Source organism: Escherichia sp. HH091_1A (genome assembly GCF_030295175.1).
Taxonomy (GTDB): domain Bacteria; phylum Pseudomonadota; class Gammaproteobacteria; order Enterobacterales; family Enterobacteriaceae; genus Escherichia; species Escherichia coli_F.
The window spans coordinates 1955202-2185887 of sequence record NZ_AP025747.1 but is presented as its reverse complement, the minus strand read 5'-3'; the positions used below and the strand labels follow the sequence as shown (position 1 = coordinate 2185887).

Genomic DNA, 230686 nt, shown 5'->3' with positions numbered 1-230686 from the left:
CCAGATGCCATCTCATTTCGTAGCGCCCTGCACAACGGCTACCGGATGCAGTACGTCAAACCCGAACTGGTGCCGGAAGATTTAGCTTTCCTGCAATACACCGGCGGTACCACTGGTGTGGCGAAAGGCGCGATGCTGACTCACCGCAATATGCTGGCGAACCTGGAACAGGTTAACGCGACTTATGGGCCGCTGTTGCATCCGGGCAAAGAGCTGGTGGTGACGGCGCTGCCGCTGTATCACATTTTTGCACTGACCATTAACTGCCTGCTGTTTATTGAACTGGGTGGGCAGAACTTGCTTATCACTAACCCGCGCGATATTCCGGGGTTGGTAAAAGAGTTAGCGAAATATCCGTTTACCGCGATAACCGGCGTTAACACCTTGTTCAATGCGTTGCTGAACAATAAAGAGTTCCAGCAGCTGGATTTCTCCAGTCTGCATCTTTCTGCAGGCGGTGGTATGCCTGTTCAACAAGTGGTGGCTGAACGTTGGGTGAAACTGACCGGACAGTATCTGCTGGAAGGTTATGGCCTGACCGAGTGTGCGCCGCTGGTCAGCGTTAACCCGTATGATATTGATTATCATAGTGGTAGCATCGGTTTGCCGGTGCCGTCGACGGAAGCCAAACTGGTGGATGATGATGATAACGAAGTACCACCGGGTCAACCGGGTGAGCTTTGTGTCAAAGGACCGCAGGTGATGCTGGGCTACTGGCAGCGTCCGGATGCCACTGATGAAATCATCAAAAACGGTTGGCTACACACTGGCGACATTGCCGTAATGGACGAAGAAGGTTTCTTACGCATCGTTGATCGCAAAAAAGACATGATTCTGGTTTCCGGTTTTAACGTCTATCCCAACGAGATTGAAGATGTCGTCATGCAGCATCCTGGCGTACAGGAAGTCGCGGCTGTTGGCGTACCTTCCGGCTCAAGTGGTGAAGCGGTGAAAATCTTCGTTGTGAAAAAAGATCCATCGCTTACCGAAGAGTCACTGGTGACTTTTTGCCGCCGTCAGCTCACGGGCTACAAAGTACCGAAGCTGGTGGAGTTTCGTGATGAGTTACCGAAATCTAACGTCGGAAAAATTTTGCGACGAGAATTACGTGACGAAGCGCGCGGCAAAGTGGACAATAAAGCCTGAGCGTTAAGTCAGTCGTCAGACGCCGGTTAATCCGGCGTTTTTTTTGACGCCCACTAAAGAGAATACAATTTGAATTACCAAATGATTACCACGGACGATGCGCTGGCTTCTTTGTGTGAAGCTGTCCGTGCCTTTCCGGCGATAGCCCTGGATACTGAATTTGTTCGTACGCGCACCTATTACCCGCAGCTGGGTCTAATTCAACTTTTCGATGGCGAGCATCTGGCGCTAATTGATCCTCTCGTGATCACCGACTGGTCACCGCTGAAAGCGATCCTGCGCGATCCGTCCATCACAAAATTTCTCCATGCAGGCAGTGAAGATCTGGAAGTGTTCCTCAATGTCTTTGGCGAATTACCACAACCCCTGATTGACACGCAAATCCTTGCTGCCTTCTGCGGACGCCCGATGTCATGGGGTTTTGCTTCCATGGTGGAAGAGTATTCCGGCGTTACGCTGGACAAGAGTGAATCGCGCACCGACTGGCTGGCCAGACCGCTGACTGAACGTCAGTGTGAATACGCAGCGGCGGATGTCTGGTATCTGTTACCGATCACCGCAAAGCTTATGGTAGAAACGGAGGCCTCCGGCTGGCTACCTGCGGCGCTGGATGAATGCCGCCTGATGCAAATGCGTCGTCAGGAAGTCGTTGCGCCGGAAGATGCCTGGCGTGATATCACCAATGCCTGGCAGTTACGCACACGCCAACTGGCCTGTCTGCAACTGTTAGCCGATTGGCGACTGCGTAAGGCGCGGGAGCGCGATCTGGCGGTGAACTTTGTCGTGCGTGAAGAGCATTTGTGGTCGGTAGCGCGTTATATGCCGGGAAGTTTAGGCGAACTGGACAGCCTGGGCTTATCCGGTAGCGAAATCCGCTTTCACGGTAAAACGCTGCTGGCGCTGGTGGAAAAAGCGCAGACATTGCCGGAAGAGGCCTTACCGCAGCCGATGCTTAACCTGATGGACATGCCGGGTTATCGTAAAGCGTTTAAAGCGATTAAGTCGCTGATTACTGACGTGAGCGAAACACACAAGATCAGCGTCGAATTGCTGGCATCGCGTCGGCAAATCAACCAGCTGCTGAACTGGCACTGGAAACTGAAACCGCAGAACAATTTGCCGGAGCTGATTTCCGGCTGGCGTGGTGAGCTGATGGCGGAAGCATTACACAATTTATTGCAGGAATATCCACAGTAAAATCTTCCGAAGCCGGACTGGGCGCGCTCAGCGCCACATCCGGCTTCGGCAAACTACAAATCCAACACCAGGCGTTTACCCTTCGCGCGTGAACAACAGATCAACATACTTTGCTGGCTGGCACGCTCTTCATCGCTAAAATACTGATCCCGATGGTCAGCTTCACCTTCCAGTATTGCCGTTTCGCAGGTTCCGCATACCCCTTCACGACATAAACATTCCACTTTCGCTGCTTTATTATTTTCAATAACCTGCAAAATAGTCATCTCTTCCGGCACCACAAACTCTTTACCGGAACGGGCAAGCACCAGGGTAAATGCATCGCCGGTTTTGTCTTCGATAGCAAATTGCTCAAAGTGCAGCGTATCGGTGACGATGTCCAGACGCGCAGCTTCACTTCTTACCGCCTCATTTAGCGCCTCGGGGCCACAGGTATAAACATGTGTGCCAGGTTCGATATCCGCCAATAATCGCGCTAATTCCAGTCGTGTTCCGGTTGATGAATGATGCAAATGGACTTTCTCGGCCTGCGGATGCTGGACTAGCTCATCACGAAATGCGCAACTTTCTGGATTTCGTGAGCAGTAATGTAACTGCCAGTCGACGTCGCTGTATTGCAACTCTGCCATGTGCGACAGGAAAGGGGTGATACCAATGCCTCCCGCGATAAACAGATGCTTTCTGGCCGAGGGAATTAGCGCAAACAGGTTATTCGGCGTTGAAATCGTTAACCGATCGCCAGCCTTCACTTTCTGATGTAAAAAACGCGAACCGCCGCGCGAATTTTCTTCCAGTCGAACGGCAATCTGATAACGAGACGTATCGAGTGGCGAACTCAGCAGTGAGTACGCATTGCTGTACTGGTTATCACCATCGGCCATCTGCACAATGATGTGACTTCCGCCGTTGAACGCAGGCAGCGGTTTGCCATCGGTTGCCACCAGCGTGAAGCGTTTCACCTGTTCGGTAAGCGGTTCAACCTGGCTCACCTGTACTTCAAATATTTGGTAGTTTGACATTGCTGTACTCCATCAAAAATCAGCCCGGCGGCGGAAAATACCGCCGCCGATGTCATTAGTCCTTAAACACCTGCGCCAGCAGATTATGGAAATGGGCGATACCGTGTTCGGAAATTCCGCTACCGCTACTGTCGGCCATGATGCGCCCCTGACCACGATAGCCACGCGATTTCAGCCCTTTCTGTACGCTTTCAACCAGACGTAAATCTTCCGGACGGAACACGTCGCGATACCACTCAATCAGTGATTTTTGCTCGTCGGTTAACTCTTCATTGGTGAAGTAAATATCGTAGTTTTGCAGGGTAGTTTCAGAATCCACCGGGAATTCATAAATGACCGTCATCATGCCTTTGATCGGGGTGACGTTCAGCATCGTGCACGGCCACAGCCAGAAACCATGGAATGCCGCATCCGTGCCCTCTTCGAATTTGAAAGACTGTTCGGACGGTTTGGCGAAACCGTACTGCAGCGTCCAGTTACCGTGCATGGTGTGCCAGTAACGATCAACCTGAACGGAGTCGGAGAAACCTGGATGCGCCGGACCACAGTGATAGCACTCGAGATAGTTATCGACAATGTTCTTCCAGTTGGCAGGCGTGCGGGTGGTAAAGCGGGCCGCCAGTTTCAGGTCATGGACTTCCGGGCAGGCTTCCAGCACTTTCTCTCCCAGACCGGGTAACTGATCTTCTACGCTGGTGGCGTTGGGGTCCATGTTGATGAAGACGAATCCGGCATATTCTTCCAGACGCACCGGAACCAGTTGCGCTTTGTCGCTATCGAAATTGGCGACGTTTTCGCAGTTACGCGCATGGGCCAGGTTGCCATCGAGTTTGAATGCCCAGGCGTGATACGGACAGGTAATTACATTTTTCGCTTTCCCTTCGCCGCTCAATAACTGATGACCACGGTGTGGACAAACGTTATAGAACGCGCGCAAAACCTTATCACGACCGCGTACCAGCACGATGCTTTCACCAATGATCTCACGGGTCACGTAATCATTGGCATTCGCCAGTTCGCTGCTGTGAGCGACACAAATCCAGCTTTTGGCGAAGACGTTCTCTTTTTCGTGTTCAAAGGCATTCTGATCAGTATAAAAACGGGCAGGAATGGTCCACGCCTCTTGTGGGTTAGCGCAAAAATTTTCGGGTAGTACAAAGTCAGGGCTCAGATTGCTCATAGGGATACCTTTATCGTTAGGATGATGGCGTTCAGTTGTCGCCTTTGAATACGGTTCCCGCAGGAAGCACTGGCGCTTTTCCCGGGGCTTCAACCGGTGTCTGCGGGAGATAATGTTCAACTTGATGAGCTGGAATGTCGGCGTAATCCTGTTTCAGCCAGCGAATAAATCCGCCGACTTTCACCAGTAAAATGGCGAGGAAGGGAAGGGCAGTGAGGACGACGGTAGTTTTCATTGTTTCCAGCGAAGCACCGGTAAACAAGATGGAAAGCGGGATCAGAGTGATCACTACGCACCAGAACAGACGCAGCCCACGGTCAGGATCGTCACCTTCCTGGAGATTACGCGTGCTGGTCGCCGCCATGGTGTAAGCCACCGCATCCATATGCGAGGCGAGGAAGATAATCATCACGCCCAGATAGGCCGCGAGGAACAATTTACCGGCTGGTAGAGACATCAGAACTTGCTGCACAGCTGTTTCGCCGCCCAGTGTTTCCAGCACCTGTGGGACGTTGATTACGCCATTGATAAACTGATGAATGGCATAGCTTTCCATTACGCCGAAGAAGAACCAGCAACCGACGGTGCTGCCGAGGATCAGTCCCCAGATAACTTCTTTAATCTTACGACCGCGCGAAACTCGAGTGACAAACATTGCTACGCCAGGGGTGTATGAGATCCACCACAGCCAGTAGAAAACGGTCCAGTTGCGGGTAAATGAACCATCGCCAAGCGGATCGGTAAATAAGCTCATTTGCAGGAAGTTTTGCGTGGTCAGGCCGATGGCATTGATGATGCTGTTGGTAATAAATTCGGTTGGGCCGACAATCAGCACCAGTAATGGCAGCAGGAACGCGCCCCAGCCAACCATTTTGCTTAGACGTTGCAAACCGTTGTTGATACCAATCCACGAGCTTAGGCAAAAAATGCCGCCGGAAAGCAGGATCACAAATGCCTGTACGGTAAAGTTATCGGGTAAACCGGTCAGCGCGGAAAGCCCACGGGTAAAGGTTGCTGCGGTGACAACAAGGGAAATGGTCAGTGCGCCGACAGTGGCGATCAGGAACATCAAATCGACCAGTTTTCCCCACGGGCCTTGCGGGCGAACGCCGGTAATAGCAGCAATAATGCCGGAAAGGCTCAGCCCTTTATTTTTCCGCACATGAAAGTGATAAGCCATGATTAATGAGGCCAGCGTATAAGTTGCCCAGGCGCTGATGCCCCAGTGGAAGAAGGAGTAGGGAACGCTAAATTCGAGTGCCTGTTGTGAACGCGGTGCGATATTTAATCCAGGCGTTTGATAATAATAGGCCCATTCAGCAACCCCCCAATAAAGCGTAGAAGAACCTAAACCTGCACAAATAAACATAAACAGCCAGGAGAGCGTGCTGTATTCCGGTTTTCCTTCGCCAAGACGAATATTGCCGTATTTACTGGTGGCTAAATAAATCACCAGTCCCATTGCCAGCAAAACCAATACCTGTACGGCGGAACCTAACGTACGCGTAACAAAAGTGTATATTGCGTTGGCCGCGTCGGCCGATTGTTGTGGGAAAAGGCTTAATGCAGCTGCGATGAAAAGAATGGCCACCAGGCTGATGCTTATCAACGGCACATCTTTTTTCTTAACATTGCTCATCATGAGTCATCTCCTGGGCATAAAAGCCCGTCTCTGGCTTTTGCCAGTTGTAATTATTTGCAGGGTATGAGTTGTATGTTGTGTTTAACAAATTGATTATTTACATGTTACATAAATTAAACAATTAAGAATACGGAAAGCCATAAAACACGAAACGGAAACAATAAAAGGTGAAATGACGCAGGTTATTTACTGCAAAGAACGAATAAAAAAACCGCGTCAGTGACGCGGTTCAAATAAACTGGTTTGACCTTAACGCAAAATAATTTTGCAAATCGCGTCGGCAACCTGTGGCGTGGTGGCATTGCCTTTCATATCAGGTGTTTTCGGCCCGTGAGCAATCACTTCTTCAATCGCGGCCAGAATACCGTTATGCGCTTGCTGGAAACGCTCATCGCCATTGCCGAGAAAATCGAGCATCATTGCACCGGCCCAAATCGTGGCGATAGGGTTAGCAATCTTTTTCCCGTAGATATCCGGCGCGGAACCGTGGACTGGCTCGAAGAGCGACGGGAAAGTGCGTTCCGGATTCAGGTTGGCGGATGGGGCAATGCCAATGGTGCCGGTGCAGGCCGGACCAAGATCGGAAAGGATATCGCCAAACAAATTGGACGCCACTACCACATCGAAGCGTTCCGGCTGCATCACAAAACGTGCGCAGAGAATGTCAATATGCTGCTTGTCCCAGCGGATCTCCGGGTAATTCTCAGCCATTGCTTCCACTCGCTCATCCCAGTACGGCATGCTGATAGCTAAACCGTTCGATTTAGTGGCAGAAGTTAGCGTCTTACGTGGGCGGCTTTGCGCAAGTTCAAAGGCATAGCGCAAAATACGATCGACACCACGACGAGTAAATACCGATTCCTGAATGACGACTTCATGCTCTGTACCTTCATTCACTCTACCGCCGAGCGAGGAATATTCGCCTTCGGTGTTTTCCCTGACCACGTAAAAATCGATGTCGCCAGGCTGTTTTCCCGCCAGCGGGCAGGGAACGCCAGGAAAGAGACGAACCGGGCGCAGGTTGACGTACTGGTCGAACTCACGACGAAATTTCAGCAGCGAACCCCACAACGAAATATGGTCCGGAACGGTATCCGGCCAGCCGACGGCACCAAAATAGATGGCGTCGAAACGGCTAAGTTGCTCATGCCAGTCGTCCGGCATCATTTTACCGTGATGGCTGTAATACTCGCAGCTCGCCCACTCCATTTGCTCAAAACTCAAGGCGAAGCCCCAGCGCTCAGCGGCAGCCTGTAACACGCGAATCCCTTCAGGAAGGACTTCTTTGCCAATCCCGTCTCCCGGGATCGCAGCAATACGCATCGTTTTCATCATTGGGTTCTCACTTCCTGACCATCAAAATTGACAACCTCACCATCCTATAATTGACTGAAAAGGAATTAATCCCCGCAACTGGTGAAACATAAAACACGAATCATGAATAATTTACCGCTGCTGAACGATTTGCGCGTCTTTATGCTGGTGGCTCGCCGGGCTGGTTTTGCCGCTGTGGCGGAAGAATTGGGTGTTTCACCGGCTTTTGTCAGCAAACGCATTGCCTTGCTGGAACAAACGCTAAATGTGGTGTTGTTACACCGTACCACCCGCCGCGTCACCATTACCGAAGAAGGAGAGCGGATTTATGAATGGGCGCAGCGGATTTTGCAGGATGTCGGCCAGATGATGGACGAACTTTCTGACGTGCGTCAGGTGCCGCAGGGGATGCTGCGTATTATCAGCAGCTTTGGTTTTGGACGACAGGTAGTGGCTCCGGCGTTATCAGCGCTGGCGAAAGCGTATCCGCAACTGGAATTACGTTTTGATGTGGAAGACCGGTTGGTCGATTTGGTCAATGAAGGTGTCGATCTCGACATTCGCATTGGCGATGACATCGCCCCTAATTTAATCGCCCGCAAACTGGCGACCAATTACCGTATTCTCTGCGCATCGCCGGAATTTATTGCGCAATATGGCACGCCGAAACATTTAACCGACCTTTCTGCATTGCCGTGCCTGGTCATTAAAGAGCGCGATCATCCTTTTGGTATCTGGCAATTACGCAATAAAGAAGGCCACCATGCGATTAAAGTCACCGGCCCGCTGTCGTCTAATCATGGAGAAATTGTTCATCAGTGGTGTCTTGATGGTCAGGGGATTGCGCTACGCTCCTGGTGGGATGTCAGCGAAAATATTGCCAGTGGTCATTTAGTGCAAGTGCTACCGGAGTATTACCAGCCAGCAAATGTCTGGGCCGTTTATGTTTCAAGGCTGGCGACGTCAGCGAAAGTGCGGATAACGGTAGAATTTTTACGCCAGTATTTTGCCGAGCACTACCCGAATTTTTCACTGGAGCATGCCTGATTAATGATTCAATTATCGGGTTGATATCGGGTTAAAACCTGATTTTCTCCTTTCTAAGCCGCTACAGATTGGTTAGCATATTCACCTTTAATCGCGCATGATCGAAAGATAATTAAAGAGGTTAATGTGTTCGCTGAATACGGGGTTCTGAATTACTGGACCTATCTGGTTGGGGCCATTTTTATTGTGTTGGTGCCAGGGCCAAATACCCTGTTTGTACTCAAAAATAGCGTCAGTAGCGGTATCAAAGGCGGCTATCTTGCGGCCTGTGGCGTATTTATTGGCGATGCAGTATTGATGTTTCTGGCATGGGCCGGAGTGGCGACATTAATTAAAACCACCCCGATATTATTCAACATTGTACGTTATCTCGGTGCGTTTTATTTGCTCTACCTGGGGAGTAAAATTCTCTACGCGACCCTGAAGGGTAAAAATAGCGAGGTCAAATCCGACGAGCCCCAATACGGTGCCATCTTTAAGCGCGCGTTAATTTTGAGCCTGACTAATCCGAAAGCCATTTTGTTCTATGTGTCGTTTTTTGTACAGTTTATCGATGTTAATGCTCCACATACGGGAATTTCATTCTTTATTCTGGCGACGACGCTGGAACTGGTGAGTTTCTGCTATTTGAGCTTCCTGATTATTTCTGGTGCTTTTGTCACACAGTACATACGTACCAAAAAGAAACTGGCTAAAGTGGGCAACTCACTGATTGGTTTGATGTTCGTAGGTTTTGCCGCCCGACTGGCGACGCTGCAGTCCTAATGCTTTCAGCCCGCGTTATCGCGGGCTTCCTGCCTGTAATCTTTCCTTATTCATCGCTGATACGGTGCTAAAGAGTAACCAATAAATGGTATTTAAAATACAAATTATCAGGCGTACCCTGAAACGGCTGAAATAAACTGTTTTCAGCACATTCATCGAAGGAGGGAAAAGGATGCTGCAAATCCCACAGAATTATATTCATACGCGCTCAACGCCTTTCTGGAATAAACAAACTGCGCCTGCCGGAATATTCGAACGTCATCTTGATAAAGGAACGCGCCCAGGGGTATACCCACGCCTTTCCGTTATGCATGGGGCGGTCAAATATCTCGGCTACGCTGATGAACACAGTGCAGAACCTGATCAGGTGATCCTTATCGAAGCGGGGCAGTTTGCGGTGTTTCCGCCAGAAAAGTGGCACAACATTGAAACCATGACTGACGATACTTATTTCAACATTGACTTCTTCGTTGCTCCTGAAGTCCTGATGGAAGGCGCGCCACAACGAAAAGTCATTCATAACGGGAAATGAATCATGGGCAAAGCAACGTATACCGTGACCGTTACCAATAACAGCAATGGTGTTTCTGTTGATTACGAAACAGAGACGCCGATGACTTTGCTGGTGCCAGAAGTGGCGGCTGAAGTGATAAAAGATCTGGTGAATACCGTGCGTTCTTATGACACGGAAAACGAACATGATGTTTGTGGTTGGTAATTATCACTGATCGTAGATGGCGCAATTTCTGCGCCATCGCAAAAAAATCCTCCGTGATGCTTGTCACAAATCTTGCCCTCCTGATGTTGTGCTATGCTTTTTATCAGCGAGTAACCCGCTAATGCAAAACAGATAAGTGAGGAAACAATGGGCATTCTGTCATGGATTATTTTTGGGCTTATTGCCGGTATTCTGGCGAAGTGGATCATGCCAGGTAAAGATGGTGGTGGATTCTTTATGACTATCCTGCTGGGGATAGTCGGTGCCGTAGTCGGCGGATGGATCAGCACGCTGTTTGGCTTTGGTAAAGTCGATGGCTTCAATTTTGGCAGCTTCGTGGTTGCCGTTATTGGTGCGATTGTCGTGCTGTTTATCTACAGAAAGATCAAAAGTTAACGCGTAAATTGCACAAAGGCTGCACACAGGCAGCCTTTGCTATTTTTTAGATGTGACGTTACCACCATCCCAACTCAGTGCCGAGAACGACAATAATCGCTACGCCCATCATAATAATCGTTGTTTTTTTCATCTTTATGCTCCCGGGGCAGCATAGCCGCCAATAAAAAACCATGCTAAAAATACGACCGCTGTAATAAAGATTACAACCGGAAAAATAATACCGATTCGCATGTTATCACCAATCAAAAGGATGTGAATACGCCTTAGGAATGTAGCGCTGAATGCGCGACAAAAGGTGTTTTCTGTTTGTGTTTTTTCTCCTGATACATCGCGATATCGGCAGCATGCAGGGCGCTGTCTGCATCGGTCGTTTCAGGATCGACTTCTACTATGCCAAGACTGGCACCAGGATAATACAAATCAACATCACCTAAGTGATATTCTCCGCGTATTTGCTGTTGAATACGTTCTCGCAGCGATGGAATATCCGCATTCTCATTGTTCAGTGAAACAACCAAAAACTCATCACCGCCGAGACGACCAATAACTTCGCCATTTTGCTGGAGCGTATTAAGGCGCTCGCCAACCTGAATAAGAAACAGATCGCCACTATTATGACCAAAACGATCATTGATTAATTTGAAGTTATCCAGATCGATAAATGCGATCATTATCTTATGGTTAAGATGCCTCGCAAGAGAAAACAGCGTCGTCAGGTTTTCAAAAATCGCCCGCCGATTCGGTAGCCCGGTTAACGAGTCGGTATACGATTGCGCAATCAGTGCGGCATTGGCTTCGCGCAGCTGTTCAACCAGCGCCTCTTTTTGAATATATTGTGCAATCAGTCCGGCGAATAACTGCAAAACCTGTTCCGCGCGTTCACTCCACTGGCGCTTCTCACTGCTGGCGGCGCAAAGCGTGCCATAGAATGATCCATCCGGTAAGTGAATTGGCGTGCTCAGAAATGTGGTGATGCCAAGATTGCGTGCCGCAATACAATCGCCCCAACGGTCGGGGACTTCATCGCTGAAAAAGCAGTTTTCATCAATGGCGCGTTTGCATAACGAGTAATCCCACGAGACGGTAAAATTCTCCGGGATGTGCATTTTCTGGCTGTTACGGGCAAACATTATATGCTGCAGGCGCGCTTCGACATCCACTTTGGTCAGGTAGGTTGATTCCATATCAGTGACCATTTCCAGCATCTCCAGAAGCTGTCGGACCAGGCTTTCCAGTGACTGTTCTTTGGCAAGGGATTGCGAGACGCGGGCGATAATCTGATCTGACACGAAACAACTCCAGGATACGGCGGGTAAATGCTGATTATTTAATCTTTGCAGGCATGATAAAACATCAACAACAAAGATGAAACAAGGCGTAATATGATTTGAGTGAATGTAATAAAAATAGTGCTGCAAAACAAAACGATACCGCGATACTCTAAGCTTGGATAAATATGTGAGATCAATAAATGAAAATTATCAGTTTTGTTCTGCCTTGCTTGCTGGTCCTGGCTGGTTGTTCAACCCCTTCTCAGCCAGAAGCACCTAAACCGCCGCAGATTGGTATGGCAAATCCGGCGTCGGTCTATTGCCAGCAGAAGGGCGGGACGCTCATTCCTGTGCAGACAGCGCAAGGGGTCAGCAACAATTGCAAATTACCGGGCGGTGAAACGATTGATGAATGGGCATTGTGGCGACGGGACCATCCGGCTGGTGAAAAATAACCGCCGGATGCTGCACTAAAATCACAAGCTACGTAGCCAGTCTGCCAGCACCAGCGCATGGTTCTGCGTGGTGTTTTTTGCTGAGTAGAGCAGGGTCAGCGGCTGTTTTTTGGCGATGTCTGCCAGCCGCTTTCCTTCTTGCTCGTGTTGCGCCAGTTCTGCAAGATATTGCTCGCGAAAGGTTGCAAAATCGACGACTTCGCCGTGAAAGGCTTTGCGCAGTTCCGTTGACGGCGTGATTTCTTTATCCCACTCATCAAGGGCTAAATCGGTTTTCTTGATACCGCGCGGCCAGAGGCGGTCGACCAGTACGCGATAACCATCGCTCTGTTCAGCCGGATCATAAACGCGTTTGCACTGAATATTCATCGTATTTGTTCTCCCTTTCACGCATGATTTGTCACGTCACTATAGCACCGGATATTAGCGAATTTCTTTGTCTCTCCCGGCGCAAAGTCCGAAAATCGCCATCAGTAGTGAAAGTATTGCAACACCCATCAGTGGTACGGACCAGTCACCGTTAGCATCGTGTATTTTACCCATCAGCGGCGGCCCACAGGCTGCCAGCAAATACCCGACGGATTGTGCCATCCCCGAGAGTGCCGCCGCCTGATGCGCAGAACTTGCCCGCAGACCAATGAACGTCAACCCCAGTATCATTGTTGCGCCGGAACCAAAACCGAAAAGCAAAGTCCATGTGATCGCGTGCGCTGGCATAAAGCAGAGCCCAACCGCGCCCACTGCGCACATCAAGGCAACGAACGCTGCAATACCACGCTGATCTTTCACATGATGTAAGAAAAGTGGGATCAGCAAGCCGGGAGCTGCTGTGGCTAGTTGCAGCAAACCATGCAGTGAACCCGCCTGTGCTTCGCTATAGCCGTGACTGATGAGGATCGCCGGAAGCCAGCCAATAATCACGTAATAGACCAGTGAGTTGATCCCAAGAAACAATGTCACCTGCCAGGCAAGCGGCGAACGCCAGATACCCCGAGTATGTAAGGCGCGTGAGGTACTCAAATTTGCATGTTGTTGACTTCGCCACTGTGGCAGCCATAAAAAAAGAGCCAGCAGAGGAAAACACATCAGCATGAGCAACGCGCCTTGCCAGCCAAAACCGTTCAAAGCCAGCGGCACTACCATAGCCGATCCCAGTGCCGCCGCAGCTCCCATTGTCAGGGAATATGCGCCGGTAAGTCTGGCGACGGAATGAGGGAAATCGCGTTTAATTAATCCTGGCAGTAAGACATTGCCTAATGCAATCCCACCGCCAATGACCGCTGTACCGCCAAATAATAAGTAAGGCGAAGGGAGAGAGCGAATTGCAATACCAGCACAGATCAAAAGTAACGCGGCAAACAGGCTACGTTCCATACCAAAACGTCGCGCCACCGGGGCGGCCAGCGGTGAGATTAGCGCAAAGGCTAATAATGGCAGGGTGGTCAATAAGCCGGTTTGCGCCGTCGTTAGCGAGTAAGCGGAACGAATCGTATCCAGTAACGGTGCTGCGCCGGTAAAGGTGACGCGTAATGTTGTGGCAATCATCAGAATGCCAGCGATAAGGACAATCCTGTTTTTGCCGCTTAATGAAGTTGAACAGGTCATATGCTTCTCATTGTTACAAACGAGGCTGTACCTTACCGTTTTTATTGTTATGTTGAATCAAGCTAAAATGACAAATTATCGCTAAATTCGGACAAAATGATGCACAGGTTGAATCTCAATGGCTATGAACCCGACCGACACCATGAAGCCGCGGTCGCATTTTGTATTCACGCCGGAACGGATGAGTTAACCAGTCCTGTACATCAGCACCGCAAAGGGCAGCTGATACTGGCGCTACATGGTGCAATTACCTGTACGGTGGAAAATGCTTTGTGGATGGTGCCGCCGCAATATGCGGTTTGGATACCGGGAGGGGTGGAACATAGCAATCAAGTGACAGCTAACGCTGAACTCTGTTTTCTGTTTATCGAACCCAGCGCAGTGACAATGCCGACAACCTGTTGCACATTGAAAATATCGCCCTTATGCCGGGAATTAATTTTAACCCTGGCAAACAGGACGACGACTCAGCGTGCTGAGCCGATGACCCGCAGATTAATTCAGGTCCTGTTTGATGAACTGCCTCAGCAGCCACAACAACAGCTGCACCTGCCCGTTTCTTCTCATCCTAAAATCCGCACGATGGTGGAGATGATGGCGAAAGAGCCCGTCGAGTGGGGGTCATTGGGCCAATGGGCTCGCTTTTTCGCGATGAGTGAACGCAATCTTGCCCGGCTGATAGTGAAAGAGACGGGGTTGAGTTTTCGCCAGTGGCGTCAGCAGTTACAGTTGATTATGGCGCTTCAGGGATTAGTAAAAGGCGATACAGTACAGAAAGTTGCACATACGCTGGGGTATGATTCAACAACGGCCTTTATTACTATGTTTAAGAAAGGCCTGGGGCAAACGCCAGGCCGATATATTGCGGGATTAACTACTGTTTCCCCACAATCAGCGAAACCAGACCCGCGGCAATAAGCGGGCCAACCGGTACGCCGCGAAACAGCGCCACGCCCAAAACAGTGCCCACCAGCAGCCCGGCGACCAGTTGCGGCTGGCTGCCCATTAACGTCACGCCGCGCCCACCCAGCCAGGAGACAATAACGCCTACTGCAATTGCCACCAGCGATTTCCAGTTCAGAAACGAGTGAATCAGGGTTGAGGGCGGTAGCGTCCCGCTGGCGATGGGGGCCATAACGCCAATCGTCAGAATGATTATCCCGATACTTAGCCCCTGTTTTTCAATCCACGGGAAAAAGGTGCTTAACGGTGTGACGCGGACAATGATTAACACCAGAATTGAAACGGCGACAGTGGTGTTATGACTGATAAAGCCCAGCGCAGCTAACCCGAGCAGGATCAGCAAAGTGACATCAAACATCGTGGTTTCCTTGCCAAAAAATAATAAGCCTGCTTACTTTACGCTTGCTGCAGGAAGGAAGTAGAAAATCTTTACGTTTTTTGCATAAAAAATCAGGCGAACTGTCATCAAACTGCCATTTGTACACGCTATCAATAACGTGAAAACAGTTATCTCCCGGGGCATACCATGAACGATCAAATGTTCGTTGAGACACTGATTATCACGTCATCGTTTTTTGTTATTGCTGTTGTGCTGGTTTTGTCCGTTCTGCTTATTGAACGGACAGGCTAGTTACGCAGTGCGGCGGAAATTGACCAGTTCTGGTTGCGCAATGCGCAAATAATCCGCAGTTTTCAAAATAACGGATTTATTCAGCATGCCTGCATTAAAGGCGATTTCATCGAATCGCTCGAAGAGCAATGGGTCGGCGACCAGTTTGAGTTTTGGATGGAAGCTGAAAGGGGGGATCGCGCCGAAGACACAGCCTGTGAGTTCATCGACTTCCGCCGGGCTGGCCAACGAAGCGCGTAATCCGCCTATATGGCTGGCGAGTTGGCTCAGATCGGCCTGTTGATCGGCCGCGAGGATCGCCAGAACATGTTGATTTACACCATTGCCTTTGACTTTACATACCAGTGCCTTAGCCCCCTGGCCTAAAGCGGTGCCACGAATTTCTGACACCGCTTCACATTTACCTACCGCTTCATGGGTAACGACGCGGAAGTCAGCACCTTCTTGTGATAATAAAGCGATTAACCGCTGATGCGTCACGCTTCCTTTAGCCATTTCAGTCATTTCATGCTCCTGAGATTACAAGCAAACAACCACAGAAGGTTATCATGAACGGCTGTTTTTGTTCTGCTTATTGACATATAAACGCTCATCGGAAGCTTTATATGCATCATGTAACGTATCGTTTTCTTTCATCGCGTAAATACCGGAAGAGAAGCCGATCTCTTTCTGAGGCGCGATATGTTGCAGACGTTTTTCGATACGTTCAGGCAGTTGTGCTGCAATTTGCGGCGTCGAATCGACAAGAATGATGCAGAATTCATCGCCACCGAGTCGGATGGCATAATCACTTTTACGAATCGACTGTTTAATCGCCTGAGCTAATAACGTAATCGCTAAATCCCCCTCCTGATGACCGAGGGTGTCATTTATTTGCTTTAACTTGTCCATGTCAATTGCAATAAACATCACCGAAGAACCGGATTGCACCAGTTTCTGCAACCGCTGCTCCAGTTCAGGGGTTAAAATTTTGCGATTATACAGTCCAGTCATCGCATCACTAATATTTTCTCGCGACACGTTTTGGTATAAACGGAAGTGCATCCGGACCATATTCAGCAAAATTAACGCCGTCAAAATCCAGAACAGAACGCTTTTCCACGAAGACGTGATAAAGTAAAGAATATCAATGGATAACGAGACACGAATACCGCCCGGTAAGTCATGGACGTAACTGACATACTGGAACAGATTATCTTCGCTCTGGTTGATGATAATGTCGCGCCCTGAATCTGTATCAGTTAGCGTGACATTGAGAAAACGCCAGAGGAGAGGGCGGTCATGAGTGTAAAAGATATTCCGCAGATTGTTTTTGTTAATATCCAGCAGCACAATCCCTTTTAGCTGCCCTGCGACATATACCGGCGTCAGCAAACTCATCACGTTCTGTTTAGTACGCTGATCCTGGTAAATGCTCGATAATACGGTACGCCCGGTAAATACCTTTTCAATATCTTTGCGATCGATGCCAATACTTCCTGACTGCAGGAAGGACCAGTTATTCATCGCAAAGTACTCAACATTAACCGGCTCATAAAAATAGACATAGCGGTCATTGAGATCGAGATAATAGTGAAATTTCTCTTCGGCCATTCCAAGACCTGAACCGTAATCATCCTGGTGGCGGTTGCCTTCCACTGCCTGATCAAAAGCGGGTAATAGTGCTGCAGCTTCCACAATTGTGTCGCAGTCAGTGGATGCGGTTTGTAGTGTGCCGCGTAAGCCCGGGTATTTATGGGCAGTCAGGTTTAAGCCATGGGTATTATTGGCAGACTCAAAAGCCTCGCAGATGGCGCGCCGCTGTTCTGGGGACACTTCCGACTGCTCAGCAGCGAGAGCGCGCATCACATGCGCGGCAATACTCTGATTCTGATACTTATCATAAAGAAAGGAGGAATCTGCTCTCTGCACGATATAGCGCAGATAGGCACTCATTGCTCTGTCGCTGGCGACAAGTTCAAAAATAAGGAAGGAAGATGTCAGCACAATGACACTTGCGGCGATAAAATGCCGGAGCATTCTATGGTGCAATTTCATGATAAATGGCACTCCTTCGGTTAGTGAAACGAGAAAACCAGATAAAGTTCGATTGCGGCCTGGCACAGGGGCGCTAATTATACTCATCTCTGCGCCGCTGGGGAGGGGAAATTTAGGGGTAATAGTAATAAATTGTATGCAAAAGCCACGCAAAAAGCATGGCTCTGAATATTTTTGCACTTAAATATGATGAATAATCACTTTGTTGCCCCCCTCGCTTTTCGCTTCGCGTAAGGCTTTATCTGCTTCCGTCATGACAAGCGAGATATTACGCGTGTCACCCGTTGAAAAAACCGTGCCAATACTGATGGTCATTTGTTCAGGAACATCATATCTGTTACTAAAACCGGTCAGGAGTTCGACATTTTTACGCATACGTTCCGCAATGATTTTTGCCTGGGCACTATTGAGTTCGGTAAATAGCAAGCCAAACACCTCACCCTCCAGTCGCGCTAAAATATCATCGGGGCGGATGCTTTGCTGGATAATATCGACAATTGAAACCAGCACTTTATCACCCACACGATGTCCCCATTGGGCATTGATGCGCTTGAACTGATTAATATCAACCAGCATGACACAAAAGTCCTTAACAACAGGTCGCGACAATAATGACTCTACGCTGTTGAAAAAGTAGCGCCGATTATAAATATTGGTCAGTACATCATGAACTGCCAGTTTGCTGGAGAGTTGCAGTTCCTGAAAAATGTTATAAATCAGAAAAGACACAACAAACAGTTTACTGGAAACTTCAATCCCGCGACTGATATACCAGATGGTGTAATTATACTCATCCAGAGTCAGTAGAAGTAAGTTGCAGCATAGCGATGCCAGACATAATAATGCTATTAACGGCCATAGTTCGCTGGCTAATCGTGTACGCATGATAATAAAGAACAGTAAAAATGCCCACAGACAAACCAATATTTTTGTATAGTTGATTCCCCAGGTCGCAGTATGGTTGTCCGGACAGTAATCGACGACATACAAAGAATAGTCAGCGTTATAACTGCTCAGATTGTGTGCCAGAAGGGGAAAAAATAAAAAAGGAATCAGCGCCAGCAACAGAATGCCAGTTTTTTTCTTATTGTTGTCAAGGATGTTGTCTTTCCCATAACAAAAGAGCGCCAGCGAGGTTAAACAAATGAAACTGAGTTGGCGGAAAATATAGAAAATGGAAACATCATTCGACTTTGTCTGGATCAGTGTACTGCCGTTGATTGGTTTATGGATAATTACAATGGTTTCAACTAAATAGATAAGGCCACTTAAAAATGCAAGGCTTAAAATGAGTGTTGGTAAAATTTGTTTGTTAGTGAAATACTTCATTAACATGAAAAGAAAAATGACGGCGTTAAGGAAAAACAAAGCCACAACAACCATCAGGTAATTCATCTGTGGAATGAGTTTTACATTCGTGTTTTCGTTATATAAGGTAGTAATGCAAAATAAAATTAACGTCAGCAATAAGCTGAAAATAAAAAAGCCTTGAGCTTTTAATTTTTGTGTACCCATAGAAGCCATAAAAAGGAGAGCAATGTGAGTGCTGGATTTTATTGATGGCAGAGATATATGGTTTTGACCAGGATCAATTTTCGTTGACGATAAAAAATAATTAAAGAATAACCCCAGGGAAATACGTGTTGACCGAATCATTTTTCCGAATGATTGTTTTCTGAAACTAAATTGTGTAAAGGTTATGCTGTCATATTTAAAGCGATTGTAAGCTAATGTATGTAATAAATGAGATAATTTACAGTGAGCTAAAAATCAGCCAGGCGATAATGACCCGGCTGACAGTTTTAGTCTTTAGCTGTTGCATTTTGTTTATGAAACAGTTCACGGAACACCGGATAAATATCATCCTGGTCGCGGATATGCTGCATCGCAAAATTGTCGAAAGTAGATTGCAGATGTTCATATTCTCGCCACAGTGTCTGATGAGCGCGACGGGTAATTTCGATATAGCTGTAATAACGAACAACGGGCAATAATTTTTTCGCCAGGATTTCATGGCAAAGTGGAGAGTCATCGGCCCAGTTATCGCCGTCCGATGCTTGTGCCGCGTAAATATTCCATTGCGCCGGGTTATAACGCTCTTTCACCACCTCATCCATCAGTTTCAGGGCGCTGGAAACAATGGTACCGCCAGTTTCCTGTGAGTAGAAAAACTCATGTTCATCGACTTCTTTCGCCTGGGTATGGTGCCGGATGTAAACGACTTCCACGTTCTTATACGTTCTGCTAAGGAACAGATACAGCAGAATATAAAAACGCTTAGCCATATCTTTAGTGGACTGATCCATTGAACCCGAAACGTCCATCAGGCAAAACATCACTGCCTGGCTGGAGGGATCGGGTCGTTTTTCGTAGTTCTTGTATCGTAAATCGAAGGTGTCAATAAAAGGGACGCGTTCAATTTTGGCACGTAATTCTGCAATTTCTTTGCGCAGACGTTCCTCTTCCAGCAGTTGCGCAGGCTCACTGTTGCTGATGATGGCCAAATTCTCTTCCAGCGCATGAAGTTCCCGCCGCTTGCCCGCCGTCATGGCTGTGCGTCGCGCCAGTGAGTTCTGCAATGAACGCACAACGCTGATATTGGCAGGAACGCCGTTAGCGGTATAACCCGCCCGATGCGTTTTATATTCGGTCAGCTGGCGTTGTTGGTTTTGTTTCAGATTCGGTAAGGCCAAATCTTCAAAGAGCAGATCAAGATACTCATCTTTCGAAATCTGAAAGACAAATTCATCCTGACCTTCACCATCCTGGCTGGCCTGGCCCTGACCACTGCCGGAACCACCGCCGCCGCCCTGGGGGCGTTCAATGCGGTCGTTCTGGACGAAATGGTCATTGCCCGGATGAACGCGGTGGCGCAGGCCGCCACGTCCCTGATGAAACATCGGTTCGCTAATATCTTCCGTTGGAATGGATACGGACTCGCCGCTGTCGACGTCAGTCACCGAACGCTTATTAATGGCCTCGGAGATCGACTGTTTAATTTGCGCTTTATAACGGCGTAAAAAACGCTGGCGATTCACCATGCTTTTGTTTTTGCCGTTCAGACGCCGGTCAATAAACCAGGTCATATGCCCCCCGTACTACATTTGCCAACTGTTTGCTACGCCTGTGTTGCCGCTTCTCTGGCCCACGGTTCGCTGTCGTTGTAGGCCCGGTAGCATGCGTACCGGGCCATGGTTGTTAAGACGATTTACGTACGCGCAAATACCATTCGCACAGTAAACGCACCTGTTTACGGGTGTAGCCTTTTTCCATCATACGGTCGACAAAATCGTCGTGTTTCTTCTGCTCGTCGGTTGACGTTTTGGCGTTAAACGAAATAACTGGCAACAGCTCCTCGGTATTAGAGAACATTTTCTTCTCAATAACCGTGCGCAGTTTTTCATAGCTGGTCCAGTTCGGATTGCGTCCGCTGTTATTCGCTCTGGCGCGCAGTACGAAGTTGACAATCTCGTTGCGGAAATCTTTTGGATTACTGATCCCCGCCGGTTTCTCAATTTTCTCCAGCTCAGCGTTGAGAGATTCGCGGTCAAATAGCTGCCCGGTATCCGGGTCGCGATACTCCTGATCCTGAATCCAGAAATCTGCATACGTGACATAACGGTCAAAAATGTTTTGTCCATATTCAGAATAGGATTCAAGATACGCAGTCTGAATCTCTTTACCGATAAACTCAGCATATTTCGGAATCAAGTAACCTTTCAGGAACTCGAGATAACGCTCAGCCTGCTCCTGAGGGAACTGCTCGCGCTCGATCTGCTGTTCCAGGACGTAGAACAGATGGACCGGGTTTGCCGCCACTTCTACATGATCGAAGTTGAACACGCGAGAGAGGATCTTAAACGCAAAACGCGTGGACAGACCGTTCATCCCTTCATCAACGCCTGCGTAGTCACGATATTCCTGATACGACTTGGCTTTCGGATCGGTGTCTTTCAGACTTTCGCCATCATAAACCCGCATCTTCGAATAAATGCTGGAGTTTTCCGGCTCTTTCAGACGCGAAAGAATGGAAAAACGAGACAGCGTTTCCAGCGTGCCAGGTGCGCAGGGGGCGTGAGTCAGTTCACTGTGATTAAGCAATTTCTCGTAGATTTTGATCTCTTCGGAAATACGCAAGCAATATGGCACCTTCACGATATAAACACGATCGAGGAAGGCTTCGTTGTTCTTGTTATTACGGAAAGTGACCCATTCGGATTCGTTCGAATGGGCGAGAATAATCCCGTTAAACGGCAAGGCGGAGATACCTTCCGTCCCGTTGTAGTTACCTTCCTGAGTGGCGGTTAACAGGGGATGCAGCACTTTAATCGGTGCTTTAAACATCTCGACAAACTCCATGATCCCCTGGTTGGCGCGGCATAGTGCACCGGAATATCCGTAGGCGTCTGGATCGTTCTGCGCGTAGTGTTCGAGTTTACGGATATCGACTTTCCCTACCAGCGCTGAGATGTCCTGGTTGTTCTCATCGCCAGGTTCCGTTTTGGCGATAGCAATTTGTTGCAGAATTGACGGCCAGACCTTTACCACCCGGAACTTAGTAATATCGCCACCAAATTCATGCAGGCGTTTTGCTGCCCACGGCGACATGATGGTGCCAAGATAGCGTCGAGGAATGCCATACTCTTTTTCCAGAATCTGCGCATCTTCTTGCGGATTGAAAAGACAGAACGGATGATCGTTGACCGGGCTCCGCTCACCGTTAGCGCTTAATACATAGATCGGCACGAGCTGCATTAATGATTTCAGTCGCTCAGCAAGCGATGATTTACCCCCACCCACAGGCCCCAGCAGATACAGGATTTGTTTCTTCTCCTCCAGCCCCTGAGCCGCGTGTTTCAGATAAGAGACAATCTGTTCAATCGCGTCTTCCATGCCGTAAAACTCTTCAAAGGCCGGGTAACGTGCAATGACCCGGTTAGAAAAGAGTCGAGAAAGTCTGGGTTCCTGGGCTGTATCGACCATGACAGGCTCACCGATAGCCATCAATAGCCGCTCAGCCGCGTTGGCATAAGCACTGCGATCTTGCCGACAAGTGGTAAGAAACTCCTGCAGTGTGAACTCTTCGTCCTTGGCAGCTTCATATCGCTGGCGATAGTGATCGAATATATTCATGGTATGCCGTCCTTTCGTTTTTTAGCACAGGTTAAGAGCCGTTCATATGAATAGTAGAGGCTCCCGGAAGAGGTAAACTGAACGACGTCTCTTGCTAAAACACAGCAACTCTCATGCCATTTTATCGACGATGAGAACAACGTGCCCGGTGATACACCTTCAAAATTAAGCGTAGATGGCAAATGGAAAACTTGCCTGCACGGCTTTCTTAATTTCAATGGCATATCAACAACTCATCCATAAAATTTGCATAATTAATGTAAAGACCAGGGTCGCCAGTAACGCGTAATTCATTTGGCTGTAAGCGTGGTGTCATCTGCGTCAGGAAAATTAAACAGTTACTTTAAAAAATGAAAACGTAAAAAGGTTGGGTTTCGATGTATTGACGGGTAAACTTTGTCGCCCGCTAAACATTTGTTTAAGGAATGATTAATTGTGACCAAACTCAAACTTCTGGCACTTGGAGTGCTTATCGCAACGTCTGCAGGCGTAGCGCACGCTGAAGGTAAATTTTCCCTGGGCGCAGGCGTAGGTGTCGTTGAACACCCATATAAAGATTACGATACCGATGTTTACCCAGTACCGGTAATCAACTATGAAGGCGATAACTTCTGGTTCCGTGGCTTAGGTGGTGGTTACTACCTGTGGAATGACGCAACGGATAAACTTTCAATTACCGCTTACTGGTCGCCGCTTTACTTCAAAGCTAAAGACAGTGGCGATCACCAAATGCGTCACCTGGATGACCGTAAGAGCACCATGATGGCTGGTCTGTCTTATGCTCACTTTACCCAGTACGGTTACCTGCGTACCACCCTGGCTGGCGATACCCTGGATAACAGCAACGGCATCGTCTGGGATATGGCCTGGTTGTATCGTTACACCAACGGTGGCCTGACCGTGACTCCGGGTATTGGTGTGCAGTGGAACAGCGAAAACCAGAACGAATACTATTATGGCGTATCGCGCAAAGAGTCTGCGCGCAGCGGTCTGCGTGGCTATAACCCGAACGACAGCTGGAGCCCTTACCTGGAGCTAAGTGCCAGCTACAACTTCCTCGGTGACTGGAGTGTTTACGGTACCGCGCGCTACACCCGTCTGTCTGATGAAGTTACTGACAGCCCAATGGTGGATAAATCCTGGACTGGCCTGATTTCTACCGGGATCACCTACAAATTCTGATAATGCATCTTTCCAGGGCATTTTGTGCATAAAAACAGGGCGTAACGCCCTGTTTTGCATTACGGTGGTGCAATACCTGGGAGGAAACAATGCAACAAAAAATGATTCAATTTAGTGGCGATGTCGCACTGCCAGCCATAGGGCAGGGAACATGGTATATGGGCGAAGATGCCAGTCAGCGTAAAACAGAAGTTGCTGCACTACGCGCGGGCATTGAACTCGGTTTAACCCTCATTGATACCGCCGAAATGTATGCCGATGGCGGTGCCGAAAAAGTGGTTGGGGAAGCATTAATCGGTCTGCGTGAGAACGTCTTTCTCGTCTCTAAAGTCTATCCGTGGAATGCTGGCGGGCAAAAAGCGATAAATGCATGCGAAGCCAGTTTACGCCGTCTCAATACTGATTATCTCGATCTCTACTTATTACACTGGTCTGGCAGTTTCGCTCTCGAAGAGACTGTCGCAGCGATGGAAAAATTGATCGCCCAGGGAAAAATCCGCCGCTGGGGCGTTTCTAACCTTGATTATGTCGATATGCAGGAACTCTGGCAGCTGCCGGGGGGAAATCAGTGTGCCACTAATCAGGTGCTTTACCATCTCGGTTCACGAGGGATTGAGTACGATTTACTTCCCTGGTGCCAGAAACAGCAGATGCCGGTGATGGCTTACAGTCCATTAGCCCAGGCCGGGCGGTTGCGCAATGGACTGTTAAAAAATGCGGTAGTCAACGAAATTGCACATGCTCACAATATCAGTGCGGCACAAGTATTGTTGGCGTGGGTAATCAGCCATCAGGGTGTGATGGCGATTCCAAAAGCGGCAACTGTCGCACATGTCCAACAAAATGCGGCTGTGCTTGAGGTTGAACTTTCGTCAGCGGAATTAGTTATGCTGGATAAAGCGTATCCGGCACCAAAAGGAAAAACTGCGCTGGATATGGTGTGATGTTGATACGTGCCGGATGCATCGCACCCGGCACACAATATTAACGCAAATTAACGTTTCGCAACGCGAATGGATTGCGCCAGATGTGCAGGTTTCTCTTTGGTGACTTTTTGCGTTTCTGAAGCGTATGCCGTTTCTACACAAACAAAGGTCTTGTAGCCATCATCCGGCATATCGCCCATGCTAACTGAAAGCGCCGGTCCTGGGTTCCAGCCTACAACGTTCAGATGATGCTGGTGGCCTACGGCGATAATACGATTCAGCGCTTCGTCATTAATTACGCTGCAATCTTGCGGATTCAGATACACGCGATCGGTACGGTCAGGGAAGGTCTGAATACCGTCGGTCAGTACATCTTCTTTCGCGTCATTTACTTTATCAATGAAGCGATCGCCTAGTCCACTGACGCTTACCTTAGCGATATCACCCACGTTAAAGTAGGTATGCAGAGCAGAGGTAGTTTCAAATTCGCCGTGTGCTTCAAGATCGATTTCACAGGTTTTACCCACGTGGAAATGCGCTAACAGCGTAAAGTCGTGCGGCCAGAATTTTTTCGTCTCTTCGCTTTGTGTCAATTCAAAAGTCAGCGCTACACCATCAGCATCTTCACGATGTGATTTCAGCGTCCACGGCAGGTTGCGGGCAAAACCGTGCGCAGGCAGACCTTGTTGTGCAGCCGGACCAAACCACGGCCAGCAAACCGGTATGCCACCGCGAATGGCGACGCCATTTTTGAACGGTGTGTTGTTACTCAACCACAGAACTTCTTCTTCACCCGCAGGTTTCCACGAGAGAAGGTGTGCGCCCTGTAATGCAAAAGAGGCTTTTACCTGGGGATGATCGACCACAATGAGGTCCAGTTCATCCAGTTTACGACGGGAGAGGACAGGGGAGATTTGTTCGATGACCGGAAGGGCAAAAATTTTCTTAATCATGACGCAGTCCTTTAACTTCATTTTATCAGGTAAAAAAAAGAGCGACCGAAGTCGCTCTTTTTAGATCACAGAGTCATCTCAACTTATTTGGAGATGTGAGCGATCAGGTCCAGAACTTTGTTGGAGTAACCGGTTTCGTTGTCGTACCAGGATACCAGTTTCACGAAGTTGTCGTTCAGAGCGATACCCGCTTTAGCATCGAACACGGAAGTGCAAACTTCGCCGTTGAAATCGGTAGATACTACGTCATCTTCGGTGTAGCCCAGAACGCCTTTCATTTCGCCTTCAGCAGCAGCTTTAACGGCAGCTTTGATCTGCTCGTAAGTTGCAGCTTTTTCCAGACGAACGGTCAGGTCAACTACGGATACGTTCGGGGTCGGAACGCGGAACGCCATACCAGTCAGTTTGCCATTCAGTTCTGGCAGTACTTTACCTACAGCTTTAGCAGCACCGGTAGAGGACGGGATGATGTTCTGGGAAGCACCACGGCCGCCGCGCCAGTCTTTGTGAGACGGGCCGTCAACGGTTTTCTGAGTAGCGGTAGTAGCGTGAACGGTGGTCATCAGACCTTCGATGATGCCGAAGTTATCATTGATAACTTTAGCCAGCGGAGCCAGGCAGTTGGTGGTGCAGGAAGCGTTAGAAACGATGTCCTGACCAGCATATTTGTCGAAGTTAGCGCCTTTAACGAACATCGGAGTGTTGTCTTTAGACGGACCAGTCATAACCACTTTTTTCGCACCAGCGGTGATGTGTTTACGAGCAGTTTCGTCAGTCAGGAACAGACCAGTTGCTTCAGCGACAACGTCAACACCAACTTCGTCCCATTTCAGGTTAGCCGGATCACGTTCAGCGGTAACACGGATTTTTTTACCGTTAACGATCAGATGACCGTCTTTCACTTCAACGGTACCGTCGAAACGGCCGTGAGTGGAGTCATATTTCAGCATGTATGCCATGTAATCAGCGTCTAACAGGTCGTTGATTGCAACGATCTCGATGTCAGAACGTTTCTGAGCAGCACGGAAAACAATGCGACCGATACGGCCAAAACCGTTGATACCTACTTTGATAGTCATATATTCCACCAGCTATTTGTTAGTGAATAAAAGGTTGCCTGTAAAATTACAAAAACCTTACGCAGCGTCAAGCGGAATCGTGTCAATCATTGCGACAAATCAATCCTGTGCCTAAGCATTACGCGACTGACTCGCCTCACTCTTCCTTTGGGCTTGAGACCACATGGGGTCGGCGCCCCGAATTTTAAAGGGCAATTACGATAAAAATGTGATTTTCATCACGATTTAGGTGCAGCCATTTCGTCGAGATCAAGTTTAGGACAAAATTTTGCCAGTTGGTGTTAATGTTTTGTTAGAATCAGTCGCGTAATGTGAGCACGATTAAAGTGAGATGTGAGCAAATGGCTAATAAACCTTCGGCAGAAGAACTGAAAAAAAATTTGTCCGAGATGCAGTTCTACGTGACGCAGAATCATGGGACAGAGCCGCCATTTACGGGTCGTTTACTGCATAACAAGCGTGACGGCGTATATCACTGTTTGATCTGCGATGCCCCGCTGTTTCATTCCCAAACCAAGTATGATTCCGGCTGTGGCTGGCCCAGTTTCTACGAACCGGTGAGTGAAGAATCCATTCGTTATATCAAAGACTTGTCACATGGAATGCAGCGCATAGAAATTCGTTGCGGTAACTGTGATGCCCATCTGGGGCATGTCTTCCCCGACGGGCCGCAGCCAACGGGTGAACGTTATTGTGTTAACTCAGCCTCTTTACGCTTTACCGATGGCGAAAACGGCGAAGAAATCAACGGTTGAAAAAACGATTCAGCAACTTATTCCACAGGAGCGGAAAAATTATGAATCTTGATGACATTATCAACAGCATGACGCCTGAGGTATACCAGCGTTTGTCGACTGCTGTTGAACTGGGAAAATGGCCCGATGGCGTTGCGCTGACCGAGGAACAAAAAGAGAACTGCCTACAGCTGGTGATGCTGTGGCAAGCCCGCCATAATACCGAAGCTCAGCATATGACAATTGACACACATGGTCAGATGGTCATGAAGAGCAAACAGCAGTTAAAAGAAGATTTTGGTATCTCAGCAAAGCCTATTGCCATGTTTAAATGATTGAATTATTCAGCTTTTTGAGTCTGTTATTAAGTGCGAACAAAAATACTTGTTTGACGTCTTGATTGTTCGATTTAGCGGTTGATAGGTTAAATGCAACACTAACGAGTATAATCTGGCCTACAATGTCATTGAGGAAATGTAGGCCAGAGATGAATCCAACTAATATTACTCCTGCGTCTCTTCCCAGTCTGCCAGCGTATATAGCGTTGCCCCAGCTGCTGACATCTCCATAAACGCGTGCGCACTGTCCTGTGGCTGGATATTCACGCCACGACAACCATCGGTAATCACATTAACCTTATAACCTAACTGTAACGCGTCCAGCACGGTAAACTTCACGCAATAGTCAGTAGCCAGGCCCATAATGATCAATTCATCGATTTCATGATCGCGTAACCAGTCATCGAGCGTGGTTTTCTGCCGACGGCCGTTATCAAAAAAGGCACTGTAACTGTCAACTAAAGGATTTTCGCCTTTATGGAACACCGCTGCGATCGCTTTTTGGTTCAGTAACGGATGTAATTGTGCGCCTTCACTGTTCTGCACACAGTGATCTGGCCAGAAGGTTTGTGGCAAACCGTCGAGTTGGCCTGGCGTATAAGGCTCTACACCGTGCTGACTGGCAAAACTGCCGTGATTCGCCGGGTGCCAGTCTTGACTGGCGATAACCGCTTCACCGCGCGACTGGCACCAGTCAATCAGGCGGTTAGCGACATCCACCGTACTGTCACCTTCCGGCACGGCGAGCGCGCCACCAGCACAGAAATCATTTTGTAAATCGACCAGTAACAGGGCGCGAGGGGGCATTGCAGTCTCCTTAATCATCCGGCGTCAGTTCGCCGCGCAGGTTTTGGCTCATGGCCTTGCGAATGGTTTCAGTATCCAGTTCCTGGCTAAGCAGGTAATGCAGTTTGGTTAGCGTGGCTTCTACAGTCATATCTGCACCGCCAATAACGCCGGCATGGGCGAGGGCGTTACCGGTGGCATAACCCCCCATGTTCACTTTACCGGACATACATTGTGTCAGGTTGACTACCACAATTCCGCGATCGCTGGCTTCTTGTAATTCTTGCAGGAAGGCTTTGTTTTGTGGCGCATTACCCACGCCATATGAGCGCAGAATCAATGCTTTCACCGGTTGGCGCAGAAAATTGCGCACGACGTCAGCAGAAATCCCCGGATAAATCGTCACTACGCCAATCGGTTGTGGGGTGATTGGATGAACGATCAATTCCCCTTCACCGTGCGGGGCGGGGGGCGTATTCAAACGACGAATATGGATACCTGCTTCCAGTAACGGAGGAAGGTTTGGAGAGGCAAACGCATCAAAACCATCGGCATGGGCTTTGGTGGTACGGTTGCCACGATAAAGTCGATTATTAAAAAAGAGAGTTACTTCGTTGATAGGATAATTCGCCGCAACGTACAACGCATTCAGCAGATTAATTTGTCCGTCAGAGCGTAACTCAGCCAGCGGGATTTGTGACCCTGTCACAATGACCGGTTTACCGAGATTCTCGAGCATGAACGACAGCGCAGAGGCGGTATACGCCATCGTGTCGGTGCCGTGCAGAATGACAAAACCATCATAGTCGTCATAATGCGCTTTAATATCTTCAGCAATATGCTGCCAGTCTTCTGGCGTCATATCTGAAGAGTCCATCAGCGGCGTATATTCATGAATGGTGAAATCTGGCATCTCCGGGCGATGGAATTCCGGCATCAGCGCCAGTTGGCGTTGTAGATGACCTGACACCGGAATATAACCCTGCTCGGAACGCTGCATCCCGATGGTCCCGCCCGTGTAGGCGACGTAAATTGATTTCTTTTGCATGATATTGATATGAATGATATCGAAAGAGCAAAAGTATATACGTGAGGGGCAGCGAGCGCACCTGGATACTCTGTGGATATGAGAAAAGTCCGGCAGAACGGAGGGATTAGTGTCCCGCCGGAGAAAAGTGGTTAATCCTGCAACGCATAGGTTACGGTGGTGACTACGCGTACCGTTTTATTAATCGCCGTAGGATCATCTTCATCACTGCCACTGGCGAAGATCTGGAACACGCCTTGTGAGGCATCGCTAATTGACCCCACCTGGCTACCTGAGTCCGTTGCAAATTGTAATGCTGCGTTGCGTGCATCTTTGGTGGCGGCGGCAATCATCTCAGCGCGCAGTGCGCCAATACCATTAAAGCGATAGGCGACTTTGCTCTCAGCGATAGCGCCTTCTGTAGCGACTTGCAGTTCGTTTAATTTCGCGACGACTTTTTCGACAGCAGCAACATTATGGGTTTTTATCGTCACTGACCCGTCTGCGTTATAACGTGGCATTGTGGGATCATCTTTCAGATAAAAGGAATCTGTTCGCTTGCTTGTCCATTGGCCCAGGGTTATCTCTTTCTCGTTAATCCCCTGAGCATTGAGTTCGGCAACAATTTTTTTCTGCGCGTCTTCCAGTTTCGGGAACAGTTCGCCGGGAATATTACCCTTAAAGTTAATCGCAATTGTTAATTCTGCCGTATCTGCGCGAACTTCTTTTTCAGAAAGCCCACGCACATTTACATAACGGTTATTGGTTTTTAAATGTTTAACACCATCGCCAACAAAATAACCACAGGCGCTAATCCCCAGTCCGAGGACGATAGCGGCAATTAAAGAGGGGGCCTTATTCACTGATGACTCCATATCAGATGCTAAATGAGCAAGGGAATGTAGTGGAGAGAGGGAGTGAAAGACAGTCCGATTCAGGAGTGTGGCCGACAGCATATCGGCCACATTTTTGCAGGATTTAACGCACGTTGGCGCAGGTCAGGCAAAACGCATAACGGTTTTGTGGGTCGTTAAACGTTGCCAGCTTGTCGCTTTCACTTTTAACGGTAGAGGCTACCGAGGCCAGCGGTGCAGGTAACATGGCCTGGAACGCATCTGGCAACATTGCCCGGACAGAACCAGACATATTGTCCATCACTTTGTCGAAGAAGGTCGGTTCATCAACGTAGTATTCCAGATGCCACTGTTTCACTTTTGCCAGCTCTGCTGCTTTGGCAACCGCATCATCGAAATCCCCGAGACTATCGACCAGCCCGTTAGCTTTTGCATCCTGACCGGTCCAGACGTGGCCCTGGGCGATTTTATCAATCTGCTCCGGCGTCGAATGACGCGCATCAGCAACCAGCGTGATAAAGCGTTTATAGCCATTCTCAATGCTTAACTGCATCATCTGCTGCGCTTCCGGCGGCAGTGCCTTGGTGATAGAAACATCCGCCAGCGGTGAAGTTGAGACGCCATCGGTATGAACACCAATCGAATCCAAACTATTTTCTACGGTAGTGATCACGCCGAAGATACCGATAGAACCGGTCAGGGTGCTGGGGTTAGCCACAATGTAATTAGCTGGCGTGGAAATCCAGTAACCACCAGATGCCGCCATGCCGCCCATCGATACAACCACAGGCTTACCCGCTGCCCTGGCGGCTGCCAGTTCAGCGCGAATCACTTCAGAGGCGGTAACGCTGCCGCCAGGGCTATTAACACGCAGAACAATCGCTTTCACTTTCGGGTCAAGGCGAGCGTCGCGGATTTGTGCCGCAGTGGTATCACCGCCAACATTCCCCTGAGTTTCCTCGCCATCCATAATTGCGCCATTCGCGAAGACGACACCGATGCTGTCACCGGTATCTGCCGGCGTTTTCAATGCGTAATCGTAATAACTGATGGCGCGATAATTTTTATCAGTCTTACTCCAGCCGAACTCTTTGGTCAGCGCTTTTTCGATTTCGGCACTTGATGCCAGTGCATCGACCAGCTTGTTTTCCAGCGCATATTTCGCGGTATCGCCACCGGTTTTGGTTAAACCCTCAAGCAACCCTTGCGCACCAGGGAATACCTGCTGAGCAGGGATCTGCCGGTTAGCGGCAACAGTATTCAGATAGTTTTGCCACAGCTCACCGATCCAGCGGCTGTCAGCTTCGCGGGCTGCCGGTGACATATCATCACGAATAAACGGTTCAACGGCAGATTTATACGTACCCACGCGGAACACATGGGTGGAAACTTTCAGCTTATCCAGTAACGATTTGTAGTACAGACCGTTGGTAGCAAAACCGTGCAGATCCACCACGCCTTGTGGAGATAGCCAAATTTTGTTGGCGAAACTGGCGAGATAATATTGCCCCTGGCTGTAGTTCTCGCCTATGGCATAAACTGGTTTCCCGCTGTCACGAAACTCCTTCAGGGCTTTGCCGATGTACTGCATAGACGGCTGGTCGCCGCCTGCGAAGTTTTTCAGATCCATCACGATACCGGTGATATTGCGGTCGTCCTTCGCCTGGCGAATGGTGTTGACGATATCAAACAGTGAGTTTTCCTGCAGACGATCGGAACTGGCACCAAGCAGCTGGCGGCTTAGCTTACTAAACCGCTGAGAACTGTCGGGTTTATCGACGATTACACCAGATATGTCCAGCAGCAGCGCGCCACGACTGGCCGTTTCTTTCGAATCACCACCACTGACCTGCATCCAGATCCCCACACCAACCAGTACGAGAAAAATAAAGAACAGGTTAAGTACCATTTCACGGACGAAATTCAGCAGACGCCACGTCCATTTAAAAAATCCGGCAATAAATCGCCAAAGGGTTCGCATGTATTCTCCCAACTTAAGGTCACACCTGTCACAGGCGCAATAGATGTGGTTATCGTAATGACCCAACCGGCACTTGTCAGCAGGAATTGCGGACTGTGCTGTAACAAAATCCACTCTCGTGTTAATTTTGTGAATAAATATCATGACAGGAGTTAATCAAATGGATGCACTCGAACTATTGATCAATCGCCGTAGCGCCTCCCGCCTGGCTGAACCTGCGCCAACGGGTGAACAACTGCAAAACATCCTGCGTGCGGGTATGCGTGCCCCGGACCATAAGTCCATGCAACCGTGGCATTTTTTTGTGATTGAAGGGGAAGGACGCGAGCGTTTCAGCGCATTATTGGAACAGGGGGCGATTGCTGCCGGTAGTGATGACAAAGCTATCGACAAAGCGCGTAATGCGCCATTCCGCGCACCGCTCATCATAACGGTGGTAGCAAAATGCGAAGAAAATCAAAAAGTTCCACGCTGGGAACAGGAAATGTCTGCGGGATGTGCGGTCATGGCGATGCAAATGGCAGCAGTTGCCCAGGGGTTTGGCGGCATCTGGCGCAGTGGCGCATTAACTGAAAGTCCGGTAGTGCGTGAAGCATTCGGTTGCCGTGAGCAGGATAAAATTGTCGGTTTTCTCTACCTTGGTACGCCGCAGTTGAAAGCATCTACATCGATAAACGTTCCGGACCCGACGCCGTTTGTGACTTATTTCTGATAATTGTCGCGAAACTGTCTGGATTGTGAGCAAAGGCGCAGGAATTCAGACACTCTCACTTATCACTTCATGGAATGAGGGTTACCATACCCGGATTGCATTGACAGGAGATGTCCATGAGCGAGAACTCGATTCGTTTGACCCAATACAGCCACGGTGCAGGTTGCGGCTGTAAAATTTCCCCAAAAGTGTTGGAAACCATCCTGCACAGTGAGCAGGCGAAGTTTGTTGATCCGAATTTGCTTGTGGGTAATGAAACCCGCGACGATGCGGCGGTGTACGATCTGGGCAATGGCACCAGCGTTATCAGTACCACCGACTTCTTTATGCCGATCGTTGATAATCCTTTCGATTTTGGCCGCATTGCGGCGACTAACGCCATCAGCGATATCTTCGCGATGGGTGGCAAACCGATTATGGCGATTGCGATCCTCGGCTGGCCTATTAACAAACTTTCCCCTGAAATTGCCCGCGAAGTAACCGAAGGTGGACGCTATGCATGCCGTCAGGCGGGTATTGCGCTGGCTGGCGGTCACTCCATCGATGCGCCGGAGCCGATTTTTGGTCTGGCGGTAACGGGGATCGTACCGACCGAGCGGGTGAAGAAAAACAGTACTGCACAAGCCGGATGCAAACTGTTCCTGACGAAACCGCTGGGAATTGGCGTTCTTACTACGGCTGAGAAAAAATCACTGCTGAAACCAGAACATCAGGGACTAGCGACGGAAGTGATGTGCCGGATGAACATCGCAGGCGCGTCCTTTGCCAACATCGAAGGCGTAAAAGCGATGACTGACGTGACTGGTTTTGGTCTGCTGGGGCATTTGAGCGAAATGTGTCAGGGTGCTGGTGTGCAGGCGCGAGTCGACTATGAAGCGATCCCGAAACTGCCGGGGGTTGAAGAGTACATTAAGTTGGGCGCAGTGCCTGGCGGCACCGAACGTAACTTTGCCAGCTATGGGCATCTGATGGGTGAAATGCCGCGTGAAGTGCGCGATCTGCTGTGCGATCCGCAAACTTCTGGCGGTCTGCTGCTGGCGGTCATGCCGGATGCTGAAAATGAGGTCAAAGCTACAGCCGCCGAGTTTGGCATTGAACTGACGGCGATTGGCGAACTGGTGCCAGCGCGCGGCGGTCGTGCCATGGTTGAGATCCGTTAATTCAATGCGGTTGTTTATTGCCGAAAAACCGAGTCTGGCGCGCGCTATTGCTGATGTCCTGCCCAAACCGCACCGGAAAGGCGATGGCTTTATCGAGTGCGGTAATGGCCAGGTGGTGACCTGGTGTATCGGTCACCTGCTTGAGCAGGCGCAGCCAGACGCCTACGACAGTCGCTATGCGCGCTGGAACCTGGCCGATCTCCCCATTGTCCCGGAAAAGTGGCAATTACAGCCACGACCCTCCGTGACCAAACAACTTAACGTCATCAAACGCTTTCTGCATGAAGCCAGCGAAATCGTTCACGCCGGTGACCCGGACCGTGAAGGGCAATTGCTGGTAGATGAAGTGCTGGACTACCTGCAACTGGCACCGGAAAAGCGCCAGCAGGTACAGCGTTGTTTGATAAACGACCTGAACCCGCAGGCGGTTGAGCGGGCGATCGATCGTCTTCGCTCCAATAGCGAGTTTGTACCGCTGTGCGTTTCTGCGCTGGCGCGAGCACGAGCCGACTGGCTGTACGGCATCAATATGACCCGCGCGTACACCATTCTCGGTCGTAATGCGGGTTATCAGGGCGTGCTTTCCGTGGGACGCGTGCAGACGCCCGTGCTCGGGCTGGTGGTGCGCCGCGATGAAGAGATTGAAAACTTCGTGGCGAAAGACTTCTTTGAAGTCAAAGCGCATATCGTGACACCTGCCGATGAGCGGTTTACCGCTATCTGGCAACCGAGCGAAGCGTGTGAACCTTATCAGGATGAAGAAGGGCGCTTGTTACATCGTCCGCTGGCGGAGCATGTGGTCAATCGCATCAGCGGCCAACCGGCTATTGTCACCAGCTATAACGATAAACGGGAATCAGAATCCGCGCCGCTGCCGTTTTCGCTTTCGGCGTTGCAGATTGAAGCGGCAAAACGCTTTGGTCTGAGCGCGCAGAATGTGCTTGATATTTGCCAGAAGTTGTACGAAACGCACAAGCTAATCACTTATCCGCGTTCCGATTGTCGTTATCTGCCAGAAGAGCATTTTGCCGGACGCCACGCGGTGATGAATGCTATCGGCGTCCATGCGCCGGATCTGTTGCCGCAACCAGTGGTCGATCCAGATATACGCAACCGCTGTTGGGATGACAAAAAGGTCGATGCGCACCACGCCATCATCCCGACCGCGAGGAGTTCTGCGATCAACCTGACGGAAAACGAGGCGAAGGTCTATAACCTGATTGCTCGTCAGTATTTGATGCAGTTCTGTCCGGACGCGGTGTTCCGCAAGTGTGTTATCGAACTGGAAATAGCCAAAGGCAAATTTGTCGCTAAAGCCCGTTTTCTAGCTGAAGCAGGCTGGCGCACGCTGTTAGGCAGCAAAGAGCGCGATGAAGAAAACGACGGCACGCCACTGCCTGTGGTGGCGAAAGGCGATGAGTTGCTGTGTGAAAAAGGTGAGGTGGTAGAGCGACAAACGCAGCCGCCGCGCCATTTTACCGATGCAACACTGCTTTCGGCGATGACCGGGATCGCGCGCTTTGTGCAGGACAAAGATCTGAAAAAGATCCTTCGTGCCACCGATGGTCTGGGGACAGAAGCAACCCGTGCCGGTATTATTGAACTGTTGTTCAAGCGTGGCTTTCTGACCAAAAAAGGGCGCTATATCCACTCCACCGACGCCGGAAAAGCGTTATTCCATTCACTGCCAGAAATGGCTACGCGACCGGACATGACCGCGCACTGGGAATCGGTGCTGACGCAAATCAGCGAAAAGCAGTGCCGCTATCAGGACTTTATGCAACCGTTGGTGGGGACGCTGTATCAGCTAATTGATCAAGCCAAACGTACGCCGGTGCGGCAGTTTCGCGGCATAGTGGCTCCAGATGGCGGAGAAGGAAATAAAAAGACTTCATCACGTAAGCGAGCAGCGAAAAAAAGCCCGCCAGCAGCAGAGGCGGGCAGTGGAGTGATAATGTAATGCTCTGATGCAGTCAGTTTTCGTAGGCCAGATAAGGCGTTCACGCCGCATCTGGCATAAACGCCTGAAACGGCGCTAATGACTTAAATCACACCCTGCGCCAGCATCGCATCGGCAACCTTCACAAAACCGGCAATGTTCGCGCCCTGCACGTAGTTGGTTTGCTCACCTTCACCACCATGCTCAACACAGGCATGGTGGATATCCAGCATGATGTGATGCAAACGTGCGTCAACTTTCTCGGCTTTCCAGCCCAGGCGCGCAGCGTTTTGCGCCATTTCCAGGCCGGATGTAGCTACGCCACCAGCATTAGCCGCTTTACCCGGTGCAAACAGTACGCCTGCCTGCTGGAACAGTTCAGTCGCTTCGATGGTGGTCGGCATATTTGCCCCTTCGGCGACGGCTTTAACGCCATTGGCGATAAGCTGATGCGCGGCGTCTACATCCAGTTCGTTCTGGGTGGCGCAAGGCAGGGCGATATCAACCGGTACAGACCACGGCTGTTGGCCTTCGAGATAGACCAGGCCAAATTCTTTGGCGTAATCTGCCACTCGACCATCGCGGCTGGCTTTGATTTCGATAAGACGTGCCAGTTTCTCTTTAGTGAATCCGCTTTCATCAACGACAGTGCCACTGGAGTCTGACGCAGTAATCACACGGGCACCAAATTCCATCGCTTTTTCGATAGCGTACTGGGCGACGTTGCCGGAGCCAGAAACGGAAACGCGCATCCCTTCAAAACCCATACCGTGGCGTTTTAGCATTGCTTCTGTGAAATAAACCAGACCGTAGCCGGTTGCTTCCGGGCGAATAAGACTGCCGCCAAAAGAAAGCCCCTTACCGGTGAAGACGCAGGCGGTATTGTTGGAGAGCTTTTTCATCATCCCCGCCATAAAGCCGACTTCACGACCACCAACGCCGATATCGCCCGCCGGAACGTCGGTATCTGCGCCCAGGTGGCGATACAGTTCAGTCATTAGCGCCTGGCAGAACCGCATCACTTCGCCTTCGCTTTTCCCTTTCGGGTCGAAATCGCTGCCGCCTTTACCACCGCCCATCGGCAGAGTTGTCAGGGCATTTTTGAAGGTTTGTTCAAAGCCGAGGAATTTGAGAATGGAGAGATTTACCGATGGATGGAAGCGCATACCACCTTTGTACGGGCCGATGGCGGAGCTGAACTGTACGCGCCATGCACGGTTGACCTGCACCTGGTTGCGATCGTCAACCCATACCACGCGAAACTGGATCACGCGCTCCGGCTCAACCAAGCGCTCCAGTAATGACATTTGGCGATATTTTGGATTTTGTTCAAGAAAAGGCCAGAGTGTGGTCATTACTTCACGAACGGCTTGCGCGAACTCGGTTTGATTCGGGTCGCGCTTTTGGACATGGTTGAGGAATGACTCCAGAGAATATGTCTGATCCATAGATATAAAACCCTTATATATTAATACGATTATGCTTATGTTGTTTATGTCATGTGCTTTTGCAGTTTTCGACTATACCATCAAGAATGTGACGGTAAGCAAGAAAAAAATGACTCACGAAAGCAAATTAATAACGGGAGAAATCTCATAACCAAAAGCGATAACTCAGACGCTAAAATTTTGCCGCCAGGCTACCGTTATCAGTAGCAGAGACAAAAACGTTAAGGAGTTCCCTGTGAGTCGAGCATTGTTCGCCCTAGCATTGGCATTTCCATTCATTGCACTGGCTAACCCGCATTATCGTCCGGACGTGGAGGTGAACGTACCGCCAGAAGTGTTCAGTTCAGGCGGGCAGTCAGCGCAGCCCTGTACTCAGTGCTGCGTTTATCAGGATAAAAATTATTCTGAAGGGGCGGTAATTAAAGCCGAAGGAATACTCCTGCAATGCCAGCGGGATGACAAAACCCTTAGCACTAATCCGCTGGTCTGGCGGCGCGTAAAGCCATAAACGCCTCTAATAGTGGAATGTCAGCAGGGGCCAGCGGATATTGCAGCGCCTCTTCAGGTGAGCACCAGACTAGCGCCTGATGTTCATGTGCCTGTAACGTCCCGTGGAAGTCGGGTACGTGCCAGGCATGAAGATGGATAATCCGCCCCGACACTTCTCGCTGATGGCTGGCAACATACTCACCCACAGTTGCTTCGATGCCCAATTCTTCGCGTAACTCACGCACCAGCGCCTGCCGCTGGCTTTCATCCGGCTCGACTTTACCACCGGCAAACTCCCATAATCCCGCCTGATCGCTATGGGCGGGGCGTTGAGCGAGTAAAATTTTGCCATCACGTTCGATGATGGCGGCAACAACTTCAATCATATTCATAAATTACACACGGGCAGATAAGCGAAAAATGCCATAATATCCGCACTGTTGCTCAATCAGAAAGGCTTTATATTTAAGGAGTGCCTGTGTTAGACCGCCATCTTCATCCCCGAATTAAACCTTTGTTGCATCAGTGTGTGAAGGTGCTGGATAAACCCGGCATTACGCCAGATGGTTTAACATTAGTGGGATTTGCCATCGGCGTGCTGGCACTGCCGTTTCTGGCGCTGGGCTGGTATCTGGCGGCGCTAATCGTCATTTTGTTGAACAGGCTGCTTGATGGTCTGGACGGCGCGTTGGCGCGGCGAAGAGGACTTACCGACGCGGGTGGCTTTCTCGATATTTCTCTCGATTTTCTTTTTTACGCACTGGTGCCTTTTGGGTTTATCCTCGCCGCACCGGAGCAAAACGCGCTGGCAGGCGGCTGGCTGCTGTTTGCGTTTATCGGCACGGGCAGCAGTTTTCTCGCTTTTGCTGCGCTGGCGGCGAAACATCAGATTGATAATCCCGGTTATGCGCATAAATCGTTTTATTATCTGGGCGGGTTAACCGAAGGCAGCGAGACGATTTTGCTGTTTGTTCTGAGTTGTCTCTTGCCGGCTTATTTTCCGTGGTTTGCGTGGATATTTGGCGCGCTGTGCTGGATGACGACCTTTACGCGGGTGTGGAGTGGATATCTGACGCTGAAGTCGCTCCAGCGTCAGTAGTTGCAATGTTATTTGCTGCTGTCCGGGCCGCGCTCACCGGTTGCTACGGGATTTTTCGGATCGCTGCTCCATTCATACCAGCCGCCATCATATACGGAGACGTTATTCCAGCCCATTGCTCGTGCGTACATAAAGGTTTCGGACGCGCGCCAGCCGGTGCCGCAGTAGAATGAAACTTGCTGATCTGGTTTGATATTCCATGCTTTCCACATAGCGGCAATATCATCGGCGCTACGCATGGTGCCATCCGGGTTATGGAAATCCTCCATATGCGTCGAGTCGCTACCAGCGTGTCCCCAACGGGCTCCGGCTATTTCACCTTTTGGCTTAATATAGCTGTAACCACTGGTCGTACCGATAAATTCTGGCCACGAACGAATGCTCACCAGCGATGCATCCTGGCGATGCAGCAGCCCACGGGCCTGTTCCATATCAAGCATCAACTGCGGTTGCGCCGGGATCTTCACGCCGAAATCCGGTTCAGCTTTCACTTTCGGTGGCGTTCCGCGCTCAACAGGCAGTCCCGCGTCGGACCAGGTTTGCCAGCCGCCGTCCAGCAGGCGCACATCTTTCACCCCTGCATAGAGCATAATCTGTGCTACACGCGCTGCTGCGTATACATCACGACCATATAGAATCACCGTGGTGTCATGACGAATGCCATGTTTTGCCAGCATCGCTTTCAGTTGTTCATCAGAGACTTTATTCCACAGCGGTTCGCTTTCCACTTCATTGGTATCGATGTAATCCGCGCCAGGAATATGGCTGATAAGGTAAAGCTTAGGAGCGCCCCAGGCCGCTTCAATGACTTTCCAGTCACCGGCAGGTTTCGCCGTAACCTCTTTACCCTGTTGCAGGTCATGCAGCCATTGCGGATAAACCAGCTGCTCAAAGTGCGGCAGTTTTTGCAGACGGGAAGGTTCGCTTAGCGCGTCACTCAGGATGGAGATATGCGTAAAACCTGCTTTTTGCAGTCGCGTTTTGACGGCGTCGACATCTTTGTCATTACCGTACAGCGCCACCGGAGCATCGGTTTTCAGGTTATGTAGCTTGATCCACGCGTTGAGCTGTTCGGTGCTCATTTTGTCGAGCCAGCTAGCAGAGAGATTTAAGGCGGCAGGTTCATGACCAGAAGGGCCATTTAAGGTTTGTGGCCAGCCGTTATAAAACGCGCTGGGGCGAGTATCTATCGCTTTGCCATTTTGTTGTTGAAGCTGGTCAAGAGTAAGAGGCTTCGCCAGTTCAGCGGCCCACGAAGAAGCGCAAGCCAGCCCTAAAGCCATTGCCAGCGCGGTCATTTGAGAAACACGTTTCATCGAAAATCCCGACATTGTAGTTTTGAGTGCGCCATTCTGAACTGACGCATTGGGAAAAACTTTGCGTTATCGCAGTTTGTTGTAATTTTCTGACCACTGCGCCATATCCAGAACAGAACTATCAGGAGGAACATCCTGGATATCGTGCGTTACCTGAACGACGGGGATCGCCAGTTCGCGAACTTCGCTGAACACCCACTGGCGAAAATTATCGCGCAGAGCCACATCAAGACGGCTGAACGGCTCATCCAGTAGCAACGCTTTTGGCTGAGCGAGAAGTGCGCGAAGCAGAGCAACGCGCGCTCGCTGACCGCCCGATAATGTCGCCGGATCCTGATGAAAAGTTCCGCCAAGCCCTGTCCGTTCAAGCGCATCATTTACTGCATTGTGCCTTGCAACCCCTTTCAGTGTCGCCGGTAGCGCCAGCAGTAAATTTTGCCCGACGCTGAACTGGTCAAATAACAGTGCATCCTGGAAAAGAATGCCAATCTGACGCTGTGCGGTGGGTAGCATGTCAATCCGTTGCTCATTAAGCCATAGCTCCCCTGTACAAGAAAACTGTCCTGCCAGCGCACCAATCATCCATGAAAACAGAGAAGATTTACCACAGCCTGAGGGACCCATTAACGTGACAATGTCACCTTTATCCACCGTAAAGTTAACGTTTGTCAGCAAGCGGCTTTCTGGTAAACGTAGCGAAACATTTTTCACGCAGAGCATTAGCGGAGTCCTTGTCTGACATAACCTACCCATTTTGCAAGCAGGGCGGTCAGGGCAAAAATAATAAGCGGTAATAGCAGTTGCCAAAGGGCCTGGGCAGCGAGAATACCGTTACTGCCGCCGCTACTTAACGCTACCGCTTCGGTAGTGAGTGTCGGAAAACGGCCCGCGCCCAACCACAGCGTCGGCATATACTGCGCAATACTGACTGAAAATCCCACCGCGAAGGTAATCAGCGCAGGGCGCAACATGAGTGGGCATTTCACGTAAAAGAAGATTTTGGCCCGCGACCAGCCCAGTGTTTGCGCAATCAAAATTAACCGTGAATCAATGCGCTGCCAGGCGGGTTGCAGGATAAACAGCATCCACGGCATCACCCACAGCAGATGCCCCCAGACCACCGCTGTCCAGCGCCCATCTACGTTCATCCATAGCGCCAGCGTATATTGACCCACTACCAGTGGCAGAGCGGGTAACAATATGGGCAACCATAGCCAGAATTGCCTCCGTAGTGATCCCCATTCCAGCCAGGCCAGTAACAGGATTAAAGCGAGAAACGTCGCGGTAAGTCCCATTGTCAGGCTGTTGATGAGCGCTTCACTATTGATCGTCGACTGATCCGCGAGGATCGCCAGCAGAACCACACACAGCACACCGGTTAAGGGTAAAAAAATCGCCAGTGTATTACCGGGTAATAAAGGCGTGGCGGGCTTACGAACGCCATCTTCCTGGGGGATCGTGCGTCGCCAGGCGCGCCATAACAGATAACCAAGCAAAACGTAGGCGGCGAGTAACAGCATCAGCAGCAGGCTGGCGAGTGCGCCTTTCATCTGTTGATCGGCGTCTCCTTGGGTTAACCACTGCCAGCTAATTACCGCCAGCGTCGGTGGATTACCCGGCCCGAGAATAATTGCCACATCCACGACCGACAACGACCATGCCACAATAGCCAGCATCGCCATTGCCAGTGCAGGCGCGACGGAGGGCAACAACAACCAGTTCAGACATTGCCAGCGGCTGTAGCCCAGCGAATCCAGTACAATAACCTGCTGCAACAGCCGTTTCTCGCTCAATACTGCCGCTAAGATCCACAGCAGAAATGCGCTTTCTTTCACCGCCAGGGTAAGGCCCAGCCCAATACCCAATTTATCCATCGGCGGAGTGAGAAAAGGAAAAACCTGATAAACCAGGCCACCTTCAGCAAACAGCAGCAGAGCACTCGCGGCAAAAGCCACATGGGGAATGGCGAGCAGCCACGGCAGACGGGCGCACATACGCGGCCATTTCGGCCCCGGCCACAGCGCGACTATCACCAGCAGGGCAATAAACAAAGCGCCAACCGCTGCGATGGTTGTCGATACCAGCGTTGCCACTAAGGCCTGCGGTAACTGCGGATCGGCAAATAACGCCTGCCAGTGTGCCAACGACAAAGCAGGCGATATCAGCGTGAGAGCTGCCGGGATCAGCGGTGAATAAATCACCACCACCATCGCCCACAGCAACAAGATTAATGCGTACCGTAACGGCGTAGCCATTCTTGTTCCAGCGCATTTACCCAGCCAGCATGCGGTTCCGCCAGTACCGGCGGCAGATCCTGCGGCATTCTTGATTGCAATATTTCATGCTGCCCGTCAGGCAGTTTTTGCGGATCGAGAACCGATGGATCGCCCCAGACAGCAGGGTCTGCTTTACGTAGCTGTGCATCAGGTGAGAGCAGGAAATTGGCAACCACCTTCGCCGCAGCACTGGCATTCGCGTTAGCAGGAATGGTGACAAAATGCACGTTGCCAATCATCCCCTCGTTAAAACCAAAACTGTAACTGCTTGCCGGCAAATCGCCACTGGCGATTTTTTGCTGGGCATGTGCAGGATTAAAGGTCAGCGACAGGCGCAATGTGCCAGCTTTCAGCAGAGCATCCATCCGCGCGGGCGAAGGTGGGAAATCCTTTCCTTCGCGCCATAAATACGGATGCAGCGCATCAAGATATTGCCACAAGGGCGCAGTGATACGGGCGAAAGTCGCATCGTTCGGCGCTTCTTTTAATGCTGCGGGATCTGGCGTCAGCATAATCAGTAACTGTTCAAGAAATGCGGTGCCAGTAAAGTCTGGCGGGCGCGGATAGGTAACCGTGCCAGGATTGGCTGTAGCAAATTCCAGTAAGGCTTGCGGTGTTTGTGGTGGCTGTGGCGTAACATCGCGGCGGGCGATAAACGTCAGTTGAGCACCGCCCCACGGCGATTCTGCGCCTTCGACAGGTACAGAAAAATCTTCCCGTACCGGCAGTTGTGTATCGACATAACGCCAGTTTGGCAGAGTCTCAGCCCAGCCGGTTTGCAGTAAATTGGCCTCTTTTAAAGTGCGGAAGTTTTCGCCGTTCACCCAGAGCAGATCCACCGAACCGCCTGTCTCGCGCCCGGCTGCGGCTTCGGTCTGAATGCGCTTCACCGCGTCTGCGGCATCCGCCAGGCGGACAATCTTCAGGTTTATATCATAATGGGTTTTCATCTCGCCGCTAACCCAGTCGAGATAGCGGTTAATTGCGGTATCGCCGCCCCAGGCGTTAAACCAGACGGTTTGCCCTTTGGCCTCATTTTTAACTTCCTGCCAGTCACTGGCATGTGTTGCCAGAGAAAACAGCGATAACAATCCCAGCAACCACCCACAATGGCGCATCATCTCTCCTTAAGAACGTTTTTCAGGAATACGGCACAGCCCTTGAGCGGGAATGTCCATGGCAGAATTAAAACGGGCTGACAGATTTTGCAGGCCGATCAATGCCGTCAGTTCGGTGAGCGCCTGGGCGTCAAAATGCGCAGCCAGTCGGGTACGCAGGGCATCATCGACCGTTGGCGGCGTTACGCTTGCGGCTTCGGCGTACTCCAGCGCCAGCCGTTCTTCATCGCTAAAGAGCGGGCTTTGCCGCCAGTCAGCCACTGCCAGCAGTTTATCGGTGCTGCCAGTGCGCTCGGCGACTTTCATACTGGTGATATCCACGCAAAACTCACACAGGCACATTTGCGCAATGCGTGCGCTGACAAGCGATCGCACTACCGGATCGAGCGGTGAGCGTTTACGCTCCAGCCAACCGACAAACATCGACACCAGATAAAAGATAAACGGGATCCGTCCCCACCAGCGAATTGGACTTAGCACCTCGCCGTAATGGCGACGATGCAGCCACGCCTGCGGACGTAAACTTAAAGGAATTTTGCTAAGCGGTGGTAAACCCATCAGGCATTCCTCTTCTGGCGTTCAAGCCATATTTTTTTCGCCATAAAAATCACCACGGTCAGGGCAAATAGAATAAACAGTCCGGTGACAAACCAGAAGGTACCGCCCGTTAACATACTGCCCGCCCAGGAATAAACAATAGTCGCCGGTAACTGACCAAGCCCGGTGGCGATAAAAAACGAGCGAAAACGTATTGACGTCAAACCGGCAGCATAGCTGATTGGATCGAAAGGGACAAAAGGCAATAACCGGCATACCAGGATAGTGTGTTTGCCGTAGCGAGTGAAAAAGCCGTCCATACTGTCAAGCACGGTTTTACCGGTTAATTTTTCCACCACTTCGCGGCCCATCACTCTGGCAATAAAAAAGCATAGCGCCGCGCCCGCCATAGAACTGGTCCACGACAGCAAGCCACCCCAGAACGCACCGAACAGCGAGGCATTGGCAAAGGTGATCAAAAATGCAGGCAGCGGTGCAGCAATGGCCTGTAAGATCATCAACATGAACGAGACAACTGCTGCCAGTGCGCCGTAAGACTGAATAAAGCGTTCAATGCCTTGTTGATCCACGGCGGCAAAGGCTACAAGGCTGCTGTTAATAAACTCATAAACGCCGGGAATCAGCGCCCATGCGAGCAGCGCAACAATTAACAAGATGATAATGACGCCACGCCAGAGCCACATTTTACGGTTTTTATCTCTCATCTTTCATCTTTGTTGTTCGGTTAAAGAGGTTTTATCAGAAGTGGTCAGTGCCACTTGTTTGTAACGGGCGTAGCATTTAGCAAGCTGAATAAGAATAAACAGTATTAGCCCTGCCAGACAAAGTTTGAAAATAAATGATAATGTTATGCCTTCAGTAACAAGGTCGCTGGCCATAAAAGTATAAATAAAGATCCCCGGCAGAGTCGTGAATGCCGAAATAAAGGTATATGGCCAAAAGGCAATGGCGGTTAATCCGTAGGCGTAATTTTGAATATTGTAAGGAAATAGCGGAATTAAGCGGGTAAGAATAAGAAAATCGATACCGTTACGTGCAATCCCTTTCTCAATAGACTGAAAGACGGTGGTATCCCCAACATATTTCAGCACCAGTTCTCGCCCCATCCAGCGAGCAATCAAAAAGGAAACCGACGAAGCGAGCGTTGCTGCAACTAACGAAAGCAGAGTCCCCAAGAATGGACCAAAAATAATGCCACTGCCAATGACCAGGACACTACCGGGCAGCAGCAGAAGAGTGGCAATAACAAATAACAGAATATAAAGGCTGTAACCGAAAATACCACTCTGGCGAATAAGTGCCTGCAAGTGAGGAAGATCGCTAATGAAATTGAATATGCCTGAAGCATAAACAAGATAAATTGCCAGAGCAAAAGTCAGACTACCAACAACGAACTTACACTCAGCTTTCATCGTGGAGATTTCCTATATCAAGCCTTGATAATAGAGAAGTGAAAAACGCGATGACGGTATAACAAACCTAAGCTGGTCACAAATCCTTACTGCCAGTTTCTTGATTATCCTCAAGAATCGGCCTCCTGACCTGGAGGATGTCAGGAGGCTGCGTCATTAGCGGCGGAAGGTCGCCCACACAGGCGCGTGATCGGACGGTTTTTCCATGCTGCGGATTTCATAGTCGATGCCGGTTTCTACGCAACAGTCTGCCAGCGGTTGGCTGGCGAGCAGCAGGTCGATACGCAGACCACGGTTATCGTCAAAACCTTTTGAGCGGTAATCAAACCATGAGAAACGATCTGCTGTTTCCGGATTCGCATGGCGGAAGGTATCCACCAGCCCCCAACTTATCAGCCTGTCCATCCATTCACGTTCTTCAGGCAGGAAAGAACATTTACCAGTACGCAGCCAGCGTTTGCGGTTCTCTTCGCCAATGCCGATATCCAGGTCGGTGGGGCTGATATTCATATCGCCCATAATCAGCACTGGATTTTCGCGCTTAAGTTCGGTTTCGAGATAGTTTTGCAGGTTCTGATAAAACTGCGCTTTCGCCGGGAATTTAATCGGATGGTCGCGGCTTTCGCCCTGTGGGAAGTAACCGTTGATCACGGTGACATTACCCAGCGGCGAGGGGATTTCCGCCATAATAATTCGCCGTTGTGCCTCTTCGCCGTCGTCAGGGAAGCCGCGACGCACAGCAATCGGCGTCTCTTTGGTCAACAATGCCACGCCGTAATGGCCTTTCTGCCCGTGATAAAACACGTTGTAGCCGAGCTTTGCCACCTCTTCGAGCGGAAACATATCGTCATGAACTTTTGTCTCCTGCAGGCCAATCACATCTGGTTGGTGCTTTTCGACGATGGCTTCAAGCTGGTGAGGTCTGGCGCGCAGACCGTTGATATTAAAAGAGACAAATTTCATAGTCGCTGCCATTTATTCAGATAAAGAGTGCGTGGATGGTAGCAGAATTTCGCTTTGCTTACCGCCTGTTGTTAAGTGATTTGATCGATGGTTGTTAATGATGTCAACGATGGCGCAAAAATTGCCCGCTTTTGGTGCGCGCTGCGTCAGAATGGCGCAGTAATTTCCAGTAAATTTCGTCAATGATCACAATTCCAGAATTATATTTTACTTTTGCATAACATTGCGTTTTTTATTCTTTTTATTCATCATCATCGCAAACATATTCACTTTTTATGCACTTTAAATGCATGGCGTACAGTTATAACTCCTTGATTATCAGTTAATCGCCCCCTTTTATGCACTTTTATCACTGGCTGGCACGAACCCTGCAATCTACATTTACAGCGCAAACATTACTTATTATTAACATATAAATAACGAATTATTTACTGTAGAGGTCGCTATGTCTCAGCCAATTACGCGTGAAAACTTTGATGAATGGATGATACCTGTTTACGCTCCGGCACCATTTATTCCGGTACGTGGCGAAGGTTCGCGCTTGTGGGATCAGCAGGGGAAAGAGTATATCGACTTCGCGGGTGGCATTGCGGTGAACGCACTGGGCCATGCGCACCCGGAACTGCGCGAGGCGCTGAACGAACAGGCGAGTAAGTTCTGGCATACCGGTAATGGTTACACCAACGAGCCGGTACTGCGACTGGCGAAAAAATTGATCGACGCCACTTTTGCCGATCGCGTGTTCTTCTGTAACTCTGGTGCGGAAGCCAATGAAGCGGCGCTCAAACTGGCACGTAAATTCGCCCACGACCGCTTCGGCAGCCATAAGAGCGGGATCGTGGCGTTTAAAAATGCGTTCCACGGGCGCACGCTGTTTACCGTCAGCGCGGGCGGGCAGCCAGCCTATTCACAGGATTTTGCGCCACTGCCGCCGGATATTCGTCATGCTGCATATAACGATATTAACTCTGCCAGTGCGTTGATTGACGACTCTACCTGTGCGGTGATTGTCGAACCCATCCAGGGAGAAGGTGGTGTGGTGCCAGCCAGCAACGCATTTTTACAGGAGCTTCGCGAACTGTGTGACCGCCACAACGCATTGCTGATTTTTGATGAAGTACAAACGGGCGTCGGGCGTACCGGGGAACTGTATGCCTATATGCACTACGGCGTGACGCCCGATCTGTTAACTACCGCCAAAGCACTGGGCGGCGGTTTCCCCGTTGGCGCTCTGTTGGTAACCGAAGAATGCGCCAGCGTGATGACCGTGGGCACACATGGCACCACTTATGGCGGTAATCCGCTGGCCTCGGCGGTGGCAGGTAAAGTACTGGATCTCATCAACACGCCAGAGATGCTTAATGGCGTTAAACAGCGTCACGACTGGTTTGTTGAGCGTCTTAATACCATTAATTACCGCTGCGGTTTGTTCAGTGAAGTTCGCGGATTAGGTCTGCTGATTGGCTGTGTGCTGAATGCGGATTACGCTGGGCAAGCGAAACAAATTTCTCAGGAGGCGGCGAAAGCGGGCGTGATGGTGCTGATTGCGGGTGGCAATGTGGTGCGTTTTGCGCCTGCGCTCAACGTCAGCGAAGAAGAGGTGACAACCGGGCTGGATCGTTTTGCTGCGGCCTGTGAACGCTTTGTGAGCGGAGGTTCATCATGATGGTCATCCGTCCCGTTGAACGCACTGATGTCTCAGCGTTAATGCAGCTTGCCAGCAAAACGGGCGGCGGCCTGACGTCGCTTCCCGCCAATGAAGCCACGCTTTCGGCGCGTATCGAAAGGGCAATCAAAACCTGGCAAGGCGAACTGCCCAAAAGCGAGCAGGGTTATGTATTTGTACTGGAAGATAGTGAGACAGGCACTGTGGCGGGAATTTGCGCCATTGAAGTGGCGGTTGGTCTGAACGATCCCTGGTATAACTATCGCGTCGGCACGCTGGTTCACGCCTCCAAAGAGCTAAATGTCTATAACGCGTTACCGACGCTGTTTCTCAGTAATGATCACACCGGCAGCAGCGAGTTGTGCACGCTATTTCTCGACCCGGAGTGGCGCAAAGAGGGCAACGGCTATTTGCTGTCGAAATCGCGCTTTATGTTTATGGCGGCTTTTCGCGACAAGTTTAATGACAAAGTGGTCGCCGAAATGCGCGGGGTGATAGACGAACACGGCTATTCACCGTTCTGGCAAAGCCTCGGTAAACGCTTCTTTTCGATGGATTTTAGCCGCGCCGATTTTCTCTGCGGCACCGGGCAAAAGGCGTTTATTGCAGAACTGATGCCGAAACATCCGATCTATACCCACTTTTTATCCCAGGAAGCGCAGGACGTCATCGGTCAGGTACATCCGCAGACCGCGCCTGCCCGCGCGGTGCTGGAGAAAGAAGGTTTTCGCTACCGTAACTATATCGACATTTTTGACGGCGGGCCGACGCTTGAGTGTGACATCGACCGCGTGCGAGCCATTCGCAAAAGTCGGCTGGTGGAAGTGGCAGAAGGGCAGCCTGCGCAGGGCGAATTCCCGGCCTGCCTGGTCGCCAATGAAAATTATCACCATTTCCGCGTGGTGCTGGTGCGTACCGATCCAGCGACCGAGCGTTTGATTTTAACCGCCGCACAACTGGATGCCCTCAAATGCCACGCAGGGGATCGCGTTCGTCTGGTGCGCCTGTGCGCAGAGGAGAAAACAGCATGACTTTATGGATCAATGGTGACTGGGTTACGGGCCAGGGCGCATTGCGTGTGAAGTGTAATCCGGTGTCGGGCGAGGTGCTATGGCAAGGCAATGATGCCGATGCCGCTCAGGTCGAGCAGGCTTGTCGGGCTGCCCGAGCGGCGTTTCCGCGCTGGGCGCGACTCTCCTTTGGCGATCGTCAGGTAAGAGTTGAACGCTTTGCCGGATTGCTGGAAAGCAATAAAGCCGAATTAACCGCGATTATTGCCAGAGAAACGGGTAAGCCGCGCTGGGAAGCGGCAACCGAAGTGACGGCGATGATCAATAAAATCGCGATATCAATTAAGGCGTATCACGTTCGTACCGGCGAGCAGCGTAGTGAAATGCCGGACGGCGCGGCGAGCCTGCGACATCGCCCGCACGGCGTGCTGGCGGTGTTTGGGCCGTATAATTTCCCTGGTCATTTGCCGAACGGACATATCGTTCCGGCATTGCTGGCAGGTAACACCATTATCTTTAAACCCAGCGAACTGACACCGTGGAGTGGCGAAGCGGTAATGCGTTTATGGCAGCAGGCTGGCTTGCCGCCGGGCGTGCTGAACCTGGTGCAGGGCGGGCGTGAAACGGGTCAGGCGCTGAGTGCGCTGGAGGATCTCGACGGCTTGCTGTTTACCGGTAGCGCCAATACTGGCTACCAGTTGCATCGTCAGCTTTCCGGTCAGCCGGAGAAAATTCTCGCCCTCGAAATGGGCGGCAATAACCCGCTGATTATCGATGAGGTGGCGGATATCGATGCCGCTGTCCATCTGACCATTCAGTCGGCATTTGTCACAGCCGGGCAACGCTGCACCTGCGCCCGCCGTTTATTGCTGAAAAGCGGGGCGCAGGGCGATGCGTTTCTTGCTCGTCTGGTTGCCGTCAGCCAGCGATTAACGCCGGGCAACTGGGATGACGAACCGCAGCCGTTTCTTGGCGGGCTGATATCAGATCAGGCCGCGCAGCAGGTGGTTACCGCCTGGCAGGAACTGGAAGCGATGGGCGGACGAACCCTGCTTGCGCCACGTTTACTGCGCGCAGGAACATCGTTGCTGACGCCGGGGATCATTGAAATGACAGGCGTTGCTGGCGTACCAGATGAAGAGGTGTTCGGACCGTTATTGCGCGTCTGGCGATATGATACTTTCGATGAAGCGATTCGAATGGCGAATAACACTCGCTTCGGACTCTCTTGCGGTCTGGTTTCCCCCGAGCGGGAAAAATTCGATCAACTGTTGCTGGAGGCGCGGGCGGGGATTGTTAACTGGAACAAACCGCTTACCGGCGCTGCCAGTACCGCGCCATTCGGCGGCATTGGCGCTTCCGGTAACCATCGCCCCAGTGCCTGGTATGCCGCAGATTATTGTGCCTGGCCGATGGCGAGCCTGGAGTCGGACTCGTTAACATTGCCCGCCACGCTTAACCCTGGGCTGGATTTTTCCGATGAGGTGGTGCGATGAACGCCTGGGAAGTCAATTTCGACGGGCTGGTAGGGCTGACGCATCATTACGCGGGCTTGTCGTTTGGTAATGAAGCCTCTACCCGTCACCGTTTTCAGGTGTCTAACCCGCGACTGGCGGCGAAACAGGGCTTACTGAAAATGAAAACCCTTGCCGATGCGGGATTCCCCCAGGCGGTGATCCCGCCGCACGAGCGTCCGTTTATTCCGGTGCTGCGTCAACTGGGATTCAGTGGTAGCGATGAGCAGGTACTGGAAAAAGTTGCACGCCAGGCACCGCACTGGCTTTCCAGCGTCAGCTCCGCTTCGCCAATGTGGGTAGCCAATGCGGCAACGATCGCGCCATCTGCCGATACGCTGGATGGCAAAGTGCATCTCACCGTTGCCAACCTGAACAATAAATTTCACCGTTCGCTGGAAGCCCCCGTCACCGAATCGCTGTTAAAAGCGATTTTTAACGACGAAGAGAAATTTAGTGTCCATTCGGCGTTGCCGCAGGTAGCGTTGCTCGGTGATGAGGGGGCGGCAAACCACAATCGTCTCGGCGGTCATTACGGTGAACCGGGTATGCAACTTTTTGTCTACGGGCGAGAAGAGGGCAATGTTTCCCGACCTTCCCATTATCCGGCGCGGCAGACACGCGAAGCCAGCGAGGCGGTGGCAAGGTTGAATCAGGTGAATCCCCAACAGGTGATTTTCGCCCAGCAAAACCCGGACGTTATCGACCAGGGCGTTTTTCATAATGATGTGATTGCCGTAAGTAACCGTCAGGTGCTGTTTTGCCATCAGCAGGCGTTCGCTCGCCAGGCGCAATTACTGGCAAATCTGCGTTCGCGGGTCAATGGTTTTATGGCGCTAGAAGTTCCGGCGACTCAGGTTTCCGTGTCGGATGCGGTGTCTACGTATCTGTTTAACAGCCAACTGTTGAGCCGCGATGATGGTTCCATGCTGCTGGTGCTGCCGCAGGAGTGTCGTGAACACGCCGGAGTATGGTGTTATCTCAATGAACTCCTTGCCGCTGACAACCCGATTAGCGAACTAAAAGTCTTTGATTTACGTGAAAGCATGGCGAACGGTGGAGGCCCGGCGTGCCTGCGGTTGCGGGTGGTATTGACAGAAGAAGAACGCCGGGCGGTTAATCCGGCGGTGATGATGAACGATACGCTGTTTAATGCGCTCAATGACTGGGTGGAGCGTTACTACCGCGATCGTCTTACTGCGGCGGATCTGGCTGATCCGCTGCTGCTGCACGAAGGGCGGGAAGCACTGGATGTATTGAGCCAACTACTGAATCTCGGTTCGGTTTATCCGTTCCAGCGCGAGGGAGGGGGCAATGGATAATTTTCTTGCTCTGACCTTAACGGGTAAAAAACCGGTTATCACCGAGCGAGAAATCAACGGCGTTCGCTGGCGCTGGCTGGGCGATGGCGTGCTGGAACTGACGCCATTAACGCCACCGCAAGGTGCGCTGGTGATTTCAGCGGGAATACACGGTAATGAGACGGCACCTGTGGAGATGCTGGACGCGTTGCTTGGCGCGATATCTCACGGCGAGATCCCGTTACGTTGGCGGCTGCTGGTGATCCTCGGGAATCCTCCTGCGCTGAAGCAAGGGAAACGTTATTGCCATAGCGATATGAACCGAATGTTTGGCGGACGTTGGCAATTATTTGCTGAAAGCGGGGAAACCTGTCGCGCGCGCGAACTGGAACAGTGCCTGGAAGATTTTTATGACCAGGGCAAGGAATCTATTCGCTGGCACCTTGATCTACATACCGCAATTCGTGGCTCCTTGCATCCGCAGTTCGGTGTATTACCGCAACGCGACATTCCCTGGGACGAGAAATTTCTGACGTGGCTGGGGGCGGCTGGGCTGGAGGCACTGGTGTTCCATCAGGCGCCTGGTGGTACGTTTACCCATTTCAGCGCCAGACATTTTGGCGCGCTGGCCTGTACGCTGGAACTCGGCAAAGCGTTGCCCTTCGGACAAAACGATCTTCGCCAGTTTGCAGTAACTGCCAGCGCAATTGCTGTGCTGCTATCTGGTGAGAGTGTCGGTATCGTGAGAACGCCGCCACTACGTTATCGGGTGGTTTCGCAAATTACTCGCCATTCGCCGTCCTTCGAAATGCATATGGCAAGTGACACGCTGAATTTTATGCCGTTTAAGAAAGGAACGTTGCTGGCGCAGGACGGTGAGGAACGTTTTACCGTAACCCATGATGTAGAGTATGTGTTATTCCCTAATCCGTTGGTAGCGTTGGGATTACGCGCGGGATTAATGCTCGAAAAAATAAGCTAATACTTACCCGCAGAAATCATTCTGCGGGTATTAAGTTACTTTCTTATAAATTAATACAGATTAATCCTGGTTATTTGCTTTATTTATCACCAGTCATCCGGTATAGTTCTTCATAATCTCTGCAAAATCATCATGTTGTAATATTCTCTCATCACTCTCCATCAAATTTTCTTTTTTTCTCCATAATTGGCGCAAAAGTGTTTTTTACACTTTCATTGTTTTACCGTTGCTCTGATTAATTGACGCTAAAGTCAGTAAAGTTAATCTCGTCAACACGGCACGCTACTTAAGAAAGCCGTAATAAATAACTGAAAGGAAGGATATAGAATATGCGTAAATTAACTGCACTGTTTGTTGCCTCTACCCTGGCTCTTGGCGCGGCTAACCTGGCCCATGCCGCAGACACCACTACCTCAGCACCGGCTGACGCGAAGCCGATGATGCACCACAAAGGCAAGTTCGGTCCGCATCAGGACATGATGTTCAAAGACCTGAACCTGACCGACGCGCAGAAACAGCAGATCCGCGAAATCATGAAAGGCCAGCGTGACCAGATGAAACGTCCGCCGCTGGAAGAACGCCGCGCAATGCATGACATCATTGCCAGCGATACCTTCGATAAAGCAAAAGCTGAAGCACAGATCGCAAAAATGGAAGAACAGCGCAAAGCTAACATGCTGGCGCACATGGAAACCCAGAACAAGATTTACAACATCCTGACGCCGGAACAGAAAAAGCAATTTAATGCTAATTTTGAGAAGCGTCTGACAGAACGTCCAGCGGCAAAAGGTAAAATGCCTGCAACTGCTGAATAATCTTTCAGCCAAAAAACTTAAGACCGCCGGTCTTGTCCACTACCTTGCAGTAATGCGGTGGACAGGATCGGCGGTTTTCTTTTTTGTTCTCAAACAGATGCAAAAAAAGCCTGATCGCCACTAACGTAAATCACCCGAGTTGCCGATAACCATCCACGGTTACCTGAACGATAACAATGAAAAGAACGGGCCGGGAGCGAGTATGGAATACTTTGATATGCGTAAAATGTCGGTGAATCTGTGGCGAAATGCTGCCGGTGAAACGCGCGAAATTTGCACTTTCCCACCGGCAAAACGTGATTTTTACTGGCGTGCCAGCATTGCATCCATCGCGGCGAATGGGGAGTTTTCTTTGTTTCCAGGTATGGAAAGGATAGTGACGTTGCTGGAAGGCGGCGAGATGTTCCTTGAAAGTGCAGACCGCTTTAAACATACCTTAAAACCGTTACAGCCTTTTGCCTTTGCGGCGGACCTGGTGGTAAAAGCGAAACTGACGGCAGGGCAGATGTCGCTGGATTTCAACATCATGACACGCCTGGATGTCTGTAAGGCGAAAGTCAGAATTGCCGAACGTACGTTTACTACCTTTGGCTCACGCGGCGGGGTAGTGTTTGTCATTAACGGGGCGTGGCAACTGGGTGACAAACTGCTCACTACTGACCAGGGAGCGTGCTGGTATGATGGCAAACACACCCTGCGGCTTTTACAACCGCAAGGCAAACTGTTATTCAGTGAAATCAACTGGCTTTCGGGTCATTCACCGGATCAAGTTCGGTAATTTCATAGTTACCAGAAAGCAAAGGTTTACAGAGAATTTTATAACCGTCGTGATCAAACCCGGCGGGTGCCCGAATTAACGTTGTCGCTTCTTCCAGCGAATTAACCGCCCCCAGCCACAGCCAGTTTTGAACAATATGATATTGAGTCATTTCCGGGTGCTGTTCTTTCAGTGCCACCGCACCATTCCACGGCCAACACACCACCCGCAAACGTTCCAGAGACTGGCGCAAACGTAGCGCATGTTCCTCATGGCTCTCTTTACCGCAACACGCCCCAGCGCAACGTTTTAATGCAGAACGAAAACAAGCACGCCCGCGGCTTAACGGTTCCAGTCCCAGCAGGCCATAGCAAAGTTTTTGTTCATCAGCGATGGTCTGCAATGCTTGCAAAGCTGCGCGCCTATTGGCAAACAGGCCAAACAGGTTGGGGGCTCGTGAAAAATCCACCTCTTTGGCATACACCACATCGACGCGCTTTTCATTTAATTGCAGGGCACAGAGCTGGCGATTGCGGCGCAACCGTTTATTAAACAGCGGCTGTTGTTCTTTGATTAATCGCGCTTCAAGGAGCAGAGCGCCGATTTCGCCTGCGGTGCAGATCCAGCTAATTCGCCGGGATTGCCGTAGCATGGCGGCTTCATCCGGGGTGCGTAAATGAGAAAGCACCCGACTGCGGATATTAACGCTTTTGCCGATATAGAGCGGCATGGTGTCACTTTCGCCATGAAACAGATACACCCCTGGTCGGGTGGGTAAGTCATTAAGGAATGATCGTAAATGTTCGGGATATTCATAAATTGCCGCAGCTTCAAATTCGAGCCGCGGAGAAGTTAAACGCCGTACCACTGTTGACTCCGAATGCTGGTTATCTATCCAGTGTAACAGGCGGGGAGCGATTAAAAAAGAGGCGGGTTGATGACAAAGGTTACACCGTCTGACGTGCTACGCCTGTCAGGCCTATTCGACTCATGCAATATATTGAATTTGCATAGTTTTGTGGGGCGAATAAGGCGTTCACGCCGCATCCGGCGTGAACAAAGTACTCTTTTTCGCACAAACCAATATGTGCAAATTATTACTTTTTCCAGAAATCATCGAAAACGGTAATTGGCGGACGGCGTTTATGTTCGGTTTTCAGATACCAGTTCTCTATTGTTCTGGCGACCTGTTCAGGTAGGTTTTTCCCTTCCAGATAGTCGTCGATATTGTCATAGGTCACGCCGAGTGCCACTTCATCTGGCAGAGAAGGGCGATCATCTTCCAGATCGGCCGTTGGGGCTTTCTTATAAAGATGTTCCGGACAACCTAATGCCGCCAGTAACTGTTTACCCTGACGTTTGTTGAGGCGATACAGCGGATTAATGTCCGTACCGCCGTCACCATATTTAGTGAAGAATCCGGTAATGGCTTCTGCTGCATGATCGGTGCCCACCACGACACCGCTGGTCATACCCGCAATGCTATATTGTGCTTTCATCCGCTCACGCGCTTTTTCATTGCCACGGACAAAATCACTTAATTCAATACCCGCTTCGCGAAGCGCCTGTTCGCTGGCCAATACCGCGCCCTTGATATTAACGGTTAATACGCGATCCGGTTGAATAAAGGCAATGGCATCCTGACAATCTTGTTCGTCGGCCTGAACACCATAGGGCAGGCGTACGGCAATAAATTGCAGCGATTCGTTGCCGGTTTCCTGGCGCAGCTCATTAATCGCCATCTGGCACAGCTTACCGGCAAGCGTGGAGTCCTGACCGCCGCTGATCCCGAGCACCAGTGATTTAATGAACGGATAAGTTTGCAGGTAGCTTTTCAGAAAATCGACACTACGACGAATTTCCTCTTCAGCATTAATCTGCGGTTTTGCGCCCAGCGCCTTTATTATTTGTTGTTGCAATGTCATTGAACCCCTCCAGACAGAAAAGACAAAACTTCCTTAAAGCTAACCCGTTGCTACTGAAACGACAAGCGACAGCGGGCTGAATGGTGGTTAAAACGTCATACAGGAATCCTCTGAAAGCGGAGCCGTTTCGTTCACGGGCTTGAAAAAGCGCCCAATGTATTCCAGGCTTATCTAACACGCTGATAAACAAGAGGACGGAATATGAACAAGAATATGGCAGGAATTCTGAGTGCAGCGGCGGTATTAACCATGCTGGCGGGTTGTACGGCTTATGATCGTACCAAAGACCAGTTTGTACAGCCTGTGGTGAAAGACGTCAAAAAAGGCATGAGCCGGGCGCAGGTTGCACAAATTGCGGGTAAACCTTCGTCTGAAGTGAGCATGATTCATGCTCGTGGTACTTGCCAGACCTACATCCTGGGTCAACGTGATGGTAAAGCAGAAACCTACTTTGTCGCGTTAGATGATACCGGACATGTCATCAACTCCGGTTATCAGACCTGTGCTGAATACGACACTGATCCACAGGCTGCGAAGTAATCACTTCGTCTGAAAGCTTGAGTAACAACGGAAACCGGCCATTGCGCCGGTTTTTTTTGGCCTGTGTTCTTAATTATCTTCGCGAATTATTTGCCCGAAATGTGAAGAGGGTCATAACCACAGGTCAAGGAGAGACAATTTATAAGGTCAAAGAAATACTATTGCTCAGGTCTATACCGTATACTCCTTTCAGCCACAAAAAAAGTCATGTTGGTTTCGCAAGTTACCCAGAGCATGGAAGCAGGTTAAGGCTTGCGGAGTGTCTGGCTGACAGATAATCGTCGATGAGGGCAGTTTTATGGAAAAGAAACACATTTATCTGTTTTGTTCTGCGGGCATGTCTACCTCTTTACTGGTATCAAAAATGCGCGCACAGGCAGAAAAATATGAAGTTCCGGTCATTATTGAAGCATTTCCGGAAACATTGGCTGGTGAAAAAGGTCAGAATGCCGATGTCGTGTTATTAGGGCCACAGATTGCTTATATTTTGCCCGAAATCCAGCGTTTGTTACCCAACAAACCGGTCGAAGTAATTGACTCGCTGCTTTATGGCAAAGTCGATGGTTTAGGCGTGCTTAAGGCTGCGGTTGCAGCGATTAAAAAAGCCGCAGCAAATTAATTTATTTTAAATTTTCCCGTCAAAGAGTTATTTCATAAATCAATACCGCAATATTTAAATTGCGGTTTTTAAGGGTATTTTTCTATGAGTAATGTTATTGCATCGCTTGAAAAGGTACTCCTCCCTTTTGCAGTTAAAATAGGAAAGCAGCCACACGTTAATGCAATCAAAAATGGCTTTATTCGCTTAATGCCGTTAACCCTTGCGGGGGCCATGTTTGTATTAATTAACAACGTTTTTCTAAGCTTTGGGGAGGGGTCGTTTTTTTATTCCTTAGGTATTCGCCTGGATGCCTCAACCATTGAAACACTTAATGGTCTGAAAGGTATTGGCGGCAACGTATATAACGGAACATTAGGGATAATGTCTTTAATGGCACCGTTCTTTATTGGCATGGCGCTGGCAGAAGAGCGTAAAGTCGATGCGCTGGCGGCTGGGTTGTTATCCGTTGCAGCATTTATGACCGTCACCCCTTATAGTGTCGGTGAGGCCTATGCGGTTGGCGCAAACTGGTTAGGTGGGGCGAATATCATCTCCGGGATTATTATTGGCCTGGTGGTGGCAGAAATGTTTACCTTTATTGTCCGCCGCAATTGGGTCATTAAATTGCCCGACAGCGTACCTGCTTCAGTATCGCGTTCCTTCTCGGCATTAATCCCCGGCTTTATTATTCTTTCCGTGATGGGGATTATTGCCTGGGCGTTGAATACCTGGGGTACCAATTTCCATCAGATCATTATGGATACCATCTCAACCCCACTGGCATCGTTGGGTAGCGTGGTGGGATGGGCCTATGTGATCTTTGTTCCACTGCTCTGGTTCTTTGGTATTCACGGCGCGCTGGCGCTGACCGCCCTGGACAACGGCATTATGACGCCGTGGGCGCTGGAAAATATCGCGACCTATCAGCAATATGGTTCCGTCGAAGCGGCGTTGGCAGCCGGTAAGACCTTCCATATCTGGGCCAAGCCGATGCTGGACTCCTTTATTTTCCTCGGTGGCAGTGGTGCGACTTTGGGTCTGATCCTGGCTATCTTTATCGCTTCTCGCCGTGCTGATTATCGTCAGGTGGCAAAACTGGCGCTGCCGTCCGGCATCTTCCAGATTAACGAACCGATTCTGTTTGGTTTGCCAATTATCATGAACCCGGTGATGTTTATCCCGTTTGTACTGGTACAACCGATTCTGGCGGCAATCACTCTGGCAGCGTACTACATGGGCATTATTCCTCCGGTGACCAATATTGCACCGTGGACCATGCCAACCGGTTTGGGAGCCTTCTTTAACACCAACGGTAGCGTCGCTGCATTGCTGGTCGCACTCTTCAACCTTGGTATCGCAACGTTAATTTATCTGCCCTTTGTTGTGGTGGCTAACAAAGCACAAAACGCGATTGATAAAGAAGAGAGTGAAGAAGATATTGCTAATGCCCTGAAATTTTAATCGATACCGGTACGGGTAATCGTGCCGGTAAGAATAGAGAGGAACGATGTATGATGGATCTCGAAAATATTCCCGATACGCAAACGGAAGCTGAAGAGCTGGAAGAAGTGGTGATGGGGCTTATCATCAACTCCGGACAAGCGCGCAGCCTGGCGTATGCGGCACTGAAACAGGCGAAGCAGGGCGATTTTGCCGCAGCAAAAACCATGATGGATCAGTCACGGATGGCATTGAATGAAGCGCATCTGGTACAGACGAAACTGATTGAAGGCGATGCGGGCGAAGGTAAGATGAAAGTGAGTCTGGTGCTGGTCCACGCTCAGGATCATTTAATGACGTCCATGCTTGCGCGTGAACTGATTACTGAATTAATTGAGCTTCATGAAAAACTGAAGGCATAAGGAGTCGATGATGCAGCCAGTGATTAACGCGCCGGAAATTGCCACTGCCCGAGAACAGCAGTTGTTTAATGGCAAAAATTTCCATGTGTTTATCTATAACAAAACTGAGAGTATCAGCGGACTGCATCAGCACGACTATTATGAATTTACTCTGGTATTAACCGGGCGTTATTTCCAGGAGATTAACGGTAAGCGCGTGTTACTGGAACGGGGCGATTTTGTTTTTATTCCGTTAGGTTCGCACCATCAAAGTTTTTATGAGTTTGGTGCCACGCGCATATTGAACGTTGGGATCAGTAAACGCTTTTTTGAGCAGCATTACCTGCCGTTGTTGCCTTATTGCTTTGTCGCTTCGCAGGTATACCGGACCAATAACGCTTTTCTCACCTATGTGGAAACCGTGATTTCTTCATTGAATTTCCGCGAAACAGGGCTGGAAGAGTTTGTTGAGATGGTTACTTTTTATGTCATTAACCGTTTGCGTCATTACCGCGAAGAACAGGTGATTGATGATGTACCGCAGTGGCTGAAAAGTACGGTAGAAAAGATGCATGATAAAGAGCAGTTTAGTGAATCGGCGCTGGAGAATATGGTGACGTTGTCAGCCAAATCACAGGAATATTTGACGCGAGCGACTCAACGATATTATGGCAAAACACCAATGCAGATTATTAATGAGATCCGTATTAATTTTGCCAAAAAACAACTGGAAATGACCAACTATTCCGTGACGGATATTGCGTTTGAGGCCGGTTATAGTAGCCCGAGCTTGTTTATTAAAACGTTTAAGAAATTAACGTCCTTTACGCCTAAGAGCTATCGTAAGAAATTGACTGAATTTAATCAGTAAGTCGTTATACCTGACAATTCACATATCTGTCCTGTTGCTGGATTATTTATGTCCGGGGGGGCAGATATGCCAGATATCAGTACTCTGTACTGAAGGGAGAGTTTATGAACCAGATATTAAAAGTCGTCACTATTGGTGGCGGGAGCAGCTATACCCCGGAGTTACTGGAAGGATTTATTAAGCGTTATCACGAATTGCCGGTCAGCGAATTATGGCTGGTGGATGTCGAAGGTGGTAAAGCTAAACTGGATATTATTTTTGATCTCTGCCAACGGATGATTGATAACGCTGGCGTCCCGATGAAGCTTTATAAAACGCTGGATCGCCGCGAAGCATTGAAAGATGCTGATTTCGTTACTACCCAACTGCGCGTAGGCCAATTACCGGCGCGCGAACTGGATGAACGTATTCCATTAAGTCATGGTTATCTTGGTCAGGAAACTAACGGCGCGGGCGGTTTGTTTAAAGGTCTGCGTACCATTCCGGTGATTTTTGACATCGTAAAAGATGTCGAAGAACTTTGTCCGAATGCATGGGTGATTAACTTCACTAACCCGGCGGGAATGGTCACTGAAGCCGTTTATCGTCATACCGGATTTAAACGCTTTATCGGCGTGTGTAATATTCCGATCGGCATGAAGATGTTTATTCGCGATGTTCTGATGCTGAAAGACAGCGATGATTTATCTATCGATTTGTTCGGCCTCAACCATATGGTGTTCATTAAGGATGTGCTGGTAAATGGCAAATCACGCTTTGCCGAATTGCTTGATGGTGTGGCATCCGGGCAGTTAAAAGCATCTGGCGTTAAAAATATTTTCGATCTGCCATTTAGCGAAGGCTTAATTCGTTCTCTGAATCTGTTGCCGTGTTCTTATTTGCTTTATTACTTCAAGCAAAAAGAGATGCTGGCTATTGAAATGGGCGAATACTACAAAGGCGGCGCACGTGCGCAGGTAGTACAGAAAGTCGAGAAACAACTTTTTGAGCTATATAAAAACCCGGAGTTGAATGTTAAGCCGAAAGAGCTGGAACAGCGCGGTGGGGCTTATTACTCTGATGCAGCGTGCGAAGTGATCAACGCTATCTACAACGACAAGCAAGCAGAACATTACGTTAATATCCCGCATCATGGGCATATTGATAATATTCCGGCAGACTGGGCGGTAGAAATGACCTGTACGCTGGGGCGCGATGGCGCGACGCCACATCCGCGCATTACGCATTTCGATGATAAAGTGATGGGGCTGATTCACACCATCAAAGGCTTCGAGATTGCTGCCAGCAACGCCGCACTTAGCGGGGAATTTAACGATGTGTTACTGGCGCTAAACCTTAGTCCGTTGGTGCATTCCGATCGCGATGCTGAGCTGCTGGCACGCGAGATGATTCTGGCGCACGAGAAATGGCTGCCAAATTTTGCCGACTGCATCGCAGAGCTTAAAAAAGCACATTAACCGAGGCTGATTATGGAACGCTTACTGATTGTTAATGCCGATGATTTTGGCTTAAGCAAAGGTCAGAACTACGGCATTATCGAGGCCTGTCGCAATGGGATTGTCACGTCGACGACGGCGCTGGTGAATGGGCAGGCTATTGACCATGCAGTGCAGTTGAGTCGTGATGAACCGAGTCTGGCCATAGGGATGCACTTTGTCCTTACTATGGGCAAGCCACTGACAGCTATGCCGGGGTTAACCCGCGATGGTGTGCTGGGAAAATGGATCTGGCAGTTGGCAGAAGAAGATGCTTTACCGCTGGAAGAAATTACTCAGGAGCTCGCCAGTCAGTATTTGCGTTTCATTGAGCTATTTGGACGCAAACCTACGCATCTTGATAGCCATCATCATGTGCATATGTTCCCGCAGATTTTCCCGATTGTTGCCAGGTTTGCGGCTGAAGAGGGGATAGCGTTGCGCATCGACCGTCAGCCGCTGTCTAACGTTGGTGATTTACTGGCTAATCTGCGCAGTTCGCAGGGATTCAGTAGCGCGTTTTATGGTGAAGAGATTAGCGAGACACTGTTCCTGCAAGTGCTTGATGACTCCAGTCATCGCGGCGAGCGCTCTCTGGAAGTGATGTGCCACCCGGCGTTTATCGATAATACGATTCGCCAGAGTGCTTATTGCTTCCCTCGGTTAACGGAACTGGATGTGCTGACTTCAGCGTCGTTGAAATATGCGATTGCTGAGCGTGGTTATCGGTTGGGTAGTTATCTTGATGTGTAAGTAAGGTGGTAAGGTCACTCCCCAGGGGGCGTGACCTTATCCATATTTACGCCGGGATTTTGTCAATCTTAGGAATGCGTGACCACACGCGGTGTGCTGCCATCAGCGTTAACAGTTCATCCATAAAACTACCATCGGCGCTGTCAGCTTCCACAATCCCTTCTTCACCCTGGTCAGCGACCTTGATTGTTGCTTTAAACTTGCGCGCGTCTCCTGCCAGCGCAATCGGTTTAAGGTGTTTGTAGGCTTCCATCAGGTAGTAGTTGGCATCGCCGTTGTCAGCGATATCCGCGATATTGCCGCAAGGGACAATAACCGCATCGACCGTTAGCGAAGGCGCTCCGGCAAATGTAGCGGCTATAGGCAGCACCGTACCGTCATCCGCAGTCACTTCACCCATTCGGGAGTAGAGCAGTTTGGCATGAACGCCTTTGGCCTTCAGCGCCTTGAGAATGGCCAGAAGGTCTGCCGATCTCACTTCATCATTAAGCAAAATCGCTACCACGCGACCTTTTACATCACCGTCAGGAATGGCGTACAGACTTAAGGATGGATCCTTTTTCAGACCGTTGACGTCCGGAGGCGGGGTGATATTCAGCTGGTCGTCAGTCAGTTCGATACCGAGATTTTTCGCCACCGCCTGGGCCAGAGTGAGATCAATATGCGCCAGCTGGTCAACAACGCGCTCACGAATATACGGACGAACTACTTTGCTTAACTCAAAGCTGAAACCATCGACAACATGGCGCTGCTCGAACGGCGTCTGACTTAACCAGAACAGGCGCGGATGAGAATAATATTCGCCAAATGACGGGCTACGTTCGCGCACCTTATTGCCTTCCACGCGCTCCTGATATGACTCAAAACCGCCACGTTTTGGCCCTGGTGGTGTTTCGCGCGGCCAGTTATCGTTGATCGAGTTGGGCTCGTAATTCGCCGGGTTAGTGTCGATACCCATGCGGTGCATGCCATCACGCTGGAAGTTGTGGTATGGGCAGGTCGGGCGGTTAATCGGAATTTCATGGAAATTGGGTCCGCCAAGACGACTGATTTGTGTATCGGTATAGGAGAACAAACGTCCCTGTAACAGGGGATCGTTGGTGAAGTCCAGACCAGGAACAATATGGCCTGGATGGAAAGCTGCTTGTTCGTTTTCGGCAAAGAAGTTATCCGGATTACGATTAAGCACCATTTTGCCAACACGCTGAACGGGCACCAGTTCTTCCGGGATAAGTTTAGTTGGATCAAGAAGGTCGAAGTCGAACTTAAATTCATCTTCTTCAGGAATCAACTGGAAGCCCAGTTCGTATTCCGGGAAATCACCCGCTTCAATCGCTTCCCACAACTCGCGGCGGTGGAAGTCCGGGTCACGTCCGGTTAGTTTTTGTGCTTCATCCCAAACCAGTGAGGCTTTACCGGCCAATGGTTTCCAGTGGAAACGTACGAACGTCGCTTTCCCTTCGGCATTAATCAGGCGGAAGGTGTGAATACCGAAGCCTTCCATGGTGCGATAGCTGCGCGGGATACCACGATCCGACATGGCCCACATCACGTTATGCAGCGTTTCCGGTTGCAGGGAAACATAATCCCAGAAGGTGTCGTGAGCACTTTGCCCTTGCGGAATTGCCCAATGCGGTTCTGGTTTTACCGCATGAACAAAATCAGGGAATTTATGCGCATCCTGGATAAAGAAGATTGGCGTGTTATTGCCAACAAGGTCAAAAATACCCTCTTCGGTATAGAACTTGGTGGCAAAGCCACGGATATCACGCACGGTATCGGCAGAGCCAGCACCACCCTGAACGGTAGAGAAACGTACAAATACTGGGGTGATTTTGTTAGGGTCTGACAGAAAATCCGCTTTGGTGATATCGCTTAAGCTTTTATATGGCTGGAAATAACCGTGAGCGGCTGAGCCGCGCGCATGAACAATTCGTTCCGGGATGCGCTCATGGTCAAAGTGAGTGATTTTCTCGCGCAGAATAAAATCTTCCAGCAGTGTTGGGCCACGGCTACCGGCGCGTAGGGAGTTTTGATCATCGGCGATGCGTACACCCTGGTTGGTGGTAAGTGCATAATTTTCACTACCTTTGCGAACGTCTTCCAGAGAATTGATTTTTTCGTTACGCGTATCAGGGGCTTTCAGACTCCCTGGCGCGGTTGGCTGCGCTCCCGGTGGCGTCGGTTCAGCCGCTGGACGATGAGATCCGTCCTCAGGTGCCAGTGAGTCCATCCCCGGTTTCGCTTCGCTGGAATCGTGTAGTGGTGACTGGTGCTGATGTGGGTTCTTTTCGTTATGTTGCGACATTGAACTCGTCTCCTTAATGTATTACTGAAAGGGCCGCTGTTTTGGTCAAAAAACTCTCTAACTATAGACCACCAGCCAGATCCCGCTTCGGAGACTATTCTGGAAACGGTGTTATGAAATACACGCAAAGCGGGACGTACAGGGGCTAAATCGGCTAAACTACAGTTTTTCTGATTTTTAATATGCGTTTAGTGAAGCCAGTAATGAAGAAACCGCTCCGTCAGCAAAACCGCCAGATTATTAGCTATGTCCCACGCACGGAACCCGCGCCGCCAGAACATGCGATAAAGATGGATTCGTTTCGTGATGTCTGGATGCTGCGTGGCAAATATGTTGCGTTTGTACTGATGGGAGAGTCATTTCTGCGCTCACCGGCGTTTACTGTGCCTGAATCCGCCCAGCGTTGGGCAAATCAGATCCGCCAGGAAGGGGAAGTGACTGAGTAAGGATTACGTACCTCCCGGTTTGGCCGGGAGTTACATGGCCTGAAATTCTGTATTTCGATGCAACATTCATTCAAATCACCTGTAACAAAAAGCTGCCTTTAACGATCTATTGCTATAAATAAGTGATCTTTTTTCTTTAATTGTTTATTTATTTTATAATAGTTAAGTTTAGCTAATCAGAATGAGCTATTTTTGATAGTTCATCCTGTGGCGTTGCCATTAAACTTATATTTTAAATTGCTTAGATTCAAATGAGATAATAATTTTGTTGAAATACGAGGTGGGAGATGTTTTCTACAAACTTAATACAGAGTGATTATGGTAATTTAAATATTAAAAACCTTGCCTTTAACTCTTTTAAAGAAAGGCTGCAGTCTACCATGACAGCACTCACTTTCTTCATATCAACGGGTCAATGTGCCTGCGATGAAATAGCAGAATCAAACTTCAATTATATGATTACCTATATGTCTAACATTAACTATGATGCCTCAAAGCCAGGAGCGCCAGCACTTAGTTTTGATACATATCTGCAGGACAATGTTAAATATAGAGTGATAATTAATAATCTTTATGGTAGTGAAATTAGGATAAGAGGTATTAATGAGAATTTTGTTGGGATGGATTTTACCTGTGAATTCCGACCAGAAAAAATGACCAATTTGATCAATATAAAAAACAGGTTGGTTATTCAGTATTTAAGAACGATATACTATGAACAAAATTATATACATCCTGTTGGGAGCATTTTTGCTGCGATTCAAAAAAATGAGAGTCTCCTAAAGTTTCCTTCGGTAATATCAATGCTTAATGTCAATCTTCTTTTTAATCCACTGAATCTTCCGGGAATGGGAAGTGGTGTGCTTGAAGAGATTATGAGCATTTCAGATAGTTCACTTAGAAAACGTCTTGGGTATGAGGTTTTAAGCTTCTCGCTACAAGCACATTCATTGAGTCAGGAATGTATTGATAAGTTAGCCATTTTTTTCGCTGACGATCTGTTTAAATATGAGTCAGTATGCATCGCCGCGATGGAACATTTAAAAAGTAAGGCAACGGCCCCTATACAAAACGGACCGTTGCCAGCATAAGAATTAACGGTGTGCCAGTTCGGCGTCGTCTTCGCTATCCAGAATGGCTTTATCGGTTTGCTTCAGCCACTGGCTGGTCAGCGTGCCAGCGGTCATCGAGCCACTAACGTTTAGCGCCGTACGGCCCATGTCGATAAGCGGTTCAACGGAGATTAACAATGCCACCAGCGTTACAGGCAGGCCCATCGCAGGCAGCACAATCAGTGCGGCGAAAGTTGCGCCACCACCGACACCGGCAACGCCTGCGGAACTAACGGTAACAATACCGACCAGCGTCGTAATCCACATCGGGTCCAGCGGGTTAATGCCAACCGTAGGCGCAACCATCACCGCCAGCATTGCCGGATACAAACCGGCACAGCCGTTCTGACCAATGGTCGCACCGAAAGAGGCGGCGAAACTGGCGATGGATTCAGGAACACCGAGTCGACGCGTTTGTGCTTCCACATTAAGCGGGATAGACGCAGCACTGGAACGGCTGGTAAAGGCAAACGTCAGTACTGGCCATACCTTACGGAAGTACTTCAGCGGGCTCACGCCATTAATGCCCAGCAGAAGGCCATGCACTGTAAACATAATCAGAAGACCGAGGTAGGACGCGACAACGAAACTTCCCAGTTTGATGATGTCTTGCAGGTTAGAACCTGCAACCACTTTGGTCATCAGCGCCAGAACGCCGTAAGGGGTCAGCTGCATGACCAGGCGAACCAGTTTCATCACCCAGCTTTGCAGGGTATCGATAGCGGTTAAGACGCGTTCACCTTTCGGCGCATCATCCTTCAGCAGCTTCAGCGCAGCTACGCCGAGGAATGCGGCAAAAATTACCACGCTGATAATTGACGTCGGATTGGCTCCGGTCAGATCGGCAAACGGGTTTTTCGGGATAAAGGACAAGATCAGCTGCGGAACGCTCAGGTCAGAGACTTTACCAACATAGTTACTTTCGATGGCGTTCAAACGTGCAGTTTCTGCACCACCCTGAACCAGACCTTCAGCCGTCAAACCAAACAGGTTGGTGACCAGCACACCGACCAGCGCCGCAATCAGCGTGGTAAACAAAAGCGTTCCGATGGTCAGAAAACTGATTTTGCCTAACTGTGATGCGTTATGCAGACGGGCAACCGCGCTCAGAATAGAGGCGAAGACTAACGGCATAACGATCATTTGCAGCAGTTGAACATAGCCGTTACCAACGATGTTAAACCACTGTACAGAATCTTTAAGTACCTGGCTGTCAGAACCATAAATGGTATGCAGGGCGAGGCCAAAAACCACACCCATCACCAGACCCACCAGCACTTTTTTCGCCAGACTCCACTGTTTATGGCGGGTCTGAGCCAGCGCAAACAGCAGTACAACGAACACCACGATGTTCGCAATTAATGGAAAGTTCATCCCCGTTCTCCTGATCTTATTATTTCTATCACTGCGTAGCAGTCATAGTGTTGGCGCAAGATTAACAGAACTGTGTGCTGGCTCTTATATTCAAATGGAATTGCTTATTCCAGAAAGGCGATTTTTGCCTTTTTAGTATTCAACCTGATGCTTAATAAGCCGATGAAACTGGATCTGCAAGGTATTGATCATTTGCGATGACCAACGAACAGCGCTGTTTTCGGGTAATGAATGGGGCATCCATACAGACCAGACAAATAATGCCATGCAGATAAAACGTTCCAGTTGGTTGCCCTTTTGGGGAACCAGGATAGGCAAGCGGAAACGCCAGCGGCATGGCCAGAGCAGGGGAACACCGGCGGGTGTCAGCATATCGGCAAGTATGTGGCTCAAATAACCCAGTACCATTCCCTGCAACGCATCAGCAGGAATAAACCAGCTTTCAGGAACCTTAAGGTAAAAGGTTGCCAGCAGCGCAAATACCGCCAGCAGACTGTGGGTAAAACCACGATGCCCAAAAGCGCGGGCGATCGGTTTTGATATCCACTTTAATCGCTGCCCAAGAAACGACTTTGGGTGATCGATGTCCGGTAACAAACACGTCAGGATTGCGGAAGGGACAATATGCCACCAGTCACCCTGTGCCAGCACGGGCGTCAGCTCGGCATTTTTGGCAAATACCGCACAAGCAATAGAAAAGAGAAGGTGACCTTCCGCCGTCATGATAAAACTCACTAAACTGTCGATACGTACAGTATAGGATTTTTATACAGTGCACGGAAGTAGTGACGGTGTAACTCTTTCTCTTAAATTGACGATTAATCCGCCAGTTGAATGCAAATTCAGATAAAGAACCAGGGGCAGCGTGATAACTGCCCTTGGTTATTAACCGAGAAGGTCTTTTGCGGTGAGTTCTGTCAGCGATGAGAGTTTGACGTTTGCTAATACAAAACGTGGATCATTTTGCGCTTCTGGCGCAGGAACGACGATGGAACGCATGCGGGCTGCTTTAGAGGCGATCATGCCATTTACCGAATCTTCCAGCGCTACGCAGGTCAGTGGGTCAACGCCCAGTTTTGCTGCGCAGTCGAGATATACTTGCGGATGCGGCTTGCTGTAAGGCAATTTTTCAGCCGAGGCGAGGGCATCGAAACTGTCGCGTAAGTCAAACATGGTCAACACTTTTTCCAGCATATGTAGTGGTGACGCGGAGGCCAGTCCCACCAATAAACCTTGTTCTTTGCATAACGCAACAGCTTCACGCACGCCTGGCAATAATGGGCGTGTCTCTTCAACCAGTGAAATGGCACGAGCAATAACCCGTTCTACTACTTCCTGACGGCTTGGACCATTCCAGGGTTGCCGGGCGTACCAAAGATCGACCACCATATCGATGCGTAAACCTAAGGTGTCCGGCAGCTCGTTACGACGGGATATATCCACCCCCAGGCTTGCCATCACATCCAGTTCAGCTCGATCCCATAAAGGTTCTGAGTCGATAAGTAATCCATCCATATCAAAAATTGCAGCAAGAATCTGACGCGGGGTTGACATTACAACCTCTCCTTTAGAGCATTATGTGTAAGGTATTAAGCCGTGCTTATGATTAAGCGCCTATCATATCGCCTTTAAAGAATGGGCGAAAACAGATATCTACAGGTAAACTAAGTGAAACGACGCGTCTTAATCAAGGAGAACTCATGACGTATCAACAAGCTGGACGCATTGCTGTTTTGAAAAGGATTTTAGGTTGGGTGATTTTTATACCTGCATTGATCTCTACATTGATTTCTTTGCTGAAATTTATGAATACCCGGCAGGAAAACCAGGAAGGCATTAATGCGGTCATGCTCGACTTTACTCATGTCATGATCGATATGATGCAGGCGAATACGCCTTTTTTGAATCTGTTCTGGTATAACTCCCCGACGCCCAATTTTAATGGTGGCGTGAACGTTATGTTCTGGGTGATTTTCATCCTGATTTTTGTCGGACTAGCGTTGCAGGATTCCGGTGCCCGGATGAGTCGCCAGGCGCGCTTCTTGCGGGAAGGTGTTGAAGATCAACTCATTCTGGAAAAAGCCAAAGGGGAAGAGGGGCTAACGCGTGAACAAATTGAGTCACGTATTGTTGTGCCGCACCATACTATTTTCCTGCAGTTTTTCTCGCTGTATATCCTGCCGGTTATTTGTATTGCTGCAGGTTATGTGTTCTTTTCTCTGCTGGGGTTTATTTAACCAAAAGGCCGCACGGAGCGGCCATTATCCTCACCCCATATTATGCTGCTAATAATCTATCCAGTGACTGCTGAGCAATAACCAAATGCTGACCGCCAAATAACCTTGCACGATTTAACAGCGTGTAGAGTTGGTAAACCGGTTGACGTTCAAGGAAATCGGCAGGTAGCGGGGATACTGACTGATAGCCGTCATAGATTTGTGGCGGCTGTTCAGTATGCAGCGGTAACATCGCCAGGTCGCACTCTCGGTCACCCCAGTAGCAGGCCGGGTCGAAAATGTACGGGCCATCCGGACCCAGCGCACAGTTGCCGGACCATAAATCGCCGTGCAACAGAGAAGGCTGCGGTTGATGCGAGGCCAGACGCTGCTGAATATGCTCGACGATGGCATCGATATTGCCGAAAGCGATCCCTTTTTCTGCCGCCAGTTCCAGCTGCCAGCCAATCCGTTGTTCAGCAAAAAAAGTTGACCAGCGACGTTGCCAGGTGTTGGGCTGGGGAGTTGTGGAGATCGCGTTATCGAAATCGAGGCCAAATTGCGGTTGGTCGCTCCATTGATGTAAACGCGCAATTTGCTGACCAAGAATAAATGCGCTATGCGCATCCAGCGGGCGAGGTGGGAGATAATCCATCACCAGAAAACTGTAGTCACGGTCAGCGCCAACTGCCCAAACCTTAGGCACGGTGACGGTTTTACTACGCGACAGTAACTCCAGTTGGTCGGCTTCGGCGGTAAAACCGGGAAGCAGTTCCCTTTCATCACATTTGACGAAAAAGTCACGTCCTGCATAGCGCAAATGCCATGCGGCATGGACTTCTCCGCCAGGCAGTTCATTACGCAGTTCGATTTCGCCTTCACCTAACTGCTCGCTCAAAAGACGACTGATTGCCTGCCACATGATGTCTCTCCCATGTTGTCTGCCAGATCATAAGGTTAGCGCAAGAATGCGGTGTAAAAACACGAGCTAACGCACACCACAGACTGATTATTGCCCAAAAACCATTTATTTTCTGTTGCTATTCCATTCCTCCCAGGTCGTGATGGTGATTTCAGGATCTTTGCCGGTTGCACTTTGGGTAAGCCCCGAAACCAGTTCTCTAATTTCTTCTTCACTTTGGGTACTGATAAGTCCAAAAGTGTTAGTCCCCAGCTCATGGATATTTCCATCATCATCCGTCATGGTGAGCAAAAAACCGTCGCGAGTCAGGTAATTATTCAACTCGTTAATTTCAGTCAATGTATCCTCGTGCAACATGACGGTTATGACATAACGGACAAGATCGCCACTGGCCATAGTTCACCCCTTTGTTATCACATGACTTTTGAGCATAGTCGGAGAAACGCGTTGCCGACAGGTTGGTGGTGATTCCCCCAATGCAGGGGGAATGTTTCAGTTAGCGGGAAAGGTAAGCGTAAATTTTTTGTGTATCGTCATGGGAGCACAGGCGTGTTCCCTGATTGAGTGTGGCTGCACTCCCCGCAGCTACGCCAAAACGGACCATCTCTTCAAGAGAGGCATTTTCTGCCAGTTTCAGAGTCATCGCGCCGACCATGCTGTCACCAGCGCCAACGGTGCTCTGGCTTTTCACCGGTGGTGGCACAACCTGAATGCAGTTTTCACTATCAACGCCCAGCGCCCCTTGTGGACCCAGGGAAACGACAACTCGTTTGGCCTTGCCGCTATTAACGATTTCCTGCGCGGCTTTGCGGACATCGTCTGGCTGGGTGAGTTCGCGATTCACCAGCGCACTGAGTTCTTTTTGGTTAGGCTTAACCAACTCGATGTTACCAATCGCCAGTGCTGCACTTAACGCTTCGCCAGAACTGTCGACGATACAGCGGATCCCTTGGTTTTGCGCAGCGGAAATCAGTTGGGTTAATTTTTCTAGCTTCACACCTGGCGGCAGGCTTCCGCTTATGACCAGGATAGCACCGGATTCAATTTCCAGAACTTGCTCTTCAAGTTGGCGAAACTCATCTTCACTTAATGCCGCGCCTGGCATGACAAAACGATACTGCTCACCGCTTGCTTCCACATGTACGTGTAAATTCTGCCGGGTCCAGTCTTTGGCTTCTACAGTAGCGACGGGGACATTTTCATCTGCCAACAGTGAAACCAGATGTTCGCCGGTCGCACCACCCGCCGGGAAGATCGCTGTGGCACTGCCTCCAAGATGGGCAATGGCGCGGGCGACGTTGATGCCGCCGCCTCCGGGTTCGAATACCGGTGCGGTACAGCGCAGCTTTCCTTCGGGATAAATTTGCGGGGTAATTGTTGCGCTATCGAGAGAGGGCGCAAGTGTCAACGTATAGATACGTACCATCATTTCCTCCTATAGGCTGATTTCAGTCTGGCACCGAATCAGCGGAAAGTGAAGAAATTAACAATATGATTTATTAGAGCTTTATTTAAAATTTTGCAGATAAATATATATAAATAAAAATCTGTTTTCGCCACATGCTTATTCAAAAAATGAAATAAGAATATATTGCTAAGTTATTCGCGCCTTTTTATAATTCGTTACCTTTCCAGGGACGCTAATCTTTGATCCTTAAGAAAGTTTCCGGGACCGAGAAGGTCTCTTTTTTTGTTGTACGGACTCTTGATAAATGAAGCTTTTGAAGACAGTTCCTGCCATCGTTATGTTGGCGGGGGGCATGTTTGCGTCACTGAATGCAGCTGCCGATGATTCCGTTTTTACTGTCATGGACGATCCTGCCAGCGCTAAAAAACCTTTCGAAGGTAATCTGAATGCAGGATATCTTGCACAATCAGGCAATACGAAAAGCTCCTCACTTACGGCTGACACTACCATGACCTGGTATGGACATACCACTGCCTGGTCGCTGTGGGGGAACGCCAGTAATACCTCTTCTAATGATGAGCGTTCTTCAGAAAAATATGCGGCGGGCGGGCGTAGCCGTTTTAATTTAACTGATTATGACTATTTATTTGGGCAGGCAAGCTGGCTGACAGACCGTTATAACGGCTATCGAGAGCGCGATGTGTTGACCGCGGGTTATGGTCGCCAGTTTTTGAATGGCCCGGTACACAGTTTCCGCTTTGAATTCGGTCCAGGTGTGCGTTACGACAAATATACCGACAATGCCAGTGAAACCCAGCCGCTGGGTTATGCCTCCGGGGCTTATGCATGGCAGTTGACTGACAACGCTAAATTTACGCAGGGTGTTTCCGTCTTTGGCGCGGAAGACACAACGCTGAACTCTGAAAGCGCATTAAATGTTGCTATTAATGAACATTTTGGACTGAAGGTGGCTTACAACGTCACATGGAACTCTGAACCTCCAGAGTCTGCACCGGAACATACCGATCGTCGGACAACCTTATCGCTGGGCTACAGCATGTAACATTATCTGCCGGACCGTAGTATGCGGTCTGGCTGTTTTCGTTTGTCACTGCTCAGCCCCAAATCATTGCTGCCCAACGTAGCAACAACATAGCGCCACAGATTGCCAGTAGCACCACCACCATCTTCCAGTGTTTTTTATCAAAGCGTTTAGTCGGCATACCAGTGTCCTGCATATCTCTTGTGCGTGATAACGGAGTGTAACAAAAGGGACAGGCAACAAGGGATTTTTTGCAATTGCAGCCGTCGGGTGGCGTTGTGCACCCGGTCACTGTTATTGAGTTTAAAGTATATGTATCAACATATACATCGTAAATATTTAGTTATAAATACGCCTGTAGTTCATCTGGACTAAAGCTCAGGCTTTGGCTGATTACATTTATAGCTGCATAATATATTTCTACCGTTTTATAATGATTATGATGAATGGCTATATGAACAGCTGATATGTTGTCATGATTTTTAGCGGCCAACAGTGTGAATAACTGATGTTGACTAAAAGAATATTTTTTTGCAAAAGTACACAGCGTCGATATATAAGATAGCACGACGTCTTCATTACCCTTGCTCATGGCGATGTATAAAGCAGGGGTTCCATGTGCTGTTGCGCCTTTTAATAAATCCATGATGTTAATTTTACTGAGGTTATATTTAAAGGCGATTCCATAAATTTTTGAGAGGAACCGTGTGACACACAAAGGGTGATTATTTTCCATTGCAGCGAATAATCCTGGTTCACCGTCGTGTATTTTCATTGCTAAAATATCCATTACCAGCTTTTTGTTTAAAAGCTCTTGTGCTATTGGAGTGGTTAATGTATTAAGGAAGATATTGATTATTTCATCGAATCCATACAACATGGTAATGTAGAGTCCAGGTGTGTCATTGGCACTTTTAGTTTGCAGTAACTTAACTAGATTATTTTTATGAATGATGCGACTATTTACCAGTGACTGAATTTCTTGCATAAATATTTTTACGTTGTCAGTATGTCCGTTCATCATAGCCAGAAATAAAGCAGGAGTACCAACGCTATTCTGCGCAGTTATTATTTTAATGATTTCTTTTTCAGGGAGTATGCGCAACTGTTTGAATAATGTAATAAGCTGTTGAGTCTGTCCTGTGGCCATTATTAACAACATTGCCGATGGATGTATAGGGGCAAATGGCATTCGTGTCGCAATACCCGCGAAAATAGCCGCTGGAACTCCCTCAGGTAATAGAGGGAGAATTGCAATTGCACAGTTGCGAACATACATATCAGCCCAGGTCTGAGCATCGGGACCTGAACTGATGAACTTATCAAGCGAGACAAAGCCTCGTGCTGTCCTGTGGGTGCCTCTGACGGCAACATTGGTGTCGTTCGGATCGTAAACGGACACAACATAATTTAACTGTCCATCCGCTGCCAACTTTATTCGTAGCCTTACTGATAAAGTATGATTGTCTATATATAAAATCGCGGACATATGACTGACATTGTTTGCCATCATTCGACAGAAGAAAATATCTAAAGCGAAGCCAAAATCCTTACTCGCGATAACGCGACTCCCTGCAGGAGGATGGCGAAGTAATGCTCTGAACTCCGCGTCCCGGACTATAGGGACATGCTGTTGTATGGATTCAACGGAGGAGTAATGTTTAATCAGGTTGACTTTGCCTTTTCCATTGCCCAATGAATCAAGGGCGTATTGTAATGACAGATGGCGACAAAAAATAGCGTCAGAAGGAGATTGCAAAAAAAATGCACTACCATTGAGATTTACTGTTGGTTGTATAGTTTTTTCTCTATGGATTTTTTTTGACAGCTTCATGCAATGGTTACGTTTTTCGGCAGTTGACTGTTCCTGTTCAATATAATCCAGTATGCTTCGCAAATGGTTAGCTTTAATGGGCGTGGTTTCCAGAAGTAAGGAAATGATTTCTTTTTTATAGTGTAATGTAATGAGTATATTTTCTGCATGGATGGGGGAAGTGGCAAAGTTAATGATAAAAAGGGCAGTGGAATAACAATTTTGTGATATTTTTCGACAGCTTGCGGTAAATTCCTGAGTAACACAGTATGACAGCGTCGAACTTAAATCAGAGGTATCAAGTAGGGTGATGAGCTGGCGCGCAAATTGATTAATAGGCTCTGCTGAAGGCGTTGGTATGTCGCTATCGATGTGCACTCTATGAGGAGACTTATAATGAGTTCTGATAATGATATCGTTTTCACTCATAATCTATTCGCCTTATATATGTCTGGAGGTTTTGAGTATGATGATTAATTATTATCGCCAGAACGAAATGTGCACGAAAAATTGCTATAAGAATTGTGTCACTTTTATCATTGCGATATGACCAGTTCGTCATTAATCTCATGATCGTTTAAATACCACCGCCAAATAGCGCAACGAACTTTGCTGGATTCAGTTTATCTGCGTAAATCCGCTCGCAGTAAACCTTTCAGACGCTGCGTGATGTTATCAGTGGTTCTTTAAGCGTTTTGCTGGTGTACTCACTACAAACGAATTGCGAATCGAATCAATGTGAAACGGAAAGGTACAATCTCCCTTTTTTTAGTGTTAACATCGTTCAACCGGGTGGAAGGTGAGAGGTTAATGTCTTTCATTTGTGTACCTGATTGCGAACCAATTTAGCATTTGTTGGCTAGATGGTTTCGCAATGAACTGTTAATAAACAAATTTTTCTTTGTATGTGATCTTTCGTGTGGGTCACCACTGCAAATAAGGATATAAAATGCCTGTTATAACTCTTCCTGATGGCAGCCAACGCCATTACGACCACGCTGTAAGCCCCATGGATGTTGCGCTGGACATTGGTCCAGGTCTGGCGAAAGCCTGTATCGCAGGGCGCGTTAATGGTGAACTGGTTGATGCTTGCGATCTGATTGAAAACGACGCACAACTGTCGATCATTACCGCCAAAGACGAAGAAGGTCTGGAGATCATTCGTCACTCCTGTGCGCACCTGTTAGGGCACGCGATTAAACAACTTTGGCCGCATACCAAAATGGCAATCGGCCCGGTTATTGACAACGGTTTTTATTACGACGTTGATCTTGACCGCACGTTAACCCAGGAAGATGTCGAAGCACTCGAGAAGCGGATGCATGAGCTTGCTGAGAAAAACTACGACGTCATTAAAAAGAAAGTCAGCTGGCATGAAGCGCGTGAAACTTTCGCCAACCGTGGGGAGAGCTACAAAGTCTCCATTCTTGACGAAAACATCGCCCATGATGACAAGCCAGGTCTGTACTTCCATGAAGAATATGTCGACATGTGCCGCGGTCCGCACGTACCGAACATGCGTTTCTGCCATCATTTCAAACTGATGAAAACGGCAGGGGCTTACTGGCGTGGCGACAGCAACAACAAAATGTTGCAACGTATTTACGGTACGGCGTGGGCAGACAAAAAAGCGCTAAACGCTTACCTGCAGCGTCTGGAAGAAGCCGCGAAACGCGACCACCGTAAAATTGGTAAACAGCTCGACCTGTACCATATGCAGGAAGAAGCGCCGGGTATGGTCTTCTGGCACAACGACGGTTGGACCATCTTCCGTGAACTGGAAGTGTTTGTTCGTTCTAAACTGAAAGAGTACCAGTATCAGGAAGTTAAAGGTCCGTTCATGATGGACCGTGTTCTGTGGGAAAAAACCGGTCACTGGGACAACTACAAAGATGCAATGTTCACCACGTCTTCTGAGAACCGTGAATACTGCATTAAGCCGATGAACTGCCCGGGTCACGTACAAATTTTCAACCAGGGGCTGAAGTCTTATCGCGATCTGCCGCTGCGTATGGCCGAGTTTGGTAGCTGCCACCGTAACGAGCCGTCAGGTTCGCTGCATGGCCTGATGCGTGTACGTGGTTTTACCCAGGATGACGCGCATATCTTCTGTACTGAAGAACAAATTCGCGATGAAGTTAACGGATGTATCCGTTTAGTCTATGATATGTACAGCACTTTTGGCTTCGAGAAGATCGTCGTCAAACTCTCCACTCGTCCTGAAAAACGTATTGGCAGCGACGAAATGTGGGATCGTGCTGAGGCGGACCTGGCAGTTGCGCTGGAAGAAAACAACATCCCGTTTGAATATCAACTGGGTGAAGGCGCTTTCTACGGTCCGAAAATTGAATTTACCCTGTATGACTGCCTCGATCGTGCATGGCAGTGCGGTACAGTACAGCTGGACTTCTCCTTGCCGTCTCGTCTGAGCGCCTCCTATGTGGGTGAAGACAACGAGCGTAAGGTACCGGTAATGATTCACCGCGCAATTCTGGGGTCGATGGAACGTTTCATCGGTATCCTGACCGAAGAATTCGCTGGTTTCTTCCCGACCTGGCTTGCGCCGGTTCAGGTTGTTATCATGAATATTACCGATTCACAGTCTGAATACGTTAACGAATTGACGCAAAAACTATCAAATGCGGGCATTCGTGTTAAAGCAGACTTGAGAAATGAGAAGATTGGCTTTAAAATCCGCGAGCACACTTTGCGTCGCGTCCCATATATGCTGGTCTGTGGTGATAAAGAGGTGGAATCAGGCAAAGTTGCCGTTCGCACCCGCCGTGGTAAAGACCTGGGAAGCATGGACGTAAATGAAGTGATCGAGAAGCTGCAACAAGAGATTCGCAGCCGCAGTCTTAAACAATTGGAGGAATAAGGTATTAAAGGCGGAAAACGAGTTCAAACGGCGCGCCCTAACCGTATCAATGGCGAAATTCGCGCCCAGGAAGTTCGCTTAACAGGTCTGGAAGGCGAGCAGCTTGGTATTGTGAGTCTGAGAGAAGCTCTGGAGAAAGCAGAAGAAGCCGGAGTAGACTTAGTCGAGATCAGCCCTAACGCCGAGCCGCCGGTTTGTCGTATAATGGATTACGGCAAATTCCTCTATGAAAAGAGCAAGTCTTCTAAGGAACAGAAGAAAAAGCAAAAAGTTATCCAGGTTAAGGAAATTAAATTCCGTCCTGGTACAGATGAAGGCGACTATCAGGTAAAACTCCGCAGCCTGATTCGCTTTCTCGAAGAGGGTGATAAAGCCAAAATCACGCTGCGTTTCCGCGGTCGTGAGATGGCGCACCAGCAAATCGGTATGGAAGTGCTTAATCGCGTGAAAGACGATTTGCAAGAACTGGCAGTGGTCGAATCCTTCCCAACGAAGATCGAAGGCCGCCAGATGATCATGGTGCTCGCTCCTAAGAAGAAACAGTAAGGCCTTCAAGTAGCACTGTCTGTGGAGCCTTTGGGCTTCACAGGCATTGTTCGCCTTTGTTTCGTTTATTAACAATGCGAAGTGGAAGTTATTAAAATGCCAAAAATTAAGACCGTACGCGGTGCTGCTAAGCGCTTCAAAAAAACCGGTAAAGGTGGTTTTAAGCACAAGCACGCTAACCTGCGTCACATTCTGACCAAAAAAGCGACCAAACGTAAACGTCACCTGCGTCCGAAAGCCATGGTTTCCAAAGGCGATCTGGGCCTGGTAATCGCGTGCCTGCCGTACGCATAAGCCGTTAACGTTTTTAACTTTTTAATTAGAATATAGATACAGGAGAGCACATATGGCTCGCGTAAAACGTGGTGTAATTGCACGCGCACGTCACAAGAAAATTTTGAAACAAGCTAAAGGCTACTACGGTGCGCGTTCTCGCGTATACCGCGTTGCCTTCCAGGCTGTTATCAAAGCTGGTCAGTATGCTTACCGTGACCGTCGTCAACGTAAGCGTCAGTTCCGTCAACTGTGGATTGCGCGTATCAACGCAGCAGCACGTCAGAACGGTATTTCTTACAGCAAATTCATCAATGGCCTGAAAAAAGCCTCTGTTGAAATCGACCGTAAGATCCTGGCTGATATCGCAGTATTCGACAAAGTAGCGTTCACCGCTCTGGTTGAAAAAGCGAAAGCAGCTCTGGCATAAGCCAGTTGAAAGAGGGAGCTAGTCTCCCTCTTTTCGTTTCAACGCCATCAAAACATTGACTTTTATCGCCGTAGCCTTTTCAATAAAGGTCTTTTGAAAAGTACCAAAAGGTAACGCAAGCAATGAATGCTGCTATTTTCCGCTTCTTTTTTTACTTTAGCACCTGACTCCAGGAGGCTAGCGCGTGAGAAGAGAAACGGAAAACAGCGCCTGAAAGCCTCCCAGTGGAGGCTTTTTTTGTATGCGCGTTTTGAAAAATAAAAAGCCAGTCTATCAGGCGTAATTGTCGCAGCCAGTCTGGACACGGCCAGCGCGGAGAAACCGGAGCGTACTTAAGTACGTGGGGATTTCGAGCACTGCCCGGGACCAAAATGGCAAGTAAAATAGCCTGATGGGATAGGCTCTAAGTCCAACGAACCAGTGTCACCACCGACACAATGAGGAAAACCATGTCACATCTCGCAGAACTGGTTGCCAGTGCGAAGGCGGCCATTAGCCAGGCGTCAGATGTTGCCGCGTTAGACAATGTGCGCGTCGAATATTTGGGTAAAAAAGGGCACTTAACCCTTCAGATGACGACCCTGCGTGAGCTGCCGCCAGAAGAGCGTCCGGCAGCCGGTGCGGTTATCAACGAAGCGAAAGAGCAGGTTCAGCAGGCGCTGAATGCGCGTAAAGTGGAACTGGAAAGCGCAGCGCTGAATGCGCGTCTGGCAGCGGAAACGATTGATGTCTCCCTGCCAGGTCGTCGTATTGAAAACGGCGGTCTGCATCCGGTTACCCGTACCATCGACCGTATCGAAAGTTTCTTCGGTGAGCTTGGCTTTACCGTGGCAACCGGGCCGGAAATCGAAGACGATTATCATAACTTCGATGCTCTGAACATTCCTGGTCACCACCCGGCGCGCGCTGACCACGACACTTTCTGGTTTGACGCTACCCGCTTGCTGCGTACCCAGACCTCTGGCGTACAGATCCGCACCATGAAAGCTCAGCAGCCACCGATTCGTATCATCGCGCCTGGCCGCGTTTATCGTAACGACTACGACCAGACTCACACGCCGATGTTCCATCAGATGGAAGGTCTGATTGTTGATACCAACATCAGCTTTACCAATCTTAAAGGCACGCTGCACGACTTCCTGCGTAACTTCTTTGAAGAAGATTTGCAGATCCGCTTCCGTCCTTCCTACTTCCCGTTCACCGAACCATCGGCGGAAGTAGACGTCATGGGTAAAAACGGTAAATGGCTGGAAGTACTGGGCTGCGGGATGGTGCATCCGAACGTGCTGCGTAATGTTGGCATCGATCCGGAAGTTTACTCTGGTTTCGCCTTCGGGATGGGGATGGAGCGTCTGACCATGTTGCGTTACGGCGTCACCGACCTGCGTTCATTCTTCGAAAACGATCTGCGTTTCCTCAAACAGTTTAAATAAGGCAGGAATAGATTATGAAATTCAGTGAACTGTGGTTACGCGAATGGGTGAACCCGGCGATTGATAGCGATGCGCTGGCAAATCAAATCACCATGGCGGGCCTGGAAGTTGACGGTGTAGAACCGGTTGCCGGTAGCTTCCACGGCGTGGTTGTTGGTGAAGTGGTTGAGTGTGCGCAGCATCCGAACGCTGACAAACTGCGTGTGACAAAAGTGAATGTCGGCGGCGATCGCCTGTTGGACATCGTCTGCGGTGCGCCAAACTGCCGTCAGGGCCTGCGTGTGGCGGTAGCGACCATTGGTGCTGTTCTGCCGGGTGATTTCAAAATTAAAGCGGCGAAACTGCGTGGCGAACCGTCTGAAGGGATGCTGTGCTCCTTTTCTGAGCTGGGAATTTCTGACGATCATAACGGCATTATCGAGCTGCCTGCGGATGCGCCGATTGGCACCGATATCCGCGAATACCTGAAACTCGATGACAACACCATCGAAATTAGCGTAACGCCAAACCGTGCCGACTGCTTAGGCATCATTGGCGTTGCGCGTGACGTTGCCGTGCTGAACCAACTGCCGCTGGTTGAACCGGAAATCGTTCCGGTTGGTGCGACCATCGACGACACGCTGCCGATTGCAGTCGAAGCGCCGGAAGCCTGCCCGCGTTATCTTGGTCGTGTGGTAAAAGGCATTAACGTTAAAGCGCCAACTCCACTGTGGATGAAAGAAAAACTGCGTCGTTGCGGGATTCGTTCTATCGATGCGGTCGTTGACGTCACCAACTATGTGCTGCTCGAACTGGGCCAGCCGATGCACGCTTTCGATAAAGATCGCATTGAAGGCGGCATTGTGGTGCGGATGGCGAAAGAGGGCGAAACGCTGGTGCTGCTTGATGGCACTGAAGCGAAGCTGAATGCTGACACTCTGGTCATCGCCGACCACAACAAGGCGCTGGCGATGGGCGGCATCTTTGGTGGCGAACACTCTGGCGTGAATGACGAAACACAAAACGTTCTGCTGGAATGTGCTTTCTTCAGCCCGCTGTCTATCACCGGTCGTGCTCGTCGTCATGGCCTGCATACTGATGCGTCTCACCGTTATGAGCGTGGCGTTGATCCGGCACTGCAGTACAAAGCGATGGAACGTGCGACCCGTCTGCTGATCGACATCTGCGGTGGTGAGGCTGGTCCGGTAATTGATATCACCAACGAAGCAACGCTGCCGAAGCGTGCAACCATCACTTTGCGTCGCAGCAAACTGGATCGCCTGATTGGCCATCATATTGCCGATGAGCAGGTCACTGACATTCTGCGTCGTCTCGGCTGCGAAGTGACCGAAGGCAAAGACGAGTGGCAGGCAGTTGCGCCGAGCTGGCGTTTCGACATGGAGATTGAAGAAGATCTGGTCGAAGAAGTCGCGCGTGTTTACGGCTACAACAACATCCCTGATGAGCCGGTGCAGGCAAACCTGATTATGGGTACTCACCGCGAAGCCGATCTGTCGCTCAAGCGCGTGAAAACGCTGCTCAACGACAAAGGCTATCAGGAAGTGATCACCTACAGCTTCGTTGATCCGAAAGTGCAGCAGATGATCCATCCAGGCGTTGAAGCCTTACTGCTGCCAAGCCCTATTTCCGTTGAAATGTCAGCAATGCGTCTTTCCCTGTGGACCGGCCTGCTGGCAACCGTGGTGTACAACCAGAACCGTCAGCAGAACCGTGTGCGCATTTTCGAAAGTGGTCTGCGTTTCGTGCCAGATACTCAGGCACCGTTGGGCATTCGTCAGGATCTGATGTTAGCCGGTGTGATTTGCGGTAACCGTTACGAAGAGCACTGGAACCTGGCAAAAGAGACCGTTGATTTCTATGATTTGAAAGGCGATCTTGAATCCGTTCTCGACCTGACCGGTAAACTGAATGAGGTTGAGTTCCGTGCAGAAGCGAATCCGGCACTGCATCCGGGGCAATCCGCAGCGATTTATCTGAAAGGTGAACGTATTGGTTTTGTTGGGGTTGTTCATCCTGAACTGGAACGTAAACTGGATCTTAACGGTCGCACTCTGGTGTTCGAACTGGAGTGGAACAAGCTCGCAGACCGCGTGGTGCCTCAGGCGCGCGAGATTTCTCGCTTCCCGGCGAACCGTCGTGACATCGCGGTGGTGGTCGCAGAAAACGTTCCCGCAGCGGATATTTTATCCGAATGTAAGAAAGTTGGCGTAAATCAGGTAGTTGGCGTAAACTTATTTGACGTGTACCGCGGTAAGGGTGTTGCGGAGGGGTATAAGAGCCTCGCCATAAGCCTGATCCTGCAAGATACCAGCCGTACACTCGAAGAAGAGGAGATTGCCGCTACCGTCGCCAAATGTGTAGAGGCATTAAAAGAGCGATTCCAGGCATCATTGAGGGATTGAACCTATGGCGCTTACAAAAGCTGAAATGTCAGAATATCTGTTTGATAAGCTTGGGCTTAGCAAGCGGGATGCCAAAGAACTGGTTGAACTGTTTTTCGAAGAGATCCGTCGAGCTCTGGAAAACGGCGAACAGGTGAAACTCTCTGGTTTTGGTAACTTCGATCTGCGTGATAAGAATCAACGCCCGGGACGTAACCCGAAAACGGGCGAGGATATTCCCATTACAGCACGGCGCGTGGTGACCTTCAGACCCGGGCAGAAGTTAAAAAGCCGGGTCGAAAACGCTTCGCCCAAAGACGAGTAATCTGATCTAACTAAAAAGGCCGCTCTGCGGCCTTTTTTCTTTTCACTGTCGAAGAGTCACCGTAAAATCAACGCCATGACACTTCAGCAGAACGGATACCATGCTGACACTTGCCCGCCAACAACAGCGACAAAATATTCGCTGGTTATTATGCCTGTCAGTTTTGATGCTGCTGGCGCTTCTCTTAAGCCTTTGCGCCGGTGAACAATGGATTTCGCCAGGTGACTGGTTTACTCCTCGTGGCGAACTGTTCGTCTGGCAAATTCGCCTGCCACGTACGCTGGCTGTATTGCTGGTTGGTGCGGCGCTGGCTATATCCGGCGCTGTAATGCAGGCATTGTTTGAAAATCCTCTGGCAGAACCTGGACTACTTGGCGTCTCTAACGGCGCAGGCGTAGGGCTTATCGCCGCGGTATTGCTTGGGCAAGGGCAACTCCCAAACTGGGCACTAGGGCTGTGTGCGATTGCTGGCGCGCTTATCATCACTTTAATACTCTTACGTTTTGCCCGTCGTCATCTTTCGACCAGTCGGTTATTGCTGGCTGGTGTTGCATTAGGGATTATCTGTAGCGCACTAATGACGTGGGCTATCTATTTTTCCACCTCTGTTGATTTACGTCAGCTGATGTACTGGATGATGGGCGGTTTTGGCGGCGTAGACTGGCGGCAAAGTTGGCTGATGCTGGCATTGATCCCCGTGTTGTTGTGGATCTGTTGTCAGTCCAGACCGATGAATATGTTAGCACTTGGCGAGATCTCGGCGCGGCAACTTGGTTTACCCCTGTGGTTCTGGCGCAATGTGCTGGTGGCAGCGACCGGCTGGATGGTTGGCGTCAGTGTGGCGTTGGCGGGTGCTATCGGCTTTATTGGTCTGGTGATCCCACATATTCTCCGGTTATGTGGTTTGACCGATCATCGCGTATTACTTCCCGGCTGCGCGCTGGCAGGGGCGAGCGCATTACTGCTGGCCGATGTTGTAGCGCGCCTGGCATTAGCTGCCGCAGAGCTGCCTATTGGCGTGGTCACCGCAACGTTGGGTGCGCCGGTGTTTATCTGGTTATTGTTAAAAGCAGGACGTTAGCCGCAAAAAGACGGTCTATGATTAAAAGCTAAGATTTTTACTGACCACCCAGGAGAAACGATGCAAGATTCCATTCTGACGACCGTAGTGAAAGATATCGACGGTGAAGTGACCACGCTGGAGAAGTACGCCGGTAATGTGCTGTTGATTGTCAATGTCGCCTCAAAGTGTGGCTTAACGCCGCAATATGAGCAGTTGGAGAATATTCAGAAAGCCTGGGCCGATCGTGGTTTTGTGGTGTTGGGATTCCCGTGCAACCAGTTTCTGGAGCAAGAACCGGGCAGCGATGAAGAGATTAAAACTTACTGCACCACTACATGGGGGGTGACGTTCCCGATGTTCAGTAAGATTGAAGTTAATGGCGAAGGACGCCATCCGCTGTATCAAAAATTGATTGCCGCAGCGCCGACGGCAGTCGCGCCGGAAGAGAGCGGATTCTATGCCCGTATGGTCAGCAAAGGTCGTGCACCGCTGTACCCTGATGATATTTTATGGAATTTTGAGAAATTTTTAGTTGGCAGGGACGGATTGGTCATCCAGCGTTTTTCCCCGGATATGACGCCGGAAGATCCCATTGTGATGGAAAGCATTAAACTGGCGTTGGCGAAATAATGTCTATTGTGATGCAGCTACAGGATGTTGCGGAATCAACCCGCCTTGGGCCGCTTTCTGGCGAGGTTCGGGCTGGGGAGATCCTGCATCTGGTGGGGCCGAATGGCGCGGGTAAGAGTACCTTACTGGCGCGAATGGCCGGAATGACCAGCGGTAAGGGAAGCATTCAGTTCGCGGGGCAACCACTGGAAGCATGGTCCGCAACAAAACTCGCGCTGCATCGCGCCTATCTTTCACAACAACAGACGCCACCGTTTGCAATGCCGGTCTGGCACTACCTGACACTGCATCAGCACGATAAAACGCGTACCGAACTACTGAATGATGTCGCAGGGGCGCTGGCTCTTGATGACAAACTCGGACGTAGCACCAATCAACTTTCCGGCGGCGAATGGCAACGCGTACGTCTTGCTGCGGTGGTGCTGCAAATCACACCACAAGCCAATCCCGCAGGTCAATTGCTGCTTCTTGATGAGCCTATGAACAGTCTTGACGTTGCGCAACAAAGTGCGTTAGACAAAATTCTGAGCGCGCTGTGTCAGCAAGGACTGGCGATTGTGATGAGCAGTCACGATCTCAACCACACCTTGCGTCATGCGCATCGGGCGTGGTTGCTAAAAGGTGGAAAAATGCTGGCCAGTGGACGCAGAGAAGAGGTGCTCACGCCGCCAAATCTGGCGCAGGCCTATGGGATGAATTTTCGCCGTCTGGATATCGAAGGTCACAGAATGCTGATTTCGACCATCTGAATTCATGAGTATCTTGAAAATCGGGTAATTACGACGCTAAATTAATGCAAGAATAAAAAACAGAGGAACCGTACGGAATGCGTTTCTGCCTTATTTTGATCACAGCACTGTTTCTGGCCGGGTGCAGCCATCATAAAGCTCCGCCGCCAAATGCCAGACTTTCTGACTCGATTACCGTTATTGCCGGGTTGAACGACCAGCTACAAAGCTGGCATGGCACACCGTATCGTTATGGTGGTATGACGCGCCGCGGTGTGGACTGTTCGGGGTTTGTGGTTGTGACGATGCGCGATCGTTTCGATTTGCAGCTGCCCCGTGAAACCAAACAACAAGCCTCTATCGGCACGCAAATTGATAAAGACGAGTTGCTGCCTGGTGACCTGGTCTTTTTCAAAACGGGTTCTGGACAAAATGGTTTGCATGTAGGTATTTACGATACCAACAACCAATTTATCCACGCCTCTACCAGCAAGGGAGTGATGCGTTCCTCTCTTGATAATGTCTATTGGCAGAAAAATTTCTGGCAGGCGAGACGAATCTAGTATGTCGAAAAATGGACGGCGATGATACATCGCCGTCCATTTACTCCTGAATACAGTAGTATTTTGCAGACAAAAATTCCGTAAATGGATTATTCGTTTATAATCAGGATAATCTAAAAAAAGGACCCCTGAAAAAGTGGTTAACATGGAACAAATGAAAGTTACTCCTTCTGTAATTGTTATGTCTTATGGCCTCATCCCTTTTAGCCGGATACTGAAAAACATCCTTCGAGAGGGGCGATTACCATGAGGATTTTTCTGGAGAATCTCTATCATTCTGATTGCTACTTCCTACCGATAAGAGATAACCAGCAAGACCTTGTTGGCGTTGAGTTAATTACCCATTTCTCCAGTGAAGATGGTACGGTTCGTATCCCGACGAGTCGGGTTATAGCGCAACTTACCGAGGAGCAACATTGGCAATTATTTTCTGAGCAGTTGGAATTACTAAAAACATGCCAACATTTTTTTATTCAACATAAACTCTTTGCCTGGCTTAATTTAACGCCTCAAGTGGCTACATTATTATTAGACAGGGATAATTACGCAGGCGAACTATTAAAATATCCGTTTATTGAACTGTTGGTTAATGAGAATTACCCGCATCTCGATGAGGGAAAAGATAATCGCGATCTTTTGTCCTTATCGCAAATGTATCCCCTTGTGTTAAGTAATTTGGGCGCAGGCAATAGCACAATGAAAGCGGTTTTTGATGGTCTTTTCACCCGCGTCATGCTGGATAAAAGTTTTATTCAGCAACAAATCACGCATCGCTCCTTCGAACCGTTTATTCGTGCGATCCAGGCGCAAATTTCCCCATGTTGCAATTGCATCATCGCGGGGGGCATTGATACGCCAGAAATAATGGCACAGATTACCCCCTTTGATTTCCATGCTCTCCAGGGATGCCTGTGGCCTGCCGTTCCTGTAAATCAGATAACGACGTTGGTTCAGCGATAACCCTCCTGTTTGCTGGTGTTTAAGACGAGAGTAACCGTCTACACTATCAAACAGGAGGATCTATGACCCTGTCTTTTATTACCCGTTGGCGCGATGAATTGCCAGCAACCTATACAACACTTTCCCCTACGCCTTTAAATAATGCCCGGCTGATTTGGCATAATGCCGAACTGGCTAACACGCTGGGTATTCCATCGTCACTGTTTAAAAATGGCGCAGGTGTCTGGGGTGGCGAAACCCTACTGCCTGGTATGTCACCACTGGCGCAGGTTTACAGTGGTCATCAGTTCGGCGTCTGGGCGGGCCAACTGGGTGATGGGCGCGGCATTTTACTCGGCGAACAACGGCTTGCTGATGGCACTACAATGGACTGGCATCTGAAAGGTGCTGGCCTGACGCCTTATTCGCGAATGGGTGATGGACGGGCGGTTTTACGTTCGACGATACGAGAAAGTCTCGCCAGTGAGGCGATGCATTATCTGGGCATTCCGACGACCCGCGCGTTAAGTATCGTCACCAGCGATTCGCCAGTGTATCGGGAAACGGTGGAGCCAGGCGCGATGCTGATGCGTGTGGCACCAAGTCATCTGCGCTTTGGTCATTTCGAACATTTTTACTATCGCCGCGAGCCGGAAAAGGTTCGTCAGTTAGCTGAATTTGCTATTCGTCATTACTGGTCACATCTTGCAGATGATGAGGACAAATACCGTCTCTGGTTTACCGATGTTGTCGCACGTACCGCATCGTTAATTGCCCAATGGCAGACGGTCGGCTTTGCTCATGGGGTGATGAATACCGACAACATGTCGCTGCTGGGGCTGACGCTTGATTACGGGCCGTTTGGTTTTCTTGATGATTACGAACCCGGTTTTATTTGTAATCACTCGGATCACCAGGGGCGTTATAGCTTTGATAATCAACCTGCCGTCGCGTTGTGGAATTTACAGCGTCTGGCGCAGACATTGTCACCATTTGTTGCCGTAGATGCCCTGAATGAGGCCCTGGACAGCTATCAGCAGGTTTTGTTGACGCATTATGGACAACGGATGCGGCAGAAACTGGGCTTCATGACGGAGCAAAAAGAGGATAACGCGCTACTGAATGAATTATTCAGTCTGATGGCGCGAGAGCGCAGCGATTATACCCGAACATTCCGCATGCTGAGTCTGACCGAGCAGTACAGCGCGGCGTCACCGCTACGTGATGAGTTTATCGATCGTGCGGCATTTGATGACTGGTTTGCACGTTATCGGGTACGTTTGCAACAAGACGAGGTTACCGATAGTGAGCGTCAGCAGCTGATGCAAAGCGTAAATCCTTCGCTGGTGTTGCGCAACTGGTTGGCGCAACGGGCGATTGAAGCGGCAGAAAAGGGTGATATGACGGAATTGCACCGCCTGCATGAGGCGTTGCGAAATCCTTTCAGCGACAGGGATGATGACTATGTCAGTCGTCCACCTGACTGGGGTAAACGGCTTCAAGTCAGCTGCTCGAGTTAAAGGCTACTTGGTCAACAGCAGCTTGCCAGCCTGAGTTTTACGGAGCAGATATTCTTGCCCGTCATGATCGATAATCAGTTTGCCATCCGGATCTAACAGTGTCTGGCTGGTAATTCGCCGAATGGGCTGCGGGGAGGCGGTCTTGTGATTGGCATCCGTTTCAGGCGTGAGTTTTCTGCTATCCGTATAACGCATAAAAATTAATAATAATTGATATAACAATGATTCTTATTATCAATATTCTGGCAGGCCAGAGCAAGCAGTAATTTGTTGAGAAGACAACAAGTTGCGCAGAAATGCCCATTCCGTCAGGAATGGGCACGCATTCAGAAGCGGGTATCAACCGCAGAGGCGAGTTTTTCGACCAGGCGTTCGGTATCTTCCCAGCCCAGACACGGGTCGGTAATCGATTGACCGTAAGTGAGCGGCTGACCGCCGACGATTTTTTGCGTTCCTTCGCGCAGGAAACTTTCCGCCATAATTCCAGCAATCGCCGTAGAGCCATTGCGGATTTGCTGACAAATATCCTCACAAACTTCTAACTGGCGACGATGCTGCTTCTGGCAGTTGCCGTGGCTGAAATCCACCACCAGATGTTCAGGTAAATCAAACTCGTGCAACGTATCGCAGGCAGCGGCGATATCATCCGCATGGTAATTCGGCTTTTTGCCGCCACGCATAATAATGTGGCCATACGGATTGCCGCTGGTCTGATAGATGGTCATTTGACCGTTTTTGTCAGGCGAGAGGAACATATGGCTGGCGCGGGCAGCGCGGATAGCATCCACGGCAATTCGCGTGTTGCCATCGGTACCATTTTTAAAACCTACCGGACAAGAGAGCGCCGAAGCCATTTCACGGTGGATCTGACTTTCGGTAGTACGTGCGCCAATTGCGCCCCAACTGATTAAATCAGCAATAAACTGACCGGTCACCATATCGAGGAACTCAGTCGCGGTAGGGACGCCCAGCTCATTGACCTGTAAAAGTAATTTGCGCGCCAGCTCCAGACCGTGATTTACCCGATAGCTGCCGTTTAAATCCGGATCGGAGATTAGCCCTTTCCAGCCGACAACAGTTCGTGGTTTTTCAAAATAGGTGCGCATTACGATTTCCAGCCGTGACTGGTACTGGTTGCGCAGCGACTGCAGACGGGTGGCGTACTCCATTGCAGCGGTGAGATCGTGGATCGAGCAGGGGCCAATAATGACCAACAGTCGCTTATCTTCACCATTCAGTATTTTTTCAATTCTGCGGCGGGAGTCGGTGACATGGGTGGCGACGCCAGGCGTTACGGGATACCGTAGCGCGAGTTCGGCGGGCGTTACCAGGCTCTCAATACGCGCAGTACGGAGTTCGTCAGTTCTGTTCATTACAAGTCTCAGAAATTTGTTGCTTCTACGGCAGGACTACCGGGAAGTGATGCGCATCACGATAAACCAATCGCAGCTGATTTCAAGTGCGAGGTGTGTCACACCTCGCCGGGTGGTTAGCATGATAACAAAAAAACAAGTTAATGCACTAGTTCTCTAGTACATTCGACGGCTAAGGCCCATGATATCAAGGATCTTGGTGGCAATCTCTTCTACCGAATAATTGGTACTGTTAATCCACGGGATCTGATTTTTACGGTACAACGCTTCCACTTCCGCGACTTCCATCCTGCACTGACGAAGCGAGGCATAGCGACTGTTCTCCCGACGTTCCTCGCGAATCGCTGCCAGACGTTCCGGGTCGATAGTCAGGCCGAACAATTTATGCTGAAGCGGTTTGAGCGACGCGGGTAGCACCAGATTATCCATATCGTCGGCAATAAAGGGGTAGTTTGCCGCGCGGATACCAAATTGCATTGCCAGATACAGACTGGTGGGGGTTTTACCACAGCGAGAAACGCCGAGCAGGATCACCTGAGCCTGGTCCAGATTGCGCAACGAAATGCCGTCGTCATGGGCAAGGGTGTAATCAATCGCCGCAATGCGCGCATCGTATTTATTGAGATTATTAGGGTTAAGGCCATGGGTACGATGAGCAATCGGCGTTGGATCCAGTTTCATCTCTTGTTGTAGCGGGGCAACCAGCGCCTGAACGATATCCTGGCAAAAGCCTTCACTTTGCAAGATGATGGCGCGAATCTCCGGCAACACGATGGAGTAGAAGACCAGTGGGCGCACACCTGTCTGGTGATAAATTGCGTCAATCTGATCCTTCACTGCCCGTGCACGGCTCTCATTTTCGACAAACGGCAGCGTAATGCTGCTGATAGTGACGGGAAATTGTGACATTACTGCGTGTCCTAATACCTCCGCAGTTATTGCCGTACCATCAGAAATATAAAAAACGTGGCGATCAACAGCATTATCCATTTTGTTCTTCCCGTAATGCAGACATAATTCTATGAAAGCATAAATTAAAAACGCACAGAAGCGTAGAACGTTATGTCTGGTTTATAAAATGAACCTTCAATTTTATTTTTTATGAAAACAGCATTTCATTTTTACGGTTTCGTTTATACCGATGGTTTATGTGGAAATTGTTGAAGAGAGCAGATTTGCGCAACGCTGGGATCAGTCTTAAAAAGTAAAAAAATATATTTGCTTGAACGATTCACCGTTTTTTTCATCCGGTTAAATATGCAAAGATAAATGCGCAGAAATGTGTTTCTCAAACCGTTCATTTATCACAAAAGGATTGTTCGATGTCCAACAATGGCTCGTCACCGCTGGTGCTTTGGTATAACCAACTCGGCATGAATGATGTAGACAGGGTTGGGGGCAAAAATGCCTCCCTGGGTGAAATGATTACTAACCTTTCCGGAATGGGTGTTTCCGTTCCGAATGGTTTCGCCACAACCGCCGACGCGTTTAACCAGTTTCTGGACCAAAGCGGCGTAAACCAGCGCATTTATGAACTGCTGGATAAAACGGATATTGACGATGTTACCCAGCTTGCGAAAGCGGGCGCGCAAATCCGCCAGTGGATTATCGACACTCCCTTCCAGCCTGAGCTGGAAAACGCCATCCGCGAAGCCTATGCACAGCTTTCCGCCGATGACGAAAACGCCTCTTTTGCGGTGCGTTCCTCCGCTACTGCAGAAGATATGCCGGACGCTTCCTTTGCCGGTCAGCAGGAAACTTTCCTCAACGTTCAGGGGTTTGACGCCGTTCTCGTGGCAGTGAAACATGTATTTGCTTCTCTGTTTAACGATCGCGCCATCTCTTATCGTGTGCACCAGGGTTACGATCACCGTGGCGTGGCGCTCTCCGCCGGTGTTCAGCGGATGGTGCGCTCCGACCTCGCATCTTCTGGCGTGATGTTCTCCATTGATACCGAATCCGGCTTTGACCAGGTGGTGTTTATCACTTCCGCATGGGGCCTTGGTGAAATGGTCGTGCAGGGTGCGGTTAACCCGGATGAGTTTTACGTGCACAAACCGACACTGGCGGCGAATCGCCCGGCTATCGTGCGCCGCACCATGGGGTCAAAAAAAATCCGCATGGTTTACGCGCCGACCCAGGAGCACGGCAAGCAGGTTAAAATCGAAGACGTACCGCAGGAACAGCGTGACATCTTCTCGCTGACCAACGAAGAAGTGCAGGAACTGGCAAAACAGGCCGTACAAATTGAGAAACACTACGGTCGCCCAATGGATATTGAGTGGGCGAAAGATGGCCACACCGGCAAACTGTTCATTGTGCAGGCGCGTCCGGAAACCGTGCGCTCACGCGGTCAGGTCATGGAGCGTTATACGTTGCATTCACAGGGTAAGATTATCGCCGAAGGCCGTGCTATCGGTCATCGCATCGGCGCGGGTCCGGTGAAAGTCATCCATGACATCAGCGAAATGAACCGCATCGAACCTGGTGATGTGCTGGTTACTGACATGACCGACCCGGATTGGGAACCGATCATGAAGAAAGCATCGGCCATCGTCACCAACCGTGGCGGTCGTACCTGTCACGCGGCGATTATCGCTCGTGAACTGGGCATTCCGGCGGTAGTGGGCTGTGGTGATGCAACAGAACGGATGAAAGACGGTGAGAACGTCACTGTTTCTTGTGCAGAGGGTGATACCGGTTACGTCTATGCTGAGTTGCTGGAATTTAGCGTGAAAAGCTCCAGCGTAGAAACGATGCCGGATCTGCCGTTGAAAGTGATGATGAACGTCGGTAACCCGGACCGTGCTTTCGATTTCACCTGCCTGCCGAACGAAGGCGTGGGCCTTGCGCGTCTGGAATTTATCATCAACCGTATGATTGGCGTCCACCCACGCGCACTGCTTGAGTTTGACGATCAGGAACCGCAGTTGCAAAACGAAATCCGCGAGATGATGAAAGGTTTTGATTCTCCGCGTGAGTTTTACGTTGGTCGTCTGACTGAAGGGATCGCGACGTTGGGTGCTGCGTTTTATCCGAAGCGTGTCATTGTCCGTCTCTCTGATTTTAAATCGAACGAATACGCCAACCTGGTCGGTGGTGAACGTTACGAGCCAGATGAAGAGAACCCAATGCTCGGCTTCCGTGGCGCGGGACGTTATGTTTCCGACAGCTTCCGCGACTGCTTCGCACTGGAGTGTGAAGCGGTGAAACGTGTGCGCAACGACATGGGACTGACCAACGTTGAGATCATGATCCCGTTCGTGCGTACCGTAGATCAGGCGAAAGCGGTGGTTGAAGAACTGGCGCGCCAGGGGCTGAAACGTGGTGAAAACGGGCTGAAGATCATCATGATGTGTGAAATTCCGTCCAACGCCTTACTGGCAGAGCAGTTTCTCGAATATTTCGACGGCTTCTCAATTGGCTCAAACGATATGACGCAGCTTGCGCTTGGTCTGGACCGAGACTCCGGCGTGGTGTCTGAACTGTTCGATGAGCGCAACGATGCAGTGAAAGCACTGCTGTCGATGGCGATTCGTGCCGCGAAGAAGCAGGGCAAATATGTCGGGATTTGCGGTCAGGGTCCGTCCGACCATGAAGACTTTGCCGCCTGGCTGATGGAAGAGGGGATCGATAGCTTGTCCCTGAACCCGGACACTGTGGTACAAACCTGGTTAAGCCTGGCTGAACTGAAGAAATAAAATAAATACCCGGCGGCGTTTTGTCGCCGGGTTTACGTGATCCCCGAGTATGAAACTTATTCAACCTCTTCACAGACATCCTGAGTTAATCGCCGCATAATATCTTTCCTTAACAAAAACTTTTGTATTTTACCTGATGCAGTACGTGGTAATTTCTCTGTTACCACAATATGTTCAGGATATTTATATTTTGCTACCCGTTTACGGCTAAAAAAAGCCACTATGTCTTCCAGCGATATTGAATGATGCGGCGCTTTCAGCACGACATAAGCGCATGAACGTTCACCTAAACGTTCATCGGGCATCGCAACCACACAGGCATCATGAATTTTAGGATGCTGTAATAAAATATCTTCCACTTCACGACTGCTAATATTTTCCCCGCCGCGGACAATAATATCTTTCTTGCGCCCGGTTATTTTTATATAGCCAGCTTCATCCATTCGGCAGAGATCGCCGCTGTAATACCAGCCTTCTTCATCCAGCGCACGGGCGGTTAATTCCGGTTCATCAAAATAACCCATAAACACATTGGGACCACGCGAAGCCTCTTCACCTACACAACCAGGCGGTAAGGTCTTGCGTGCATCATCGACCACTTTAATCTCTACGCCTGCGGCAGCGTAACCATCGGTGTTCATAAAGCGCGACAAAGGATCGTCGAGATTTACCACCGCATGCGGCGAACTTTCTGTGGAACCATAAACACTTAATAATTTAATGCCGCGTTGTTGGCATTCACGCGCCACCTTTTTGGGGATCGTGGTGCCGCCGCAAAGAAAGAAGCGTAGTGCAGAAAGGTCTGCGGGCTGTTTCTCCAGTAAATTCAAAAGGTCATAGACAAACGGTGTTGCGCCGAGCATGCAGGTACACCGTTGCTGCTCAAGTAGCAAAAGACAGGCTTCCGGGGTAAAGATATCTAACAACACGCTGCGAGCGCCAATTAAAAATGGTGCCGTTACGCCATGCAGAAAGCCCGTTGCGTGACCGAGTGGTGCAGGCATCATAAAGACATCCTGCCAGGTCAGGTTCAGCCGCGCGCAATATGCCCGCTCACTGGCGAGAATATTGTTATGCGTTAGCATCACGCCCTTTGGCTGCCCCTCAGTTCCGGAGGTAAATAGCACTGCTGCTAATTCATCGCCGTGGGTCGTTATCGCCGTAGTCAGTGGGGTATTGTCGGCGAGAATCTGACTTAATGAGAGGGACGAGGTGGCGGGAGCCAGTTTGTCCACGCCGACAATTTGTTGTAGTTGTGGAAGCTGATTTTGCAGCGGCAGGATTAAATCTACCGGACGCGTTTGTTTAAACAACGTCGGTGCAAAGAACATTTTTGCCTGACACTTATTGAGCACCCACACCAGTTCTGCTTCCCGCCAGGAAGGTAACAGCGGCACGGAAACCGCACCGGTTTTCAGGCAGGCAAGATAGATAACGGTAAATTCACACCAGCCTGGCAGTTGAAATGCGATGCGATCCCCTGATTCAATACCCTTCGCCAGCATCCAGTTTGCCAGACAGCTCGCGGCATGATCGAGCTCGCTATAGGTGTACGATGCACCATGATTATCGACCACGGCAATTTTATCTGGCATCGCACGAGCGGTCTGCTGCCAGTAATCGGCCAGCGAAGCATCGCCCCATAATCCTTGCTGACGATACGCCGCACGACGTTGTTCGTTAAACGTTAATGTCACTTTCATTTTGGACTCTCGAAACAGAACATCAGGCCCGAGATACGGGCCTGTGGGATGCATGATTAGCCGTAGCGAAAATCAATACCGAAGGTGCCTGCGGGATATTGCCACTGTTCGAGAATCGTATTGCCACACAACACCCGACAGGTGCCGCATTCGAGACAACCGGCGGAATCAAAATGTATGTTTCCTGCGTCATCCTGCTTATACAGTCCGGCAGGGCAAGCTTTCATTAATTTACGGAATTCATTGATATCGGGATTTGCCGCCAGAATGATATGCGGGTGACCCTCATCAACATGGAATTTATTGACACCTAATTTGATGTCGACGTTAACCGTAGCGTTCTGGCTCATAGCGCGGTTGCTCCCTTAATGCCATCTTTCAGCAAGTTGATCAGCCCAATTTTCTTCGCGTGTCCCATGATCATTTTGCGTACCGGCTGGTTTGGTTTGCCGTCGATGGTGAACATATCGTTCATGATGTCGGCGACCATTCGTGGGTATTGGCTAAACAGGCGCGGGTTTTCCATCAGCGCCGGGATCTTGCGGAAATGCTGCATATCGCGCATAACACAACTTTGTTCCAGCTCACGTTTGTATTGCGCCAGGCTGCTGGCGGAGAAGTCAGCGCGTTCTTTAGCGGCAATCACTGTTGTGGCGGCAGCCTGGGCCGATGCGATGGCTAAATCCATTCCGCGAACCGTAAAGCCCAGATTGAGGCAGAAACCTGCGGCATCACCGACGATCATCACGCCCTCATTAACCAGCTGCGGCACCATCGCCAGACCGCCTTCCGGTACCATGTGCGCGGAATATTCAAGCAGTTTGCCGCCGCTAATCAGTGAGCGAATGGCGGGGTGTTGTTTAAAATCTTCCAGCATTTGCGGCACGCTTTTTTTTGCATGGGCGATATCACCCAATCCACAAACCAGCCCCAACGATACGGAATCCTTGTTGGTATAGAGGAATCCGCCGCCCATCAGGCCGTCAGAAGGGGAACCGGCAAACAGCCAGGCGGCACCTTCCTCGCCCATAACATTAAAGCGATCGTTGATTTGCTCTGGTGTAAGACCAATAATCTCTTTAACACCAACTGCGTAATGATGCGGATCGGAAGCGGGAACCATTCCCAGCGAGCGGCCAAGCATTGAGTTAACGCCATCAGCCAGAATCACTACATTCGCTTCGAGAATATCCTCCCCGGCCTGGACGCCAGTGACCTTGTTTCCTTCACGAACCAGCGCATCGACGCGAACACCCGGGATAAACTGCGCACCCGCCTGTTCCGCTAGTTCCATCAACCACGGGTCCAGACGATTGCGCAATACGGTATAAGAAGCGTGTTGCGGAACATCTGGCTGCTCGCGGTGAAAATCGAGGGTTACGGCGCTCTCTTCGGTTAAGAAGGATATTTTCTCGCGTGTGACCTTGCGTTCTACCGGCGCTGATGCTGCAAAGCCTGGAATAATCGCTTCAAGTGTGTGGGCATAAAGACGCCCGCCGGTCATGTTTTTACATCCGGCACTGTCGCCGCGTTCTATCACCAGGACATCCAGCCCGGCTCGCGCCATGACCAGTGCGGCAACGCTACCGGCAACGCCCGCACCGACCACAATGGCATCAAATTTGTCATCCGACATGCGTTATGCTCCCTTCCCGCTGCATTTACAGCGGGAGATGTGGTTGAAAGGGGAATTAGCGGCTCAACTGGCTAATCAGGGCAGGGACGACTTTGTAAATATCGCCCACCAGGCCGTAGTCGGCATAATTGAAGATTGGCGCGTTTTTATCTTTATTGATGGCGACAATCACTTTTGCGCCGTTGCCGCCAACCATATGTTGGATCTGCCCGGAGATCCCCAGCGTCAGGTAGAGATCGGATTTCAGCAACACGCCGGAGACACCGATATAACGTTCACGCTCCATCCAGTTCTCGCCTTCGGCAATTGGACGTGAACAGCCGACTTCAGCATTCAGCACCGCCGCCAGTTCGTGGACCATTTTCAGGTCATCCTGCGCCGCCAGACCGCGACCGACGCCAACCACACGTTTTGCTTTGCTCAGGTCCACGCTGCTTGCCGCTTTCGCTCGGCGTTCGCGACAGAGAATTTCATGACGCGGGGCAACATAAGGTACCGTTTCTGTCGGGCACTGATGAGAGATATCACTGGTGCACGGTTCCTGAACACCGGGTGCAAGGGTAATGATCGCCAGCGGGCTGTTGATCTTTTCCTGAGCGAACGCTAACCCGCCATACATCCGGTGTTCGGCGCAAATGTGACCATCGACAATATCCACCGCCGTGGCATCGTTCACCAGCGCCGCATTCAGTTGCACACTTAACCGTGCTGCCAGAGCTTTACCACGTTTCGTCGCGGCCAGCAGCAACATAGCGGGGTGTTTATCTTTCAGCAGGGCAGCAATGCTTTCGGCGTAATTTTCAGTACGTTGCAGCGCGTCGTTTTGCTCAAGAACATAAATACATTTTGGCCCATAAGGCATAACTGCCTGCGCCTGGTCGGTATTTTGTACAATGGCATACACCTGTTGGCCCCATTGCTGCGCGCCGCCAAACAGTTCAGCATAACGTTCAGGATTATCGCTAAAGACCCAGACGCTGTTTAATTGACTCATCGTTTCTTCTCTGTAGGCTTCAGTTCAGGGCTTTCTTCAGATGTTCCGCCAGCTCGGCAATGGCCTCCGGCGAATCGTTATCGAGAATGATGTGCTTACGTTCTGTTTGCGGCGGTACGCGAATGCCGGTCAGTTCAGCAAGTGGCGTGCTCTGGCTCCAGCCAATATCACTTGCCTGCCACTGATTTACCGGTTTTTTACCCGCGCCGAGAATGGCTTTCATCGAAGGAATGCGTGGCATGTTAATATCGGAGGTGACGCAGAGCACGGCTGGAACAGAGAGCTCAATAACTTCAACATCATCTTCAAGCGTGCGTTCAATCACCAGTGTATTGCCCTGACGCTGAATAGCACTCACTGCATTAATCACCGGAAGTTGCAGAATTTCTCCGACCAGCAAGCCAACCTGCTGGGCATAAAGGTCGCCGGAACCTTCACCAAAGATCAGTAAATCGAAGCCGATCTTTTCAACTGCTGCCGCCAGCGCCTTTGCGGTATCGAGAGGCAGTGCATGTTCAAGTTGCGCATCCTGCACCAAATACAGGCTATGCGGCCCGCGGGATAGCACGTCTTTGCGCACTTTCGAGTTCTGCAACAATGAGCCGCCAATGGTCAGCGCGGCTATCTCATCGTCATCTGTTGCAATCTGGCTTGCAGCTTCAATGGCATTGAGATCGAACTGGCTGATTTTGGCGTCGGCATTGTCGAAATTCAGGGTATATTCTGGAGTGACAACAATGTCCTGTTCTTCAGGCACCAGCTTAAAGCAGGTTATTATTTTCATGATTTCTCCTGTGAGTCGCATACGGAACCATCTCCGATGGAAGGTAAAAATGGCCTGAAAATAGTGTGCGATAGCGGTGCGGGGTTTTCGACGGAGCAAGCTGTTTTCCTTGCCAACAATCTTGCAAAAAAAATGCGATCGCTAAAACAAAAGTGCAATTTGCGGCAATGTTGTTATTCCATGACCGTACAATCTTGCATTCAGTGTAAATAATCTTGTTTAGCTCTCGCTAAACGCGGTTGTATAACCGCAATACACGCCGTATTTTATCCGGCATATATTGTTTTTGCTTGCTCATGGAATAGGGAGGTTGTCATGTATCAACGCTGTTTTGATAACGCCAGCGAAACGCTGTTTGTCGCCGGTAAAACGCCACGGCTTTCACGTTTTGCATTTAGCGATGATCCAAAATGGGAGTCCGGACATCACGTTCATGACAATGAAACCGAGTTGATTTACGTCAAGAAAGGGGTAGCAAGGTTTACCATCGATTCTTCGTTATATGTCGCGCATGCCGATGACATTGTGGTGATAGAACGTGGCAGGTTGCATGCGGTGGCCTCTGACGTTAACGATCCAGCAACGACGTGTACCTGTGCGCTGTACGGCTTTCAGTTTCAGGGGACTGAGGAAAATCAGCTACTGCAACCGCATTCTTGCCCGGTCATTGCCGCAGGGCAGGGAAAAGAAGTCATTAAAACCTTATTTAATGAGCTAAGTGTGATTTTGCCGCAAAGTAAAAATAGCCAAACATCTTCGTTATGGGACGCATTTGCCTATACGTTAGTAATTCTTTACTACGAAAACTTTAAAAATGCTTATCGTTCGGAGCAGGGATATATTAAAAAAGATGTTCTGATAAAAGATATTCTTTTCTATCTGAATAATAATTATCGCGAAAAAATCACTTTAGAGCAGTTATCGAAAAAATTTCGTGCCAGCGTCAGTTATATCTGCCATGAATTTACCAAAGAGTATCGTATTTCCCCTATTAACTATGTTATTCAACGGCGTATGACGGAAGCGAAATGGTCACTCACTAATACTGAATTATCACAGGCAGAGATCTCCTGGCGTGTGGGTTATGAAAATGTCGATCACTTTGCCAAACTGTTTTTGCGCCATGTCGGCTGTTCGCCCAGCGATTACCGCAGGCAATTTAAAAACTGTTTTGCGGAACAAGAAATCTTATCTGAATTTCCTCAACCGGTAAGTCTTGCCGGATAAATCTGGCGGCGCAGTTTGTTAAGAAGCTGCGCCGCCTGCAGATTATTTGTTCTGATAATCTTTCAGGATCTGCCGACCCGCTACGTAAATCATAATTTCGTCTGTACCGCCGCCGATACGTTCACAACGGACATCACGCCAGAAGCGAGAGACGCGCGCCTCATCGGTATAGCCCAGACCGCCCATGATTTGAATCGCATCATCAATGACTTCCATTGCGGTACGTGCGCAGTACAGTTTTGCCAGCGCCGCGCTGGTGCGCAGTGACTGATGCTGATCGGCTTGCCATGCCACTTTCAACACCATGTTGCGCATGTTGTCGATCTTAATCGCCATCAGCGCCAGTTTTTCCTGAATCATCTGGTTATGACCAATGGGCTTACCAAAAGCGATACGTTGGTTGGCATAGCGGGCGGCATCTTCGAATGCGCATTCGGCAAAGCCGGTGCTGCGCGCGGCGTTGATCAGGCGCTCCATCTCAAAGTTGTACATCACATTGAGGAAACCCATTCCTTCTTCGCCCACCATGTCGCTCTCTTCAACTTCCACGTTGTCGAGATAGACTTCGCAGGTGCTGAGCATATGCCAGCCGATTTTATGCAGCGGGTTAATCTTAATGCCGGGCTTACTGGAGTCGACCCACCACAGGGTGAAGGCTTTTTTGGGATCTTTCGGTTCTGGATCGCGCGCCAGCACCAGCATATACGGGTACTCTTTCGCGCCGGTAATAAAGGTTTTCTGGCCGTTGATGTAAACCTTGCCATTTTTACGCGTGTAAGTGGTAGTAGCACTGTTATTGTCTGAGCCTGCGCCTGGTTCCGTCAACGCCAGGGCATAGGCGGGATCACCCGTTTCCAGGGTGCTCTCTGCCGTTTTACGTAGCTGCTCAGCAGAACCGAAACGGCGCATGCTGTGAATACATTGACCGTTGGTAATCAAAAATGCCGGAGCACCGCATTTTGACACTTCCATCAGCGCCAGCATTTGGGTGACGTAATCCGCAGGGATACCACCAAATTCTTCCGGCACGCCAAGCATTGAAATACCGTTATCCGCCAGTGCCCGCATAAACTCACGCGGGTATGTCCCGTTTTGATCGCAGGTGCGGAAATACTCTTCCGGAAAGTTGGTCGTAATCAACTCGCGAATACTGGCCAGCAGCAGTTCTTGTTCTTCAGTTAAAGAAAAATCCATCATTATACTCCTGTTAATGAGCCGCTTCAGGCAGGACAAAACCCATCGCCGCATCGATAAATAATCTTTCGTCCATCAGTTTGAGTTCTGGCGAAATCACTGGGGTGAAATCCATTTTGTCGAGAATATCTTTTTGTAAATCGACGCCAGGAGCGATTTCGATTAAATGCAGGCCGTCTTCTTTTAGCGTGAATACGGCGCGCTCAGTGATATAACGAACATCCAGTCCTCGCTCGAGAGCGATTTTTCCGCTGAAAGTAATTTCCGGTAGTTCCTGAATAAATTTCTTCACCCGTCCTTCCTGGACGATATTTAATTTGCCGTCGGCAATTTCTGTTTTTAAACTGCCCGCAGTTAATGTGCCGCAGAAAATGATTTTCTTCGAAGTGGCACTGATATCAATAAATCCACCGGTGCCCATGATTTTACCATTGAATTTATGCACGCCGACGTTACCGTGCTGGTCGACTTCAGCAAAACTCAAATAACAAACATCCAGACCGCCACCGTGATAAAAATCAAACTGGGACGTCATATCCAGAATGGCACGGGTATTCACGTTCGCGCCAAAGGCGATCCCCTGTGAAGTAATACCGCCAATTGGGCCTGTTTCTACCGTCAGAATAAAGTCATCAGCACAACCTTCTTCCCGGGCGACCAGGCCAATGCCGTCAGCAATACCGACGCCGACATTCCCCACCGCGCCTTTGCGCATTTCGAATAATGCGCGCCGTGCAACTAATTTACGTTGGTTTAGGGGTAGGCTAAGTTTGGTGCTGTCATCAAGGGTGAAGTCACCAGAAATAAAGCGGTTAACCGGCGCACCGCCATACAGTTGGGTTTGATCCGGATCGACTACCACAATATCCACCAGATAACCCGGAATACGGACAGATTTAGGATGCAGCGTGGCTTTCTTAACCATCTTCTGCACCTGCATCATCACAATACCGCCGTTATTGTGCACCGCCTGAGCAATAACCAATGCGTCGAGATACATCACCTCATCTTCAAAGGTGGCGTAGCCTTCGCTGTCGCAGGTGGTGGCGCGAATAAAGGCGATATCCGGCGCAATCGCTTTGTAATAGAGATATTCTTTGTTATCAAACTCGACCAGTTTAATCAGGTCTTCTTTAGTGACTTCATTCAGTTTGCCGCCTTGCTGGCGTGGATCGACAAATGTTCCGATGCCAATATCACTAATAATACCAGGCTGGTGGGCTGCGGCGGCGCGTAAGGTTTGTGTAAGTACACCTTGTGGATAGTTATAAGCAATAATTTTATTTTGTTCTGCGAGATCAGAAATACGCGGCGATTGTCCCCAGTGACCGCATAATGCCCATTTCACCAGACCTTCTTGTGCCAGCGGACTAATACCACGGTCGGCGCGATCGCCAAGCCCTGTTGGACTAATAATCGATAAATTACGTGGTGTTTGAGTCTGTTTATATTTATCAGCAAGAGCAGTAATTAACGTGGTGGCTTCCAGAATACCGCCGCCAGCGCCTAACACACAAAGTGTTGCTTCGTCGGGAATATAATTCACCGCTTCCTGTGCCGACAGGACCGGCACTCGTCCATTAATACGAGGTGGTTTTACAGGTTTCATTGTTAATTCCTGATTCAGGTGTAATTTTCCCTACGCCAGATGGAGAATTAGAGCGCAGAGACTCACGAAATATTTTTATTAAATACGGTTGAATATATTTTTTTAGTTCGGCGGGGGAGGGTATTCCCGCCGAAATATTATTGCTTATGCCTGATGTAAAATAGTTAATACCGTGCGCAAATCATTTACCGAGATTTGCCCTGGCGCAGAGGCTTTTTTTACCGCACCAAAAGTTGCCGCCGACCCAAATACTTCACCAGCCAGACGAGAAATTACGCCAGTTTTTGCCATCGACATCGTGATGATTGGACGATCGGCATACTGCTCCTGCATCTCCAGGGTCGCGGCAAGCAACGTCAGCACATCGCTGGTACTTTGCGGCATCAGCGCAATCTTAGGAATATCGGCGTCGAAGGACTGCATTTTACGCAGACGGGCAATGATTTCTTCGGCTTCCGGCGTTTTATGGAAGTCATGGTTGGACATGACAACTTTCACATCATGCGCGTGGGCGTAGGCGACGGTTTCTTTAACTTGATCATCACCGGTAAATAACTCCAGATCGATCATATCAACCAGGCCGCTGTCGATGGCTGCACGATTGAGTGCAATATAAGCCTCGGTGGAAATCGCCTGCTCGCCGCCTTCTTTGGCACTGCGGAAGGTAAACAGCAGCGGTTTTTCTGGCATGGTTTCACGGAGAATTTTTGCCGCTGCCATGACAGACTCCACATTGGATAGGTCGGCATAGTGGTCAACACGCCATTCCAGAATATCAAAGTCCGCTTCACGATAGGCGAGAGCTTCGGATTTCACGCTGGCGATATCTTTCGCCATCAGCGAGACGATGATTTTAGGTGCGCCCGTACCAATGACGAGATCTTTTACAGTTACGGTTTTCATTTTTTACCCTTTCTGCACGCGGTCAGCCTGTCAGGCACCGAACCCCATGACCTGTTTAACATATTCCAGAGGGAAATCTTTGCCAGTCCATAACGTGAACTGTTCAGCCCCTTGCCACAACAACATGCCGTATCCATCAATCGTTTTGCAACCAGCTTGTTGCGCCTGCTGCAATAACTTCGTCATATGCGGGTTATACACGCATTCAGTGACCAGAAGTCCCGGATGTAACAGACTGATATCATTAACCAATGATTCATTCTCAAGGGGTTTCATGCCCACTTTTGTGCCATTGGTTAAAATGTCGGCGGAAGCCAGGGCTTCAGCAAAGGCTTGCTGATCGGCGAGATCGGTAACCGTGACGACACAATCGGTGTTTTCGTTAACCCGCTGCGCGAAGGCGAGGGCTTTATCGAAGAACTCATCCCGACGGTTAAAGAGTTTAATTTCTTTTAAACCTTCAATTGCCCCCTGCGCGCCAATTGCCGTTGAGGCACCTCCGGCCCCTAACAGCACCATCGTTTTGCCTTTGATATCAAAACCGCTCTCTTTAATGGCGCGAATATGGCCCGTGCCGTCGGTGTTATAGCCACGCAGATAGCCATCATCATTTACGATGGTGTTGATGGCACCCACCAGTTTGGCTGCTGGCGTTAATTCATCAACATATTCACACGCCAGTTGTTTGTTCGGCATTGATACACCAGTTCCGCGCATTTTGAGGGCTTTTAATCCTTCAATTGCTCCGGGAAAACTATCGTTATCCACTTCAAAGGCCATATAGGTAAATGGCAATCCCGCTTTTTCTAAGGCTTTGTTCTGCATTTCGGGCGATAAACTGTGGCGGATGGGATAGGCCATCAACCCAATCAATTCGTATTTTGCGGTAACATCCATAATTAACTCCTTTAACCTCTATGCTTAATTGTGTTTAACCGGGTGCTAAATTTATGCTCGCCAAACCGCACATCATTTTCAGGAATAATGAAAACGCGGTAATAGCGGATAAAAACAATAATTGCGGTAATCAGGGCCAGCAGCGCGAAAGTAAAATCGAGAACAATGATATATTGCAGGCCGATGTTCGACAGATAACCGGTAATCAGCGGAATAACAAAGTTAGCCAGTCCACCCATCATCATATATATACTGGTGACTTTGGCTTTGCTTTTGGGGAAAAACTCTGACATGACCGAAACGCCGAGCTGTAAAATGCCGCCAGCTGCTGAGAAACCGATAACAAAGGCTCCGGCATTACACACCAGTGGAGAAGGGTACAGGTAGATAATGGCAGCTGTTATTGTTGCCAGTGCAGAGTTAAATACATTAGCCCAGATGGGCCGGACCATTTTTTTCAGCAGTGCGGCAAAAATAAAGACACAGACCAGCGAACCCATACTGTAATAAGAGATGGTTTTTAATGCCTCAGCTTCTGACATACCAGCAAAAGCCATCGCATATTTGGGCATCCACACCACAATCACATAAAAGGTCGAGAATGCGGCTACACCGAACAGTACCGATGAAACACCTTCCAGCCAGACTAACGGTTTGCTGTTCATTTGCGGTAATTCATTAGCTACGCTGGCGTCCACCAACTGGCTGGGGAATTTGCTTTTCAACAGCATCAGCGTGATCAGTACAAACAGAATACCCGGAATAATCAGCCCATAGCCGTACCAGATATTATTGAGCAACATATAGCTCACCAGCATTGGGTAGAACATTTGCCCGAATGACACCATCGCTTTAACCAGTATGACTGCCGAACCAGAGGCTTTCGGAAAGCATTCCATGAGCGCAGGGTAGCCACCCGTATCCAGCGCTGAGTTAGCGATACCTACGCACACTGCCAGACAGTAGGCGAGAGTTAAATTCGGGCAAGCGGGAATACCAAAGAAGAATAGCAGATACATTATTACTGCCATTAATATCACCGCCCGACGACCAAACTTATCGGAGATCACACCGAAGAATAAAATACTGATCAATCGCCCCAAACCGATACCGGAAATTAAATAGGCAATGCCCGCGTTGTCAGTGGAAAACTTTTCTGCCAGAGATGACATATTTTGGGCAAGCGTAATAACACTAATGCCGTGCAGAAAATAGCTGAAGTAAATACAAAGAACAGCCAGGATAAATGGCGTGCTGAAAGCCTTATTTTGAGACATTTTCACAGCTCCTTGCTGAAAGATTATTTCGTTACCGTACGTATTGTTCTCCGACGGTTTACATAATTACTATACTGAAGATGATTTTCCCTGGGTACATGGCATAAAGTTTATGTTTCCAGGAATATTGCATGTCATAGTTTGTTTTTGATCGCGATTTTCCTTAGTTAGCGCAGAAAGAGTTATTTATCCGTAAGATCTTGCATGACCTGAAAAGAATATTGCATTACCCACCCGGAGCGACATTTTCCTTTAGCGAGTTATGCTGCGTTTCTTTGCGGCTGCGTAAGCCGATAAACAGTGCCAGTAAAAAACCGATGGCAGCGATGGCGGTATCGAACCACATAATATCGGCAATACTTCTTTGGGACAGATGAGCCGTAATCAACGGAATAGTAAAGGTCGCAATACTGCCCGCACTGTAATAGATCCCTGTAGCTTTACCTTTAGCGTAGGGGAAACGTTCAGCCATTAACGTCAGGCCAATTTGCACAACACCTCCAGCAGAGGTAAAACCAATGACAAAAGCAAATATTATCACCACATAAAATGTGGGATGCAGGCAGACGGTAAACAGAGCAATAAATGAGATAAAGGTGTACAGCATCAGTAATGTTGTTGGGCGAACGATATTACGAATGAGTGGAGCGGTAATAAATACACAAAGCAGCGAACCCACGGTGTAGATACTGAGTAGTTTGATCGACATAATGTATGACATGCCTGCAACAAATTGTCCGTACTGTGCCAGCCACTGGCTAACCAGATAAAAGGTTGCCATTGAGATATAGCCATATAAGGTATAACTGGCTAAATCGATAATTGAACAGCGATGTTCCGTAGAGTTGGTGGCTTTCTCTATGACAGGTAAGCGACGACCCGGATGGGGTGGGAACGTACAACGGTATAAAAACAGAGCATTAATAAACATAATGCCTGCGGCAATCATAAAGGACCAGCCGAACCACAGTTCAGCCCACACTAACAGGCTGATGATTAGCGGTAATAAAAATTGCCCGCTGGAAACAAATGCTTTAATTAAAATATTAGCTGTACCCGGTGAACGTGGAAAAGCTTCCATCAAACTGGGATAGGTGCCTGCATCGAGAAAACTGTTTGCCATTCCCGCCAGAAAGCCCAAACCATAAGCGATAATGATGTTATTGGTGTGCAGGATGCCAAAAAAGAAGGCCATATAGCAGCACATCCCGAGCATGATAAAAGGGCGGCGACCAAAGCGATCGGATAATAATCCTGCAAAAAGCAAGACACTTAATCGACCAATACCCAGCGATGAGATAACTATTGAGACGCCTGCGGCATTAGTCTGCCAAAGCGTCTCCAGCGAGGCCATATTCAGGCTCATCAAAATGACGCCCATACCATGCACCAGGTAATTAAAATACAACCCAAGTGCGGTAGGGAAATAGGGATTTTTCATAGGTTCTACTTAGCAAAGGTGCTTTAAAAAGTGAAGCGATGTTGTCTCAGCATCCGTTCATTATTGTTGTAACAACGACAATTCCTTTCTTTGGAAAATTAACAAAGGCGCTCCAGATCGTGTGCATATAATTCAGCGGCTACCGATTGATAGATCTTCCAGTCAATAAAATTGCCATCAGGGTAGACACGTTGAAACGCGGTTAAGTCAGGGAAAAAACGCATGGTGTTGTTGCCGATGCGGTTATTTATTTTCTCTATGATGGCATGAAGATGTTTTTTTCGTTGCTGTCGCATAGCCAACAGTTGCTCGACCACACGATCAGGAATGGCGCATTTGCCATTTTCCCACTGACGCCAGCTTTCACTGTCACCGGTCTGGGCAATCCAGGTCGCGCATTCATCAATAGTCATGGCAAAAATATGGCGAAGTGCCTGGAGTTCATAAGCGTTCATCGTGTAATGGCTGCATGAAATAAACAATAAAATATAAATAACATTATCAGCCTGCCGACGGCTTGAAGAGAGTCACAGTATCTTGTGCAACATTATTGGAAAGAGTGAGGGGGCGAGGTAGCGAAGCGGAAAAATGTTAAAAAAAAGCCCATCGTGGGAGATGGGCAAAGACTACACACAGCAATTCGTTGTTTCACTCAGGGGATTTCCATGCTTATAAATCAATATGTTGATTTATAACCGTGAGCTAATAGTAGGCATACGGACTTTTTGCGTCGATCAGATTCGTCTCATTAGTTTAAAAACTGTAAAGAATTTGCGACAGGTACTACCAGCTGAAAGGCGGTAAGCAGGAAAATATAGTGAAGAGCAAGCAAATATCAATTAGCGGTGGTTAACAATCAGGCGGCAGAACCGCCTGATGAGAAATTACTTATTCGGTTTCTCGATTTCGCCAAGTTCTTCGAGAACTTCTTCCGGTTGGTCAGTCGGCGGTGGGACTTCTTCCACCCACGCGGCAAACAGACGCCAGGAAACGGCTAACAGAACCGGACCAATAAACAGACCGATCATCCCGAAAGCAATCAAACCACCAATAACGCCAGAGAGGATCAGGATCAGCGGTAAATCGGCACCCATGCGAATTAACATTGGGCGGATGACGTTATCCAGCGTGCCAACCACACCGCTCCACACTAACAATACCGTTCCCCAGGTGGTATCGCCGGTCCAGTAGAGCCAGATAATCGCCGGAATCAGTACCGGCAGCGGGCCAAGTTGGACAAGGCAGGAGAGGATCATTAACACCGTGAGCAAAGTTGCATAAGGTACGCCGGATACCGCGAGGCCGATACCGCCAAGCACAGCCTGTACTAACGCCGTCACCACCACACCCAGCGCCACCGCGCGGATAGCCTGTGCAGCCAGCAGTACGGCGGCATCTCCGCGAACGCCTGCCAGACGGGTTGCAAAATGGCGAATGCCTTGCGCCACTTGTTCACCGCGCCAGTACAGCAGGGCACTGAAGAGAAGCATCAGCGCACAATGCACCATAAAGCGCCCGATATGCGCCGCCTGCCCAACGAACCAGGTGGTGGTAGTGCCAATATAAGGGCGGACTTTTGCCATGATCGCCGTGCCTCCCATATCCAGCAAGTTGTGCCAGCCTGCATACAGCTTCGTGCCAATCACCGGTATGGTATTAAGCCACGCCAGATCGGGTAACGTCATGTCACCGCTGGAAATAGCTTTAATTAGCGGACCGCTGCCATCGACAATACTGTTAACCAACAAGGCAATAGGGATGATAAACACCATCACTAATAACAGCGTCATCACCAGAACGGCGAGAGAGCGGCGGCCAAACATGATCTTTTGCAAACGTAACAATACCGGCCAGGTAGCGATAACCACCGTACCGGCCCATGCGAAGCCGAGAATAAAGGGTTGAACAATCCACAGACATGCCACAATCATGATGGCTAAAAACAGCACCGAAAGCAGAATTTGTGCGACATCCCTGGGCTGACGAACATTTACCATAACTACTTTTCACCTTTTTTGTGCGTCAAATCGTCGACGCGACGTGAACACGCGAAACTCACCTGCATAATGATGAGCAATTTCAGCGGTTTTTAACAGGCCGATTCTGCCCTTAATTCTGATGGGCGTGTTAGAAAAAAATGTGGTACAACAACTCAGGCAACACGCAAACGATTTACTCGTCGTATTTCAAATTGCATGTGCTGCGGCTACGTTCGTTCACCCCAGTCACTTACTTTTGTAAGCTCCTGGAGTTCACTCGCTTGCCGCCTTCCTGCAACTCGAAATCCATAGAGTAAACAAACATCACCTTTCAGTGCGCTATTAGCAGCCTGAAAGAACAGTGTATCGATCTACATCACAGACCGCAGGAAAGGGTCAATATAATGATTCCACAGATTTCCCAGGCACCCGGCGTCGTTCAATTGGTGCTTAATTTTTTGCAAGAGCTGGAGCAACAGGGTTTTACTGGCGATACGGCGACAAGTTATGCCGATCGTCTGACAATGTCGACCGACAACAGTATTTACCAACTTCTCCCCGATGCAGTGGTATTTCCGCGTTCGACCGCAGATGTGGCGCTGATCGCCCGTCTTGCCGCGCAGGAACGCTATTCATCGCTGATCTTTACCCCCCGCGGCGGCGGCACCGGCACTAACGGTCAGGCGCTCAACCAGGGGATTATTGTTGATATGTCCCGCCATATGAACCGCATCATCGAAATTAACCCTGAAGAGGGCTGGGTGCGCGTTGAGGCCGGGGTGATAAAAGACCAACTCAATCAGTACCTGAAACCGTTCGGCTACTTTTTTGCGCCGGAGCTTTCGACCAGCAACCGGGCAACGCTCGGTGGGATGATCAATACCGATGCATCCGGTCAGGGATCGCTGGTCTATGGCAAAACGTCAGATCACGTACTTGGCGTACGCGCGGTGTTGTTGGGGGGCGATATTCTCGATACGCAACCTTTACCCGTCGAACTGGCAGAAACGCTGGGTAAAACCAATACCACTATCGGGCGTATCTACAACACTGTTTATCAACGTTGCCGTCAGCAACGCCAGTTAATTATCGACAAATTCCCCAAACTTAACCGTTTTCTTACGGGTTACGATCTTCGCCACGTCTTTAACGACGAGATGACCGAGTTTGACCTGACTCGCATTCTCACCGGTTCAGAAGGAACACTGGCATTTATTACTGAGGCTCAGCTGGATATAACTCGCTTGCCTAAAGTGCGCCGTCTGGTAAACGTGAAGTATGATTCGTTTGATTCCGCGCTGCGTAACGCACCGTTTATGGTCGAAGCTCGGGCGCTTTCGGTAGAGACAGTGGACTCTAAAGTGCTAAACCTGGCGCGGGAAGATATCGTCTGGCATTCCGTCAGTGAACTGATTACCGATGTACCTGACAAACAGATGCTCGGGCTAAACATTGTTGAATTTGCCGGAGACGATGAAGCACTTATCGATCAGCAGGTGAATGCGCTCTGTGCGCGGCTGGATGAACTTATCGCCAGCCAGCAAGCAGGTGTGATTGGCTGGCAGGTGTGCCGCGAACTGGCGGGTGTTGAACGTATCTATGCGATGCGCAAAAAAGCCGTTGGTCTGCTTGGCAATGCCAAAGGTGCCGCTAAGCCAATTCCGTTTGCTGAGGATACCTGCGTACCGCCGGAACATCTGGCCGATTATATTGCTGAATTTCGCGCGCTGCTCGACAGCCACGGCTTAAGCTACGGTATGTTCGGTCACGTCGACGCAGGTGTCTTGCACGTCCGTCCGGCACTGGATATGTGCGATCCACAACAAGAGATTTTGATGAAGCAAATCTCTGATGACGTGGTGGCGCTGACTGCGAAATACGGTGGTTTGTTGTGGGGCGAGCACGGCAAAGGTTTTCGCGCTGAATACAGCCCGGCGTTTTTCGGTGAGGAACTTTTTGCAGAACTGCGCAAAGTGAAAGCGGCATTTGACCCGCATAACCGACTCAACCCAGGGAAGATTTGCCCGCCAGAAGGTCTCGATGCGCCGATGATGAAAGTGGACGCGGTGAAGCGTGGCACATATGATCGACAGATCCCCATCGCGGTACGCCAGCAGTGGCGCGGGGCAATGGAGTGTAATGGCAACGGTTTATGCTTCAACTTTGATGCCCGCAGTCCGATGTGCCCGTCGATGAAGATAACCCAGAACCGGATTCATTCACCGAAAGGGCGCGCAACGCTGGTGCGTGAATGGCTGCGTTTGTTGGCAGATCGCGGCGTTGACCCACTCAAACTGGAACAGGAACTGCCTGAATCCGGCGTCAGTCTGCGGACATTAATTGCCCGCACGCGCAATAGCTGGCATGCGAATAAAGGCGAATATGATTTCTCGCACGAAGTCAAAGAGGCGATGTCGGGTTGCCTGGCCTGTAAAGCGTGTTCGACTCAGTGCCCCATCAAAATTGATGTGCCGGAGTTTCGCTCTCGTTTTCTGCAGCTCTATCACACCCGTTATTTACGCCCGCTGCGCGACCACCTCGTCGCCACGGTCGAGAGCTACGCACCGCTGATGGCACGCGCGCCGAAAACCTTTAACTTCTTCATTAACCAGCCGCTGGTGCGCAAACTCTCGGAAAAACATATCGGCATGGTTGATTTGCCGCTGCTGTCGGTTCCCTCGCTGCAACAACAAATGGTGGGGCATCGCTCGGCAAACATGACGCTGGAACAGCTTGAAGTTCTCAATGCAGAGCAGAAAGCGCGCACGGTGTTGGTGGTGCAGGACCCCTTTACCAGCTATTACGATGCGCAAGTGGTGGCGGATTTTGTCCGTCTGGTCGAAAAATTAGGTTTCCAGCCCGTGTTACTGCCATTTTCGCCGAATGGCAAAGCCCAGCATATCAAAGGCTTTCTTAATCGTTTTGCGAAGACGGCGAAAAAAACGGCGGATTATCTCAACCGAATGGCGAAATTGGGAATGCCAATGGTGGGCGTCGATCCAGCGCTGGTACTTTGTTATCGCGATGAATATAAACTGGCTCTGGGCGAGGAGCGTGGCGAGTTTAAGGTCTTACTGGCGAATGAATGGCTGGCAAGCGCACTTGAGTCACATCCAGTGGCTACAGTCAGCGGTGAATCATGGTATTTCTTTGGTCACTGTACCGAGGTTACCGCCTTGCCGGGCGCGCCAGCACAATGGGCGGCGATATTTGCCCGTTTTGGCGCGAAACTGGAAAATGTCAGCGTGGGTTGCTGCGGCATGGCAGGGACTTACGGACATGAAGCGAAAAACCATAAAAATTCGCTCGGGATCTATGAGTTATCCTGGCATCAGGCTATGCAGCGACTGCCGCGTAACCGCTGTCTGGCGACCGGATATTCCTGTCGCAGCCAGGTAAAACGGGTTGAAGGCACGGGGGTACGCCATCCTGTGCAGGCTTTACTGGAGATTATTAAATGATATGGAAACGAAAAATCACCCTGGAAGCACTGAATGCAATGGGTGAAGGAAATATGGTGGGGTTGCTGGATATTCGCTTTGAACATATTGGTGATGACACCCTTGAAGCGACAATGCCAGTAGACTCGCGGACAAAGCAGCCTTTCGGGTTGCTGCATGGAGGGGCATCCGTGGTACTGGCCGAAAGTATCGGTTCCGTTGCCGGTTATTTATGTACCGAAGGTGAGCAAAAGGTGGTTGGTCTGGAAATCAATGCTAACCACGTCCGCTCGGCACGAGAAGGGCGGGTGCGCGGCGTATGCAAACCGTTGCATCTCGGTTCGCGTCACCAGGTCTGGCAGATTGAAATCTTCGATGAGAAAGGGCGTTTGTGCTGTTCGTCACGATTGACGACCGCTATTTTGTGACGTTGTCACCAGAAAAGTGTGACGCATATTGCTTTTGGTCATTATCTGCACAGTAAACGGTGGTATACTGTGCAGGTCTTGTCTAAAAGCGAGGATGCTATGTCTACTCAACTTGATCCCACCCAGCTGGCCATTGAATTTTTACGCCGTGACCAGAGCAATCTTTCACCTGCCCAATATCTCAAACGTCTGAAACAACTAGAACTTGAATTTGCTGACCTGCTTACTCTCTCTTCTGCTGAATTAAAAGAAGAAATCTACTTTGCCTGGCGTTTGGGCGTGCATTGATCCTGACGTAATGCCGCGAGTTCGCCAAATCGGCCTGGATTAATCTTCGTCCAGGTTCGAGGGCCTTCTTAATACTGCTTATCTACCCGCCTGATAACGTTCAAAAATAATACAAATCGCAGTTTGTGCTAAAACAGCGGCTTAGCTTTATGAGACTATTCTTATCGCCCCTTCAAGAGCTAAGCCACTGTGAGTGCCGGAGATAAGCGCCGGATGGGGTAGAAACCCTTAAGCCTGTGATGCACAGACTTAAGGGTTTTCTTATTTCTGAACGCTGCACTTTTTTACCTATCTCTTAAATAGTCATTTTCAATACAACTTTTTCTTTTTCATCACAGCCTTAATGCTCCTTAGATAATAATCATTATCTAACAATGAGATACCTAATTCTTAGCGTGCCTGTTAACCCACACATCAGGGTCTATGCTTATTAAAAGCAGGAAAAAAGCATGTTTTACGGTAAAGCCCCTGCGTTTGCTGGGTTGAACTGATAATCATTATCACTAACATGCTGTTATACGCTGAAAGCGATGAAGTGAGGTAAATCGATGGACATGCATTCAGGAACCTTTAATCCACAGGATTTCGCCTGGCAGGGCTTAACGCTGACACCTGCTGCCGCGGCCCACATCCGTGAGCTGGTGGCAAAGCAACCAGGTATGGTCGGCGTGCGCTTAGGCGTGAAGCAAACGGGCTGCGCGGGCTTTGGCTATGTGCTCGACAGTGTTAGCGAGCCAGACAAAGACGATCTGCTGTTTGAACATGACGGCGCGAAGCTGTTTGTCCCGCTGCAAGCGATGCCGTTTATTGATGGCACGGAAGTCGATTTCGTTCGTGAAGGACTTAATCAGATATTCAAATTTCACAACCCGAAAGCCCAGAATGAATGTGGCTGTGGCGAAAGCTTTGGGGTATAGGCGGTACTATGTCTCGTAATACTGAAGCAACTGACGATGTCAAAACCTGGACCGGCGGCCCGCTGAATTATAAAGAAGGATTCTTCACCCAGTTAGCCACTGATGAGCTGGCAAAGGGGATAAACGAAGAGGTGGTGCGCGCAATATCGGCGAAGCGTAATGAGCCGGAGTGGATGCTGGAGTTTCGTCTCAAAGCTTATCGCGCATGGCTGGAGATGGAAGAGCCGCACTGGCTGAAAGCGCACTACGACAAGCTGAATTATCAGGAATACAGCTACTACTCAGCACCATCGTGCGGTAATTGTGACGACACTTGCGCGTCGGAGCCCGGCGCGGTGCAGCAAACTGGCACGAACGCCTTTTTAAGTAAAGAGGTGGAGGCGGCGTTTGAGCAGTTGGGCGTTCCCGTACGGGAAGGCAAAGAAGTGGCAGTGGATGCCATTTTCGACTCTGTTTCGGTTGCCACCACTTATCGCGAAAAACTGGCGGAGCAGGGAATTATTTTTTGTTCCTTTGGCGAGGCGATCCACGATCACCCGGAACTGGTGCGTAAATATCTCGGCACCGTGGTGCCGGGGAATGACAACTTCTTTGCCGCGCTTAATGCGGCGGTGGCCTCTGACGGTACGTTTATTTATGTGCCTAAAGGCGTGCGTTGCCCGATGGAACTTTCCACCTATTTTCGCATTAACGCGGAAAAAACCGGACAGTTTGAGCGCACCATTCTGGTGGCCGACGAAGACAGCTACGTCAGCTACATTGAAGGATGTTCCGCTCCGGTGCGCGACAGCTATCAGTTACACGCGGCGGTGGTGGAAGTCATCATCCATAAAAACGCCGAGGTGAAATATTCCACGGTACAAAACTGGTTCCCTGGCGATAACAACACCGGCGGTATTCTCAATTTCGTCACCAAGCGTGCTTTGTGCGAAGGCGAAAACAGCAAAATGTCATGGACGCAATCAGAAACCGGGTCAGCGATTACGTGGAAATATCCCAGCTGCATTTTGCGCGGCGATAACTCCATTGGTGAGTTTTACTCGGTGGCACTGACCAGCGGTCATCAGCAAGCGGATACCGGCACCAAGATGATCCACATCGGTAAAAACACCAAATCGACCATTATCTCGAAAGGGATCTCTGCCGGACACAGCCAGAACAGTTATCGCGGCTTAGTGAAAATCATGCCGACGGCAACCAATGCACGTAACTTCACCCAGTGCGACTCAATGCTGATAGACGCTAATTGTGGGGCGCATACTTTCCCGTATGTCGAATGTCGCAATAACAGCGCGCAACTGGAGCACGAGGCAACGACATCACGTATTGGTGAAGATCAACTGTTTTACTGCCTGCAACGCGGGATCAGCGAAGAAGACGCCATCTCGATGATTGTTAACGGTTTCTGCAAAGACGTGTTCTCAGAACTGCCGCTGGAATTTGCCGTTGAAGCACAAAAACTCCTCGCCATCAGTCTTGAACACAGCGTCGGATAAGGAATAAACATGTTAAGTATTAAAGATTTACACGTCAGCGTGGAAGATAAAGCTATCCTGCGTGGGTTAAGCCTCGACGTTCGTCCCGGCGAAGTTCACGCCATTATGGGGCCAAACGGTTCTGGCAAAAGTACCTTATCGGCAACGCTTGCTGGGCGAGAAGATTATGAGGTGACGGGCGGCACGGTTGAGTTCAAAGGCAAAGATTTGCTTGCGCTGTCGCCGGAAGATCGTGCAGGTGAAGGCATCTTTATGGCCTTCCAGTATCCGGTGGAAATTCCCGGCGTCAGTAACCAGTTTTTCCTGCAAACGGCACTTAATGCGGTGCGCAGCTATCGCGGCCAGGAAACGCTCGACCGCTTTGATTTTCAGGATTTGATGGAAGAGAAAATCGCTCTTCTGAAAATGCCGGAAGATTTATTAACGCGTTCGGTAAACGTTGGTTTTTCCGGCGGCGAGAAAAAGCGCAACGATATTTTGCAAATGGCGGTGTTGGAACCGGAGTTATGCATTCTTGATGAGTCGGACTCCGGGCTGGATATTGACGCATTAAAAGTGGTTGCCGATGGCGTGAACTCGCTGCGTGACGGCAAGCGTTCATTCATCATTGTTACGCACTACCAACGCATTCTCGACTACATCAAGCCTGATTACGTCCATGTGCTGTATCAGGGACGAATTGTGAAATCCGGCGATTTCACGTTGGTCAAACAACTGGAGGAGCAGGGCTATGGCTGGCTTACCGAACAGCAGTAACGCGCTGCAACAGTGGCATCACTTGTTTGAAGCTGACGGAGCGAAACGCTCACCGCAAGCACAGCAGCATTTACAACAATTGCTGCGTACCGGACTGCCGACACGTAAACATGAAAACTGGAAATATACGCCGCTGGAAGGGCTGACCAATAGCCAGTTTGTCAGTATTGCGGGGGAGATATCCCCACAGCAGCGTGATGCCTTAGCGTTAACGTTAGACGCCGTGCGGCTGGTTTATGTTGATGGACGCTACGTGCCAGAACTTAGCGATACAACTGAAGGCAGCGGGTATGAAGTGAGCATTAACGACGATCGTCAGGGATTGCCCGATGCTATTCAGGCGGAAGTATTTCTCCATCTGACGGAAAGCCTGGCGCAAAGCGTGACGCATATCGCCGTGAAGCGCGGTCAACGACCGGCAAAGCCATTGCTGTTAATGCATATTACCCAGGGCGTGGCAGGTGAAGAGGTGAACACTGCCCATTACCGACATCATCTGGATCTGGCGGAAGGTGCCGAAGCGACGGTGATCGAACATTTTGTCAGCCTTAATGATGCTCGTCATTTCACCGGAGCGCGCTTTACCATCAATGTCGCAGCGAACGCGCACTTGCAGCATATCAAGCTGGCGTTTGAAAACCCGGTCAGTCACCACTTTGCCCATAACGATTTGTTGCTGGCTGACGATGCCACTGCATTTAGCCACAGTTTCCTGCTGGGTGGCGCAGTATTACGACACAACACCAGTACGCAACTCAATGGCGAAAACAGCACGCTGCGGATCAATAGTCTGGTGATGCCGGTGAAAAACGAGGTGTGTGATACCCGTACCTGGCTGGAACACAATAAAGGTTTTTGTAACAGCCGACAGTTGCACAAAACTATCGTCAGCGACAAAGGCCGCGCGGTATTTAACGGTTTGATCAACGTCGCGCAGCACGCCATCAAAACGGATGGTCAGATGACCAACAATAATCTGCTGATGGGCAAACTGGCAGAAGTGGATACGAAACCGCAGCTGGAAATCTATGCAGATGATGTGAAATGCAGCCACGGCGCGACGGTGGGGCGTATTGATGATGAACAGATGTTCTATCTGCGCTCGCGTGGGATCAATCAGCAGGATGCCCAGCAGATGATCATTTACGCCTTTGCTGCCGAACTGACGGAAGCACTGCGTGATGAGGGGCTTAAACAGCAGGTGCTGGCCCGAATCGGTCAACGACTGCCAGGAGGTGCAAGATGACTTTTTCCGTCGACAAAGTGCGGGCCGACTTTCCGGTGCTTTCTCGTGAGGTAAACGGTTTGCCGCTGGCTTATCTCGACAGCGCCGCCAGTGCGCAGAAACCAAGCCAGGTGATTGACGCCGAGGCCGAGTTTTATCGTCATGGCTACGCGGCGGTGCATCGCGGTATTCATACCTTAAGCGCCCAGGCGACCGAGAAAATGGAGAACGTGCGCAAGCGTGCTTCGCTGTTTATCAATGCCCGTTCCGCGGAAGAATTGGTGTTTGTCCGCGGCACCACGGAAGGCATTAACCTGGTCGCCAATAGCTGGGGCAACAGCAACGTGCGAGCGGGCGATAACATCATCATCAGCCAGATGGAGCACCACGCTAACATTGTTCCCTGGCAAATGCTTTGCGCGCGAGTGGGTGCAGAGCTGCGTGTGATTCCTCTCAACCCCGACGGTACGTTGCAGCTGGAGATACTGCCTAATCTGTTCGATGAGAAAACTCGCCTGCTGGCAATTACCCATGTCTCCAACGTGCTTGGGACAGAAAATCCGCTGGCCGAGATGATCACCCTTGCACACCAACATGGCGCAAAAGTACTGGTGGATGGCGCTCAGGCGGTGATGCATCATCCGGTGGACGTTCAGGCGCTGGATTGCGATTTTTACGTGTTCTCCGGACATAAACTGTATGGCCCTACCGGGATTGGCATTCTTTACGTCAAAGAGGTCTTATTGCAGGAGATGCCGCCGTGGGAAGGGGGCGGTTCTATGATCGCCACCGTAAGCCTGAGTGAAGGCACTACCTGGACTAAAGCACCGTGGCGGTTTGAAGCCGGTACACCCAATACCGGAGGTATCATTGGTCTTGGCGCGGCACTCGAGTATGTTTCGGGGCTGGGGCTTAATAACATAGCCGAGTATGAACAGAATCTGATGCATTACGCGCTGTCACAGCTGGAGTCTGTACCGGATCTCACTCTCTATGGTCCACAGAACAGGCTTGGCGTTATTGCCTTTAATCTCGGCAAACACCACGCCTATGACGTCGGCAGTTTTCTTGATAACTACGGTATTGCAGTACGTACCGGACATCACTGCGCAATGCCATTAATGGCCTATTACAACGTCCCTGCTATGTGTCGGGCGTCGCTGGCCATGTATAACACCCATGAAGAAGTTGATCGTCTGGTGACCGGATTGCAACGTATTCATCGTTTGCTGGGATAACAGGGAGGCACTATGGCTGTATTGCCGGATAAAGAAAAATTGCTGCGTAATTTTTTACGCTGCGCCAATTGGGAAGAGAAATATCTCTACATTATTGAGCTGGGCCAGCGTCTGCCAGAATTACACGACGAAGACAGAAGCCCGCAAAATAGCATCCAGGGCTGCCAGAGTCAGGTATGGATTGTGATGCGTCAAAATGCGCAGGGAATTATTGAATTACAGGGCGACAGCGATGCGGCCATTGTGAAAGGGCTTATTGCGGTCGTCTTTATTCTTTACGATCAAATGACACCTCAGGATATTGTCAATTTCGATGTGCGCCCGTGGTTTGAAAAAATGGCGCTCACCCAACATCTCACCCCATCACGCTCACAAGGTCTGGAAGCGATGATTCGCGCAATTCGCGCCAAAGCCGCTGCACTTAGCTAAACTAAAGGGACAGCTTTCATCCGGTTGACTCACATTGCCGGGTGGTCAATGTTTACACTGGCCTGCACAGGAGTGTTTTGGTTTCAGGTGAACATAAGCGCCATCCGACGTTTCAGCGTGAGTCTCCGGCAAATACAGGAGGTTTACAATGAAACGCGCGTCTTTGCTTACACTCACGCTTATCGGCGCTTTTAGCACCATCCAGGCTGCCTGGGCGGTTGATTATCCGCTACCACCAACCGGAAGCCGACTGGTTGGGCAAAATCAAACGTATACGGTGCAAGAAGGGGATAAAAACCTTCAGGCCATCGCCCGACGTTTTGATACTGCGGCAATGTTGATACTTGAAGCCAATAACACTATCGCTCCGGTGCCAAAACCCGGTACGACGATAACGATTCCTTCGCAACTGTTATTGCCTGATGCGCCGCGTCAGGGGATTATCGTTAACCTTGCAGAGCTGCGCCTTTATTATTATCCGCCGGGAGAAAATATCGTGCAGGTCTATCCGATAGGTATTGGATTGCAGGGGCTGGAAACGCCGGTGATGGAAACGCGTGTGGGACAGAAAATCCCTAATCCAACCTGGACGCCAACGGCGGGCATTCGTCAGCGTTCGCTGGAGCGTGGCATTAAATTACCTCCCGTCGTTCCTGCCGGGCCAAATAACCCGCTAGGACGTTACGCACTGCGCCTCGCGCATGGTAATGGCGAATACCTCATTCATGGCACCAGTGCGCCGGACAGCGTCGGTTTGCGCGTCAGTTCAGGGTGTATTCGCATGAATGCACCGGATATTAAAGCCTTGTTCTCCAGCGTGCGGACGGGAACGCCGGTGAAAGTGATCAACGAACCGGTGAAATATTCTGTGGAGCCTAACGGGATGCGTTATGTGGAAGTGCATCGACCACTATCAGCAGAAGAACAGCAGAACGTTCAGACAATGCCTTACACACTGCCAGCAGGCTTCACGCAATTTAAAGATAATAAGGCTGTAGACCAGAAGTTAGTCGATAAAGCGTTGTATCGTCGGGCAGGGTATCCGGTTGCCGTGAGCAGTGGAGCAACTCCCGCAGCCAGCAATGCGCCTTCAGTAGAGTCAGCGCAGAATGGTGAACCAGAACAAGGGAATATGTTACGCGCGACGCAGTAGCGGTAAATGGCAGGCAAAAAAAATGGCGCACAATGTGCGCCATTTTTCACTTCACAGGTACTATTACTTGCGGTATTTAGTAGCCATGTTGTCCAGACGCTGGTTAGCACGAGCTGCGTCATCTTTAGCAGCCTGAACGTCGGAACGCATTGCGTTCACGTCGTTGCTCAGCTGGTCAACTTTAGCGTTCAGAGTCTGAACGTCAGAAGACAGCTGATCGATTTTAGCGTTGCTGGAGCAACCTGCCAGCAGAGTAGAACCCAGGATTACCGCGCCCAGTACCAGTTTAGTAGCTTTCATTATTAATACCCTCTAGATTGAGTTAATCTCCATGTAGCGTTACAAGTATTACACAAAGTTTTTTATGTTGAGAATATTTTTTTGATGGGAAGGCACTTATTTTTGATCGTTCGCTCAAAGAAGCATCGAACGCTGGGTTTTAGATAAAAAAATTGAGAGAAAACAGGATGCTTCCATCGGATTCATCTTAGATAAAGTGGGATTATATAGTGAAATCCGATTTGATTTTTTATTGCTTCTGGTTATCGATTAAATAAAAAAAGCGCCCATCAGGGCGCTTCGATATACAAATTAATTCACAAAAGCAATATTACAGGACGTGAACAGATGCGGTGTTAGTAGTGCCGCTCGGTACCAGTGCACCAGAAACCATAACTACGACGTCACCTTTGTGTGCCAGACCGCTCTGCAGAGCCAGTTCTTTACCCAGACGGTAGAAATCATCAGTAGAAGTGATTTCTTTAACCAGCTGCGGCACAACGCCTTTGCTCAGTACCAACTGATGAGCCGTTTTTTCGTTGGTGGTCAGTGCCAGGATGGTGGCATCCGGGAAGTATTTACGTACTGCACGAGCAGATTTACCGCCCTGGGTAGCAACCACGATCAGCGGAGCATCCAGTTTTTCAGCAGTTTCAACCGCGCCACGGCATACTGCTTCGGTAATGCGCAGTTTACGGTTGTCATTGTTGAACTCGAGACGGCTGTTCATAACGCGGTCGGTACGTTCGCAGATGGTCGCCATGATAGAAACTGCTTCCAACGGGTATTTACCTTTTGCGGATTCACCAGACAGCATTACTGCGTCAGTACCGTCGAGGATGGCGTTCGCAACGTCACCGGCTTCTGCGCGAGTCGGGCGTGGGTTTTTGATCATTGAATCGAGCATCTGGGTCGCAGTGATAACGACTTTACGTGCACGGATACATTTTTCGATCATCATCTTCTGGGCGAAGATAACTTCTTCAACCGGGATCTCAACGCCCAGGTCGCCACGCGCAACCATGATGCCGTCGGAGGCTTCGAGGATTTCGTCGAAGTTGTTCAGGCCTTCCTGGTTTTCGATTTTGGAGATGATTTGGATGTTTTCACCACCGTGTGCTTTCAGATGCTCACGGATTTCGATAACGTCAGAACGCTTACGAATAAAGGAGGCAGCAACAAAGTCTACGCCTTGTTCGCAACCGAAGATCAGGTCTTGTTTGTCTTTTTCAGCCAGTGCTGGCAGGGCAATGGAAACACCCGGCAGGTTCACACCTTTGTTTTCGCCCAGGTCGCCGTTGTTCAGTACTTTACAGATAACTTTGTTACCTTCAATAGCGGTAACTTCCATACCGATCAGACCATCGTCAACCAGTACGGTGTTGCCAACAGACAGGTCGGTCGTGAAACCTTCATACGTTACCGCAACCATTTCGCTGTTGCCGATAACAGATTTATCAGTGGTGAAAGTAAAGGTCTGACCGGCTTTCAGAGAAACGTCGTTACCGCCTTCCAGTTTCATAGTGCGGATTTCTGGACCTTTGGTATCAAGCAGGATAGCGGCAGTTTTACCGGTTTTGCTCATCACGTTGCGCAGATTCTGAATGCGCTGACCGTGTTCTGCATAGTCACCATGAGAGAAGTTCAGACGCATAACGTTCATGCCAGCGTCCAGCATTTTAGCTAACATCTCTTCAGATTCGGTTTTCGGTCCGATGGTGCAAACAATTTTGGTCTTTTTCATGACAGTCTTAGTCTTTAAGTTGAGAAGGATGGGAGAAACTTGCTTTCTGGGCGCACTGCCGGAAAGCGAATCCGGTATTACGAAAGTGGTGGTGCCTCGCTCTAAGGATAGGTGACATCGAAAAAGCGTGCAGAGGAATGTGTGCTTGTGTCTCAGCCCAACGTGAGTGCCTGTTTTGAGTCGTTGAGTTCTACAGTCCAAAGTGCTGAAACCATTCAAGAGTCAATTGGCGCGCATTATACGCTGAAATTAATCCAAAAGGAAAACAAAAACAGCGTTTCAAAAAATATACAACTTGTAAGACAATAAATTGTTATCAAAGATTTAACGTTACAGGGAAAGGGTTACGCAAAAACCTCGTTGTTTGCGCAACGTCTGGTGCCTGGGTTGTCAGTGTGAGGATAAGTGAGAGTTCATCCGGTGTATAAATACATCATCGCTCAATTGCTACAGTGAAAATAATTTATCGCGTTATTTGTCTGATTTTGTTTGGTTTTTGTTTAATTGGTTAGATTGATATATGCTGATAGTTGGCATGATAAATAGGTATAAAGAATGGGAAACCGGACAAAAGAGGATGAACTGTACCGAGAAATGTGCAGAGTTGTCGGTAAAGTTGTGCTGGAAATGCGCGATCTGGGGCAGGAACCAAAGCATATTGTTATCGCAGGCGTATTACGTACAGCATTAGCCAATAAACGCATTCAGCGCAGTGAGCTGGAAAAGCAGGCGATGGAAACCGTCATTAACGCACTGGTTAAATGACCATTCAGGATGAGGCGGTAAGCTTCATCCTGATATTCTTAGTTCAGTTGCAGTCCAGTTAATCATTCTCAATAACAACTGCTGAAATTATACAAATTTCGATATGTATTTTAATTTATAGCGCTAATGTTATTTTTATTTTCTGTAGTGAACGTCACAAATAATTGTCGCTTAAGTTAAATTTATTTCAAATGATAATAAATATCAGTTCACTTATAATTTCTTGCTTTGTGATTTTAATTGATAACGATCAATGTTAAGAGCTCAGAATAATCACATTATTTTTCCTCCTAACCATAAAGGATTAGTTTATCAGCGTTAAATCTTTTCTCATACACTATCGGGTTAGGGAAAATATCTGGTGTTGGGGACAGAGTCAGCAGCGTATTAGTTGAATGCTTAATATCAGGCTGCTGAATTGTCAGCACTGTGTTTGCGAAGAGGATGCGAAATAAATGAACCCGGTTGATCGTCCACTATTAGATATTGGCTTAACGCGATTAGAATTCTTGCGTATATCAGGAAAAGGCCTTGCTGGTCTAACAATTGCCCCTGCGTTACTGTCACTTTTGGGTTGCAAACAGGAAGATATTGATAGCGGCACAGTAGGGTTGATAAATACACCCAAAGGGGTGCTGGTGACCCAACGTGCGCGATGCACGGGTTGCCACCGCTGTGAAATCTCTTGTACCACCTTCAACGATGGCTCAGTAGGTACATTTTTCTCCCGCATCAAAATCCATCGCAATTATTTCTTTGGCGACAACGGGGTTGGCTCTGGCGGTGGCCTGTATGGCGATCTCAACTATACCGCGGACACCTGCCGTCAATGTAAAGAACCGCAATGCATGAACGTCTGTCCGATTGGTGCGATTACCTGGCAACAGGAAGAAGGCTGTATTACCGTCGATCATAAACGTTGTATTGGCTGTAGCGCCTGTACTACGGCATGCCCGTGGATGATGGCCACCGTAAATACCGAAAGTAAAAAGTCCTCGAAATGTGTGTTATGCGGTGAATGCGCAAACGCCTGCCCAACAGGGGCGTTAAAAATTATCGAGTGGAAAGATATTACTGTGTGAATCTTGCAAAGGAAAAAATCATGGCTAACGGTTGGACAGGTAATATATTAAGAGTCAATCTCACGACAGGAAATATTACCCTCGAAGATTCCAGTAAGTTTAAAAGTTTTGTCGGTGGTATGGGCTTCGGCTACAAAATTATGTATGACGAAGTACCGCCAGGCACGAAACCTTTCGATGAAGCGAATAAATTAGTCTTTGCTACCGGCCCATTAACTGGATCTGGTGCCCCCTGCAGTTCTCGCGTAAATATCACCTCACTTTCTACTTTTACCAAAGGAAATTTAGTCGTCGATGCCCATATGGGGGGCTTTTTTGCAGCGCAAATGAAATTCGCTGGATACGACGTCATTATTATCGAAGGGAAAGCGAAAGCACCGGTATGGCTGAATATTAAAGATGACAAAGTTAGCCTGGAAAAAGCCGATTTCTTATGGGGAAAAGGGACGCGCGCAACTACGGAAGAGATTTGTCGATTGACCAGCCCTGAAACCTGTGTGGCGGCTATTGGTCAGGCTGGGGAAAACCTTGTACCTCTCTCTGGCATGTTGAATAGCCGTAATCACAGCGGTGGTGCGGGAACTGGCGCAATAATGGGTTCGAAAAACCTGAAAGCGATTGCGGTTGAAGGGACGAAAGGGGTCAACATTGCCGATCGTCAGGAGATGAAGCGTCTCAACGATTACATGATGACTGAACTTATCGGTGCGAATAACAACCATGTCGTGCCAAGTACGCCGCAATCGTGGGCAGAGTATTCAGATCCCAAATCACGTTGGACAGCACGTAAAGGGCTGTTTTGGGGCGCGGCTGAAGGTGGTCCGATTGAAACGGGGGAAATTCCGCCAGGCAATCAGAACACGGTCGGCTTTCGTACCTATAAATCCGTTTTTGACTTAGGTCCGGCGGCAGAGAAATACACAGTAAAAATGAGCGGCTGCCACTCTTGCCCGATCCGTTGTATGACCCAAATGAATATTCCTCGGGTGAAAGAGTTTGGCGTGCCTAGCACAGGTGGTAACACTTGTGTTGCAAACTTTGTCCATACCACCATCTTCCCGAACGGTCCGAAAGATTTTGAAGATAAAGACGATGGTCGTGTGATTGGTAACCTGGTTGGTTTGAATCTGTTCGATGACTACGGCCTATGGTGTAACTATGGTCAGCTGCATCGCGACTTTACCTATTGTTACAGCAAAGGGGTGTTCAAGCGTGTTCTGCCTGCTGAAGAGTATGCGGAAATTCGCTGGGATCAACTGGAAGCGGGTGACGTTAACTTCATTAAAGATTTTTACTACCGTCTGGCGCATCGTGTGGGTGAGCTGAGTCACCTGGCTGATGGTTCATATGCTATCGCAGAACGCTGGAATCTGGGTGAAGAGTACTGGGGCTACGCGAAAAATAAACTCTGGTCGCCGTTTGGCTATCCAGTTCACCACGCCAATGAAGCGTCAGCGCAGGTCGGCTCCATTGTTAACTGTATGTTCAACCGTGACTGCATGACGCATACCCATATCAACTTCATTGGTTCCGGTTTGCCATTGAAACTGCAACGTGAAGTGGCGAAAGAGCTTTTTGGTTCTGAAGATGCTTACGATGAAACCAAAAACTACACGCCAATCAATGACGCAAAAATTAAATATGCTAAGTGGTCGCTGTTGCGGGTCTGTTTGCATAACGCCGTCACCCTGTGCAACTGGGTCTGGCCAATGACCGTTTCGCCGCTGAAAAGCCGTAATTATCGGGGCGATCTGGCGCTTGAAGCCAAATTCTTCAAAGCGATCACTGGCGAAGATATGACTCAGGAAAAATTAGATTTAGCTGCAGAGCGTATCTTTACGTTGCATCGCGCCTACACGGTAAAACTGATGCAAACCAAAGATATGCGTAATGAACACGATCTTATCTGTTCCTGGGTATTCGACAAGGATCCGCAGATCCCGGTCTTTACTGAAGGTACTGACAAAATGGATCGTGACGATATGCATGCTTCGCTCACGATGTTCTACAAAGAAATGGGCTGGGACCCACAGCTTGGTTGTCCGACCCGCGAAACATTGCAGCGTCTGGGGCTGGAAGATATTGCCGCCGATCTGGCAGCACACAATCTACTGCCTGCGTAAGGAATGGGTGAGATGAACCATCAGGATGTCTTGCCGTTAGCGGAAGTCAGCGAAATTGACGAGGCGAAGCGGCAATGGTTGCAGGGGATGCGCCACCCCGTTGATACGGTAAGTGAAGACATCACAGAACCAGAACCTGCTGAAATCCTGGCAGAGTTCATTCGCCAGCATTCTGCGGCTGGGCAGCTGGTGGCGCGCGCCGTGTTTCTCTCGCCACCCTATTCGGTTGCAGAAGAGGAACTGTCAGTTTTGCTGGAAAACATTAAGCAGAACGGAGACTACGCGGATATCGCGTGTATGACGGGAAGCCAGGATGATTACTATTACTCAACGCAGGCCATGAGTGAAAACTACGCGGCGATGTCTTTGCAAGTTGTGGAGCAGGACATTTGTCGCGCTATTGCACACGCCGTTCGTTTTGAGTGCCAGACGTATCCTCGTCCTTACAAAGTCGCCATGCTGATGCAAGCGCCATATTACTTCCAGGAAGCGCAGATTGAAGCCGCGATCGCCGCGATGGATGTTGCACCTGAATATGCCGATATACGGCAGGTGGAGTCATCGACGGCGGTGTTGTACTTGTTTAGCGAGCGATTTATGACCTATGGCAAAGCTTATGGCTTATGCGAATGGTTCGAGGTAGAGCAGTTTCAGAACCCCTGAAATTTCAGGGAGATGTCATGGATAGGGTGGACAGTTGCAGCCACTGCATTAGGGGATAATCAGATGTCCTTCACTCGACGCAAATTTGTTCTGGGGATGGGAACAGTAATCTTTTTTACTGGTTCTGCGTCTTCTCTGTTAGCGAACACGAGGCAAGAAAAGGAAGTTCGGTATGCCATGATTCATGACGAGTCACGGTGCAATGGCTGTAATATTTGCGCCCGCGCATGCCGTAAAACTAACCACGTCCCCGCTCAGGGAAGCCGTTTATCGATAGCACACATTCCAGTCACCGATAACGACAACGAAACGCAGTATCACTTTTTTCGCCAGTCATGCCAGCACTGTGAAGATGCTCCTTGCATCGACGTTTGCCCAACAGGAGCGTCATGGCGTGATATGCAGGGGATCGTGCGGGTAGAAAAATCGCAGTGCATCGGCTGCAGTTATTGCATTGGCGCTTGCCCGTATCAGGTTCGCTACCTTAACCCTGTCACTAAAGTGGCAGATAAATGTGATTTCTGCGCTGAGTCCCGACTAGCAAAAGGCTTTCCGCCCATTTGCGTTAGCGCCTGCCCGGAACATGCATTGATCTTTGGTCGCGAAGATAGCCCAGAAATTCAAGCGTGGTTGCAAGAAAATAAATATTATCAATATCAGCTACCTGGTGCCGGGAAACCGCATCTGTATCGCCGATTCGGTCAACATTTGATTAAAAAGGAAAATGTATGAACCCGTCGCAACATGCTGAACAGTTTCAGAGCCAGTTGGCGAACTATGTGCCACAGTTCACTCCCGAATTTTGGCCGGTGTGGTTGATCATTGCCGGACTATTGCTGGTTGGGATGTGGTTGGTGCTGGGGCTGCATGCCTTGCTTCGTGCTCGTGGCGTGAAGAAATCAGCCACCGATCATGGTGAGAAGATTTATCTTTACAGCAAAGCGGTCAGATTATGGCACTGGTCGAATGCGTTACTCTTTGTATTGTTGCTGGCAAGTGGGCTGATAAATCACTTTGCGCTGGTGGGAGCAACTGCGGTTAAAAGTCTGGTTGCGGTGCATGAAGTTTGCGGATTTTTGTTACTGGCATGCTGGCTCGGCTTTGTTCTGATCAATGCCGTTGGGGGTAATGGTCACCACTATCGCATTCGTCGTCAGGGTTGGCTGGAGCGAGCGGCAAAACAAACGCGATTTTATTTGTTTGGCATTATGCAGGGGGAAGAACATCCTTTCCCGGCAACAACACAGTCTAAATTTAATCCCTTACAGCAGGTCGCCTATGTTGGTGTCATGTATGGATTGCTGCCGTTGTTACTATTGACGGGGCTGCTGTGTCTCTATCCGCAAGCCGTGGGAGATGTGTTTCCTGGCGTAAGATACTGGTTATTTCAGGCGCATTTTGCTCTGGCATTTATAAGCCTCTTTTTTATCTTCGGTCATCTTTATCTTTGCACCACGGGGCGTACGCCACACGAAACCTTTAAAAGCATGGTCGATGGCTATCACCGGCACTAACGAATGATCATTACACGAGCAGACCTGCGAGAATGGCGTATCGGAGCGGTGATGTATCGCTGGTTCCTGCGCCATTTCCCACGCGGCGGTAGTTATGCCGATATTCATCATGCACTTATTGAGGAAGGATATACGGACTGGGCGGAGAGTCTGGTTGAGTATGCGTGGAAAAAATGGCTGGCGGATGAAAACTTCGCGCATCAGGAAGTTTCTTCTATGCAAAAACTGGCCATAGATCCCGGAGAGAGACCATTTTGCAGTCAGTTTGCCCGCAGCGACGATCATGCTCGCATCGGCTGTTGTGAGGATAATGCCAGAATCGCAACTGCTGGGTATGCCGCGCAAATTGCCAGTATGGGTTATAGCGTGCGGATTGGAAGTGTCGGCTTTAACAGTCACATTGGCAGCTCCGGTGAACGCGCACGGGTTGCTGTAACCGGTAATTCTTCGCGGATAAGCAGCGCTGGAGATAGCAGTCGGATTGCGAATACCGGAATGCGAGTACGCGTTTGCACATTGGGTGAACGGTGTCATGTCGCCAGTAATGGTGACCTGGTGCAAATCGCCAGCTTTGGCGCAAACGCCAGAATTGCCAACAGCGGCGACAATGTACACATCATTGCCAGCGGTGAAGATTCAACAATAGTGAGCACGGGCGTGGTCGACTCAATTATTCTCGGGCCAGGGGGAAGCGCCGCACTGGCATATCATGACGGCGAAAGAGTTCGCTTCGCCGTCGCCATTGAAGGTGAAAACAATATTCGAGCCGGAGTCTGCTATCGCCTTAATGAACAGCATCAGTTTGTTGAGTGCTGATAGCTTTACATTTGATCAAACGAAAGACGCCGACGAGCACGGGATGCAGGCTTTACGACCGCCTGAGCCATCGCCTCACCAATTTCTGCACATGCCGTAAGTCCCTGTACGAATGGCCGGTCGTGCATCAACCAGGGCAACGCGCCGAACGCTACGCGCCCACGAATTTCTTCGGGTTGCTGTAGCGTATAATCTTCGCCAACATCAGGGATTTCATCCCCTGTTTTCTGTAATTGTTCGCGTAGTCCAGGGAAAGGAATATCTATCACTTTAAGCGGACGCTGCCCGCGGGCATCAATAAAAACGTCAAACGAGTAGCTATCGTCTTCCGTTTTCAGGACGGTGCGCGACTCATTAATTTCCATTTCGTAGTCTTCACCGAGGGCGAGAATATGAATGATTCCCGCTTCACGTAAGGCCAGTAGTCGACGAATAGACTCTGAAGGGATTGCCGCATAATTATCGATGAAAACCCGGGCAAGGCCTTTACTGAACCGTTTATGGTCGTGTTCATTCAGATGAGGAACAATTTCCTGTACGGCTTCATGCAGGCGCAGAATGACATAACGCCAGGGAACAGTATGTTTTTCTCGTTTATTGCGTTCGACTTCCTGGAGATTTTTTTCTGCCCAGTCGAATGGGTCGCGTTGTTTGCGCTCGGCAAACCAGGCTTGAGCAAAGGAATCGACATTCAGGCTCTCTAAGGCTATGCGTTGGCTCCAGTCTGGATCAGCAAATTTGATTTCCTCTACTATCAATCTAAATACCCGATCCAAAAGGCCCTCTTCGCCTTTTTGAATCTCAGCATTTAATGCCTGATCAGTGACGATGTGTAAGGGCTCGTAGGGAATAGGGCAATAGAAATCGGCTTCGGGTAAAATACCCGTGCGCGACATCAACGTAATATTTAGCTTTTCACTTGCGTTATCGCGGTGAAAAACGACGTGTTGTTTATCATCTTCAATAAACGAACCATGCTGAATGGCCACTGCCATTGCCGCATCCAGTCCGCTCAAGGATGTTCCCATAATACCCACCTTACACGCATCGACCTTTGCTTCCATCAGGCCTGACCACGGGCTGGGAAAATACGTTCTGGTTGCTTCTTCTTCATCAGGCCAGACGTGACCCGTCGCGATCACCGCTAAATCAAACGTCTCGCTGGGTAAATCCTGATTTGTAGCGAGCATGACGCCAGCATTTATAATTTGCAGATCGGTAACCTGGCATGATTCATAAACAGCCACTGCAAATTTTTGCTGTCGTGCCTGGTCTACTAATCGTAAAAATTGATCGCGGAAATATTCGCCCAGCAGAATTCGCGGTAAAAACTGGCGATCGTGCAAGGTTTCTTTTTTAACGCCATAACGCTGGAGATGGCTGGCTTCTTGCTTTAGTAGCCATTCGAGATATGTACAATAAATCGGCGGTATTTCAATACTGGCAATATTTGCCAGCATCAGTTTTGAGTTTTCCTCATCACTGTATGGCATCCCGACACCGGCTTCGTCAGCCTGCTCGAAGATAGAAATAGAAAGTGGAGTTTGTTGCTGTAGAAGCGAGAATAAGGTGTAGATCCCCGTAGGCCCGGCACCCACAATAGCAATTTTTTTCATTGTTACTTACCTATACGCATTCTTTCGAATTTAGTGTTATCAGATAAGTTTGGTTGAAATTTTTAGAATTTGAGAAATTTCAGACAGGGATGAAAAGGGCGCTAACCGCCCTTGGTTAAAATCTGTCAGGCGAGTTTTGCCTGATTGATTTGACTCAGTGGCTCATTGACATCGAAAACTTTGGCGACAACTTCCTCAACGCCGAGATTTTTCAGTCGGGCAGTATGTTTTTCCAGATAGGCAAGGGCGCTTTTTTCATCAGTGAAAAGGTAGATCCCACCGGCTTCGTGGTTCTTTTCACTTTCTGTCCATACCTTCCACAGAAAACCAGGTTCCTGATTAATCGACTCAGCAAGCGGTTTAAGCTGCTCAGCCATTGCGTCGCCAAATGGGCCATTAAAAGCAAAATGAAGTTGTAACAAAGTTGCCATAGCGATTCTCCTTCTGATAACGCATACGAAGACAGTGTAAATCTTTTAACGTATTGGATACAGAGAAGAAACAGAGGGAAAAAGGAGAAGACCAGATTAAGAAAATCTGGTGCGTCCGAGTGGACTCGAACCACCGACCCCCACCATGTCAAGGTGGTGCTCTAACCAACTGAGCTACGGACGCAGGATGGTGCGTTCAATTGGACTCGAACCAACGACCCCCACCATGTCAAGGTGGTGCTCTAACCAACTGAGCTATGAACGCAACGTTGTAGGTGACAACGGGGACGAATATTAGCGGCAGAGTGGGAAGGTGGCAAGAGGCAAAACGTATTTTTCTGCGGTATTTCGACCGTTTGCAGAGCTTTTAAGCAAATTGGCTATATTTTGTTGATTTGCAAGGGCGATTTTTATTCAGGATCGCATTTACATCTGACACAACCCAATAATCTGTGTATCAGAGTTTAAACAGAGTTGTTTGCCACCATCTCAAAATCTGTCGTGGATAAATCCTCCGTAGCCTTTACACTTAGGTAGCAATAAAGGCACACAGATGCAGCAAAGGAATAAATCATGGGATCTGATGCGAAAAACTTGATGAGCGACGGGAACGTGCAAATTGTTAAGACCGGCGAGGTCATTGGCGCGACGCAACTTACTGAAGGTGAGTTAATTGTTGAAGCTGGCGCAAGAGCCGAAAATACCGTGGTCACGGGGGCCGGTTGGTTGAAAGTGGCAACCGGTGGGATCGCCAAATGCACACAGTACGGCAACAATGGCACGCTATCGGTCAGTGACGGTGCCATTGCCACAGATATTGTTCAGTCAGAGGGAGGCGCAATTAGTCTCTCTACGCTCGCTACGGTTAATGGCCGCCATCCAGAAGGTAAATTTAGCGTTGATCAGGGTTATGCCTGCGGTTTGTTGCTGGAAAATGGCGGTAACCTGCGTGTACTGGAAGGCCATCGCGCGGAAAAAATCATTCTCGATCAAGAGGGCGGCCTGTTGGTCAATGGGACAACCTCAGCGGTCGTGGTAGATGAAGGTGGTGAATTGTTGGTGTATCCAGGTGGGGAAGCCAGCAATTGTGAGATTAATCAGGGCGGCGTTTTTATGCTGGCGGGGAAAGCCAGTGATACATTGCTTGCTGGTGGCACCATGAATAATCTCGGTGGTGAAGACTCTAACACTATTGTTGAGAATGGAGCCATTTATCGTCTGGGGACGGATGGCCTTCAGCTCTATAGTTCCGGTAAGACGCAAAACCTGTCCGTTAATGTGGGTGGTCGGGCTGAAGTGCATGCTGGTGCGCTGGAAAACGCGGTAATACAAGGTGGGACAGTGATCTTGTTGTCACCCACCAGCGCGGACGAAAATTTTGTCGTAGAGGAAGATCGCGCACCGGTTGAACTGACCGGGAGTGTTGCATTACTGGACGGCGCTTCAATGATTATTGGCTATGGCGCAGATCTGCAACAATCATCGATTACTGTACAGCAGGGCGGTGTGTTGATTTTCGATGGCAGCACGGTAAAAGGTGACAGTGTCACTTTCAATATTGGTAACATCAATCTGAATGGTGGAAAACTGTGGCTGATCACTGATGCGGCAACGCATGTGCAACTGAAAGTGAAACACCTGCGCGGAGAGGGAGCGATTTGCCTGCAAACCAGTGCGAAAGAAATTTCACCTGACTTCATCAATGTGAAAGGGGAAGTTAACGGTGATATACACGTTGAGATAACCGATGCCAGTCGGCAAACTCTGTGTAACGCACTGAAACTACAGCCAGACGAAGACGGGATTGGCGCAACGCTCCAGCCTGCGTAAAAACACAGGCGCAACCCGTGAAGGTTGCGCCTTGTCTTTATTAGCGGGACGCTCGTTGCAGAATGATGGCTGACGGCAGACGTTGCAGGAAACGCATTCGCAGCATCATCATAATAGCTGCCGATGTCAGGCCGATAATAAACCCTATCCAGAAGCCTGCTGGCCCCATAGGCTCAACAACCAGATCGGTCAGTGCCAGAATATAGCCGCTTGGCAAGCCCAGCACCCAGTAAGCCGTAAAGGTGATATAGAAAATGGAACGCGTATCTTTATATCCACGCAAAATCCCACTGCCAATGACCTGGATTGAGTCAGAAATCTGATATACCGCCGCCAGCAACATCAAATGCGCAGCCAGCGTTACAACCTCGGGATTGTCGTTGTACAACAGGGCGATTTGCTCCCGCAGTGAAACCGTGAATATGGCCGTCAGGGTTGCCATACAGACACCCACCATAAGCCCGGTCCGCGCAGCGGTTTGCGCATCCAGCGTTGAGCCCTGACCCAGACGATAACCTACGCGGATGGTTACCGCTGCCGCCAGCGACATGGGAAGTACGAACATCAGTGAACTAAAGTTCAGGGCAATCTGATGTCCTGCGACATCAACAATACCGAGCGGAGACACTAACAGAGCCACGACGGCAAACAGCGTTACTTCAAAGAACAGTGCCAGTGCAATCGGCAAACCGAGTTGAATCAGTCGTTTCATAACCGCAGGATCGGGCTTCGCGGTGCCTTTTTCGTTACGAATATCGCGCATCGAGCGGGCGCGTTTAATGTAAGAAACCATGGCAAGGAACATGACCCAATACACCGCCGCAGTAGCCACGCCACAACCAACGCCACCGAGCTCAGGCATACCGAAATGACCATAAATAAAGATATAGTTCACCGGAATGTTCACCAGCAGGCCGATAAAGCCCATCACCATACCCGGCTTGGTTTTTGCCAGACCTTCACACTGGTTACGGGCAACCTGGAAGAACAGATAGCCCGGTGCGCCCCACAGCAATGCGCGCAAATAACCCACGGCTTTGTCCGCCAGAGCCGGGTCGATATTTTCCATAGTTCGGATAATGTAACCCGCATTCCACAGCACCAGCATAATAAGAACGGAAACAAAACCTGCCAGCCAGAACCCTTGTCGCACCTGATGCGCAATGCGCTCACGTCGACCGGAACCATTTAATTGCGCGATAACCGGCGTTAATGCCAGCAGCAGCCCGTGACCAAAGAGGATCGCCGGAAGCCAGATAGAAGTACCGATAGCGACCGCCGCCATGTCGGTGGCACTATAGCCGCCCGCCATCACGGTATCGACAAAACCCATCGCAGTTTGGGCGATTTGCGCGAGAATCACCGGGATTGCTAATGCTAATAACAGACGCGCTTCACTGATATACTTCTGCACGTGAACACCTTTTATTTGTAATTATATGAGAGACTAAAAAGCCGCCTGAATGGGCAGCAAAAAGAAGAAGCAGGGGAAATTCAGTCTATTGTAGCGAGGATTTATTAATTCTCCAGTGAAAAAATAGCCATTCTTACCCCTTCACTGGTAAGGGCGTTTTCCACCTGCTATTGTGCTGAACAGAATGTCTTAACTGATTTCAGGAGTTGTGAGTATGTTTACGGGGATTGTACAGGGCACCGCAAAACTGGTGTCGATTGACGAGAAACCAAATTTTCGCACACATGTGGTTGAGTTACCTGACTACATGCTGGACGGGCTGGAAACCGGTGCGTCCGTGGCGCATAACGGTTGCTGCCTGACCGTAACGGAAATTAACGGCAACCATGTCAGTTTTGACCTGATGAAAGAAACGTTACGCATTACTAATCTTGGCGATTTAAATGTGGGGGATTGGGTAAACGTTGAGCGTGCGGCGAAATTCAGCGATGAAATTGGCGGACACTTAATGTCAGGTCATATTATGACCACCGCTGAAGTGGCGAAAATATTAACCTCGGAAAATAATCGTCAGATCTGGTTTAAAGTCCAGGATAGTCAGTTGATGAAATATATCCTGTACAAAGGATTTATTGGCATCGACGGTATTAGCCTGACCGTCGGCGAAGTCACGCCAACGCGTTTTTGCGTCCATTTAATTCCGGAAACACTGGAACGCACTACCCTTGGGAAGAAAAAACTCGGCGCACGCGTCAACATTGAAATCGATCCACAAACTCAGGCAGTGGTAGATACGGTAGAACGTGTGCTGGCGGCACGAGAAAATGCCATGAATCAACCAGGTACAGAAGCCTGATCTGAAATCGCCCCCGGAGCGGGGGCGATAGAATAGCCTCTAGCGAGCGACTCGAAGGCCGTTTTCGACTCCGCGAGAGAACACCACCTGCCAGAGCTGAATATCACGGGCGCGGAAAGCACCTGCACAGGCATTCAGATAATAGGTAAACATCCGTTTAAAGCGTTCACTGTAGTTATCCGCAATTTCTGGCCATGCAGCGAGGAAACGTTCATACCACGCCATCAACGTAGTATCGTAATCAGCACCGAAGTTATGCCAGTCTTCCATCACAAAGTGGGGTTCGCTGGACTGAGCAATCTGGCGTACAGAGGGCAGGCAACCGTTCGGGAAAATATATTTATTAATCCAGGGATCAACATTCAGATCGGTTTTTTTCGAACCGATAGTATGGAGCAGGAATATACCTTCCGGTTTCAAATTACGATCCACCACCGCAAAATAGGTATCGTAATTTTTCGGTCCGACGTGCTCGAACATCCCCACAGAAACAATACGATCAAACTGGTCGTTCAGGTCACGATAATCTTGCAGCAAAATGGTGACATCCAGGCCTTCACAGCGTTCCTGAGCCATTTTTTGCTGTTCAGCAGAAATGGTGACGCCCACCACGCTTACGTCATAGTTAGACGCCATGTAATGCGCCAGTCCGCCCCAACCACAGCCAATATCCAGTACGCGCATCCCTGGTTTTAACTGCAATTTTTCACAAATCATTTTGAGCTTCGCCTGCTGGGCAGATTCCAGATTATCGGCATCTTTCCAGTAAGCGCAGGAATATTGCATGAACGGATCAAGCATGCGACTGAATAAGTCATTACCCAAATCGTAATGCTCTTTGCCGACTATCCAGGCACGTTTTTTACTCTGCAGATTGAAGAGACGAGCGCTGGCAATACGCAGCGTGTCTTTGAAATGATGGGGGAGTTGGTTCTCGAGACCTGCGCGTAAGACTTTGCTAAAAAACATATCCAGTCGGTCACATTCCCACCAGCCATCCATATAACTTTCGCCTAACCCCAACGATCCTTCCTGCAGAACGCGTTTAAAAAAATCGGGATTTTTCACACGAATATCCGCCGGGGCAGAACCGTTAATGGCTATACCGGCACGGCTAAGTAATTCGTTGGCGATACGGTACCAGTTGTCATCCGGTACGCTGACTTCTTCTATACACGATGAACTCATAGTTTCTCCATCACTGGTCGGTGATCAGAACCTTAAAACAGCGTAGACGCTTTTTGGGCTTTGTGAGAAATCTCGCAGAAAAAACTGCGAGTCTATAATCCGACGTAGAACAGAGGGAAAGGAGGAACCCTTGCCGAAATGACCATCCATAGTGAGTAGGGAACGTTCCTGTCCCCATAAAAACATAATATTTATCGTAGTCTTAACAACTCGAAATTAGTATAGGCCGCTAATTTCAATCATACAACAAAATTTTGTTAGCAGCCTAAGTATAAGCATATCGATATAGATCAGTGTGATTCGCTATGCGCCACTTCGGCATTGCCATGGCTCTGGCAATCCACTTCTTCACTGCGTTGCATCATGTAACCGAGAGCGACCAGCACTACTGTTGATAACATCACGCTGGTGGTGGTGAGCAATGGCGTACTGATACTGATAAGCCAGGACACTACCAGACTTGCGAGGAAGCACAGACCCAGTTGTAGAGTGTTCTGCAACGCTGCGGCGCGACCAGTTGCATGTGGGAAAGGACGCAGTGCCTGGGCGACAACAATCGGGTAGATCGCGCCGTTGGCAATCGCCATCACACAGAATGGGATCAGGATTTCGGCCAGCGACACATGGCTAATGAAGCCCGCAGCCCAGGTCGCAATGACGCTGACAGCAAACAGCACCAGCAACCACGGTAATAACTGCTTGCCTTGCCATTTTTGTAGTGCGGCGCGACAGCCATAGCCACCAATCAGAAACGCGATAGTTTGCGGGACATAGCTTAAACCAATCACTGCCGGGCTGTAACCCATTTCGCTAAGGATGAACGGTGAACCGGTCAGCCATGCAAAAAAACTGGCTGAACAGGCCGCGTATACCAGCACGTTGCCGCGATAGGTTTTAGAACGTAGCAGATCGGTAAAGGTCAGACCATCCTGACTATTGTTACGGGCCTTCGTCGTGGGTTTGAGCCAGAAAATAGGCAGAATCAGCACCACGGTAATGGCAAACAGGGTGGCGAATATCGCCTGCCAGGAAAAATGGACCAGCAGCCAGCTTCCTAACAGAGGAGCCAGTGCCGGAGATAGACCCACCAGCGGCATGATGGTCGCAAAAATACGGTTAACTTTCTGTGAAGGATAATAATCCGTCACTAACGCTTGCCAGATAACCGCCGCGGCGCAGACACCTACAGCCTGTACAAAACGCAATACCAGCAGCGTGGCGGCGTTTTCAACCCACAGCATCCCCAGACTACCTAACGCAAAAATTGTCAGGCCGATGAATAACACCGGTTTACGACCATAACGGTCGGAGAGCGGCCCCCACAGAAGCTGGGCTGCGGCAAATCCGGCAAGGAACAGACTAAGGCTGGCACTGACAGCAGACGCAGGCGTTTGCAGGTCGGCCTGTATGGCGGCGAAAGCAGGCAGATACATATCGGTTGCCAGAAAACCGAGTACGCTCAAACCTGCCAGCCAGACTAAAAATCTTTTCCCAGGTTGCATGTATATTCTCTAAATCTCTCAATTAAACACCGCCGCAAAGTGTAGGGAGTGAAATTAGTGTTGTGAAACGGTAATATTTGATGACTGGTTTCAAAAATTTTGCAGGCAGACTATGTGGTCAGAATATTCACTCGAAGTTGTTGATGCGGTAGCGCGTAATGGTAGTTTTAGCGCTGCAGCCCAGGAGTTGCATCGCGTTCCTTCTGCGGTCAGCTATACCGTGCGTCAGCTGGAAGAGTGGCTGGCGGTGCCTCTGTTTGAACGACGTCACCGTGATGTGGAACTGACCGCTGCCGGGGCGTGGTTTCTCAAAGAAGGGCGCTCTGTTGTCAAAAAAATGCAGATCACTCGGCAGCAATGTCAGCAGATAGCGAACGGCTGGCGCGGTCAGTTAGCTATCGCAGTGGATAATATTGTCAGGCCAGAACGTACACGGCAGATGATCGTTGATTTTTATCGCCATTTTGATGATGTCGAACTTCTTGTCTTTCAGGAAGTGTTCAACGGTGTCTGGGATGCGCTTTCCGACGGGCGCGTGGAACTGGCGATTGGCGCAACACGCGCGATTCCGGTAGGCGGTCGTTATGCCTTCCGGGATATGGGGATGCTAAGCTGGAGTTGCGTTGTTGCCAGCCACCACCCGCTGGCGTTGATGGATGGCCCGTTCAGCGATGATACGTTGCGCAACTGGCCGTCATTGGTGCGCGAAGACACCTCACGAACGCTACCTAAACGTATTACCTGGTTGCTGGATAACCAAAAAAGACTTGTCGTGCCTGACTGGGAATCATCGGCAACCTGTATCTCGGCAGGATTATGCATAGGGATGGTGCCAACACATTTCGCCAAACCGTGGCTTAATGAGGGGAAGTGGGTAGCATTAGAACTGGAAAACCCCTTTCCGGATTCGGCATGTTGTCTGACATGGCAGCAAAATGATATGTCGCCTGCGTTAACCTGGTTGCTTGAGTATCTCGGCGATAGTGAGACGCTGAATAAGGAGTGGCTGCGGGAGCCGGAAGAGACTCCCGCAACGGGTGATTAACGACGATAGTCTCGGAACGGGCCGTCAGCCACGGAGCGGCGTTCAATCAAGCGCGGATGCACTTCAATGGACTGCGGTTCTTCACGTTTGTTGACGATACGATCCAACAGCATGTTGAACGCTGTTTCACCCAGCGAATCTTTTGGCTGATGGATCGTGGTCAGCGCCGGCGTAAAATAGCGGGCGTTGCGCACGTTATCATAACCGATCAGCGAAACATCCTGCGGGACGCGCAGACCCATTTCATCAGCAGCACAAAGTGCGCCCATTGCCATGATATCGCCACCACAGAAGACGGCAGTAGGGCGATGCGGCTGCGACAGTATTTGCTGCATGGCGCGATAACCGGATTCAGGTTCAAAGTCACCCTGTACAATCCAGCTTTCCGGCACTTTGATCATCGCTTCTTCCATTGCCTTCATAAAACCGGCAAGGCGGCCTGCGCCAGTGTTACGTTCCAGCGGGCCGGGGATAACGCCGATTTCGCGGTGACCGCGTTCAATCAGATAACGCCCGGCCATGTAGCCGCCTTCGAACGCGTTATCAATGACCGCATCGGTGAAGTCAGCTTTTGCTTCACCCCAGTCCATTACCACCATTGGGATATGGCGATACTCTTCCAGCATCGTCAGCAACGGCTCTGGGTACTCAGAACACATCACCAGCAGACCATCGACGCGTTTTTGCGCCATCATCGACAGATAAGCCCGCTGTTTCTCAAGATTGTTCCACGCATTACCCAGAATCAGGGTGTAACCTTTCTGGAAGCAATTTTTTTCAACCGCTTCAATGATCTCGGCAAAATAGGCCGCTTCGCTGCTGGTCGCCAGCAAACCGATAGACTTGGTGTGGTTAACCTTCAGGCTACGCGCCACCGCGCTAGGGGAGTAGTGTAATTCTTTAATCGCTGCCCACACGGCGTTGCGCGTTTCTTCAGCGACGAAACGTGTTTTGTTGATTACGTGTGACACAGTTGTAGTGGAAACGTTTGCTCGTTTCGCTACATCTTTTATTGTTGCCATTCCATTTCACTCCAGACCCTAACTTCAGCTCCTGCAAAATCGCAAGGTAAACGTTTGCCTTTACACACCTTACGCACAACAAAAGTGTTGCGGTACGCCGGAAAAACGACACGGAGCGTCAGGAAGGGGTCAATGGCCAGTACGCAAATAGTGTAAGCGTGGAATTTTGGCCGATCTTGACGAAAAGGGGAAGTGGTAAAAACACTTATCATTATAAATGACGGGAGATTTTTTCATCACAGTGTGTAAAAATGCGTAATATCACTTTTTGTGTGGTAATAAAAAAGGAGAAAACTTGATGAGCACCGACCTTAAATTTTCACTGGTAACAACGATTATCGTCCTCGGTTTGATCGTGGCCGTGGGTTTGACTGCCGCGCTGCACTGATTTCCTCTCGAGGGAGCGCGTTCTCCCTCGCATCTCCTTCCTGTTTGTTAGCAAAATGGCAAAAGTGTTTTCTCTTTTTGTTATTTTCATTTTTTTGTGATTGCTGTCATGCTTTCGCCACTTTAATGAATATCGCGTAATGACGCGAAGAGGTGGAGATAAGGCATGAAAATTAACTATCCGTTGCTGGCGCTGGCGATTGGCGCGTTTGGTATCGGGACAACGGAGTTCTCGCCAATGGGCTTGTTGCCCGTCATTGCGCGCGGTGTGGATGTCTCGATTCCTGCTGCCGGAATGTTAATCAGTGCCTATGCAGTTGGCGTAATGGTGGGCGCGCCGCTGATGACGCTTCTACTTTCTCATCGTGCCCGCCGCAGTGCGTTGATTTTCCTGATGGCGATTTTCACGCTCGGCAACGTACTTTCCGCCATCGCGCCGGATTATATGACCCTGATGCTTTCACGCATTTTGACCAGCCTGAATCACGGAGCATTTTTTGGTTTGGGTTCAGTCGTGGCCGCAAGCGTGGTGCCAAAACATAAACAGGCCAGCGCAGTTGCCACTATGTTTATGGGGTTAACCCTGGCAAATATCGGTGGCGTGCCGGCGGCGACCTGGTTGGGTGAAACCATCGGCTGGCGGATGTCATTTCTGGCAACGGCGGGGCTGGGCGTGATTTCAATGGTAAGTCTGTTCTTCTCATTACCTAAAGGTGGCGCAGGGGCGCGACCTGAAGTGAAAAAAGAGCTGGCGGTATTAATGCGTCCGCAGGTGCTGTCTGCATTGCTGACGACGGTGCTGGGAGCTGGCGCCATGTTTACCCTCTACACCTATATCTCTCCGGTACTGCAAAGTATTACCCACGCAACACCGGTGTTCGTCACGGCAATGCTGGTGCTGATTGGTGTCGGGTTCTCTATTGGGAACTATCTCGGCGGCAAACTGGCAGATCGTTCAGTTAACGGCACGTTGAAAGGCTTTTTGTTGCTGCTGATGGTGATTATGCTGGCAATCCCGTTCCTGGCCCGCAATGAGTTTGGCGCAGCTATTAGCATGGTGGTGTGGGGAGCAGCAACCTTTGCGGTCGTACCGCCGTTACAGATGCGCGTGATGCGTGTCGCCAGTGAAGCGCCTGGTCTGTCTTCATCAGTCAATATTGGTGCCTTTAATCTTGGAAATGCGCTGGGAGCAGCTGCTGGTGGTGCGGTAATTTCCGCTGGGCTGGGATACAGTTTTGTGCCGGTGATGGGGGCGATTGTCGCGGGACTGGCATTATTGCTGGTGTTTATGTCAGCCAGAAAACAACCTGAGGCAGTTTGCGTTGCCAACAGCTAATTAAACAAAAACGCAGAAGGATAACCTTCTGCGTTACAGTTGCTGGCAACGTGCGATTTATCTTGCCGGATGCGGTGTTAACGCTTCATCCGAGTTGGCATGGTAAGCGAAGCGCATCAGGCAATGTTGCATTTGCCATCAGTTATTATGCAGCGAGATTTTTTGCTACGAATTCCCAGTTCACCAGCGCCCAGAAGTGCTCCAGATAGCCAGGACGTGCATTGCGATAGTCGATGTAATAAGCGTGTTCCCAGACATCAACGGTCAGCAGTGGAGTCGCATCGGTGGTCAGCGGAGTACCCGCGTTAGAGGTTGAAACGATAGCCAGTTTGCCATCGCTGTTTTTCACCAGCCAGGTCCAGCCAGAACCAAAGTTTTTGATTGCTGCATCAGTAAACTGTGCTTTGAAATCGGCAAAGCTGCCAAAAGATGCGGCGATAGCTTCAGCGACTTTTCCAGTCGGTTCGCCACCCGCGTTCGGTGCCAGGCAGTTCCAGTAGAAAGTATGGTTCCAGACCTGAGCTGCGTTGTTGAATACGCCACCTTCAGAGCTGCGAATAATCTCTTCCAGTGATTTACCTTCAAACGCGGTACCTTTAATCAGGTTGTTCAGGTTAGTGACATAAGTCTGATGATGCTTGCCGTAGTGATACTCGATGGTTTCCGCAGAAATGTGCGGTGCCAGAGCATCTTTAGCATATGGTAGTGCAGGTAATTCGAATGACATTGCTACTCTCCTTTATTATTAATTTGCATACGTACAATAGCCTTATTGTGCGTATGGATAGGGTAGCAAATTAAAAGGTGAGACAAAAGATGAACTTACCCTGTTGCCGTAACAACAGGGTAAAGTTTTAGCGAAGTGTTTTTGGGGTCATTACCCGGCGAGCGCCAACATAGTGGCGCTGCCAGTAGTCTTCACTGAGAGAAGTGATTTGAATTTCCTGACCCGTACGCGGTGACTGAATAAATTTGCCGTTGCCGACATACACGCCGACATGATCGGCTGTACCGCGTCCCTGAGTACGGAAGAAGACCAGGTCGCCGTTTTTCAGTTCACTACGTTCGATAGGTGCTGCATCACGCAGGTGATACATTTCATTCGCCGTACGCGGAATACGAATTTTTACCAAATCTTTATAAGCGTAATAAACCAGACCGCTGCAATCAAAACCGGTACGCGGTGAGCTGCCACCCCAACGATATGGCTTACCAATTTGCTGCATCAGTTTATTCATTGCCACTTTTGTGGCTTTTTGCACCTTCGCTTTGTGTGCGTCGGCAAGGGTTCCTGACGCGGCATTTTTGACTTTCACACAATGCGATTTATAGCCCTTACGTTTGGTACACTTTTCGGTAAAGCTGGCTGAGGCCGTTTTATTGACGACGTGTTTGCTGCGAGTTTTGGCGTTTTTAGAAGCGGTAATGGAAGATTTTTTAACGGAGGAAGCGGTTTTGCTTTTGGTCGTACTTTTACTGGCGGCTTTTTTCGCTGTTTTCTGGCTGGCTTTCTGGGTCTTTTTGGTGGTTGCCGTGCTTTTCTTTTTATCTGCTTTTTTGGTGATATGAGTGGTAGCAGAACTCTCCCTGGCTTGCTTTGAAGCATGGGCCATAGGCATTAAAGGCAGGGTGGTAAAAAGTAAAGCACAGAGCGTGATCGAAATACGGTTTATCCGCGCCACTGAGCGTCCCTCTGTTAAGGCAGGTCTATCATGCCTGCGTCTGATTTACAAAACTTGATAATTCTAATGCATAGAAGAAGAGAAAGTTAATAGCTTTTATTGTTAAAAAATACGTTTCGTCGGCGAGCGCAAAAAAATGCAGCAGTGGAAGCTAAAAATGGTTATAAATACGCCAGTTTGCCGTGCATAAGGGAAGAAACGAATATTTGAAATGCAACAAATAGAACAAAGGGATAAAATAGCAAAAGCGTGATGAAAATGTTATTTTCCGATGCCGCACTGACCCGCTACAATGTCAGATTACTGCCGTAAAGAAGTTTGAGGAAGCAAGACAATGAGCACCACTATCGAAAAAATCCAACGCCAGATTGCTGAAAACCCGATCCTGCTGTACATGAAAGGTTCACCGAAACTGCCGAGCTGCGGTTTCTCTGCCCAGGCAGTCCAGGCGCTTGCCGCATGTGGCGAACGTTTTGCCTATGTTGATATCCTGCAGAATCCGGACATTCGTGCGGAACTGCCGAAATATGCTAACTGGCCGACCTTCCCGCAACTGTGGGTTGACGGCGAGCTGGTCGGCGGTTGTGATATCGTGATCGAAATGTATCAGCGTGGCGAACTGCAGCAGCTGATCAAAGAAACTGCCGCTAAATACAAGTCTGAAGAGCCGGACGCTGAATAATCCGTCCTGCAATACTGACGGATGCGAACGGGCATCCGTCAGTCCTTTCTCTATCCCCAATCCAGTCCTTGTGGCGAACTTGAAAATCCCGCCTCACGCAGCAGCGTAAACATCGGCGTTTGCCGGACCGGTAGGTCATTCACTTCTGTTAGCGTAAAGCGCAGCCGTGGTTCGCGACGCAGTGCGGTAGTCAGCGCGTGGAAAATCTCTGGGGCGAGTAATTCCTCTTTTTCCTGCCAGACCAGCATTTTTTTGCCACCTTGCGCCAGATAGAGTAACAATTTGCCGCCAGAAACGACCACCAGCGCACCCGCCCGACGCGTTGGTATCAGCGTTGCCGGATGTGCAGGCCAGGGCAGAAGATTTCCCCATGCATTAGCCGGATCGTTGGCAGAGAGCGCCACTGGTGTATAGTGGCGCGTTTGCGTGGCTTGTGTCGCCAGATCGCGCAATCGGTCAATAGTCAGACGTTCAGCGAATTGCGCGCCACCCAGACTTTCTACAAAACGACCTCGCATAATTCGCCCGGAGTCTTCCATACTTCGACAAAGCGTTTGCATCGATGGAAACCCGCCAGGGATATTTTCGGCTATCACCGCCTGACGACTGATGATGCCGTAGCGGTCGAGCATATTTTCCGCCAGCGCCAGCATCCTTTCGGTATCGTTTAGTGGCTCCACCTGCAATAACGACCAGCGTCCAGCCAGATTTGGTGTGTTGTAAGATAGCAGCGGCGAGACGGGTTGCGCATAGACAGGACGTCCACGACGAGCCCGGTGGCTGCGACGAGTTGAGGTGCGTGTGTTGGTACTGCTGCGGGTGAGGGCGCGTAACGGTGCCCAAATGTCGCTGGTGATGACGCCTTGCCAGACCAGCGCCCATAACGCCTCTTGCAGGGCTGAGGGAGCAACCGATTCGTCGATTTTATCGCGTATCCGTTGGCTGATTTGTTGTGCAAACCAGGCTCCTCCGTCAGCCAGAACCGTGACTATCGCTTGCTGCAGCGCCGAACGATTCGCCTGATTCGCTTCGGCGGGAGTGAACGATTCTGCGGCATATTCCTGTAGATGCAGTGCCACCAGACCGTCATCTTCACCCAGTTTTTTTTGCCCCGACCAGATAACCGCACCGGTTGCCAGTAATTCATCGAGCATTTCTGGCGAATAGTCGCGTACGCGGGCAGGCAGGATCTGGCTTTCCCAGAGTGAGGCGGGTAAACCGACTCCGGCAAGCTGTTCGATCACCCGCACGACGCCATCCACACCCTCATAAACGCCTGGCGATGTTGAGGCAAAGAGTGCCGGGCTACCATCGGTGGCGGGTAATACGCCCTGACGTTCCAGCAGCAATCGCGCATAGGTCGTGGCCGCAACGGGACGTGTCGCTTCTCTGGCGGCTTGCAGCGAGCGCAAACGCAGACGACGAAATACTTCATCGCTCACCCAGATGCCTTGTTGCAGATTCATCACCAGCCCCTGTTCGCGCAGTTGCTGAAGTTGCTCTTCGACAATGGCAATACCGAGACTAAACTCATGAGCCAGTTGTTCAGACGTGACCAGAGCATGAGCCCGGAGATAGCGCAGAAAGAGGTCGCGAAGCGGGTAACTGACTCGGTGCAAATAAATCTCTGGCAGTGACTCTGGTAGTCGTACGCCGAGGGCATCGCGCAGCCTGGCGGCATCATCCATACAGGCAAGACGCTCCTGCCCGCTAATCATCGTCGGGAAGATTCGTTTTACTGCAAGAAGATTTTCCAGATACGACGCAATCTTTTCACTGCTGCCTGTATGCCGTTGCGCCAGGTCTTCAACGGTCATTGGCCCCAGTTCGCGCAGCAGGTCGAACAATCCTTCTTCACCTTTCGCTCTTCTACCAGAAGCCAGTCGTTGCAACTCTTCTTCCACCTGGCGAATGACCTGCGGGTCGAGTAATTCCCCCGGATCGACCTGTCCGAGTAGATTGCGCAGTAACTCGCTGTCCAGCGACAGTACGGATGCCCGGCGCTCTGCCAGCGGGGCGTCGCTCTGGTACATAAATTCCGCGACATAGCCGAACAATAAACTGGCGGCGAAAGGCGAAGGCGTAGGGGTCGTTACATCGGATATTTGAATTTCGCCACCGTTCAGGCGACGCATCAAACGTTCCAGCGCGGGAAGATCATAAACATCTTGCAGACATTCGCGTAGGGTTTCGAGAATGACCGGAAAATCCGGATATCCCTGAGCGATTTCCAGCAACTGACTGGCGCGTAGCCGTTGTTGCCAAAGCGGGGTGCGATGGCCCGGCGTGCGGCCCGGCATTAATAATGCCCGCGCGGCGCATTCGCGAAAACGGGCGGCGAAAAGTGCCGAGCTGCCTACCGCCTCGCGGACAATTTGCAGCAACTTTTCTGGTTCAAACAAAAAAATCGCGGCATCGGGCAATTTACCATCGGTGTCAGGAATGCGCGCAACAATGCCGTCATCACTGGCAACCACAGACGCGTCAGCGCCCCATAGTGCATGTATTCGCCCGGCAATCGCCAGCGCCCAGGGTTCATGCACCCGTCTTCCATAGGGAGAGTGCAAAATAATACGCCAGTCGCCAATTTCATCACGGCACCGTTCGAGGACCAGATGACGACTACCCGGAACGATGCCCGTCGCGTTGCGCTGCTCGTCAATCAACCCCTGAATATTGGCGATCGTATTTTCTTCTGCCAACCACGGGGGAATAGTCCCGGAAAAGAACGCGCCATCCGCCAGTAAATGGAGAAAATCGCCGATCATCTCGCCTAATTCTGCCGGACGTCCGTTACCTTCACCACGCCAGAAGGGAAGGCGGGCAGAACGACCTGGAGCAGGAGTCACAATCACCTGATCGCGGGTGATTTGCTGGATCCGCCATGAGGTAGCGCCGAGAGTGATAATGTCGTTCACCCGCGACTCATATACCATCTCCTCATCCAGTTCACCCACCCGCCGCGAACCGGCCTGTTCTTCACCTTCGGGTAATAACACGCTATACATGCCACGATCCGGAATGGTGCCACCGCTGGTAACCGCCAACAGCTGAGCGCCAGGTCGGGCGGTCAATATCCCGGTCTCCCTGTTCCAGACCAGTTTTGGTCGAAAAGCAGAAAAATCGCCAGAGGGATAGCGCCCGGAAAGCATATCCAGCGTGGCGTCAAAAACACGTCTTGGCAGATCTTTCCACGGTGCGGCACGGCGTACGCGGGAGTACCATTCGTCTGCCTGTAATGCATCCATCGCCGCGGTGGCAACGGTCTGCTGCGCAAGGACGTCGAGTGGATTATGCGGTGGTGTCAGGTTTTCCAGCCTGCCTGCGAACATACACTCAACAATGACTGCGGAATCGACTAAGTCACGCCTGGTTCGGGGGAAAAAAAGCCCTTTGGAGATACCACCTACCTGGTGTCCGGCACGTCCAATGCGTTGTAACCCACTGGCAACAGAAAGCGGCGTTGCCACCTGAATTACCAGATCCACCGCGCCCATATCAATCCCCAGTTCGAGACTGGAGGTTGCGACCACGCAGCGTAATTCACCCGATTTCAGCGCCTGTTCGGTGATGGCTCGTTGTTCTTTAGACACGGAGCCGTGGTGTGAGCGGGCAATAAAAATGTCGCTACTTTGTACACGGTTAGAGGTTGCGCCGGAGGTCGACTCGAAATGGGCCGCATCAACGGCGATAGACGGGGAACGCTGTAAGCGTGCGGCGTAAAGCTCATTCAATCGTGCCGTCAGTTTTTCCGCCAGCCCGCGTGAATTAGTAAAGACAATGGTCGAGCGATGGCGCAAAACTTCATCAAGGATACCCGTTTCAATATATGGCCAGATGGAGCCTTCTCGGCCGGCATGGCTGTCTTCGCCGGTGCCGCTGGCGACCGATGAGACATCATCCATATTGGCGACCGGTACGACAATCCGTATCTGCGGATGGCGCATTGCGGGCGGGTTGACTACCGTAACCGGGCGATCGCCACCAAGAAATGCTGCCACATCGCTGGCTGAGCGTACAGTGGCAGAAAGGCCAATTCGCTGTGCTGAGGTGTGGAGCAGCGCATCGAGCCGCTCCAGACTTAACGCCAGATGCGCACCACGTTTACTGCCCGCTACCGCGTGGACTTCATCAATAATTACCGTTTCGACGCCGCGTAGCGTTTCGCGCGCGCGGGAGGTCAGCATCAGATAGAGTGATTCGGGTGTGGTGATCAGAATATCCGGCGGATTACGGGTGAGTTTGCTGCGTTCCTGTGCAGGCGTATCGCCAGTACGGATCCCCACGCGAAGATTGACTTCCGTTTCGCCGCGCCGCCGCCGTTCATCGGCAATACCCTGTAACGGGATCTGCAAGTTGCGCTGAACGTCGGTGCCCAGAGCTTTGATCGGTGAAATATAGAGAATGCGTGAGGTTTTACGCTTATGCGCCTCGCGGGTATCTTCGCCGCCTTCGCGGAAGAGCTGATCGAGGGCGTAGAGAAATGCTGCCAGCGTTTTCCCGGAGCCAGTCGGTGCAATCACCAGCGCATGTTCGCCTCGCGCCGCCACATGCCAGGTTTGCGACTGGACAGCGGTCGGCTGTTTAAAGGCGCGAAGAAACCAGTCGCGGGTCGCCGGTGAAAACACGTCCGGCAGGGGCGATGAAGGGTTTAGATTATCTGCCATTAACGCTATTCCCCGTGAATATCATGCATGATGCGTGGAATAGCCTCACTATAGATGCCTGAATCATTGCATGTCATCAGGCATCGACTCGATTACACCTCTTCGGCGGCAGGCAGCGGCCAGCCTCCCAGACGTTTCCAGCGGTTGACGATTTCACAAAACAGCACAGCAGTGCGTTCGGTGTCATACAGCGCGGAGTGCGCCTGGGTGCTGTCGAAGTCCATGCCAGCGGTCTGGCAAGCCTTTGACAATACGGTTTGTCCGAGTGCCAGCCCGGCCAGTGCAGCAGTGTCAAAAGTGGCGAAAGGGTGGAACGGGTTACGTTTCAGTGAGGCGCGTTCTGCGGCGGCCATCATAAAGCTGTGATCGAAATTGGCGTTGTGCGCCACCATAATGGCGCGGTTACAGCCGCTCGCTTTAATGCCTTTACGTACAACTTTAAAAATTTCGTGCAGCGCCTCGTATTCGCTGACCGCGCCGCGATCGGGAGCGTTCGGGTCAATGCCGTTGAAGGCGAGGGCCTCTGGCTGCAAATTTGCGCCGACAAATGGTTCGACGTGGAAATGTAATGTGGTGTCCGGCATCAGCCAGCCTTGTTCATCCATTTTCAGGGTGATGGCGGCAATCTCAAGCAGCGCATCGGTTTTGGCGTTAAATCCAGCTGTTTCAACATCGATCACAACAGGATAAAAACCACGAAAACGGTCGCACAGACCGGTAAGTTGAGCGTTATCGGACATCTGATTCTCTTAATACGGATAAATTGCAGCGCGCATTATGACAAATATTACTTGTCGATGCAGTAAAGATGCGGGCGCGATGAGTTCACGCCCGGCAGGAGTTTAGTTGCCCAGACCGCGACCGGCGTCTTTCTCTTCGATTAATTCAATTTTGTAACCGTCCGGATCTTCCACAAACGCGATAACCGTAGTGCCGCCTTTTACCGGACCCGCTTCACGGGTGACGTTACCGCCGTTCTGACGGATTTTTTCGCACGCTTCAGCGGCGTTATCTACGCTAAGCGCGATGTGACCATAAGCAGTGCCGAGTTCGTATTTATCCACGCCCCAGTTGTAGGTCAGTTCAATCACCGCTTCTTCGGTTTCCGGGCCATAGCCAACAAACGCCAGTGAGTATTTGTATTCCGGGTTTTCGCTGGTACGCAGCAGTTTCATGCCCAGTACTTTGGTATAAAAATCGATGGAGCGTTGCAGATCGCCAACGCGCAGCATGGTATGAAGAAGACGCATCTTTATATCCTCAAAATGGCTAACAGATTCAAAATGTTGTTTTAGTATAGCGGCGGCTTTGCGCCGCTCGCAATGCTGGATTACAGCGTCGGGTAATCGGTATAGCCTTCCGCGCCGCCACCGTAGAAACTTTCGGCACGCTGTGGGTTAAGCTCAGCTTTGCGCTGCAAGCGGGCAACCAGATCCGGGTTCGCAATCCAGTCACGACCAAATGCCACCGCATCAATTAACCCTTTGCCGATCAGCGTTTCAGCTTTTTCTACCGTGTATGCCCCTGCGCCGATAATCGGACCGTGGAAACGGGCACGTACTTTTTCGCGGAACGCATCAGTATACGGTTCACCTCCCGCCCAATCTGGTTCTGACATATGCAGGTAAGCAATGCCGCGTTTGCCCAGTTGTTCAATCAGATACAGTGCATCGGCTTCTTCATTTGGGCCATTATCCGTGTTCTGGAAAGTACCGATTGGCGAAACACGAATGCCAATGCGATCGGCACCCCATTCTTCAATCCCGGCATCGACCACTTCCAGCACCAGACGTGCGCGATTTTCCACGCTGCCGCCGTACTGATCGGTACGATGGTTTGAAGAAGGAGAAAGGAACTGATGCAGTAAATAACCGTGAGCAGAGTGTAGCTCCACCAGATCAAACCCAGCTTCACGGGCGTTAGCGATGGCCTGGCGGAAATCATTGACGATGCCCGGAATCTCTTCCCGTTCCAGTGCACGTGGCATGGATGTTTCAACGCGGATCGCCTGACCTTTTTCATCGCGCAGAGAAGTACGCGTTCCCGCGCTAAGTGCAGAAGGCGCTACCGGTGCCTGACCGCCAGGCTGCAGGCTGGCGTGAGAAATTCGCCCCGTGTGCCACAGCTGCACGGCCATATGACCATTTTCAGCATGAACGCCAGCGGTGATTTTTTTCCATGCGGCAATTTGCTCCGGACTATGGATGCCAGGCGCGCCTGCATATCCTTTTGCCTGGGCGGAAATTTGCGTGGCTTCGCTAATAATCAAACCGGCACTGGCTCGTTGGCGATAGTATTCCGCCATCAACGGGGTAGGGATGTCACCCGGTTCAATACTGCGCAGACGCGTCAGCGGTGCCATAAAAATACGGTTTGCCGCCGTGATCGCGCCCACTTTCAGTGGGGAATACAGTTTTTCAGATGACATAAAGGCTCCCGGTGGTCTGGTGATAAAAAATGCCTGCTAAACGGCAGGCGTCGCAATAATGGTTTTTACATGGGCCAGCGCGTTTTCCAGTGGCTCGAAACTGCGCGAAATTTTGGCCTGCAAATTCGCGCCAAGCCACAGTGCGTAAAGCACTTGTGCCTGTTGCAGCGGTTCGCCACAAAAGGTTAAACAATGGTTCTCACGGCCATTTTCCAGCGCCTGAGAGAGCAGGGCGATTACGCCGCGAGCCCCTTTATCCATCGCGCTGCGCATATCTTCTGACAGATCGCACACTTCGGCAGAGAGTTTTACTGTCAGGCAACCACTGATGGTTCCATGTTGGCAAAACTGGTTCAGTGTTTGCTGGTAATAAGCCAGTATGCGGTCGCGGTAGTTACCTTCGCCGGATTGCAGCAACTCCGTCAGTCGCTGGTGATATGCGGCGTAATGGCGCTCAAGCATGGCAACGCCAAACGCTTCTTTAGAGCGAAAGTAGTGATAGAAGGACCCTTTCGGCACTTCAGCCGTTTTTAGTAATTCGCTTAGCCCCATCCCGGTGAATCCACGTTGCAGGCAAAGTTGCTCGCCCGTCGCCAGGAGATGTTCGCGAGTATCATGTTCGGTGTGTTTGTTCATGTGTTGGAGTGTAGTAGACCAGTCGGTCTAGTGCAAGCAAAGTTGCTACTTTGGGCATTAACAGCTTCAATAATGGTAATAATCTTATATGAGGAGGGCGAGGTGGCGGAGCAATTAGAGTTCTTTCCCGTCCAGAGCCCGTGCCGGGGAATTTGCCAGTCTGACGAACGCGGATTTTGTCGCGGCTGTTTTCGTAGTCGGGATGAGCGTTTTAACTGGAATAAAATGAGCGATGGCGAAAAACAAGAGGTGCTGCGCCTTTGTCGGCAGCGATTAATGCGCAAATTACGTGCAATTAAGCCAGCGTCATCAGACGAACCGGAGCAACCATCACTCTTTTGAGCCTAATCTTGCGTATACTCCTCTCATATCTGATAAGAGGAAGCGATTATGGTTCAGCGTATTACTATTGCGCCGCAAGGCCCGGAGTTTTCCCGTTTTGTGATGGGCTACTGGCGATTGATGGACTGGAATATGTCCGCCCGCCAGCTGGTCAGCTTTATTGAAGAGCATCTGGATCTCGGCGTAACTACCGTGGACCACGCTGATATTTATGGCGGCTATCAGTGTGAAGCAGCGTTTGGCGAGGCGCTGAAACTGGCACCTCATCTGCGTGAACGGATGGAAATTGTCAGCAAATGCGGTATCGCGACGACCGCGCGTGAAGAAAACGTCATTGGTCATTACATTACTGACCGCGATCACATCATTAAGAGCGCCGAACAGTCGCTGATTAATCTCGCGACCGATCATCTGGATCTGCTGTTGATCCACCGCCCGGACCCGTTAATGGATGCCGATGAAGTGGCGGACGCGTTTAAACACCTGCATCAGAGCGGCAAAGTGCGCCATTTTGGCGTATCGAACTTTACGCCTGCGCAATTTGCGCTGTTGCAATCACGCCTGCCGTTTACCCTTGCCACTAATCAGGTGGAAATATCCCCGGTGCATCAGCCGTTACTGCTGGATGGCACGCTCGACCAACTGCAGCAACTGCGTGTTCGTCCGATGGCGTGGTCTTGCCTTGGTGGTGGTCGTCTGTTTAATGATGATTATTTCCAGCCTCTGCGTGATGAACTGGCTGTGGTGGCGGAGGAGTTAAACGCGGGCTCTATTGAACAGGTGGTTTACGCCTGGGTTTTACGTTTACCGTCGCAGCCGCTGCCGATAATCGGCTCCGGTAAAATTGAGCGCGTGCGAGCAGCTGTTGAAGCAGAAACCCTGAAAATGACTCGCCAACAATGGTTCCGTATCCGTAAAGCGGCACTGGGTTACGACGTACCGTAAGCACTTTTAGGAATAGCCGCCGTTCAAAAAAGTGTCACTGGTTTACACTTATTCAGGAATGCACAATGAACGGAGGTCCTATGAAACGTTTTAGTCTGGCTATTCTGGCGCTGGTTGTTGCTACCGGCGCGCAAGCTGCCAGTGAAAAAGTCGAGATGAACCTCGTCACGTCGCAAGGGGTTGGGCAGTCAATTGGTAGCGTCACCATTACTGAAACCGATAAAGGTCTGGAGTTTTCGCCCGATCTGAAAGCATTACCCCCCGGTGAACATGGCTTCCATATTCATGCCAAAGGAAGCTGCCAGCCAGCTACCAAAGATGGCAAAGCCACAGCGGCGGAATCCGCAGGCGGGCATCTTGATCCACAAAATACCGGTAAACATGAAGGGCCAGAAGGTGCTGGGCACTTAGGCGATCTGCCTGCGCTGGTTGTCAATAATGACGGGAAAGCTACCGATGCCGTCATCGCGCCTCGTCTGAAATCACTGGATCAAGTCAAAGATAAAGCGCTGATGATCCACGTTGGTGGCGATAATATGTCCGATCAACCTAAACCGCTGGGCGGTGGCGGTGAACGCTATGCCTGCGGTGTAATTAAGTAATTAAGAGGCCAGCGTACCTTGCGGCGGTGCTTGCTCAAGTTGCGAAAGCGAGCAGTACAGCCGCCAGACAATTGCCGCCAGGTCCTGGGCGGCAGGTTGATGATGACGGGCAAGGCTGTCGCAAATCCGCTGTAATTCTGCAAGTGTGGCCGCCAGTGATTTTTGCTGAACGCCACGCTCACTCATCACTCCACGTAACAATGAAATACAGTTATCCCGTACTCGCGATAACGGATCGGAACGCGATTCCCATTCGCGCAATTGCCAGACAACATGAGAACAGTTCAACAACACCACCCCCCAGCGTAATAACCAACGGCGAGCCAGCGCATCCTGGCTGTTACTTAACTGACTGACGTGATGATAAGTGAGTGATTCAAAATCGCTTTCACTCAGTGTTGGATGGCGGCTTAGTTGGTCGACAAAATCCCGGCGCAGTGCGCGAATATGACGACGGCTTTTACGAGCATCCGACCCAGGTCGCAGAATGGCGAACGCTAGCCACGCCAGCGCTACGCCAACAATTTTTGCCAGATTATCATTAAGAAAATCAGCGAAATCATACACCGGAGGATTAGTGACAGCGATAAACGACCCCATAAATACAATCAGTTGTCCCCAAAGCGCGGCAAATTTGGGCATCTGCAATTTAAGAAGCTGCATTGTCGCCAGTAGTGGGAAGAGAAACAGTAAAAATTGCCACAGATCGCTAATCTGAACCATCAGGCCAAATTTGACCGCAAAGCTAAATAGCGAAAGTAACACTAGCGTGCGCATTAGCAGTGACAAGGACTTAAACGGTGCCGCGACGGCGGAGTAGAGTACGCAGCTAATTGCGGCCAGCGTTAATGCATTGGCACCGGCATCCCATTGTGAAGCGATACTCCATGCGCCAATTATCATCAATGTACAAAATGTTCGTAGTCCGCTCCACATAGCTTCGGCGTTATCGGTATGACGTGCCAGGCCGGATGTCCGTGGGAGTTTGGCATGATCATCTACGCCGCTTTGCAGACGATGTAATTCCTGACTGCTTTGCAGATAAAGATGGCAAAAATAGCGTAGTCGCTGCCAGAAGGCGACGTGCCGGTAGTCGGCGACGTTGGTCGGGCGTAGCGGGGCAATAATACGTGCGACGGTGTAAACATCTGTTTGCGAACTGGCGAGCGCCGTCAGCAACTGTTCGAGAATTTCTCGTGTGGCACCTGGCGGTGAGGGCCAGTTGAGCAACATACGTCGCAGGCTGGAAATGACGCTGGTCATACGTAATTGCTGGTGGAGCAGCGCATTAAGGCGCGCGTTTTGCTGGCGAAAACGATAGTGGCTCCAGAAAGCCTGGATACGCAGCAAATTCATGGTCAGTATCTGCCCAATCACCCCCTCATGTGCTGCACGAATGGCATCGGTTGTTTCAGGCTGCCAGAGTAAACTGGCATGTTCCAGCAATCGGGCGTGCATGTTTTTCAATGCGGTTAAAAGGGCTGTAGCATCGGAACTGCTCGGCAGGATCATCATCATCATGCCGCCGCACAAAATACCGACAATCACCTCGCAAACGCGCGCCTGAGCGATATCCCACAGCTGGCTGGCCTCAGTAATATTAACCATCGGAAAGGCGATGATGGAAGCCGTGTAGCCCGCCAGTTGAAATGCATACGCGACGTTATTCGTGAAGTGCGCACAGGCCCAGGTACAAAAGCCAATCCATGCTGACATACTCAATAGAAAAAACCACGGCTCGTTGAGCGTATGTCCGGCAAGAAGCAATGCCGCGATGGCTCCCAGCAAACTACCCGCGATGCGTCCGAGGCTTTTGCTGATCACACCGCCAACGGTGGGAAAGCTAACCACGGCAGCCGAGGTCATCGCCCAATAGGGCTCATCAAGATTCAAATAATAGGCAATCGTCAGCGCCAGACACATGGCAATGGTATTGCGTAACGCATAACGCCATTGCGCCAGCGTGGCCCTGAACCAGGGCAAATTGCGCAAGGACCATGACGATGCGTTCATTATTCACCTACGGCAATGCTACAGGTGGTGCCCGACACCAGCGTGACATCGCCTGGGACTTTGTCCAGCGCAAAGCGGACCGGAACACGTTGGGCGAGGCGAACCCAGGGGACGTTAGGTTTCACATCCGGAATAAGGCTTGAGTCACTTTCAACGCTCTGATCATAAATCGCCCGACCGATACTGGAAACGTGACCCTGTAACGTTTTGTTATCACTATAAAGGGTAATTTGTGCTGGTGCCCCTTCGCGGATATGGCGCAACTTGGTTTCTTCAAAATAACCAATGACGTAAAACGAGTGGCTATCGACAAGAGCAAACAGCGGTTTCCCGGTGTCAGCGTAATCGCCGATGCGGGTAGTAAGATTAGTCACCCATCCGCTCACCGGGGCGCGAATTTCCGTTTGCGCCAGTTGCCATTGTGCCTGTTTCAACGTCGCCTGTGCGGCATCAACACTGGCCTGCATCGCTTTAACATTGAGGTTAGCGGTATCGAGTTCTTCGGCAGAAATAAAATTTTGTGAGAGATGACGACGACGATTCGCTTCGTTATTGGCTTTTGCGAGGTCAGATTGCGCTTTCGCCAGCTGAGCCTGTGCGTTCAGCTCGGCGATCTGAAAGGGCGTTTTATCGATCGTGAGCAGAAGATCCCCCGCGTTAACCAGCTGGTTGTCTTTTATATTCAGCTCAACAATACGTCCCGACACCTGTGGGGTGATAGAAACCTGTTCTGCGCGTATTTTCCCGTCGCGTGTCCACGGAGATTGCATGTAATAATTCCACAGCCACCATCCGGCAAGAACCGCAACTACCGCTACAATGATTGTTGAGAAATACTTAATTGTTTTAATTGACATAGTTACCACGCAATCAGTATTGCCAGGGAAAGGCAAACGCAAATCGCAAACAGCGATAAATCCATTAACAAGGGATGCCAGATGTCACCGGCGTAGATCCAGCCACGAAGCAGGCGGTGTACGACAAGCCAGATGACGAATCCAAACGCGAAGGCTTTGAAAAACGGAGGAAAGTAGACGGACGCACCGAACACCAGATCTTGTAAGGGCAATCCTGTTGCATTGAGCATAAACTTCACAAAGTAGATTCCTTTACGACCGAATATATTGCGTTAGATTAATAAATATTCTTTAAGTGCGAAAAATTTACGCGCAATTTCTGAAAAGTATGTCTGACGGTAACCAAATGCAGCAATACATTTGTTTTAGCAATACAATTGCTGCACACTATTCTAAAAGCCGCATAATATCTTAGCAAGCTAATTATAAGGAGATGAAATTGGAATCGCCACTAGGTTCTGATCTGGCACGGTTGGTGCGCATATGGCGTGCTCTGATAGACCATCGCCTGAAACCGCTGGAGTTAACACAAACCCATTGGGTTACGTTACACAATATCCATCAGTTACCTCCAGACCAGTCGCAAATTCAACTGGCAAAAGCGATTGGCATCGAGCAGCCATCACTGGTCCGTACTCTGGACCAACTGGAAGAAAAAGGGTTAATTTCGCGTCAAACTTGTGCCAGCGATCGTCGGGCTAAACGTATTAAACTGACGGAAAAGGCAGAGCCGCTGATCAGCGAAATGGAAGCTGTTATTAACAAAACCCGCGCGGAAATTTTACATGGCATCTCCGCAGAGGAACTGGAACAACTGATTAAGCTCATCGCAAAACTTGAGCATAATATCATTGAGTTACAGGCCAAAGGGTGAAATAAAGGGGGCGTGTGGTCAGTAACCTGACCACACGCAAACTTATTTAGCGCGGGGAAACGGTCACCTGACTGCCATTGCTGGCCAGTACGACACGTTGGCCCGGAGAGAAACGAGTGTTGCCTTGTTTCTGTACCACCATGATGGTATTACCATCGTCTTTACGAATTTCCAGCTCGACACCCTGCGTTTTGTTCATTGCACTCTGTACGCCCTGACCGGCTACGCCACCTGCAACAGCGCCTGCTGCAGTAGCCAGAGAACGCCCGGTTCCGCCACCAACAGTATTCCCCAGGAAACCACCAAGAACAGCACCGCCAATTGCGCCGATAACGTTGGAATCATCACCGCCCTGAATCTGTACCGGACGTACGTTAACGATGGTGCCATAGCTGACATTCTGTACTTGTTTCGCTTCAGAAGCGGTATAAACATCCCCTGACAGGGTGTCGTTATTAACACAACCGACAAGAGACAGACCTACCATTGAAACAACCAATACGCGTTTAATCATTGAAAAATCTCCTGTTCACCATGAAACGCCACGCAAGCATCCCTCATGGTCAAAGTATATGGCATATGTGAATCCATGGTTACATGTTCTACCAAATATGAGCAAATCATAATGAAAGTAGGATCAACCAATTATAAACAAAACATTCATGATGATTATTGATTTGAAGATAATGTTTTACTACCAACGGTAAAAATCGGTCATTCCGCATAGTATTCACGAAAAGTTTATGTTTGAGTGGTGCGCAAACGTCAGATTGAAAAAGGATGAACTATGAAATCGGGCCGCTTTATTGGCGTTATGTCAGGCACCAGCCTTGATGGTGTTGATGTTGTGTTGGCGACAATTGATGAACACCGGGTCGCACAGCTGGCAAGTTTGAGCTGGCCGATCCCGGTGTCTCTGAAACAGGCTGTACTGGATATTTGCCAGGGCCAGCAGCTTACACTTTCGCAGTTTGGACAGCTTGATACTCAACTCGGGCGACTTTTTGCTGATGCGGTCAATGCCTTGCTTAAGGAACAAAACCTGCAGGCGAGAGATATCGTTGCGATCGGCTGTCACGGTCAAACCGTCTGGCATGAACCGACGGGCGTGGCACCACACACTTTACAGATTGGCGATAACAATCAAATTGTGGCACGCACCGGAATTACGGTTGTCGGTGATTTTCGCCGTCGCGATATTGCCTTGGGAGGACAAGGCGCACCGCTGGTACCTGCGTTCCATCATGCGCTGCTGGCCCACCCAACCGAGCGACGAATGGTGCTCAATATTGGTGGCATCGCCAATCTGTCACTGCTCATTCCTGGGCAGCCGGTAGGGGGCTACGATACCGGCCCTGGTAACATGCTGATGGATGCCTGGATCTGGCGTCAGGCAGGTAAACCTTACGATAAAGATGCCGAGTGGGCACGGGCGGGTAAAGTCATTCTCCCACTGCTGCAAAATATGCTCAGCGACCCATATTTCTCGCAACCCGCACCGAAAAGCACCGGACGCGAATACTTTAACTACGGCTGGCTGGAGCGCCATTTGCGCCATTTTCCGGGTGTTGATCCCCGAGATGTACAGGCGACACTGGCAGAACTCACCGCCGTGACCATTTCTGAACAAGTTTTGTTGAGCGGTGGCTGCGAACGATTGATGGTATGTGGTGGAGGAAGTCGTAATCCGCTACTCATGGCGCGTCTGGCGGCATTACTGCCAGGCAGAGAAGTCACCACCACCGATGCCGTTGGCATTAGTGGCGATGACATGGAAGCATTGGCTTTCGCCTGGCTTGCCTGGCGGACGCTGGCGGGATTACCAGGAAATCTGCCTTCCGTCACTGGCGCAAGCCAGGAGACGGTACTGGGGGCTATTTTCCCCGCTAACCCGTGATATCAGAGTTAACTGAATTTTTCTTACCGCGTCTGCCGTTACACTTGGAACGTTAGGGAGGGCGTATTGCCCTCCAGACCAGGAAAGTCTTCGGGATATGTCTATGAAAAAACTGTTACTGATCTGTTTGCCGGTCCTTCTCACCGGCTGTAGCGCGTTCAATCAACTGGTTGAGCGCATGCAAACTGATACGCTGGAATACCAGTGTGATGAAAAACCGTTGACGGTCAAACTGAATAATCCGCGCCAGGAAGTCAGTTTTGTTTACGATAATCAACTACTGCATCTCAAACAGGGCATTTCTGCGTCTGGTGCACGTTACACCGACGGGATCTATGTTTTATGGTCGAAAGGCGAGGAAGCGACTGTCTATAAACGCGACCGCATCGTCTTGAATAACTGTCAGTTACAAAATCCACAGCGTTGAGATTTTTCCAGGGGCGGCGCACAATAGCGTCACCCACTGACAATCCGTAAAGAAAACCATGTCTGATAACGACGAATTGCAGCAAATCGCGCATCTGCGCCGTGAATACACCAAAGGCGGATTACGCCGCCGCGATCTTCCCGCCGATCCATTAACCCTTTTTGAACGCTGGCTCTCTCAGGCGTGTGAAGCCAAACTGGCGGACCCTACCGCGATGGTGGTCGCTACCGTGGATGAACATGGTCAGCCTTATCAGCGCATCGTTTTACTCAAACATTACGACGAAAAAGGCATGGTGTTTTACACCAACCTCGGCAGCCGTAAAGCTCATCAAATCGAAAATAATCCGCGCGTTAGCCTGCTGTTCCCGTGGCATACCCTTGAGCGCCAGGTGATGGTGATCGGTAAAGCGGAACGACTTTCGACTCTCGAAGTGATGAAATATTTTCATAGTCGCCCCCGTGATAGCCAGATTGGTGCATGGGTTTCGAAGCAGTCCAGTCGCATTTCTGCCCGCGGTATCCTTGAAAGTAAATTCCTGGAGCTGAAGCAGAAGTTTCAACAGGGCGAAGTGCCATTGCCGAGTTTTTGGGGCGGTTTTCGCGTCAGCCTTGAACAGATTGAGTTCTGGCAGGGCGGTGAGCATCGCCTGCATGACCGCTTTTTGTACCAGCGTGAAAATGATGCGTGGAAGATTGATCGTCTTGCCCCCTGAAAAGATGCAAAAATCTTGCTTTAATCGCTGGTACTCCTGATTCTGGCACTTTATTCTATGTCTCTTTCGCATCTGGCGAAAAGTCGTGTACCGGCAAAGGTGCAGTCGTTATATACATGGAGATTTTGATGGCAAGCAGTAACTTGATTAAACAATTGCAAGAGCGGGGGCTGGTAGCCCAGGTGACGGACGAGGAAGCGTTAGCAGAGCGACTGGCGCAAGGCCCGATCGCGCTCTATTGCGGCTTCGATCCTACCGCTGACAGCTTGCATTTGGGGCATCTTGTTCCATTGTTATGCCTGAAACGCTTCCAGCAGGCGGGCCACAAGCCGGTTGCGCTGGTAGGCGGCGCGACGGGTCTGATTGGCGACCCGAGCTTCAAAGCTGCCGAGCGTAAGCTGAACACCGAAGAAACTGTTCAGGAGTGGGTGGACAAAATCCGCAAGCAGGTTGCCCCGTTCCTCGATTTCGACTGTGGAGAAAACTCTGCTATCGCGGCGAACAACTATGACTGGTTCGGCAATATGAATGTGTTGACCTTCCTGCGCGATATTGGCAAACACTTCTCCGTCAACCAGATGATCAACAAAGAAGCGGTTAAGCAGCGTCTCAACCGTGAAGATCAGGGGATTTCGTTCACCGAGTTTTCCTACAACCTGTTGCAGGGTTATGACTTCGCCTGTCTGAACAAACAGTACGGTGTCGTGCTGCAAATCGGGGGTTCTGACCAGTGGGGTAACATCACTTCTGGTATCGACCTGACCCGTCGTCTGCATCAGAATCAGGTGTTTGGCCTGACCGTTCCGCTGATCACCAAAGCAGACGGCACCAAATTTGGTAAAACTGAAGGCGGCGCAGTCTGGTTGGATCCGAAGAAAACCAGCCCGTACAAATTCTACCAGTTCTGGATCAACACTGCGGATGCGGACGTTTACCGCTTCCTGAAGTTCTTCACCTTCATGAGCATTGAAGAGATCAATGCCCTCGAAGAAGAAGATAAAAACAGCGGTAAAGCTCCGCGCGCTCAGTATGTTCTGGCGGAGCAGGTGACACGTTTGGTGCACGGTGAAGAAGGTTTGCAGGCAGCAAAACGTATTACCGAATGTCTGTTCAGTGGTTCCTTGAGTGCGCTGAGTGAAGCGGACTTCGAACAGCTGGCGCAGGACGGCGTACCGATGGTTGAGATGGAAAAAGGTGCAGACCTGATGCAGGCGCTGGTCGATTCCGAACTGCAACCTTCCCGTGGTCAGGCGCGCAAAACTATCGCCTCCAATGCCATCACCATTAACGGTGAAAAACAGTCTGATCCTGAATACTTCTTTAAAGAAGAAGATCGTCTGTTTGGTCGTTTTACCTTACTGCGTCGTGGCAAAAAGAATTATTGTCTGATTTGCTGGAAATAATGCATTAAGTGGAAAGGGGGAGTGAGAAATCACTCCCCCTGGTTTTTATACAGGGAACATGATGAAAAATATTCTCGCTATCCAGTCTCACGTTGTTTATGGTCATGCGGGTAACAGTGCGGCAGAGTTTCCGATGCGCCGCCTGGGCGCGAACGTCTGGCCGTTGAACACCGTTCAATTTTCTAATCACACTCAATACGGCAAATGGACTGGCTGCGTGATGCAGCCCAGCCATTTAACCGAAATTGTGCAAGGCATTGCCGCCATTGATAAATTACACACCTGTGATGCCGTATTAAGTGGCTATCTGGGTTCGGCGGAGCAGGGTGAACATATCCTCGGTATCGTTCGTCAGGTGAAAGCAGCGAATCCGCAGGCGAAATATTTTTGCGATCCGGTAATGGGTCATCCGGAAAAAGGCTGTATCGTTGCACCGGGTGTCGCAGAGTTTCATGTGCGTCACGGTTTGCCTGCCAGCGATATCATTGCGCCGAATCTGGTTGAGCTGGAGATACTCTGTGAGCATCCGGTAAATAACGTCGAAGAAGCGGTTCTGGCAGCGCGTGAACTCATTGCGCAAGGGCCACAAATTGTGTTGGTTAAACACCTGGCGCGGGCTGGCTACAGCCGTGACCGTTTTGAAATGCTGCTGGTTACCGCCGATGAAGCCTGGCATATCAGCCGTCCGTTGGTGGATTTTGGTATGCGCCAACCGGTAGGTGTCGGTGATGTGACGAGCGGTTTACTGCTGGTGAAACTGCTTCAGGGGGCAACGTTGCAGGAGGCCCTGGAACATGTGACCGCTGCGGTATACGAAATCATGGTGACCACCAAAGCAATGCAGGAATATGAGCTGCAGGTGGTTGCTGCTCAGGATCGTATTGCCAAACCAGAACATTATTTCAGCGCAACAAAGCTCTGAAATATCTCATTTCGGCCCACAACGACCTGTGGGCCGATGGCTATTACTTTAAGCCTTCCGCTGACAGCGCGTCTTGTACTTCCGGACGTTCAGCCATACGTTGCATAAATGCCGCGATGTGCTCTAAACCTTCCAGATTCAGTTTCACCGCGTATGCCCAGCGCAGAACCGTAAACAGATAGGCATCAGCAATTGTAAATCGTTGCCCGCAGATCCAGTGCTCATCCTTCAGTGCATCGTTCACATATTGCAGCTTCTTCTCCAGCTGCGCGCGAACTGTCGGTTTGTACTCTTCCGGTGTATCAGGGCGAAACAGAGGCGTGAAACCTTTATGCAGCTCGGTGGCGATGTAATTCAGCCATTCGATGGTTTTATAGCGGGAAATACTGTTTACCGGTGCCAGCAACTGGCGGTCGGGGACGCTGTCGGCAAGATACTGCATAATTGCTACGCCTTCCGTCAGCAAAGTACCATCGTCCAGCAGCAATGCAGGCACCTGTCCCTTAGGGTTAACGGCAAAGTAATCGTCACCGTTTTCGAGACGTTTTTTCATTAAATCCACACTGACGAGCGTAAAATCCTTTCCGCTCTCACGCAGGGTGATATGGGAAGCGAGAGAGCAGGCGCCCGGTTTGTAGAACAATTTCATCGGTAACTCCTTTTGTCTGTGGTTTAAAGTATGGTAGTGCGTTGCTGAACAAAAAAAAAGCCGCTAACGAAAAGTTAGCGGCTTGTAAAAGAGTTTCCCTGAATTTTACGCTACAGCAGCTTTCGCCGCTTTGTCTGCAGCGTCATCCTGCGTCATGCGGTGCAGTTTCGGCGCGGTCAGCAGCATCAGTACTGCAATAACGGCAGTAGCGACACCAATCTGCAAGAATACGCGACCATAGACTTCCAGTGACATCAGTGGATCGGTAACGTTATCCGGCACAGCCATCATACCCGCAACATAACCACCAATCAGGTTTGCACCGGCAGTGGTCAGGAACCAGCTACCCATAATGAAGCCCATCAGACGCTGCGGAACGAGTTGTGCAACCATTGCCAGACCCAGACCAGAGATCATCAGTTCCCCGATACTCTGCAGGCCATAGCTTGCGACCAGCCAGCTTACAGACACGATACCTGCGTCAGACGCGAATTTTGCACCCAGCGGCAGAATCAGGAACGCACCAGAACACATCACCATACCGATTGCAAACTTAGTTGGCATCGGCAGGGTATCGCCCATCTTGTTATAGATAGCGGCCAGAATCGGGCTACCAATGATGATCCAGAACGGGTTCAGTGCCTGATACTGCTCAGGTTCTACGGCCAGGCCCAGAATGGTGTGTTCAACGTTACGAATCGCAAAGAAGTTCAGTGACGTTGGCATCTGGCTGTACAGCACGAAGAAGATAATGGCTTCGAGCATCAGGATGAAGGCAACGATCATTTTACGACGCGCAGCACCTTTCATTGCGAAGGCTTCTTTACCGAAGATAACCACGATACCAAAGGCAACAACGCCCAGCGCCATACGCGCAACTTCCTGATTGTGCAGCAGCCAGGTGGCGATAGCGATCAGTGCCACAACACCAATAATGGTCAGCAGCAGGTTACGGTAGTTGATAGGCTCGAAGTCTGGTTTTGAACCGTACTGTTTAACCCAGCGTTGGCAGAAGGCGAAGTTAACGATAGTGATCAGCAGACCGACTACGCTCAACGCAAACGCAACACTCCAGCCGTATTTCGCGGCCAGCCACGGGGTGGCGATCATAGAGAAGAAAGAGCCGATGTTGACGGACATGTAGTACATGGTGAATGCACCGTCCAGACGCGGGTCGTTTTTCTCATAGCATGTAGAAAGCAGAGAAGACGGGTTAGCTTTAAACAGGCCGTTACCGACCGCAATAGCCGCCATACCCATATAAACGATACCGGCGTCGTGACCAGACCAGGCAACCAGAGCATAACCAATCGCCAGCACAATAGCGCCAAGCATAATTACGCGTTTAGTACCCAGTACCTTGTCACCTAACCAGCCGCCGATAGCGACCAGACCATAAACCAGGGCACTAAAGGAAGAGAAAAGGGTGATTGAATCCGCTTCAGACATACCCAGTTGTTTAACCAGGTAAACAGCCATAATTCCTTGTAGGCCGTAATAACCAAAACGTTCCCATAACTCAATCGAGAAGATGAGATAGAACGCCTTCGGTTGTTTGAAAGCGTTCAAACTGACGCTTTCAGTTGGTTTTTGGTTTGCAGTGGACACTTTTACCTCTTTTTTTACATCCCATATTAACGGGGGTGCTTTCTCGCGTTATGCCTAAAAAACATACGCGCAATTGTTATAGTGGGAGGGGAAACGGCAGGTAATGTTCACTATCTTGCACTTTCAGACAAGTCCTTTGTAATAATCTGTTACATATAACTGAGGCGGGGAATTCAACCATTCAGGGAAATGTTATCCAGCGTTAAATTTTTCAAAAAACGTAACGGCAGATTTTTTCACTACCCTGAGAGGGGGATGATGGCTTAACGGCGATATGTTCTGCTATTTAGCGTTTTTCCTAGTGATATAGTCCAGTTTGAGAAAAATAGCCAGTGTAATGTTTTGTAGGTCAATATTTGTTGCGTGTGTAAATTTAAATGATTTTAACCTAGTTCTTGCAATGTTTTTACATTGCCACAGCATCGTGATCTTGATCACGAATGAATAGAAAATTTCGCTATTAAAAAAACAATTAACCTGCATTTTTGGTTATCCGCAAACGGATTACCTGATGATAACGCTAAGCAATGGCATCATTGACGTTAAAAAGATGTTTTAAAAGAGGATAAAGAAAGGTTATCAATGGGGTAATCGGTGTTACCCCTTTTCTTCAGATGTCAACTTTCTCTTTGTATTCACAAAGATCTTCAATAATACAAGAGCCACAGCGAGGCTTGCGGGCAATACAGGTATAACGCCCGTGCAGGATCAACCAATGGTGGCAGTCGACTTTAAACTCTGCCGGAACCACTTTCAGTAGCTTTTCTTCTACCTGTTCGACGTTTTTCCCCGGCGCAAATTGAGTACGATTACAAACGCGGAAAATGTGCGTGTCGACAGCAATAGTCGGCCAGCCGAATGCAGTGTTTAATACGACGTTGGCTGTTTTACGACCTACACCAGGCAGGGCTTCAAGTGCAGCTCGATCTTCCGGAACCTCGCCGTTATGCTGTTCCAGTAAGATACGGCAGGTCTTAATGATATTTTCTGCTTTGCTGTTATAAAGGCCAATAGTTTTGATATAGCTTTTCACCCCTTCGACGCCCAGCTCAAGCATCGCTGCAGGCGTATTAGCCACCGGGTAGAGTTTCGCCGTCGCCTTATTAACACTGACATCGGTCGCCTGAGCGGAAAGTAGTACGGCAATCAGCAATTCAAAAGGCGAACTGAAATTAAGCTCGGTGGTGGGATGAGGATTGTTCTCACGCAGGCGAGTGAGGATCTCCAGGCGTTTTGCTTTGTTCATCAGACATTCCCTGTTTCACCGTTTGGCAATGCACGTTCGGCAGCTGCTTCAGTACGGCTCTTTTTCATTCTTTCATCAATCAGGTATTTCCCTGCCAGCATCAGTCCCAGGCCAATAAATGCACCTGGTGGCAGCATCGCCAGCAGGAAAGGGGAGTCGGTGTGGAAAATCTCCACGCGTAATACTTTTGCCCAGCTACCTAACAGCGCATCTGCACCGTCAAACAACGTGCCATTGCCGATTATTTCGCGTAGTGAACCCAGCACGAACATGGCGCAGGTTGCGCCCATACCAATTGAAAAACCATCCAGTGCCGAAAGTGCCGGACCTTTTTTAGCAGCGAAGGCTTCAGCGCGGCCCACAACGATACAGTTAGTGACAATCAGCGGAATAAAAATCCCTAACGATTGATACAGACCAAAGGCGTAGGCGTTGATCAGCATCTGTACAGCGCTGACCACCGAGGCGATGATCATCACGTAAATGGGAATGCGGATCTCGGCTGGCGTCCAGTGACGCAGCGTCGAAATGGTCAAGTTGGTCAGCGTCAGTACCAGCGTAGTCGCAAGTCCTAAACCCAGAGCGTTAGTGGCAGTGGACGTGACCGCCAATAGCGGACAGAGGCCGAGCAGCTGGACCAGCGCAGAGTTGTTTTTCCACAACCCCTGAACAATAACGTCTTTAATTTCGCTCACGGTTTATTCTCCACAGGCAGGAAGTTGAGAAAGTTGTGACGGTAACGTCTGAGCGTACAATCCGGCGCGTTTTACCGCATTAACCACCGCGCGGGGAGTAATCGTAGCGCCGGTGAACTGGTCGAAATCACCACCATCTTTCTTCACCGCCCAGTGCGCATCATCCGCACCACTGATTTTTTTACCCGCAAAATGGGTGATCCAGTCAGAAAGGCGCAGTTCGATTTTATCGCCAAGCCCTGGCGTTTCGTGGTGCTCTGTCACGCGCGTGCCAAGTACCGTGCCGTTAAAATCGGCTCCCACCAGCAGCTGAATCGCACCGGAATAGCCATCTGGCGCGGTTGTTTCCAGAACGGCGGCTACCGGTTTGTCATCCTGTTTGGCGATGTAAACCCGATGCTCACCTTTACCTAACTCTGGCGCAGTTACCAGATAGCAACTCTGTGCCAGCGCATTGTTATAGCGTTCGGCTGGCAGCACCTGATCAAATAACGCCTTTTGTTGCAGACTGGCCTGTTCAGCAATCGTCGTTTTGGTCATCTGGTTGATGGCCGCAGTTAACCCTGTTGAACCCGCTGCAAATAGTGCCAGTGTAATGCCGTGTTTTCGGATAGTTTTCAGCATGGTTTACCCTTTGCGATGGCCGTAGACGCGCGGACGCGTGTAGTAATCGATCAGAGGAACCGTGATGTTCGCCAGCAGGACGGCAAAAGCCACGCCGTCAGGATAGCCGCCGAAACTGCGGATCAACCAGACTAATAAGCCCGCCAGCGCGCCGAAAATAAGACGACCACGATTGGTCGTAGAAGCGGTAACCGGGTCAGTCAAAATAAAGAATGCGCCGAGCATGGTCGCTCCAGACAGCAGATGAATTTGTGGTGCTGCCAGTGTTTCTGGTGAGAACAACCAGCCCAACGTTGCGCATAACGCCAGCGTTACTAAGAAGCTGAGGGGAATATGCCAGCGAATCGCTTTCTGCCACAGCAACCATACGCCGCCAGCCAGCCAGGCGAGATTTACCCATTGCCAGCCTGCACCCGCGAGAATACCGCTGTAGATAGGATATTGCATAATCTGTTCAACCGAATGACCGGCACGGACAGAGGTTTTGAATGTATCCAGCGGTGTTGCCTGACTTATGCCATCAATACCTAAGCGTAGTGTGTTCATATCATTGCCACTGGTGGTATGACCGCTGAAAATAACCTGTACGGCGTCGATAAAACCAGGGATGTTGACCGCAATTTCATGCGGCGGTAACCAGCTGGTCATCTGCACCGGGAAGGAGATCAGTAAGACCACATAACCAATCATTGCCGGATTAAACGGGTTTTGCCCCAGACCGCCATACAACTGTTTAGCGATGATCACCGCAAACACCGTACCCAGTACGACCATCCACCATGGCGCGAGGGGGGGAATACTTACCGCCAGCAATAAGCCTGTCAGCAATGCTGAGTTATCTTTCAACGTTGCGGCTACTGATTGCTTGCGTAGTTTGAGTACGAGAGCTTCGGCTAACAGAGCACTGACCGACGCCAACAGGATCTGAACGAGAGTACCCCAACCAAAAAACCACAGTTGCGCTGCGATTCCTGGCACGGCTGCGAGCAACACCAACAGCATAATGCGCGATGTTTGGCGCTGGTTATGGGTATAAGGGGAGCTAGCTATTCTGAATACCATTTAGTCCTCGTTTACAACCTTTTGCTGGGCGGCTTTTTTGGCCTGAACGCGGGCAATAGCCGCGGCAACTGCCGCTTTGCGCGGATCAACCTGTTCTTCTGGTACCGCATTAGCCTGTTGCTGTTCCAGCTTGCGTGCTTTGGCACGGGCAATAGCCGCTTCGACGGCAGCTTTGCGCGGATCAACCTGTTCTTCTGGCTCCGCATTAGCCTGTTGCTGTTCCAGTTTGCGCGCTTTGGCACGGGCAATAGCGGCTTCGACGGCAGCTTTGCGCGGATCGACCTGTTGTTCTGGTTCCGCATTAGCCTGTTGCTGTTCCAGCTTGCGTGCTTTGGCACGGGCAATAGCGGCTTCGACGGCGGCTTTGCGCGGATCGACCTGTTGTTCTGGCTCTGCGTTAGCCTGTTGCTGTTCCAGCTTGCGTGCTTTGGCACGGGCAATAGCGGCTTCGACGGCGGCTTTGCGCGGATCGACCTGTTCTTCTGGTTCCGCATTAGCTTGTTGCTGTTCCAGCTTGCGCGCTTTGGCGCGGGCGATAGCGGCTTCAACTGCGGTTTTACGTGGATCAGCAACGGTTGCTGCGTCGTTAGTTTGCTGCAGTTCTGCCTGTTTCGCTCTGGCTTGCGCTTTACGGGCTTCCCGTGCTGCAATAATTGCACTGTTATCCGGGCGTTCGCCCGCTTTAATCACAATAGGCTGTGTAGCCTGGGCCTGTTTCTCTTTCACCCGCGCCAGAGCGGCAGCAATCGCATCTTTATCTTTGGCTGCAGGTTGAACGGCTGCGCTCTTATGTCGTTCAAGGCGAGCCGCTTTTTCGCGCTCCAGACGAGCCTGGCGCGCTTCGAAACGCGCTTTGGCTTCTGCGGCGCGCTTTTCTTCCTGACGAATAGCCGCAATTTCAGCTTTTTCCTGACGGAAATATTGCACCAGGGGAATATTGCTCGGGCAAACCCACGCGCAAGCCCCACATTCAATGCAGTCGGCAATGTTATGCGTGGTGGCTTTATCGTGTTGCTGACCTTTGCTGAACCAGTACAACTGTTGCGGCAAAAGATCCGCAGGGCAGGCGTCAGCACAGGCGCTACAACGGATGCAATTTTGTTCTTCCTGTGGTTCGCCAAGCTCATTGGCAGAGGGAGCCAACAGACAGTTGGTAATCTTTACGACCGGGACATCCAGCCATGGCAAGGTAAAGCCCATTAGCGGGCCGCCCATAATCACCATTTGATCGGCAGAGGGGCAGAATCCGGCATCATTCAATAAATGACGCACTGGCGTACCCAGCCGTGCCCAGACGTTGCCCGGGCGTGCGATTGCTTCGCCAGTCAGGGTCACGACACGCTCGGTAATCGGTTCGCCATCGATAACGGCACGTTTCACTGCATAAGCAGTGCCGACGTTTTGCATTAATACGCCGATATCGGATGAACGCCCGCCATGTGGAACCTGCTTCCCGGTCAGAATGTAGGTTAATTGTTTAGCACCGCCAGAAGGATATTTGGTTGGAATCACCCGCAGAGAAATATCGTGAGAGTCCGCCAGCACCGCTCGCAGCATGGAAATCGCCTGCGGTTTGTTATCTTCAATGCCGATAAGAATTTCGCGTGGCTGCAGAATATGCGCAAGAATGCGAATACCCTCTACGACCTGAGCCGCGCAATCCTGCATCAAGCGGTCATCGGCGGTAATGTACGGCTCGCACTCAGCAGCGTTGATAATCAACGTTTCAATCTTATCTCCGCCGCCCTGCAATTTAACGCCTGTCGGGAATCCCGCACCACCCAGCCCGGCAACACCAAACTGATGAATGCGCTCGATTAACTCTTCGCGACTGCGAGAGCGATAATCGTCCCAGCCGTCGCGCGGGATCCAGCAGTCTTCGCCATCGGCATCAATAATCACGCTTAATTCAGCTAAAGCTGAAGGATGAGCCGTAGAGTGGGGCGCAATAGCCGTAACGGTACCCGAGGTGGGCGCGTGAACTGGCAGCATTTTGCCGCGTCCACGGGTAAGCGGCTGGCCGCGCAATACTTTATCACCGACGCTAACGCACAACTCACCTTCAGCGCCAATATGTTGTTTCAGTGGTATGACAAAACGCTGCGCCAGTGGTACCTGGCGCAGGGGCGTACCGTTGGACTGGGTTTTCATCTCCGGTGGATGGATGCCGCCGTTGAAATCCCAGATTTTATTTTTTCTGAATGCAGAGAATAACTTAAGCATGGTGTTCCACGGGAATGATACGCACGGGAATGGTGTTCAGATCCCATTTCCAGGAGTCAGGTGTTTCTGCAACCGGTTGCAACGAGATGCAGTGCGTCGGGCACGGGTCAACACATAAATTGCAGCCCGTACAGAGATCACTCATTACCGTATGCATGGCGCGGGTAGCGCCAACGATGGCGTCTACCGGACACGCCTGAATACATTTAGTGCAGCCAATACAGTTATTTTCATCAATAACCGCCACCATCCGCGCAGGCGTTAGCTCTTGCGCTTCGCCATCCAGCGGCTGTGGCTCGACATTAAGCAACTCAGCAATTTTTAGCATCACAGCTTCGCCCCCTGGGGCGCAGCGGTTAATTTTTTCACCGTTACAGCTGATGGCTTCCGCGTAGGGGCGACAGCCGGGATAACCGCATTGACCACACTGGCTCTGCGGTAAGATTTCGTCAATTTTCTCAACGACCGGATCGTCTTCCACCGCAAAACGGCGGGAGGCATAACCCAGAATGGCGCCAAACGCCAGGCCCAGCAGGCTCACGGCGGCAACGGCAATCCAGATAGCATTCATTACAACTTCACCAAACCACTAAAGCCCATAAAGGCCAGAGACATAAGACCTGCGGTAATTAACGCAATGGCATTACCGCGAAAAGGTGCCGGGACATCAGCCACAGCAAGGCGTTCGCGGATGGCGGCGAAGAGCACCATCACCAGCGAGAAACCGACAGCGGCGGAAAAACCGTACAGCGCCGACTGCAAGAAATAGTGCCCGAGATTGATATTCAGCAACGCCACGCCGAGCACTGCACAGTTGGTGGTGATAAGCGGCAAAAAAATCCCCAGCAGACGGTAAAGCACTGGGCTGGTTTTGCGCACCACCATCTCGGTGAACTGCACAACCACAGCAATCACCAGAATAAACGCCAGGGTGCGCAGGTAAATCAGATTAAGCGGGATCAAAATCCACGTATCGATAAGCCAGGCGCAAATAGACGCCAGCGTCATCACAAACGTTGTTGCCAGCCCCATGCCCATCGCGGTTTCCAGCTTTTTGGAAACCCCCATAAACGGACAGAGGCCGAGAAACTTGACCAGTACAAAGTTATTGACCAGTACAGTTCCGACAAACAGTAACAGGTAGTCAGTCATTTTTCGGCCTGAAATAAAAAAGCCGCCTATTATCCGTTAATCCAGAGCAGGCGACAACAGGTTAACTGTAAGGTTATTACGGATTCACAAACGTCGCTTTCACCCGCGACGAGCGTTTAAAATAGGGGACGATCAATGCGGTTGCCAACAAAGTAAACAGTAACTGGCGAACGGCTATGCCATCTTCCACGGGTGAAAAAGCGAACGCTTTTACTGCCAGCAATACGGAAATAAGCAGCCAGATAATATAGTGTTTAGGAACACAACGCCGACGTTTAAAGAAAGCGATGGTCAACCACAGTGTGTAATACCACATGGCGATAGCGGTAATAAAAGAAACGCCCCATAAGATTTGTGTTGTCAGTGCTTGTGCGCCGAGCGTTTGAAATGTTTGCGGAGAAGATAACGCAGCGGTATACAGCAACAACGCCAGCGTCGTACTTAACAGAGCGACTAAAAGCCAGGCCAATGGGCCAAGCAACCAGCCTCCAATACGTTGTGGCGTTGTGGTGGTCATAGGTTCTCCAGAATAGCGACGCAAACAGGCAAATCTAATTTTAGGGGCGTTATTATAAGGCTTTTATAACCGATCGCTACTTTCTTTATTGGACATAGTGCCAGACGGACTTCGGTACCTGGCCGAGGTCAAACAAACGCCCGCCAGAAACCAGCTCTGCGCGACGGTGATCGGCAGCACGATACATATTGATCAGTTCCTGATCGTCCGTCAGGGTGTAATTAAGATGGTCGTAGAGTTTTTCCAGACTTTCGAGTGAACTGATTTTGCGAAATTTTAATAAGTAGTCCTGAACAGTCATAAAAGGTCCATAAAATAATTAATACCAAAGGGGTAGGTATTATTAGTGATGATAAAATTTCACCAAAAGTGAACGTTTGTATTATTACAATAATAAGAATGCGCTGATGGTAAATATTCAGGGATGAAAAACTGCTCTAAAAAGAGTAACGCGCTTTACTATCCCTGACAATCACCAACAACATCGAACAAGATAATAAATTCCTGGTTTAATATCCGACAAGTTAAAACATGCACCCGGTCGGGCAGCATGTCGCTCTACAAGAGTAGAGCTTACTTGTGTTGTACCGTAGCACTCTGTTCAGGTGGCTGATAGTTGTCAATGTGACTCGCCACGCCAAGAAGAATGACTGAAACGACAAGAACGATCCAACCTGTTAATTCAATAAGACGATTCATTACAGCCCACATCTCTGTTGATTGATCCATTAACTTCAGGGGGTAAATGTTACTTAGCAATAATAGCTCCAGCAAGATTTTTACTGAGGTTTTTGCGATATTTAGCTTTTGTCGTTGGAAAATTCGCTATTTTTTTGACTTAAGTTAAACAACATCCCTTATTGCTGGCAGGTTATTAAACTGTTGAGCGAGGGTAAAGGATAGTGTCAAATAGCCATCATACTTCAATGAGAGGCAATGACATGAGCGACAACATCCGTGTTGGGTTGATTGGGTATGGTTATGCGAGCAAAACCTTCCATGCGCCCCTGATTGCGGGCACGCCCGGGCTGGAACTGGCGGTAATCTCCAGCAGCGATGAAACAAAAGTAAAAGCCGACTGGCCAACGGTTACGGTTGTCTCTGAGCCGAAGCATCTGTTTAACGATCCCAACATAGACCTGATTATCATCCCTACACCCAACGATACCCATTTCCCGTTAGCCAAAGCGGCTCTTGAGGCGGGTAAACATGTGGTCGTTGATAAACCCTTTACCGTGACACTGTCACAAGCGCGAGAGCTGGAAGCGCTGGCAAAAAGCCTGGGGCGTGTGCTGTCTGTATTCCATAACCGTCGCTGGGATAGCGATTTCCTGACGCTTAAAGGTTTGCTCGCGGAAGGCGTACTGGGTGAAGTTGCTTACTTTGAGTCTCATTTTGACCGCTTCCGTCCGCAGGTGCGCGATCGTTGGCGTGAACAGGGCGGCCCTGGCAGTGGTATCTGGTACGATTTAGCACCGCATCTTCTTGATCAGGCCATTACGCTATTTGGTTTACCGGTTAGCATGACGGTAGATTTGGCACAGTTACGGCCCGGAGCGCAGTCGACTGATTATTTCCACGCCATCTTGTCCTATCCGCAGCGGCGAGTCATTTTACACGGTACCATGCTGGCAGCCGCTGAGTCAGCACGGTATATCGTGCATGGATCCCGAGGCAGTTATGTGAAATATGGCCTCGATCCACAGGAAGAACGTCTGAAAAATGGCGAGCGTCTGCCGCAGGAAGACTGGGGCTACGATATGCGTGATGGCGTACTTACCCGCGTGGAAGGTGAGGAACGTGTCGAAGAAACGCTGTTGACCGTGCCGGGGAATTATCCGGCTTACTATGCGGCTATTCGTGATGCGTTAAATGGCGATGGTGAAAATCCGGTTCCGGCAAGTCAGGCAATCCAGGTAATGGAGTTGATTGAGCTGGGCATCGAATCCGCCAAACATCGCGCGACGCTGTGCCTTGCGTGAAAAGAGGATGGTGCAATTAGCACCATCCATTTTTGTTACTTCGCAGCGACTTTTTCTCGCAGTGCGCGTTTTTCCTCTGCGCTGAGGAAAGCCATTTCCAGACCATTAATCTGCGCCTGGCGGATTTGCTCGCGGGATAACCCAGCAGCCGGCGCGGCAACGGTATATTCGTGAATGATATCCACTCCCTGTACGCCGGGATCGTCAGTGTTAATGCTGGCACGAATGCCATGCTCAAGGAACGTTTTCAGCGGATGTGCCGCCAGCTCTGCCACGGTGCTGGTCTGAATATTGGAGGTCAGACAGGATTCAATACCAATTTCCTGCTCGGCGAGAAAATCCATCAGCGCCCGATCTTCAATGGCTTTTACGCCATGTCCAATACGTTCCGCCCCCAGTTCACGAATCGCCTGCCAGATGCTTTCCGGCCCGGCAGCTTCGCCTGCATGGACGGTAATATGCCAGCCCGCATCACGCGCGCGGTTGAAGTGAGAAAGGAACAGACTTCCCGGGAAACCAAGTTCATCACCGGCTAAATCAAGTGCGGTAATCTGGTCACGGTGGGCTAAAAAGGCCTCCAGTTCTTGCTGACAGGCGGCTTCACCGAAGGTCCGGCTCATAATGCCGATAAGCTTCGCCTGCACACCAAAGGTGCGGCAACCTTCACGAACGCCATCGATCACCGCTTCGACAACACCCGCTACAGGCAGCTGATGTGCCATTGCCATGTAGCCCGGTGAAAAACGCAGCTCGACATAGTGCAGGCCGTTACGGGCTGCATCTTCAATGTTTTCAAATGCCACGCGGCGGCAAGCATCAAGAGAGGCGAGAACTTTAACGCCCCAGTCAAGTTTGGTCAGAAAGCTCACAAGATCGGGTTCGTTGGCAATGACCTGAACGTGGGGAATCAGTGTTTCCAGGGATTGTGCAGGAAGCGAGATATTATACTGGCGGCCAAGTTCAAGAATGGTCTGGGGACGAATGTTGCCATCAAGGTGGCGATGGATATCAGTTAATGGCAGGGTGGTATCAATCATGGTCGCACTCTTTTTCTGGATATAAAAGTGCGCACCATTATAAAAACAAAGCAGGGTAAAAATCCACGATTGCGCAACGATTTTTTACGTTGCGCAATTGGGGTTAACGAACAGCGCGGATGGCGTTAATTAATCCAGCAACACCTTTTTCCAGTTTCGAACGTGGGCAGCCGGCATTGAGACGGACAAAACCACGACCTTCTTCACCGTAGGTATACCCCGGCATGATCGCGACCTTCTCTTGCTCGATAAGCGCTTTTTGCAACGCGTTGTCGTCAATATTCAACGGACGTAGATCAAGCCAGGCCAGATAAGTGGATTGCGGGATCTGCCAATTGAGTTCAGGGAACGCGGCGTTCATTTTATCTGCAATATACGTCAGGTTATCTTTCAGATAGACGCGTAAGGCATCCAGCCACGGCGCGCCTTGCTGATAGGCGGCGATATGGGCAGTTAACGCCAGTACTGAAGGGGAAGAAAGGCCATCACGTCCTTTCAGTGCCGATAAATAGGCATCACGGCTGCTGCTATTTTCTATAATCCCGTAAGCACCGGTCAGGGCGGGAATATTGAAACTTTTCGATCCCGACGTTAGCAATGCCCAGTCTCCGCGCGCCACATTACTCCAGGGAATATGCGGCTGCTCGCCCCAAACCATATCCATATGGATTTCATCGGAAATAACCCGCACACCATGACGCTCGCACAGGTCAGCCATGATCTCCAGCTCATCGCACGTCCACACTTTCCCGGTAGGATTCTGTGGGCTACACAGAAGCATAATTTTACATTCTGGTTTCGCCAGCACGGCTTCCAGCTTGCCCATATCGCAAAACCAGCCGTCAGGCTGCTTCTCTAAAGCAACGGGCATTACTGTGCGCTGGTTACCTTCAATGGCCTTATAAAATGCGTCATAGGCGGGTGTGTGGATCACCACGCCTTCACCTTTTTCAGACCACTGACGAATCAGTTCCGAGACCATGTAGATAACAGAAGGGCCATACACCACCGACTGCGTATCAATTGCGGTGTAATGCTGGGTGGAAAACCAGTGGGCAATAGCCGCGAGAAACTCATCGTTTTTCCAGCGGCTGTAGCCAAACACGCCGTGCATCAGGCGATGATTCAGCGCCTCGATAATGCAGGGGGCAGTGGCAAAATCCATGTCTGAAATCGTGAACGGTAACAGGTCAGCAGTGCCGAAACGGTCAGCGACATAATCCCACTGCGTACACCATGTGCCATGACGATCCACGACCTTTGAAAAATCGAACATATCTTATCCTTATGCCTGAACAGTATGCATCAGACCGGCCATTTCATCTTTTACTGACTGAACTTGAGGCCCGATAACAACCTGCAGGTTATGTTGATTAAGTTGTACTACGCCAATTGCCCGATTGTCCTTCAGTGCCTGCACATTAACAAGCGACATATCTTTCACAGACAAACGCAGACGGGTAATGCAGTTATCGAGGCTGACAATATTGTCGGCACCGCCTAAGGCTTCGAGGATTGCCGGAACGTTGTAACCTGATTTACCCGGCGCACCGGCAACGGCTTTTTCGATTGAGCTGGCAACTTCGCTATCGCGCCCCGGGGTTTTCAGATTGAAGCGGGTGATAGCGAAACGGAAGATGACGTAGTAAACGACAAACCAGATTGCCGCCACCACTGGCACCATGTACCACTTGGTTGACAGACCATGCAAAATACCGAACACCACGAAGTCGATGATATTGCCGTCGGTATTACCGATGGTGACGCCGAGCACAGACATGACGGTGAAGCCGAGGCCGGTTAACAGCGCGTGGATGACATACAGAACTGGCGCTACGAACAGGAACAGAAATTCCAGCGGTTCGGTCGTGCCGCCAACGACACAGGCGATCAGGCCAGAAATCAGCAGCCCTTTAATTTTATGGCGATTTTCCGGGCGCGCGCAGTGATACATAGCTAACGCTGCACCTGGCAGACCGCCGAGAAACGCAGGCATTTTGCCTTGCGAAAGGAAACGCGTGGCGCTTTCAGAAAAACCGTGAGTGGTCGGGCAACTCAATTGCGCCTGGAAGATGGTCAGTGCGCCGCTGACGGTTTGACCGCAGACTTCCTGCGTGCCGCCTGCGTCGGTAAAGCGAATTAATGCCACCAGAATGTGATGCAGACCAAACGGCAACAGCAGACGTTCACCGGTACCAAACAGCATCGGTCCGAAATCACCCGCGCTGTTTATCATATGGCCCAAGCCGCTAATACCCATGGCGAAAATCGGCCAGACTAATGGAATCACCAGACCGACAAGGCCCATTACCAGTGAGGAGATGATTGGCACGAAGCGCGTACCGCCGAAGAATGCCAGCGCATCCGGCAGGCGGATATTATGGAAACGCTCATGCAGCATCCAGACGATAATACCGGCGATCACCGCACCGAGGATCCCTGTATCGATCGACTGGATCCCAAGAATGCTCTGAATGTTATTGGCTTTCAGAACCGCGGCGTCCGTGGTTGGCAGAATGCCTTTATTGGTCAACCAGAAGTTTACCGCGAGATTCATTACCGCATAACCGACAAAGCCAGCAAATGCCGCTACACCTTTGTTTTCGCGTGCCAGGCCCAGCGGGATGGCGATACAGAACATGACTGGCAGGAAACTAAAAGCAAACGAGCCAATCTTACTCATCCAGGTAAAGATAGCCTGCAACACGGGGTTGCCCAGGACCGGGATCAGGGTGATGACATCATGGCTGCTAAGAGAACTACCAATGCCGAGCATAATGCCGCAGAACGACAATAATGCCACGGGTAGCATGAAGGTTTTGCCTAACTGCTGGAAGAACTCCCACAGTGTGACTTTCGGTGCTGTTTTCGCCGTCATAAAACGACTCCTCGTAGAGAACAATCTGGATTCAGTAAATTGCGCGAGAAGATAAAACGTTTTATCAAATTTTAGTGAGGCACAAATCACATTACGCAACGATAATAGCGGGTATAAGATAAATAAAAGGTAAAACGTTTTATCTGTCACATAATCAGGGAGTAGGTCATCTGCATGGCTACCGCCAAAAAAATAACCATTCATGATGTTGCGCTGGCTGCGGGCGTGTCGGTAAGTACCGTTTCGCTGGTGCTAAGTGGCAAAGGGCGAATCTCTACCGCCACAGGAGAACGTGTTAACGCCGCCATTGAAGAGCTGGGATTTGTGCGCAATCGTCAGGCGTCGGCGCTGCGCGGCGGGCAAAGCGGCGTCATTGGTTTGATCGTCCGTGATTTATCTGCGCCGTTTTACGCCGAATTAACGGCCGGATTGACGGAAGCTCTGGAAGCGCAGGGACGGATGGTTTTTTTGCTTCACGGCGGTAAAGACGGCGAGCAGCTGGCACAACGGTTTTCACTGTTACTGAATCAGGGGGTCGATGGTGTGGTAATTGCCGGGGCTGCAGGAAGCAGCGATGACCTGCGACGGATGGCAGAAGAAAAAGCTATCCCGGTGATTTTCGCTTCCCGTGCCAGTTATCTTGATGATGTTGATACGGTTCGCCCGGATAACATGCAGGCTGCACAGTTGTTGACGGAGCATCTCATTCGCAATGGGCATCAGCGTATCGCCTGGCTGGGAGGGAAAAGTTCCTCATTAACCCGGGCAGAGCGGGTGGGGGGCTATTGTGCAACTCTACTAAAATTTGGCCTGCCGTTTCACAGCGATTGGGTGTTGGAGTGCACTTCCAGCCAGAAGCAAGCCGCGGAAGCTATCACGGCGCTTTTACGTCATAACCCGACCATCAGTGCTGTGGTTTGCTATAACGAAACTATTGCGATGGGGGCATGGTTTGGTTTGCTGAAAGCAGGGCGGCAAAGCGGGGAAAGCGGAGTCGATCGTTACTTTGAACAACAGGTTTCGTTGGCGGCATTTACCGATGCAACGCCAACCACACTTGATGATATACCTGTTACCTGGGCCAGCACGCCAGCGCGGGAACTTGGTACCACACTTGCGGATTGCATGATGCAAAAAATCACTCATGAAGAGGCGCATTCACGCAATCTTATTATTCCCGCCCGGCTCATTGCGCCGAAATAATCCTCTCTTTATCTGCTATACCTGGTAGTGTCCTTTCCTCAAGGTTAATGATAAAAAATGTGGCACACAGGCGGTGCCTTTTATTTTTACTGAAGTTCACAGGAGGTTTATGTGTTTAATTCTGACAACCTGAGACTCGACGGAAAATGCGCCATCATCACAGGTGCGGGTGCAGGTATTGGTAAAGAAATCGCCATTACATTCGCGACAGCTGGCGCATCTGTGGTGGTCAGTGATATTAACGCCGATGCAGCTAATCATGTTGTAGATGAAATTCAACAACTGGGTGGTCAGGCATTTGCCTGGCGTTGTGATATTACTTCCGAACAGGAACTCTCTGCACTGGCAGACTTTGCCGTCAGTAAGCTGGGTAAAGTTGATATCCTGGTTAACAACGCCGGTGGCGGTGGTCCTAAACCGTTTGATATGCCAATGGCGGATTTTCGCCGTGCTTATGAACTGAATGTGTTTTCTTTTTTCCATCTGTCACAACTTGTTGCGCCAGAAATGGAAAAAAATGGCGGTGGCGTTATTCTGACCATTACTTCTATGGCGGCAGAAAATAAAAATATCAACATGACCTCCTATGCGTCATCTAAAGCTGCGGCCAGTCATCTGGTCAGAAATATGGCGTTTGACCTGGGTGAAAAAAATATTCGGGTGAATGGCATTGCGCCGGGGGCAATATTAACCGATGCCCTGAAATCCGTTATTACCCCAGAAATTGAACAGAAAATGTTGCAACACACACCAATCAGACGTCTGGGCCAACCGCAAGATATTGCTAACGCGGCGCTGTTCCTTTGCTCGCCTGCAGCCAGCTGGGTAAGCGGACAAATTCTCACCGTCTCCGGTGGTGGGGTACAGGAGCTCAATTAATACACTAACGAACCGGTAAACAGCCGTATGTGTTGTTTACCGGGATAGCGTGTGCAACTCGTCAACGTCTCTGCTAAACAACTGGCAGCCAAATCACGGCTATTGGTTAACCAATATCTGGATAAAAAGCTTACGAATTGAGTGTGCCTTCGCACTATTCAACAGCAATGATAGGCGCTCACCTGACAAACCGGTAAACTAGTTATTCACGCTAACTATAATGGTTTAATGATGGATAACATGCAGACTGAAGCACAACCGACACGGACCCGGATCCTCAATGCTGCCAGAGAGATTTTTTCAGAAAATGGATTTCACAGTGCCTCGATGAAAGCCATCTGTAAATCCTGCGCCATTAGTCCCGGGACGCTCTATCACCATTTCATCTCCAAAGAAGCCTTGATTCAGGCGATTATCTTACAGGACCAGGAGAGGGCGCTGGCCCGTTTCCGGGAACCGATTGAAGGGATTCATTTCGTTGACTATATGGTCGAGTCTATTGTCTCTCTCACCCATGAGGCCTTTGGGCAACGGGCGCTGGTGGTCGAAATTATGGCGGAAGGGATGCGTAACCCACAGGTCGCCGCCATGCTTAAAAATAAGCATATGACGATCACGGAATTTGTTGCCCAGCGGATGCGTGATGCCCAGCAAAAAGGCGAGATAAGCCCAGACATCAACACGGCAATGACTTCACGTTTACTGCTGGATCTGACCTACGGTGTACTGGCCGATATCGAAGCGGAAGATCTGGCGCGTGAAGCGTCGTTTGCTCAGGGATTACGCGCGATGATTGGCGGTATATTAACCGCATCCTGATCCTCTCTCTTTCCGCGGGCTGGTGACAACTGAGCCCGCGTTTCATATCGTAATTTCTCTGTGCAAAAATCATCCTTCCAGGGATCGGAGAATCCCACCTAAATATTCATCGTAGCAATATATCATGAGGGTTTATCGCTCACAATATGTTCGAACGAACGTTCGATTGCTTATTTTGTGGCTTCTGTCAACGCTGTTTTAAAGATTAATGCGATCAATATCACGCTGTGGGTATTGCAGTTTTTGGTTTTTTGATCGCGGTGTCAGTTCTTTTTATTTCCATTTCTCTTCCATGGGTTTCTCACAGATAACTGTGTGCAACACAGAATTGGTTAACTAATCAGATTAAAGGTTGACCAGTATTTTTATCTTAATGAGGAGTCCCTTATGTTACGTCCTGTAGAAACCCCAACCCGTGAAATCAAAAAACTCGACGGCCTGTGGGCATTCAGTCTGGATCGCGAAAACTGTGGAATTGATCAGCGTTGGTGGGAAAGCGCGTTACAAGAAAGCCGGGCAATTGCTGTGCCGGGCAGTTTTAACGATCAGTTCGCCGATGCAGATATTCGTAATTATGTGGGCAACGTCTGGTATCAGCGCGAAGTCTTTATACCGAAAGGTTGGGCAGGCCAGCGTATCGTGCTGCGTTTCGATGCGGTCACTCATTACGGCAAAGTGTGGGTAAATAATCAGGAAGTGATGGAGCATCAGGGCGGCTATACGCCATTTGAAGCCGATGTCACGCCGTATGTTATTGCCGGGAAAAGTGTACGTATCACTGTTTGTGTGAACAACGAACTGAACTGGCAGACTATCCCGCCGGGAATGGTGATTACCGATGAAAACGGCAAGAAAAAGCAGTCTTACTTTCATGATTTCTTTAACTACGCCGGGATCCATCGCAGCGTAATGCTCTACACCACGCCGAATACCTGGGTGGACGATATCACCGTGGTGACGCATGTCGCGCAAGACTGTAACCACGCGTCTGTTGACTGGCAGGTGGTGGCAAATGGTGATGTCAGCGTTGAACTGCGTGATGCGGATCAACAGGTGGTTGCAACTGGACAAGGCACCAGCGGGACTTTGCAAGTGGTGAATCCGCACCTCTGGCAACCGGGTGAAGGTTATCTCTATGAACTGTGCGTCACAGCCAAAAGCCAGACAGAGTGTGATATCTACCCGCTGCGCGTCGGCATCCGGTCAGTGGCAGTGAAGGGCGAGCAGTTCCTGATTAACCACAAACCGTTCTATTTTACTGGCTTTGGTCGTCATGAAGATGCGGATTTGCGTGGCAAAGGATTCGATAACGTGCTGATGGTGCACGATCACGCATTAATGGACTGGATTGGGGCCAACTCCTACCGTACCTCGCATTACCCTTACGCTGAAGAGATGCTCGACTGGGCAGATGAACATGGCATCGTGGTGATTGATGAAACTGCAGCTGTAGGCTTTAACCTCTCTTTAGGCATTGGTTTCGAAGCGGGCAACAAGCCGAAAGAACTGTACAGCGAAGAGGCAGTCAACGGAGAAACCCAGCAGGCGCACTTACAGGCGATTAAAGAGCTGATTGCGCGTGACAAAAACCACCCAAGCGTGGTGATGTGGAGTATTGCCAACGAACCGGATACCCGTCCGCAAGGTGCACGGGAATATTTCGCGCCACTGGCGGAAGCAACGCGTAAACTCGACCCGACGCGTCCGATCACCTGCGTCAATGTAATGTTCTGCGACGCTCACACCGATACCATCAGCGATCTCTTTGATGTGCTGTGTCTGAACCGTTATTACGGTTGGTATGTCCAAAGCGGCGATTTGGAAACGGCAGAGAAGGTACTGGAAAAAGAACTGCTGGCCTGGCAGGAGAAACTGCATCAGCCGATTATCATCACCGAATACGGCGTGGATACGTTAGCCGGGCTGCACTCAATGTACACCGACATGTGGAGTGAAGAGTATCAGTGTGCATGGCTGGATATGTATCACCGCGTCTTTGATCGAGTCAGCGCAGTCGTCGGTGAACAGGTATGGAATTTCGCCGATTTTGCGACCTCACAAGGCATATTGCGCGTTGGCGGTAACAGGAAAGGGATCTTCACCCGCGACCGCAAACCGAAGTCGGCGGCTTTTCTGCTGCAAAAACGCTGGACTGGCATGAACTTCGGTGAAAAACCGCAGCAGGGAGGCAAACAATGAATCAACAACTCTCCTGGCGCACCATCGTCGGCTACAGCCTCGGTGACGTCGCCAATAACTTCGCCTTCGCAATGGGGGCGCTCTTCCTGTTGAGTTACTACACCGACGTCGCTGGCATCGGTGCCGCTGCGGCGGGCACCATGCTGTTACTGGTGCGGGTATTCGATGCCTTCGCCGACGTCTTTGCCGGACGAGTGGTGGACAGTGTGAATACCCGCTGGGGAAAATTCCGCCCGTTTTTACTCTTCGGTACTGCGCCGTTAATGATCTTCAGTGTGCTGGTATTCTGGGTGCCGACCGACTGGAGCCATAGCAGCAAAGTAGTGTATGCATATTTGACCTACATGGGCCTCGGGCTTTGCTACAGCCTGGTGAATATTCCTTATGGTTCACTTGCTACCGCGATGACCCAACAACCACAATCCCGCGCCCGTCTGGGCGCGGCTCGCGGGATTGCCGCTTCATTGACCTTTGTCTGTCTGGCATTTCTGATAGGACCGAGCATTAAGAACTCCAGTCCGGAAGAGATGGTGTCGGTATACCATTTCTGGACGATTGTGCTGGCGATTGCCGGAATGGTGCTTTACTTCATCTGCTTCAAATCGACGCGTGAGAATGTGGTACGTATCGTGGCGCAGCCGTCATTGAAGATCAGTCTGCAAAACCTGAAACGGAATCGCCCGCTGTTTATGTTGTGCATCGGTGCGCTGTGTGTGCTGATTTCGACCTTCGCGGTCAGCGCCTCGTCGTTGTTCTACGTGCGCTATGTGTTAAATGATACCGGGCTGTTCACTGTGCTGGTACTGGTGCAAAACTTGGTCGGTACTGTGGCATCGGCACCGCTGGTGCCGGGGATGGTCGCGAGGATCGGTAAAAAGAATACCTTCCTGATTGGCGCTTTGCTGGGAACCTGCGGTTATCTGCTGTTCTTCTGGGTTTCGGTCTGGTCACTGCCGGTGGCGTTGGTTGCGTTGGCCATCGCTTCAATTGGTCAGGGCGTTACCATGACCGTGATGTGGGCACTGGAAGCTGATACTGTGGAATACGGTGAATACCTGACCGGCGTGCGAATAGAAGGGCTCACCTATTCACTATTCTCATTTACCCGTAAATGCGGTCAGGCAATCGGAGGTTCGATTCCTGCCTTTATTTTGGGATTAAGCGGATATATTGCCAATCAGGTGCAAACGCCGGAAGTTATTATGGGCATCCGCACATCAATTGCCTTAGTACCTTGCGGATTTATGCTGCTGGCATTCGTCATTATCTGGTTTTATCCTCTCACGGATAAAAAATTCAAAGAAATCGTGGTTGAAATTGATAATCGTAAAAAAATGCAACAGCAATTAATCAGCGATATCACTAATTAATATTCAATAAAAATAATCAGAACATCAAAGGTGCAACTATGAGAAAAATAGTGGCCATGGCCGTTATTTGCCTGACGGCTGCCTCTGGCCTTACCTCTGCTTACGCGGCGCAACTGGCTGACGATGAAGCGGGACTACGCATCAGACTGAAAAACGAATTGCGCAGGGCGGATAAGCCCAGTGCTGGCGCGGGAAGAGATATTTACGCATGGGTACAGGGAGGATTGCTCGATTTCAATAGTGGTTATTATTCCAATATTATTGGCGTTGAAGGCGGGGCGTATTATGTTTATAAATTAGGTGCTCGTGCTGATATGAGTACCCGGTGGTATCTTGATGGTGATAAAAGTTTTGGCTTTGCCCTGGGTGCAGTAAAAATAAAACCCAGTGAAAATAGCCTGCTTAAATTAGGTCGCTTCGGGACGGATTATAGTTATGGTAGCTTACCTTATCGTATTCCGTTAATGGCTGGCAGTTCGCAACGTACATTACCGACAGTTTCTGAAGGAGCATTAGGTTACTGGGCTTTAACGCCAAATATTGATCTGTGGGGAATGTGGCGGTCACGAGTATTTTTATGGACCGATTCAACAACCGGTATTCGTGATGAAGGGGTTTATAACAGCCAGACGGGAAAATACGATAAACATCGCGCACGTTCTTTTTTAGCCGCCAGTTGGCATGATGATACCAGTCGCTATTCTCTGGGGGCATCGGTACAGAAAGATGTTTCCAATCAGATACAAAGTATTCTCGAGAAAAGCATACCGCTCGACCCGAATTATACGTTGAAAGGGGAGTTGCTCGGCTTTTACGCGCAACTCGAAGGTTTAAGTCGTAATACCAGCCAGCCCAATGAAACGGCGTTGGTTAGTGGACAATTGACCTGGAATGCGCCGTGGGGAAGCGTATTTGGCAGTGGTGGTTATTTGCGCCATGCAATGAATGGTGCCGTGGTGGACACCGACATTGGCTATCCCTTTTCATTAAGTCTTGATCGTAACCGTGAAGGAATGCAGTCCTGGCAATTGGGCGTCAATTATCGTTTAACTCCGCAATTTACGCTGACATTTGCACCGATTGTGACTCGCGGCTATGAATCCAGTAAACGAGATGTGCGGATTGAAGGCGCGGGTATCTTAGGTGGTATGAACTATCGGGTCAGCGAAGGGCCGTTACAAGGGATGAATTTCTTTCTTGCTGCCGATAAAGGGCGGGAAAAGCGCGATGGCAGTACACTGGGCGATCACCTGAATTACTGGGATGTGAAAATGAGTATTCAGTATGACTTTATGCTGAAGTAAGAAAAAACGCCGGAGAGAAAAATCTCCGGCATTTTGGCTGTGAATTACTGCTGCGGAATAGCGGGTACAGCTGGAACGTTTAATGCCGGCATCGCAAACATCCCAACAAAATCTTCCAGTGGCATTTTCTGCCCGTTTAACGTGATCTGACCGTTAGCATATTGCAGGCTGGTGGTGATGGTATTGTCCTGCAAGGTGGTCAGACGGAACATCTGCCCCATTGCTGATGCACCTTCAACTTGCTGTTTCGCCAGTTTTTTCGCTTGATCTTCCTGATAACCTTCCAGCTTCGCTACCTGAGTCATCAACTCAGTTGCCATATCCACCGGAATGGTCAGTTTCGCATCCAGAGATTTAACCGAGCGGTCTACTTCCTGTGCCAGCGTTTGCGGCGCTTCTTTTGTCGTTGCCGGATCTTTCAGGAACAGCGACAGATTCAACGCACTTTCACCCTGACTGTTTTTCCAGCTTAACGGCGCGATAGTAATCACCGGATCGCCTTTCAACATCAGCGGCAGGGCGCTAAAGAAGGCTTCCGTCACTTTCTCCTGATAAAGTTCGGGATTGTTGGCAATCTCTGGCTGTGCCAGAAGCGCCTGAGTTTGCGCGTTATATTGCTGACTAAACTGATGCCAGGCTTCGCCATCAATCTGGCCGACTTTTAAAGTCAGCTTGCCGCTGCCCAGATCCTGATTCTGTACCTTAAGGCTATTTAGCGAGTAATCCAGTTGGCTATTGATCGTTTTACCGTCATTGACCAGATCCGATTTACCGCTGATCTCCATGCCTTCCAGCAGTGCCAGTTCTTTGCCTTCCACTGAAATGGTCATTTTCTCCAGCGACAGTTTTTGGTTTCCTACGCGCTCACCAAAACTTGCCAGCGTGCTGGAACCGTCGGTTTTCAGATTATTAAAGGTTAACTGCACTTTCTGGTTGTATTCGTTAACCGCGTCTACCCGACCACTTTGCGCCTCTCCGGAAAGGGAGATAGCTTTGCCGTCTTTGTCAGCATTTAACTGGAACTCGCCGCCGCTAAAGGCGACTTTTTCATCCTTTTGTTCGTAATTCAGTGGCTTGAGCGAAATATCGGAACTGGAATCTCCGCTGTAACCAATGCGGGAGTTAATCTCAAAAGGCGTTTCACCCTTTGCCATATCAAACAGTGGCTTGCTTACTTCGTTATTGACCAGCGTAGTTTGAATTGATGCCATAGACGGGATCAGGTTCAGTTTTTTAAGCTGGGCAAAGGGGAAGGGGCCATGATCAACTGATTCGTTGAAGATGACGCTCTGACCACTTTTAATCCACGGATTTTCTTTTCCGGCAACGGGTTTCACCAACAGCTGCAACTGGCTGCTGAATACGCCGCGATGATAGTTTTGATAACTTACTTCCAGATTGGATTCAGGAGCTGTCAGTTTGAGTTGCGCGTTCGCCTGCGCGACCATGTCTTCGAGATGGGTTTCTATCTTCTTGCCTGTATACCATGCGCCGCCTGTCCAGACTACGCCTAGCGCAACAATGACGCCTACCGCTACCAGCGATTTATTCATAATGATTATCCATAAAATGAAATCAGGCGGACTGGCCGCCTGAAGGTGTTATAAGCCTTTAATAAGCTTAGCAAGAGATGTTAATTTTTTCAGTAAGCTCTTACAGCTTGTTGTAAACACGCGCTAAACGGCCGTGGCCTTTGACAGTCACCGGTGATTCGTTGGCGGCAATAAACGCTGATTCACCCGGTTTAAGCTGTAACTGCTGAGAACCTTTACACAGCGTTGCATCGCCTTCGACGCAGAACAAAATGGCGGCACTCTGCTGGCTGATGGTGGTTTCTTCTTCGCTAAGGTCATGCAGCGAGAAGGCAAAATCATCCACCGGAATCGGGAAGTCCAGTTCTGCACCTTGTTTCACTGGCTGGGTCAACAACTGGTTAGCCGGTTTGGCTTCGAACTTCACATTGGCAACCAGTTCCGGAATATCAATGTATTTAGGCGTCAGACCCGCACGCAGCACGTTATCGGAGTTCGCCATCACTTCCAGCGCCACGCCTTGCAGGTAAGCGTGCGGTGTTTCAGCGAACAGGAACATCGCTTCGCCAGGATTCAATTTCACCACATTCAGCAACAGCGGGGAGAACAGACCGCTGTCTTCCGGGTAAAATTCAGAAATTAAACGAATCGTTTGCCATGGTTCACCCTGCTGGCTGTCGAGGGCCGATTTTAAAATCGCCAGCGCGCGGGATTTTTCTTCACCCTGCATATTCAACAGGCTGGCGAACAGTTCGCTTAAACGTTCGGCATCAGGCTGTTGTAAAAAGTGAGCAATCGCCGGATGTGCACCTGCGACTGGCTGGAGTAGGGAGACAATCTCGGAAAACTCACGAAACGCGTTCATCGCAAGGAAAGGCGTCAGCGCAAAAACCAGCTCCGGCTTGTGGTTAGGATCTTTATAGTTACGCTCAGCGGCATCCATCGGAATACCTGCAGCATTTTCTTTGGCAAAACCGATTTCAGAATTGCGTTTGTTTGGATGAACCTGAATGGAGAGCGGCTGTGCTGCGCATAATACTTTGAACAGGAAAGGCAGTTCGCCAAAGCGTTTGGCAACGGCCTCTCCGAGCAGAGTCGATTTATCACTCTCAATCACATCACGCAGTGAAACGATATCTCCGGCGGCATTCTGCACCTGTGAACTGCTTTTCGGATGTGCGCCCATCCACAGCTCGGCCATCGGCTGGCTGGACGGATTTTCCATACCATAAAGTTCAGTCAACGCCGTTTTGCTGCCCCAGGCATAGTTTTGCACTGAGTTAATGAGTTTTTGCATGATCAATCCCTGTTTTAATGTGGAAATTAATCCCGCTATTAAAGCAAGAATCCTACGGGAAGTAACCTGGAGCCGCAAAAAGTCGTACTAGTCTCAGTTTTTGTTAAAAAACTGTGTAGGATATTGTTACTCGCTTTTAACAGGGCAACGGAACACCCGCCCAGAGCATAACCAAACCAGGCAGTAAGTGAGAGAACAATGTCAAACAAACCCTTTCATTATCAGGCTCCTTTTCCACTCAAAAAAGATGATACTGAGTATTACCTGCTAACCAGCGAACACGTTAGCGTATCTGAATTTGAAGGGCAGGAGATTTTGAAAGTCGCACCCGAAGCGTTAACTTTGTTGGCGCGTCAAGCGTTTCATGATGCGTCATTTATGCTGCGTCCGGCTCACCAACAACAGGTGGCCGACATTCTGCGTGACCCGGAAGCCAGCGAAAATGATAAATATGTGGCGCTGCAATTCCTGCGTAACTCCGACATCGCGGCAAAAGGCGTTCTGCCAACCTGTCAGGATACCGGCACCGCGATTATTGTTGGTAAAAAAGGGCAGCGTGTATGGACCGGTGGCGGTGATGAAGCAGCGCTGGCGCGCGGTGTCTATAACACTTATATCGAGGATAATCTGCGCTACTCGCAAAACGCGCCGCTGGATATGTATAAAGAGGTGAATACCGGCACTAACTTACCAGCGCAGATCGATCTTTATGCCGTTGATGGTGACGAGTACAAATTCCTCTGTATCGCCAAAGGTGGCGGTTCGGCAAACAAGACGTATCTCTATCAGGAAACCAAAGCGTTACTGACGCCGGGAAAACTGAAAAATTACCTGGTTGAGAAGATGCGCACGCTGGGTACGGCGGCCTGTCCTCCGTATCATATTGCGTTCGTTATTGGTGGAACTTCTGCAGAAACGAATCTTAAAACGGTGAAACTGGCTTCCGCTAAATACTATGATGAACTGCCAACGGAAGGGAATGAGCACGGTCAGGCGTTCCGCGATGTGGAACTTGAAAAAGAATTGCTGATCGAAGCGCAAAATCTTGGTCTGGGTGCGCAGTTTGGTGGTAAATACTTCGCTCACGACATCCGCGTGATTCGCCTGCCACGTCACGGCGCATCCTGCCCGGTCGGTATGGGTGTCTCCTGTTCTGCTGACCGTAATATCAAAGCGAAGATCAACCGTCAGGGGATCTGGATCGAAAAACTGGAACATAATCCAGGCAAATATATCCCGGAAGAGCTGCGCAAAGCGGGAGAAGGCGAAGCGGTGCGCGTTGACCTTAACCGTCCGATGAAAGAGATCCTCGCACAGTTGTCGCAGTATCCCGTTTCTACACGCTTATCGCTGAATGGCACGATTATCGTCGGTCGTGATATTGCTCACGCCAAACTGAAAGAGCGGATGGATAACGGTGAAGGGCTGCCGCAGTACATCAAAGATCATCCGATTTACTATGCGGGTCCGGCCAAAACGCCGGAAGGTTATGCCTCCGGTTCTCTTGGCCCAACGACCGCCGGACGGATGGATTCTTATGTCGATCAACTGCAAGCGCAGGGCGGCAGTATGATCATGCTGGCGAAAGGCAACCGCAGCCAGCAGGTGACGGATGCCTGTAAAAAACACGGCGGTTTCTACCTCGGTAGTATCGGTGGTCCGGCAGCAGTATTGGCGCAGGGAAGTATTAAGAGCCTGGAATGTGTTGAATATCCGGAACTGGGAATGGAAGCCATCTGGAAAATTGAAGTAGAAGATTTCCCGGCGTTTATCCTTGTGGATGATAAAGGAAATGACTTCTTCCAGCAGATACAACTCACACAGTGCACCCGCTGTGTGAAATAAACAGAGCCGCCCTTCGGGGCGGTTTTTTTACATGGCACGAAAGACCAAACATTTGTTATCAAATAGTAAATAATGAGTGAGCTAAAAGTTGCTTAACGAAAGCAAAACAGAAAGAAAAAATTAATCAGGTGAGGAGCAGGCCATGAATACAGTACGCAGCGAAAAAGATTCGATGGGGGCGATTGATGTCCCGGCAGATAAGCTGTGGGGCGCACAAACTCAACGCTCGCTGGAGCATTTCCGCATTTCGACGGAGAAAATGCCCACCTCACTGATTCATGCGCTGGCGCTAACCAAACGCGCAGCGGCAAAAGTTAATGAAGATTTAGGCTTGTTGTCTGAAGAGAAAGCGAGCGCCATTCGTCAGGCGGCGGATGAAGTACTGGCAGGACAGCATGATGATGAATTCCCGCTGGCAATCTGGCAGACCGGCTCCGGCACGCAAAGTAATATGAACATGAACGAAGTGCTGGCTAATCGGGCCAGTGAATTACTTGGCGGCGTGCGCGGGATGGAGCGTAAAGTTCACCCTAACGACGACGTGAACAAAAGCCAAAGTTCCAATGATGTCTTTCCGACGGCGATGCACGTTGCGGCGCTACTGGCGCTGCGCAAGCAACTCATTCCGCAGCTTAAAACCCTGACACAGACGCTGAATGAGAAATCGCGCGCATTTGCCGATATCGTCAAAATTGGTCGTACCCACTTGCAGGATGCCACGCCGCTAACACTGGGGCAGGAGATTTCCGGCTGGGTAGCGATGCTGGAGCATAATCTCAAACATATCGAATACAGCCTGCCGCATGTAGCGGAACTGGCTATGGGCGGTACAGCTGTGGGTACTGGACTAAATACCCATCCGGAGTATGCGCGTCGCGTGGCAGATGAACTGGCAGTCATTACCTGCGCACCGTTTGTTACCGCGCCGAACAAATTTGAAGCGCTGGCGACCTGTGATGCCCTGGTTCAGGCGCACGGCGCGTTGAAAGGGTTGGCTGCGTCACTGATGAAAATTGCCAATGATGTCCGCTGGCTGGCCTCAGGCCCGCGCTGCGGAATTGGTGAAATCTCAATCCCGGAAAATGAGCCGGGCAGCTCAATCATGCCGGGGAAAGTGAACCCAACCCAGTGTGAGGCATTAACCATGCTCTGCTGTCAGGTGATGGGGAACGACGTGGCGATCAACATGGGGGGCGCTTCCGGTAACTTTGAACTGAACGTCTTCCGTCCGATGGTGATCCACAATTTCCTGCAATCGGTGCGCTTGCTGGCAGATGGCATGGAAAGTTTCAACAAACACTGCGCAGTGGGCATTGAACCGAATCGTGAGCGAATCAATCAATTACTCAATGAATCGCTGATGCTGGTGACTGCGCTCAACACTCACATTGGTTATGACAAAGCCGCCGAGATCGCCAAAAAAGCGCATAAAGAAGGGCTGACCTTAAAAGCTGCGGCCCTTGCGCTGGGGTATCTTAGCGAAGCCGAGTTTGACAGCTGGGTACGGCCAGAACAGATGGTCGGCAGTATGAAAGCAGGGCGTTAATCTGCAACATACAGGTGCAGCCGGGGAATGATCAAACGAAGCGGCTGCGCCTGTGGTTTATAACGGTATTGCACATTGTCGGCATCGTAATTTAACAACTCCCCAACGTCCGGCACGCCCGCGCCATTATCCCGATTAATCAGCGCAATAAGCGGCGTAGGGCAAGCGTGTTGTACTTGTTTTTGATCTCCCTTGTACCAGACGCGGGCAATCGGCTGCACCTTCACCGGACGTTTGATTTTTAACTTCGCGTCCTGTGGCAGGGTAGCAATATCCTGATACTCTCTCTCCAGTTTTCGTTGCCACTCTTCGCGCGTCCACGGTGCGACACTGCGCGGTGATTTCAGGCTTTTTTCCAGCTGTGCCAGGACTTCATCACGATGCAAATTCTTAATGATATGTTTATTGGCCCAGCCAAAACGTAAAGTGGCGGGGTCGTGCAGAACAGTGAGCGTTCGGTAAGCATTAAGGGTGATCAGCCCCGGCAAATGACGATGCACCCATTCAAAACGCGCCGCTGTGGGAAGTTCTGACTCAACCGTGACGATATGCTCGAACGTAGTCTTGAGTTGATTGATGTGCTGAATATGACTGACCAACACTGCTTGCGAAAGGTTATCGACCTGGTAACACAACACGCCAGGCAGTCGAACAGCAGCCTTGCTGCTGCGATTTTCGGACTGTTGCTGAATAAACAAATGGCGGAAATGACGTATCGCCAGCGCCTGCGCCTCTTTACCGAGATGTTGCTTTACCTCAATACGATTAAGCGGATTATGCTCATCCTCTTTTTTCACCTCCGGTAAAGAGAACACGCGGGCAACCAGCAATTTGTGCTGTTCTAGCTCAGCGGCAAATGCAGCCAGTTCTTGTTCCATCTGGTGAAAGGTAGTGTTGAGTCGGTCTACGAGATCGTAACGCGCCATAATATTAACCACTTTAGTTACAACATCCTTATTTTATAGCACAGTGGTGGTGACTTGACCACCGTGCGCGTAGTGTCAGGCAGAGGTAAATTGCGGGATGTTATGCCATAACGGCCAGCTAAACGAGAAGCGGGCACCCCCCAGTTCGCTGGTGTCACAGTTAACCGTGCCGCCCATTGCCAGTGCTATAGAGTGAACAATTGCCAGCCCTAGCCCACAGCCGCCGGTTGCGCGGTCGCGGCTGGGGTCGAGGCGAACAAAAGGTTCAAAGATGTGTTCGCGATTTTCTGGGGCGATCCCTGGGCCATCATCCTCAACAATTAATGTCGCTCTGTTCCCCGACAGTAGCAGGCTGGTTTCAACCGTTGAGTGACAGTAGCGCAGGGCGTTATTGAGCAAATTATCCAGCACGCGCTCCATTAAGCGCATATCCAACGCCGCATAATGGCCTTGCGCGAGCGTTTTAATCCGTACCGTTTTATCGGGCGTTACTGCCTGAATGTCTGCCAGATGCGTTGACAGCCACAACGGCAGGTCTGGTTCGCTAAGATGAAGCTCGTTTTGTGGGCGATCGAGTCGGGCATAAGTCAGCAGCTCTTCAATTAAAGCTTCAAGTTGACTGATATCGCGATTCAACGCCTGGGATTCGGCGGCGCTCAGGTTATCGCTCATCTCCAGTCGATAACGCAGGCGCACTAACGGTGTTCGCAGTTCGTGAGCGATACCGTCAATAAGCTGTTTTTTGCTGGCAATCAAGGCGTTGATATTGTCCGCCATCTGGTTAAATGCGACGCCAAGTCGTTCAAAGCTCGAACCTTCATCAAAGTGGATACGCTCACTGAGATGCCCATCGCCAAATCGTTGCGCCGCTGCTTCCAGTTTTAACATATCCTGCCAGTGCGGACGCATCCAGATAAACACCGGAAAGGCGAGGGAAATGGCAATAAAAGCGATCAGGGCGATATCCAGTAATCGCATCTGATGGAGGTAATAAAGATAAGGAACAGGACCAACTGCCAGCACGTAGTGGCTGCGCGGGATGCGTTGCAAAAAAGTGTACTGATCGTCCAGGGCGACAATTTCGCCGCCACGCAGCCGGTGCATGGAAATATCATCAAGATGATATTTACTCAGCGGCTCGACACGCAGATCGAAAGAGAGATTTAAATCCATCTCTTTCAGCGTCTTACCCCAATCGTGTGGGGGGATCTCACGCAATTCGCTGCGCATCAGATACAGCGAACTGTTCATCAAATCATCCAGCGACTGTTTGCCCGCGCGTTCGGCGGTAAATTTGTACACCAGCCCAACCAGCAGAGACATCACAAGGAAGCAGACAAACAATAACAGGTAAAACTGGATAAACAGTTTTTTCATCGATTATTCCCACGCATGAGGCGCAAAAAGATAGCCTTTGTTACGCACGGTTTTAATGCGGTAGGGTTCGGCAGCGTTATCGAGCAGTTTTTTTCTTAACCGCGAAATAGCCACGTCCACGCTACGATCCAGTCCGTCATAACTGACGCCGCGTAAATTTTTCAGCAATGCATCGCGGTCCATGATTTGCCCAGCATGGGTAGCTAATTCCCACAATAATTCGAAATCAGCTGTCGAGAGCGAGATTTCAGCATTAGCCAGAGTGACTACGCGGTTGATGGGATCGATGGTCAACGTGCCGAAATGCAGGGCTTTGTAGGGAGTCAGCGTCGTTTCCTGAAGACCTTTGGTCAGTGTGGCTTGCTCATTCTGACGCAAATGTAAACGTAAGCGCGCTAACAATACAGCAGGGGGTGTCGTTTTGAGAATATAGTCGCAGGCACCCATTTCCAGTGCCAGGATGTGGTTCATGTCGCTATCGAGAGAGGTTAGAAGAACAATCGGTCCGGACCACTTTGCGCGTAAATCACGACAAATGGTCATGCCGTCCTTGCCGGGCAGCATGATATCGAGTAACACCAAATCCGGATTTTCTCGCAGAATAGTTTCTTCGGCCTGGTCGCCGCGCGGCTCTACGGTAACCTGCATATCATGTTTTGCCAGGTACGCGGCAATCAGTGAACCGACTTCCGCATCATCTTCCACAAATACGATAGTGTTCATATTATTCACGGTAGATATAAAAACGTCACAATACACCGCGCTGTTTTTACTTACTATCAATCGTTTCTAAACAAGTTTTCATCAGGTATTCTACTGGTGACTTGTTATGGAAGTGTTAAGGTAAAAAGATGGGGCTGGTAATCAAAGCCGCGCTCGGTGCGCTGGTAGTGCTGTTGATTGGTGTTTTAGCAAAAACGAAAAATTATTATATCGCCGGGCTGATTCCACTTTTCCCGACCTTTGCGCTCATCGCGCATTATATTGTTGCCAGCGAACGCGGCATTGAAGCCTTACGCGCAACCATCATTTTTAGCATGTGGTCGATTATTCCCTATTTTGTTTACCTGGCGTCGCTGTGGTATTTCACCGGAATGATGCGCTTGCCCGCCGCTTTTGTTGGTTCTGTTGCATGCTGGGGACTAAGCGCATGGGTGTTGATTATATGCTGGATTAAGCTGCATTAACGCAGATGACGACCGCCATCAAGTGGGAAACTGCGTCCGGTGACAAAGCAACTGGTAAGTAAGTAATCGACCAGGTCGATCACTTCTTTCTCGCCAGGTGCGGTTTTTATCAGCGATTTATTCAGTGCCTGTTGACGATATTCGGCATCATCATGCTCATTAAACAGGATCAGCGATGGCGCAATAGAATTTACTTTCACTTCAGGTGCCAGCTTGCGGGCAAACGAGCGGGTCATATTATCCAGTGCTGCTTTGCTTGCAGCATAGGCAATATGTTTGTCGCTACCGCGCTCCACCACATAATCGGTAAAGTGAATAATATCGCTGGCGGCGTGTCCGTGCCCGCGCAGTAATCTTTCCAGCGCGTGGTTAAGTAGGTATGGGGCATTAACGTGGATCTGCATCATGCAGGCCAGTACGTCGGTGAGTGGCATACCTGGTTTTTCTGCCATCCACGCACTGGCATTGTGCAACACCGCACGCAGGCCGTGGGTGCTTTTTAGCACTTCATCGGCAAACGCCATCACACCGTCGTTGGTCGAAAAATCAGCCTGAATACACATCGCACCCGCATTCATCAGCCCATCAATGGCAGGATAGTGTGTCCGATAGCTGACTATCACCGGTTGCTTTTGATTAATGAAATGCCAGGCGAGGGCGAGGCCGATGCGACGGCCGCCTCCAGTAATTAATATTGGCAAGGCGTGGGTTTTACCCATCGTTATCTCCTTTGCTATCCAACGATGGGATGAACGTTATCCCACCAGCATCCAGGTCGCCGGAACTGAGGCAATTAACAGCATGCCAATCAGCACCATTTCCTGACGATTCAGTACATTATCATGTGTATGCGTTTTACGCGCGTACAGGAAGACCAGTAGCCCTGGCGCATACAGAACGACGGACAACAGCAGATGCATTGGACCAGAGGCGTACAATAACCATAAGCCATAAATGCAGGCACCGACACCTACCGCTTTATGCAGTGGACGGGTTGCAATTTTCAGCAAGAACGCGCCGACCAGGAAATAAGGCACCAGAATCATTTCTGAGGCGATGGTCAGCAACGTGTTGTAATCGGAACCGGTCAGCCAGATCAGTACCAGACAAATTTGCACGCAGATATTGGTCAGCCACAGTGAGGCGGATGGCGCGGCTTGTGCGTTCTGGCGCGCGAAAATGCGCGGGAATGCTTTATGGGTGGCTGCCAGGAACGGAACTTCTGCCGCCATGATGGTCCAGCTTAAGTACGCACCGCAAACGGAAACGATCAAACCGGCAGCGATGATGATTTCGCCCCACGGTCCCATCATTTCCACCATCAGACCGGCCATTGACGGGTTACGAATTTCAGCCAGTTCAGGACGTGCTACCACGCCCAGCGAAAGCAGCGTTACCAGCAAGTAAACGCCCAGAGCGGAGAGAACCGCCAGCAGTGTTGCTTTACCTACATCACGTTTATTACGCGCACGCGCCGAAACGACCACAGCACCTTCCACACCAATGAAAACCCACAGGGTGATCAGCATGGTGTTTTTCACCTGTTCCCATACCGGTACGCCAAGTGCAAGGCCAGTAAAGTCGAGCTTGAAGGTGTCCAGTTTGAACATCATCATCGCCAGCACAATAAACAGGCCCAGCGGCAACAATTTTGCCAGTGTCGCCACCAGGTTAATGCTGGCAGCGGTTTGTACCCCGCGCAGGATCAAAAAGTGAACAATCCACAATAAAGCCGAGGCACCGACGATCGATTGCCAGGTATTGCCATCGCCAAACAGACGCAATTCCGGCGTGTCCGTAAAAAAGCTTAACGCGGAAAAAACGATCACCAGATAGGAGACGTTGGCGATAACCGCGCACAGCCAGTACCCCCATGCGGAACAAAAGCCGATTAACTCACCAAACCCTTCGCGGGCATAGGTAAAGATGCCGCCGTCAAGCTCGGGGCGAATGCGTGTGAGGATCAGCATGGCAAAGGCCAGCAATAAAATGCCAGCACCAGTAATGCTCCAGCCGATGAGCAGTGCTGCCGGGCTGGCAACTGCCGCCATATTTTGCGGCAGACTGAAAACACCCGCGCCCAGCATTGAGCTTAATACCAGCGCGGTGAGTGCGCTCAGTCCCAGTTTCTTTTCCATCGATATCCAGTGGTTAAAACGTGATTAGAAGAATAAATATTAGGGCAAAACGCATAAAAATGGAGTTTGCCACTGAAGCGCGGGATTTTACGAAGAGATGTGTCTGCATGCAATGGTCGTGGGGAAATTTGTGACTAAAAATGCTAAAGGCGGCATTAAGCCGCCTTATAGTGGTAACTGAATAGTTATTTATACAGATCTGCGCTAACGGTGAGGTTATTACCACGTTCCTGCCACTGGCGGGTGATGTGGTAATACTTAGCGCCTTTCTTCGCGGCACGTTTTGCAACCTGATAGGAGACTTCGGTCATGTTGCCATAGTTGCCAGAGAATTTGATGCTGTCGAATGGAACCATCATCGCTGCTGTTGCTTTGTTCAGTTCTTCGACTTTAGTACCATCAGGAAGCGTGACAGTGTAACGCCCGCCTTTTGATGACTGGGTTTCAAAGAAGCGACCAACTTCAGAACTTGGTGATGCGGTTGTCGCAACCCCTGGGATCTCTACTTTCTTCGCTGCTTCGCCACCCGCAGCCAGAGCTGCACGTCCCGCTTCGGAATCTGCCGGGATCACATCCGGGCTTTGTACGACGCGTTTCTTAGCATCTTTTTTATAGATGAACGCTGTAATGCGCTGGTTACCGCCCTGGTTAGCATCGATTTGACGAACAATGTAGAAAGCGTAAGCGCCTTTCGCTTTTGCCGCTTTGGTGATGGCGTCATTGACTTCAGGCTGGCTACGATAGAAGCCCTGAACGGTAACCGTATCAAACGGTTCAATCAGAACGGCCTGATCTTTTGGCAGTTCGACAACACCGTTGATAACGCGATTACTTGTTTCTTCGGCTTTTTCAGCATCGGCTTTATAGAGGTCAGCGACCACACGCCAGTTACCGCTGTTACCAAAATCAGAAGTGTCGACAACATAAAAAGAGGCGGCACCTTCTTTATCAGCGCGACGAGAAACGGCTTTCACCGCTTCGCCAATAGCATTAAAACGACCGGTAACCACTACACGGTCAAAAGGTTTAACCGCTGCCGCTTGCTCCGGTGTCAGTTCTGTTGCTGCGTTAACGGAAAAGGCCGTAGCAGAAAGCAGTGCCGACGCCAGGAGGGTGTTCTTAAGCTTCATAAAAATAATCCTTCGCCTTGCGCAAACCAGGTACTGGTATTGTTATTAACGAGAAACGTGGCTGATTATTGCATTTAAACGGTGTAACTGTCTGCGTCATTTTTCATATCACATTCCTTAAGCCAATTTTAATCCTGTTCAAATGACGGTCTATGCTTAAAAAACAGCCGTATCAGCATCAATACTACTGAAGCAACTGAATTGTATAAGTTAATTTAATGTTAAGTAATGATTCGTGCCGGGGCGATATCACGTTTTACCTGTCCACCGAAGATAATTATCAGTCTTTATCTAGCGTTCTAAGGTGTTTATCCCACTATCACGGCTGAATCGTTAATATTTTGCGAGTTCACGCCGAAATACTGATTTTTGGCGCTAGATCACAGGCATAATTTTCAGTACGTTATAGGGCGTTTGTTACTAATTTATTTTAACGGAGTAACATTTAGCTCGTACATGAGCGGCTTGTGTGGATCCTGACACAGGCAAACCATCATCAATAAAACCGATGGAAGGGAATATCATGCGAATTGGCATACCAAGAGAACGGTTAACCAATGAAACCCGTGTTGCAGCAACGCCAAAAACAGTGGAACAGCTGCTGAAACTGGGTTTTACCGTCGCGGTAGAGAGCGGCGCGGGTCAACTGGCAAGTTTTGACGATAAAGCGTTTGTGCAAGCGGGCGCCGAAATTGTAGAAGGGAATAACGTCTGGCAGTCAGAGATCATTCTGAAGGTCAATGCGCCGTTAGATGATGAAATTGCGTTACTGAATCCAGGGACAACGCTGGTGAGTTTTATCTGGCCTGCGCAGAATCCGGAATTAATGCAAAAACTTGCGGAACGTAACGTGACTGTGATGGCGATGGACTCTGTGCCGCGTATCTCACGCGCACAATCGCTGGACGCACTCAGTTCGATGGCGAACATCGCTGGTTATCGCGCCATTGTTGAAGCGGCACATGAATTTGGGCGCTTCTTTACCGGGCAAATCACGGCGGCAGGGAAAGTGCCACCGGCAAAAGTGATGGTGATTGGTGCGGGTGTTGCAGGTCTGGCCGCCATTGGCGCAGCCAATAGTCTCGGCGCGATTGTGCGTGCATTCGACACCCGCCCGGAAGTGAAAGAACAAGTTCAAAGTATGGGCGCGGAATTCCTCGAGCTGGACTTTAAAGAGGAAGCGGGCAGCGGCGATGGCTATGCCAAAGTGATGTCGGATGCGTTCATCAAAGCGGAAATGGAGCTCTTTGCCGCCCAGGCAAAAGAGGTCGATATCATTGTCACCACCGCGCTTATTCCAGGCAAACCAGCGCCGAAGCTGATTACCCGTGAAATGGTTGACTCCATGAAGTCGGGCAGTGTGATTGTCGACCTGGCAGCCCAAAACGGCGGCAACTGTGAATACACCGTACCGGGTGAAATTTTCACTACGGAAAATGGTGTCAAAGTGATTGGTTATACCGATCTTCCGGGCCGTCTGCCGACGCAATCCTCACAGCTTTACGGCACTAACCTCGTTAATCTGCTGAAACTGTTGTGCAAAGAGAAAGACGGCAACATCACGGTTGATTTTGATGATGTGGTGATTCGCGGTGTGACCGTGATCCGTGCTGGCGAAATTACCTGGCCGGCACCGCCGATTCAGGTATCAGCTCAGCCGCAGGCGGCACAAAAAGCGGCACCGGAAGTGAAAACTGAGGAAAAATGTGCCTGCTCACCGTGGCGTAAATATGCCTTGATGGCGCTGGCAATTATCCTTTTCGGCTGGCTGGCAAGCGTTGCGCCGAAAGAGTTTCTTGGGCACTTCACCGTTTTCGCGCTGGCCTGCGTTGTCGGCTATTACGTGGTGTGGAATGTTTCGCACGCGCTGCATACACCGTTGATGTCGGTCACCAACGCGATTTCAGGGATTATTGTTGTCGGAGCACTGTTGCAGATTGGCCAGGGCGGCTGGGTTAGCTTCCTTAGTTTTATCGCGGTGCTTATAGCCAGCATTAATATTTTCGGTGGCTTCACCGTGACTCAGCGCATGCTGAAAATGTTCCGCAAAAATTAAGGGGTAACATATGTCTGGAGGATTAGTTACAGCTGCATACATTGTTGCCGCGATCCTGTTTATCTTCAGTCTGGCCGGGCTTTCGAAACATGAAACGTCTCGCCAGGGTAACAACTTCGGTATCGCCGGGATGGCGATTGCGTTAATCGCAACCATCTTTGGACCGGATACGGGTAATGTTGGCTGGATCTTGTTGGCGATGGTCATCGGTGGGGCAATTGGTATCCGCCTGGCGAAGAAAGTTGAAATGACCGAAATGCCAGAACTGGTGGCAATCCTGCATAGCTTCGTGGGTCTGGCAGCAGTACTGGTTGGTTTTAACAGCTATCTGCATCATGACGCGGGAATGGAACCGATTCTGGTCAATATTCACCTGACGGAAGTGTTCCTCGGTATCTTCATCGGGGCGGTAACGTTCACGGGGTCGGTGGTGGCGTTCGGCAAACTGTGTGGCAAGATTTCGTCTAAACCGTTGATGCTGCCAAACCGTCACAAAATGAACCTGGCGGCTCTGGTCGTTTCCTTCCTGCTGCTGATTGTATTTGTTCGCACGGACAGCGTAGGCCTGCAAGTGCTGGCATTGCTGATAATGACCGCCATTGCGCTGGTATTTGGCTGGCATTTAGTCGCCTCCATCGGTGGTGCAGATATGCCAGTCGTCGTGTCAATGCTGAACTCATACTCTGGTTGGGCGGCAGCGGCAGCGGGCTTTATGCTTAGCAACGACCTGCTGATCGTGACCGGCGCGCTGGTCGGTTCTTCGGGGGCAATCCTTTCTTACATTATGTGTAAGGCGATGAACCGTTCCTTTATCAGCGTTATTGCGGGTGGTTTCGGCACCGATGGCTCTTCTACTGGCGATGATCAGGAAGTGGGCGAGCACCGCGAAATCACCGCAGAAGAGACAGCGGAATTACTGAAAAACTCCCATTCAGTGATCATTACTCCGGGGTACGGCATGGCAGTCGCGCAGGCGCAATATCCTGTCGCTGAAATAACCGAGAAACTGCGCGCTCGTGGTATCAACGTGCGTTTCGGTATCCACCCGGTTGCGGGGCGTTTGCCTGGGCATATGAACGTATTGCTGGCTGAAGCAAAAGTACCGTATGACATCGTACTGGAAATGGACGAGATCAACGATGACTTCGCTGATACCGATACCGTACTGGTGATTGGTGCTAACGATACGGTTAACCCGGCGGCGCAGGATGATCCGAAGAGTCCGATTGCTGGTATGCCTGTGCTTGAAGTGTGGAAAGCGCAGAACGTGATTGTCTTTAAACGGTCGATGAACACAGGCTATGCTGGTGTGCAAAACCCGCTGTTCTTCAAGGAAAACACCCACATGCTGTTTGGTGACGCCAAAGCCAGCGTGGATGCAATCCTGAAAGCTCTGTAAACTTGACGGCCTCTGCGGAGGCCGTCACTCTTTATTGAGATCGCTTAACAGAACGGCGATGCTTTGACCTCCAGCTGATTGTTCAAGGGCAATTTTGACAATAATTGTCAACGGCACGGAAAGCAGCATACCCACCGGTCCTAACAATCATCCCCAAAAAATCAACGACAGAAATACCACCAATGTGGAAAGCCCCAGCCCACGCCCCATGATCCGCGGCTCCAGAATATTGCCGAAGACCAGATTAATCAGCAGATATCCCGCCAGCACCAGCAACGCTTCGTAGAAGCCATTAAACACCAGTACCTGAGCGATAGGGGGGATTGCCGCGAGGACTGAACCAATATTCGGGATGTAATTAAGCGCAAAGGCCAGCAATCCCCAGACAAAAGCGAAGCGAACATCGAGTGCGGCGAGCATCGCCCAGGCGACCAGGCCGGTGATGATGCTGATGGCTGTTTTCAGCACCAGATAATGAGACACACTGTCAATCGCACGCTGAATCGCCGCCATCCCTTCAACCGGACGCGCCATCATTTGCTGAAATTTTCCGGGCAATTGTGGCACTTCGAGCAGCATAAACAACACCGTCAGCAGCAATAAAAATATTGATGACATGGCATTAGATAACTGCGTCAATAAGTTGGTGAGCAACGTCATCGCCGCGTTCGGATCAATGTAATGCGCCAGTTGGTCAACTGAGACGTCAATCCCTACGCGTTGCAACAACGGTTCAAGAGCTTGCAGCGGCGTCATAATAGAGTTGCGATATTGCGGTAACGTCCGCGTCAACTCGTTGAGCGCGGAACCCAGATAAGCTAACAGCAACACCATCGCCATCACGATGATGGTCATCAAAATCGACACCGCCAGTACACGCGGCACTCGCCAGCGGACCATGTGTTGCACCAGCGGGTTAAGAATAACAGCAATAAATAATGCGAGAATAAACGGCACGATGATCTCGGCGGCAAAACGGATACCGCAGAGAATAATGACCAGCATTCCCAACATAATGACGATTTTTAGACCATTGAGCGTGATGATCGGCTTTGCCATGCTTGTCCCCGTTTTTTCTTTCTTTGCTAATAATAATGTCTTTTTCGTTCCGTCATCATAACGAAAATCAATCCGCTCGGGTAAAGAAATGAAAATATTTTGAGTTAATTCTTAAGCTATGATACAAATCAGGCGTGTTCAACTACCGAGGACAATTATCATCCGCGATGATGAGAAGCAACACTGCGGATAATTGTAATATTATGGACAATTTGTTCAGGACGTTATTTTCTACATTTACCCATCTTCGTACCTCATCCACTATCTTGCTCGTAGGTGAGCAGCACTGGCGCAACGCGCTTTAGTCCTTTCTTCTGCCTAACCTTGCGCTATGCGCGGGGCTTGATCACTTTGCTCTGGTTTCGCTGAATTGAGCGAAAGATAAAATAATTCTCTTGCAGGAGAAGGACGATGTATATTTATTGGATTTTATTAGGTCTGGCTATTGCTACGGAAATTACCGGCACGCTGTCAATGAAATGGGCGAGCGTCAGTGAGGGTAATGGCGGTTTTATTTTAATGCTGGTGATGATTTCTCTGTCGTATATATTTCTCTCCTTCGCCGTTAAAAAAATCGCCTTAGGCGTAGCTTATGCGCTGTGGGAAGGTATCGGTATTTTATTGATTACCTTGTTTAGCGTTTTGTTATTCGATGAAAGTTTATCGCTGATGAAAATTGCCGGGTTAACGACCCTGGTGGCTGGGATTGTATTAATCAAATCAGGTACCCGTAAAGCGTGTAAACCTGAGCCGGAGGTGAACCATGGCGCAGTTTGAATGGGTACACGCCGTCTGGCTGGCATTGGCAATCGTGCTGGAAATCGTTGCTAATGTCTTTTTGAAATTTTCTGACGGCTTTCGTCGCAAAATCTATGGTTTGCTCTCCCTGGCGGCGGTGCTGGCTGCCTTTAGTGCGCTTTCTCAAGCCGTTAAAGGGATTGACTTGTCTGTAGCCTATGCATTGTGGGGCGGATTTGGTATTGCCGCCACGTTAGTCGCAGGTTGGGTTTTGTTTGGTCAACGTTTAAATCGCAAAGGCTGGATTGGCCTGGTCTTGCTGTTGGCTGGAATGATTATGGTGAAGTTTGCCTGATGAACACGCTGCCCGTGCTGTCGGGCAGCGTTTGAATGCTATTTTTGCAAAAGTTGGTCTAGCTTGTCGCGAAAACCAGTGACAGAAATGGCCCGGTTATCGGCACGCCAGCGATCTTTCGCGGCAGGAGCCGAACTTTGCACGCCAATTAACTGCCAGCCGTCATCGGTATGCAACATCAGAGGCGAACCGCTATCACCCGGCAAAGTATCGCACTGATGCGACATCACCGACGTTTGCGCCCAGCCAGTTACTTCGCAATTTTGATGACTGTATAGCGTATCGAGGTGATCTTCAGGATATCCCGCTTGAGTCACTTTTCGACCTGCCGCTTTTAATGCGGCGGTAAGTGCGGCTTTATCTCCCGCAAATAACGGCAACGGTGTAATGCCAGAAGGGGGATTACGTAGCACAATCAAACCGAAGTCCCACGGCGCAGCTGCGGGAGGAACAATCCAACCATCCCCATCTGCTTTTAACCGCTTTCCCAGTGTCGGGTCAACGCGGCCTTCTATGTCGTGGATCTCATAGCGCCAAAGACCTTTATTTGACACAAAACGCAGCGCCACCGCTTTATCGGCTTTACCCTTTGGCGGCGTCAATAAACAGTGTCCTGCCGTTAATGCCAGATTGGGTGCAATCAGCGTCGCCGTACATAAATTGCCGCTGGCCGTTTCCAGTTGCCCAACCGCATCCCACGGTGATTGGGTCGTGTCATTCACTGGCACACGATCATCATGACCAAAAAACAGGGTGCTGACCTCATCGTTTGCCGATTTGGCAACGTCTGGTTTATCTGCAAACACAAAAGCAGACGTCAAACTAATTGCACCCAACACTACAGCAATGGTTGTACGCATATCACACTCTGGTGGGTAATTATGATTATTAAAAGCAAACCCTCATAAATACTATAGACGGGACGGGATGAAAGTGGGAGTAAAATCAGATAACTACAGTCAGGAAAGATAAAAACGGGCGGCAATCAGTGCGCATAAAATAAGGATGATAAGAATGAACTCAAAGCGATAACGGCCCACCATACTACCCTCCGCTAAAGGCGGTGCTAAACGTTACCCGCTTAGCACCGTAATTTTCAGGCGCGAGGGGGCGCGCCAGCATTACTGTTGAAAACTTACGCTGCGGGTTGTGCAGCAGGTTTTGCCGGTTGCTGATGGCTGTGTTTCCCGGCGTGTTTCTTCGCTGCCTGCGCTTTTTGTTCAGGGGCTTTCTGTTCAGCTTTCGTATTTTTATGATGCTTTTTAGCCGCCTGCGCTTTCTGGGCAGGTGCTGCTTTATGCTGTTTTTTATGATGTGTAGTTTTCGCCGGCGCTGCTTTGGTGGTCGTCGCAGTCGGAGCTGGTGTGGTCGCAGTCTCTGCAGCAAAGGCGGCAGAAGACAGACCCATAGCAGCGGCAACAACCAGAGCTAATACTTTTTTCATTGTCATACCCTCAATTTGTTTTTTCATTTAACCCCACTGCGGGGCCGTTGAAATAACTATATCCCTGGGAATGGCAGACTTCCGTGAGTGGTTGGTTTCAGCGTGTAACGATATGTACAAACGTTAAATAAATTACAGCGTTGATAATAACGTATTGTGACTTAAGGGAAATTTAGCTACCAATAATAGTAGTCTTGATCGGGTTAACTATTTTACTACTTACAAAGCGGTAGAATAACTGCGCATCAGTAATAAATGACACACAGCAAAATGAATCCGTTTATTTGGGTACTTATAATCCTGATGACACTAGATGCGCTGCGGGAATTGGCTGGCGCTTCGTCTATTTTAGGATGGCTATTAACGTTGGTTTGAGCAGGCAATAAGTCCGGATGGGTATTTACCGCAGTCCGGACTTATTTTTAGGCGTGCAGACGACGATGCAAACGCGTCCCGACCAGCAGAGCAATGACCAGCATCAGAGCAATAAATGCGCCGACGCCGTTCCAGCCATAGTTATGCCAGAAAACACCACCCAGCGTCCCGGCAATACTCGACCCCAGATAGTAACTGAACAGATACAGCGAGGAGGCCTGGCCTTTAGCGCGTTTTGCGCGGGGGCCGATCCAGCTGCTGGCAACTGAGTGGGCTGCGAAGAATCCGGCTGAGAAGAGTAACATTCCGGCAAAGATTAGCCACAGCGAGCTGAATAAGGTCATCAGTAAACCAAACAGCATAACCCCCGTCGAAAACAACATCACCGGACCGCGCCCATAACGGGTGGTCATGGTTCCGGCTTTGGGTGAGCTCCATGTACCGGTCAAATAAGCCAGCGATAATAAGCCAACCACGGCCTGACTGACATGCCAGGGGGAGAGCATCAACCGATAGCCGATGTAATTAAACAGCGTGACGAACGACCCCATCAGCAAAAAGCCTTCTGCGAACAATAACGGTAATCCCCGGTCACGCCAGTGCAGACGAAAGTTGATAAATAACGTCTTAGGGCGCAGCGAAGTCGGGCGAAAATGGCGTGATTCAGGGAGGATTTTCCAGAACATCAACGCCGAGGCCAGCGCGAAACAACCGATTGCCGCCAGAGCAATTCGCCAGTTGAAAAAGTCCGTGAAGACACCGCTAATTAAGCGTCCGCTCATGCCGCCAATTGAGTTGCCGCTGATATACAACCCCATCGAAAAGGCCACGAAACTGGGGTGGATTTCCTCGCTAAGATAAGTCATGCCAACAGCTGCCACGCCACTTAACGAAAGCCCAATCAAGGCGCGCATAATCAAAATGCCGTGCCAGCTGGTCATCATTGTCGAAAGTAACGTACAAATGGAGGCCAACAGTAGCGCCGTGACCATCACTGGTTTGCGACCAATGGCATCGGATAGCGGGCCAGTAAACAGCAAACCGATAGCCAACATCGCCGTTGAAATGGACAGTGAAATACTACTGTTCGCAGGCGTTAAGCCAAACTCCTGCGAAAGCACCGGAAGGATAGGTTGCACACAATAGAGAAGTGCGAAGGTTGCCAGTCCGGCAGAGAAAAGCGCCAGGGTGACGCGCATAAATTGCGGCGTACCGCGTTTAATAAATTGATTTGGCTGAGAAATGCTTTGCTTGTCAGTGACGCTTGCCGGAGCGCCATCAACAGTTGTAGTACGGCTCACTTGAAATCCTTGCTAAATATGCCTGTGGATCAGGCTTATGAATAGATTAGGAAAATCGAATTGTTCTGTCTAATATATTAATAATCTCAAATAAGATGTTTTAAATATGAATATTGAACTTCGTCATCTGCGTTACTTTGTTGCTGTTGCGGAAGAGCTGCATTTCGGGCGCGCCGCTGCCCGTCTGAATATTTCGCAACCACCGCTAAGTCAGCAGATTCAGGCGCTGGAGCAACAAATTGGTGCCCGACTGCTGGCAAGGACCAATCGCAGTGTATTGCTGACGGAAGCAGGAAAACAGTTTCTTGCAGATAGTCGGCAAATCCTGTCTATGGTGGATGACGCTGCCGCTCGCGCTGAAAGGCTGCATCAGGGCGAAGCGGGGGAGTTGCGCATTGGTTTTACTTCGTCCGCTCCTTTTATTCGGGCGGTGTCCGATACGTTATCGCTGTTTCGTCGTGATTATCCCGATGTCCATTTACAAACCCGCGAAATGAACACTCGCGAGCAAATCGCTCCGCTCATTGAAGGAACGCTGGATATGGGATTGCTGCGTAACACAGCGTTACCGGAGACGCTTGAACACGCAGTCATCGTCCATGAACCGCTTATGGCGATGATCCCGCACGATCATCCCCTGGCAAATAACCCGAGTGTAACGCTGGCTGAACTGGCGAAAGAACCCTTTGTCTTTTTTGATCCGCACGTAGGGACAGGGCTGTATGACGATATTCTCGGGCTGATGAGACGTTACAATTTGACGCCCGTCATCACTCAGGAGGTGGGTGAGGCAATGACCATCATCGGTCTGGTTTCCGCTGGTCTGGGTGTTTCAATTTTGCCTGCGTCATTTAAACGTGTTCAGCTCAACGAAATGCGCTGGGTGCCGATTGCTGAAGAGGATGCGGTTTCTGAAATGTGGTTGGTCTGGCCGAAACACCATGAACAAAGTCCGGCTGCGCGTAACTTTCGTATTCATCTGCTGAATGCTCTCAGGTGAGGGAAATTTCAGCGAAAAAGCCCGAAAAATGTGCTGTTAATCACATGCCTAAGTAAAAATTTGACGACACGTATTGAAGTGCTTCACCATAGCCTACAGATTATTTCGGAGCGCGAAAATATAGGGAGTATGCGGTGGTTGCTGAAAACCAGCCTGGGCACATTGATCAAATAAAGCAGACCAACGCGGGCGCGGTTTATCGCCTGATTGATCAGCTTGGTCCAGTCTCGCGTATCGATCTTTCCCGTCTGGCGCAACTGGCTCCTGCCAGTATCACCAAAATTGTCCGTGAGATGCTCGAAGCACACCTGGTGCAAGAGCTGGAAATCAAAGAAGCGGGGAACCGTGGCCGTCCGGCGGTGGGGCTGGTGGTTGAAACTGAAGCCTGGCACTATCTTTCTCTGCGCATTAGTCGCGGGGAGATTTTCCTTGCTTTGCGCGATCTGAGCAGCAAACTAGTGGTGGAGGAGTCGCAGGAACTGGCGTTAAAAGATGACTCGCCATTGTTGGATCGTATCATTTCCCATATCGATCAGTTTTTTATCCGCCATCAGAAAAAACTTGAGCGTCTGACTTCGATTGCCATTACCTTGCCGGGAATTATTGATACGGAAAATGGTATTGTACATCGCATGCCGTTCTACGAGGATGTAAAAGAGATGCCGCTCGGCGAGGCGCTGGAGCAGCATACCGGCGTACCGGTTTATATTCAGCATGATATCAGCGCATGGACGATGGCTGAGGCTTTGTTTGGTGCCTCACGCGGGGCGCGCGATGTGATTCAGGTGGTTATCGATCACAACGTGGGGGCGGGCGTCATTACCGATGGTCATCTGCTACACGCAGGCAGCAGTAGCCTCGTGGAAATAGGTCACACGCAGGTCGACCCGTATGGGAAACGCTGTTATTGCGGGAATCACGGCTGCCTCGAAACCATCGCCAGTGTGGACAGTATTCTTGAGCTGGCACAGCTGCGTCTCAATCAATCCATGAGCTCGATGTTACATGGACAGCCGTTAACCGTTGACTCATTGTGTCAGGCGGCATTGCGCGGCGATCTGCTGGCAAAAGACATCATTACCGGGGTGGGCGCGCATGTCGGGCGCATTCTTGCCATCATGGTGAATTTATTTAACCCACAAAAAATACTGATTGGCTCACCGTTAAGTAAAGCGGCAGATATCCTCTTCCCGGTCATCTCGGACAGCATCCGTCAGCAGGCCCTTCCTGCGTATAGTCAGCACATTAGCGTTGAGAGTACTCAGTTTTCTAACCAGGGTACTATGGCAGGGGCTGCGCTGGTAAAAGACGCGATGTATAACGGTTCTTTGTTGATTCGTCTGTTGCAGGGTTAACATTTTTTAACTGTTCTACCAAAATTTGCGCTATCTCAATTTGGGCCTGGAAAGCATAACTTAGACTTTCAAGGTTAATTATTTTCCTGGTTTATATTTGTGAAGCATAACGGTGGAGTTAGTGATGCTGAAGCGTTTCTTTATTACCGGTACAGACACTTCTGTAGGGAAAACGGTGGTTTCCCGCGCATTGCTACAAGCGTTAGCCTCCCAGGGAAAAACGGTTGCGGGATATAAACCCGTAGCGAAGGGGAGCAAAGAGACACCCGAAGGGCTGCGTAATAAAGATGCCCTAGTGTTGCAGAGTGTTTCAACTATTGAACTGCCTTATGAAGCAGTTAATCCTATTGCGTTAAGCGAAGAAGAAAGTAGCGTGGCGCACAGTTGCCCAATCAATTACACCCTCATTTCAAACGGCCTGGCAAACCTGACCGATAAAGTCGATCATGTGGTGGTCGAAGGTACTGGCGGTTGGCGCAGTCTGATGAATGATTTGCGTCCGCTCTCTGAATGGGTGGTGCAGGAACAACTGCCGGTGTTGATGGTTGTCGGTATTCAGGAAGGTTGCATTAACCATGCACTGCTGACAGCTCAGGCGATTGCCAACGACGGGCTGCCGCTCATTGGCTGGGTGGCTAACCGAATCAACCCAGGACTGGCGCATTATGCGGAAATCATTGATGTGCTGGGTAAAAAACTTCCAGCACCGCTCATTGGTGAACTGCCTTATTTACCGCGCGCCGAACAGCGTGAACTGGGGCAATACATCCGCTTAGCTATGCTGCGCAGTGTGCTGGCGGTAGATAGAGTCACGGTGTAACGTCCGCGAAATTACCGACGCAATTACGCAGGCAATCAATAAACCGGGGAGTAGCTGATACTCGCCGGTCATTTCACATATCATCAACGTCGACATAATCGGCGCGTGCGTGGTTGCCGCCAACAGTGTCGCCATCCCGGTTAATCCGAGTAAGAGTGTAATTTCTTCGCCGTCAGGAAACCATAACCCTAGGCTACGTCCATACAACATGCCAATGGCAAGACCGATAAAGAGTGTCGGTGTAAACACACCACCAGGCGCGCCGGAACCGCTACTTGCCAGAACGGCAAACAGTTTGCAAAGGAAGATCCCGCCAATGATCATAAACAGTGGCGGGGCGGTTAAAAAGGATTGTACGGTGCTATAGCCGTTGCCCCACACGGCGGGGGTGAACAGGGAAAGCAGACCCACGATCAACCCGCCGAGTGCCAGTTGCCAGGGGGGCGCAAGTTTGAGAATAACAAATCCTCGATGACTGGCGTTCATTAACGTTAACAACACTGGTCCGCATAGACCTGCCAGCACACCTGTACTGATAATCAGCGCATAGTCACGAGCCTGAACCGTCACTGAGAGTTGTACGCTGTAGAGTAACGCGTCGCTATGATTAATCAGATTGCTAACCAGCAACGCCACGACGGCGGAAATAATCACCGGGCCGAGAGAGGCCAACATCATAGTGCCAAACAGCACTTCGGCTATAAATAAACTGCCAGCAAGCGGGGCGCGGTAAGCCGCAGCCATTCCCGCCGCAGCTCCACAGGCAATCCATAATTTCCACTCCTGGCGTGGCGTAAAACGCTGAGCAAAACAGGAGGCGGCAAGGGCAGCTAAAAGAATCATCGCACCTTCGCGACCAATTGCGCTGCCGCTAGTTACTACCAGCAGAGAGGCAAGCGATTTAACCAGGCTTGCTGCGTAATCGAATTTACCATCGGTTTGCAACGCTTCCATGTAATCGGTTGGCGCATGAGGGCGTTGCTGGGTAAATTTCTGCCAGCCCATCAGCAACAAACCCGCCGCCAGTCCGCCGAGCGCCGGAGTTAGCAGCCGTCGCCACGGAGAAAGATTCGTCGCTGCATTGACCAGACTGCCGGAGTCATTATTGAGGAACAGCCATTCCAGTAGCAGCATCGCGTGACGAAACGCGGCAACGGCAAAGGCCGCAAGAATACCGACTATTGTTGCGATAAGCAGACGGCGGAACATAGTGCGCAGATCCGGATAGATGTGTAGATGATGCATGAGCAGAAATGGGCAATGAAACACGGGCGACTATTTTGCGGCAAAACAGGTTATCGGCAAAAGCAGTGCGTGCTTAAAGCGATAAAATACGTGACGTTGTAACGTATTATTGCCGAATGACGCGTGATTGTCGCCATCCGGCAATATTGCGGCAACTTTATCGAAACAGTGGTTTAACCGCGACAGGAATCAACAGTTGTGATTGCCATTGCGCCAGCGTTAAGCGAGCCAGTTCACCCAGCGCACGGTAGAAAGGGTGTTCTGCTTTTTCGATAAAAACGTCGAGAAAACGTGTTGACCACGGAAAAAGATGCCATGCCAGCAATTCTTCACATTCTGTCTGGCGACCATTCTCCGCCAACCATGCAACCATCAACAGCAGTGAGCCAAAATGATCTTCCGGTTCATTTTGCTTCATTTCAAACTGAATGCCTTTCTCGCGCATCCACTGACGAAGTGCCAATGTTGAATCGCCAAACAGCACAGATTCGCGATCCAGCCAGACCGACCCCCACGGCGGAGATGGCAGTGCCCACGGGCCGACAAACAAACGCTGCCAGGCCTGGGCGCGAGTCTCTTCACTCTGTGCCTGAAAAGCCGTCACCAGCGGCGCTAATGACGCTTCTGGTAGCGGCCACTGAGTTTCCCAGCCGTCACTGGTGAGTACCGCAACCAGAGGTGCGGCTTCCGCACTCTCTGGGGCGTAATAAAACAGTGCGCCCAACACGCGCGCCGTGACAGAAAAATTATCATGCTGTGAAAAATGGGTCATTCCTAACATCCTGAAATGTGCGGGTTACCCCGCACCAATTTGTTAACCTGCAATAGCCATTCCTACCGTCATGTGCAGGCCATAAAAGAGCACACGCCCGATCATCTCACCGCCAAGTATGAGGATTAGCCCCAGAACAAGTCCGGCAACGTGAGGTTCACGGCGACGAATGAGCGGACAAAGCCAGCATCCTAGACCTGTGCATAACAATACCACACGCCAGACCTGTAAGGAGGCGTAATCTGGTACCAGTGCGCTGGCTTGTTGTACGGATGAGTGAATAGACGCCAGAGACAAACCTTGCAGCACAATCACCCCGGCACAAGCGATCAGCGCCAGAACGCTAATGATGGCAAATGGTGTGGTATTAAATGTAACGCGGGCTGCCCGCAGAATTGCGGCAGCAAGTATTGGACCGCTCAATAAAACTGTCAGGAAGAACGCCAGCGTAGTGTAACCGTTATGCCAGGTTGGCACAGTGTCGATTTGATACACGCAGGTCATCATCCAGACGAAAATGACGCCGAGCGCCATGCTGACAAGTAACCAGAGTTTCCCCAGCGCTTGCGGCATTTTACCAATGACCGCCACCAGCCACCATAATCCGCCAACGGCAAAAAATATTGAACCGGCAGCAATCTCGTTACTCAGGCCGGAAGCTCCGATTCGATTCAGCGAGTTAAACGCCCGCAGTGGCGATCCCAGGTGCATGACAGAGGCAATAAACCCGATGCCCATCAGCAGCCAGAGGAAAAACATGCCACGGACAATACGCTGACGGTCTGCGTCATTTTTGCTGGCGAACCAGCCGATTCCGCTAATAATCAGCGCGCCTACGACGCATTGGCCCAATACGGTAAAGATAACCAGTGGCCATTCGTGCCATCCATTTCCCATTTTAAACTTCCTCCGGATTAGCCAGGTAACCAGTGGTATCGCCGGTCGGGCGGCTGTTGGCGTTAGGTTTGATTACGATATTAGGTTTTGTGAAATGCGCGCGCGGCAGTGGCGCGACGGCAGCCAGAGTACCGTGTTTCTGGCGCAGTTCTTCAATTGGACCGAATTCAAGTGCACGCAGCGGGCAGGATTCGACACATATGGGTTGTTTCCCCTCGGCGACGCGCGAATAACAACCATCGCACTTCGTCATGTGTCCTTTTTCAGCATTGTACTGTGGCGCGCCGTACGGACAGGCCATGTGGCAGTAGCGGCAGCCGATACAAACATCTTCATCAACCACCACAAAGCCATCTTCACGCTTATGCATTGCGCCGCTGGGGCAGACTTTTGTACATGCGGGGTCATCGCAATGGTTACAGGAGATGGAGAGATAATAAGCGAACACGTTCTGGTGCCAGACGCCATTATCTTCCTGCCAGTCGCCGCCAGCATATTCATAAACACGGCGGAAACTGACTTCCGGGCCAAGATCTTTAAAATCTTTGCACGCCAGTTCGCAGGTTTTACAGCCAGTACAGCGGCTGGAATCGATAAAAAATCCATATTGTGTGGTCATGGGCTACTCCTTAAACCTTTTCGATCTGGACGAGATTGCTGTGCGACGGGTTTCCCTTTGCCAGCGGTGAAGGGCGGTGAGAGGTCAGAATATTGATACTGCCGCCGTGATCGACCCGGTCACCAAACATATCCGCTTTAAGCCACGCACCTTGCCCGATGGCGGTAACGCCAGGCAGAATACGCGGAGTCACTTTTGCGGCAATCAGCATTTCTCCATTATTGTTAAATACCCGCACTGTATCGCCATGACGGATACCGCGTGCCTGAGCATCAATGGGGTTGATCCACACCTCTTGTGGGCAGGCCTGCTGTAACACATCAATATTGCCGTAGCTGGAGTGGGTACGCGCTTTGTAGTGGAAGCCCGTTAACTGTAGTGGATAGGTTTTCCGCAGGGGATCGTCCCAGCCATCAAAACCTGGGGTATACGCAGGAAGGGGATGAATAATTTCATCTTTTTTCAATTCCCAGGTATCCGCAATCGTCGCCAGTCGTTCAGAATAAATTTCGATTTTCCCCGAAGGTGTTTTCAACGGGTTTGCCTGTGGATCTTCACGGAATGCGCGGAAAGCGACGTAATGTTCTTCCGGGCATTTTTTCTTAAAGATCCCGGTCGTTTTCATCTCCTCGTAGTCCGGCATCTCAGGGTTACGTTCCTTCGTTTTCGCATGGAGATATTTGATCCATTCATGCTGGCTGCGACCTTCAGTAAAAGTTTGATAAACGTCTGGTCCTAAGCGTTTCGCGACTTCACTCAGAATCCAGTAGATGGGTTTGCGTTCAAATTTTGACGAGGTGGCGGGTTGGGCGAGGATCACATAGCCCATATTCCCGGCAGATTCATGAGAGATAAGGTCTTCTTGCTCTGTTGGCATCAGGTCGGGCAACAGGATATCGCAATACTTAGCCGAGGCCGTCATGAAGTGGTCAATGCCAACAATCATCTCGCACTTGCTGTCATCCTGAAGCACCTCATGGGTGTGATTGATGTCGCCATGTTGATTGATCAATGTGTTACTGGCGTAGCACCATAAAAACTTGATGGGGACATCCAGTTTTTCTTTTCCACGAACACCATCACGGGTCGCGGTCATTTCCGTACCATGGTCGATGGCATCTGTCCATGTAAAAACGGAAATCTGCGTTTTAACAGGATTCTCGAGCATCGGGAACCATTCTACCCCCAGATCCCAGCTACCTTCGCGTACACCTGAGTTGCCGCCGTTTATGCCGACGTTACCGGTGAGAACGGAAAGCATGGCAATAGCGCGGGACGTTTGCTCGCCGTTGGAGTGTCGTTGTGGCCCCCAACCCTGACAAATATAAGCAGGTTTTGCTGAACCGATCTCTCGTGCCAACTGGATAATTTTTTCTGCCGGGATGCTGGTGATTTTTGCTGCCCATTCCGGCGTTTTAGCTATGCCGTCAGGCCCTTCGCCCAGAATATAGGCTTTATAATGCGCGTTACGTGGTGCGTTGGCGGGCAGCGTTTTTTCATCGTAACCAACACAATATTTGTCGAGAAATGGCTGATCGACCATGTTTTCCGTAATCAGTACCCAGGCAATCGCACAGGCCAGTGCGCCATCGGAGCCAGGGCGAATGGGCAGCCATTCATCTTCACGCCCGGCAGCGGTATCGTTATAACGTGGATCGATGACGATCATGCGTGCGTTTGAACGTTCGCGGGCTTGCTCGACGTAGTAAGTGACACCACCGCCGCTCATACGCGTTTCCGCCGGGTTATTTCCGAACATAACGACCAGCTTCGTATTGGCGATATCATCCGGGCTGTTGCCATCATTGGCACCGAACATATAACTCATTGCGGCACTGATCTGTGCGGTACTGTAGCTGCCATAGCGACTGAGAAAACCACCACAAGAGTTCATCAGACGGTACGGGACGTTTGAGTTGGTGATGTTTCCACCATCTACGCCTGTTCCGTACAGGACATGTACAGCCTCATTTCCGTAATCTTTTAGGATCCGCCGAAGATTATCACTGATGGTATCCAGGGCTTCGTCCCAACTTATCCGTTCAAATTTACCTTCACCGCGCTTGCCGACGCGCTTCATGGGATATTTCAACCTATCAGGATGATTCATCCGTCGGCGGATAGAGCGCCCGCGTAAACACGCGCGAACCTGATGATTACCGTAGACGTCGTCACCTGTCGTATCAGACTCCACCCAGTACACGGTGTCATCTTTCACATGCAAACGTAACAGACAGCGGCTCCCGCAGTTAACGGTGCAGGAACTCCAGACCGCTTTCTCTTCTACCGGTGCCTCTGCCGCTCGGACCATTTGGGAAAATGGCAGTGTGAAAGCACTGCTTGCTAGCGCGAGACTGCCAAGAGCGGAGGTTTTCACCAGACTTCTACGGCTGATTTCAGCCGACATGAGCGCCTCTGTGGTATGGATTTTCATCATTACTCACTTATTGCTTTTCAAACAAAATGTCATGTCAAAATTTATGGTCGTAGTGGGTTATATTTTTTCGATCTCGACCAGATTAGTGTGCTGCGGGTTTCCCTTCGCCAGTGGTGAAGGGCGCAGAGTAGTTAGCGTATTCACACAGCCGCCGTGGTCGATTTTATCGCCAGACATATCGGCTTCGTGCCAGGCTCCCTGGCCCATAGCGCTGACTCCTGGCAGAATGCGTGGTGTCACTTTGGCCGGTAACCGAACTTCGCCGCGACGGTTAAACACTCGCACCATATCGCCGTTGGCAATCCCGCGTTTTTGCGCATCCATAGGGTTGATCCACACTTCCTGACGGCAGGCTGCCTTCAGGACGTCAATGTTGCCGTAGGTCGAGTGAGTACGGGATTTGTAATGGAAACCAAACAGTTGTAGCGGGAAGGTACTACGTTCAGGGGCGTCCCAGCCTTCGAAGGTTGAGGCATAAACCGGCAGTGGGCTTATTACTTCATCTTTTTCGAGTTCCCAGGTACGGGCAATTTCCGCCAGTTTGCTGGAATAAATTTCGATCTTACCGGAAGGCGTTTTAAGTGGATTTGTCTCGGGGTCGTCACGAAATGCTTTGTAGGCGACAAAATGACCATTGGGATCTTTACGCTTATAGATACCCATTTTTTTCAGTTCGTCGTAAGACGGTAACGCCGGATCTTTGGCAAGCATTTTGGCGTACAGATGTTGTAACCATTGTTCCTGGGTGCGACCTTCAATGAACTTTTGATAGACGTCAGGTCCAAGACGTTTCGCGACTTCACTCAGGATCCAGTAAATCGGTTTGCGTTCGAATTTTTCGCTGGTGACTGGCTGGAGGAAAATGAGATATCCCATGTTACCGGCGTAATCGTTAGGGATAATATCTTCCTGCTCAACGGTCATCAGGTCTGGCAGCAGAATGTCGGCATATTTTGCCGATGAGGTCATAAAGTTTTCGATGACCACAATCATTTCGCATTTCGATTCGTCCTGCAGAATTTCATGCGTTTTGTTAATGTCAGAATGCTGATTAACCAGGGTATTTCCCGCGTAGTTCCAGATGAACTTAATGGGCACATCCAGTTTATCTTTGCCGCGGACGCCGTCGCGGATTGCCGTCATTTGCGGGCCATGATCGATAGCATCCGTCCAGCTGAAGCAGGAGATTGATGTTTTGACCGGATTATCCAGCACCGGCAGGCGTTCTATGGTAATGGTATAGGTGGATTCACGCGCGCCACTATTTCCGCCGCTGATGCCGACATTGCCCGTCAGAATAGGCAACATCGCAATAGCGCGTGCGGTCAGCTCACCGTTTGCCTGGCGTTGCGGTCCCCAACCCTGGCAGATATAAGCGGGTTTTGCTGTGCCGATTTCACGCGCCAGTTTGATGATACGGTCCACCGGGATACCGGTAATTTGCGAAGCCCACTGCGGCGTTTTCGCTGTTTTGTCGTCTCCTTCACCAAGAATATAGGCTTTATAGTGACCATTTTTTGGTGCATCTGCGAGTAAGGTTTTTTCGTCATAGCCGACGCAGTATTTATCGAGAAAAGGTTGATCAACGAGATTTTCGTTAATCAATACCCAGGCAATACCCGCAACCAGCGCGGCATCGGTGCCCGGGCGAATAGGAAGCCATTCGTCTTCACGACCGGTAGCCGTATCGGTATATCGCGGATCGATAACAATCATTTTTGCGTTCGATTTCTCGCGCGCTTTTTCAAGAAGATAAGTGATGCCACCACCGCTCATGCGGGTTTCTGCCGGGTTGTTACCAAACATCACGACCAGCTTGCTGTTTTCAATATCCGTGGTGCTGTTGCCATCATTACTGCCGTAGGTGTAGGGCATGGCACAGGAAATTTGCGCGGTGCTGTAGGAGCCATACTGATTGAGTGAACCGCCGTAGCAGTTCATCAGGCGTTTGACCGCCGAGGCTGATGGTGAAGAGCGGGTCATATTGCCGCCAACAATCCCCGAAGAGTACTGAATATATACAGCCTCATTGCCATATTGTTCGACGGTTTTTTTCAGGCTACTGGCGATAGTATCCAGGGCTTCATCCCAGCTAATCCGTTCGAATTTGCCTTCGCCACGTTTGCCCACGCGTTTCATTGGGTAATTCAAGCGATCGGGATGATTAATACGTCGACGGATGGACCGACCGCGCAAACAGGCGCGTACTTGATGATTGCCATACTCGTCGTTGCCGGTGTTGTCAGTTTCCACCCAAGTGACTTCATTATCTTTAACATGTAGACGAAGTGCACAGCGGCTACCACAGTTGACGGAACAGGCACCCCAGACCACTTTTTCGCTGGCCTGTTGTACCGCTGCCACTGCACTGCGCAGGGTGAACGGTAAAGAAAAACCGCCTGCAGCCAGCGCCAGAGAACCTATCGCGGTAGATTTAACGAGTGTTCTGCGGCTGATGCCCACCATTTGTTCATTTTTGGACATAACTCACTCCTTGTTCTTTATCGTTATATAAAAGTTTATATATTGAATATTTAGCGCGCTAACAATAGAGGGAGTCTACCCATTTTGGGTTAAGAATTATTAATCCATATCAATAGAAGGGTATGAGTAATAAGGCGGGATTATGTTGTATGTTCATATCGCCGGACCTGTTGAATCCGGCGTTTAGTCAATAATGTGTTACTGCGGTTCGGCAGGCGCGCCATCCTGAGTAGACTGCGCGGGGGCAGAGACGTTACCGCTGGTGGTGCGGGTGTAAAGAATTTTATGCGTATCATTGGCGCAATGCCCGACGACCTGGGAATCAGGCTTATCAACCTGGTCATTGGGTACAATACTTAACGTGAAGCTGCTTTCGGGTACGCCATTATTGATAATACGCTGTGATATATCGCTCTTTATGCGCTCACAGGATCCCGGCGCGGCGAGTACCGCGGGTGAGGTGAGTGCGAGCAGAAGCGCGGCACAGCAAGTTGAGAGTTTCATCATAAGCTCCTTTCGCGAATATAACTTCTTTAAGCATAGCATTTAACGTGTAAAGTACTGTATTTGCTACTATGATTGAGAATCATCTCTACTGTCTGGTGACTGTTGTGAAATACAAATTACTACCATGCTTACTCGCGATATTACTCACAGGATGTGACCGCACAGAGGTAACACTTTCATTTACCCCTGAGATGGCCAGTTTCTCTAATGAATTCGATTTTGATCCGCTGCGTGGTCCGGTAAAAGATTTCACTCAGACATTAATGGATGAGCAAGGGGAAGTAACGAAGCGTGTTTCGGGGACTTTGTCGGAAGAAGGCTGTTTTGATTCACTCGAATTATTGGATCTGGAAAATAATACCGTGGTTGCCCTGGTATTGGACGCCAATTATTACCGTGATGCCCAGACGCTGGAGAAAAGAGTACGTTTACAGGGAAAATGCCAGCTAGCAGAATTACCTTCTGCCGGGGTGAGTTGGGAAACCGATGATAATGGCTTCGTGATTAAAGCCAGCAGCCAACAAATGCAGATGGAATATCGCTATGATGATCAGGGTTATCCGCTGGGTAAAACCACGAAAAGTAACGACAAAACATTATCTGTTAGCGCTACGCCATCAACGGATCCGATCAAAAAATTAGATTACACAGCGGTTACTTTACTGAATAATCAACGGGTTGGTAATGTAAAACAGAGCTGTGAATATGACAGTCACGCCAATCCGGTAGACTGTCAGCTAATCATTGTTGATGAAGGAGTAAAACCCGCCGTCGAACGGGTTTATACCATCAAAAATACAATAGATTATTATTAATGCTATTGTGCGGTCGGCTTCAGGAGAGTCTGCCCCGGTGTTTTGTGCTCTGCCAGATACTGATGCTGGAATATGCACATACGAATGGCATTACGATATTGACCATTAATAAAGAACTCATGCATCAATTCACCTTCAACCGTAAAGCCAAGCTTACGGTAAATGTGAATTGCTTTTTCGTTCTCTTTATCGACGATCAGATACAGCTTATAAAGATTGAGAACGGTGAAGCCATAGTCCATTGCTAATTTTGCGGCGCGGGTAGCCAGACCTTTCCCCTGATACTCCGGGGAGATAATTATCTGAAATTCTGCGCGGCGATGGACATGGTTAATTTCCACCAGCTCCACCAGACCGGCTTTTTCGCCGTCACATTCCACCACAAAGCGCCGTTCGCTCTGATCGTGAATATGCTTATCGTACAGATCAGAGAGTTCAACGAAGGCTTCGTAGGGTTCCTCAAACCAGTAACGCATCACACTGGCGTTATTGTCGAGTTGATGTACATAGCGTAAATCTTCACGCTCCAGCGGACGTAGCTTAACACTGTGGGCGCTTGGCATAACGTGTCCTTACATTCCTTAAATCAATAACAGGTTAGGGGGTAATAACGCGGCCAGTTCGACGGTCCAGGCAGCGCAAAGTATTTGGCTCCCAGTAGGCATTGATGTTGGCGCTTTGCTCACATTTATCGCGGTTATCAAAAGCGGCGTCGGCTTTATCCCACTCTTTTTCAGTGCGTTTATTCACTTTCTGGCGCAGATTGCGCGTGTCATTCCATTGCTCTTTTTCCATAGCGGCGTGCTGGCGGCTTTGTGCACTGTCGCCAGACTCAATCACCAGTTTGTTAGTTTCGGCATGAACAGTTGTGCTCAATGCCAGTGTGCAAGGCAGCAGAAAAGCGAGCAGGCCAATTCGTTTGCTGAGAGTAATTTTCATAATTCATTCCCTGTATGAATGATTAAAGGTGATTCTACACCATCCACTGCGAACGCAAAACGTACCAGGAGGATGTTTATATTGATGATATTATGTCGTCCTATAACTATACATGATGTCAATAAGTGACAAAGATGATTAAAACAACGTTACTATTTTTTGCTACTGCGCTGTGTGAAATTATTGGATGCTTTCTGCCCTGGTTGTGGTTAAAACGAAACTCCAGTATCTGGCTGTTGCTTCCGGCGGGGATTTCTCTGGCACTGTTTGTCTGGTTGTTAACGTTGCATCCTGCGGCGAGTGGGCGTGTTTACGCGGCTTATGGTGGCGTTTATGTCTGCACGGCGTTGATTTGGCTGCGCGTTGTGGATGGCGTGAAACTGAGTCTTTATGACTGGACGGGGGCGTTGATTGCGCTTTTCGGCATGTTGATCATTGTTGCGGGCTGGGGGCGCGCGTAAGGACATAAATCCATTTTATCAATAAGATACAAGGAAGTGTCAGCTGACAAAAGGTATTCTATTTCATCTTTTGTCAACCATTCACGGCGCAAATATACGTCTTTTTTTGTGATCACTCCGGCTTTTTTCGATCTTCATACTTGTATGGTAGTAGCTCAGTTGCGTAGATTTCATGCATCACGACAAGCGATGCAAGGAATCGAACATGAAGATCGTAAAGGCTGAAGTTTTTGTTACCTGTCCGGGGCGTAATTTCGTCACATTAAAAATCACCACTGAGGACGGTATTACGGGCCTTGGGGATGCCACCCTCAATGGACGTGAGCTTTCCGTGGCCTCTTATTTGCAGGATCACCTTTGTCCGCAGCTTATTGGTCGCGATGCACAGCGTATCGAAGATATCTGGCAGTTTTTCTATAAAGGTGCTTACTGGCGTCGCGGTCCGGTGACGATGTCGGCCATTTCAGCGGTTGATATGGCGTTGTGGGATATTAAAGCCAAAGCTGCCAACATGCCGCTTTACCAGTTACTCGGCGGCGCGTCTCGTGAAGGGGTGATGGTTTATTGCCATACCACCGGTCACAGTATTGATGAAGCTCTGGATGATTATGCCCGTCATCAGGAGCTGGGATTCAAAGCCATCCGCGTGCAGTGCGGAATCCCTGGTATGAAAACCACCTACGGCATGTCGAAAGGCAAAGGTCTGGCTTATGAACCCGCAACCAAAGGACAGTGGCCGGAAGAGCAGCTGTGGTCGACGGAGAAATACCTCGATTTCATGCCGAAATTGTTTGACGCGGTACGTAACAAGTTTGGTTTTAATGAACATTTGCTGCATGACATGCACCATCGCTTAACGCCTATTGAAGCGGCGCGCTTTGGTAAAAGCATTGAAGATTATCGCATGTTCTGGATGGAAGACCCGACGCCTGCGGAAAACCAGGAATGCTTCCGTCTCATTCGCCAACATACCGTCACACCCATCGCGGTGGGTGAAGTCTTCAACAGCATCTGGGACTGCAAGCAACTGATTGAAGAGCAACTTATCGATTATATCCGCACCACGCTGACCCATGCAGGCGGAATTACCGGTATGCGCCGGATTGCCGATTTTGCTTCGTTGTATCAGGTACGTACTGGCTCACACGGTCCTTCCGATTTGTCACCAGTCTGCATGGCTGCGGCGCTGCACTTTGATCTGTGGGTCCCCAATTTCGGTGTCCAGGAATACATGGGTTATTCCGAACAAATGCTTGAAGTCTTCCCGCACAACTGGACTTTCGATAACGGCTATATGCATCCGGGAGACAAACCGGGTCTTGGCATCGAATTCGATGAAAAGCTGGCGGCGAAATATCCCTATGAACCTGCTTATCTGCCAGTCGCACGTCTGGAAGATGGCACGCTGTGGAACTGGTAAGGTTAAAAACAAACAACATGGATGTTGATTATTCCTCAATCCTACAAAGGTAGATTTTTATGGTTAGTTCCGTCGATATAAATAATGAAATCAAGAATACATCCGTCGTTCGGCGTGTTGCGTCGGCCTCATCGATTGGTACAGCTGCTGAATACTACGATTTTTTTGCTTATGGCACAGCGGCAGTATTATTTTTTGGTCATTTATTTTTCCCTAGTGATGATCCTTTAATTAGTACACTGGCTGCGTTTGCCACATATGCTGTTGGTTTTCTGGCTCGACCTCTTGGGGGAATTGTATTTGGGCATATAGGTGATAAAGTCGGAAGGAAAAAAGCGTTAGTTATAACGATCTTAATTGTTGGATTAGGTACTTTTTGTATTGGGTTACTACCAACTTATGAAGAGATCGGTATATGGGCTCCAGCATTATTAATATTTATAAGAGTCTTACAAGGTTTTGGGGTTGGAGGCGAACAGGCAGGTGCTGTGTTGATGACGGCTGAATATGCTGAACCCAAACGCCGTGGTTTTTTTGCCAGTTGGGTTCAGATTGGTGCTCCTGTAGGCTTTTTACTTCCAATGGCATTATTCGCAATACTCAATGCGACGTTAACCCCTGAGGCGATGATGGACTATGGTTGGCGTATTCCATTTTTATTGAGTCTGTTACTTGTAATCGTAGGTTTGTTTATTCGTTTAAAAATTGATGAATCTCCTGTATTTGCTCAAATTAGGGAAACAAAAGCAGAGGAATCTCGCCCTCTAATTGAAGTTGTACGTGATTATCCAGGTATTGTAGCAAAAGGTGTTTGTGCAAAACTGATTGAAGCCTGTACATTCGCGATGTTTACCGTAATTGTATTAGCTTATGGGAAAGCTAATAATCTGGATGCTAATATTTTAATGGAGACGATGATTGTCGCTGTCATTATAGAAGTGTTCTCCATTCCTTTAATGGGGGCGTTATGCGACAAGATTGGTCGTAAACCTGTTTATATTATAGGGGCTGGATTACAAGTTATCATGATTATTCCTTTCTTTTTGGCAATCAATCAAGATAACTTCTGGCTAACGCAGTTGGTAATGATTATTGTTATTAGTTTTGGGCATAGCATGTGTTATGCACCACAGGCATCATTTTTTCCTGAATTATTCCCAACCCATATTCGCTGTAGTGGCATTGCTTTAATATGGCAATTAGGTTCATTAATAGGTAGCGGAGTATTGGGATTGGTTGCAGTGAAAATCCTTCAGGTTACCGGTGGTCATTATTATGGTATGGCTATTTATGTAATTGTTCTTGGCATTATCTCTATCGGCGGTTTGATTCTGATGCCAGAAACAGCACCTCAAAAATTAAAATCAGAATATCAGGAGTGGGCAAAACATTAATGTAAGCTATTCAAGGTGGCATCTGCCACCTTGATGTTTTTTTTCATGAAGAGTAAAAGTATTTTATTGTTAAATGCATGAAACAGAATTGTATCTGTCCAAGAACACTATTGATAATTAGGATATGGAATCATGGGAATTCATTTGTTATCAGCAAAAGCGACGCTCCCTGTTTATGATCGTAATAACCTGGCCCCAAGAATTGTTCATTTAGGCTTTGGTGCATTTCACCGTGCGCATCAGGGCGTGTATGCCGATATTCTTGCTTCGGAACATTACAGTGACTGGGGATATTATGAGGTCAACTTAATCGGCGGCGAACAGCAAATTGCCGATTTACAACAGCAAGATAATCTTTATACCGTTGCGGAAATGTCGGCCGATGCGTGGACGGCTCGCGTCGTTGGCGTCGTTAAAAAAGCCTTGCACATACAAATAGATGGCTTAGAAACCGTGCTGGCTGCGATGTGTGAACCGCAAATCGCGATTGTCTCTCTGACAATCACCGAAAAAGGGTATTTCCACTCTCCGGCGACCGGACAGTTAATGCTCGATCACCCGATGGTCGTTGCCGACGTGCAAAATCCCCACCAGCCGAAAACTGCAACAGGGGTGATTGTTGAGGCGCTGGCTCGCCGTAAAGCGGCAGGACTTCCCGCATTTACCGTAATGTCATGTGACAACATGCCAGAAAACGGTCATGTTATGCGTGACGTTGTCACTTCCTACGCGCAAGCTGTTGATGTAAAACTGGCACAATGGATCGAAGAAAACGTGACTTTCCCATCAACAATGGTGGACCGTATTGTGCCCGCAGTGACAGAGGATACGCTGGCGAAAATCGAACAACTTACCGGTGTGCGCGATCCTGCTGGCGTTGCCTGTGAACCTTTCCGCCAGTGGGTAATAGAAGATAACTTTGTTGCCGGACGTCCGGAATGGGAAAAAGCGGGAGCCGAACTGGTTAGTGATGTGCTGCCTTATGAAGAGATGAAGTTGCGCATGCTCAACGGCAGTCATTCATTCCTGGCGTATCTGGGATATCTTGCGGGATATCAGCACATTAATGACTGCATGGAAGATGAAAATTATCGCCGTGCGGCACATGCCTTGATGTTGCAGGAACAGGCGCCGACGCTGAAAGTGCAGGGCGTGGATCTGCAAAATTATGCGGATCGACTAATTGAACGCTACAGTAATCCAGCGTTACGCCATCGAACCTGGCAGATTGCGATGGATGGCAGTCAGAAATTGCCGCAGCGTATGCTGGATTCCATTCGCTGGCATCTAAAACAGGGCAGCTCGTTCGATCTGTTGGCGCTGGGCGTCGCGGGTTGGATGCGTTATGTCGGTGGTGTTGATGAACAGGGAAATCCGATAGAAATCAGTGACCCACTGTTACCTGTTATTCAGAAGGCAGTACAAAGTAGTGCTGAAGGGACAGCGCGCGTCCAGTCATTGCTGGCGATTAAGGCGATCTTTGGTGATGATTTACCAGGCAATAGTTTGTTTACGACAAAAGTAACGGAAGCGTACTTGTCTTTATTAGCGCATGGCGCGAAAGCGACCGTGGCGAAATATTCCGTGAAGTAAAAAAAGCAATGCCGCCATCGGCGGCATTCACACGCTTAGTTCATGCCGAGACGAATCAGGTCCAGAGGCGCCAGTTTCTCTTCACAACCTTCAACAACGACGGTTTTTCCGCGGCGGATTTGCTCAGCGGTCAGACCTTCAGTATCAATCGACAGGATTTTGCCAGTGTGACCGGTGCCGCTAACCATAACACGGCTGCCAGTGGTGATTGCGTTACGGTTACGATCGTAGGTCGTCATAGGTGTTTTCTCCTTTCTGATTTACAGTCGAAGCCCACGTAACGGGCGCAATATAAATACTCCTGTCGAGTGAAATATTTTTTGTTTTTGATCAAGCTCACATCTTTTTTGATGCATGCATGAGCCATATGACGGAGGGAAAAACTCTCACCCCGGATGGGATGAGAGGAAATGAATTACTCTTCGCTAAACCAGTCGCTGTTTTCCTGGCGGATCTGGCGCACGGATTCGCTGATTTCCTGCAAATGTTGCGTCATTGCACGTTCTACCGCATCGCCATCACGTTTTTGCAGGGCAGAGAAAATCTCAAGATGCTGGCGTAACAGCATTTCTGGTGGAGAAACGTGGTCGAAACTCATATAGCGCACGCGATCAACGGTCGCTTTCAGGTTCTCAATGGTATCCCACGCCAGTTGACAGTCGGCAATCTGCGTCAGGAGTTGATGGAAGTTGTCATCAAGTTCAAAAAAATCATCCAGTTGCTTGCGCTCAATGGCAATGCGTTGCTGGTGAAGATTTTGTTCCAGTTGGTAGCACTGGCTTTCGGTAATCATGCTCGCCGCCCGACGCGCCACCGCGCACTCAATGGCCTGACGGATAAAACTGCCGTTGTGCACCTGGGCCATGGAAATTTTGTTGACGTAGCTGCCACGCTGCGGACGAATTTGAATCAGGCCGTTTTCCGCCAGTTTAATAAAGGCTTCACGAACCGGCTGGCGTGACACATTGAAACGAACAGAAACTTCTTTTTCCGACAACGGTGTGCCTGGTGCAATCAGGCAATGGACAATGTCGCGGCGAAGAATACGATAAATCTGCTGATTGACAGGCTGTGTGGGATTAAGTTGCGTTTCGACGGTCATTCGTTCTTGCTTGTGAGTGAGTTAACTGCATGAGTCTACCACTTTTTTGTGACAAGCAATAACCCGGCAGTTACGCCGGGTATAAAAATTACTGACGGTGGACATTCAGTCCGGCATAGCTTTGGGTAACCGGCATCATTTCCAGGGTATTGATATTGACGTGAGCAGGCAGCGTTGACACCCACCAGACGGCTTCGCTGACATCTTCTGGCGTCAATGCAACTGTGTTTTGATAGGTTTTTTCGGCTTTACCGTCATCACCTTTAAAGCGGACATTAGAAAACTCGGTGCCACCCACCAGTCCCGGTTCGATGTCTGTGACACGTACTGCCGTACCGTGCAGATCTGTGCGTAGATTAAGGCTGAACTGACGAACAAACGCTTTCGTCGCACCATAAACGTTACCACCAGCATACGGCCAGCTGCCTGCCGTGGAGCCAATGTTAATGATATGACCATGATTACGTTCAACCATACCCGGTAAGACGGCCCGCGTCATATATACCAGGCCTTTGTTGTTGGTATCAATCATCGTTTCCCAGTCTTCAACGCTGGCTTTATGCGCAGGCTCCATGCCCAGCGCCAGACCGGCATTGTTTACCAGGATATCAATATTGCACCACTCGGCAGGAAGCGATGCCAGCATCTCTTCAATAGCGGCGCGATTACGAACGTCCAGTTGGGCGATATACAGATTATCACCCAGTTCGTCTTTTAACTCCTGCAACCGCTCCTGGCGACGGCCAGTGGCGATAACTTTATGCCCTTGTTGAATAAAACGACGAGTAATGCATTCACCAAAACCTGCCGTTGCTCCAGTTACTAAAACGATCATCTCACTGTTCCTCAACGCTTTTGTGTGTCAATAACATAGCACGTGATGCTTAAGAGCGGGTAATACTGGTTTGCAAGATTGCACTCCGTTATCAGTAAGCCTACGCTATGGAACACCTAGCGTTCAGGAGAAGAAAATGACAACAATGAATCCTTTCCTTGTGCAAAGCACACTGCCGTATCTGGCTCCCCATTTTGATCAAATTGCCAATCATCACTATCGACCGGCATTTGATGAGGGAATGCAGCAAAAGCGGGCCGAAATTGCCGCCATTGCGCTCAACCCGCAAACACCTGATTTCAACAATACTATTCTGGCACTGGAGCAGAGTGGGGAACTGCTGACCCGCGTCACCAGCGTTTTTTTTGCGATGACTGCGGCGCATACCAATGATGAATTACAGCGTCTTGATGAGCAGTTTTCCGCTGAACTGGCAGAACTGGCTAATGATATCTATCTGAACGGTGAATTATTCGCGCGAGTAGATGCTGTCTGGCAGCGCCGTGAATCCGAGGGGCTTGATAGTGAATCCATTCGCCTGGTGGAGGTTATTCATCAACGTTTTGTCCTTGCCGGAGCCAAACTTGCACAAGCTGATAAAGCAAAATTAAAAGTTCTTAATACAGAAGCTGCGACCCTGACCAGCCAGTTTAACCAGCGGTTACTTGCGGCAAATAAATCCGGCGGTCTGGTTCTGGACGATATTGCGCAACTGGCTGGGATGAGCGAACAGGAGATTGCGCTGGCGGCAGAGGCGGCTCGCGAGAAAGGTC

At 49.9% G+C, this 230686-nt stretch carries 226 protein-coding genes, 2 tRNA genes, 1 other RNA gene, 2 pseudogenes and 1 other annotated feature (2 of these 232 only partly in view); of the genes and pseudogenes, 110 read left to right on the top strand and 121 right to left on the bottom strand.

Annotated features, from left to right (window positions below; genetic code table 11):
- Nucleotides 1-1146: the 3' portion of a long-chain-fatty-acid--CoA ligase FadD gene (gene fadD / locus QUF14_RS10870; protein ID WP_000758422.1), read on the top strand. The gene continues 540 nt to the left of window position 1, outside the view; the window shows 1146 of its 1686 coding nt (coding positions 541-1686); its start codon lies beyond the left edge, outside the window; its stop codon occupies nucleotides 1144-1146.
- 81 nt (nucleotides 1147-1227) lie between these two features.
- A complete protein-coding gene (gene rnd, locus QUF14_RS10865) occupies nucleotides 1228-2343 on the top strand; it encodes a ribonuclease D (protein WP_001354726.1) in 1116 nt (371 codons plus the stop codon).
- 53 nt (nucleotides 2344-2396) lie between these two features.
- On the opposite strand, the gene yeaX is transcribed toward rnd, so the two are convergent.
- The 4 genes from yeaX to dmlA form a co-directional block, all read right to left on the bottom strand.
- Nucleotides 2397-3362 (bottom strand): carnitine monooxygenase reductase subunit YeaX, encoded by a 966-nt coding sequence (yeaX, locus tag QUF14_RS10860; RefSeq protein ID WP_000073896.1) that lies wholly within the window; start codon nucleotides 3360-3362, stop codon nucleotides 2397-2399.
- A gap of 55 nt (nucleotides 3363-3417) precedes the next feature.
- Nucleotides 3418-4542, bottom strand: coding sequence for a carnitine monooxygenase, oxygenase subunit YeaW (yeaW, locus tag QUF14_RS10855; RefSeq protein ID WP_000067829.1), 1125 nt, complete (start codon nucleotides 4540-4542; stop codon nucleotides 3418-3420).
- A 31-nt stretch (nucleotides 4543-4573) separates the two neighbouring features.
- Nucleotides 4574-6184 (bottom strand): BCCT family transporter YeaV, encoded by a 1611-nt coding sequence (gene yeaV, locus QUF14_RS10850; RefSeq protein ID WP_000987522.1) that lies wholly within the window; start codon nucleotides 6182-6184, stop codon nucleotides 4574-4576.
- 249 nt (nucleotides 6185-6433) lie between these two features.
- Nucleotides 6434-7519 (bottom strand): multifunctional D-malate/3-isopropylmalate/tartarate dehydrogenase, encoded by a 1086-nt coding sequence (gene dmlA, locus QUF14_RS10845; protein WP_000978491.1) that lies wholly within the window; start codon nucleotides 7517-7519, stop codon nucleotides 6434-6436.
- Nucleotides 7520-7621: 102 nt separating this feature from the next.
- Between dmlA and dmlR the strand changes: the two genes are divergently transcribed.
- From dmlR to QUF14_RS10820, 5 genes are all read left to right on the top strand, one after another.
- Nucleotides 7622-8545 carry a DNA-binding transcriptional regulator DmlR gene (gene dmlR, locus QUF14_RS10840; RefSeq protein WP_001354725.1) on the top strand — a complete coding sequence of 308 codons (924 nt, stop codon included), beginning with the start codon at nucleotides 7622-7624 and terminating at the stop codon, nucleotides 8543-8545.
- Nucleotides 8546-8671: 126 nt separating this feature from the next.
- Nucleotides 8672-9310 carry a leucine efflux protein LeuE gene (leuE, locus tag QUF14_RS10835; RefSeq protein ID WP_000457194.1) on the top strand — a complete coding sequence of 213 codons (639 nt, stop codon included), beginning with the start codon at nucleotides 8672-8674 and terminating at the stop codon, nucleotides 9308-9310.
- A 172-nt stretch (nucleotides 9311-9482) separates the two neighbouring features.
- A complete protein-coding gene (gene yeaR / locus QUF14_RS10830) occupies nucleotides 9483-9842 on the top strand; it encodes a DUF1971 domain-containing protein YeaR (RefSeq protein WP_000939319.1) in 360 nt (119 codons plus the stop codon).
- A 3-nt stretch (nucleotides 9843-9845) separates the two neighbouring features.
- Entirely contained in the window at nucleotides 9846-10028 is a 183-nt protein-coding gene (locus QUF14_RS10825; protein ID WP_000513737.1) for a DUF1869 domain-containing protein, read from the top strand.
- Between the two features lie 147 nt (nucleotides 10029-10175).
- Complete coding sequence (locus QUF14_RS10820) at nucleotides 10176-10424, top strand: GlsB/YeaQ/YmgE family stress response membrane protein (RefSeq protein WP_000512153.1); 249 nt, start codon at nucleotides 10176-10178, stop codon at nucleotides 10422-10424.
- A 58-nt stretch (nucleotides 10425-10482) separates the two neighbouring features.
- Here the strand turns inward: QUF14_RS10820 and yoaJ are convergent, their stop codons facing one another.
- The 3 genes from yoaJ to dgcP are packed head-to-tail and all read right to left on the bottom strand — an operon-like array spanning nucleotide 10483 to nucleotide 11716.
- Nucleotides 10483-10557: a protein YoaJ gene (gene yoaJ, locus QUF14_RS10815; protein ID WP_001386836.1), complete on the bottom strand. Its 75-nt coding sequence runs from the start codon at nucleotides 10555-10557 to the stop codon at nucleotides 10483-10485.
- A gap of 2 nt (nucleotides 10558-10559) precedes the next feature.
- Nucleotides 10560-10658: a YoaK family small membrane protein gene (locus tag QUF14_RS10810; protein ID WP_001219350.1), complete on the bottom strand. Its 99-nt coding sequence runs from the start codon at nucleotides 10656-10658 to the stop codon at nucleotides 10560-10562.
- 32 nt (nucleotides 10659-10690) lie between these two features.
- The gene (dgcP, locus tag QUF14_RS10805) at nucleotides 10691-11716 is read right to left on the bottom strand and encodes a diguanylate cyclase DgcP (protein WP_024212062.1); all 1026 of its coding nucleotides are present in this window, start codon (nucleotides 11714-11716) and stop codon (nucleotides 10691-10693) included.
- A gap of 182 nt (nucleotides 11717-11898) precedes the next feature.
- Between dgcP and yoaF the strand changes: the two genes are divergently transcribed.
- Nucleotides 11899-12153, top strand: a complete 255-nt coding sequence (yoaF, locus tag QUF14_RS10800) for a DUF333 domain-containing lipoprotein YoaF (RefSeq protein WP_000691930.1) — start codon at nucleotides 11899-11901, stop codon at nucleotides 12151-12153.
- Between the two features lie 21 nt (nucleotides 12154-12174).
- Here the strand turns inward: yoaF and QUF14_RS10795 are convergent, their stop codons facing one another.
- Both QUF14_RS10795 and nimT read right to left on the bottom strand, forming a co-directional pair.
- Entirely contained in the window at nucleotides 12175-12522 is a 348-nt protein-coding gene (locus tag QUF14_RS10795; RefSeq protein WP_001025381.1) for a DUF488 domain-containing protein, read from the bottom strand.
- A gap of 54 nt (nucleotides 12523-12576) precedes the next feature.
- Complete coding sequence (gene nimT, locus QUF14_RS10790; RefSeq protein WP_000128490.1) at nucleotides 12577-13758, bottom strand: 2-nitroimidazole transporter; 1182 nt, start codon at nucleotides 13756-13758, stop codon at nucleotides 12577-12579.
- A 96-nt stretch (nucleotides 13759-13854) separates the two neighbouring features.
- Here nimT and nimR point away from each other — a divergent pair, with 96 nt between their 5' ends.
- Nucleotides 13855-14676 (top strand): DNA-binding transcriptional regulator NimR, encoded by an 822-nt coding sequence (gene nimR / locus QUF14_RS10785; RefSeq protein WP_100733790.1) that lies wholly within the window; start codon nucleotides 13855-13857, stop codon nucleotides 14674-14676.
- Here the strand turns inward: nimR and QUF14_RS10780 are convergent.
- The gene (locus QUF14_RS10780) at nucleotides 14633-15079 is read right to left on the bottom strand and encodes a DUF441 domain-containing protein (protein ID WP_000460707.1); all 447 of its coding nucleotides are present in this window, start codon (nucleotides 15077-15079) and stop codon (nucleotides 14633-14635) included. The two genes, nimR and QUF14_RS10780, sit on opposite strands and share 44 nt — an antisense overlap.
- A 168-nt stretch (nucleotides 15080-15247) precedes the next feature.
- Here QUF14_RS10780 and yoaI point away from each other — a divergent pair, with 168 nt between their 5' ends.
- On the top strand, nucleotides 15248-15352 hold the full coding sequence (gene yoaI, locus QUF14_RS10775; RefSeq protein WP_032193887.1) for a small membrane protein YoaI: 105 nt from the start codon (nucleotides 15248-15250) through the stop codon (nucleotides 15350-15352).
- Here the strand turns inward: yoaI and yeaK are convergent, their stop codons facing one another.
- The 5 genes from yeaK to yeaG form a co-directional block, all read right to left on the bottom strand.
- Nucleotides 15353-15856 carry a mischarged aminoacyl-tRNA deacylase gene (yeaK, locus tag QUF14_RS10770; RefSeq protein ID WP_000138044.1) on the bottom strand — a complete coding sequence of 168 codons (504 nt, stop codon included), beginning with the start codon at nucleotides 15854-15856 and terminating at the stop codon, nucleotides 15353-15355. It abuts the gene before it with no gap.
- 42 nt (nucleotides 15857-15898) lie between these two features.
- Entirely contained in the window at nucleotides 15899-17389 is a 1491-nt protein-coding gene (gene dgcJ, locus QUF14_RS10765) for a diguanylate cyclase DgcJ (RefSeq protein ID WP_000766137.1), read from the bottom strand.
- A 180-nt stretch (nucleotides 17390-17569) separates the two neighbouring features.
- Nucleotides 17570-19045, bottom strand: coding sequence for a sensor domain-containing diguanylate cyclase (locus QUF14_RS10760; protein WP_000621394.1), 1476 nt, complete (start codon nucleotides 19043-19045; stop codon nucleotides 17570-17572).
- A 146-nt stretch (nucleotides 19046-19191) separates the two neighbouring features.
- Nucleotides 19192-20475, bottom strand: a complete 1284-nt coding sequence (locus QUF14_RS10755; protein WP_000219686.1) for a YeaH/YhbH family protein — start codon at nucleotides 20473-20475, stop codon at nucleotides 19192-19194.
- A 112-nt stretch (nucleotides 20476-20587) separates the two neighbouring features.
- Nucleotides 20588-22522 (bottom strand): protein kinase YeaG, encoded by a 1935-nt coding sequence (gene yeaG, locus QUF14_RS10750; protein WP_001019882.1) that lies wholly within the window; start codon nucleotides 22520-22522, stop codon nucleotides 20588-20590.
- A 435-nt stretch (nucleotides 22523-22957) separates the two neighbouring features.
- Between yeaG and mipA the strand changes: the two genes are divergently transcribed.
- The gene (gene mipA, locus QUF14_RS10745) at nucleotides 22958-23704 is read left to right on the top strand and encodes a scaffolding protein MipA (protein ID WP_000163771.1); all 747 of its coding nucleotides are present in this window, start codon (nucleotides 22958-22960) and stop codon (nucleotides 23702-23704) included.
- 89 nt (nucleotides 23705-23793) lie between these two features.
- The gene (gene yeaE, locus QUF14_RS10740) at nucleotides 23794-24648 is read left to right on the top strand and encodes a methylglyoxal reductase YeaE (protein WP_001186330.1); all 855 of its coding nucleotides are present in this window, start codon (nucleotides 23794-23796) and stop codon (nucleotides 24646-24648) included.
- Nucleotides 24649-24698: 50 nt separating this feature from the next.
- Here yeaE and QUF14_RS10735 read toward each other — a convergent pair whose 3' ends face one another.
- Both QUF14_RS10735 and gapA read right to left on the bottom strand, forming a co-directional pair.
- Nucleotides 24699-25583, bottom strand: a complete 885-nt coding sequence (locus tag QUF14_RS10735; RefSeq protein ID WP_001296124.1) for a D-hexose-6-phosphate mutarotase — start codon at nucleotides 25581-25583, stop codon at nucleotides 24699-24701.
- A gap of 83 nt (nucleotides 25584-25666) precedes the next feature.
- The gene (gene gapA / locus QUF14_RS10730) at nucleotides 25667-26662 is read right to left on the bottom strand and encodes a glyceraldehyde-3-phosphate dehydrogenase (RefSeq protein WP_000153502.1); all 996 of its coding nucleotides are present in this window, start codon (nucleotides 26660-26662) and stop codon (nucleotides 25667-25669) included.
- A 341-nt stretch (nucleotides 26663-27003) separates the two neighbouring features.
- Between gapA and msrB the strand changes: the two genes are divergently transcribed.
- Nucleotides 27004-27417, top strand: coding sequence for a peptide-methionine (R)-S-oxide reductase MsrB (gene msrB, locus QUF14_RS10725; RefSeq protein ID WP_001284618.1), 414 nt, complete (start codon nucleotides 27004-27006; stop codon nucleotides 27415-27417).
- Nucleotides 27418-27458: 41 nt separating this feature from the next.
- Nucleotides 27459-27731 carry a YeaC family protein gene (locus QUF14_RS10720; protein ID WP_001354719.1) on the top strand — a complete coding sequence of 91 codons (273 nt, stop codon included), beginning with the start codon at nucleotides 27459-27461 and terminating at the stop codon, nucleotides 27729-27731.
- A 168-nt stretch (nucleotides 27732-27899) separates the two neighbouring features.
- Here the strand turns inward: QUF14_RS10720 and pncA are convergent, their stop codons facing one another.
- The 4 genes from pncA to sppA all read right to left on the bottom strand — a co-directional run bounded on the left by pncA (nucleotide 27900) and on the right by sppA (nucleotide 32382).
- Entirely contained in the window at nucleotides 27900-28541 is a 642-nt protein-coding gene (gene pncA, locus QUF14_RS10715) for a bifunctional nicotinamidase/pyrazinamidase (protein WP_001135079.1), read from the bottom strand.
- A 10-nt stretch (nucleotides 28542-28551) separates the two neighbouring features.
- Nucleotides 28552-29568 (bottom strand): asparaginase, encoded by a 1017-nt coding sequence (gene ansA, locus QUF14_RS10710; RefSeq protein WP_001170162.1) that lies wholly within the window; start codon nucleotides 29566-29568, stop codon nucleotides 28552-28554.
- Between the two features lie 131 nt (nucleotides 29569-29699).
- Nucleotides 29700-30410: an SIMPL domain-containing protein gene (locus QUF14_RS10705; protein ID WP_001030438.1), complete on the bottom strand. Its 711-nt coding sequence runs from the start codon at nucleotides 30408-30410 to the stop codon at nucleotides 29700-29702.
- 115 nt (nucleotides 30411-30525) lie between these two features.
- Nucleotides 30526-32382 (bottom strand): signal peptide peptidase SppA, encoded by a 1857-nt coding sequence (gene sppA, locus QUF14_RS10700; RefSeq protein WP_001259794.1) that lies wholly within the window; start codon nucleotides 32380-32382, stop codon nucleotides 30526-30528.
- 160 nt (nucleotides 32383-32542) lie between these two features.
- Between sppA and QUF14_RS10695 the strand changes: the two genes are divergently transcribed.
- The 3 genes from QUF14_RS10695 to topB all read left to right on the top strand — a co-directional run bounded on the left by QUF14_RS10695 (nucleotide 32543) and on the right by topB (nucleotide 36214).
- A complete protein-coding gene (locus QUF14_RS10695) occupies nucleotides 32543-33094 on the top strand; it encodes an NAD(P)H nitroreductase (protein ID WP_000339270.1) in 552 nt (183 codons plus the stop codon).
- A gap of 116 nt (nucleotides 33095-33210) precedes the next feature.
- Nucleotides 33211-34254, top strand: coding sequence for a selenide, water dikinase SelD (gene selD, locus QUF14_RS10690; protein WP_024212065.1), 1044 nt, complete (start codon nucleotides 33211-33213; stop codon nucleotides 34252-34254).
- A 4-nt stretch (nucleotides 34255-34258) separates the two neighbouring features.
- Nucleotides 34259-36214, top strand: coding sequence for a DNA topoisomerase III (gene topB / locus QUF14_RS10685; RefSeq protein ID WP_001235791.1), 1956 nt, complete (start codon nucleotides 34259-34261; stop codon nucleotides 36212-36214).
- 83 nt (nucleotides 36215-36297) lie between these two features.
- Here topB and gdhA read toward each other — a convergent pair whose 3' ends face one another.
- Entirely contained in the window at nucleotides 36298-37641 is a 1344-nt protein-coding gene (gene gdhA / locus QUF14_RS10680; RefSeq protein ID WP_000373043.1) for an NADP-specific glutamate dehydrogenase, read from the bottom strand.
- 235 nt (nucleotides 37642-37876) lie between these two features.
- Between gdhA and QUF14_RS10675 the strand changes: the two genes are divergently transcribed.
- On the top strand, nucleotides 37877-38149 hold the full coding sequence (locus QUF14_RS10675; protein WP_000085222.1) for a YnjH family protein: 273 nt from the start codon (nucleotides 37877-37879) through the stop codon (nucleotides 38147-38149).
- Here the strand turns inward: QUF14_RS10675 and nudG are convergent.
- Nucleotides 38115-38522 carry a CTP pyrophosphohydrolase gene (gene nudG / locus QUF14_RS10670; protein ID WP_001055956.1) on the bottom strand — a complete coding sequence of 136 codons (408 nt, stop codon included), beginning with the start codon at nucleotides 38520-38522 and terminating at the stop codon, nucleotides 38115-38117. The two genes, QUF14_RS10675 and nudG, sit on opposite strands and share 35 nt — an antisense overlap.
- 86 nt (nucleotides 38523-38608) lie before the next feature.
- Between nudG and QUF14_RS10665 the strand changes: the two genes are divergently transcribed.
- Nucleotides 38609-39229, top strand: coding sequence for a CDP-alcohol phosphatidyltransferase family protein (locus QUF14_RS10665; RefSeq protein ID WP_024212074.1), 621 nt, complete (start codon nucleotides 38609-38611; stop codon nucleotides 39227-39229).
- 8 nt (nucleotides 39230-39237) lie between these two features.
- Here QUF14_RS10665 and ynjE read toward each other — a convergent pair whose 3' ends face one another.
- The 8 genes from ynjE to xthA form a co-directional block, all read right to left on the bottom strand.
- Complete coding sequence (ynjE, locus tag QUF14_RS10660; RefSeq protein ID WP_024212075.1) at nucleotides 39238-40545, bottom strand: thiosulfate sulfurtransferase YnjE; 1308 nt, start codon at nucleotides 40543-40545, stop codon at nucleotides 39238-39240.
- 66 nt (nucleotides 40546-40611) lie between these two features.
- On the bottom strand, nucleotides 40612-41265 hold the full coding sequence (locus tag QUF14_RS10655; protein WP_100733789.1) for an ATP-binding cassette domain-containing protein: 654 nt from the start codon (nucleotides 41263-41265) through the stop codon (nucleotides 40612-40614).
- Nucleotides 41265-42800 (bottom strand): ABC transporter permease family protein, encoded by a 1536-nt coding sequence (locus tag QUF14_RS10650; protein WP_100733788.1) that lies wholly within the window; start codon nucleotides 42798-42800, stop codon nucleotides 41265-41267. The genes QUF14_RS10655 and QUF14_RS10650 overlap by 1 nt, the downstream gene beginning before the upstream one ends.
- Nucleotides 42773-43939 (bottom strand): ABC transporter substrate-binding protein, encoded by a 1167-nt coding sequence (locus QUF14_RS10645; protein WP_001215378.1) that lies wholly within the window; start codon nucleotides 43937-43939, stop codon nucleotides 42773-42775. The genes QUF14_RS10650 and QUF14_RS10645 overlap by 28 nt, the downstream gene beginning before the upstream one ends.
- A 9-nt stretch (nucleotides 43940-43948) precedes the next feature.
- Nucleotides 43949-44497: a carboxymuconolactone decarboxylase family protein gene (locus tag QUF14_RS10640; protein WP_000524105.1), complete on the bottom strand. Its 549-nt coding sequence runs from the start codon at nucleotides 44495-44497 to the stop codon at nucleotides 43949-43951.
- Nucleotides 44497-45201, bottom strand: coding sequence for a TVP38/TMEM64 family protein (locus tag QUF14_RS10635; RefSeq protein ID WP_001205127.1), 705 nt, complete (start codon nucleotides 45199-45201; stop codon nucleotides 44497-44499). The genes QUF14_RS10640 and QUF14_RS10635 overlap by 1 nt, the downstream gene beginning before the upstream one ends.
- Nucleotides 45202-45204: 3 nt before the next feature.
- Nucleotides 45205-45909: a TVP38/TMEM64 family protein gene (locus tag QUF14_RS10630; protein ID WP_000642617.1), complete on the bottom strand. Its 705-nt coding sequence runs from the start codon at nucleotides 45907-45909 to the stop codon at nucleotides 45205-45207.
- A gap of 156 nt (nucleotides 45910-46065) precedes the next feature.
- Nucleotides 46066-46872 (bottom strand): exodeoxyribonuclease III, encoded by an 807-nt coding sequence (gene xthA, locus QUF14_RS10625; protein WP_000673911.1) that lies wholly within the window; start codon nucleotides 46870-46872, stop codon nucleotides 46066-46068.
- A 445-nt stretch (nucleotides 46873-47317) separates the two neighbouring features.
- Here xthA and astC point away from each other — a divergent pair, with 445 nt between their 5' ends.
- The 7 genes from astC to ves all read left to right on the top strand — a co-directional run bounded on the left by astC (nucleotide 47318) and on the right by ves (nucleotide 54938).
- Nucleotides 47318-48538: a succinylornithine/acetylornithine transaminase gene (gene astC / locus QUF14_RS10620; protein ID WP_000081973.1), complete on the top strand. Its 1221-nt coding sequence runs from the start codon at nucleotides 47318-47320 to the stop codon at nucleotides 48536-48538.
- A complete protein-coding gene (astA, locus tag QUF14_RS10615; RefSeq protein WP_000989455.1) occupies nucleotides 48535-49569 on the top strand; it encodes an arginine N-succinyltransferase in 1035 nt (344 codons plus the stop codon). Before astC ends, astA begins: the two co-directional genes overlap by 4 nt.
- Nucleotides 49566-51044, top strand: a complete 1479-nt coding sequence (gene astD / locus QUF14_RS10610; RefSeq protein WP_000177300.1) for a succinylglutamate-semialdehyde dehydrogenase — start codon at nucleotides 49566-49568, stop codon at nucleotides 51042-51044. The genes astA and astD overlap by 4 nt, the downstream gene beginning before the upstream one ends.
- Nucleotides 51041-52384 (top strand): N-succinylarginine dihydrolase, encoded by a 1344-nt coding sequence (gene astB / locus QUF14_RS10605; RefSeq protein ID WP_000994993.1) that lies wholly within the window; start codon nucleotides 51041-51043, stop codon nucleotides 52382-52384. Before astD ends, astB begins: the two co-directional genes overlap by 4 nt.
- On the top strand, nucleotides 52377-53345 hold the full coding sequence (gene astE, locus QUF14_RS10600) for a succinylglutamate desuccinylase (RefSeq protein ID WP_100733787.1): 969 nt from the start codon (nucleotides 52377-52379) through the stop codon (nucleotides 53343-53345). Before astB ends, astE begins: the two co-directional genes overlap by 8 nt.
- Nucleotides 53346-53674: 329 nt before the next feature.
- Nucleotides 53675-54160, top strand: a complete 486-nt coding sequence (gene spy / locus QUF14_RS10595; protein ID WP_001228990.1) for an ATP-independent periplasmic protein-refolding chaperone Spy — start codon at nucleotides 53675-53677, stop codon at nucleotides 54158-54160.
- Nucleotides 54161-54362: 202 nt separating this feature from the next.
- Nucleotides 54363-54938: an environmental stress-induced protein Ves gene (gene ves, locus QUF14_RS10590; RefSeq protein ID WP_024212145.1), complete on the top strand. Its 576-nt coding sequence runs from the start codon at nucleotides 54363-54365 to the stop codon at nucleotides 54936-54938.
- On the opposite strand, the gene cho is transcribed toward ves, so the two are convergent.
- Entirely contained in the window at nucleotides 54898-55785 is an 888-nt protein-coding gene (gene cho, locus QUF14_RS10585; protein WP_000252395.1) for an excinuclease Cho, read from the bottom strand. The genes ves and cho overlap by 41 nt on opposite strands.
- A 229-nt stretch (nucleotides 55786-56014) precedes the next feature.
- Nucleotides 56015-56842, bottom strand: coding sequence for an NAD(+) synthase (nadE, locus tag QUF14_RS10580; protein WP_000175035.1), 828 nt, complete (start codon nucleotides 56840-56842; stop codon nucleotides 56015-56017).
- Nucleotides 56843-57043: 201 nt separating this feature from the next.
- Between nadE and osmE the strand changes: the two genes are divergently transcribed.
- From osmE to chbG, 7 genes are all read left to right on the top strand, one after another.
- On the top strand, nucleotides 57044-57382 hold the full coding sequence (osmE, locus tag QUF14_RS10575) for an osmotically-inducible lipoprotein OsmE (RefSeq protein WP_001039044.1): 339 nt from the start codon (nucleotides 57044-57046) through the stop codon (nucleotides 57380-57382).
- 298 nt (nucleotides 57383-57680) lie between these two features.
- On the top strand, nucleotides 57681-58001 hold the full coding sequence (chbB, locus tag QUF14_RS10570) for a PTS N,N'-diacetylchitobiose transporter subunit IIB (protein ID WP_001504334.1): 321 nt from the start codon (nucleotides 57681-57683) through the stop codon (nucleotides 57999-58001).
- 84 nt (nucleotides 58002-58085) lie between these two features.
- A complete protein-coding gene (gene chbC, locus QUF14_RS10565) occupies nucleotides 58086-59444 on the top strand; it encodes a PTS N,N'-diacetylchitobiose transporter subunit IIC (RefSeq protein WP_000073041.1) in 1359 nt (452 codons plus the stop codon).
- 50 nt (nucleotides 59445-59494) lie between these two features.
- Nucleotides 59495-59845, top strand: a complete 351-nt coding sequence (gene chbA, locus QUF14_RS10560; RefSeq protein ID WP_000968929.1) for a PTS N,N'-diacetylchitobiose transporter subunit IIA — start codon at nucleotides 59495-59497, stop codon at nucleotides 59843-59845.
- Between the two features lie 7 nt (nucleotides 59846-59852).
- The gene (gene chbR / locus QUF14_RS10555; protein WP_000983653.1) at nucleotides 59853-60695 is read left to right on the top strand and encodes a transcriptional regulator ChbR; all 843 of its coding nucleotides are present in this window, start codon (nucleotides 59853-59855) and stop codon (nucleotides 60693-60695) included.
- Between the two features lie 104 nt (nucleotides 60696-60799).
- Complete coding sequence (gene celF / locus QUF14_RS10550) at nucleotides 60800-62152, top strand: 6-phospho-beta-glucosidase (protein WP_001071840.1); 1353 nt, start codon at nucleotides 60800-60802, stop codon at nucleotides 62150-62152.
- 12 nt (nucleotides 62153-62164) lie between these two features.
- The gene (gene chbG, locus QUF14_RS10545; RefSeq protein ID WP_000440453.1) at nucleotides 62165-62923 is read left to right on the top strand and encodes a chitin disaccharide deacetylase; all 759 of its coding nucleotides are present in this window, start codon (nucleotides 62165-62167) and stop codon (nucleotides 62921-62923) included.
- Between the two features lie 46 nt (nucleotides 62924-62969).
- Here the strand turns inward: chbG and katE are convergent, their stop codons facing one another.
- Nucleotides 62970-65231 carry a catalase HPII gene (gene katE / locus QUF14_RS10540; RefSeq protein WP_000077828.1) on the bottom strand — a complete coding sequence of 754 codons (2262 nt, stop codon included), beginning with the start codon at nucleotides 65229-65231 and terminating at the stop codon, nucleotides 62970-62972.
- A gap of 182 nt (nucleotides 65232-65413) precedes the next feature.
- On the opposite strand from katE, the gene cedA reads away from it, so the two are divergent.
- Both cedA and QUF14_RS10530 read left to right on the top strand, forming a co-directional pair.
- Nucleotides 65414-65677 carry a cell division activator CedA gene (cedA, locus tag QUF14_RS10535; RefSeq protein WP_001241561.1) on the top strand — a complete coding sequence of 88 codons (264 nt, stop codon included), beginning with the start codon at nucleotides 65414-65416 and terminating at the stop codon, nucleotides 65675-65677.
- 287 nt (nucleotides 65678-65964) lie between these two features.
- On the top strand, nucleotides 65965-66768 hold the full coding sequence (locus QUF14_RS10530) for a hypothetical protein (RefSeq protein WP_001354710.1): 804 nt from the start codon (nucleotides 65965-65967) through the stop codon (nucleotides 66766-66768).
- A 3-nt stretch (nucleotides 66769-66771) separates the two neighbouring features.
- On the opposite strand, the gene tcyP is transcribed toward QUF14_RS10530, so the two are convergent.
- The 3 genes from tcyP to hxpB all read right to left on the bottom strand — a co-directional run bounded on the left by tcyP (nucleotide 66772) and on the right by hxpB (nucleotide 69717).
- On the bottom strand, nucleotides 66772-68163 hold the full coding sequence (gene tcyP, locus QUF14_RS10525) for a cystine/sulfocysteine:cation symporter (RefSeq protein ID WP_001010692.1): 1392 nt from the start codon (nucleotides 68161-68163) through the stop codon (nucleotides 66772-66774).
- 132 nt (nucleotides 68164-68295) lie between these two features.
- On the bottom strand, nucleotides 68296-68886 hold the full coding sequence (locus QUF14_RS10520; protein WP_001295408.1) for a metal-dependent hydrolase: 591 nt from the start codon (nucleotides 68884-68886) through the stop codon (nucleotides 68296-68298).
- 162 nt (nucleotides 68887-69048) lie between these two features.
- Nucleotides 69049-69717, bottom strand: coding sequence for a hexitol phosphatase HxpB (gene hxpB, locus QUF14_RS10515; RefSeq protein ID WP_000106834.1), 669 nt, complete (start codon nucleotides 69715-69717; stop codon nucleotides 69049-69051).
- Between the two features lie 146 nt (nucleotides 69718-69863).
- On the opposite strand from hxpB, the gene QUF14_RS10510 reads away from it, so the two are divergent.
- Nucleotides 69864-70400: a YniB family protein gene (locus tag QUF14_RS10510; RefSeq protein WP_000222172.1), complete on the top strand. Its 537-nt coding sequence runs from the start codon at nucleotides 69864-69866 to the stop codon at nucleotides 70398-70400.
- Nucleotides 70401-70440: 40 nt separating this feature from the next.
- Here QUF14_RS10510 and QUF14_RS10505 read toward each other — a convergent pair whose 3' ends face one another.
- From QUF14_RS10505 to pfkB, 3 genes are all read right to left on the bottom strand, one after another.
- Nucleotides 70441-71301 (bottom strand): fructosamine kinase family protein, encoded by an 861-nt coding sequence (locus tag QUF14_RS10505; protein ID WP_000267669.1) that lies wholly within the window; start codon nucleotides 71299-71301, stop codon nucleotides 70441-70443.
- Nucleotides 71302-71406: 105 nt separating this feature from the next.
- The gene (gene ghoS / locus QUF14_RS10500) at nucleotides 71407-71697 is read right to left on the bottom strand and encodes a type V toxin-antitoxin system endoribonuclease antitoxin GhoS (protein WP_000146149.1); all 291 of its coding nucleotides are present in this window, start codon (nucleotides 71695-71697) and stop codon (nucleotides 71407-71409) included.
- Between the two features lie 100 nt (nucleotides 71698-71797).
- Nucleotides 71798-72727: a 6-phosphofructokinase II gene (gene pfkB / locus QUF14_RS10495; RefSeq protein ID WP_000251742.1), complete on the bottom strand. Its 930-nt coding sequence runs from the start codon at nucleotides 72725-72727 to the stop codon at nucleotides 71798-71800.
- Nucleotides 72728-73013: 286 nt separating this feature from the next.
- Here pfkB and QUF14_RS10490 point away from each other — a divergent pair, with 286 nt between their 5' ends.
- Complete coding sequence (locus tag QUF14_RS10490; RefSeq protein ID WP_000771391.1) at nucleotides 73014-73772, top strand: DUF481 domain-containing protein; 759 nt, start codon at nucleotides 73014-73016, stop codon at nucleotides 73770-73772.
- 52 nt (nucleotides 73773-73824) lie between these two features.
- Here QUF14_RS10490 and yniD read toward each other — a convergent pair whose 3' ends face one another.
- Together yniD and espL1 are read right to left on the bottom strand one after the other, a co-directional pair.
- Nucleotides 73825-73932: a small membrane protein YniD gene (gene yniD / locus QUF14_RS10485; protein WP_001142445.1), complete on the bottom strand. Its 108-nt coding sequence runs from the start codon at nucleotides 73930-73932 to the stop codon at nucleotides 73825-73827.
- A 162-nt stretch (nucleotides 73933-74094) separates the two neighbouring features.
- Entirely contained in the window at nucleotides 74095-75993 is a 1899-nt protein-coding gene (gene espL1, locus QUF14_RS10480; RefSeq protein ID WP_001293431.1) for a type III secretion system effector EspL1, read from the bottom strand.
- A gap of 520 nt (nucleotides 75994-76513) precedes the next feature.
- Here espL1 and thrS point away from each other — a divergent pair.
- From thrS to selO, 14 genes are all read left to right on the top strand, one after another.
- Nucleotides 76514-78442, top strand: a complete 1929-nt coding sequence (thrS, locus tag QUF14_RS10475; RefSeq protein WP_001144202.1) for a threonine--tRNA ligase — start codon at nucleotides 76514-76516, stop codon at nucleotides 78440-78442.
- Between the two features lie 3 nt (nucleotides 78443-78445).
- On the top strand, nucleotides 78446-78988 hold the full coding sequence (gene infC, locus QUF14_RS10470; RefSeq protein WP_001700733.1) for a translation initiation factor IF-3: 543 nt from the start codon (nucleotides 78446-78448) through the stop codon (nucleotides 78986-78988).
- A 96-nt stretch (nucleotides 78989-79084) separates the two neighbouring features.
- Nucleotides 79085-79282 carry a 50S ribosomal protein L35 gene (gene rpmI / locus QUF14_RS10465; RefSeq protein ID WP_001124225.1) on the top strand — a complete coding sequence of 66 codons (198 nt, stop codon included), beginning with the start codon at nucleotides 79085-79087 and terminating at the stop codon, nucleotides 79280-79282.
- A gap of 52 nt (nucleotides 79283-79334) precedes the next feature.
- A complete protein-coding gene (gene rplT, locus QUF14_RS10460; RefSeq protein ID WP_000124850.1) occupies nucleotides 79335-79691 on the top strand; it encodes a 50S ribosomal protein L20 in 357 nt (118 codons plus the stop codon).
- A 116-nt stretch (nucleotides 79692-79807) separates the two neighbouring features.
- Nucleotides 79808-79932: a sequence feature (Phe leader region), on the top strand.
- Nucleotides 79814-79858 carry a pheST operon leader peptide PheM gene (pheM, locus tag QUF14_RS10455; protein ID WP_001386830.1) on the top strand — a complete coding sequence of 15 codons (45 nt, stop codon included), beginning with the start codon at nucleotides 79814-79816 and terminating at the stop codon, nucleotides 79856-79858. It overlaps the preceding feature by 45 nt.
- 208 nt (nucleotides 79933-80140) lie before the next feature.
- Entirely contained in the window at nucleotides 80141-81124 is a 984-nt protein-coding gene (gene pheS / locus QUF14_RS10450; RefSeq protein WP_000018602.1) for a phenylalanine--tRNA ligase subunit alpha, read from the top strand.
- A gap of 14 nt (nucleotides 81125-81138) precedes the next feature.
- Entirely contained in the window at nucleotides 81139-83526 is a 2388-nt protein-coding gene (pheT, locus tag QUF14_RS10445; protein WP_000672326.1) for a phenylalanine--tRNA ligase subunit beta, read from the top strand.
- Between the two features lie 4 nt (nucleotides 83527-83530).
- Nucleotides 83531-83830: an integration host factor subunit alpha gene (gene ihfA, locus QUF14_RS10440; RefSeq protein ID WP_001229265.1), complete on the top strand. Its 300-nt coding sequence runs from the start codon at nucleotides 83531-83533 to the stop codon at nucleotides 83828-83830.
- 100 nt (nucleotides 83831-83930) lie between these two features.
- Complete coding sequence (gene btuC, locus QUF14_RS10435) at nucleotides 83931-84911, top strand: vitamin B12 ABC transporter permease BtuC (RefSeq protein ID WP_000956530.1); 981 nt, start codon at nucleotides 83931-83933, stop codon at nucleotides 84909-84911.
- 60 nt (nucleotides 84912-84971) lie between these two features.
- Nucleotides 84972-85523, top strand: coding sequence for a bifunctional thioredoxin/glutathione peroxidase (btuE, locus tag QUF14_RS10430; protein ID WP_001154187.1), 552 nt, complete (start codon nucleotides 84972-84974; stop codon nucleotides 85521-85523).
- Nucleotides 85523-86272, top strand: coding sequence for a vitamin B12 ABC transporter ATP-binding protein BtuD (gene btuD / locus QUF14_RS10425; protein ID WP_000029466.1), 750 nt, complete (start codon nucleotides 85523-85525; stop codon nucleotides 86270-86272). The genes btuE and btuD overlap by 1 nt, the downstream gene beginning before the upstream one ends.
- Before the next feature lie 77 nt (nucleotides 86273-86349).
- Complete coding sequence (locus tag QUF14_RS10420) at nucleotides 86350-86814, top strand: C40 family peptidase (protein WP_001209785.1); 465 nt, start codon at nucleotides 86350-86352, stop codon at nucleotides 86812-86814.
- 246 nt (nucleotides 86815-87060) lie between these two features.
- Nucleotides 87061-87774: an anti-FlhDC factor gene (gene ydiV, locus QUF14_RS10415; RefSeq protein WP_024212177.1), complete on the top strand. Its 714-nt coding sequence runs from the start codon at nucleotides 87061-87063 to the stop codon at nucleotides 87772-87774.
- 62 nt (nucleotides 87775-87836) lie between these two features.
- Entirely contained in the window at nucleotides 87837-89273 is a 1437-nt protein-coding gene (gene selO, locus QUF14_RS10410) for a protein adenylyltransferase SelO (RefSeq protein WP_000175610.1), read from the top strand.
- A gap of 3 nt (nucleotides 89274-89276) precedes the next feature.
- Here selO and hemP read toward each other — a convergent pair whose 3' ends face one another.
- From hemP to ppsR, 3 genes are all read right to left on the bottom strand, one after another.
- Complete coding sequence (gene hemP, locus QUF14_RS10405) at nucleotides 89277-89468, bottom strand: hemin uptake protein HemP (protein ID WP_024212176.1); 192 nt, start codon at nucleotides 89466-89468, stop codon at nucleotides 89277-89279.
- A gap of 131 nt (nucleotides 89469-89599) precedes the next feature.
- Nucleotides 89600-90646 (bottom strand): 3-deoxy-7-phosphoheptulonate synthase AroH, encoded by a 1047-nt coding sequence (gene aroH, locus QUF14_RS10400; protein ID WP_001082226.1) that lies wholly within the window; start codon nucleotides 90644-90646, stop codon nucleotides 89600-89602.
- A gap of 156 nt (nucleotides 90647-90802) precedes the next feature.
- Nucleotides 90803-91636 carry a posphoenolpyruvate synthetase regulatory kinase/phosphorylase PpsR gene (gene ppsR / locus QUF14_RS10395; RefSeq protein ID WP_000368046.1) on the bottom strand — a complete coding sequence of 278 codons (834 nt, stop codon included), beginning with the start codon at nucleotides 91634-91636 and terminating at the stop codon, nucleotides 90803-90805.
- Between the two features lie 332 nt (nucleotides 91637-91968).
- Here ppsR and ppsA point away from each other — a divergent pair, with 332 nt between their 5' ends.
- Nucleotides 91969-94347, top strand: coding sequence for a phosphoenolpyruvate synthase (gene ppsA / locus QUF14_RS10390; protein WP_000069385.1), 2379 nt, complete (start codon nucleotides 91969-91971; stop codon nucleotides 94345-94347).
- Between the two features lie 56 nt (nucleotides 94348-94403).
- Here the strand turns inward: ppsA and fadK are convergent, their stop codons facing one another.
- Genes fadK through QUF14_RS10365 form a run of 5 tightly spaced genes read right to left on the bottom strand, consistent with a single transcriptional unit; the run spans nucleotide 94404 to nucleotide 99464 of the window.
- Nucleotides 94404-96050, bottom strand: a complete 1647-nt coding sequence (gene fadK / locus QUF14_RS10385) for a medium-chain fatty-acid--CoA ligase (protein ID WP_024212175.1) — start codon at nucleotides 96048-96050, stop codon at nucleotides 94404-94406.
- A gap of 56 nt (nucleotides 96051-96106) precedes the next feature.
- Complete coding sequence (locus QUF14_RS10380; RefSeq protein ID WP_000081071.1) at nucleotides 96107-96400, bottom strand: ferredoxin family protein; 294 nt, start codon at nucleotides 96398-96400, stop codon at nucleotides 96107-96109.
- Nucleotides 96397-97686: an FAD-dependent oxidoreductase gene (locus QUF14_RS10375; protein WP_001278498.1), complete on the bottom strand. Its 1290-nt coding sequence runs from the start codon at nucleotides 97684-97686 to the stop codon at nucleotides 96397-96399. The genes QUF14_RS10380 and QUF14_RS10375 overlap by 4 nt, the downstream gene beginning before the upstream one ends.
- A 55-nt stretch (nucleotides 97687-97741) precedes the next feature.
- Nucleotides 97742-98680 (bottom strand): electron transfer flavoprotein subunit alpha, encoded by a 939-nt coding sequence (locus tag QUF14_RS10370; protein WP_000080696.1) that lies wholly within the window; start codon nucleotides 98678-98680, stop codon nucleotides 97742-97744.
- Between the two features lie 19 nt (nucleotides 98681-98699).
- Nucleotides 98700-99464, bottom strand: coding sequence for an electron transfer flavoprotein (locus QUF14_RS10365; protein WP_000692119.1), 765 nt, complete (start codon nucleotides 99462-99464; stop codon nucleotides 98700-98702).
- Between the two features lie 315 nt (nucleotides 99465-99779).
- Here QUF14_RS10365 and QUF14_RS10360 point away from each other — a divergent pair, with 315 nt between their 5' ends.
- On the top strand, nucleotides 99780-100691 hold the full coding sequence (locus QUF14_RS10360) for an AraC family transcriptional regulator (protein WP_000284811.1): 912 nt from the start codon (nucleotides 99780-99782) through the stop codon (nucleotides 100689-100691).
- Nucleotides 100692-100733: 42 nt separating this feature from the next.
- On the opposite strand, the gene QUF14_RS10355 is transcribed toward QUF14_RS10360, so the two are convergent.
- The 9 genes from QUF14_RS10355 to ydiK all read right to left on the bottom strand — a co-directional run bounded on the left by QUF14_RS10355 (nucleotide 100734) and on the right by ydiK (nucleotide 110009).
- Nucleotides 100734-101885: an acyl-CoA dehydrogenase gene (locus QUF14_RS10355; protein WP_000347836.1), complete on the bottom strand. Its 1152-nt coding sequence runs from the start codon at nucleotides 101883-101885 to the stop codon at nucleotides 100734-100736.
- 13 nt (nucleotides 101886-101898) lie between these two features.
- Entirely contained in the window at nucleotides 101899-103494 is a 1596-nt protein-coding gene (locus QUF14_RS10350) for an acyl CoA:acetate/3-ketoacid CoA transferase (RefSeq protein WP_000805655.1), read from the bottom strand.
- Between the two features lie 144 nt (nucleotides 103495-103638).
- The gene (gene aroD / locus QUF14_RS10345) at nucleotides 103639-104397 is read right to left on the bottom strand and encodes a type I 3-dehydroquinate dehydratase (RefSeq protein ID WP_000860201.1); all 759 of its coding nucleotides are present in this window, start codon (nucleotides 104395-104397) and stop codon (nucleotides 103639-103641) included.
- A 30-nt stretch (nucleotides 104398-104427) separates the two neighbouring features.
- Entirely contained in the window at nucleotides 104428-105294 is an 867-nt protein-coding gene (gene ydiB / locus QUF14_RS10340; RefSeq protein WP_000383469.1) for a quinate/shikimate dehydrogenase, read from the bottom strand.
- Nucleotides 105295-105305: 11 nt separating this feature from the next.
- Complete coding sequence (locus tag QUF14_RS10335; protein WP_001354705.1) at nucleotides 105306-106571, bottom strand: MFS transporter; 1266 nt, start codon at nucleotides 106569-106571, stop codon at nucleotides 105306-105308.
- Nucleotides 106572-106797: 226 nt separating this feature from the next.
- Entirely contained in the window at nucleotides 106798-108012 is a 1215-nt protein-coding gene (locus QUF14_RS10330) for an MFS transporter (RefSeq protein ID WP_100733785.1), read from the bottom strand.
- A gap of 98 nt (nucleotides 108013-108110) precedes the next feature.
- The gene (locus tag QUF14_RS10325; RefSeq protein ID WP_001310864.1) at nucleotides 108111-108467 is read right to left on the bottom strand and encodes a YdiL family protein; all 357 of its coding nucleotides are present in this window, start codon (nucleotides 108465-108467) and stop codon (nucleotides 108111-108113) included.
- Nucleotides 108468-108603: 136 nt separating this feature from the next.
- Nucleotides 108604-108711, bottom strand: an RNA gene (rprA, locus tag QUF14_RS10320) — antisense sRNA RprA.
- Nucleotides 108712-108896: 185 nt separating this feature from the next.
- Nucleotides 108897-110009, bottom strand: coding sequence for an AI-2E family transporter YdiK (gene ydiK / locus QUF14_RS10315; protein ID WP_000248647.1), 1113 nt, complete (start codon nucleotides 110007-110009; stop codon nucleotides 108897-108899).
- Nucleotides 110010-110395: 386 nt separating this feature from the next.
- Between ydiK and ydiJ the strand changes: the two genes are divergently transcribed.
- The 10 genes from ydiJ (at nucleotide 110396) to ldtE (ending at nucleotide 121361) form a co-directional block, all read left to right on the top strand.
- Complete coding sequence (gene ydiJ, locus QUF14_RS10310) at nucleotides 110396-113452, top strand: D-2-hydroxyglutarate dehydrogenase YdiJ (RefSeq protein ID WP_000613025.1); 3057 nt, start codon at nucleotides 110396-110398, stop codon at nucleotides 113450-113452.
- On the top strand, nucleotides 113449-113859 hold the full coding sequence (gene menI / locus QUF14_RS10305) for a 1,4-dihydroxy-2-naphthoyl-CoA hydrolase (protein WP_000637986.1): 411 nt from the start codon (nucleotides 113449-113451) through the stop codon (nucleotides 113857-113859). The genes ydiJ and menI overlap by 4 nt, the downstream gene beginning before the upstream one ends.
- Nucleotides 113860-113958: 99 nt before the next feature.
- Complete coding sequence (locus tag QUF14_RS10300; protein WP_001296104.1) at nucleotides 113959-114147, top strand: YdiH family protein; 189 nt, start codon at nucleotides 113959-113961, stop codon at nucleotides 114145-114147.
- A gap of 548 nt (nucleotides 114148-114695) precedes the next feature.
- Nucleotides 114696-115064 carry a Fe-S cluster assembly scaffold SufA gene (gene sufA, locus QUF14_RS10295; protein WP_000367153.1) on the top strand — a complete coding sequence of 123 codons (369 nt, stop codon included), beginning with the start codon at nucleotides 114696-114698 and terminating at the stop codon, nucleotides 115062-115064.
- A gap of 8 nt (nucleotides 115065-115072) precedes the next feature.
- On the top strand, nucleotides 115073-116560 hold the full coding sequence (sufB, locus tag QUF14_RS10290; RefSeq protein WP_024212174.1) for a Fe-S cluster assembly protein SufB: 1488 nt from the start codon (nucleotides 115073-115075) through the stop codon (nucleotides 116558-116560).
- 9 nt (nucleotides 116561-116569) lie between these two features.
- Nucleotides 116570-117316, top strand: a complete 747-nt coding sequence (gene sufC / locus QUF14_RS10285; RefSeq protein ID WP_000948872.1) for a Fe-S cluster assembly ATPase SufC — start codon at nucleotides 116570-116572, stop codon at nucleotides 117314-117316.
- Nucleotides 117291-118562: a Fe-S cluster assembly protein SufD gene (gene sufD, locus QUF14_RS10280; RefSeq protein WP_100733784.1), complete on the top strand. Its 1272-nt coding sequence runs from the start codon at nucleotides 117291-117293 to the stop codon at nucleotides 118560-118562. Before sufC ends, sufD begins: the two co-directional genes overlap by 26 nt.
- Complete coding sequence (gene sufS / locus QUF14_RS10275; protein WP_100733783.1) at nucleotides 118559-119779, top strand: cysteine desulfurase SufS; 1221 nt, start codon at nucleotides 118559-118561, stop codon at nucleotides 119777-119779. The genes sufD and sufS overlap by 4 nt, the downstream gene beginning before the upstream one ends.
- A 12-nt stretch (nucleotides 119780-119791) precedes the next feature.
- Nucleotides 119792-120208 (top strand): cysteine desulfuration protein SufE, encoded by a 417-nt coding sequence (gene sufE / locus QUF14_RS10270; protein ID WP_000279727.1) that lies wholly within the window; start codon nucleotides 119792-119794, stop codon nucleotides 120206-120208.
- 148 nt (nucleotides 120209-120356) lie between these two features.
- Complete coding sequence (ldtE, locus tag QUF14_RS10265; protein WP_000817128.1) at nucleotides 120357-121361, top strand: L,D-transpeptidase LdtE; 1005 nt, start codon at nucleotides 120357-120359, stop codon at nucleotides 121359-121361.
- A 63-nt stretch (nucleotides 121362-121424) separates the two neighbouring features.
- Here ldtE and lpp read toward each other — a convergent pair whose 3' ends face one another.
- The 3 genes and pseudogenes from lpp to ynhH all read right to left on the bottom strand — a co-directional run bounded on the left by lpp (nucleotide 121425) and on the right by ynhH (nucleotide 123585).
- Entirely contained in the window at nucleotides 121425-121661 is a 237-nt protein-coding gene (lpp, locus tag QUF14_RS10260) for a murein lipoprotein Lpp (protein ID WP_000648420.1), read from the bottom strand.
- A gap of 310 nt (nucleotides 121662-121971) precedes the next feature.
- Nucleotides 121972-123384, bottom strand: coding sequence for a pyruvate kinase PykF (gene pykF, locus QUF14_RS10255; RefSeq protein ID WP_000751442.1), 1413 nt, complete (start codon nucleotides 123382-123384; stop codon nucleotides 121972-121974).
- Between the two features lie 7 nt (nucleotides 123385-123391).
- Nucleotides 123392-123585: pseudogene (gene ynhH / locus QUF14_RS10250) on the bottom strand (protein YnhH).
- Nucleotides 123586-123939: 354 nt separating this feature from the next.
- Between ynhH and fumD the strand changes: the two are divergent.
- The 7 genes from fumD (at nucleotide 123940) to ydhT (ending at nucleotide 130347) form a co-directional block, all read left to right on the top strand.
- Nucleotides 123940-124149, top strand: coding sequence for a fumarate hydratase FumD (gene fumD, locus QUF14_RS10245; RefSeq protein WP_000528342.1), 210 nt, complete (start codon nucleotides 123940-123942; stop codon nucleotides 124147-124149).
- Nucleotides 124150-124604: 455 nt separating this feature from the next.
- Nucleotides 124605-125231, top strand: coding sequence for a ferredoxin-like protein (locus QUF14_RS10240; protein WP_001070240.1), 627 nt, complete (start codon nucleotides 124605-124607; stop codon nucleotides 125229-125231).
- 20 nt (nucleotides 125232-125251) lie between these two features.
- A complete protein-coding gene (locus tag QUF14_RS10235; protein ID WP_001273493.1) occupies nucleotides 125252-127354 on the top strand; it encodes an aldehyde ferredoxin oxidoreductase in 2103 nt (700 codons plus the stop codon).
- 12 nt (nucleotides 127355-127366) lie between these two features.
- Nucleotides 127367-128017 (top strand): YdhW family putative oxidoreductase system protein, encoded by a 651-nt coding sequence (locus QUF14_RS10230; protein WP_024212173.1) that lies wholly within the window; start codon nucleotides 127367-127369, stop codon nucleotides 128015-128017.
- A 63-nt stretch (nucleotides 128018-128080) separates the two neighbouring features.
- The gene (locus QUF14_RS10225) at nucleotides 128081-128749 is read left to right on the top strand and encodes a 4Fe-4S dicluster domain-containing protein (protein ID WP_050486602.1); all 669 of its coding nucleotides are present in this window, start codon (nucleotides 128081-128083) and stop codon (nucleotides 128747-128749) included.
- Nucleotides 128746-129531, top strand: coding sequence for a thiosulfate reductase cytochrome B subunit (gene phsC, locus QUF14_RS10220; protein WP_001069973.1), 786 nt, complete (start codon nucleotides 128746-128748; stop codon nucleotides 129529-129531). The genes QUF14_RS10225 and phsC overlap by 4 nt, the downstream gene beginning before the upstream one ends.
- 3 nt (nucleotides 129532-129534) lie before the next feature.
- On the top strand, nucleotides 129535-130347 hold the full coding sequence (gene ydhT / locus QUF14_RS10215) for a protein YdhT (RefSeq protein ID WP_100733782.1): 813 nt from the start codon (nucleotides 129535-129537) through the stop codon (nucleotides 130345-130347).
- Between the two features lie 5 nt (nucleotides 130348-130352).
- On the opposite strand, the gene QUF14_RS10210 is transcribed toward ydhT, so the two are convergent.
- The 4 genes from QUF14_RS10210 to QUF14_RS10195 form a co-directional block, all read right to left on the bottom strand.
- A complete protein-coding gene (locus tag QUF14_RS10210; RefSeq protein WP_000716889.1) occupies nucleotides 130353-131963 on the bottom strand; it encodes an FAD-NAD(P)-binding protein in 1611 nt (536 codons plus the stop codon).
- A 125-nt stretch (nucleotides 131964-132088) separates the two neighbouring features.
- Nucleotides 132089-132394 carry a monooxygenase gene (locus tag QUF14_RS10205; RefSeq protein WP_000212657.1) on the bottom strand — a complete coding sequence of 102 codons (306 nt, stop codon included), beginning with the start codon at nucleotides 132392-132394 and terminating at the stop codon, nucleotides 132089-132091.
- 107 nt (nucleotides 132395-132501) lie between these two features.
- A tRNA-Val gene (locus QUF14_RS10200) sits at nucleotides 132502-132578 on the bottom strand.
- Between the two features lie 4 nt (nucleotides 132579-132582).
- Nucleotides 132583-132659 (bottom strand) — tRNA-Val (locus QUF14_RS10195).
- 308 nt (nucleotides 132660-132967) lie between these two features.
- On the opposite strand from QUF14_RS10195, the gene QUF14_RS10190 reads away from it, so the two are divergent.
- Complete coding sequence (locus QUF14_RS10190) at nucleotides 132968-134224, top strand: AIDA repeat-containing protein (RefSeq protein WP_000534246.1); 1257 nt, start codon at nucleotides 132968-132970, stop codon at nucleotides 134222-134224.
- Nucleotides 134225-134264: 40 nt separating this feature from the next.
- Here QUF14_RS10190 and mdtK read toward each other — a convergent pair whose 3' ends face one another.
- A complete protein-coding gene (mdtK, locus tag QUF14_RS10185; protein WP_001174965.1) occupies nucleotides 134265-135638 on the bottom strand; it encodes a multidrug efflux MATE transporter MdtK in 1374 nt (457 codons plus the stop codon).
- Nucleotides 135639-135852: 214 nt separating this feature from the next.
- Between mdtK and QUF14_RS10180 the strand changes: the two genes are divergently transcribed.
- Entirely contained in the window at nucleotides 135853-136494 is a 642-nt protein-coding gene (locus QUF14_RS10180; protein WP_000493965.1) for a riboflavin synthase, read from the top strand.
- A gap of 39 nt (nucleotides 136495-136533) precedes the next feature.
- Here the strand turns inward: QUF14_RS10180 and cfa are convergent, their stop codons facing one another.
- Nucleotides 136534-137682, bottom strand: a complete 1149-nt coding sequence (gene cfa / locus QUF14_RS10175; protein ID WP_000098911.1) for a cyclopropane fatty acyl phospholipid synthase — start codon at nucleotides 137680-137682, stop codon at nucleotides 136534-136536.
- A 290-nt stretch (nucleotides 137683-137972) separates the two neighbouring features.
- Nucleotides 137973-139184, bottom strand: a complete 1212-nt coding sequence (punC, locus tag QUF14_RS10170; RefSeq protein ID WP_001182341.1) for a purine nucleoside transporter PunC — start codon at nucleotides 139182-139184, stop codon at nucleotides 137973-137975.
- Between the two features lie 112 nt (nucleotides 139185-139296).
- On the opposite strand from punC, the gene punR reads away from it, so the two are divergent.
- A complete protein-coding gene (gene punR / locus QUF14_RS10165) occupies nucleotides 139297-140229 on the top strand; it encodes a DNA-binding transcriptional activator PunR (RefSeq protein ID WP_000269493.1) in 933 nt (310 codons plus the stop codon).
- Here punR and purR read toward each other — a convergent pair.
- Nucleotides 140226-141251: an HTH-type transcriptional repressor PurR gene (gene purR, locus QUF14_RS10160; RefSeq protein ID WP_000190996.1), complete on the bottom strand. Its 1026-nt coding sequence runs from the start codon at nucleotides 141249-141251 to the stop codon at nucleotides 140226-140228. The two genes, punR and purR, sit on opposite strands and share 4 nt — an antisense overlap.
- A gap of 298 nt (nucleotides 141252-141549) precedes the next feature.
- Here purR and cydH point away from each other — a divergent pair, with 298 nt between their 5' ends.
- Both cydH and QUF14_RS10150 read left to right on the top strand, forming a co-directional pair.
- Entirely contained in the window at nucleotides 141550-141639 is a 90-nt protein-coding gene (gene cydH / locus QUF14_RS10155) for a cytochrome bd-I accessory subunit CydH (protein ID WP_000102278.1), read from the top strand.
- Nucleotides 141640-141804: 165 nt separating this feature from the next.
- Nucleotides 141805-142974, top strand: a complete 1170-nt coding sequence (locus tag QUF14_RS10150) for an MFS transporter (protein WP_000701039.1) — start codon at nucleotides 141805-141807, stop codon at nucleotides 142972-142974.
- Between the two features lie 145 nt (nucleotides 142975-143119).
- Here QUF14_RS10150 and sodB read toward each other — a convergent pair whose 3' ends face one another.
- Together sodB and mepH are read right to left on the bottom strand one after the other, a co-directional pair.
- Nucleotides 143120-143701 (bottom strand): superoxide dismutase [Fe], encoded by a 582-nt coding sequence (gene sodB, locus QUF14_RS10145; RefSeq protein ID WP_000007283.1) that lies wholly within the window; start codon nucleotides 143699-143701, stop codon nucleotides 143120-143122.
- Nucleotides 143702-143828: 127 nt separating this feature from the next.
- The gene (gene mepH / locus QUF14_RS10140) at nucleotides 143829-144656 is read right to left on the bottom strand and encodes a peptidoglycan DD-endopeptidase MepH (protein WP_000101165.1); all 828 of its coding nucleotides are present in this window, start codon (nucleotides 144654-144656) and stop codon (nucleotides 143829-143831) included.
- Between the two features lie 334 nt (nucleotides 144657-144990).
- Between mepH and grxD the strand changes: the two genes are divergently transcribed.
- Entirely contained in the window at nucleotides 144991-145338 is a 348-nt protein-coding gene (gene grxD / locus QUF14_RS10135) for a monothiol glutaredoxin 4 (protein WP_000108172.1), read from the top strand.
- 50 nt (nucleotides 145339-145388) lie between these two features.
- Here grxD and QUF14_RS10130 read toward each other — a convergent pair whose 3' ends face one another.
- From QUF14_RS10130 to nemR, 5 genes are all read right to left on the bottom strand, one after another.
- Nucleotides 145389-150005: an ATP-dependent helicase gene (locus tag QUF14_RS10130; RefSeq protein ID WP_001354697.1), complete on the bottom strand. Its 4617-nt coding sequence runs from the start codon at nucleotides 150003-150005 to the stop codon at nucleotides 145389-145391.
- A 92-nt stretch (nucleotides 150006-150097) separates the two neighbouring features.
- On the bottom strand, nucleotides 150098-150745 hold the full coding sequence (gene rnt, locus QUF14_RS10125) for a ribonuclease T (RefSeq protein ID WP_001282275.1): 648 nt from the start codon (nucleotides 150743-150745) through the stop codon (nucleotides 150098-150100).
- 102 nt (nucleotides 150746-150847) lie between these two features.
- Nucleotides 150848-151255, bottom strand: a complete 408-nt coding sequence (gene gloA, locus QUF14_RS10120) for a lactoylglutathione lyase (RefSeq protein WP_001237796.1) — start codon at nucleotides 151253-151255, stop codon at nucleotides 150848-150850.
- A gap of 80 nt (nucleotides 151256-151335) precedes the next feature.
- Nucleotides 151336-152433 carry an N-ethylmaleimide reductase gene (gene nemA, locus QUF14_RS10115; protein WP_000093576.1) on the bottom strand — a complete coding sequence of 366 codons (1098 nt, stop codon included), beginning with the start codon at nucleotides 152431-152433 and terminating at the stop codon, nucleotides 151336-151338.
- Nucleotides 152434-152469: 36 nt separating this feature from the next.
- Complete coding sequence (gene nemR, locus QUF14_RS10110) at nucleotides 152470-153069, bottom strand: DNA-binding transcriptional regulator NemR (protein WP_001032937.1); 600 nt, start codon at nucleotides 153067-153069, stop codon at nucleotides 152470-152472.
- A gap of 102 nt (nucleotides 153070-153171) precedes the next feature.
- Here nemR and QUF14_RS10105 point away from each other — a divergent pair, with 102 nt between their 5' ends.
- The 3 genes from QUF14_RS10105 (at nucleotide 153172) to sodC (ending at nucleotide 154958) form a co-directional block, all read left to right on the top strand.
- Complete coding sequence (locus QUF14_RS10105) at nucleotides 153172-153411, top strand: DUF1289 domain-containing protein (protein WP_001354696.1); 240 nt, start codon at nucleotides 153172-153174, stop codon at nucleotides 153409-153411.
- Nucleotides 153412-153459: 48 nt separating this feature from the next.
- On the top strand, nucleotides 153460-154356 hold the full coding sequence (locus tag QUF14_RS10100; protein ID WP_000250656.1) for an aldo/keto reductase: 897 nt from the start codon (nucleotides 153460-153462) through the stop codon (nucleotides 154354-154356).
- Between the two features lie 80 nt (nucleotides 154357-154436).
- Nucleotides 154437-154958: a superoxide dismutase [Cu-Zn] SodC gene (gene sodC / locus QUF14_RS10095; protein WP_001353183.1), complete on the top strand. Its 522-nt coding sequence runs from the start codon at nucleotides 154437-154439 to the stop codon at nucleotides 154956-154958.
- Here sodC and QUF14_RS10090 read toward each other — a convergent pair whose 3' ends face one another.
- Genes QUF14_RS10090 through QUF14_RS10080 form a run of 3 tightly spaced genes read right to left on the bottom strand, consistent with a single transcriptional unit; the run spans nucleotide 154959 to nucleotide 158067 of the window.
- A complete protein-coding gene (locus QUF14_RS10090; protein ID WP_100733781.1) occupies nucleotides 154959-156971 on the bottom strand; it encodes an FUSC family protein in 2013 nt (670 codons plus the stop codon).
- A complete protein-coding gene (locus QUF14_RS10085) occupies nucleotides 156971-157828 on the bottom strand; it encodes an efflux RND transporter periplasmic adaptor subunit (RefSeq protein ID WP_024212231.1) in 858 nt (285 codons plus the stop codon). The genes QUF14_RS10090 and QUF14_RS10085 overlap by 1 nt, the downstream gene beginning before the upstream one ends.
- Nucleotides 157829-157830: 2 nt before the next feature.
- On the bottom strand, nucleotides 157831-158067 hold the full coding sequence (locus QUF14_RS10080; RefSeq protein ID WP_000670999.1) for a DUF1656 domain-containing protein: 237 nt from the start codon (nucleotides 158065-158067) through the stop codon (nucleotides 157831-157833).
- A 200-nt stretch (nucleotides 158068-158267) separates the two neighbouring features.
- Between QUF14_RS10080 and slyA the strand changes: the two genes are divergently transcribed.
- Nucleotides 158268-158702 (top strand): transcriptional regulator SlyA, encoded by a 435-nt coding sequence (gene slyA, locus QUF14_RS10075; RefSeq protein WP_000445640.1) that lies wholly within the window; start codon nucleotides 158268-158270, stop codon nucleotides 158700-158702.
- A 46-nt stretch (nucleotides 158703-158748) separates the two neighbouring features.
- Here slyA and slyB read toward each other — a convergent pair whose 3' ends face one another.
- Nucleotides 158749-159216: an outer membrane lipoprotein SlyB gene (gene slyB / locus QUF14_RS10070; protein ID WP_000597196.1), complete on the bottom strand. Its 468-nt coding sequence runs from the start codon at nucleotides 159214-159216 to the stop codon at nucleotides 158749-158751.
- A gap of 273 nt (nucleotides 159217-159489) precedes the next feature.
- On the opposite strand from slyB, the gene anmK reads away from it, so the two are divergent.
- The 5 genes from anmK (at nucleotide 159490) to pdxY (ending at nucleotide 164066) form a co-directional block, all read left to right on the top strand.
- Complete coding sequence (gene anmK / locus QUF14_RS10065; RefSeq protein ID WP_000835073.1) at nucleotides 159490-160599, top strand: anhydro-N-acetylmuramic acid kinase; 1110 nt, start codon at nucleotides 159490-159492, stop codon at nucleotides 160597-160599.
- A 97-nt stretch (nucleotides 160600-160696) separates the two neighbouring features.
- Complete coding sequence (mliC, locus tag QUF14_RS10060) at nucleotides 160697-161026, top strand: C-type lysozyme inhibitor (RefSeq protein ID WP_000061977.1); 330 nt, start codon at nucleotides 160697-160699, stop codon at nucleotides 161024-161026.
- Between the two features lie 58 nt (nucleotides 161027-161084).
- Nucleotides 161085-161741 carry a pyridoxamine 5'-phosphate oxidase gene (pdxH, locus tag QUF14_RS10055; RefSeq protein WP_001282319.1) on the top strand — a complete coding sequence of 219 codons (657 nt, stop codon included), beginning with the start codon at nucleotides 161085-161087 and terminating at the stop codon, nucleotides 161739-161741.
- A gap of 128 nt (nucleotides 161742-161869) precedes the next feature.
- Nucleotides 161870-163144, top strand: coding sequence for a tyrosine--tRNA ligase (tyrS, locus tag QUF14_RS10050; RefSeq protein WP_001295400.1), 1275 nt, complete (start codon nucleotides 161870-161872; stop codon nucleotides 163142-163144).
- Between the two features lie 61 nt (nucleotides 163145-163205).
- On the top strand, nucleotides 163206-164066 hold the full coding sequence (gene pdxY, locus QUF14_RS10045; protein WP_001354695.1) for a pyridoxal kinase PdxY: 861 nt from the start codon (nucleotides 163206-163208) through the stop codon (nucleotides 164064-164066).
- A gap of 43 nt (nucleotides 164067-164109) precedes the next feature.
- Here pdxY and gstA read toward each other — a convergent pair whose 3' ends face one another.
- The 12 genes from gstA to blr all read right to left on the bottom strand — a co-directional run bounded on the left by gstA (nucleotide 164110) and on the right by blr (nucleotide 174541).
- Nucleotides 164110-164715 carry a glutathione transferase GstA gene (gene gstA, locus QUF14_RS10040; RefSeq protein WP_000765742.1) on the bottom strand — a complete coding sequence of 202 codons (606 nt, stop codon included), beginning with the start codon at nucleotides 164713-164715 and terminating at the stop codon, nucleotides 164110-164112.
- Nucleotides 164716-164820: 105 nt separating this feature from the next.
- Nucleotides 164821-166323, bottom strand: coding sequence for a dipeptide/tripeptide permease DtpA (gene dtpA, locus QUF14_RS10035; protein WP_000100942.1), 1503 nt, complete (start codon nucleotides 166321-166323; stop codon nucleotides 164821-164823).
- A gap of 610 nt (nucleotides 166324-166933) precedes the next feature.
- On the bottom strand, nucleotides 166934-167569 hold the full coding sequence (gene nth / locus QUF14_RS10030) for an endonuclease III (RefSeq protein WP_001030334.1): 636 nt from the start codon (nucleotides 167567-167569) through the stop codon (nucleotides 166934-166936).
- A complete protein-coding gene (gene rsxE, locus QUF14_RS10025) occupies nucleotides 167569-168264 on the bottom strand; it encodes an electron transport complex subunit RsxE (RefSeq protein WP_100733780.1) in 696 nt (231 codons plus the stop codon). The genes nth and rsxE overlap by 1 nt, the downstream gene beginning before the upstream one ends.
- A 3-nt stretch (nucleotides 168265-168267) precedes the next feature.
- On the bottom strand, nucleotides 168268-168888 hold the full coding sequence (rsxG, locus tag QUF14_RS10020; RefSeq protein ID WP_000920799.1) for an electron transport complex subunit RsxG: 621 nt from the start codon (nucleotides 168886-168888) through the stop codon (nucleotides 168268-168270).
- A gap of 3 nt (nucleotides 168889-168891) precedes the next feature.
- Complete coding sequence (gene rsxD / locus QUF14_RS10015; RefSeq protein WP_000231942.1) at nucleotides 168892-169950, bottom strand: electron transport complex subunit RsxD; 1059 nt, start codon at nucleotides 169948-169950, stop codon at nucleotides 168892-168894.
- On the bottom strand, nucleotides 169951-172173 hold the full coding sequence (gene rsxC / locus QUF14_RS10010; RefSeq protein WP_100733779.1) for an electron transport complex subunit RsxC: 2223 nt from the start codon (nucleotides 172171-172173) through the stop codon (nucleotides 169951-169953).
- Nucleotides 172166-172744 carry an electron transport complex subunit RsxB gene (gene rsxB, locus QUF14_RS10005; RefSeq protein ID WP_000991809.1) on the bottom strand — a complete coding sequence of 193 codons (579 nt, stop codon included), beginning with the start codon at nucleotides 172742-172744 and terminating at the stop codon, nucleotides 172166-172168. The genes rsxC and rsxB overlap by 8 nt, the downstream gene beginning before the upstream one ends.
- Nucleotides 172744-173325, bottom strand: coding sequence for an electron transport complex subunit RsxA (gene rsxA, locus QUF14_RS10000; protein WP_100733778.1), 582 nt, complete (start codon nucleotides 173323-173325; stop codon nucleotides 172744-172746). The genes rsxB and rsxA overlap by 1 nt, the downstream gene beginning before the upstream one ends.
- Nucleotides 173326-173401: 76 nt before the next feature.
- Entirely contained in the window at nucleotides 173402-173842 is a 441-nt protein-coding gene (locus QUF14_RS09995; RefSeq protein ID WP_001302052.1) for a DUF2569 domain-containing protein, read from the bottom strand.
- An 85-nt stretch (nucleotides 173843-173927) separates the two neighbouring features.
- Nucleotides 173928-174143 (bottom strand): transcription modulator YdgT, encoded by a 216-nt coding sequence (gene ydgT, locus QUF14_RS09990; protein WP_000217950.1) that lies wholly within the window; start codon nucleotides 174141-174143, stop codon nucleotides 173928-173930.
- A gap of 272 nt (nucleotides 174144-174415) precedes the next feature.
- Nucleotides 174416-174541: a division septum protein Blr gene (gene blr, locus QUF14_RS09985; protein WP_024166213.1), complete on the bottom strand. Its 126-nt coding sequence runs from the start codon at nucleotides 174539-174541 to the stop codon at nucleotides 174416-174418.
- 242 nt (nucleotides 174542-174783) lie between these two features.
- Here blr and QUF14_RS09980 point away from each other — a divergent pair, with 242 nt between their 5' ends.
- Nucleotides 174784-175824, top strand: a complete 1041-nt coding sequence (locus QUF14_RS09980; RefSeq protein WP_001282494.1) for an oxidoreductase — start codon at nucleotides 174784-174786, stop codon at nucleotides 175822-175824.
- 35 nt (nucleotides 175825-175859) lie between these two features.
- Here QUF14_RS09980 and add read toward each other — a convergent pair whose 3' ends face one another.
- The 3 genes from add to malX all read right to left on the bottom strand — a co-directional run bounded on the left by add (nucleotide 175860) and on the right by malX (nucleotide 179739).
- Entirely contained in the window at nucleotides 175860-176861 is a 1002-nt protein-coding gene (add, locus tag QUF14_RS09975; RefSeq protein ID WP_000567509.1) for an adenosine deaminase, read from the bottom strand.
- Between the two features lie 103 nt (nucleotides 176862-176964).
- Complete coding sequence (malY, locus tag QUF14_RS09970) at nucleotides 176965-178137, bottom strand: bifunctional maltose regulon transcriptional repressor/cystathionine beta-lyase MalY (protein ID WP_000459356.1); 1173 nt, start codon at nucleotides 178135-178137, stop codon at nucleotides 176965-176967.
- Between the two features lie 9 nt (nucleotides 178138-178146).
- Nucleotides 178147-179739: a PTS maltose transporter subunit IICB gene (malX, locus tag QUF14_RS09965; RefSeq protein ID WP_000125609.1), complete on the bottom strand. Its 1593-nt coding sequence runs from the start codon at nucleotides 179737-179739 to the stop codon at nucleotides 178147-178149.
- 174 nt (nucleotides 179740-179913) lie between these two features.
- Between malX and malI the strand changes: the two genes are divergently transcribed.
- The 6 genes from malI (at nucleotide 179914) to uidC (ending at nucleotide 187513) form a co-directional block, all read left to right on the top strand.
- On the top strand, nucleotides 179914-180942 hold the full coding sequence (malI, locus tag QUF14_RS09960) for a mal regulon transcriptional regulator MalI (protein WP_000179506.1): 1029 nt from the start codon (nucleotides 179914-179916) through the stop codon (nucleotides 180940-180942).
- Nucleotides 180943-181053: 111 nt separating this feature from the next.
- The gene (hdhA, locus tag QUF14_RS09955) at nucleotides 181054-181821 is read left to right on the top strand and encodes a 7-alpha-hydroxysteroid dehydrogenase (RefSeq protein ID WP_000483371.1); all 768 of its coding nucleotides are present in this window, start codon (nucleotides 181054-181056) and stop codon (nucleotides 181819-181821) included.
- Between the two features lie 228 nt (nucleotides 181822-182049).
- Nucleotides 182050-182640, top strand: a complete 591-nt coding sequence (gene uidR / locus QUF14_RS09950; RefSeq protein ID WP_000969092.1) for a DNA-binding transcriptional regulator UidR — start codon at nucleotides 182050-182052, stop codon at nucleotides 182638-182640.
- A 387-nt stretch (nucleotides 182641-183027) separates the two neighbouring features.
- Entirely contained in the window at nucleotides 183028-184839 is a 1812-nt protein-coding gene (uidA, locus tag QUF14_RS09945; protein ID WP_000945915.1) for a beta-glucuronidase, read from the top strand.
- On the top strand, nucleotides 184836-186209 hold the full coding sequence (uidB, locus tag QUF14_RS09940; protein WP_001075843.1) for a glucuronide transporter: 1374 nt from the start codon (nucleotides 184836-184838) through the stop codon (nucleotides 186207-186209). The genes uidA and uidB overlap by 4 nt, the downstream gene beginning before the upstream one ends.
- Before the next feature lie 38 nt (nucleotides 186210-186247).
- On the top strand, nucleotides 186248-187513 hold the full coding sequence (gene uidC / locus QUF14_RS09935) for a glucuronide uptake porin UidC (protein WP_001227016.1): 1266 nt from the start codon (nucleotides 186248-186250) through the stop codon (nucleotides 187511-187513).
- Nucleotides 187514-187557: 44 nt separating this feature from the next.
- Here uidC and QUF14_RS09930 read toward each other — a convergent pair whose 3' ends face one another.
- The gene (locus QUF14_RS09930; RefSeq protein WP_001043384.1) at nucleotides 187558-189066 is read right to left on the bottom strand and encodes a YdgA family protein; all 1509 of its coding nucleotides are present in this window, start codon (nucleotides 189064-189066) and stop codon (nucleotides 187558-187560) included.
- Between the two features lie 100 nt (nucleotides 189067-189166).
- Nucleotides 189167-190342, bottom strand: a complete 1176-nt coding sequence (manA, locus tag QUF14_RS09925) for a mannose-6-phosphate isomerase (protein WP_001170638.1) — start codon at nucleotides 190340-190342, stop codon at nucleotides 189167-189169.
- A gap of 198 nt (nucleotides 190343-190540) precedes the next feature.
- On the opposite strand from manA, the gene fumB reads away from it, so the two are divergent.
- Together fumB and fumC are read left to right on the top strand one after the other, a co-directional pair.
- Nucleotides 190541-192187 (top strand): class I fumarate hydratase, encoded by a 1647-nt coding sequence (gene fumB / locus QUF14_RS09920; RefSeq protein WP_000066639.1) that lies wholly within the window; start codon nucleotides 190541-190543, stop codon nucleotides 192185-192187.
- 142 nt (nucleotides 192188-192329) lie between these two features.
- On the top strand, nucleotides 192330-193733 hold the full coding sequence (gene fumC / locus QUF14_RS09915; RefSeq protein WP_001099088.1) for a class II fumarate hydratase: 1404 nt from the start codon (nucleotides 192330-192332) through the stop codon (nucleotides 193731-193733).
- On the opposite strand, the gene tus is transcribed toward fumC, so the two are convergent.
- The 3 genes from tus to rstA form a co-directional block, all read right to left on the bottom strand.
- Nucleotides 193730-194659 carry a DNA replication terminus site-binding protein gene (tus, locus tag QUF14_RS09910; protein ID WP_024212148.1) on the bottom strand — a complete coding sequence of 310 codons (930 nt, stop codon included), beginning with the start codon at nucleotides 194657-194659 and terminating at the stop codon, nucleotides 193730-193732. The genes fumC and tus overlap by 4 nt on opposite strands.
- A 75-nt stretch (nucleotides 194660-194734) precedes the next feature.
- On the bottom strand, nucleotides 194735-196036 hold the full coding sequence (rstB, locus tag QUF14_RS09905) for a two-component system sensor histidine kinase RstB (RefSeq protein WP_000732518.1): 1302 nt from the start codon (nucleotides 196034-196036) through the stop codon (nucleotides 194735-194737).
- 3 nt (nucleotides 196037-196039) lie between these two features.
- Nucleotides 196040-196759 (bottom strand): two-component system response regulator RstA, encoded by a 720-nt coding sequence (rstA, locus tag QUF14_RS09900; RefSeq protein ID WP_001092512.1) that lies wholly within the window; start codon nucleotides 196757-196759, stop codon nucleotides 196040-196042.
- Between the two features lie 128 nt (nucleotides 196760-196887).
- Between rstA and QUF14_RS09895 the strand changes: the two genes are divergently transcribed.
- The gene (locus QUF14_RS09895; protein ID WP_000524863.1) at nucleotides 196888-197223 is read left to right on the top strand and encodes a GlpM family protein; all 336 of its coding nucleotides are present in this window, start codon (nucleotides 196888-196890) and stop codon (nucleotides 197221-197223) included.
- On the opposite strand, the gene folM is transcribed toward QUF14_RS09895, so the two are convergent.
- The 3 genes from folM to ydgH form a co-directional block, all read right to left on the bottom strand.
- Nucleotides 197220-197942 carry a dihydromonapterin reductase gene (folM, locus tag QUF14_RS09890; protein ID WP_000520627.1) on the bottom strand — a complete coding sequence of 241 codons (723 nt, stop codon included), beginning with the start codon at nucleotides 197940-197942 and terminating at the stop codon, nucleotides 197220-197222. The genes QUF14_RS09895 and folM overlap by 4 nt on opposite strands.
- A 36-nt stretch (nucleotides 197943-197978) precedes the next feature.
- Complete coding sequence (locus QUF14_RS09885) at nucleotides 197979-199361, bottom strand: amino acid permease (RefSeq protein WP_000412394.1); 1383 nt, start codon at nucleotides 199359-199361, stop codon at nucleotides 197979-197981.
- A gap of 185 nt (nucleotides 199362-199546) precedes the next feature.
- Nucleotides 199547-200491, bottom strand: coding sequence for a DUF1471 family protein YdgH (gene ydgH, locus QUF14_RS09880; RefSeq protein WP_000769317.1), 945 nt, complete (start codon nucleotides 200489-200491; stop codon nucleotides 199547-199549).
- 523 nt (nucleotides 200492-201014) lie between these two features.
- Here ydgH and pntA point away from each other — a divergent pair.
- Both pntA and pntB read left to right on the top strand, forming a co-directional pair.
- Nucleotides 201015-202547 (top strand): Re/Si-specific NAD(P)(+) transhydrogenase subunit alpha, encoded by a 1533-nt coding sequence (pntA, locus tag QUF14_RS09870; RefSeq protein ID WP_001219377.1) that lies wholly within the window; start codon nucleotides 201015-201017, stop codon nucleotides 202545-202547.
- Nucleotides 202548-202557: 10 nt separating this feature from the next.
- Nucleotides 202558-203946 (top strand): Re/Si-specific NAD(P)(+) transhydrogenase subunit beta, encoded by a 1389-nt coding sequence (gene pntB / locus QUF14_RS09865; protein WP_000014044.1) that lies wholly within the window; start codon nucleotides 202558-202560, stop codon nucleotides 203944-203946.
- A 24-nt stretch (nucleotides 203947-203970) separates the two neighbouring features.
- Here pntB and tqsA read toward each other — a convergent pair.
- A pseudogene (gene tqsA, locus QUF14_RS09860) lies at nucleotides 203971-205005 on the bottom strand (AI-2 transporter TqsA).
- Between the two features lie 134 nt (nucleotides 205006-205139).
- Here tqsA and QUF14_RS29015 point away from each other — a divergent pair.
- From QUF14_RS29015 to mdtI, 3 genes are all read left to right on the top strand, one after another.
- Nucleotides 205140-205310, top strand: a complete 171-nt coding sequence (locus tag QUF14_RS29015) for a protein YdgV (RefSeq protein WP_085948401.1) — start codon at nucleotides 205140-205142, stop codon at nucleotides 205308-205310.
- Between the two features lie 106 nt (nucleotides 205311-205416).
- Nucleotides 205417-205782, top strand: coding sequence for a multidrug/spermidine efflux SMR transporter subunit MdtJ (gene mdtJ, locus QUF14_RS09855; RefSeq protein ID WP_000276155.1), 366 nt, complete (start codon nucleotides 205417-205419; stop codon nucleotides 205780-205782).
- Nucleotides 205769-206098 (top strand): multidrug/spermidine efflux SMR transporter subunit MdtI, encoded by a 330-nt coding sequence (mdtI, locus tag QUF14_RS09850; protein ID WP_000046674.1) that lies wholly within the window; start codon nucleotides 205769-205771, stop codon nucleotides 206096-206098. The genes mdtJ and mdtI overlap by 14 nt, the downstream gene beginning before the upstream one ends.
- Before the next feature lie 38 nt (nucleotides 206099-206136).
- On the opposite strand, the gene QUF14_RS09845 is transcribed toward mdtI, so the two are convergent.
- From QUF14_RS09845 to asr, 3 genes are all read right to left on the bottom strand, one after another.
- Nucleotides 206137-206958: a trypsin-like serine peptidase gene (locus QUF14_RS09845; RefSeq protein ID WP_001260847.1), complete on the bottom strand. Its 822-nt coding sequence runs from the start codon at nucleotides 206956-206958 to the stop codon at nucleotides 206137-206139.
- 99 nt (nucleotides 206959-207057) lie between these two features.
- Nucleotides 207058-207141 (bottom strand): small membrane protein YdgU, encoded by an 84-nt coding sequence (gene ydgU, locus QUF14_RS09840; RefSeq protein ID WP_000233090.1) that lies wholly within the window; start codon nucleotides 207139-207141, stop codon nucleotides 207058-207060.
- Between the two features lie 92 nt (nucleotides 207142-207233).
- Complete coding sequence (asr, locus tag QUF14_RS09835) at nucleotides 207234-207542, bottom strand: acid resistance repetitive basic protein Asr (protein WP_001342195.1); 309 nt, start codon at nucleotides 207540-207542, stop codon at nucleotides 207234-207236.
- A 255-nt stretch (nucleotides 207543-207797) separates the two neighbouring features.
- Between asr and QUF14_RS28905 the strand changes: the two genes are divergently transcribed.
- The gene (locus tag QUF14_RS28905) at nucleotides 207798-207917 is read left to right on the top strand and encodes a KPN_01571 family protein (RefSeq protein WP_001299090.1); all 120 of its coding nucleotides are present in this window, start codon (nucleotides 207798-207800) and stop codon (nucleotides 207915-207917) included.
- Nucleotides 207918-207964: 47 nt separating this feature from the next.
- Here the strand turns inward: QUF14_RS28905 and ynfM are convergent, their stop codons facing one another.
- Nucleotides 207965-209218, bottom strand: coding sequence for a multidrug efflux MFS transporter YnfM/SxtP(Kp) (gene ynfM / locus QUF14_RS09830; protein ID WP_000091858.1), 1254 nt, complete (start codon nucleotides 209216-209218; stop codon nucleotides 207965-207967).
- A gap of 106 nt (nucleotides 209219-209324) precedes the next feature.
- Between ynfM and ynfL the strand changes: the two genes are divergently transcribed.
- From ynfL to bioD, 3 genes are all read left to right on the top strand, one after another.
- Complete coding sequence (gene ynfL, locus QUF14_RS09825; RefSeq protein WP_001019560.1) at nucleotides 209325-210218, top strand: multidrug efflux transcriptional activator YnfL/SxtR(Kp); 894 nt, start codon at nucleotides 209325-209327, stop codon at nucleotides 210216-210218.
- A 134-nt stretch (nucleotides 210219-210352) separates the two neighbouring features.
- On the top strand, nucleotides 210353-211573 hold the full coding sequence (mlc, locus tag QUF14_RS09820) for a sugar metabolism global transcriptional regulator Mlc (RefSeq protein ID WP_000225276.1): 1221 nt from the start codon (nucleotides 210353-210355) through the stop codon (nucleotides 211571-211573).
- 124 nt (nucleotides 211574-211697) lie between these two features.
- Nucleotides 211698-212393, top strand: a complete 696-nt coding sequence (gene bioD, locus QUF14_RS09815; protein ID WP_000919226.1) for a dethiobiotin synthase — start codon at nucleotides 211698-211700, stop codon at nucleotides 212391-212393.
- Here the strand turns inward: bioD and clcB are convergent.
- The 7 genes from clcB to QUF14_RS09780 all read right to left on the bottom strand — a co-directional run bounded on the left by clcB (nucleotide 212346) and on the right by QUF14_RS09780 (nucleotide 221351).
- On the bottom strand, nucleotides 212346-213638 hold the full coding sequence (gene clcB, locus QUF14_RS09810; RefSeq protein WP_071988165.1) for a voltage-gated ClC-type chloride channel ClcB: 1293 nt from the start codon (nucleotides 213636-213638) through the stop codon (nucleotides 212346-212348). The two genes, bioD and clcB, sit on opposite strands and share 48 nt — an antisense overlap.
- Nucleotides 213639-213795: 157 nt before the next feature.
- Complete coding sequence (gene dmsD / locus QUF14_RS09805) at nucleotides 213796-214410, bottom strand: Tat proofreading chaperone DmsD (RefSeq protein ID WP_000148687.1); 615 nt, start codon at nucleotides 214408-214410, stop codon at nucleotides 213796-213798.
- A 42-nt stretch (nucleotides 214411-214452) separates the two neighbouring features.
- Nucleotides 214453-215307, bottom strand: coding sequence for a selenate reductase membrane anchor subunit YnfH (gene ynfH / locus QUF14_RS09800; RefSeq protein ID WP_000526462.1), 855 nt, complete (start codon nucleotides 215305-215307; stop codon nucleotides 214453-214455).
- A 1-nt stretch (nucleotide 215308) separates the two neighbouring features.
- Nucleotides 215309-215926: a DMSO reductase like molybdoenzyme iron-sulfur subunit YnfG gene (gene ynfG / locus QUF14_RS09795; RefSeq protein ID WP_032184287.1), complete on the bottom strand. Its 618-nt coding sequence runs from the start codon at nucleotides 215924-215926 to the stop codon at nucleotides 215309-215311.
- Between the two features lie 10 nt (nucleotides 215927-215936).
- Nucleotides 215937-218360, bottom strand: coding sequence for a selenate/tellurate reductase subunit YnfF (gene ynfF, locus QUF14_RS09790; protein ID WP_077630162.1), 2424 nt, complete (start codon nucleotides 218358-218360; stop codon nucleotides 215937-215939).
- A gap of 60 nt (nucleotides 218361-218420) precedes the next feature.
- A complete protein-coding gene (gene ynfE, locus QUF14_RS09785) occupies nucleotides 218421-220847 on the bottom strand; it encodes a selenate/tellurate reductase subunit YnfE (RefSeq protein ID WP_000041667.1) in 2427 nt (808 codons plus the stop codon).
- 198 nt (nucleotides 220848-221045) lie between these two features.
- Complete coding sequence (locus QUF14_RS09780; protein ID WP_024212217.1) at nucleotides 221046-221351, bottom strand: DUF1161 domain-containing protein; 306 nt, start codon at nucleotides 221349-221351, stop codon at nucleotides 221046-221048.
- Nucleotides 221352-221458: 107 nt separating this feature from the next.
- Between QUF14_RS09780 and QUF14_RS09775 the strand changes: the two genes are divergently transcribed.
- The gene (locus QUF14_RS09775; protein ID WP_074394117.1) at nucleotides 221459-222169 is read left to right on the top strand and encodes a YnfC family lipoprotein; all 711 of its coding nucleotides are present in this window, start codon (nucleotides 221459-221461) and stop codon (nucleotides 222167-222169) included.
- Nucleotides 222170-222171: 2 nt separating this feature from the next.
- Here the strand turns inward: QUF14_RS09775 and speG are convergent, their stop codons facing one another.
- Complete coding sequence (gene speG, locus QUF14_RS09770) at nucleotides 222172-222732, bottom strand: spermidine N1-acetyltransferase (protein WP_001138584.1); 561 nt, start codon at nucleotides 222730-222732, stop codon at nucleotides 222172-222174.
- 34 nt (nucleotides 222733-222766) lie between these two features.
- Nucleotides 222767-223108, bottom strand: coding sequence for a DUF1283 family protein (locus QUF14_RS09765; RefSeq protein WP_000705207.1), 342 nt, complete (start codon nucleotides 223106-223108; stop codon nucleotides 222767-222769).
- A 134-nt stretch (nucleotides 223109-223242) separates the two neighbouring features.
- Here QUF14_RS09765 and QUF14_RS09760 point away from each other — a divergent pair, with 134 nt between their 5' ends.
- The 4 genes from QUF14_RS09760 to QUF14_RS09745 all read left to right on the top strand — a co-directional run bounded on the left by QUF14_RS09760 (nucleotide 223243) and on the right by QUF14_RS09745 (nucleotide 227976).
- Nucleotides 223243-223569 (top strand): YnfA family protein, encoded by a 327-nt coding sequence (locus QUF14_RS09760; RefSeq protein WP_100733776.1) that lies wholly within the window; start codon nucleotides 223243-223245, stop codon nucleotides 223567-223569.
- 205 nt (nucleotides 223570-223774) lie between these two features.
- Nucleotides 223775-224989: a starvation-sensing protein RspA gene (gene rspA / locus QUF14_RS09755; protein WP_001354684.1), complete on the top strand. Its 1215-nt coding sequence runs from the start codon at nucleotides 223775-223777 to the stop codon at nucleotides 224987-224989.
- 59 nt (nucleotides 224990-225048) lie between these two features.
- A complete protein-coding gene (locus QUF14_RS09750; RefSeq protein ID WP_000255061.1) occupies nucleotides 225049-226383 on the top strand; it encodes an MFS transporter in 1335 nt (444 codons plus the stop codon).
- 132 nt (nucleotides 226384-226515) lie between these two features.
- Nucleotides 226516-227976: a mannitol dehydrogenase family protein gene (locus tag QUF14_RS09745; RefSeq protein ID WP_100733775.1), complete on the top strand. Its 1461-nt coding sequence runs from the start codon at nucleotides 226516-226518 to the stop codon at nucleotides 227974-227976.
- Nucleotides 227977-228011: 35 nt separating this feature from the next.
- Here QUF14_RS09745 and ydfZ read toward each other — a convergent pair whose 3' ends face one another.
- The 3 genes from ydfZ to ydfG all read right to left on the bottom strand — a co-directional run bounded on the left by ydfZ (nucleotide 228012) and on the right by ydfG (nucleotide 229913).
- The gene (ydfZ, locus tag QUF14_RS09740) at nucleotides 228012-228215 is read right to left on the bottom strand and encodes a putative selenium delivery protein YdfZ (RefSeq protein WP_000214712.1); all 204 of its coding nucleotides are present in this window, start codon (nucleotides 228213-228215) and stop codon (nucleotides 228012-228014) included.
- A gap of 176 nt (nucleotides 228216-228391) precedes the next feature.
- The gene (rspR, locus tag QUF14_RS09735; protein WP_000215540.1) at nucleotides 228392-229078 is read right to left on the bottom strand and encodes a DNA-binding transcriptional regulator rspR; all 687 of its coding nucleotides are present in this window, start codon (nucleotides 229076-229078) and stop codon (nucleotides 228392-228394) included.
- An 88-nt stretch (nucleotides 229079-229166) separates the two neighbouring features.
- Entirely contained in the window at nucleotides 229167-229913 is a 747-nt protein-coding gene (gene ydfG / locus QUF14_RS09730; RefSeq protein WP_000636571.1) for a bifunctional NADP-dependent 3-hydroxy acid dehydrogenase/3-hydroxypropionate dehydrogenase YdfG, read from the bottom strand.
- Nucleotides 229914-230049: 136 nt separating this feature from the next.
- On the opposite strand from ydfG, the gene dcp reads away from it, so the two are divergent.
- On the top strand, nucleotides 230050-230686 hold the 5' portion of the coding sequence (gene dcp / locus QUF14_RS09725) for a peptidyl-dipeptidase Dcp (RefSeq protein ID WP_024212154.1). Its footprint extends 1409 nt past the window's final position; the window shows 637 of its 2046 coding nt (coding positions 1-637); it begins with the start codon at nucleotides 230050-230052; the stop codon falls past the right edge of the window.

Bases quoted from the DNA above. Each gene is read 5' to 3' on its own strand.
- btuE (WP_001154187.1), top strand. From the start codon at position 84,972: ATGCAAGATTCCATTCTGACGACCGTAGTGAAAGATATCGACGGTGAA.
- ydiK (WP_000248647.1), bottom strand. From the start codon at position 110,009: ATGGTAAATGTTCGTCAGCCCAGGGATGTCGCACAAATTCTGCTTTCG.
- punC (WP_001182341.1), bottom strand. From the start codon at position 139,184: ATGCAACCTGGGAAAAGATTTTTAGTCTGGCTGGCAGGTTTGAGCGTA.
- sufS (WP_100733783.1), top strand. From the start codon at position 118,559: ATGACTTTTTCCGTCGACAAAGTGCGGGCCGACTTTCCGGTGCTTTCT.
- menI (WP_000637986.1), top strand. From the start codon at position 113,449: ATGATATGGAAACGAAAAATCACCCTGGAAGCACTGAATGCAATGGGT.
- ppsA (WP_000069385.1), top strand. From the start codon at position 91,969: ATGTCCAACAATGGCTCGTCACCGCTGGTGCTTTGGTATAACCAACTC.
- ydgT (WP_000217950.1), bottom strand. From the start codon at position 174,143: ATGACTGTTCAGGACTACTTATTAAAATTTCGCAAAATCAGTTCACTC.
- QUF14_RS10380 (WP_000081071.1), bottom strand. From the start codon at position 96,400: ATGAGCCAGAACGCTACGGTTAACGTCGACATCAAATTAGGTGTCAAT.
- grxD (WP_000108172.1), top strand. From the start codon at position 144,991: ATGAGCACCACTATCGAAAAAATCCAACGCCAGATTGCTGAAAACCCG.
- QUF14_RS09995 (WP_001302052.1), bottom strand. From the start codon at position 173,842: ATGACCACCACAACGCCACAACGTATTGGAGGCTGGTTGCTTGGCCCA.
- hxpB (WP_000106834.1), bottom strand. From the start codon at position 69,717: ATGTCAACCCCGCGTCAGATTCTTGCTGCAATTTTTGATATGGATGGA.
- QUF14_RS10130 (WP_001354697.1), bottom strand. From the start codon at position 150,005: ATGGCAGATAATCTAAACCCTTCATCGCCCCTGCCGGACGTGTTTTCA.
- QUF14_RS10240 (WP_001070240.1), top strand. From the start codon at position 124,605: ATGAACCCGGTTGATCGTCCACTATTAGATATTGGCTTAACGCGATTA.
- pntB (WP_000014044.1), top strand. From the start codon at position 202,558: ATGTCTGGAGGATTAGTTACAGCTGCATACATTGTTGCCGCGATCCTG.
- rnd (WP_001354726.1), top strand. From the start codon at position 1,228: ATGATTACCACGGACGATGCGCTGGCTTCTTTGTGTGAAGCTGTCCGT.
- sodB (WP_000007283.1), bottom strand. From the start codon at position 143,701: ATGTCATTCGAATTACCTGCACTACCATATGCTAAAGATGCTCTGGCA.
- QUF14_RS09930 (WP_001043384.1), bottom strand. From the start codon at position 189,066: ATGAATAAATCGCTGGTAGCGGTAGGCGTCATTGTTGCGCTAGGCGTA.
- dmsD (WP_000148687.1), bottom strand. From the start codon at position 214,410: ATGACCCATTTTTCACAGCATGATAATTTTTCTGTCACGGCGCGCGTG.
- ydgH (WP_000769317.1), bottom strand. From the start codon at position 200,491: ATGAAGCTTAAGAACACCCTCCTGGCGTCGGCACTGCTTTCTGCTACG.
- yeaK (WP_000138044.1), bottom strand. From the start codon at position 15,856: ATGACTGAAATGGCTAAAGGAAGCGTGACGCATCAGCGGTTAATCGCT.
- malI (WP_000179506.1), top strand. From the start codon at position 179,914: ATGGCTACCGCCAAAAAAATAACCATTCATGATGTTGCGCTGGCTGCG.
- rstB (WP_000732518.1), bottom strand. From the start codon at position 196,036: ATGAAAAAACTGTTTATCCAGTTTTACCTGTTATTGTTTGTCTGCTTC.
- QUF14_RS10630 (WP_000642617.1), bottom strand. From the start codon at position 45,909: ATGAAAGCTGAGTGTAAGTTCGTTGTTGGTAGTCTGACTTTTGCTCTG.
- gstA (WP_000765742.1), bottom strand. From the start codon at position 164,715: ATGAAATTGTTCTACAAACCGGGCGCCTGCTCTCTCGCTTCCCATATC.
- QUF14_RS10325 (WP_001310864.1), bottom strand. From the start codon at position 108,467: ATGAACGCTTATGAACTCCAGGCACTTCGCCATATTTTTGCCATGACT.
- nimR (WP_100733790.1), top strand. From the start codon at position 13,855: ATGATGCACAGGTTGAATCTCAATGGCTATGAACCCGACCGACACCAT.
- malX (WP_000125609.1), bottom strand. From the start codon at position 179,739: ATGACGGCGAAAACAGCACCGAAAGTCACACTGTGGGAGTTCTTCCAG.
- aroD (WP_000860201.1), bottom strand. From the start codon at position 104,397: ATGAAAACCGTAACTGTAAAAGATCTCGTCATTGGTACGGGCGCACCT.
- topB (WP_001235791.1), top strand. From the start codon at position 34,259: ATGCGGTTGTTTATTGCCGAAAAACCGAGTCTGGCGCGCGCTATTGCT.
- QUF14_RS10335 (WP_001354705.1), bottom strand. From the start codon at position 106,571: ATGTCTCAAAATAAGGCTTTCAGCACGCCATTTATCCTGGCTGTTCTT.
- tyrS (WP_001295400.1), top strand. From the start codon at position 161,870: ATGGCAAGCAGTAACTTGATTAAACAATTGCAAGAGCGGGGGCTGGTA.
- astA (WP_000989455.1), top strand. From the start codon at position 48,535: ATGATGGTCATCCGTCCCGTTGAACGCACTGATGTCTCAGCGTTAATG.
- QUF14_RS10360 (WP_000284811.1), top strand. From the start codon at position 99,780: ATGTATCAACGCTGTTTTGATAACGCCAGCGAAACGCTGTTTGTCGCC.
- QUF14_RS10190 (WP_000534246.1), top strand. From the start codon at position 132,968: ATGGGATCTGATGCGAAAAACTTGATGAGCGACGGGAACGTGCAAATT.
- QUF14_RS10235 (WP_001273493.1), top strand. From the start codon at position 125,252: ATGGCTAACGGTTGGACAGGTAATATATTAAGAGTCAATCTCACGACA.
- yeaR (WP_000939319.1), top strand. From the start codon at position 9,483: ATGCTGCAAATCCCACAGAATTATATTCATACGCGCTCAACGCCTTTC.
- rsxA (WP_100733778.1), bottom strand. From the start codon at position 173,325: ATGACTGACTACCTGTTACTGTTTGTCGGAACTGTACTGGTCAATAAC.
- clcB (WP_071988165.1), bottom strand. From the start codon at position 213,638: ATGCATCATCTACACATCTATCCGGATCTGCGCACTATGTTCCGCCGT.
- sufE (WP_000279727.1), top strand. From the start codon at position 119,792: ATGGCTGTATTGCCGGATAAAGAAAAATTGCTGCGTAATTTTTTACGC.
- yeaX (WP_000073896.1), bottom strand. From the start codon at position 3,362: ATGTCAAACTACCAAATATTTGAAGTACAGGTGAGCCAGGTTGAACCG.
- uidC (WP_001227016.1), top strand. From the start codon at position 186,248: ATGAGAAAAATAGTGGCCATGGCCGTTATTTGCCTGACGGCTGCCTCT.
- QUF14_RS10520 (WP_001295408.1), bottom strand. From the start codon at position 68,886: ATGACGGCGGAAGGTCACCTTCTCTTTTCTATTGCTTGTGCGGTATTT.
- rnt (WP_001282275.1), bottom strand. From the start codon at position 150,745: ATGTCCGATAACGCTCAACTTACCGGTCTGTGCGACCGTTTTCGTGGT.
- sufD (WP_100733784.1), top strand. From the start codon at position 117,291: ATGGCTGGCTTACCGAACAGCAGTAACGCGCTGCAACAGTGGCATCAC.
- ppsR (WP_000368046.1), bottom strand. From the start codon at position 91,636: ATGGATAATGCTGTTGATCGCCACGTTTTTTATATTTCTGATGGTACG.
- add (WP_000567509.1), bottom strand. From the start codon at position 176,861: ATGATTGATACCACCCTGCCATTAACTGATATCCATCGCCACCTTGAT.
- purR (WP_000190996.1), bottom strand. From the start codon at position 141,251: ATGGCAACAATAAAAGATGTAGCGAAACGAGCAAACGTTTCCACTACA.
- QUF14_RS10645 (WP_001215378.1), bottom strand. From the start codon at position 43,939: ATGCGCCATTGTGGGTGGTTGCTGGGATTGTTATCGCTGTTTTCTCTG.
- QUF14_RS10490 (WP_000771391.1), top strand. From the start codon at position 73,014: ATGAAGCTTTTGAAGACAGTTCCTGCCATCGTTATGTTGGCGGGGGGC.
- nemR (WP_001032937.1), bottom strand. From the start codon at position 153,069: ATGAACAAACACACCGAACATGATACTCGCGAACATCTCCTGGCGACG.
- QUF14_RS09885 (WP_000412394.1), bottom strand. From the start codon at position 199,361: ATGGAAAAGAAACTGGGACTGAGCGCACTCACCGCGCTGGTATTAAGC.
- fumB (WP_000066639.1), top strand. From the start codon at position 190,541: ATGTCAAACAAACCCTTTCATTATCAGGCTCCTTTTCCACTCAAAAAA.
- QUF14_RS10655 (WP_100733789.1), bottom strand. From the start codon at position 41,265: ATGCTCTGCGTGAAAAATGTTTCGCTACGTTTACCAGAAAGCCGCTTG.
- xthA (WP_000673911.1), bottom strand. From the start codon at position 46,872: ATGAAATTTGTCTCTTTTAATATCAACGGTCTGCGCGCCAGACCTCAC.
- uidB (WP_001075843.1), top strand. From the start codon at position 184,836: ATGAATCAACAACTCTCCTGGCGCACCATCGTCGGCTACAGCCTCGGT.
- osmE (WP_001039044.1), top strand. From the start codon at position 57,044: ATGAACAAGAATATGGCAGGAATTCTGAGTGCAGCGGCGGTATTAACC.
- ydiJ (WP_000613025.1), top strand. From the start codon at position 110,396: ATGATTCCACAGATTTCCCAGGCACCCGGCGTCGTTCAATTGGTGCTT.
- QUF14_RS10370 (WP_000080696.1), bottom strand. From the start codon at position 98,680: ATGAGTCAATTAAACAGCGTCTGGGTCTTTAGCGATAATCCTGAACGT.
- rsxC (WP_100733779.1), bottom strand. From the start codon at position 172,173: ATGCTTAAGTTATTCTCTGCATTCAGAAAAAATAAAATCTGGGATTTC.
- ydiV (WP_024212177.1), top strand. From the start codon at position 87,061: ATGAGGATTTTTCTGGAGAATCTCTATCATTCTGATTGCTACTTCCTA.
- dmlR (WP_001354725.1), top strand. From the start codon at position 7,622: ATGAATAATTTACCGCTGCTGAACGATTTGCGCGTCTTTATGCTGGTG.
- folM (WP_000520627.1), bottom strand. From the start codon at position 197,942: ATGGGTAAAACCCACGCCTTGCCAATATTAATTACTGGAGGCGGCCGT.
- mdtI (WP_000046674.1), top strand. From the start codon at position 205,769: ATGGCGCAGTTTGAATGGGTACACGCCGTCTGGCTGGCATTGGCAATC.
- QUF14_RS10150 (WP_000701039.1), top strand. From the start codon at position 141,805: ATGAAAATTAACTATCCGTTGCTGGCGCTGGCGATTGGCGCGTTTGGT.
- uidR (WP_000969092.1), top strand. From the start codon at position 182,050: ATGATGGATAACATGCAGACTGAAGCACAACCGACACGGACCCGGATC.
- uidA (WP_000945915.1), top strand. From the start codon at position 183,028: ATGTTACGTCCTGTAGAAACCCCAACCCGTGAAATCAAAAAACTCGAC.
- yoaF (WP_000691930.1), top strand. From the start codon at position 11,899: ATGAAAATTATCAGTTTTGTTCTGCCTTGCTTGCTGGTCCTGGCTGGT.
- yeaG (WP_001019882.1), bottom strand. From the start codon at position 22,522: ATGAATATATTCGATCACTATCGCCAGCGATATGAAGCTGCCAAGGAC.
- chbG (WP_000440453.1), top strand. From the start codon at position 62,165: ATGGAACGCTTACTGATTGTTAATGCCGATGATTTTGGCTTAAGCAAA.
- ves (WP_024212145.1), top strand. From the start codon at position 54,363: ATGGAATACTTTGATATGCGTAAAATGTCGGTGAATCTGTGGCGAAAT.
- QUF14_RS10755 (WP_000219686.1), bottom strand. From the start codon at position 20,475: ATGACCTGGTTTATTGACCGGCGTCTGAACGGCAAAAACAAAAGCATG.
- aroH (WP_001082226.1), bottom strand. From the start codon at position 90,646: ATGAACAGAACTGACGAACTCCGTACTGCGCGTATTGAGAGCCTGGTA.
- ydfZ (WP_000214712.1), bottom strand. From the start codon at position 228,215: ATGACGACCTACGATCGTAACCGTAACGCAATCACCACTGGCAGCCGT.
- chbA (WP_000968929.1), top strand. From the start codon at position 59,495: ATGATGGATCTCGAAAATATTCCCGATACGCAAACGGAAGCTGAAGAG.
- espL1 (WP_001293431.1), bottom strand. From the start codon at position 75,993: ATGAGTGAAAACGATATCATTATCAGAACTCATTATAAGTCTCCTCAT.
- QUF14_RS10355 (WP_000347836.1), bottom strand. From the start codon at position 101,885: ATGGATTTTTCTTTAACTGAAGAACAAGAACTGCTGCTGGCCAGTATT.
- pfkB (WP_000251742.1), bottom strand. From the start codon at position 72,727: ATGGTACGTATCTATACGTTGACACTTGCGCCCTCTCTCGATAGCGCA.
- gloA (WP_001237796.1), bottom strand. From the start codon at position 151,255: ATGCGTCTTCTTCATACCATGCTGCGCGTTGGCGATCTGCAACGCTCC.
- QUF14_RS10330 (WP_100733785.1), bottom strand. From the start codon at position 108,012: ATGAAAAATCCCTATTTCCCTACCGCACTTGGGTTGTATTTTAATTAC.
- QUF14_RS10780 (WP_000460707.1), bottom strand. From the start codon at position 15,079: ATGTTTGATGTCACTTTGCTGATCCTGCTCGGGTTAGCTGCGCTGGGC.
- QUF14_RS10825 (WP_000513737.1), top strand. From the start codon at position 9,846: ATGGGCAAAGCAACGTATACCGTGACCGTTACCAATAACAGCAATGGT.
- thrS (WP_001144202.1), top strand. From the start codon at position 76,514: ATGCCTGTTATAACTCTTCCTGATGGCAGCCAACGCCATTACGACCAC.
- ldtE (WP_000817128.1), top strand. From the start codon at position 120,357: ATGAAACGCGCGTCTTTGCTTACACTCACGCTTATCGGCGCTTTTAGC.
- nadE (WP_000175035.1), bottom strand. From the start codon at position 56,842: ATGACATTGCAACAACAAATAATAAAGGCGCTGGGCGCAAAACCGCAG.
- speG (WP_001138584.1), bottom strand. From the start codon at position 222,732: ATGCCAAGCGCCCACAGTGTTAAGCTACGTCCGCTGGAGCGTGAAGAT.
- malY (WP_000459356.1), bottom strand. From the start codon at position 178,137: ATGTTCGATTTTTCAAAGGTCGTGGATCGTCATGGCACATGGTGTACG.
- gapA (WP_000153502.1), bottom strand. From the start codon at position 26,662: ATGACTATCAAAGTAGGTATCAACGGTTTTGGCCGTATCGGTCGCATT.
- rsxG (WP_000920799.1), bottom strand. From the start codon at position 168,888: ATGCTGAAAACTATCCGAAAACACGGCATTACACTGGCACTATTTGCA.
- btuC (WP_000956530.1), top strand. From the start codon at position 83,931: ATGCTGACACTTGCCCGCCAACAACAGCGACAAAATATTCGCTGGTTA.
- QUF14_RS28905 (WP_001299090.1), top strand. From the start codon at position 207,798: ATGACACACAGCAAAATGAATCCGTTTATTTGGGTACTTATAATCCTG.
- mdtJ (WP_000276155.1), top strand. From the start codon at position 205,417: ATGTATATTTATTGGATTTTATTAGGTCTGGCTATTGCTACGGAAATT.
- QUF14_RS10720 (WP_001354719.1), top strand. From the start codon at position 27,459: ATGAATCTTGATGACATTATCAACAGCATGACGCCTGAGGTATACCAG.
- rplT (WP_000124850.1), top strand. From the start codon at position 79,335: ATGGCTCGCGTAAAACGTGGTGTAATTGCACGCGCACGTCACAAGAAA.
- astE (WP_100733787.1), top strand. From the start codon at position 52,377: ATGGATAATTTTCTTGCTCTGACCTTAACGGGTAAAAAACCGGTTATC.
- fadK (WP_024212175.1), bottom strand. From the start codon at position 96,050: ATGAAAGTGACATTAACGTTTAACGAACAACGTCGTGCGGCGTATCGT.
- msrB (WP_001284618.1), top strand. From the start codon at position 27,004: ATGGCTAATAAACCTTCGGCAGAAGAACTGAAAAAAAATTTGTCCGAG.
- manA (WP_001170638.1), bottom strand. From the start codon at position 190,342: ATGCAAAAACTCATTAACTCAGTGCAAAACTATGCCTGGGGCAGCAAA.
- QUF14_RS10695 (WP_000339270.1), top strand. From the start codon at position 32,543: ATGGATGCACTCGAACTATTGATCAATCGCCGTAGCGCCTCCCGCCTG.
- slyB (WP_000597196.1), bottom strand. From the start codon at position 159,216: ATGATTAAACGCGTATTGGTTGTTTCAATGGTAGGTCTGTCTCTTGTC.
- QUF14_RS10365 (WP_000692119.1), bottom strand. From the start codon at position 99,464: ATGAAAATAATAACCTGCTTTAAGCTGGTGCCTGAAGAACAGGACATT.
- QUF14_RS10300 (WP_001296104.1), top strand. From the start codon at position 113,959: ATGTCTACTCAACTTGATCCCACCCAGCTGGCCATTGAATTTTTACGC.
- QUF14_RS10230 (WP_024212173.1), top strand. From the start codon at position 127,367: ATGAACCATCAGGATGTCTTGCCGTTAGCGGAAGTCAGCGAAATTGAC.
- QUF14_RS10820 (WP_000512153.1), top strand. From the start codon at position 10,176: ATGGGCATTCTGTCATGGATTATTTTTGGGCTTATTGCCGGTATTCTG.
- ynfG (WP_032184287.1), bottom strand. From the start codon at position 215,926: ATGACCACACAATATGGATTTTTTATCGATTCCAGCCGCTGTACTGGC.
- fumC (WP_001099088.1), top strand. From the start codon at position 192,330: ATGAATACAGTACGCAGCGAAAAAGATTCGATGGGGGCGATTGATGTC.
- nimT (WP_000128490.1), bottom strand. From the start codon at position 13,758: ATGACCTGTTCAACTTCATTAAGCGGCAAAAACAGGATTGTCCTTATC.
- QUF14_RS09845 (WP_001260847.1), bottom strand. From the start codon at position 206,958: ATGCGTACAACCATTGCTGTAGTGTTGGGTGCAATTAGTTTGACGTCT.
- rpmI (WP_001124225.1), top strand. From the start codon at position 79,085: ATGCCAAAAATTAAGACCGTACGCGGTGCTGCTAAGCGCTTCAAAAAA.
- astB (WP_000994993.1), top strand. From the start codon at position 51,041: ATGAACGCCTGGGAAGTCAATTTCGACGGGCTGGTAGGGCTGACGCAT.
- QUF14_RS10640 (WP_000524105.1), bottom strand. From the start codon at position 44,497: ATGGGTTTACCACCGCTTAGCAAAATTCCTTTAAGTTTACGTCCGCAG.
- QUF14_RS10350 (WP_000805655.1), bottom strand. From the start codon at position 103,494: ATGAAACCTGTAAAACCACCTCGTATTAATGGACGAGTGCCGGTCCTG.
- lpp (WP_000648420.1), bottom strand. From the start codon at position 121,661: ATGAAAGCTACTAAACTGGTACTGGGCGCGGTAATCCTGGGTTCTACT.
- fumD (WP_000528342.1), top strand. From the start codon at position 123,940: ATGGGAAACCGGACAAAAGAGGATGAACTGTACCGAGAAATGTGCAGA.
- rspR (WP_000215540.1), bottom strand. From the start codon at position 229,078: ATGACCGTCGAAACGCAACTTAATCCCACACAGCCTGTCAATCAGCAG.
- nemA (WP_000093576.1), bottom strand. From the start codon at position 152,433: ATGTCATCTGAAAAACTGTATTCCCCACTGAAAGTGGGCGCGATCACG.
- sppA (WP_001259794.1), bottom strand. From the start codon at position 32,382: ATGCGAACCCTTTGGCGATTTATTGCCGGATTTTTTAAATGGACGTGG.
- yniD (WP_001142445.1), bottom strand. From the start codon at position 73,932: ATGCCGACTAAACGCTTTGATAAAAAACACTGGAAGATGGTGGTGGTG.
- QUF14_RS09760 (WP_100733776.1), top strand. From the start codon at position 223,243: ATGATTAAAACAACGTTACTATTTTTTGCTACTGCGCTGTGTGAAATT.
- phsC (WP_001069973.1), top strand. From the start codon at position 128,746: ATGAACCCGTCGCAACATGCTGAACAGTTTCAGAGCCAGTTGGCGAAC.
- QUF14_RS10180 (WP_000493965.1), top strand. From the start codon at position 135,853: ATGTTTACGGGGATTGTACAGGGCACCGCAAAACTGGTGTCGATTGAC.
- QUF14_RS10225 (WP_050486602.1), top strand. From the start codon at position 128,081: ATGTCCTTCACTCGACGCAAATTTGTTCTGGGGATGGGAACAGTAATC.
- rsxD (WP_000231942.1), bottom strand. From the start codon at position 169,950: ATGGTATTCAGAATAGCTAGCTCCCCTTATACCCATAACCAGCGCCAA.
- asr (WP_001342195.1), bottom strand. From the start codon at position 207,542: ATGAAAAAAGTATTAGCTCTGGTTGTTGCCGCTGCTATGGGTCTGTCT.
- rsxB (WP_000991809.1), bottom strand. From the start codon at position 172,744: ATGAATGCTATCTGGATTGCCGTTGCCGCCGTGAGCCTGCTGGGCCTG.
- cfa (WP_000098911.1), bottom strand. From the start codon at position 137,682: ATGAGTTCATCGTGTATAGAAGAAGTCAGCGTACCGGATGACAACTGG.
- QUF14_RS10210 (WP_000716889.1), bottom strand. From the start codon at position 131,963: ATGAAAAAAATTGCTATTGTGGGTGCCGGGCCTACGGGGATCTACACC.
- QUF14_RS10420 (WP_001209785.1), top strand. From the start codon at position 86,350: ATGCGTTTCTGCCTTATTTTGATCACAGCACTGTTTCTGGCCGGGTGC.
- sufB (WP_024212174.1), top strand. From the start codon at position 115,073: ATGTCTCGTAATACTGAAGCAACTGACGATGTCAAAACCTGGACCGGC.
- selO (WP_000175610.1), top strand. From the start codon at position 87,837: ATGACCCTGTCTTTTATTACCCGTTGGCGCGATGAATTGCCAGCAACC.
- hemP (WP_024212176.1), bottom strand. From the start codon at position 89,468: ATGCGTTATACGGATAGCAGAAAACTCACGCCTGAAACGGATGCCAAT.
- chbR (WP_000983653.1), top strand. From the start codon at position 59,853: ATGATGCAGCCAGTGATTAACGCGCCGGAAATTGCCACTGCCCGAGAA.
- ynfH (WP_000526462.1), bottom strand. From the start codon at position 215,307: ATGGGAAATGGATGGCACGAATGGCCACTGGTTATCTTTACCGTATTG.
- dmlA (WP_000978491.1), bottom strand. From the start codon at position 7,519: ATGATGAAAACGATGCGTATTGCTGCGATCCCGGGAGACGGGATTGGC.
- sufA (WP_000367153.1), top strand. From the start codon at position 114,696: ATGGACATGCATTCAGGAACCTTTAATCCACAGGATTTCGCCTGGCAG.
- tcyP (WP_001010692.1), bottom strand. From the start codon at position 68,163: ATGAACTTTCCATTAATTGCGAACATCGTGGTGTTCGTTGTACTGCTG.
- pykF (WP_000751442.1), bottom strand. From the start codon at position 123,384: ATGAAAAAGACCAAAATTGTTTGCACCATCGGACCGAAAACCGAATCT.
- QUF14_RS10090 (WP_100733781.1), bottom strand. From the start codon at position 156,971: ATGAACGCATCGTCATGGTCCTTGCGCAATTTGCCCTGGTTCAGGGCC.
- QUF14_RS10795 (WP_001025381.1), bottom strand. From the start codon at position 12,522: ATGAATATTCAGTGCAAACGCGTTTATGATCCGGCTGAACAGAGCGAT.
- chbB (WP_001504334.1), top strand. From the start codon at position 57,681: ATGGAAAAGAAACACATTTATCTGTTTTGTTCTGCGGGCATGTCTACC.
- ynjE (WP_024212075.1), bottom strand. From the start codon at position 40,545: ATGAAACGTGTTTCTCAAATGACCGCGCTGGCAATGGCTTTAGGGCTG.
- ynfL (WP_001019560.1), top strand. From the start codon at position 209,325: ATGAATATTGAACTTCGTCATCTGCGTTACTTTGTTGCTGTTGCGGAA.
- QUF14_RS10505 (WP_000267669.1), bottom strand. From the start codon at position 71,301: ATGTGGCAGGCAATCAGTCGTCTTTTGAGCGAGCAGTTAGGTGAAGGC.
- ghoS (WP_000146149.1), bottom strand. From the start codon at position 71,697: ATGGCCAGTGGCGATCTTGTCCGTTATGTCATAACCGTCATGTTGCAC.
- rspA (WP_001354684.1), top strand. From the start codon at position 223,775: ATGAAGATCGTAAAGGCTGAAGTTTTTGTTACCTGTCCGGGGCGTAAT.
- QUF14_RS09780 (WP_024212217.1), bottom strand. From the start codon at position 221,351: ATGAAACTCTCAACTTGCTGTGCCGCGCTTCTGCTCGCACTCACCTCA.
- QUF14_RS10205 (WP_000212657.1), bottom strand. From the start codon at position 132,394: ATGGCAACTTTGTTACAACTTCATTTTGCTTTTAATGGCCCATTTGGC.
- ihfA (WP_001229265.1), top strand. From the start codon at position 83,531: ATGGCGCTTACAAAAGCTGAAATGTCAGAATATCTGTTTGATAAGCTT.
- ydgU (WP_000233090.1), bottom strand. From the start codon at position 207,141: ATGGTGGGCCGTTATCGCTTTGAGTTCATTCTTATCATCCTTATTTTA.
- QUF14_RS10530 (WP_001354710.1), top strand. From the start codon at position 65,965: ATGTTTTCTACAAACTTAATACAGAGTGATTATGGTAATTTAAATATT.
- QUF14_RS10635 (WP_001205127.1), bottom strand. From the start codon at position 45,201: ATGAGAGATAAAAACCGTAAAATGTGGCTCTGGCGTGGCGTCATTATC.
- chbC (WP_000073041.1), top strand. From the start codon at position 58,086: ATGAGTAATGTTATTGCATCGCTTGAAAAGGTACTCCTCCCTTTTGCA.
- sufC (WP_000948872.1), top strand. From the start codon at position 116,570: ATGTTAAGTATTAAAGATTTACACGTCAGCGTGGAAGATAAAGCTATC.
- QUF14_RS09765 (WP_000705207.1), bottom strand. From the start codon at position 223,108: ATGAAAATTACTCTCAGCAAACGAATTGGCCTGCTCGCTTTTCTGCTG.
- nudG (WP_001055956.1), bottom strand. From the start codon at position 38,522: ATGAATATGATTGAAGTTGTTGCCGCCATCATCGAACGTGATGGCAAA.
- QUF14_RS10375 (WP_001278498.1), bottom strand. From the start codon at position 97,686: ATGTCGGATGACAAATTTGATGCCATTGTGGTCGGTGCGGGCGTTGCC.
- mliC (WP_000061977.1), top strand. From the start codon at position 160,697: ATGTCTATGAAAAAACTGTTACTGATCTGTTTGCCGGTCCTTCTCACC.
- punR (WP_000269493.1), top strand. From the start codon at position 139,297: ATGTGGTCAGAATATTCACTCGAAGTTGTTGATGCGGTAGCGCGTAAT.
- QUF14_RS10650 (WP_100733788.1), bottom strand. From the start codon at position 42,800: ATGGCTACGCCGTTACGGTACGCATTAATCTTGTTGCTGTGGGCGATG.
- cedA (WP_001241561.1), top strand. From the start codon at position 65,414: ATGCGTTTAGTGAAGCCAGTAATGAAGAAACCGCTCCGTCAGCAAAAC.
- pheS (WP_000018602.1), top strand. From the start codon at position 80,141: ATGTCACATCTCGCAGAACTGGTTGCCAGTGCGAAGGCGGCCATTAGC.
- dgcJ (WP_000766137.1), bottom strand. From the start codon at position 17,389: ATGAAATTGCACCATAGAATGCTCCGGCATTTTATCGCCGCAAGTGTC.
- yeaV (WP_000987522.1), bottom strand. From the start codon at position 6,184: ATGATGAGCAATGTTAAGAAAAAAGATGTGCCGTTGATAAGCATCAGC.
- ansA (WP_001170162.1), bottom strand. From the start codon at position 29,568: ATGCAAAAGAAATCAATTTACGTCGCCTACACGGGCGGGACCATCGGG.
- QUF14_RS09895 (WP_000524863.1), top strand. From the start codon at position 196,888: ATGGGGCTGGTAATCAAAGCCGCGCTCGGTGCGCTGGTAGTGCTGTTG.
- QUF14_RS10735 (WP_001296124.1), bottom strand. From the start codon at position 25,583: ATGATTAAGAAAATTTTTGCCCTTCCGGTCATCGAACAAATCTCCCCT.
- rstA (WP_001092512.1), bottom strand. From the start codon at position 196,759: ATGAACACTATCGTATTTGTGGAAGATGATGCGGAAGTCGGTTCACTG.
- yoaI (WP_032193887.1), top strand. From the start codon at position 15,248: ATGAACGATCAAATGTTCGTTGAGACACTGATTATCACGTCATCGTTT.
- pncA (WP_001135079.1), bottom strand. From the start codon at position 28,541: ATGCCCCCTCGCGCCCTGTTACTGGTCGATTTACAAAATGATTTCTGT.
- nth (WP_001030334.1), bottom strand. From the start codon at position 167,569: ATGAACAAAGCAAAACGCCTGGAGATCCTCACTCGCCTGCGTGAGAAC.
- QUF14_RS09750 (WP_000255061.1), top strand. From the start codon at position 225,049: ATGGTTAGTTCCGTCGATATAAATAATGAAATCAAGAATACATCCGTC.
- cydH (WP_000102278.1), top strand. From the start codon at position 141,550: ATGAGCACCGACCTTAAATTTTCACTGGTAACAACGATTATCGTCCTC.
- pdxY (WP_001354695.1), top strand. From the start codon at position 163,206: ATGAAAAATATTCTCGCTATCCAGTCTCACGTTGTTTATGGTCATGCG.
- ynfE (WP_000041667.1), bottom strand. From the start codon at position 220,847: ATGTCCAAAAATGAACAAATGGTGGGCATCAGCCGCAGAACACTCGTT.
- pheT (WP_000672326.1), top strand. From the start codon at position 81,139: ATGAAATTCAGTGAACTGTGGTTACGCGAATGGGTGAACCCGGCGATT.
- QUF14_RS10100 (WP_000250656.1), top strand. From the start codon at position 153,460: ATGGTTCAGCGTATTACTATTGCGCCGCAAGGCCCGGAGTTTTCCCGT.
- gdhA (WP_000373043.1), bottom strand. From the start codon at position 37,641: ATGGATCAGACATATTCTCTGGAGTCATTCCTCAACCATGTCCAAAAG.
- ydfG (WP_000636571.1), bottom strand. From the start codon at position 229,913: ATGATCGTTTTAGTAACTGGAGCAACGGCAGGTTTTGGTGAATGCATT.
- selD (WP_024212065.1), top strand. From the start codon at position 33,211: ATGAGCGAGAACTCGATTCGTTTGACCCAATACAGCCACGGTGCAGGT.
- pdxH (WP_001282319.1), top strand. From the start codon at position 161,085: ATGTCTGATAACGACGAATTGCAGCAAATCGCGCATCTGCGCCGTGAA.
- QUF14_RS10760 (WP_000621394.1), bottom strand. From the start codon at position 19,045: ATGATTCGGTCAACACGTATTTCCCTGGGGTTATTCTTTAATTATTTT.
- anmK (WP_000835073.1), top strand. From the start codon at position 159,490: ATGAAATCGGGCCGCTTTATTGGCGTTATGTCAGGCACCAGCCTTGAT.
- QUF14_RS09980 (WP_001282494.1), top strand. From the start codon at position 174,784: ATGAGCGACAACATCCGTGTTGGGTTGATTGGGTATGGTTATGCGAGC.
- spy (WP_001228990.1), top strand. From the start codon at position 53,675: ATGCGTAAATTAACTGCACTGTTTGTTGCCTCTACCCTGGCTCTTGGC.
- bioD (WP_000919226.1), top strand. From the start codon at position 211,698: ATGCTGAAGCGTTTCTTTATTACCGGTACAGACACTTCTGTAGGGAAA.
- yeaE (WP_001186330.1), top strand. From the start codon at position 23,794: ATGCAACAAAAAATGATTCAATTTAGTGGCGATGTCGCACTGCCAGCC.
- blr (WP_024166213.1), bottom strand. From the start codon at position 174,541: ATGAATCGTCTTATTGAATTAACAGGTTGGATCGTTCTTGTCGTTTCA.
- astD (WP_000177300.1), top strand. From the start codon at position 49,566: ATGACTTTATGGATCAATGGTGACTGGGTTACGGGCCAGGGCGCATTG.
- astC (WP_000081973.1), top strand. From the start codon at position 47,318: ATGTCTCAGCCAATTACGCGTGAAAACTTTGATGAATGGATGATACCT.
- pntA (WP_001219377.1), top strand. From the start codon at position 201,015: ATGCGAATTGGCATACCAAGAGAACGGTTAACCAATGAAACCCGTGTT.
- QUF14_RS10810 (WP_001219350.1), bottom strand. From the start codon at position 10,658: ATGCGAATCGGTATTATTTTTCCGGTTGTAATCTTTATTACAGCGGTC.
- QUF14_RS09745 (WP_100733775.1), top strand. From the start codon at position 226,516: ATGGGAATTCATTTGTTATCAGCAAAAGCGACGCTCCCTGTTTATGAT.
- btuD (WP_000029466.1), top strand. From the start codon at position 85,523: ATGTCTATTGTGATGCAGCTACAGGATGTTGCGGAATCAACCCGCCTT.
- katE (WP_000077828.1), bottom strand. From the start codon at position 65,231: ATGTCGCAACATAACGAAAAGAACCCACATCAGCACCAGTCACCACTA.
- ydiB (WP_000383469.1), bottom strand. From the start codon at position 105,294: ATGGATGTTACCGCAAAATACGAATTGATTGGGTTGATGGCCTATCCC.
- yeaW (WP_000067829.1), bottom strand. From the start codon at position 4,542: ATGAGCAATCTGAGCCCTGACTTTGTACTACCCGAAAATTTTTGCGCT.
- QUF14_RS10085 (WP_024212231.1), bottom strand. From the start codon at position 157,828: ATGTCAATTAAAACAATTAAGTATTTCTCAACAATCATTGTAGCGGTA.
- celF (WP_001071840.1), top strand. From the start codon at position 60,800: ATGAACCAGATATTAAAAGTCGTCACTATTGGTGGCGGGAGCAGCTAT.
- QUF14_RS10510 (WP_000222172.1), top strand. From the start codon at position 69,864: ATGACGTATCAACAAGCTGGACGCATTGCTGTTTTGAAAAGGATTTTA.
- ydhT (WP_100733782.1), top strand. From the start codon at position 129,535: ATGATCATTACACGAGCAGACCTGCGAGAATGGCGTATCGGAGCGGTG.
- ynfF (WP_077630162.1), bottom strand. From the start codon at position 218,360: ATGAAAATCCATACCACAGAGGCGCTCATGTCGGCTGAAATCAGCCGT.
- tus (WP_024212148.1), bottom strand. From the start codon at position 194,659: ATGGCGCGTTACGATCTCGTAGACCGACTCAACACTACCTTTCACCAG.
- sodC (WP_001353183.1), top strand. From the start codon at position 154,437: ATGAAACGTTTTAGTCTGGCTATTCTGGCGCTGGTTGTTGCTACCGGC.